Origin of the sequence: Streptomyces sp. NBC_01689 (genome assembly GCF_036250675.1) — a bacterium.
Lineage (GTDB): Bacteria > Actinomycetota > Actinomycetes > Streptomycetales > Streptomycetaceae > Streptomyces.
This window is the reverse complement of sequence record NZ_CP109592.1, coordinates 288,188-518,159: the sequence shown is the minus strand read 5'-3', so window position 1 is coordinate 518,159 and position 229,972 is coordinate 288,188. Positions and strand designations below refer to the sequence as shown.

The following is a 229,972-nucleotide window of genomic DNA, read 5'->3' as shown; positions in this document are numbered from 1 at the left end:
GTGCCCCGCCTGACCGAGGAGCGGCTCCTCGCCGTCGAGCGCGTCTTCGACGGCGAACTGCGCCTGGGACGGCACCGGGAGATGGTCGCCGACGCCCGCGAGGCGGTCCGCGCCGACCCCGGTCACGAGGGCCTGTCCGCCCTGCTGATCGAAGCCCTGTACCGCTCCGGCCGACGCGCCGAGGCGCTCGCCGAATACCGCAGGATCCACACGCACCTCACGTCGGAACTGGGTGTGGAACCCGGCCCCGCGCTGCGTGACCTGCACGGCGCCGTCCTGCGCGGGGAACCGACCGGCGCGGCCACCGGGGCCGGCGCCACGGGTGTCCCGCCGCCCGCCCCCGCGGCGTCGCCCGGACTCGGACGGGCCTCACCCCCGGCCCCGGGCACCCTGGTCCTGCGCGCCCTGGTCAACGCCGGGCTGCTGGAAGAGGATCCGTCCGGCCGCTACCGCGTCCACGACCTGCTCCGGCTGTTCGTCCAGGCGGCCGGTACCAGCCTCCCGACCGCCGCACCGCCCGACACGACGGACTCTCCCCCGCCGGCCACCGGCTGACCGTCGCTCCCCTGCACTTCGGAGGTTCACCCACCCCATGGCTCAGGCCCCCGCGTCCCACGAGGACATCGCTCAGTCCCGGCCCCGCATCCGCAGGGACGTCCTGTTCACCCGGACCCCGTCCGGAGTGCTTTTCCACAACGCCCACGGCGGGTTCAACGTCGTCACGCAGTCCGCGTACCGCTTCGCCACGCTGATCGTCCCCCACCTCGACGGCGAACGCCGGGTAGAGGAACTCTGTGCCGGCCTGGGGGACAAGCAGCGCGACATGGTGGTCCAACTCGTGCGCGCACTCTACGCGCGTGGTTTCGCCCGGGACGCCGGGCTCACCCCACCGGCGGACGCTTTGTCATCGCAGGTGATGAAACGTTTCTCCCATCAGCTCGACTACCTCGACCACTACGCGGACGACGCGCCCGGCCGCTTCCTGCGCTTCCGCTCCACCGCGGTCGCGGTCCTGGGCGACGACGCGGTGGCCCGGTGGGCGGCGCTCGGCCTGCTCCGCAACGGCTGCGCCGCCGTGGCCGTCACCGCACCGAACCCGCCGCACGACGTGCTGACCCGCGAGCTCCACGGTGTCGACGGCACCGACGATCTCGACGCGGAGGCCGCGGCCCTCACCGAAGCGGGCTGCGTCCCCCGCCTGGAACGCCTGCCCCCGCCCGCCGGGGTCTCGCCCGCGGGAGCCCCGCCCGCCGTGGGGGCCGGGTCGGAGGACAGTACGTACGGCTGGCAGGACCTCGACGGCTGGGACACCGTCCTGGTCACCGGCGCGAACGGGCGCCGTCAACTGCTCCGGCTGCTCGCCGAGGGCGTCCCCGCCGGCCGCCGCCTGCTGGGCACCTGGACGTTCGGCAACCGCGCCGTCGTCGGCCCGGTGATGACCGCGGATACTCCTGGCTGCTGGTGCTGCGCCGCCCTGCGGCTCGGTGCGGGCGCCGACGCCACCGACAGCGCGGACCTGTGGGCCTCGGTGGGCCCGGCGGCGCCGCTCGGCGCTCTCCCGCCCGGCCTCTCCGGCCCTCTCGCGGGCATGCTCGGCAACCTTCTCGCCTTCGAGGTGTTCCGCCTCGTGACCGGGGCGTTGCCCGCGGAGACCCGCAACCAGATCGTCGTCCAGGACCTCGACTCCCTCGATGTCCTGACCGAGCCGCTGCTGCCGCACCCTCACTGCCCGTACTGCGCGTCGGAGGACGGTGTCACCGCCGCGTGGGACACCCCCGCCACGGAGAACGCCGCAACGGTCGAACCCCGCCCGCTCCCGGGCGACTTGCTCCGCGCCCCCCACCCGGACGACGAGCTCACCGCGCCGCCCGCCGACGGAGCCGCCGACGAGGATGCCGCCAGGACGCTGCTCGCGGCCCTCGAGCGGCGCGACGTCCTCGTCCACGAACGGGCCGGTGTCTTCACCGCGTTCGCCGACGAGGACTGGGAGCAGACCCCGCTCAAGGTCAGTACCGTCCTCCTGGGCGTCGCGCCCGGCCGGAAGCGACGGATCTCCGCCGTCGACATCCACACCGTGGCCGGTGCCCGCCTCACCGCGCTGTTCCGCGCCGCCGAGGTCTACGCCGAACACGTCGTCCCGCCCCGCGTCCTCGACGCCTGGACACTGCGGGCCGCCATCGGCAGGTGGACGCGCGTCGCACCCGCCGAACTGACCGTCCGCAGCGGACTCGACGTCCCCTCCGACCAGGTCGCCCACTGGAGCGAAGCCGTCTCCCTGACCGACGGGCGGACCGTCCTGGTGCCCGCGGGCGCCGTCCGCACCCTCGGCGGCTGGAACGACCGGGGTCACTTCGAGCGGACCTCGGCGGGCACCGGCGCCGCCGGCAGCCCCCGGGCCGCGCTCACCCGTGCCCTGGGCACCGCGCTCGCCCTCGACGGTCTGCGCGGCGCCGTCCGCCGCCATGCCGCCCTGCCCGCCGTCGACCACTCCTCCGTGGCCGCCGCCGGTCCAGAGGCGCTCTTCCTGCTGCGCTCGGCCGAGAACCTCGGCACCACCGTGGAGATCCTGGACCTCACCGCCGCCGGCGGCGGTCTGCTGCCCGTCGCCCTGGCGCGCCTCACCGACCCGGAGACCGGGGCGGTGCGCTGGGCGACCGGCAGCGGCCTGCGGCACCGCGACGCCGTACTCGAGGCTCTGCGCGACCTGCTCGGCGCCGAGCAACTGCGCGCCGCCGCCGACGGGATCGACACCGGTGACCCGCTGTGGGCCGACCTCGACGCCTCCACCCTCGTCGCCGGCCCCGCCGCACCGCTTCCGGACACCGGCACCACCTGGGCCGCCGTGCTCGACGGTCTCGCCGCCGTCGGCCGGGACGCCTTCGCGGTACCGGTGCCCGCCCCGGACCTCGCGGCCGGCCACCTGCACGCGGTGCGCGTCCTGCTGACCCGCGGAGAGCACCGTGCCGACTGAGACCATGGCAGCGCCGCGCGACGAGGCCGCACCACGGGAACCCCGACCCCCGGGGCCGTGGGACGAGGTGTGCTCCGCACTGACCACGGCGCTCGCCGAGCGCGCGGCACGCCACCCCGGCACACCGCGGGCGGTGGTGACCCCGCTCGGTGTCCGCGACGAACTGCACGAACTGGACCAACAGGAAACGGAGTTCGGGCCCGGGGTCGTACCGGTCGGGTTGTACGGACACCATGCCGTGGTCGGCCCGCCGGCCGCGGACGGTGCCACGGGCTGTCCGAGGTGCCTGGCCCGCCGCTGGCAGTCGGTACGGGCCGGGCACCTGCGGGACGCCGTCGAGCGCGGCGAGGAGACCCGGGCGACCGGAACCCCGCCGTGGCGCGCCGACTTCGTGGCGGACACCCTGTCCGCCCTCGTCGCGGCGGCGGCCCGGCAACCGCGCCCAGGCCGCCACCCCTGGGTCTGGCTGCTGGACCTGGAGACGCTCCGCGTCGCCCGGTTCCCGCTGGTGTCGGACGGCGAGTGCCCGTCCTGCGGAACGTGCCCCGACGACACCGCCGAGGCCGCCAGGATCGCTCTGGACCCCGCCCCCAAGCACGCACCGGGCGGTTTCCGGCTGCGCCCGCTGCACGCGTACGACCTGCCGTTGGAGGCGTTCGCCAACCCGGTCACGGGGATGCTCGGACCGTCCGTCGTCCCCGACCTGACGTCCGCCTCGACCTCGTCCACCGTGGGCGCGTTCACCACCCGCTCGGGCGACTACCTGCGGGAGTGCTTCTGGGGCGGCCACACGGGGACGTACGGCACGAGCGTGCGGGTGGGACTGCTGGAGGGGCTCGAGCGGTACGCCGGGATGCGGGCCCGCGCCAAGCGGACCACGGTGACCGCGGCCTTCGACGACCTGGGCGACACGGCGGTCGACCCGCGGGTCACCGGTCTGTACTCCGACGCCTTCCACGCCGCCGAACCCGACGCGCCGCGCTTCGCCCCGGACCGCCCCGTGCGCTGGGTGTGGGGCTGGTCGCTGCGCGACGACCGGCCCGTGCTGGTGCCGGAGATCGTCGCCTACTACCACGCACCCGGTGGCGTGCGGCGGCGTTTCGTGCAGGAGAGCTCCAACGGCTGTGCGTCCGGGGGCAGTCCGACCGAGGCCGTCTACCACGGGCTGATGGAGACCGTCGAACGCGACGCGTTCCTGCTGGCCTGGTTCGGAAGGGCCCGACTGCCCGAGATCGACCCGTCGAGCAGCACCCGCCCGGCGACCCGCGCCATGGTCGACCGGCTGGCCATGTACGGCTACCGGGCACGGTTCTTCGACACCCGCGTCACCTTCCCCGTACCGGTCGTGACCGCGGTCGCCGAGCGCGTCGACGGCGGACCCGGACTGCTCTGCTTCGGCGCGGGCGCCTCCCTCGACCCCGAGGACGCGCTCGCCGGCGGCCTCTGCGAGATCGCCACCGACTCCGTCAACCTCCGCAGGCGCACCGCCCGCGAGGAGCGCCGACTGCGGCGCATGGCGGACGACTTCGGAGAGGTGCGCGTCCTGCACGATCACCCGCTCCTGTACGGGCTGCCCGAGATGGGCCGGTACACCGACTTCCTGCTGCGCGGCCGGGAGGAGTCGGACCGGGTACCGCTGAACTCACTGACCTCCGCGCCCGGCACCCCGCGGGCTGCCGCCGACCTGCGCGAGGACGTGGAGGCCTGCGTCGCCGCCGTGACAGCGCGCGGCTTCGACGTGGTGGTCGTCGACCAGACGGTCGTCGAACAGCGGTCACTGGGATTCCACACGGTCAAGGTGCTGGTGCCCGGTCTGATCCCCATCGACTTCGGCTGGAGCCGGCAGCGGGGGCCGCTGATGCCCAGGGCCCGCACCGCGTTGCGCGAGGCGGGACTCCGAACCGACGACCTGTCACCGGACGGCCTCAACCCGGCCCCGCACCCCTTCCCCTGACACCCGCACCACCCAACGACCGGCGCCGGACACCGCAGTGTCCGGCGGCCGTCTCGGACGACCACGAGCAGAAGAGGGAGTGACCGTGGGATACGCCCATGAGTACGCGACCGCGGTGATGCGGCGGGGCCGGGTCCCCATGGAACCGGCCGACTTCGTCCCGGACTGGTCCGACCGACCCCGCAAGGGGAAGTTCTTCCCCGGCGCGCCGTCCGTGCCGCTGCCGGACGGCGGCTGCGCCGAGGACGCCACACTCGGCCAGGGCCTGTTCGGCCGGGCCGGCACCGGAGCGTTCACGCTGCCGCTGCTCGGCGCGATGCTCCGGGACTCCTACGGTCTGACCGGGCGCCGCCTCGCCGTCCAGGCCAACACCGACCTGGGTTCCCTGCCGTTCTACTCGCACGCCAACTGGTCACGGGGCACGGCCTCCGGGGGCGGTCTGTACCCCATCGGGGTGCACTGGATCAGCGGCGCGAGCGGACCCCTCACACCGGGCGTCCACTACTACGACACCCCGCACCACCGCCTCACCCGGCTCCTGTCGGGCGACGTGAGCGCCGAGGTCCGCGCCGCCCTCGGCGACCTGGAGGAAGCCGCCGGGACCGACCAGTTCCTCGTCCTCGGCGTGACGTTCTGGCAGAACTCCTTCAAGTACAACAGCTTCTGCTACCACGCCGTGACGATGGACATCGGCGCCCTCGTGCAGACCTGGCGGATGTGGGCCCGCGCGCACGGGCTCCACCTCGGTACCGCCCTCTGGTTCGACGAGCCCCGGCTCGGCCGGCTGCTCGGACTGGATCCGGAGGAGGACGGTGTCTTCGCCGTCGTACCGCTGCGCTGGGCCGGCGCCGCTCCGGAGGTTCCGGCACCGCCGACGCCCGCTGCCTCCGTGCGGCGGGTGCCCGACGAGAAGTCGCGCAGGGTGCTGTCCTTCCCGACCCTGCGCCACATCCACACCGCGACCCTGGCAGGCGCCGACGAACGGCCCGCACCCGGCGTCCTGGACGGCGCCCTCGCCGCCCCCGCCGGACCCGGCGACCGCGTCCCGCTTCCGGAGCCCACGCCGTTGGCGGTCCCGGTGCGCCGGGCACTGCGCGAACGCCGCAGCAGCTTCGGCCGGTTCACCTCCGCCGAGCCCCTGGACGCGGCCCGGCTCGCCGTCGTCCTGCGGGCCGCCGTCGCGGCGGGCACGCTGGACAGCGACACCGAATCCCCGGGCGGCGCACCGCTGGCCCGGCTGTGCGTCTTCGTCAACCATGTCCGCGACGTGCCCGCGGGCCTCTACGAGTACGACCGCGACACCGGCGAGCTGGTCGTGCTGCGCACCGGGGACCACGGCGCCTTTCTCCAGCAGAACTACTTCCTCGCCAACTACAACGTGGAGCAGGCCGCGGCCGTCCTGGTGCCCGTGGCCCGTACCCACGCCGTACTGGACGCCGTCGGCGACCGTGGCTACCGGCTGGTCAACGCCGTCGTCGGGGCCGTCGCCCAGGCCGTCTACACCACCGCCTCGGCAGCCGGAACCGGCTGCGGTGTCGCCCTCGGCTTCGACAGCGTCTCCTTCGAGGAGCGCCTCGGGCTGGCCGAACGGGGCGAGATCCCGCTCCTGATCATGATGATCGGTCACGAGCGCTCCCGCTCCGCCGACTACCGCTACGACATCGTCGCGCCGTGACCCGCACCCCGGCGCCCCCGCGCATCCCCGTCCCCGTTCCGGTTCCCGCACATCTCCCCGTTTCCCCCCGAAGCCCCGGCGCCACCCGACATCCCGTTCCGTTCCCGTCCGTGACCCGTCGGCCGACGGGCCGCCCCTCCAGCGGACGGCAGCACACCCCACAGGAAAGGGGGAGGGCGTGAGCCCCACCGCCACCAGCCCGGCCCAGGACGCCCCCACCGCCGACGGCTCCGCCCGCCTGCACGGACGTTTCATGCTGCGCGTCGCGGGGCTGCCCGTCGACACGGTCGTGGCCCTGCGCGCCCCCGAGGCGACGGACTGGGCCGTCCGGGCCGCCGCCGAGGAGGACCGTCTCGGCGCCCTCGGCGCCGCGCTCAGCGATCCGTTGTCCGACGTGGTCGGCGCCACCGAGGACGCCGCGCTGCGCCGCCGGCTGCTCGCGCTGCGCCGCACCGTCTTCAACAACCGCCTGCCGAACGACCTCGAAGAGGCCCGCGCCCTGGCCGCCGGCCTCGGCGGCAGCACCGGGGCCGACCTCACGGCCTGGCTCGACGCCCGCGTCCGCTGGGACGGACTGCGCGCCGAGGGTGAGGCCGTCCTCGCGTCCGGGCTCGCCCGCACCCGCACCGCCCTGCGCGAACTGGCCCTGGACGACCGGCTCCGCCGAGGCCTGCTGCTCGCCTCACCCACCCTCGAGGAGCGGCTCGACGCGTTCGCCGCCGACCCTGCCGACCCGGCCGCGGTCCCCGGCAAACGGACCCGCAAGATGGAACGCTCGCTGCTCTCCTACGTCTACCGCACCGCGTGCAAGACCAGCCCCTTCAGCACCCTCACCGGAGTCGCCCTCGGCGGCTTCCGGGCACCGGCCGACGACGACACCCCCGCGGCGACCCGTGTCGACGACGACTGGACCGGACACTGCAGGCTCAACGTCGTCGTGCTCACCCGGCTCGCCGAACTGATCGCCGCCGACCCACGGCGCCGCGCCGACCTGCCGGTGGCCCTCGCCTCCGGGTGGAAACTGGACGACGACCGGATCCGCTACGTCCAGCGGGCCGTCACCGCGGGCGACGACAGCGCGCCGGTCAGCTTCGACGCCGCCCAGGACCGGCTGCTCTTCCTCCGCCGCCGAGGCACGCTGGACGCGATGCTCGCCCTGCTGCGGGACCACGACGGCACCTGCCGCCACGGCGACCTGGCCAACTGGCTGGCCACCACCACCGGTGCCGACGACGAGGCGGCCGGACACTACCTCACCGCCCTGCTCGACCTCGGCATGCTCCAACTGCCGACGCTCTCCCTCGCGGTGCACGAGCCCGATCCCATAGCCGCCGTCCAGCGGTCGCTCCGCGCACTCGAACGACCCTGGGCGGACGACCTCGCGACCCGCCTGGACGGCCCCGCCCAACTCCTCGCCGGATACCCGGCGGCGGACGTCCCCGGCCGCCGCGCCCTGCTCAGAGCACTCCGTGCCGACCTCCTCGCCCTCCAGTCCGACCTCGGCGCCGAACGGCCCGTGCTCCCGCAGACCCTTGTCTACGAGGACGTGTCGGCCGGGACCACCTCCGCCGCCCTCGACGAGTGGACGGCGCTCGCCGCCCGCCCGCTCCGCTCGGTCGGCCGGGTGCTGCCCGCCTTCGACGTCGCCCTGCCCCAGCGGCTCACGCTCAAAGGCTTCTTCCTCGCCCGCTTCGGACGCGGTGGACGGTGCGAGGACCTGCTGCGGCTCGTCCACGACTTCCACGAGGACATCTTCCGGCAGTACCTCCAGTTCACCGCGACCAAGGAGGACCGCCTCCCCGACGGCAGCCACGCACCGGAGGAGAACTGGCTCGGCATGCCGGAGATCGCCGCGGTCGACCGGGCGCGCGCGACCCTGACCGCCCGGATGCGCGCGAACTGGGCCGAACTGAACCCCGAAGCTGAGGAGTTCGTCCTCGACGAGGACACCGTGAACGAGGTGGCCGAAGCACTGGGCGCCGCCGGGCCCGCCTTCCAGCCGCACAGCCACTTCCTCCAACTCGCCCGCCGCGACGGCGATCCACTCGTCGTGCTCAACGACTCCTTCGGCGGCCTGTGCTTCCCCTTCACCCGTTTCACCCACTGCTTCGACGGCACGGACGAGACCACCGGCCTCACGGACGCGCTCCGCGCGGAACTGCGCGGACTGCTCCCGCCCGGGGCGGTCTTCGCCGAGATCACCGCGGGCGCCACCACCACCAACCTCAACCTCCACGGCCGGCTGACCGACTACGAGATCGTCTGCCCCGGTGAGCACAGCACCGCCCCGGAAGAGGCGCGGCTCCACCTCGAGGACCTCCACGCCGTGCACGACACGGACACCGACCGGCTCGTCCTGCGCTCACGCCGCCTGGACCGCGAGGTGGTTCCGCTCTACCTCGGCTACCTCGTCCCCATGGTCCTGCCCGAGATCCCCCGCACCCTCCTCCTGTTCTCACCGACCGCCCGGTCCGTGCCGGACGTGTGGCGCGGGGTACCGTCCGGTCCGGAGACCGAGGGCGTCACCCGCCGGCCGCGCGTCCGCCACCACTCCCTCGTGCTCCATCGGCGGTCCTGGACGGCCGCCGACGGCAGTCTCCCGCTGCGCGCCCCCGACACCACCGCCGGCCAGTGGTACCTCGGCTGGCACCGCTGGCGCGTCCGGCACGGGCTGCCCGCCCAGGCCTTCGCCACCGTGCACGAGGAGACGACCGGCGAGGGTGCCGGCTGGTTCGGCGGGTCCAAACCCCAGTACGTCGACTTCGAGAGCCCGCTGTCGCTCACCGCGCTCGAAGGCCTCCTGGCCGGTAAACGGGCCCGCACCGTCTTCGAGGAGATGCTGCCCGGCGAGAGCGAACTCCATGTGACCTCACCGCGCGGCCGGCACGTCGCCGAACTCGCCGTAGAAATGCTCCCCGCCCCGGCCGGCCTGCCCGAAGAGGACCCCACCCCATGACCGCACCCACCGCTTCCTCCGCGCCCACCCCTGCTTCCGGACCCACCCCTTCGTCCGGACCCACCCTCTCTTCCGCACCCGCTCCTTCTTCCGGCGTCCCCGCCTCCGCCACGGTCACCGGCCCGCACGACTCCGACGCCCCGCACGACTCCGACGCCCCGCACGACGCCGACGCCCCGGGCGACTGGCTCGCCGTGCACGTCTTCTACGCCGCCAGCCCTCGCCCGCTGCTCCTGCAGTGCGTCAAGCCGCTGGTGGACGACCTCACCCGAGAAGGCCTGCTCGCCGGGTACTTCTTCATCAACTACTGGCTGGAGGGCCCGCATCTGCGGCTGCGCCTGCGCCCTCGACGGGCCGCCGACGCCCCCGCCGTCCGGGAACGTGCCCACACCGCGCTCGCCACGTTCCTGCGGGAACGCCCCGCGCTCTACGAGGTGAAGGCGGGTTTCCTCGCCGACCTGTACGAGACCCTGTTCACCCTGGAGTACACCGAGGAGCAGCGCGCCGAGTTCCTCGGCGCCGACGGGCGGATGCGGCTGCGCCCCAACAACAGCTTCGAGGACCGGCCGTACGAGCCCGAGTACGGCAAATACGGCGGCCCCGGCGGTGTCGCGCTCGCCGAGTGGCACTTCCAGCACTCCAGCGACCTGGTCGTCGAAGCCGCGCGGAGCATGAACCTCCACCTGCGCACGGTGCTGCTCGGACTCTCCGCCCAGCTGATGATGGTCATGTCCGGCACGTTCCTGAAGGACGACGAGGCACTGCTCACCTTCCTCGACCGCTATCACGCCTTCTGGGACCGGGCGTTCAGCGGGACGAACTACACCGCGGCCCAGGGCTACGACCGCGCCTACACCGAGATGGGCGCGAGCCTTCCCGAGCGTTTCCGGCGCATCAGGGACGCGGTCGCCCGGGGCGAGACGGACCGGCTTCCGGCGTTCCTGCGCGGCTGGGCCGAACACAGCACCGAACTGCGCGACCGGGCCGCGGAGTTGACGCTGCGCGGCGACCTGACCTTCCGCGCGTGGGACGGCAGCCGGGACATCCGCCCCACCGACCCTGCCCAGGCGCTGCCCATGCTGCTCTCGCCCTATCTGCACATGACCAACAACCGGCTGAGCATGACCATCCGCGACGAGGCCTTCCTCTCCTACGTCCTGGCCCGCGCCCTGCGCGACGGAGGCGCGGGGCAGCCGGAGACCGCCGTGGCTCCGAGCGAGGCGAGCGCCGAAGCCACCGCCACCGAGGGCGCGGCGGCCCGCGGCCGGGCGCCGGGAGGCGAGGGGTGAGCACCGACGCGTTTCTCGCCGCCCGACCACGCGTGCGGGGCGACATCGTGTTCGGCCCCAGCCTCGTACGCGGCACCGGCCGGATCCATCTGCTGATGGACCCCGTCACCGGGCGTCGCCTGGAGATCGGGCCCAAGGAACACTTCATCATCGCGCGGCTCGACGGCAGCCACAGCCTCGACGAGATCGGCCACGCCTACGCGCGGGAGTTCGGCGCCCGGCTGGGGGAAGCGCAGTGGGGGCAGCTGCTCCGGCTGCTGCACGGCCGCGACCTCCTCGACGGCGGCCGGGCGCCGACCGGCGATGCCGCGGTACCGGCCGCCGGGCCGGCGGCGGGCCGGCCGCCCAGCGGCATCCTCGCCGGGCGGACCCGGCTGGTCGCCGACGCACCCGCGCTCATGGACCGGCTGCACCGGGCGACCACCGTCGTGCGGCGGCCGGGTGTGCCGGCCGTGCTCGTCACGGCGGCCGTGGCGCTGCTCGCCGCCGTCGCCGTCCAGGCCGGAACGCTGTGGCGGCAGACGGAGGAGACGGCACGGCAGCCCGCGCTGCTGCTCGCCGTCGGCTGCGTCCTGTGGTGCAGCCTCGCCCTCCACGAACTGGCCCACGGTCTGTTCGCACGGGCCTGGGGCGGTCGCGTCACCGAGATCGGGCTGCGCTGGATCCTGGGCGCCACCTATCTCTACTGCACCGTGGAGGACGTCCAGTTCCTCGGCAGCCGCGGCCGCAAGGTCGCCACCGCCTGTGCCGGGGTCCTCGCCAACCTGCTCTTCCTGGTGCCCTTCGCTCTGGTGTGGGCCCTGCTCCCCGCCCACGCGCAGGCCCGCCCCGCGCTGGGCGCGCTGCTCCTGCTCGGGGTGGTCTCGGGTCTGGCCAACCTGTTGCCGCTGCCGCCCCTCGACGGGTACCGGGCTCTCGGTCATGCCCTGGGCGTGACCCAACTGGCCACCGGGAGCCGCGACTTCACAGGCGTCGCGGTGCGCACCGTCTTCGGCCGCGGGCCCGGCCTCGCCGCGTACCCCGCGCGGCTGCGGATCCTGTACGGCGGCTTCGCCCTGCTCACCGCGGTGCAGAGTGCCGCGCTCCTCGCACTGTGCGGTGCGGCGCTGCGCACCGTCCTGCCGGAGAGCGTGGCGACCATGGCGCAGTGGCTTCCCGCCGCTCTGCTCGTCGCCGTACTGCTCCTGTGGGCGCTCGGCTCCTTCGGCCGCTCGCGACGCACCGCACCCCCCACGACCGGCGGGCAGCCGCCCGTGCCCCCGTCCGGCGGACGTACCCCCGCCTCCGCCCCGAGGGCCCCGGACCCCGTATCTCCCACAGCCACGCCAGGGCACCCCGCCCCGGCGGCGGGCACCGGACCGCTCCCGGACGTCCCGAGCCCATGGAACCACCCGAGGAAAGAGGCGATGAGCACACCCGAGAGCAAGACCGAGGCCGCCCCCGGCCCCGCCGTCACCGAGACCGTCACTGTCCCCGCCGTCACCGAGACCGCCAGCGGAGAATCCCTCGACGGGGCGGTTCACGATGAGGCCCCCGAGGCGGTCCACGGCGGGAATCCCGCCGGAACGGTCGTCGCCGTGCACGGCGTGACCAAGCGGTACGGGGAGGTGGTGGCACTGGACGGCGTCAGCCTCGACGTACGGCACGGCGAGTTCTTCGGCATCCTCGGCCCCAACGGCGCCGGCAAGACCACCCTGGTCGAGATCGTCGGGGGCATGCGCGGGACCGACGCCGGAACCGTGACCGTCTTCGGGCAGAGCCCCTGGCCTCGCGACACCGCGCTGCTCGCCCGGATCGGGGTGCAGACGCAGGCGTCGGCGTTCTTCGCCCGCCTCACCGCCGGCGAGCACCTGCGCACGGTCGCCGCGCTCTACGGCCGGGACCCGGCCGCCGCGACCACCGCACTGGAGCGCGTCAGCCTCACCGGTAAGGAGAACGCCCGCGTCGACCACCTCTCCGGTGGCCAGCGCCAGCGCCTCGCCGTCGCCACCGCGCTGCTGCACGAGCCCGAGCTGATCTTCCTGGACGAACCGACGGCCGCCCTCGACCCGGAGGCCCGGCGCGAACTCTGGGACGTCCTGCGCTCGTTGCGCGCGGAAGGCCGCACGATCATCTACACCACCCACTACCTGGAGGAGGCCGAGGAACTCTGCGACCGGGTGGCGATCATCGCCGGCGGCCGGGTCGTCGCCCTCGACACGCCTCGCAACCTCATCCGCTCCCTGGCCGCCCCCGCCCGGCTGCTCGTCCCCGCGGCCGGGCTCTCCGCCGAGACGGCGCTCGCCCTGGAGGGCGTGGACCGGGCCACCGTCCAGGGCGGCGACCTGGTCCTGGAGACGACCGTACCCAACCGCGTCCTCACCGCACTCGGCGACCTCGTCGACATCGACACCGTCACCGTCCGCACACCCACCCTCGAAGACGCCTACCTGACGCTGACCGGCACCGGATCGGAGCACCACCGTTGAGCGCCTACGCCGCACTGACCAGGGCCACCTACGTCGCGAGCGTCCGCGACAAGACAACCCTGTTCTTCACCTTCGCCTTCCCGCTCGCCTTCCTGGTCCTCTTCGGCCTGATCTTCCAGGGCCAGCACGTCGACGGCGGCCTGTCGTCCATCAACTACATCGCCCCCGGCGTACTCTCCTGGGGCGTGGGCAACGCGGCGGTGTTCTCCGTCGCCTTCGCCCTCATGCAGTGGCGCCGCGACGACCTGCTCCGCCTCATCTGGCGTACCCCGACCCCCCTGCGCACCCTGCTCGCCTCCCGCTGGACCGTCGCGCTGTGCGTCGCCCTCGTGCAGACGGTGCTCTTCACCGCCATCGCCCTGCTGCCGTTCTTCGGCCTGCGCCTCGCCGGACCCTGGTGGGCGGCGGCCCCACTGCTGCTCCTGGGGGTCACCGCCTTCCTCGCCATGGGACTGATCGTCGGCAGCGTCGCGAACACCCCGGAAGCGGTCGCGGCCATCGCCAACATCGTCATGGTGCCCATGGCCTTCCTCTCCGGCTCGTTCTTCCCCGACGACCTCATGCCGGGCTGGCTGCGTGCCGTCGCCAAGGTGCTGCCGCTCCACTACCTCAACGACGGGATCACCGACGCCTACGGCGGACGTGGCGACCTCGGCGACATCGCCGTGGACTGCGCGGGGCTCGCCGTGTTCGCGCTGGTCTTCGGCCTGATCGCCACCCGGATCTTCCGCTGGAGCAACCGGCCATGACCACCGCCACGCGCATCGCGCCGACCGTCTCGCCCCTGGAAGCCGCACGCGCGGAACTCCAGGCACGCCTGGCGACCCGCTCCGCGGCGGCCGGACTGCCCGCCCCGGCCGTCTCCCGCATCGGCGACGCCGATGTCCTCGGCCGTCCGGCCGTCCGGCCCGGATCCCCGGGAACGGCCGCGGTCCACCCCGGCCCGCCGGCCGTGCTCTCGGACACGGCCGGCATCCATCTCACCGCGCAGGCCGTCCTGTTCGGACCCTGGGGCGGTGCCTCCGAGGCAGGCCCCGCCTGCGGCACCTGCCTGGCCATGCGCCGCCAGCGGCTGCGCACCCGGACCGAACGGGAGGCGCTGGAGACGGGTACGGAGACCACCGCGGCCGGTCACTGGCCCGTCCTGCCGGACCACACCGTGGACGCCGTGTGGTCCCTGCACCGCCTCGTCGCCTCGGGCGCCGCCCGGCACAGCGTCGAGGGCGCCGACGCCGCACTGCCGCGCGTCACCGAACTCGACCTGGAGACCCTCCGGGTGCGCACCTTCCCGCTGGTGCCCGAGCCGATGTGCCCGCACTGCCGGCCGTTCACCGAGCGGGCCGCCCGCGAGGCCGCCGAGGAGGCCACCGCCACGGCACCGGCCTCGCTCCCGAAACCGCGCCCGGACGCCTACCGGCTGCGCCGCCCCGCCGACTACCCGCTGCCGGTCAAGGGACTTGCCAACCCGGTCTGCGGGGTGCTGGGCGGCGGCACCTGGATCGACGTCACCTCGCCCACGACCGCGCCGGTCGCGGGCAGTGTCTTCATGCGCGGTTACGCCGGACTCACCGACGTCACCTGGAGCGGCCAGGCCAACTCCTACGCGGGCAGTCGCGACCTGGCGTTCCTTGAGGGTCTGGAGCGGTACGCGGGCACCCACCGCCGCCACCGTCGCCCGGTCGTCACCGCCTCCCTCGACGAACTGGGCGACCGAGCCCTCGACCCCCGCCTGTGCGGCCTCTACGAACCCCGCACCTACGCCCGGGACCCGATGGTCGAGCCCTTCGATCCCGCCCGGCCCCTGCCCTGGGTCACCGGGTGGTCGCTGCGCGACGAACGCCCGGTGCTCGTCCCGGCCCGGCTCGTCTACTACAGCGCGGGCACGCGTGAGGACAACTTCGTCTTCGAGTGCTCCAACGGCTGTGCCACGGGCGGTACATGGGAGGAAGCCGTGTTTTTCGGCCTCCTCGAACTCGTCGAACGGGACGCCTTCCTGCTGGGCTGGTACGGCGGCCTTCCCCTGCCCGAGATCGACCTGGAGTCGGTACGCGGACCGAAGGTACGGGCCATGGTGGCGCGGGCCGCGCTCCAGGGCTACGACGTCCACGTCTTCGACAACCGCGTGGACCTGCCGGTCCCCGTCGTCACCGGCCTCGCGGTCCGCCGCGACGACGGACCCGGCACCCTGGCGTTCGCGGCCGGCGCGTCCTTCGACCCGGAGACCGCCATCGAGTCCGCCGTCTCCGAGATCCTCACCTACATCCCGCACCTGCCCGGCCAGGTGGCCGAACGGCCCGACGAACTCGCCGCCATGGCCGAGGACTTCGACCTCGTCGCACGGCTGCCGGACCACGCCGCGCTGTTCGGACTGCCCGCGATGCGCCGGCACGCCGAGAACTACCTCACCCCGCCCCGCACCGGCTCACCCGGCCGACTCTTCGCCGACTGGGAGGAACGCCGCCCGCGCACCGCGGATCTCCGCGACGACCTGCTGCTCCTGCGCGACCTGCTCGCGGTCGCCGGATGCGATGTCATCGCCGTCGACCAGACCACCCCGGAACAGCGCCGGATGGGGCTGCGCACGGTGGCCACGCTCGCCCCAGGACTGCTGCCGATCGACTTCGGCTGGCCGCGGCAGCGCGCCCTGCACATGCCGCGCCTGCGGACCGCGCCGTACCGCGCGGGCCTGGTCCCCGAGCCGCTGGGTGAGGAGGACCTGCGGCGCGTGCCGCACCCGTTCCCGTGACGTCCGAAGTCCCCATCGAGGAAGAGGCGTTGGGGACGACATCCACGTGCGGACGATCACACCACGAGCGGGCGGGCACAGAGGCGCGGGCGAGCGCCGACGGGCGAGGTGGAGGCCGGGCCCCGGCACTCGCGTGGAACGAGGACGGTCCCCGGCGCGCACCCGCGCGCGGGGACCGTCGAACCCGACGTCGGACGTCAGGCGGTGCAGGAGGTGGTGCTGGAGCAGGTGCTCGTCGAGGAGCAGCTGGTGGAGGAGCCGAGCATGACCTCGCTGGCGTCCGAGTAGTCCGTGATCTCGAAGGTCTCCGACTCGAGGTCCAGGATCTCCTGGGCGAGGGAGGCGAGGGTGTTGTCAGCCATGGTGTCTCCTTGGGAGTGCGGGGACCGGGTACCGACCGGGACAGCCCCGGCCGGCGACGCGCTGAACCTGCCGGAGGCCAGGACCTCGGGCTTCCACCTTTCTACGCGGTACCGACGTCAGCGCCCTGGCTCCCCGCTGTCACCCCGCTGACACCACCTCCGTGATCCCGCCTCCCGACCGTTCCACCGGCATCCGGACCGACCACCCGGCCGCCGACACCCAGTTGGCCGCCGAGCCCCCGGACCGGCGGCGACCCCGGCAGACGTCCGCCGCCCCGGGCGCCCTCCGCCCGCCGCAGACCACTTCGCCGCCCCGCCACCGACGCGCGGGCGGCCACCACTTGAGGAGCCCCGCCCGTGACCACCGACCACACCGGACCCCGCACCCCGCAGGGCCCCGACCGATCCCCGGCCGGGCCCGCGCTTCCGGGCCTGGACAGCCTGCTGCCCGCCACCACCGAGCTCTACCTCGACCTGCACCGTCATCCCGAACTCTCCGGCGCCGAAAGCCGAACGGCGGCCCGGTTCGCGGACTGGCTGGCGGCGGACGGCTTTGACGTACTGCGGGGCATCGGAGGCCACGGCGTGGCGGCGTCCCTGTCCAACGGCGCGGGTCCGGCCGTCCTGCTGCGCGCCGAACTCGACGCGCTGCCCGTGGCAGAGCGGACCGGCGTGCCCTACGCGAGCACCGTGACCGCGCCCGGACCGGACGGCCACCCGGTCCCTGTGATGCACGCCTGCGGCCACGACGCCCACCTGGCCTGTGCGGCGGCCGCCGCTCGATGGCTCGCGGCCCGGCGCGTCAGCTGGCGCGGCACCCTGCTCGTCGTCGGGCAGCCCGCGGAGGAGACCCTCAGCGGCGCCCGCGCGATGCTGGAGGACGGCCTGTACGACCGGATAACGCCGCCCGACGTGGTGCTCGCGCAGCACACGGCGTCCTTCCCGGCGGGCATGGTCGCCCATGCCGACGGCCCGGTCCTGGCCGGCAGCCTGACGCTGGAGGTGACGTTCGAGGGCGACGGCGGCCATGCCGCCACTCCGTATCTCACCGCCGACCCGCTCCTCGCCGCGGCGGGGACGGTGACGCGCCTGTCCACGATCGTCGCCCGGGAGACCGACCCCGCGGAGCGGCTGGTCGTCTCGGCTTCCTCGCTGCGGACGGTCGACGCGGGGCGTTCCGGGAACGTGATCGCCTCCCGGGCGGTGCTGCACATCACCGTCCGGGCCTTCTCGGAGGCGGCCCTCGACCGCGCGGCCGTCGCCGTGGAGCGGATCGCCCGAGCCGAGGCGGCTTCCGCGGCCAGGCCACCGCGGGTCACCGTCGCGCGGTCGTCCCGCTCCGGCGTCACGCTCGCCGACGCGGACGTCACAGCCTCCGTCCGCGCCGCACACGTGACCGCCTTCGGTACCTCCCGTGTCACCGGCTGGCCCGCCACCTCGGCCACCGAGGACTTCCCCCTGCTGACCGGGGCGGGTGCCCATCTGCACGGACACCCCGGCATTCGCGGCGCCTACTGGATGCTCGGTGCGATCGGCCCCGCACAGTGGGCGGCGGCCCCCGGAACCGGGGCCGCCGAGAAACTCCGCAGCCTGCCCGGCAACCATTCGCCCCGCTACCTGCCGAGCGCCCGCCTCACCCTGGAGACCGGAACGACCGCGCTCGCCACGGCCGCCCTGGCCCGGCTGACCGCCCCGGCCGCCGACTGACCCGCCCGGCAAGTCCGCTCACCGGCCGCCGGGTTGACGCACCAGGCGGTCCGGCGTGGATCGGTCACGGCGTCCGCCGGCCAGATCAGGGAGCGTTGAGGTCCAGCGGCTTGGAGGTCGGGTTGGGCGGCGGGCTGAGGATGACCTGGGGCTGGCCGGGCACCGGGTTCGGCGGAGTCATGTCGGACTTGGGCAGCTTCGGCGGGGTGGTCTGGTTGAAGACCGTGGTGTCGAAGTCGACGAGCCCGGTCTTCTCCATCACGGTGATGTGATCGAGGACCGTGGCGTTGGCCTGGTTGGCCAGGGCGCGGATCAACGTGTTCTTGGTGGTCGAGCGGACCTTGGCGATCGTGTTGAAGATCGAACCGTGGGTCATGCGCAGGATGTTGGCGAAGTCGACGTCGAACTGCTTCCCCGACTCACCCTTCAACTGGGTGACGAACCCTTCCTGCTGGGGGCTCGCCACGTTCGGCAGCGTGATGTTCAGCATCGGCGCGATCTTGCGGCAGCTGGTGTCCAGCGCGGCGTGCCCGTCGACGAGGTGCTGACTGGCGATCTTGACCGCCTTGCTCTGCCCCTTCTGCAGGCCGATCTGACCGAGCGGGTGCTCCCACAGGCCGGCCGCGCGCACCTTGACGACGAAGTCCCGTTCGCCTTCGGTCAGAGGCCCCCACTGCGTGTTCGCGATGACCCGGTCGGGCGTCGTCGACACGGTGTCCAGACCGAGCATCGCCGGGTACGCGAGGGCGCTGAGCGTCAGGGCGAGGGCACCCCCGACAAAGAGTGTTCCGATCACATTTCGCGAACGCTGCACCGTTCCTCCTGCCTGTCATCGGCTGGTCCGCCGATCCGTCGTCGCCTGGTGGGGGCACAGAACAGTACGCACGGCGAGCCGTTCGGACTCAGCCGGGGGGAGGAAAAGATCCACCGCGGGGCCCGACGCGCGCGCAGGTTCCACGGAACGGGTCGTGGCACGCGCGTGGTTCGATGTGTTCACCCCGGCCTCCGCAGGCTGATGGATCATCACTTTCCGGGCGCCCCGTACAACCAATCCCGTGACGGGCATGTCGTACATGACAGGAAACCAAACGCCCGAGCACAAGGGGAAAATGATGCGTACGAGACGATTCGCGGCGATGCTGGCCGCCCTGACGATGGCCGGCGTGGGCGTGGGAGTCGCCGTGCCCGCCACGGCGGGTGCGGCCACGACGGCGGCGGCCGTGTGCCCGACGGGCTGGGGCAGTCTCCCGAAGACCGCCGCGGACATCAGCACGGGATCGCTGACCGACATCAGGACCGGCGCGCACGACTGCTACGACCGGATGGTCTTCGACGTCCCCACGTCGGGCACGACGCCGATCGGGTACACCGTGCAGTACGTCGACGTCTTCTACCAGGACCCGTCCGGGATCCGCATTCCGATCTCCGGCGGGGCGATCATCGAGATCAGGGTGTCCGCTCCCGCCTACGACCCGGAGACCCACTCGGCGACCTACCCCGGCCAGGGCGGAAAGGCGCTTCCAGGCGTCGACCTGACCGGCTACCGCACCTTCCGTGACGCGAAGTTCGGGGCCAGTTTCGAAGGGGTCACGCAAGTGGGCCTGGGAGTAAGGGCCCGGCTGCCGTTCCGCGTCTCCCAGCTCTCCGACCGCCTGGTGGTCGATGTCGCCCACACCTGGTGAGGCGGTCGGCTCAGCTCATCAGGCCTGCCGGCGCCACGCGTTGTCGTCACGCCGACCCCCGCGGCCCGGCCGGCGGCGGCACGGCCCTCGTTGTACGGTGACCATCCGACCGGGGGGCGAAACCCGCCGACCGGGAACCACTCTCTGTGGAAGACGAGTTCAACCGGACGGCGTGACCGGGGACCACCCGCCGGACCGCTGCTCCGCACCCCGCCCCTCGCACCACTCCACCTCGGTGAAGCCCAGCTGCGCCGCGAGACGCATCGGGCGCCCGCCCGCGGTCCGGGTGCGGAGCACCAGCGGCTCGCCGGGAACCACCCCGGCGAGCCGGCCGAGCACGCGGCCCGGGCCTCGGCCGCGAAGGGTTCCCGCCCGACTCAGACGCCCCGCGCCCGCGGATCCGGACGGACTGCGCCGTCAACTCAGCGGCATCGAGCGCCGCATCGACGTGCTGCAACGCAACCGACAGGCCATCCAGGCGTATCTGCGTGCCTGCGGCGAGGCCGAGGCCGCCACCCCCGCGGCGGTCGTCGGAGCACTGGACCGGTTGCGACGTGACGGCCCGGACGCGCAGAGTGACGTGGATGCGCGCCGCCGTGAGGAAGGTTCATCCAGCCGTGAGAGGCAGGTCCAGTGACACCGTCTTGCCCCTGCCGTTGGGGAAGCTGTGCCACCCACCGGCGAGCGCTTCCACGATGAGGAGGCCGCGGCCGTGTTCGGCCTCCGCGTTCTCCTCCTCTTCGAGGGCCAGCGGGGAGGGAACGGGCGGGTTGCTGTCGGAGTCCCGTACCTCCAGACGTACATGATCCGGGAACGCCCTCAGCCGGACATCGACGTCACTTCCCGCGTGGATCAGCGCGTTGGTCACGATCTCGGAGGCGACGAGACGCAGGGACTCCGAGAGCCCGGAGAGCCCCCAGGCGTCCAACCGGTCGTTCACGAAGTTCCGTACCGCTTTGACCCCTTGGACGTCCCGCCGCTGAATGCGCAGGCCTGCCGTCCGTGGCGGCCCCGTGCCGACGGTCTCCTCGAAGCGGGCCAGGAGCAGTACGGCGTCGTCCCGGAGCTCCTGCGGGTCGGACCTCTCGGCGACGAGCCGGTCGGCGAACTGTTCGAGGTCGGTGGATCCGGCACGGTGCCCCGCGTGCAGGAGCGTCTGCGCGCTGGAGCAGGGGTCGGTGGCGTTTCCGCCGATCAGGCCGTTCGAGTACAGCATCAGCACCGTTCCGGGCGGGAGGGTGTGCTCACGCCCCCGGTAGGCGTCCTGCGCGCGGACGCCGAGCGGGACGTTGGCCGGTGCCTCCAGCCTGCCGGTGCTGCCGTCGGGCCGCAGCACCAGCGGTTCCGGATGTCCGGCCAGGGCCACCTCCGCCGTCCCGTCAGCCGTGTCCAGCGCGACGACACAGCAGGTCACGAGCAGTTCCGTGCGCAGTGCGCAGAGCAGTCCCGCGGTCCGGTCGATCACCGTCGCGGGCCGGTGCCCTTCGGATGCGTAGGCGGCCACCGCGGTACGTACCTGGCTCATGACCGCGGCGCTCTCCACGGAGTGCCCTTCCACGTCGCCGACGACCAGCACGATCCGCTCGTCCGTCACCCTGATCACGTCGTACCAGTCGCCGCCCACCCGCGCCGCGACCGTGGCGGGACGGTACCGCGCCGCCGTCGTCAGCCGGGGGAGCTCGGGCAGGGTTGAGGGCAGGAGGCGTCGTTGCAGACCCTCGGCTCTCCGGCGCTGCTTCTCGCCGAGTCCTACGCGCTGCACCGCCGCGCCGAGCAGGGCGGCCATCATGCTCAGGGTGGCCCTCTCCTCGGGCGGGAAGCCGCGCGGCCCCGGGAACGACAGGCAGCAGACGCCCACGATGTTCTTCCGTCCCGCGAGGGCCAGGTCGGCGGTCCGGCTGCCGGCGATGAGGGGCAGGAACGCCTCCGCCCGCGGAGGGTCGTCGTACGCGTCGGGAGAGGCCGGCGGAGACTCCGCGGAGAGGAACAGCGCGCGTCCCCGCGCCGCCTGCGCCAGAGGGGTCGAGGCGCTGAGCGCGGCGCCGTGGACGTTCCGGACCAGTCCCGAGGACCTGCCGCTGTGCCCCAGGACCCACAGGTGGGTGGCGTCGGCCGAGGCCAGGACCAGGGCGTCGGCGTGCAGCGGGGCCATGATGCATTCCTGGGCCGCGGCGACGACGTCACCGGGAGTGGTGGCCTGGTTCAGCAGCTCGGAGAGCAGTCGCAGCGGAAACATCAGGCTCACGCCCGAGGAGCCGGGGACGCCGGGCACTCCCCAGCCGGGTGTCTCGGCGCTGCCGGCCCTGATCGGTACCACGGCGGGCAGGGGGCCGGGGGTGATCGGCACGCCACGTTCCGTGAGAGCGGTGAGGGCATCGGCTGTCTCGGCCGCGATGGACTCGACGACCGTGCGGTCCGCCCCGGGATAGGCGCCGAGGGTCTCCAGGCGCAGTACGGTCAGCGTGCCGAAGCGACGCCCACCCGAAAGGACCGGGGCCGCGAGGGCGGCGTACGGGTAGGGCCGGGTGTACCTCTGCCGGGACGGCGCGGGGTCGGGATCGGGCAGGAGGGCGGTGGTTCCCGACGCCACGGCGCGGGCTGTCGCGTAGGGCTGGTCGAGGCGCATCCGCGCCGGCAGGGTGAACAGGGACGGTGTGCTGCCCGCGATCAGTGCCGGGCGGAGTTCGGTGCCGCCCTCGGTCACGAGGTAGACCGCGGCCGCCGCCGCGTCGATCCGCCGCATCGTCTCGCGCACAGTGGCGTAGAGGACGTCCATGAGATCCGTGTCCGGCGCGGGTACGGGCCGGTCCGGACGGCGGTGTTCTCCGGTTCCGCTGCTGGTCACCATGGCGGCTCCCTCAGCGTCGATTATAGGTTGGCAGCCCGTACGGACGCGCGGCACCCGAGCGGGAGGGACGCCCGTGCTGGACCGAGGGCGACCGAGGTCGACCTGTCCGGCCTCAGTGATAAACGCTGAGTGCGGCGTTTCATCCGGCGATCCAGAGGCGGCTCCCGCCGAGGCGCGTCGCTCGGTCGAACACGGCGCAGTTGACCGCGTCCATGAGGGCCGCACCGGTCTGGTGGGCCTGCTTGGTGAGAGTGGTCGTGGCGAAGAAGAAGGCGGCCGTGCGACGGCCGGTGGAGTCGGTGACGTTGTAGGTCGCGTAGCCCGGGACGACGCCGACGTGATCCCAGACCGTGCCACAGGAGGTCTTCGCCGACTCGATGCCCAACCCGTAGCCGAGCTCGTCCGGGTCGTCCGGTCCGCCCTCCGGCACGGTGGTGCGCATCTCGGCCAGTTGGGCGGCGGGCAGCAGCCGGCCCGACATCAACGCGCGGTAGAAACGGGACCAGTCATCGGCGGTGGACACGATCGCGGCATCCGCTCCGTCGGCCGTGACGTAGTCGCCGGTGACGTCCACGTGGTCGTCGTGCCGCGGTCCCGCGTAGTCCCTGAAGTCGTCGGGGACCTCCGGTGGCATGTGGGCGGCGTCCGGCTCGTAGCCGTGCGCGTGCCGGCCGTGCCAGGCCGAGCCGGTGGCGTAGAAGGTGTGCCGGAGCCCCAGGGGCCGGGCGATCCGCTCCCGCACCAGCGTCGCGAGGTTCTTGCCGGTGGCCTTCTCCAGGACGGCCCCGATCGCGATGTAGTTGGTGTTGCTGTACGACCACTCGGTGCCGGGCTCGAACAGTGCCGGGTGCCCGCTCACCAGGCTCAGGATCTCCGTCGACGTCCATACGTGGGAGTCCCGGCCGGTGAGGGCAGGTGCGAGGGCGGGATCCTCGGTGTAGTCGAACAGCCCACTGGTGTGGTTGAGCAGCATGCGCAGGGTGATCGCTCCACCGTTGCGCACCTGGCCGGGCAGCCACTTGTCGACCGGGTCGCTGAGGGCGAGTCGGTGCCCGGCGACCAGTTGGAGGACGAGGGTGGCCATCACCGTCTTGGTGTTGGAGGCCTCTCGCACCTCGTCGTCGGCCCGGAGCAGATGGTCCTTCCTCGTCCACGCGGCCTGCTCGGAGATCTCGACGGGCCTGCCGTGACCGTCGTCCACCCGCACGATCACTCCGGGCACGCCTTCCTCCACCAACTTCCTTGCCAGCTCCCGCAGATGAGCGCGTGTCTCCGAAATGCCGTCCGGTCGGGCCGCCGAGGGCGTCCGAGTGCCGGCGGCCGCACTCGCGCGGACCGCCGCACTCCCGTGCATCGCGTGCGCACTCGACGGCGTCGCGGCGAGGGCCACCACGAGGGCCGCGGCCACCGGAACCGTCGTCACCGCGCGAAACGCCGTCAGTCGCGGGCGCCGCCGAACACGCATATCCACACGCAAGTCATGCTCCTTCGAGAGTCCGGGAAAGCCGTCGGTCACGATCGGGGGACGGGGAGGAGAACACGGAACTCGGGTCGGCGATTCGTCCTGCGACCCAGGGGTGAGGCCGGCTCCGACGGGCCTTGCGCAGCCCTGGAGAGCCCTTCGGAGGGTAGTCGAAGGTGGGAGGACGGAGATGAGTATCGGCTACTCAATTGATTACTCCGAGGCGTGCACGGTGACCGGGCCGTTGACCGGCGCTGGGACCCGGCCGCTGCTGGGACACCGGCGACTCTTCACGTCCCGGCCCACGGCAACCCCGGCCCTCAACACCCCCCTCCGCGCTGGCTATACGTCGGCTTCAGTGGATGTGGGCACCAGGGTGTACCGAACGGACTTTCCTTCTCGTGCGCGTACGACCGTGCCCTTGGCCACCAGGGCCTCGACGGTGTTGCGGACGACGACCTTCCCTGAGGCCTGCACCTTGGCGGGCAGGGCCGCGAAGATGTCGTTGACGGAAACCGGGTGCTTTGATGCGCGCAGGTGCGTGAGGACGGCGTCACGGACGGAGCCGCGCTCGGCGGCCGGAGCCCGGCGCCCCGTACCGGCGGACGACGAACGAGCGGGAGGGCGCCTTGTCGTTCCTGATGTCCCGGCCTCCGACTCGGAGGAGCGTCCGCGCGGTGCTGCGGCTGCGGCCGGCGTCGCCTCACTGGGGTCGCCGAGGTTCTCCCAGATCCGGCTCAGGAGGACATGATCCGCCCGAAGTGCCCTGAGTCGGGCTTCGGTCCGGGCGATCTCGGCCTCGACCCGCTCCAGGTCGTCCCTGACCCGATGGGTGTAGACGTCGCTCAAGGATTCCAGGGCATCTGCCTCTACGGACATCGAGAACCTCCCTTCGAGGAAGTCTATCGGACGCCGACACCTGTCATGTGCGCATGATGTGCGGTGAGCGCGGCTGTGCGGTGTACGGGCGTCGGAGGCGCGCGGTGCGCCAACACCTTCTGTACACAGGGGTGTCGGTGGAGCGGAGGCCACGACCGGTCCGATCTGGGGCCAGAATGTGCGTACATGCGCATATGTGTCTCTCGTCTGCCCCTGTGCATTCGTGCGGAGTTGGAAGCGATGCGCCGCTCGGGTCGGATCCGGTGATCCGGGTGGGCTGTCGGTCCGGTGCCGGCCGGGGGTCTCTCCAGGTGGCCGTGCTCACCGAGCAAGGTCACCTGTGGCGTGGCCCATTAGGGTCGGGAGCATGACGACATCCCTTGCCGGCAGTGCCTTCGACTCGCTCCGTCTCGACGCCGTGTCCGACCAGGAGGTGCTGCGCAGGACCTACGCACTCCCCAGTGACGCGGCCGTGCGCAAGCAGATGACGGAACTCACCGAGCAGACCCGACGGTTGATCGGATGCTCGTCCCTGGTCCTGGTCGCCAGCGTGGACGCCGAAGGCAACTGCGACGTCTCCCCCCGTGGTGGCCCCGCCGGGTTCGTCGCCGTCCTGGACGCACGGACGGTCGCGATCCCGGACGCGACCGGCAACAAGCGTCTGGACACCCTGCGGAACGTCGTCGCGACGGGGCGGGCGGGGCTGCTGTTCGTCATCCCGGGACGCACCACGACGCTCAGGGTGAACGGCCGGGCCTGCGTCTCCACGCGCCCGGAGCTTCTGGCGCAGCTGACCGCCGTGGGCAAGCCGCCGGCCAGCGCGCTGGTGGTGGGGATCGAGGAGGTCTACCCGCACTGTCCCAAGTCGCTGCTGCGCAGCGGGGCGTGGAAGCCGGAAGAGTGGCTTCCGGCGGACGCCCAGCCCGCTTCGGCCGAGGTGACGCTGGCCCAACTGCGCATGCCCGAGCTGACGATCGCCGACATCGAGCGGGCGGAGGAGGAGTCGCTGAAGTACCGGTACGAGTAGAGGACCTGCCGGCGGTCGTGGAACCTCTGGCGCGCCGAAGCCCCCGGCGCCCGCCCGAAGACCACACCTGAGGAGGCTCCCGAGCCGACGTGGCCGGAGCGTGGGTGGGCGCGTCCAGGGGCCGGTGTCAGCCGCGCGGTGCCGCGAAACCGTGCGGCTCCGGTGTTCCCACGTGTCGGCACCCGCAGGGCGCCGCCTCTGCGGCACCCTGCACGGTGGCGGGCACCTGCGGGCTGAGGCGGTACGGGTCGGCCCACAGTCCCCGGCCGGGGCGTCCGGTGGGTCGTCCGGTCTCAGGGGACGAGCACGATCCTTCCGGGCAGGCCTCCTCGGGACAGCCGTGCGTGGGCCTGTGCCGCGGAATGGAGGGGGTAGGCCTCCGCGACGCGGGCCCGCAGCACCCCCTGGTCCGCGAGCGCGGACAGTTCGGTGAGCAGGGCGCCGTCGGCGCGCACACCGAGCGCGTCGACCCGGATGCCGCGCTCGGACTCGGGTTCCTGGCTCGGCCACAGACCGGCGTAGACCCCGCCGTCGCGGACGGCGGCCAGCGCTTCGCGTCCCAGCCTCGCGGCGTCCAGCACACCGTCGAAGCAGGTGACCGCCAGCGGCTGCCCGCGAGTCAGGAAGTGATCGGCGCCACGGGAGAGCAGGCTAGTCCTCGTGGGCGGCCGAATCGAGTCCGGTGACCTTCAGCCCCTGCCGGTGGGCGAGTTCCACCGTGTGGGCGCCGACGCCTCCCGCCGCTCCGGTGACCAGCAGGCTCTGCCCGGGAGCCAGCGCGAGCAGCCGCAGTGACTGGGCGGCCGTGGTCGTGTTGAGGGGGAGTGTGGCCGCGTGGCGGTCGTCGAGGGTCGCCGGAGCGGGTGCGAGAGTGCTGCCGCCCAGGACGACGTGGTCGGCGTGGGTGCCGAGCGGCTTGTGATGGCCGGTGGCCAGGGCGATGACACGGTCGCCGGTCGACCAGGCGGCGCCGGGGCCGACGGCGTCGACGGTGCCCGCGACGTCGAAGCCGAGTCCGATCCGTTCCTGACCGCCGAACACGCCGGAGCGCATGGCCGCGTCCACGGGATTCAGCGCGGCCGCCGCCACCTTGATCCGGACCTGACCGGGACCCGGTTCCGGTCTCGGGTGCTCGGTGATCTCCACGGCGTCGGGGCCGCCGAAGCGGGAGACGGTGACGGCACGCATCAGCATGATCTTCCTCCGGAGAAGGGGGTGGGCGAAGGGGGCGGCGGCGGGCTGGACCCCGCGCGTTCGCGGTTCGCCGGCAGCTGTCACCCGACGGGGGACGGCACGGGAACCCACGCGGCGGCGAAACGTCCTCGCGGGACGCGCGGGCCGCCGCGATGGCGGGGCCCTGCGCGCGCTGGCCCATCGAGAAGGGCGAGGGCATCCGGCACGTCCTTGACCGGGCCGGTGACAAGTGGACCGTGCTGGTGATCGGCACGCTGGAGCACGGGCCCGTGCGCTACACCGACCTGCAACGCTCCATCCCGGGGATCTCCCAGCGGATGCTCACGCACACCCTGCGCCAGCTCCAGCGCGACGGTCTCGTCACACGGAGCGCCTACCCCGAGGTTCCTCCGCGGGTCGAGTACGCACTGACCGACCTCGGCGTCACGCTGCTGGGCGCCGTCACGGTGCTCATCGACTGGGCGGGCACCCACCACGACGAGATCTGCGTGAACCGTGCCCGGTTCGACGAGTCGGCGTCCGCGTCCTGACATGACACCTGGGCACCGCCCGAACGCTTCTGGTCCATCCGCCGCCCACCGGTCGTGCGGCAGCGGCCTGCGTACGACCGGCACGTAGCCCGCTCGACACCCGGGCTCCCTATCCTGCGCCTGCAAGGGAGTCAGTCGGCCCGTGGGCCATGTGCGAGGAGCGAGCGATGGGAACGTCGGGGATTTCGGCCGGCACGGGAGAGCTGAAGCGGCACCTGGGCATGTCCGACGCCGTGGTGATCGGGCTCGGCTCGATGATCGGCGCGGGTGTCTTCGCCGCGCTCGCACCGGCTGCCCGTGCGGCCGGATCAGGGCTGCTGATCGGCCTCGGGCTCGCCGCCCTGGTGGCGTACTGCAACGCCACCTCCTCCGCCCGCCTGGCCGCGCGCCACCCGCGGTCGGGCGGCACCTACGTCTACGGACGCGAACAACTGGGTGACTTCATGGGGTACCTGGCCGGCTGGGCCTTCGTGGTCGGCAAGACCGCGTCCTGTGCCGCGATGGCCCTGACCGTGGGCACCTACGCGTGGCCGGGCCGGGCCCATGCCGTGGCGGTCGCCGTCGTGGTGGTGCTGACCGCCGTGAACTACGCCGGAGTGCAGAAGTCCGCATGGGTGACGCGCGGGATCGTGACGGTCGTCCTGGCGGTGCTCGCCTCGGTCGTCGCCGTCTGCCTCGCCGACGGCCAGGGGCGGGCCGCACGACTGGACATCGGGACGGACGCCACCGTCGCCGGCGTGCTCCAGGCCGCCGGACTGCTGTTCTTCGCGTTCGCCGGATACGCGCGCATCGCCACCCTCGGCGAAGAGGTCCGCGACCCCGAGCGGACCATTCCGCGGGCCGTCCCCGTCGCGCTCGGCATCACGCTGGCCGTCTACGCGGCCGTCGCCGTCGCCGTGCTCGTGACGCTCGGTCCGGAAGGCCTCGCCCGCACCGCGGACCCGCTCGCCGAGGCCGTACGTGTCGCCGGGGTACCCGGACTGGCGCCGGTGGTGCGCCTCGGAGCCGCCGTGGCGGCGACCGGGTCGCTGCTGGCGCTGATCCTCGGGGTTTCGCGGACCACCCTGGCCATGGCCCGGGACCGGCACCTGCCGCACGTACTGGCCGCGGTCCACCCGCGGCTCGAGGTGCCGCACCGTGCCGAACTCGCGGTCGGGGCGGTGGTCGCCGTCCTGGCCGCCACCGCCGACCTGCGCGGCACGATCGGCTTCTCCTCCTTCGGCGTACTGGTCTACTACGCCGTCGCAAACGCCTCCGCCTGGACCCTCACCCCGGCCGAGGGCCGTCCCCCACGCATCGTGCCGATCCTCGGTACGGCCGGCTGTCTGACCCTGGCGTTCGCGCTGCCGCGCGCGTCGGTGCTGTGGGGAGCCGCGGTGATCGTGGCGGGCGCGGTCGCCTACGGCCTGCGCAGGGCCGTCACCCGTTCCTGAAGTGCCGCTCGGACAGGGCCGGTCGAAGCCGTGGCCGCCGCCCACGATGCGGTGCCGATCGACGGCCGCCCGCCACCGAGTTCGCCCTCGTCCCCGAAGCGGTGCCGCCCGACGGTCGTCCGCCACCGAGTTCGCCCCCGTCAGGTGGCCGAGCCGCCGATGTCGTCCGCGCGGGAAACCAACCGGGCCGCGTGGTCCGTGACTTGGCAGAGGAACGCGCCGGAGTCCTCGACCGCCTGGAAGAACTCGGAGTCGGGGTCGTAGCTGACCTCGCGGGTGATGCCCTGCCAAGGGTGACGCAGGAGTTCGGCGCGGACGGTGGCACGGGCGTCGTCCCCGGCGGCCGTTGGGCCGTGGACCGCGAAGCGGACGGCGTCGTAGTCCTCGGCGGCCCAGGGTGCGGGCGCGGCGTGGTAGCGGGCCCGGTGGGCGGCCGCGAACTTCCTGGTGCGCGGGTCGGCCGTGGCGTCCGTGTACCCCGTGCCGACGAGCCAGCCTTCGGCCACGTCGAGGAAGGAGGTGCCGACGACGTGTTCGTCCGGGACCCGTGTCCTCCGGTAGCCGGCGTCACGCAGCGCGCGGGCTCAGGACGCGGCGCGGTCGGGGTGCACGCCCGCGAACACGACCGCGTCCTCGCCGCGGGCCGTGATCCGCGCGGCCGCGGCGGTGAAGTCCTCGTCCGCCGCGACCTCTTCGACGGTGGCCGCACCGTCGAGCTTCTTGTGCACGGTGATGATGCGGACCGTCTGAAGGGTGTCGTCGGCGTCGGAGGGGTCGTGGACCACCGCCGAACGCCCGGGCTTCACCACCCGGTTCAGATAGCGCAGGATCGCGGGTTGCCGGCGGTCCTGGTGGGGCGCAGCAGCAGTGCGCCGGTCAGGCCGACGCCGTCGAGTTCGTCGGTGTCGGCCCGCGTGACCAGCAGGGCGATCCGGGCCCGCGTACAGGCCTCGGCGGCGTACGGCTCCGGCGCGGTCCCGAATCGTTTGCGCCACGCGGCCGTGAACTCCCGTGCCGCCTTCGTGGTGAGCAAGGAGGGTCCACCGCCGAGTCGACCACGTACCAGCCCTCGCCGGCGGCGCCGGCCCGGCTCGGGAAGTCCGTGCCGTAGAGCAGGTGTTGCATCCAGCGGGGGCCGGAGAAGCGGGCCGCGGACAGTTGTCCGGCCGCGGCGACGGTGGCGTCCAGCGGGCCGAGATGGGCGAAGGCGGTGACGCCCGCGGCGAGCAGCGAGCGGATGGCGGCCGGGCCGTCCCCGCTCGTCTCGGCCACGACCCGGGGCACGGTCCGACCGCCCGGCGCGTCCCTCCACTGCTGGACCAGCAAGGTGGCCTGGTCCTGGATGGTCGTACCGCCGGAGCGGTCCAGGACGACGCCGATACGCCCCGGCCACTTGGTGATCAGGGCGGGGAGTGCGAACCAGCCGCCGAGCGCGGCGTGCGCGACGCCGGTCTGGAAGGACGAGACGGGCGACGTGACGAAGTAGTCCTGCTGGCCCGTGGTGCTGGACACATGGGTCAGTCCGGCGTCCCCGTAGACCTTCGCCGCGAACCGCATCGGGAGTTCGGTGACGGGCCCGAGCACGGCGACGACGTCCGGGTCCGCGGTGAAACGTCCGGCGACGGACTGGGCTCCGGTGGCGTCGCCGTGGTCCTGCAGGACCCGCACTTTCGGCGGTACGCGCGGCCCGGCGTCGCGTTGTGCTGGGCGACCGCGAGTTCGGCGGCGTGTGCGTTGGGCCGGCTGAAGCGCGTTTCCGAGTCGGTGGTGTGCACGCCGAGGACGGGCCGGGACGTCATCGGGTTCTTCGCGCCGTCTCCTCCCGTGAGCAGGACCGCGGCGCTCGCGCCGCCCGCGGCGAGGAGCACCCCCCGCCGGCCAGCAGCAGTCGACGGCGGCTCAGGTCGTGGGGGACCGCGTCCCTGGGCTCACCGTCGTCCGGTGCGGGTACGGCGGCGGACTCGTCCAGGACCGTCGGCTCGATCTCGGGCAGTACGGGGCCCTCGGCGGAGCGCGCGGCGATCATCTGCACGACGGAGTCGGGGAGTTGACCGGCACCGTCCGGCGTGTCCACGGCCAGCAGGTCCCGCAGTTCCCCGGCCGTCGGTCTGTCCGCCGCCTCCTTGGACGGACAGCGGGCCACGACGTCCCGTGCGTCGTCCCGACCCGGTCGGTGGCGGTCACCGTGACGGGATTGAGCCGGTACTTGAACCAGTCGAAGGGGAGAGCGCCGCGCGCGCCGTCCACGAGATACTTCCCGCTCTCGATGAGATCGTCGTCGGTGACACCGTTGCGCGCCTCGCCGAAGGGATCGGCCCGTGAGTAGAGGCCACATACTCGGCCGGTGGGGTTCAACCGCCTGCGCCGCCCAGCGGAACTGATGAAGGAAGTGTTGATGCACGACGGGTCCTCAGAACGTCAACTGGACTGTTCTGCAACGAATTTGAGGCATCGACACGGTGCGGTCACCGGCATGTCGCCGAGGCGTCCGGAGACCTGGCGGAAGGTACGCGGCGAGGAGACACGACGCGGCGTCGGCGCGCTCTCCGGGCCGGAGCGCCGGGTCGCCGACCTGGTCATCCCCGGGTGGTACCACCGGCGGCGCTGTCGGGCCGGGCCTCGGCAGGGGTCCCCTGGACGACCGGCTCCAGCATCTCCGTGAGGAGAGCCGCGAGGCTGTGGTTGTCGGCCGTCGCGAGGGCGGTGGTACCGACCACCGTACGCAGCAGCCATGTTCCCGCCACCAGGGCGAGGCCGAGCTGTGCGCGGACGTCCGGGGCGGGACCGTCCAGCAGCGCGGAGAGACGGGCGCCCACGTGGGCCTCGATGCCCTGGCGGAGGATGTCGGCCGCCTCGGGTTCCGGCGCGGAGCGAAGAAGCAGGAGGAAGGGGTCGAGCCGCTCGGCACCGGGGCCCGTCCGCTCGGCGAGCGCACCGGCGATGGTGCCCGGCAGATCGGCGGGACGGTCTCCGACGATGGTCGGGGGGCCGAAGGCACGGTCCACGGCGTGGACGAACAGGTTCTTCTTCGACCCGAAATAGCGGTTGATCATCATGGCCGTGACCCCGGCCCGCTCGGAGATCTGGCGAACCCCGGCCGCGGCGTAGCCGTGCTCCGTGAACTCCACGACCGCGGCGGCGAGAATCGCCTCGCGTGTCGCGGCGCTGTCGCGTTTGCGGGCGGGAAGTGCGGCACTCATGAGGATGAGCATACGGTGCACCTCAGGCCCGTCCGGCGCCTGCACCGGGTGGCCGGCGCGTGACCCGGTGGCCGGCGTCGCCGGTTTCCTTCGCGCTCAGGCCGCCGAGGCGCCTTCCCGCGGGAGAGGGGACTCGGGCCGGGCCGGGGAAGCATCCTGTGCCGGCTTGAGGAACAGGGCCAGGACGGTCCCGACGAGGACCAGCGGGGCGAGCAGGAGGAAGGCGTCGCCGGTGGCATGGGCGAAGGCGTCGAGGACCACGGAGCGGACGGTGTGGGGGAGCGCCTGGATCGTCTGCGGTCGGGAGGGGTCGGAGACGGCCTGCAGGTGCAGGTGGTGGAGCCTGCCGGTGAAGTGGGAGGTGAGCAGGGTCCCGAAGACGGCGACGCCGAAAGCGGCGCCGATGGAGCGGGCGAAGGTGACCACCGCACTGGCCGCCCCGATGTCCTCGGGGGCGACGGCGTTCTGCACGGCGGTGAGGACGACCATGGGGACCATGCCGATGCCGAACCCGGTGACGAGGAAGTAGACACTGAGCTCCGGCGTCGACGTGGTGCCGCTGAGGGTGCCGAGGAGGAGCAGACCGGCGATGTTGAGCAGGAGCCCGGTGACCAGGATCGTCCGGAGCCGTCCGACGTGCGAGGCCCAGCGCCCGGCGAGCGACTGGCTGACGACGAGGCCGAGGACCAGGGGCAGCATGTGTACGCCGGACAGTGTGGCGGAGACGCCGTGGACGATCTGCAGATAGGTGGGCAGGTAGACGAGCACGCTGAACATCGCGGCGTTGGCGACGAACCCGATCGACGACGCGAAGGCCACCGTGCGCGAGGTGAGCATGGGCAGAGGCAGGATGGGGGCGGCCGCCCGTCGCTCGACCGTGGGCAGGAGCGAGGCCAGCGCGGCGGTGGTGACGACAAGACCGATCACCCGCACGGAGCCCCAACCCCAGGACCGGCCGTAGGAGGTGACGAGCACGATGCCGGTGGCGATCGCGGCGAGCAGCAGAGCGCCGAGGTGGTCGATACGGGCGGTGGTGCGGCGGACACCGGCGGGCAGGACACGGGCGGCGACGGCGAGGGTGACCGCTCCGACGGGAAGGTTGATCAAGAAGGCCCACCGCCAGGAGAGTTGGTCGGTGAAGATGCCGCCGAGCAGCGGGCCGACGATGCTGGCGATCCCGTACACGGAGCCGAACATGCCTTGGTACCTGCCCCGTTGACCGGGCGGCACCACGTCGCCGACGAGGGCGAAGGTGAGCACGATCATGCCGCCGCCCCCGATGCCCTGGAGGGCGCGGCCGCCGATGAGCTCGGGCAGGTTCTGTGCGAGACCGCAGGCGGCGGAGGCGACGACGAAAAGAGTGGTGGAGGCGAGGTAGAGGCGCTTGCGCCCGAACATGTCGCCGAGCTTGCCCCACAGGGGCGTGGCCGCGGTGGAGGCGAGCAGGTAGGCGGCGCTGACCCAGGCGATGGACGCGAAGCCGTCGAGGTCCTCGGCTATACGGGGCAGCGCGGTGGAGACGATGGTCTGGTCGAGCGCGGACAGCAGGACCGCCAGGACCAGGGCACTCATGGCGGCCGCGATCCTCGGGGCGGCGGTCCGGGACGGACGTGCGTGGGGCATGAAGGAGGGTCCTTCGGGAACGAGCGCACACGGCATCGCCGGAAGGCGGACCGAAGGGCCCTGACGGCCTTCTCGCGGGCCGCCTTCCGGATGCGCGTGGCGGGGGAGATCACGGGGAGGGGACGGTCGGCGCCCTACTTCCGAGGGCTCCGGGACCGGCTCAGGCGGTGGTGACGGTCTTGTACTCGGTGTAGGTGCCGAGGCCGACGGCTCCGTACTCGCGGCCGAGGCCGCTGTTCTTGAAGCCGCCGAAGGGGCCGTCGAAGCCGATGGGAGCGCCGTTGACGGTGACGGTGCCCGTCCGCAGGCGGCGGGCGACGGCGAGGGCGTGCTCGGGGTCGGCGGACCAGACGCCACCGGACAGGCCGTACTCGGACTCGTTGGCGATGCGGACGGCGTCGTCCTCGTCCTCGTACGCGATCACGACCAGGACCGGGCCGAAGACCTCCTCCTGCGCGATGCGCATGGAGTTGTCGACGTCGGCGAAGACGGTCGGTGTGACGTAGTTGCCGGACTCCAGACCCTCCGGGACCTGAGGACCGCCCACGACCAGGCGGGCACCCTCGTCGATGCCGATCTTGATGTAGTCGATGACGCGCTGCTGCTGGTCGTGGCGGATCATCGGGCCGATGAAGGTGTCCTGTTCGAGGGGGTCACCCACCTTGAGGGAACCGACCAGCTCCTTCAGCGCCTCGACGACCTCCTCGTAGCGCGAGCGGGGGGCGAGCACACGGGTCTGGGCGATGCACGCCTCTCCGTTGTTCAGCAGGGAGCCGAACTTCAGCCCCTCCACGGACTTCTGGATGTCGGCGTCCGGGAGGATCAACGCGGCGGACTTGCCGCCGAGTTCCAGGCTGACACGCTTGAGCTGGCGGCCCGCGATGGACGCGATCGCGCGGCCGGCGCCGGTGGAACCGGTGAAGGCGATCTTGTCGACGTCCGGGTGCGAGATCAGGTACTGACTCGTCTCGCGGTCGGCGGGAAGCACGCTGACGACACCCTCGGGCAGGCCGGTCCGCTCCAGCAGTTCGGCGAGGAACCCCATGCTGAGCGAGTTCTCCGGCGAGACCTTGAGGACCACGGTGTTTCCGGCGAGCAGCGCGGGGATGATCTTGGCCGTCGCGGAGGAGAACGGTGAGTTCCAGGGGATCACGGCGGCGACCACCCCGATGGCCTCACGGCGGACGATGCTGCGGAACGGGTTGGCGGGGTCGGACGGGGTGAGGGTGGTCTCCCAGTCGAACTCCTCGGCGGCCTTGAAGTAGGCGTTGGCCTGTCGTGTCAGGCCGCCCTGCCCGGCGAGGGTGAACCAGCCGGCCGAGCCGTTCTCCGCGGTGATGAGCGACGCGATCTTCTCGGCGTTCTGCTCACGGAGCTCGTTGAACCGGCGCAGGACCGCCAGCCGCTCCGCCGGGCCGGTGCCGCTCCACACTCCGCTGTCGAAGGCGGCGCGGGCGGCCGCGACCGCGCGGTCGACGTCGGCGGGCTGTGCCTGCGCAGCGCGAGCGACGAGCGACTGGTCGTGCGGGGAGCGGATGTCGAGCAGATCGGCGCTGCTGGGCTCGGTCCAGGTGCCGCCTATGAAGAGTCGGTCGTAGGTGATCACGTCGGGATCCTTCGAGTCATGGGTGAAGTGTAAGTGCATCTAGACTGTAGCAGTTAGCAAAGTGAATCCAGGCGCAAGTGTGTCTCTATGGAGGGAGTTATGACACGTCGGTGTTACTCTTGGTCGCGATAGTGCACGCGGTGTGTGAGGTTCGGGCCGTGGCGACCATCGGTGAGCGCAGGCTCCGGGTCGACGGGTCGACGGGTCGACGCCGGGCGTGCGCATCGAGATGGAGGGCGAGGCCGACCGACGTACGTCCTGCCCGCGAGGCGTGGCGTGGTGGCGCGAGGGAGGTGAGGTGGGCCGGCCCCGCGGGCGCTCATCCGCGCGGGCGCGGCGTGTCAGTGCCGGCTCGTGCTGAGGTGCGGGCCCGCATGTCACCCTGTCCCGTGCCGACGCGCGGTCGCCGGTCAAGTCGCCTGCTCGTCGGCTGTCGCCCCACTCCGCGGGGTGGGCGGGGCCACCGGCCCCGCCCCGGGTGTGGCGGTCGGACGGATGGGGTGGCGGTGCCGCGGCCCGGCTCGTGAGGAGATCGAGACCCTGCCCGGATCGTGTTGGAGGGTGCCAGGGGCCGCGGGGGTCCTGCGGCCCGTCGACGGTCCCACCGTGCGGGCAGCCCCCGGAGTCGTCGCCCACCACGCGCCCGGTCACACGCCCGGCCACTACGTGGTGCGGATCACGGCCGGGGGCCAGGAGGCCTGTCTGCTGGCAGACGCCGTGCACCACCCGCTCCGGCTCAACGACACCGGGATCTCGTCCCTCTTCGACAGCGACGCGGCCCAGGCGCTGAGGGCGCGTGAGGAACTTCTCGCCCGGCTGGCGGAGCACGGCGTCGCGGTGGGGACGGCCCACTTCCCGGACCCGCATTTCCAGCGCGTGCGCGGATCGCGTGACGCACGGTCCTGGACCGACGCCTGACCCCTCCGTCGACGCCACGACCCCGAAGCCGGTCGGGAGGGGCCTCGCGCCAGGTGCGGGCCGATCGAGCTAAGTATACAGGTGTAGACTTTCTCGTAAGGCGTGCTACCTGCGTGTTTACGACATCTGAATGCCCAGAGAGGCTAGGACATGGACCTCGATCTGACCGGCAGGCGGGCCCTCGTCACGGGTTCCAGCTCGGGACTCGGCGAGGCCGCCGCGAAGCTGCTGGCGGCCGAAGGCGCGGCCGTCGTGGTGCACGGCCGGGACAAGGCGCGTACCGAGGCGGTCGCGCAGGACATCCGCGAGGCGGGCGGGATCGCCACCACCGTGGTGGGTGACCTCGCCGATGACCGGACCGCCGCCGAAGTCGCCCGCGCCGCCACGGAGGGCGGGCCCGTCGACATCCTCGTCAACAACGCCGGCTTCTACCGGCACCTTTCGTGGGCGCAGGCCACCCCCGAGGAATGGCTCGACACGTACAACGTCAACGTCGTCTCGGGTGTCAGGCTGATCCAGCACCTGGTCCCGGCGATGCGTGAGCGCGGCTGGGGCCGGGTCGTCACGATCGGCGGCGGTCTCGCCTCGCAGCCGATGAACACCCACCCGCAGTACAACGCCACGCTGGCCGCACGGCACAACCTGGCGGTGTCCCTGGCCAGGGAGCTCAAGGGCAGCGGTGTCACCTCGAACGTCGTGTCGCCCGGCGCGATCCTCGTCGAGGCGACGAAGGAACTGGTCACCGGGATCGGACCCGCCCGCGGGTGGGGCCGCACGTGGGAGGAGATCCAGCCCAACGCCGTCGACGCCCTGATCCCCAACGACCAGGAGCGGTTCGGCGAACCGGTCGAGATCGCGGCGGCGGTCGCCTACCTGTGCAGCGAGTACGCCCAGTACATCAGCGGAGCGACGATCCGCGTCGACGGTGGGCTCATCCGCTCGGCGTTCTGAGGGCTGTCCCGTGGCGGCGCGCGTGCGGCTCCGACTCCCGGGGCCGCAAGGCGTCTTGGGACGCCGAGGCGCGCGTGCCGCACGGGCGACCGTCTCCCGCTACGGCAACGGGGGACCTGCGGGCTGCGTACCGTGCCCGGCCAGATGGAGTTTCATGGCGCACTGGTCCTCGGCTTCGACGAACACCCGCTGCCCCCAATGAGCACTGAGGCGTCGGGCGACATCGACCAGTCGGCGACGTTCCTCCGGTGAGTGAGCGGGGAACCGGACCCAGCCCCGTTCGGCGATGACATGGCCGAGATCGCTGAACAACACCGCCCGCGCCCGCCGTTCCTCCTCCTCGGTCAGCGGCGTGCAGCCGCCTTCCTCGGGCTGTACCCGGACGTTGTACAGGTCACGGATCACTGGGTCCTCGCCCTTCGTCGGATCGGTTTCCGGAGAGGATATCGGCGTGGCCGGCAGCCGCGGCCACGGAAGGGGCCGAACGTCTCCCCTCACCTGGGTACTTCGCCACGCCCAGCTCGTCCGTGCCGGCAGGTCCGGACAACTCGGCGCAGCGGACCCGCGCCGGCCCCGGCGGTCCACGTGACGGCACGGGCCGCCGTGAGCGGCCGTGGAATCGTTGTCGACGCTGTTCGAGACGGGACGGGACGGGCCGCGAACGCGACGGGCGCCGGGTGACAAGTACGGGGTGAGACCGTCGTCCGACGGTCGGAGACGGAGATTCCGTGGAATCGGAACAGGACGAGCACGGCGACCGCGACGGTGACGCCCAGTTGACCTCGGCCGCCGACGACCCCGCCGCGTTCGCGCCGCTGGTCGAGAAGTACTCGGCGGCCCTGCACGGCTACTTCGCACGTCGGATGCCGGGTGCGGCGGACGATCTGCTGGCCGAGGTGTGGCTGCAGGCGTTCGCGGCGCGACGCACCTTCGACGCCTCGCGCGGATCCGCGCGAGGCTGGCTGTTCGGAGTCGCCCGCAACGTCCTCGCGGGCCATGCGCGACGGACCGCGCGGGCGGAGGCCCTGCCGGGGGCACAGATCACCGACCCGTGGCAGGCGGTGGACCAGCGGCTGGACGCGGCGGCGCTGGCGCCCGCCCTGCGCCGCGCGCTGGCGGAACTGCCCCCGGAGGAGCGGGAGGTGATCCTCCTCGTCAGTTGGGAGCAGCTGACGCCCGCCGAGGCGGCGGCCGCCGTCGGCGTCCCGGCGGGTACGGCCCGGTCACGGCTGCACCGGGCCCGGGGCAGATTGCGCGAGCGGCTCGCGCCGGTCCGTTCCGCGGGACGGAACCTGGCCGTGACGGGGGACCTGACATGAGCACACATGACGTGGAGGAGACGCGCATGACAGAGCGACAGGCGTTGCTGGACTTCCCGGGCGCCGAGGCGCTCCAGGCGGCGGGACGCGTCGAGCCCCCGTCGGCGGCGACGCTGGCCCGAGCCCTGGCGGCGGTCGAGGAGGCCGCCAGGGAGGAGTCGGGGCGGGCCCCGCGACGGACAGCGACCGCGGACGCGGTGCTGACGCCGTTCCGTGGGCGCCGCCGCGTCGTCGCGCTGCTGGCCGCCGTCGCGGTCGCGGCCGGCATCGCCGTGACGGGCGCGACCATGGGAACGGCCCCGGCCCGGCCCGGGACGCGGGCGCGTCCCGCGTCGGTCTTCCTGGACGACGTCGCCGAGGTCGCCGCCGCCCGCTCCACCGGTGCGGGCGCGTACTGGAAAATCCACACCGCGCCCTTCAACGCCTACGAGTACATCTCGCGGTCCATGGAATCGACCTACCTGGTCCCCGGCAGGACCTTCGACGGCAAGGCCGTCCGCAAGGGACACTTCCCCGGCTGGCGACTGGGCTCGAAGAACGTCGACTGGAGCGGTCTGGACCGGCTGACCACCGACCCCGCGTCGCTGCTCCGGCTGATCGAGAGCACGACGAAGGCTTCCGCGGAAGGGGACGAGGACGCGGCCACGCTCGGCTTCGTGCAGGCGACCACCCTGCTCGCCAACGCCCCCGCCCGTCCCGAACTGCGCAGTGGGCTGTTCAAGGCGCTGGGCAGGCTGAAGGGCGTGAGCGTCGGCGGCGTTGTCAAGGACCATGCCGGGCGCACCGGCACGGAACTGGTCTTTCACGGAGGCGTCGGCATCACCAAGGTGATCATCGACCCGAGGACCAGCACGCTCCTGGAACTCAGCGAGCCGTGGCGGAGTGAGAAGGACCAACGCCGGGCGACGTACCTGTTCGCGGGCCTGACCGACAGGATCGGCTGACGGGGGAGAGGCGCACGGTCCCCGACGGGACCGTGCGCCTCTGGGCAGCGCCCTCAGGTGAGGTGCCGTGGCCGGGCGTCACGACCGGTGGCGCTGATACGGGGGTTCGGTGGGTTCATCCGACGACGGTCACTCCGGAGAGATCGAGGAGACGGTGCATGGTCGCCGTCGGCAGGGTGGGGTTGGCCGCGGCGTTCAGTGCGGAGCCGGGGACGCCGAGGCGTCGACGCAGTTCCTCGGCGGGGAGCCTGGGATCCCGCAGTGCCCAGCAGCCGACGTCAGGATCGCCGATCAGCCGCAGCACAAGGTCGGGGCCGCCTTCGGGGTCGTCCAGGGCGGCATGGCGCAGCCGCGGATTGGGGTGGTCGACGAACCTGGCGAGTCCGGGCCGCGCGAAGTTCGGGTGGGTACGCAGGAAGGTCCACTTGAGGCCGTGCCAGTGCGCGTACATGTCGACCACGAGCGCGTGCGGGGCGTCCTCGCAGGACTCGCAGAGGGTGAGTCTGACGAAGAAGTCCTCGTCCTCGGCGAGACGGTCCACCACGTCGGCGGGCAGGTGCCGCTGCATGGCGATGCTCCGCCGGAGCAGGACGTGACCGGAAGCCGCGGCCCGCCGGGCGACGTCCGGCAGGTGGCCGCCTTCCACGATCCAACGCGGCGGCGTGTGGTAGCCGTTCGGCACGACGTACGCGATGGCCGCGCGCTGTTCCTCCGTGAGGTCCTCGCGCATCGAGAGGGACAGCCGCACGGAGTCGTCGGGATCGTCGGCGAGTCGCAGGGCCAGAACGGTCGGTACTTCCGGATCCTGGGCCGCCCTGCCGCGTACGAAGGGGTCGGGGTCCGCGACCCGGACCCCGGGCTCGGGCCGGGGCGTCGGCGCGGGTGGGAACATCCTGGCCAGGGCGTCCTGGACCCGGGGCTCGGAGTCGCCGAGCAGGGCGTCGCGCACGGCGGGGGAGAGCCGCGGCCACACCTCCGGGGTGAGCGCCGCGGCCCGCACCGAGGCGTCTTCGTCCTCGGCGAGTCGTGCCCGCAGGCCGATGGGCACGTCCCACTGCATGGCCAGGCGCCGGACCTGCGCCTCGCTGTCGGCGGCCCAGATCTCGGGGACCCCGTCGGGTATGCGTCGGCCGAAGTCGCCCGCGATCGCCGCGTACACGCGACGGACCCGTGGTTCGGGATCACGGGCAAGGCGGGCCAGTACGTCGACGTCGGCGGTCGAGTTCTCCAGTGCCGTGAGGCGGTGGTCGACCCGCGGCGAGGCCACCAGCAGGGCCGTGCTCTCCCGGTCGAGACGGCGTGCCGCGAGCCAGGAGGACGAGTACGCGGGCAGTCGCTCCACGGTCAGCAGACGGGCCAGCACCGACGCGGGCAGCGCCGGATTGACCGCCAGCCCGCCGAGCCACTCGGGTACCAGTCTCTCGTCGCCGCTCAACCGGTCGAGGTCACCGCGCAGTTCACTCATGCGCCCATCTTGCTGGACGCCCGGGAGCAGGGGGGTTCGTACCCAGCGACCGGACGTTCCGTGACCGCGTGTTCCGGCACGGTCTCCGTCGACGTCGGCCTCTCGTCGAGAGGGATGCGGCGGCGACGTGTATCACCGGTAGTCGACCAGACCGTCCGCGCACGCCTCTTCGTCGCCGTCGCGGACGGGGTGGAGGGTTTGCTGCGGGGCGAAGGTGCCGCGGAACGCCGCTATGCGGTGACGTCCGGAGCGCCTACTCACCGGCGGTACCGGGAACGGCCGTCGCCGCCTGAACCTCTTCGCCCTCGCCGGTCCGCGCGTGAAGATGTCCGACCACGGTGTTGACCACGGCGATCAGCGGTACGGCGACCACGGCGCCGCCGATCCCCGCGACCAGGCCCCCGGTGGCGACGCCCAGGACGACGGCCAGCGGGTGCACCCGCACGGCCTGCCCGAGGATGAACGGCTGCAGGACGTGCCCCTCGATCTGCTGCACCAGGAGCACCACCAACAGGACCATGAGCGCGGTGAACACGCCCTGCGTGACCAGGGCGACCACGACCGCGACCGCGCCGGAGGCCACCGCACCGACCAGCGGCACGAACGAGCAGAGGAAGATCACCACCCCGAGGGGAACGGCGAGCGGCACGCCGAGGAAGTAGATGCCCAGCCCGATGAAGAGAGCGTCGATGAACGCGACGAGCATCGTCCCGCGCGCGTACGCGGTGAGCGTCCGCCAGGCACGCGGGCCGGCCGAGGCCACGCCCGGCCGGGCCTCGGCCGGAACCAGCTTCAGTGTCCACTCCCAGATGCGCCTGCCGTCGTAGAGCAGGAACAGGGTGGAGAACATCGTGAGCAGCATGCCGGTGAGGACCTCGACCAGCACGGTGACCCCCTGGATGCCCGCGGAGGTGATCTGGCTCGTACTGGTGCCGATCGCGTCGCTCAGGTTCTTGGCGACATCGTTGATCTGCTGCTCGGTCACGTGGAACGGGCTCTGGAGCAGCCACTGCTTGAGCTGCTCGACTCCGTCCTGGAGGCGGCCGGACAGGGTGTCGACGTTGGCGAGCACCTGCCATACGACGAACCAGGCGACCAGCCCCAGCACGAGGAACCCGCAGAGCGCGGTGACCGCGGTGGCCAGCCCCCGGGACAGCCCGGCGCGGTGCAGCCGGGCGACGGTCGGTTCGAGCAGCGCGGTGATCAGCAGTGCGACGACGAAGGCGAGGACGACCAGTCGTACGGAACCGATCACTCGCATGAGCACCCACACCGCCGCGGCCAGGACCAGGAACCGCCAGCCCGTCTCCGCCGCCACCCGTAGACCCCAGGGGACCGCGGCGGCAGGGTCCGGGGTGCGCGGGCGGTCCCGGCGGACCTCCGTGGGCCGCGCCGGGTCCGGCTCCGTCTCGCGATCCGCGGCGGCACGAGCCGCCCGGGCCCGCTCACGCCGTTCACCGAATCTGGCCGCGCCGTTCCGCACGCGATCGCGCCAACCGTGGAACCGGGGCATCCGGAACCTCCCTCCGCATCCCCGGCCTAGTGCCCCCGTTCCGGTCGATCAGCCGTCCCGGGGGACTCCCGTCCGGGCGACGCCGGTCCGGAGACCGGGTCCGCGCGTCGCGGCCGGTCGTGGACGGCGTCGCCCGGGACGCGTCCGGCTCGGATCCTCCTCGGGCAGGCGCTCACGGCGGTACGAGGTGCCGTCTGCCGTGCCTGTCCGACGGTCGGTGCCGGAAGACGTCCGGAAGGTGCCCGGTCACCCTTCCTGAGTAGCCTCCTGGACGAAGGTCGCGTGGAAGCGACGGGGTCCGTCCACCTCACGACCGGGGCCGGTGAGGGTGACCGTCGTGCCCAGTCGGGCGGCGGTGCTCGACGACCCCAGACGGAGATCCAGTTCGCCCGGTTCGATGACGCGGCGGCCGTCACGACCGGTGAACGAGGCGACGTCCGCGGGAACGGTCACATGGAGGCGGCGGGCCTCGCCCGGCGCCAGCGGGACCCGGGTGTAGCCGACAAGGCGCTGCACCGGCTGGACGACGGAGGCCACCGGATCGTGGAGATAGAGCTGGACGACTTCGGTACCGGACCGCTCGCCGGTGTTGCGGAGCGTGAAGGCGAGGGTGAACTCGCCCTCCGCCGACGCCTGCCGTGTCTCCACGGTGAGATCGCTCCAGGCGAATGTGGTGTAGCTCAGGCCGTGGCCGAAGCCGAACGCGGGGGTCGGATCGATGTTGGAGACATCGCTGGCCTGGGCCAGTCGGGCACCGAGGTACGTGGTCGGCTGGGCGCCGGGTCGCCGGGGCACGCTGACGGGCAGGCGCCCTGAGGGATTGACGCGACCGCTGAGTATCCCGGCGATCGCGTGGGTGCCTTCCGCCCCGGGGAAGAAGGACTGCACGATCGCCGCGGACTCGTCCACGGCCCGGCCGAGAGCGTAGGGCCGGCCCGCGAGCAGGACGGTGACCACGGGCCGGCCGGAGTCGAGCAGGGCGTCGAGTAGCTCCTGCTGGGCACCGGGGAGCGTGAGCGATTCCGCGTCGCAGCCCTCACCGCTGGTGCCGCGGCCGAAGAGGCCCGCGCGGTCGCCGAGGACGACGATGACGATGTCGGCGGTCCGGGCCGCCTCCACCGCCTCGTCGATCCCGGAGAGGTCTCCGTCGTCGATGCCCGTGCCACGGAGGACGGTGATGTCCGCCTGCGGGAACTCGGCGGCGAGGGTGTCGTGGAGGGTTGGCAGGTCGATGCCGAGGGGGATGTCCGGGTGACGGACGCCGACGTGCAGGGGGAAGGAGTAGCAGCCGAGCACGGCGGTGGCCTCGCCCGCGTTGGGACCGATCAGCGCGATACGGCGGGGTTCGGTGAGGGGCAGTGCACCGTCATTGCTGAGGAGGACTACGGCCTTCTCGGCGATCTCGCGGGCCAGTTCACGGTTGGCAGGGGGGTCCAGGTCGACCTTGCCGCGCAGCGATTCCGGGTCGTCGAGGTCGACGCCGCGCAGAGCGGCCGGCACCGGGTCCCAATCAGGGTCCAGCATGCCGAGTTGGGCCTTCTGGAGGAGAACTCGGCGCAGGGCTACGTCGATCAGTGCTTCCGGGATGCGGCCGTCCTTGACCGCCTGGACGAGCGGTTCGCCGAAGGTCTTGACGGTGGGCAGTTCCACGTCGACGCCGGCGGCCAGGGCGGTGTGCGCGGCTCCGGCCCAGTCGGCCGCGACGCCGTGCAGCGTCTTGAGGAAGGCGACGCCGAAGTAGTCGGCCACCACGGTGCCCTCGAACTCCCATGTGTCACGCAGGAGTTCCGTGAGCAACCGCCTGTCGGCGGCGGCGGGGACCCCGTCGGTGTCGTTGTAGGCGTGCATCACCGAGCGGGCGCCGCCTTCGCGCACGGCCATCTCGAACGGGGGCAGCAGGACGTCGGCCCGCTCGCGGACGCCGATCCCTGCGGGGGCGAGGTTGCGTCCCGCACGGGAGGCGGAGTATCCGACGAAGTGCTTGAGGGTGGCGACGACTCCCGCCGACTCCAGCCCCTGGACGTAGGCGGTGCCGATGGTTCCGACCAGATAGGGGTCCTCGCCGATCGTCTCCTCGACACGGCCCCAGCGGGCGTCGCGCACCACGTCGAGGACCGGTGCGAGTCCCTGGTGGACACCGACCGACCGCATGTCCCGGCCGATGGCGGCGGCCATCCGGCGCACGATCCCGGGGTCGAACGTGGCACCCCAGGACAGCGGAACCGGGTAGGCGGTCGCCCCCCAGGCGGCGAAGCCGGCCAGACACTCCTCGTGCGCGAGAGCCGGGACGCCGAACCGGTTGGCGGAGACGATGCGTGCCTGGGTGCGGTGCAGGGAGAGGGCCCCGAGCGCGGGGTCGACGGGTACGGTGCCGAACGGCCTGGTCAGCTGCCCCAGCCCGGTGGGCATCAGCGCGTCGAGGTCGACCGCCTCCTCCATGTCGTGCTGATGGGGGGCCACTTCTCCTCCCTGGTCGGAGGCGCCGACCCACACGCCGTGGAGTTGGGCGGTCTTCTCCTCCAGGGTCATCGCCGCCATGAGAGCCGTGACTCTGGCGGTGAGGGGCCGGTTCGGATCGTTCCAGAGAGGGGCTGCGGGGGTGGTCTCTACGGCCACGTGGCGATCACTTTCCTCCGACGCCCATCAGGCCCTGGACCAGGGCGCGACGGGCGAACAGGTAAACGAGCAGAACAGGGATCATGGACAGCATGACGGCGCCCAGCAGGCCGGGAATGTCGATGCCGTGTTCGGTCTGGAAGTTGTACAGACCCAGCGTGATCACCTTGGTGGAGTCGGACTGGGTCAGCACGAGCGGGAACAGGAAGCCGTTCCATGCCTGGAGCGCGGAGAAGACCGTGATCGTGGACAGGCCGCCGCGCGAGAGCGGTACGACCAGTTGGAAGAACATGCGGCGCGGAGTCGCGCCGTCCACGGCCATGGCCTCGAACAGCTCGGGGGAGATGTCACGCATCGCACCGCTGAGGATCAGCGCCGACATCGGCAGGCAGAACGCGGCCGTCGGCAGGATGACGCCGAGCAGGTTGTCATAGAGCCCCGCCTCGCTGATCAGGTAGAACATCGGCACGATCACCGCCTGCGCCGGAATGGCGAGCCCCAGCAGAAACAGGCGGAAGACCAGTGAGGTCACCCTGCTGCGGCTGCGCACGATGGCGAAGGAGAGCGGCGGGACCAGGACCAGTACCAGGGCGACCACGGCTGCCGTGACGGCGACCGTGTTGAGGAAGTACTGACCGAAGTCGGCGTCGAAGGCGCCGAAGTAGTTGTCGAGAGTGAAGGTGTCCGGCACGGACACCGGGCCGTTCGCGGCATAGTCACCGCGGGTCCGCAGTGTCGCGGCGAGCATCACGTACAGGGGCAGACCCACCACGAACAGCCAGACGGTGGAGCCGACGCCGGCCAGGTAGTTGGGACGGCGCCTCATGCCACCCCCTCCATGGAGCTGCGCATCTTGTCGTAGCCGGACACCCGCACGACGATGAGCGAGATGACCGTGGAGGCGACCACCAGGGTGAGGGCGATGGCGGAGCCGGTGCCGAAATCGAAGCTCTTGAAGGCCTTTTCGTACATGTAGTAGGCGCTGATGGTGGTGTCGGTCCCCGGTCCTCCCTGCGTGAGGATGAGGACCGTTTCGAAGGTGGTCAGCCCGCCGACCGTCATGAGGATCATCGAGGTGATCATCGAGTTGCGCAGTTGAGGCAGCGTGATGTGGAAGAACTGCCGGTAGCGGCCCGCTCCGTCGATCTCCGCGGCCTGGTAGAGCACCTGTGGGACGGCCCTGGCGGCACCCTGGTAGATCAGGGTGTGGAAGGGAGTGAACTGCCAGGTGCTGACGAAGGCCAGCACCCCGATGGCGGTGGTCTGCTTGCCGAACAGGTTGCCGTCCCCGAACAGCCAGGTGGCGTCCGCGGGGATGCCGAAGTTGGGGTCGAGAAGGGCCCGCCACAGTACGGAGACCGCGGTGGCCGACAGCAGCAGCGGAACGAAGTAGACGGCCGACAGGACGGCGCGATTGCGCTGGTGGCCGGCGGCCCAGGTCCCGAGGACGATGCTGAGCGGCGTCTGTATGACGATGCCCAGCGCGGTGAGGAGCAGGGTCGTCCAGATGCTCTTGAGCATCACGGGGTCGTCCACCAGACGTGACCAGTTGTCCATGCCCACGAACTGGGGGGAGCCGAGCCCGTTCCAGCTCATGAAGGACAGCACCGCGACCATGACCAGCGGAACGAGGGCGAACAGGGCGAAGAAGAGGGTGGCGGGCAGAGCCCAGCCGAAGCCGGGCCGTCCCACGTCTGCGGCGTGTGAGCCGGCCGGCCACCGCGAGGCCTCCTTGCGGAACCTGGCGGTGGACGGAGAGCTCGTGATCTGTGTGGTCATGAGCCGTTCACTCGGTCGGGAGGGCCTGCATGGCCTGGATGAAGCCGTCCGCGTCGATCTGGCCGTTGAAGAACTGCTGCACGGCCTGCTGGATGGGCGTGCCCGCCGCCGGCGGGTACGCCTGGTCCCAGGACAGCTGGAACGCGGGGGCCTTCGCGACCAGGTCGTACTGGAAGCGTGAGTAGTCGGGGTCGGCCGAGGTGCCGAGGAACTTCGGGGTGTTCGTCGTGGTCGGCAGGTTGCCGATGGCCAGCTGCGCCTTCACGAACTCGTCCGAGTACATGAGCTTCAGGAACTCACCGACGGCTTCGGGGTGCTTGGTCTTCTTCAGCACCGAGTAGAAGTTGTTGGTGTTCCCGACCACGTCCGCCGCGTCGCCCTTGCCCTCGGGGACGGTCGGGAACGTCGTGTAGCCGAGGTCCTTCTCCGCGAACGCCTTGGCGTCCGACTGCTGTTGGGCGTAGTACCAGGAGCCCATCAGCTCGAACCCGGCCTTGCCCGACGCCAGCAGCGCCGGCGAGGCGCCGTTGGTGTACTTCACGGAGTCGTAGTTCTTGCCGAAGGCACCGGCGTCCACGAGTTCCCTGATCATGCTCAGGGCCTTCTTGCTGTCGGCGCTCTCCCACGCCTTCTTGTCGCCCTCATGGGCCTTCTGGAACAGGCCCGGGCCGGCGATGCGGTCGTAGAGGTACTCGAACCACATGAGTGTGGGCCATCTGTCGCCGCCACCGAGGGCGATGGGGGTGACGCCCTTCGCCTTGAGCTTCTTGACCGCGCCGAGCAGCTCGTCCCACGTCTGCGGGGGCTTCACACCCGCGTCGTCGAGGACCTTCTTGTTGTGGAACAGCAGCACGGGCTGGGTGCCGCGCATCGGCACGCCGTAGGACGTCCCGTCGACGACCGCGCTCTTGACGACCGAGGGCAGGAAGCTCTTCTCCAGGTTCGGGTCCTTCTTGATGAAACTGTCCAGCGGCATCAGCAGGCCGGCCTTGACGAACGGCTGGATGCTGCCGCCGCCCCAGTTGAAGAAGATGTCCGGCGCCTGAGGCGTGTTGATGATCGTTTGGAGCTTCTGCTGATAGTCGGCACCGGGGATGGTGTCGAGGACGGCCTTGACGTCGGACGTCTTGTTGAACGTGTCGACGATCTGCTTCTCGACCTTGTTGCTGGCGTCCCCGTAGACCAGGACGTGGATCTTGCCGTCGTTCGACGACGCCTTGCCGTTGTCGCCGCCGCAGGCGGAGAGGCTCAGCGCCAGGGCGAGCGTCGCACCGCAGGCCACCAGTCTGGGCATGCGCGCACGTGTGTTCATCCTTCGCCTTTCGAAAGTTTCGAATGCATTACCGAAAGTATTGGCGCTGCGGACACTAGGTCAGGCCTGAGACACGGTCAATGGTCATGCAGGCACTTGCTCGGACCGTTGTCTGAGCCGGTGGCTATATCCTGCAGGCATGAGCGAAGAGGACGAGGCGAACGGCAGGGTGACCCTGGCCGAAGTGGCGAGAGTGGCCGGCGTTTCGTTGCCGACAGTTTCGAAGGTGCTGAACGGCCGCGCGGATGTGTCACGCGTGACCCGGGCCAAGGTGGAACGACTGCTGGAGGAGCACGGCTACCGCCGGCGTACCCGGACGTCGTCGCAGCCCGCCCTCCTGGAACTGGTGTTCCACGAGTTGGACAGCATCTGGGCGATGGAACTGATCAAGGGCGTGGAGCAGGTGGCGCGGGACAACCGTGCCACGGTCGTCCTCACCGTCAGCGGCACGCGCCACACCCCCGGGCCGGAATGGCTCGCGGGCGTCCTGCAGAGAAAGCCGTTGGGCGTCGTCCTGGTCTTCTCCACCCTCCCGCAGGACGTCAAACGGCAGCTCAGGGCGGCGGCCATCCCCTTCGTCGTGGTCGATCCCGCCGGTGACCCCGACCCCGACGTGCCGTCGGTCGGGTCGGCGAACTGGGCCGGCGGCCTCGCCGCCACCCGGCATCTCACCGCACAGGACCACGAACGGGTCGCGATCATCACCGGTCCCGAGGACATGCTGTGCTCTCTCGCCCGCCTGGACGGCTATCGCTCCGCCATGGCCATGGCCGGCCTGGAGGTGGACCCTCGGCTCATCCGTTTCGGCGACTTCCATGTGCAGGGCGGTTTCGAGCACGCGATGAGCCTGCTGGACGGCCCGGACCGGCCGACCGCGATCTTCGCGGGCAGCGACCTCCAGGCGCTCGGCGTGCTGGAGGCGGCCCGCGTCAAGGGACTCCACGTACCGCGGGATCTGTCGGTGGTCGGCTACGACGACGTACCGCTCGCGCAGTGGTCGAGCCCGCCGCTCACCACGGTGCACCAGCCGCTGCGGCACATGGCCGAGGAGGCCTCACGCATGCTGTTCCACCGCGACGAGTCCGGCAAGACCGCCCAGCGCATCGAGCTGGCCACGCATCTCGTGGTGCGCCAGAGCACGGCGCCGCCCGGCACGGCGTGAGCCGGCCGGCGTCCGCACACACCGCGCTTCGTCACCGCCCGGGCCCCCGAGCCCGGACGCCCGGGACGCAGGCCGGGCGAACGACGGTGTGCGACGCACGGGGGAGGGGCGGTCAGGTCCGCGGGCGGCGGTCGGGGTCGTCGTCGGGGGTCTGCCAGGAGTTCTGTCGTGTCGCCGCTCGCGGGTTCTGGTCCGCCGGGCGGGCGCCGGGGTCCACGCGGCGTGCGGTACGGCGGCTGCCGTACCAGAACGCGCCGATCAGGAGGGCGGCGAGCACCACGCCGGCGACGATCAGGGGGAGCGAGGACGAGCTGTCGGCTGCGAGGACACGGGGGGAGATCATGACGGCCGTCTACCCCTTCTCCGGCACCCCTCACGGTGGCGCACGCGAAAACCGGTGAGGCGGCTCGTCCGGCGAGCGGGGGGACGAGTGGCGGGGCGGGACGGACGAGGCACGGTCCGCTCCCCCGTCCTCGGGGGAGCGGACCGTGCCGATGACCCGTCAGCGGGTCGGAACGTGGCGCCTACGATGAAGCGGTGAGGCGCCGGCCGGGCGGCCCGCCGTCAGGAGCAGCCTGCCGGTGTGGGCTGCGACGCGTCGTGGATCAGCGCGTCGTGGGCCGCCTTCAGCCGCTTCACATCGGGCTTGACCACCTTGCGGTCGTACGTCATCAGCCCGTTCAACTCGCCCTCCACATCCGAGATCTGGGTGTAGACGGCGCCGTTGCCGCCCTTGCAGGCGAGCTTGTGCACCTCGTCCAGGCGGGCCAGGTAGTCGTCGGTGTACGTCGCCGGGTCGACGTCCACGTAGGACTGCTGCACCGACCAGGCGTGACCGGGCACCGCGAGGCCGAGACCGCCGTACTCTCCGCTGACGAGGGCGCGCTTCCCGTCGGGGTCGGGCGGCAGTGCCGGACTCGGGTAGCCGTGCTCGTCGATGATGTCGCCGGTGCCGCCGTCCACGCCGAGGTTGATGCCCGACATGGAGTTGACGAGGCGGGTGGGGTCCCAGGACTTGGCCTGGTCGGCGATGCGGGCCTCGTCGTACTGGCCCCAACCCTCGTTGAAGGTCACCCACATGACGACCGACGGGCTGCTGATGTGCTCGTCGATCATCTGCTTCATCTCGCGCTCGTACTCGGCGCGGGACGCGGCGTCCGGATCGACCCCGGCCGTCATGGCGGGCATGTCCTGCCAGACCATCAGGCCGAGCCGGTCCGCCCAGTAGAACCAGCGGTCGGGTTCCACCTTGATGTGCTTGCGGACCGCGTTGAAGCCCATCTGCTTGTGCATCTTCAGGTCGTACGCCAGGGCTTCGTCGGTCGGCGCGGTGTGCAGACCGTCGGGCCAGAAGCCCTGGTCGAGGGTGGCCATCATGAAGACCGGCTTGCCGTTGAGGACCGTGCGCGGGGTCCCGTCCACCTTCTCCACGGCGATGGAACGCATCCCGAAGTAGCTGCCGACGCGGTCCGCGCCGACCGTGACCTTCAGGTCGTAGAGGAACGGATCGTCCGGCGACCAGAGGTGCGGGTTGACGATCTTCAGAGTGAGCGGCTGCCCGGTGCGGCCGGTCACGGTGGCGACCTTCTTGTGTCCGGCGTAGGCGGTGGCGGTGACCGGCACCCCGCTGCGGACGCCCTGCGGCTCGACGCTGAGCCGGCTGTTCTTCACGTCGGGCGTGAGCTTGAGCGAGTCGACGTGGTCGGAGGCGACCGGTTCCATCCACACCGTCTGCCAGATTCCGGAGGACGGGGTGTACCAGATGCCGCTGGGGTCGAGACGCTGCTTGCCCACCGGCGGGTTCTCGCCGCCCTGCGCGTCGGTCGGGTCGTAGACGCCGACGATCAGCTCCTGAGTCCTTCCCGGCTTCAGCGCGGCGGTCACATCGGCGCTGAACTTGTCGTAGCCACCCTGGTGTTCGGCGACTTTGGTGCCGTTGACGTAGACCTCGGCCCGCCAGTCGACGGCGCCGAAGTTGAGCCGCAGCCGCTTGCCGGAGCCGATCCGCCAGTCCTTGGGGACCGTGAAGGTGCGGCGGTACCACATGCGGTCCTCGTGCCGTTCGATGCCGGAGAGCTGGGATTCCACGGGGTAGGGCACGAGGATCTTCTCGGCGAGGTTCCTGCCGACCGGCGGCTGGTCGCCCGCCTTGGCCGCGGCGAACTGCCAGGACCCGTTCAGGTTCTGCCAGTTGTCCCGGGTGAGCTGGGGCCGGGGGTACTCGGGGTGGGCGTTGCGCGGGCCGACGTCGTCCGCCCACTTCGTCCGCAGCTGGTAGGTGGAGTGGTTGGAGCCGCTGCTCCAGAAGGTGTTGACAACGTTGCCGCTCGTACCGGAGAGGCCGCCCTTGCCGTCGTAGCTCAGGTCGGCGGTGCCCCGGGCCGTGCCGGTCTTATTGCCGACGACGGGTTCCTTCAGCCGGACGAGCAGCGACTTCGGGTCGGCCGGGTCCAGCTTCGCCGTGGACAGGGGCCACTTGGCGCCGCCGATGACGGCTTCGAGGTGGTCGGTGAGACCGGCCGGGGGCGCGGCGAGCGCCTGGGCGAAGTCGAGGCGCAGGGTACGGCCGTCCCTCTCCACCGTGGTTGCGATGGCGCCGTCATAGGCATATCCGTCGGGCAGCCGGAGCGCCGACTGCGGGACGGCCGTCTTCGTGCCGCCCGGCGGGGTCCAGCGCAGATGGAGGTTGGAGCCGCCGAAGTGCTCGAAGTACTCGACCTTGATGTCGTAGGCCCGGCCGGCGGTCAGCTCGACGGGCTGGGAGGTCTGTTCACGGTCCCAGTCGTCGACCCAGTGATCGATGGCGAGTTGCCCGTCGACCCACAGCCGGAATCCGTTGTCGCCGATGATCGAGAAGGTGGTGGCGCCGGTCTTCTCCGGGACGATCCGGCCGGTCCAGCGGACGTTGACGTCGTCCGACTGACCGGTGGCGAAGGCGAGTCGCGGCTCCAGGTTGTCGAAGTCGAGGTTGGTGTCGAATCCGGTGGCCTTCAGCTCGTGGAAGTCGAAGGCGCCGGGGGCGGACTGGGTGTAGTACTCGCCTTTCAGCCCGTGGACCTCCACGGGCTCGTCGGCGGCGGTGGCGGCCGGTGCGGCGGACAGTCCCGCCATGCCGAGCACCGCGACGAGCAGGAGTGCCATTCGAGTTCGGATTCTTCTGATGCGCACGGATCCTCCTTGGCTGAGGAAGGGTGGCGGCTCGTTGCTTCTGTCTGTACAACGTTGGAAGGAACGGGAGTTGGCATCACAGCACGGGTCCCGGTCTCTGTCCAGGGTCATGACAAACGTACAGGTGGCAGAGACGCACATCGATGGAGAGGAGATCCCTTGCGGGTCAGCCTGAAGGACGTCGCGGAGCACGCCGGCGTCTCGATCAAGACGGTTTCGAACGTCGTGAACAACTATCCGCACGTCACTCCGGCCATGCGGGCCCGGGTCCAGGAGGCGATCGACGAGCTGGGTTACCGGCCGAACCTCACGGCGCGCAGCCTGCGCAAGGGGCGTACGGGCATCATCGCCCTCGCCATTCCCGAGCTCGGCAACCCGTACTTCGCCGAGCTGGCCGGAGCGGTCATCGACGCGGCCGCCGAGCACGAGTTCACCGTGCTCCTCGACCACACGCGGGGCGATCGGGAGCAGGAGGTGCTGGTAAGCCAGGGCTTCCGGGCCAATGTGATCGACGGACTGATCCTCAGTCCGCTGGAGCTCGAGGCCGAGGACCTGCGCTCGCGGACCGACGACGTGCCGCTCGTCCTGCTCGGCGAGCGGGAGTACGAACTGCCCTACGACCACATCGCGATCGACAACGTGGCGGCCGCGCGCAGTGCGGTACGCCATCTGCTGAGCCGCGGACGCTCACGGATCGCCTATCTCGGGGCCCGTACGGATTCGGCCAACCGGCCGGCCCATCTGCGACTGGCCGGCTGGCGCGAGGAACTGACGGAGGCCGGCGTGCCGGCACCCGACGACCTGGTGGTGCCGGTCGGCGGCTGGGACCGGGAGGAGGGGGCGCGGGGCATGGCCCGGCTGCTCGACTCCGGTGTGCGTCCGGACGCGGTCTTCGCCTACAACGACCTGGTCGCGATCGGTGCGATGCGGGTGCTGCACGAGCGTGGGCTGCGGGTGCCGTGGGATGTCGCGGTGGTCGGCTTCGACGACATCGAGGAGGGGCGGTTCGGTGCCGTCACGCTGACGACGATCTCGCCGGACAAGCAGGCCATCGCGCGGATGGCGGTGGCTTCCCTGCTGCGCAGCCTGTCGGGTCGTACGGAGCCCGGTGGACGTGAACTGACTGCGGATTTCCGGCTGGTGGAGCGCGAGAGCACGCTGGGGCGGCGCTGACGAGATTTCGGACCGAAGGCTTTACAGCCTCCTTCCAACGATGTAAAAACCTCCCCGGAACGACGTGTACACCGAGTTGACCGCAAGAGCCGATCACCCCCCGGGAGCGCTCTCAGCGCCGGGGCCGCGCCGTTTGGGGACTCCATGAAGCCGATCGCACCTCGCCACCGCACCTACGCCAGGACCCTCCTCGCCACCGGCCTCATCACGAGCCTGGCGCTCGTCTCCGGCTGCGCGAAGTCGGAGGACGACTCCGCCGACAAGGACAAGAGCTCCACCAGCCAGGGCGATGGGGGACAGGTCGTCGCCTCACCGTCCACGGGCTCCGGCCCGACCTGTGCCATAGACGCCTACGGCGCGAAGAAGACCGACCTGAAGTCGGCGACCGTCGGCTTCTCCCAGTCCGAGAAGGAGGCCAACCCCTTCCGGATCGCGGAGACCGCGTCGATCAAGGCCGAGGCGAAGCAGCGGGGCGTGAAGCTGCTGACGGCCAACGCCCAGTCGCAGTTCTCCAAGCAGATCAGCGACGTCCAGGACCTCATCGCCAAGGGCGCGGACCTCCTGGTGATCGCACCGCTCAACTCGGACGGCTGGGAGCCGGTCTTGCGCTCGGCCTCCGCCAAGCACATCCCGATCATCACCATCGACCGTAAGATCAACGCCGCCGCCTGCAAGGACTATGTGAGCTTCATCGGCTCCGACTTCGTCGAGCAGGGCAAGCGGGCCGCGGACCGGATGATCGAGGCGACCGGGGGCAAGGGCGAGATCGCGATCCTGCTCGGCGCCGCGGGCAACAACGTGACCACCGAACGCACCAAGGGCTTCGAGGACCGCGTCAAGGAGAAGGCACCCGGCCTCAAGATCGTCTTCAAGCAGACCGGTGAATTCGCCCGGGAGAAGGGCCAGTCGGTCACCGAGAACCTCATCCAGTCCAAGCCCGGCATCACCGGGATCTACGCCGAGAACGACGAGATGGGACTCGGCGCGGTCAACGCCCTCAAGGGCGCGGGCAAGCAGCCGGGCGCGGTGAAGATCGTGACCATCGACGGGACCCGCAACGCCGTCCAGGGCATCGTCGACGGCTGGATCGACGGTGTCGTCGAGTCCAACCCCCGCTTCGGGCCGCTCGCCTTCCAGACACTCGACTCCTTCACCAAGGGGGAGAAGGTCGCCCAGGACATCGTCATCCAGGACAGCGAGTACACCACCGCCAACGCCAAGTCGGACCTGGGCAAGGCCTACTGACATGTTGTCGGTCACCGGTCTGTCCAAGACCTTCCCCGGCGTGAAGGCCCTGTCCCAGGTGGACTTCACGGCCCGCGCCGGGGAGGTGCACGCCCTCATCGGCGAGAACGGCGCGGGCAAGTCGACCCTCATCAAAGTCCTCACCGGGGTCTACCAGCCCGACGAGGGCGAGGTGACGTACAACGGAACCCCGGTCCGCTTCGCCACCCCGCTGCATGCGCAGCACGCGGGCATATCCACCATCTACCAGGAGGTCAACCTCGTCCCCCTGATGACCGTGGCCCGCAACCTCTTCCTGGGCCGCGAACCCCGCAACCGGCTGGGCCTGATCGACTTCCGGCGCATGCACCGGGAGGCGGACGCGGCACTGCGCGAGCTCGGGCTGCGCGTCGACGTGCGCCGCCCGCTGCGCGAACTGGGCGTCGGAGCACAGCAGATGGTGGCGCTCGCCCGCGCCGTCTCCGTCGACGCCCGCGTCGTCGTCATGGACGAACCCACCTCCTCGCTCGAACCCCGCGAGGTCCGCACCTTGTTCGGCGTGATCCGGATGCTGCGCGAACGGGGTATCGCGGTGATCTACGTCAGTCACCGGCTCGACGAGCTGTACGAGATCTGCGACACGGTCACGGTGCTGCGCGACGGCAAGGTCGTGCACACCGGCCGTATCGCCGAACTCGACCGGCTGAGACTCGTCGCGCTGATGCTCGGACGCGAGATCACGGACGTACGCGAGGACGGCCTCACCAAGTTCGCCGGCGGCCACCAGGCCGAGGCCGAACCCGTGCTCCAGGCAACTGAACTGACCGTACGTCACCAACTGGACGCGGTGTCCGTCTCGGTCCGCCCCGGCGAGGTGGTGGGCCTCGGCGGTCTGCTCGGGTCGGGCCGGACCGAGACGGCCAAGGCCATCGCGGGCGCGCTGCCCACCGACTCCGGGCAGGTCGTGGTCGCGGGGGCCCGGGTACGCAGCGGCTCCACACCCGCCGCGATCCGGGCGGGCATCAGCCTGCTCCCCGAGGACCGCAAGGCCGAGGGGATCGTGCCGGGCCTCTCGGTCCGCGAGAACATCGCGCTCGCCGCGCTGCCGGGCCTCTCCCGCTTCGGCCTGGTCGACGAGGCACGGATCGACCGGATCGTCGAGACCTTCATGAAGCGGCTGCGGATCAAGGCCGCGGGCCCTCACCAGAAGGTGGGCGAACTGTCCGGCGGCAACCAGCAGAAGGTCCTGCTGGCCCGCTGGCTGGCCATGCAGCCCAAGGTCCTGCTCCTCGACGAGCCGACCCGGGGCATCGACGTCGGCGCCAAGGCGGAGGTGCAGAAACTGATCGACGAACTGGCCGACGACGGACTCGGCGTCCTGCTCATCTCCTCGGACCCCGAGGAACTGATCGAGGGCAGCGACCGGGTGATCGTCCTCAAGGACGGTGCGGTCGTCGAGGAACTGACCGGTGACGCCGTCACCGAGGACCGGCTCATGCGCGCCATCGCCGCCGCACCCGCGGACACCGGGAGCGGCACCGGCCCGGGAGGCCACGATGACTGACCTGACCCTGGGGCGGATGACCGCCGACCGCGACCGACTGCTGCACCTCCTGCAGGAGTACGGCGTCTACCTGGGCGTCGTGGTCCTCTTCCTGGTCAACACCGTCTTCACCCCGCACTTCCTGTCCACCGAGAACTTCCGTACCCAGGCCGTCCAGGTCGCCCCCGTCCTGATCGTGGCCCTCGGCATGGCGCTGGCGATCGGCAGCGAGGGCGTCGACCTGGCGGTCGGCTCGGTGATGGCGCTGTCCACCTCGCTCCTGTCGCTCTACCTCGGCTACGGGCCCTGGGCGGCCATCCTGATCGCCCTCGTGGGCGGTGCCGTGATCGGGGTCGCGAACGGATCGCTCATCGCGTTCGTCGGCGTGCAGCCGATCGTCGCCACCCTCGCCCTGATGGTGGCCGGGCGCGGCCTCGCCCTGGTGCTCCTCCCGCAGCTCAAGGACGTCCACGACCCGGCCATGGCCTCCCTCGGCTCGGGCGACGTCCTGGGCGTGCCGTACCTCGTCCTGATCGCCGCCGCGCTCGCGCTGCTCGTGGCCTTCGTCGTACGGCGCACCACCTTCGGGCGGCAGCTCCTGGCCATCGGGGACAGCCGGCCGGCGGCCCGGCTCGCCGGACTGCCGGTGCGGCGCGTGCTGATCCTGGTGTACGTCTGCTCCGGCGTCCTCGCCGCCGTCGCCGGGGTGCTGGCCACCGCCCGTCTGACCGCGAGCGACCCGACTTCGCTCGGCAACCTGATGGAACTCTCCGCGATCACCGCGGTGGTGGTCGGCGGCACCCCGCTGAGCGGAGGGCGCGTGCGGATCGGCGGCACGGTCGCCGGAGCCGTACTGATCCAGCTGCTCACCACCACGCTCATCAAGCACGATCTGCCGCCGTCGTGGACCCAGATCGCGCAGGCCGTGGTGATCGTCCTCGCCGTCTACGCGGCACGGGAACGAGGAAAGCGATGACGACCGACGTGGACACTCCGGTGATCGCCAAGAGCACGGCCGAGGACGAACCGACCGGTGCCTCCCGGTCCGAGCGGCTCAGCGCGCTCGCCCAGCAGCACGGCGCCCTGGTCACCCTCATCGTCGCGATGATCGCCGCGTCGCTGAGCTTCGACACCTTCCTGACCGGCGACAACCTGGAGAACATGGCGCTCTCCTCGGCGTTCCTCGCCGTGGTCGCGCTCGGCATGACCTTCGTCATCGTCACCGGCGGCATCGATCTGTCGGTGGGTTCGCTGTTCGCCCTCGGCGGGGTGCTGGCAGCCTGGGGGTCGCGGTACGGAACGGCGGTGGCGCTGCTGCTGCCCCTGGCCGTGTGCGGAGCGATCGGGCTGCTCAACGGCCTGCTGATCGCCCGCTCGCGACTGGCTCCCTTCATCGTGACGCTGGCGTCGATGCTCGGCGCCCGGGGCATCCTGCTGTCCGTCACCGACGAGGGCTCGAAGACGTATCTCGTCGACAAGGACTCCTTCTTCGCGAAGCTGGGCCAGAACACCCTGCTCGGCGTCGGCGTGCCCGTATGGATCACCCTCGCGCTGTTCGTGCTCGGCGCGGTGGTGCTCCGGCGCACCCGGTTCGGCCAGTACGTCTACGCGGTCGGGGGGAACGAGGACGCGGCGGCGCTGATGGGTGCCCCCGTGGCCCGTACGAAGATCTCCGTCTACACGCTCTCCGGACTCTGCGCGGGGTTCGCCGGGGCCCTCAACGCGGCCTGGCTGGTGTCGGGCGTGACGATCCTCGGTTCCGGCATGGAACTGGAGGCGATCTCCGCGGTGGTGATCGGAGGCACACTGCTCACCGGGGGATTCGGGTTCATCAGCGGGTCGTTGGTGGGCGTCCTGCTGCTGAAGGTGATCCAGAACGTCATCAACCAGATCGGCTCGCTGGACTCGGCCTACCAACAGGTCGTCAGCGGGGCGTTCCTGGCCGTGGTGGTGATCGCGCAGACGTGGCTGGGACGCCGACGGCGCGTGCTGTGAGATCTCCGGCCCGGGTCCGGGACTCCTTCGGATCGCCCACGTCCGCAGGGTGAGAGCAGGGGACCGCGGTCCCAGGGCCGGCCGTACAGGCCTCAGGGCCTCCTCGGAGCGGCGCCCCCGGACGGCCTGTCCGGGGCGCCGTGACCTTCGCGCCCAGGCGGGCGCCGTCGGCAGGGTACGGCGCTCAACTCCCCGGACAGACAAGGGATCTCACGCGGAGTGGCCGTCGTAGAAGGACCGGTTCAGGGCTACGAAGTCCTCGACGCCGAGCGGGTCGTCGCCGCCGATTCTCTTCACCAGGTCGTTCATACCGGAGAAGATGCCGTTGCGGTAGTCGACGGCGACGGCGACAAGGTGCTGGACGAGATGCGGTGAGGCACCTCGCTTCTCCAGGATGGCGGCGAACTCGTCGAGTTCCACGGGTACGTAGGTCACCTCGCGGCCCAGGGCGCGGGACATCGCCTCGGCGATCTCGTAGTGGTTCAACTCGACCGCGCCGTAGAGCGGGTAGATCTTGCCCGCGTGCGGGGCGGGCTCCTCGAGGACGGCGGCGATCACCTTCGCCTGGTCGACGGCGGCGATGGGCGCGTGGCGCGCGTCCGCGAACGGCAGGCGCAGTTCGCCCGTGCCGTCCCACATGTTGACCAGCCATTCGGCGAAGAACGTGGGGCGGAGGTGGGTGACCGCGGGCCGGGCGCGGTCCAGCAGCCGTTCGGCGACCCAGTGTTGGCGCGCCGCGTTGCTGCGGGACTCGCGGCGGGCCGAGATCTGGGACATGTTCACGATCGCGCCCACGCCGTTCTCCTCCGCCGCCTGGGCGACGTTCGCCGTGGCGTCCATGAGGCCGGGCAGGATCGGATAGGTGAAGTAGGCGGCGTCGATCCCTTCGGTGGCCCGGGCCAGGGAGTCGAGGTCATGGGCGTCCCCGACCGAGAGCTCCGCACCGAGATCCGCGAGCTCGCGGGAGCGTTCGTCGACGGTCCGGACGAGCGCGCGGACGTGATGGCCACGCTGGAGCAGCAGTTCGGTGGTGTGCCTGCCGGTCTTGCCGGTGGCTCCGATCACCAGGAGGTTGCGGTTCGTCACGTTGATTTCCTTCTCTCGAACGGGTCCGTACCGCCGGGGTGCGGGACGGAGATGAGGTGTCCGGCGCGTGAAGGTGCTCAGGAACGCCGGGTCAATGACCGTGGGCGGGGGAGGGGTTCGTCAGGCTGAAGAGGTCGAAGAACAACCGGGCGCGGTCGGCGTCGCCCTGTACGGCGAGTTCCCCGGAGGCCATCGCGTCGTCGACGGTCACCCCACCCGTGGCGAGAGCCTGGAACGTCGCTCTCCCCGAGGTCAGCCGCAGCCCGGGCTTCACCGGCGCGGGGCCGGTCTCCAGCCGCACCCGCTCGCCGTCGCCCTGCAGCCACAGCGTCTCCCCGTCCACCGCGATCTCCGTCACGGTGTCGAAGTCGACCGCCTCCCCAGGAGCCGTGAGGCGCATGGCCAGCATCGTCCAGGCGGCCCGGTCGAAGGAGCCGGGCGGCGGGGGAGCGAGGCCTCCGCCCCACTCGACGAGGGACGCCAGGAGCGGTGTCAGGGCCGTACCCCGGGCACCGAGCTCGTATCCCGCGGCGCGCCCCGGGCCGGGCAGGACCGTACGGCGCACCACGTCGTACCGCTCCAGGTGCCTCAGCCGAGCGGCGAGCAGGCTGGTGCCCATGCCGGGCAGGTCGGCGAGGAGGTCACCGTACCGGCGTGGTCCCAGGGCGAGCTCGCGCACGATGAGGAGCGTCCAGCGCTCCCCCAGCACGTCGAGGGCGCGGGCGATGCGGCAGGTCTGTTCGTAGGACCGGGTCATGATGGTTCCCCGGTGAGCGGTGCGAGGGGGGCTCGTGTGGCCGGCGAGGGCTCGGCGGGGAGCGGGGCGGACAGTGAGATCCGGCCCAGCGGATCGTGGACCAGGCGCTGCACCCGCGCCCACGGGGCATCCGGTCCGGTGTCGGTGCGAGCCGGGATCTCGGAGGTGCGTACGGCCCTGCTGACGGCGGTGCTGCGGGCTCCGGCGCCGCTGACAGTGCCGTCCACGAGACAGAAGTAGCTGACGGGCGATTCCGTGTCCGAGTGGAGTCGCACTCCCATCATCCACGTGTTGTCCCAGCTCACGGCCCTCTCCCTTCCGGGTGCGATCGGTGTCGCGCGCCCTGCGATGGAGCGTGTTGTTCAGTTACCGGTAATCGACGCTACCTGATTTAGAACCAAGTGCCCAGTCTGGATTCTTCCCGTCCAGGCCGACGGAATTTTCGCGGCGTCCGCGTTCCCCGTGTGAGCCGCACGCGCGCCCGCGCCCTGCCGCGGACAGCGGCTCCTCGTCCCGGTGGCCGGGCGTCAGCAGTCCTGAGACGCGTGGTGGACGGAGAACTCGCCCGACCCGATCGGACTCCCGCAAGCGCGACAGTGGACCTCGGCGACGAACACCTCGCCGCAGACGTCGTGGACGAAGTCGACCCGGGGCACGTCGTCCCCGCCGTGGGTGTCGCCCCAGCGTTTGAGTACCAGGACGACCCGGCCGAGCTCGCGGCCCTTCCGGGTCAGCTCGTACCCGGCGAGCCGGCCCTTCTCCGGAGAGTGCGGGCGCAGGATCCCGGACGCGGTGAGCCTGCGGAGCCGGGAGGACAGGACATCTCTCGGTGCTCCCACCGCGCGCAGGATGTCCGTGTAACGCGACGCGCCGAAGGCCACCGCGCGCACGATGTGCAGGGACCACCGGTCGCTGACCGCGTCGAGCGCGAACGCCAGGGAGTCCCGCTTCGGTTTGTTTTCCAAACCTGCATGTGTATGCTGCGATTGGTTTGACATTCAAACCATCTTAGTCCGGGAAGTCGTCGGATCGAACGCCGGCCGTTCCGGGGCCACCGTTCGCCCGAGGCCGCCGAGGAACCGTCCTCCGGGGCGCTGACCGCCGGCATGCCGGACCCCGGCGCGCGCCCACGGGCGGCCGAGCCCCGGCGCCGTGCGGACCTCCGCCTCTGCCGACGCGTACAGAACCGCAGGCGACGACCCCGCCCATCGAGAAGGAACCGCACCATGACCGTAGTGAAGGCAGCCGCAGTCCAGATCAGCCCGGTGCTGTACAGCCGAGCGGGCACCGTCGAGAAGGTCGTCGACAAGATCCGCGAGTTGGGTACGAAGGGGGTCCAGTACGCGGTCTTCCCCGAGACCGTCATTCCCTACTACCCCTACTTCTCCTTCGTGCAGGCGCCCTACGCCATGGCCAAGGAGCCGCTGCGTCTGTTGGAGGAGTCGGTGACGGTGCCGTCCGCCGAGACCGACGCCATCGCCCGGGCCGCGCGCGAGGCACACATGGTCGTCTCGATCGGTGTCAACGAGCGGGACGGCGGGACCATCTACAACACGCAGCTCCTGTTCGACGCGGACGGCACGTTGATCCAGCGCCGCCGGAAGATCACGCCGACCTATCACGAGCGGCTCGTCTGGGGGCAGGGCGACGCCTCCGGCCTGCGCGCTGTGGACAGCGCCGTCGGCCGTGTCGGCCAACTCGCCTGCTGGGAGCACTACCAGCCCCTCGCCCGCTACGCGTTGATCGCCGACGGCGAGCAGATCCACGCGGCGATGTATCCCGGTTCCTTCGGCGGGGCGCTGTTCGCGGAGCAGATCGAGGTGAACATCCGTCAGCACGCTCTGGAGGCCGCCTGCTTCGTGGTCTGCGCGACCGCGTGGCTGGACCAGGACCAGGTGGGGCGCATCGCCGAGGACACCGGCGGCCCGGCGCTTTCCGGCGGATTCTTCACGGCGATCGTCGACCCCGAGGGACGCGTTCTCGGCGAGCCGCTCACCTCCGGTGAGGGCGAGGTCATCGCCGACCTGGACTTCGGACTGATCGACCAGCGCAAGCGGTTGATGGACGCGCGCGGCCACTACAGCCGCCCTGAACTCCTCGGCCTGCGGATCGACCGCACGCCGACAGCCCCTCTCCACGAGCGAGGTGCGCAGGCTGCGGCCGGCGGTGCTCGTACGGTGGCGGAGGGCCTCTCCACCGAGGAGTGAGCCGATCGCGGCGGTGCCGCTCCCGTGTCCCCGCGGGAGCGGCATGGCCGGCTCCCGCGTAAGGGGCACCGCCGGCTCCTGCGGAAGGGGCCGGCCGTGGCAGCGCTGGACGCCACCAAGGCGCTGTGCGGCGGCACTTGGCGTCCGGCGATCCGGGACGGAGGAGAGGTGGAGGTCAACTCCCGTCTGCGAAGCCCTGGAACAGGTCGCTCTCCCGCTCTCCGCCGGTCCACGGCGGGTTGACGCGTACGTACTCCTCCGCGGGGTTCTCGCCACCGGTCAGGCGCAGCATCCCCAGCAGGGCCTGGGCGTCCTGCTGGCCGGCGTGTGCCGCCAGCGCCCGGAGCTTGTGGTCCCAGAACCCGGAGATGTCGACGACAGTGGTGACGTCGCCGTCGTCCACACCCATCTCCAGCGGGGGAGTCCAGGTGTCGGGGCCGAAGAGCTCCTGTGCCCGGGTTCGGACCGCCGAGAGGCGGGAGACGGAGAGGGCGATGTGGTACAGCTTCGGCAGACGCCGGCCGGAGGGTGTGCCGGTGCCCTCCCGGACGGGGAAGCCACCGGCGGTCCGGAGGCGCTCGAACGCGGCGGTCGTGAGTTCGTGTGTCCGGACGTGATCCGGGTGGTTCGAGAGCCCGTTGGGGGGATAGGTCACCAGGACGTCCGGCTCGTATGCGCGCAGGAGGGCTCCGAGGCGACGGACGATGGGTTCGCCGTCGCGTCTGCCGAACGCCCGAGGATCGACGTCGTCGGGGGAGCCGGGCAGACCGGAATCGGGATGGCCCAGGCGGATCAGACGACTCACGCCCAGTGCGGCAGCGGACCTCGCGAGCTCGTCGGAGCGCCGTGCGGCGACCTCCTCCGGCCGGTGCCCTGGGTGACCGGGTTTCTCGCCCCCGACCCCGTCTCCCTGTCCGCCGTCGGTGCAGGTGACGAGGACCGTCCGGAACCCCTCGGCCGCGTATCGCGCGAGGGTGCCGCCCGTTTGGCTGGCCTCGTCGTCCGGGTGCGCGTGCACGACCATCAGCGTCGGCCGGCGGTTCTCCGGTGAATGCATGGTGAGCGCTTCTCTCTGACGCGACAGACACCTGTCGACGCGTGTCGCGTCGACAGGTGTCGTCGACTTCTTCTGGCAGCCATTACCGAGTCCGCGTGTGACATCCCGACGGATTCGAAGAGAGCCGGAACGCGGCGGACATGCCACGGCGACCACCGATGACGGTCGGTGAAACGGGCGTCCAGGCCGGCTCCATCGAGCCGGTCCCTCACCCGCATCTCCTTACGGCACGGTGACTCGGATTACATGGTTTGAGTTTCAAACCATGCACTGTTACCGTACCTGAGCAAGTTGCAGCTCACAACAGGACATGAGGAGTTGTGTACGGTGAACAACGCACAGCGCGCCCCCGTGGGGGAAAACCGGAACACGGTCGAGGGAAGATCCCGGGACGAGGCACCCACCGAAAACCGGCGGGCCGGTTGGGTGTTGGCCCTGGGCAGCCTCGGTGCTTTCGTGGTTTTCCTCGACACCACTATTGTCAACATTGCCTTCCAGACCATCAGTCACAGTTTCGACACCACGGCCGGACATCTGGCGTGGGTTCTCAACGCATACAGCCTGGTGTTCGCGGCCATGCTCATCCCGGCGGGCCGGGTGGCCGACCGCTATGGACGCAAGAACATATTCATCGTGGGCATCACCGGATTCGCGCTCATGAGCGCGCTGTGCGGACTGGCGCCGAGCGCCGGGGTGCTGATCACCGCCCGCGCCCTGCAGGCGGTCTTCGCCGCGCTGGTCGTGCCGTCCTCGCTCGCGCTCGTCCTGCACGAGTTCACCGCCGCCCGCCGACATGTCGCGATCGGCGTCTGGGGCGCGATGGCGGCCGCCGCGGCAGCGGTCGGCCCCACGCTCGGAGCGCTGCTCACCGAGTACGCGTCCTGGCGATGGATCTTCCTGGTGAACGTGCCGATCGCCGTTGTGATCGTGGCGCTCGGCAGAAGCCTGCTCCACGAGTCCCGTGACCCGGGGGCCTCCGGCCTTCCCGATCCCGTCGGGGCGCTTCTCGTGGCCGCGATTCCCGCGCTCCTCAGCTTCTCCATCATCGAGGGACCTTCCCGCGGATGGTCCGACACATGGGTGGTGATGGGATTCGTGGCGGCGGCCCTGGCCCTTCCCGTCTTCCTGTGGCGTACGTCTAAGGCGGCGCGGCCGGTGATGGACCTCGCGCTCTTCAAGGAGCGTCAGTTCTCCGAGATCAACGCCGCCACGCTTCTGTTCTCGACCGCGTTCTTCGGACTTCTCCTCGCCAATCTGATCTTCCTCCAGACGGAATGGCACTACTCGGTACTGCGTGCGGCGCTCGCCAGTTCCGCCGGGCCGATCGTCGTCACCGTCATCGCGCGCTCCACGACCAAGCTGGCCACCGTCGTAGGCCACCGCCGCGTGCTTTTCGCCGGTGCCGTCACCTGGACTCTGGGCTGCCTCGGATTCGCCCTTTTCGTCGACTCCTCGCCGCACTGGGTCACCCACTGGCTTCCCTGGACGCTGCTCACCGGTCTGGGAATCGGTCTCACGCTGCCTGTGCAGTCCGGAGCCGCCGTCGCGAAACTTCCCCCGGCACAGTTCGCCGTCGGATCCGCGATCAATTCCAGTTTTCGGCAACTCGGCGCGGTCCTGGGGGTCAGCATCTTCGTGGCTCTTCTGGGGACATCGAAAACGGGTCCAGGAGTGGACAACTTCCAGCACATCTGGTGGGTCTTCGCGGTGCTCGGCCTCGCCGCGGGCGTGGTCCAGGCCCTGCCGCGTCTGCGATCGGGGTCCGCGGCCTCGGCGCCCTGAGTGCCGTGCCCTTCACGACGGAAGACCCTCCTGCCCGGGATCGCGGAATCGGATCCCGGGCAGGAGGGTCGACCACGAGGTGACGAGCCTGAAGTGACGGACTCTCAGGAGGCCGTCCCGGCTGTCACGTTCACCAGCCAGGAAGTCCCGAACCTGTCGACGCACTGTCCGTGCAGCGCGCCCCACGCGGACTTGGCGAAGGGCACCGTCACGGTTCCGCCGTCGGCGAGCCGGTGCCAGTAGGCGGTGAGGTGCTCTTCGTCGCCTCCGAGGGCCACGGAGAAGGCGCCCCGGGTCTGGCCCCCCTCCGGGGCCGTGGTGTCCGATCCCATGAGGACGACGCCGGTGGCGCCCTTGAGCATCGAGTGGGCGACCAGGTTCTCCTGGCCGGCGTCCGCCGCTCGGCGCAGGTCCGCGTAGGTGGTGAAGTCCAGGGTGCCGCCGAAGACCGAGTGGTAGAACTCCATCGCCGCACGCGCGTTGCCGGCGAAGTTGAGGTAAGGGGTGACGCGAGCGGACATGGGCCGTCCTCCAGAGTGGTTTGGATTTCAAACCATAACAGGACGCTCGGCTGCCGCCAACGTGTGTTGACGGGGTGCGCCTGGGAAGCTCGTCGCGGCGCGAAGCCCTGTGCCACCCCTGTCGCACGCCTTCGTTGCCCGCAATGAACGGTTTGATACACAAACCGTAAATTGATATGCTGAAACATGCCCGATTTTCCCGTAGTCCCCGGAAGGCCCTGCGCGGTCGCGGCCACCCTGGAGCTGGTCGGCGACCGCTGGTCGCTGCTGATCGCCCGCGAGATCATGTTCGGCAACCGTCGCTTCAGCCAGATCGCCCGCAACACGGGAGCGCCGCGCGACCGGCTCGCCGCGCGACTCAAATCCCTCGTGGCCGAGGGTATTCTGGAGAAGCGCGAGTATCAGGCCACGCGATTCGAGTACCACCTCACCGAATCCGGCAGGGAACTGCTGCCGCTGCTCGTCAGCCTGCTGGCGTGGGGCGACCGCTGGGCCGTCGCCGAGCCGCCCATGATCCTGGAACACCGCGGCCACCGGGTCCGGCCCACCACCGTCTGCGGCGAGTGCGGAGAGGCGCTCGACAGCGGAGGTCTTCACTGGACGCCCAACGCGCCGGGCTGGTCGATGGCGGGACCCGAGGCCTGAGCGGCCCCGCAGGCGCGCCGAGGCCTGCGGCCCCGGGAATCGCTGACGCGCACCAAGTCACCGGTTGCGGGCCGAGCGGGATGCGGACAGCATGGTGCGGGAGCGGATCACGCGGTCCGCGCGTTCTGCACAGCGGCATCAGCTACTCTCCGTGGCGTTCCCTGCGCTGATCGAGGCCGGACGGCGTCGTCCGCACACGAGACATCGTCTCCGAGCGCCCCCCCACACGGTCGTCTCCGAACATGACCGGACCTGGTCGTCCCCGCACGGACCGACGTCGCCCTTGTCGACCCTGGGGGAGGGGCGAGGCGCTCACGGGGGAGAGGCGAGGGGTACGACGGAGAAAGCGCACGGCACGCGGAGGAAGCCCACGGAGCGCGGAACCACTCCGCGGAACGCCCGGGCCCTACGTGTGGGCGCGTCGCCGACTTCCCGGAGGGCCCTCGCGCAGTCACGCCCTGGAGCGGTGGTGCCACCCGAGGAAAGGAACTTCGCGATGCCCACCACCGTGATCCAACACGTGCTGAACAGACTGCGGGACATCGGCGTGCACCATGTCTTCGGTGTCCCCGGCGACTTCGCGTTCCCCGTCGACGACGCCATCGCCGAACACCCGGACATCGAATGGATCGGCAGCTGCAACGAACTCAACGCGGCCTACAGCGCGGACGGTTACGCCCGCCTGCGCGGCGTCGGCGCCGTGTGCACGACCTACGGGGTCGGCGAGCTCAGCGCGATCAACGGCATCGCCGGCGCCTACACCGAGCATCTCCCGCTGTTCCACCTCGTCGGCATGCCCAAGATGCCCGTCCAGGCCCACCACTCGCTGGTCCACCACACTCTGGGCAACGGCGAGTTCGACCTCTTCCGGAAGATGACCGAGCCCGTGGTGTGCGCGAGCGCCATCATGACGCCCCAGAACACCGCCGCCGAGACCGAGCGTCTCATCGCCGCGGCGCTCTATCACCGCCGCCCGGTCTACATGGCGTTCCCCGCCGACCTCGCGGAGATGCCGGTGGTCGGCGAGGCCCAGCCCATTCCCGCGCCGGCCAGTGACCCCGCGCAGGTACAGGCGGCGGTGCGGGCCATCACCGACATGCTCGGCCGGGCCGACAGCGCCTGCGTCCTGCCCGGGATCCTCACCGTCCGCGCCGGACTCGGCGCGGACCTCCAGCAGTTCCTCGACACCAGCGCACTGCCCTTCGCCACCATGATGGCCGACAAGGGAGTCCTCGACGAGGACCAGCCCGCGTTCATCGGCATGTACGACGGCAAGCTCATGAACGAGAGTGTCCGGCGCTTCGTCGAGGACGCCGACGTCGTCGTCCTCGTCGGCGCGATGATGCACGACTTCAACACCGGAGCTTTCACCGCCCATCTCGACCCCGGCCGTACGATCGACATCCGCCACCACCATGTCAGCGTCGACGGAATGACGTACCAGAGCGTGGAGATGAAGGACCTCCTTGCCGCTCTCACCCGCAAACTGCCCCGCAGGCAGTGGCCGAGCCCGTCGGCCGAGGTGACCCGCATGTCCACGGGGGGCGGTGGCGGTGACGACTCCATCACCGCCGACAACCTCTACCCCCGCTGGGAGAACTTCCTCGACCGCGACGACGTCCTGGTCGCCGAGACCGGAACCGTGTCCATGGGGATGGCCTTCGCCCGGCTGCCCCAGGGCGCCACCTTCCAGAACCAGTCGCTGTGGAGCTCGATCGGATGGGCCACCCCCGCCGCGGTCGGCGCGGCCGTCGCCGCCACAGACGCGCGGCGCGTCGTCCTGATCACCGGTGAGGGCTCCCACCAGCTCACCGCGCAGGAGATCAGCCAGTTCGGCCGACTCGGCCTGCGCCCCGTGGTGTTCGTCCTGAACAACCACGGCTACCTGATCGAGCGACTGCTCTGCAAGGACCCGGGCATCGCCTACAACGACCTGGCCGACTGGCGGTACGCGGAACTGCCCCAGGCCCTCGGCTGTGCGGACTGGTTCACGGCCCGGGTGTCGACCCTCGCCGAACTCGACCGCGCCATGGAGACCGCGGCGAAGGCCGACACCGGTTGCTACATCGAGGTCATGACCGACACCTACACCGCGCCGCCCCTGGCCAACCAACTCCACGACAACATCGGGACGCTCTACTCCGCCTAGACCGTGCTTCGACCCGTGGCACGGGCCCTTGTACGTGGTGATCGACGCGGCACCATGGTCGGCCCGTAGTTTCCCCGCAGCCTTCCGTACCACCTCCATCACCACCAGCAGAAGATCCGCGTCGTCGTCACCGAGGTCCACCAGCGACGGAACGCGCTCCTTCGGGCCCCGACGAATCCCCGTCCGACACCTGGTCGCGTCGGAACAGGCTTCGGCCAGGTGCAGGCCAGGGTCATCCAGCCGGGCGGAGCGTCGTTCGGGGTCGTCAGCTGGTGGGGCGGGGTAGTGCGGCGAGGGCGGTGAGTGTCTTCTCGTCGGCTCCTGTTGTCAGGATTGCCTTCTCCCCAGGGCCACTCGATCGACAGGTGTTCAGGGGCGCGGGAGGTTCGCCATCGCGGAGCGGCCGATCTGGACGAGGGCCGAGGCGTCCATGTTGGTCTTGGCGAGGAACTCGATGCCCTGCAGGACCGCGAGCAGCATGCCGCCCACGGCCTCCGGGCTGGCGTCCGCCGATAGGTCTCCTTCTCGCTGCGCGTCCTTCACGCAGGCGGTCAGGAGGTCTTGGATCTCCTGGTACGTCGTGCGAGCGCGTGCGGTGACGTCCGGCTCCCGAGCGTGCAGTTCGGAGGTGCTGCCGGCCAGGAAGCAACCGCGCCGGTGGATGTCGTTCGCGTAACCGCGGGAAGCGTCGTCAAGGAGGTTCCCGAGTCGTTCAAGCCCCGTGCCCGGCCCGGTCAGCGTCCGCCGGACGCCGTCGAGCTGCTCGTCGCGGTAGTCGTCCAGTGTGCGCAGGAAGAGCTGGCGCTTGTCACCGAACGCTCCATACAGGCTTCCCTTGCCCAGCCCGGTGGCGGCCATGAGGTCGTCCATGGATGTGGCGGTGTATCCCCGGTTCCAGAACTGCTCTCGCGCGTTCTGTAGAACCTGGCTCTCGTCGAAGTGTCGTGGGCGACCCATCAGGCCAATGTAACAGTTGTTGACCCATCGGTCCATAAGGGTGCGTCACCGGCCACACCGATACCCGAGGGCGGGAATGCGGCGCGCCTGCACCTGACGCATCGCCGCTCCCATCCGCTTCGCGCCAACAGCCCACAGCTGTCACCGAGAGTACGGGTGCCGATACATTCCGCATCGAAGCGGGAGTGTCTGACAGCCGAAAAGGGACGAACATCCCAAGGGTGTGGCGGTCGAGTCAACCCTTCACAGCAAGGCCCGCTTGATCGACCGGCGGGGGTCGCCCCGGGCGGCCCCGTGCGATGTCGCCGCACAGGCAGCCATGTGATCGGGCTGTGCAGAGTGACCTCCGCGACAGCACCTCTTCTTGACCGTTCAGTCCATATATGTTTGACTCGATCGCGAGACTGCAGCTGATATGCCCCGGTATGCCCCTCGGGTGAATATCTCCTTCCCGCCGCGCCGCAGGAGCCGCGAAGCGCTGGGGGCCGCAGCTGCCACCCCCACACGAATGAAGGATGCGCAAACATGACCACACGCGAGGTCGTCGAAAAGTTCCTCGGTCTGCTCGGCGCCGGAGACCCGGATGCCGTGGCGAAGGTCTTCGCCGAAGTGATCGACTGGTACGTCCCCGGATCTGACCAGCTTCCCTGGACGGGACGGCGCACGACGCCGGCCGAGGTCGCCGACTACCTCAGGGTCCTCGGCGAGAACATCGTGCCGGAAGAGAACGTCGACAAGGTCGAAGCCCTGATCGTGGAAGGCGAACACGCCGTGCTCCTGGGCGAGTTCACCCGCACAGCACGAAGCACGGGCCGCGTCTACGAGATGCCCATCGCCATGCACTTCCAGGTCGTCGATGACAAGATCAGCAAGCTGTATCTGTACGAAGACACCGCCAAGGTCGCACAGGCATACGCGCAGTAAGAGATCCGAGGCAAGGTCTCCACCCGCCTCATCCGCGAGCCCCACCGGGGGTGACTCAGCACCCCTCGAGTGGACGCAGCGGCCACCGCTACCTCAACGTGCGTCCCCCGGACGACCGGCCACAACGGGATCATCCGTCCCGGGCCGGCCCAGCGGCTGACGGCCGGCTCCGGAATGCTGCGCAGCGAGAAGAACGACTCCTGGACCCTGCCCGGTGACCAGGAACACGCGGACCCCACGGCCAACGTGACTACGGGCTACGAGCAGCTGGACATCAACGCACCGCTCGATCAAGGCGGATGGGTCATCCTGGCATCAGGGATCCGCAAGCACTGCGGATGCCCGCGCCATTTTCATCAGACAGAAGCACGCGGCTCTGCACCTCGCCCGGCTCCGCCCGGCGAGACGGTGCAGCCGGCGACAGCACCGTTCGTGTACCTCTTCGTGGCTGAACGCGGGGTCGGTCCTGGATGGCTCCGGCTCCCTCGGCCAAGGGGATGCGGCACGCATCACCGGATCCGAAGGCCAACGCATCCGCGCAGGCGCTGTTCACAAAAAAACCCGCCCCGCACGAGTCATGCGGGTCAGGGCAGGTGCCCGGTCGAGCGCCCGCAGTGGGTTCGCCGCACCTGACGTACGCAAGACATGAGATTCTCAAAGGAGTCAGAATGAACGAGAAGATGAGCGCCCTCCAGGCTGCACGCGAACAGGTAGCAGTCAGGTACTTCCGTATGGTGGACTCCGCCGACCCGAAAATCCTCGACCTCTTCACGGACGACGCTCAGATGTTCTTCCCGAAGTTCGGTATTGCCACCGGGAAGGATCAGATAGCCGCGTTCGCCCAGGGATTCGCCGGACAGATATCTTCGATCCAGCACGACATCCCGGGATTCACCGTCATATCCTCCGGAAATTATGTGGTCACCGAAGGTTCAGTACGGGGCACCACCACGTCCGGCGCCGCGTTCCCCGACGGAACGGCGTCCTACGGATTGTTCTGCAATGTCTTCGAGTTCGAGGGTGAACGCATCAAAAGGCTCCACATCTACGAAGACCCGGACTTCGCCGGTACGCACGCCGACGGGATCAACTGGGGCCAATCGGTGCGCGGCAGCATGTAGCCCTTGCCGTCAATCTTCTGCACTCCCGCACTCCCTCCAGAAAGGAGGGCGAGTGCGGGAGTAAGGAGCCGTGGTTTCGGTGGTCACAGGCACAAACCGCGGTAACTGATATTGATGCCTGATCCGTCGATTCGCACAGGGCAGAATCACGACCTCAGTCGCAACCCTTGCTGTTACCCAGAATCCACTGGCGGGTGAATCTTCACAGGACAGCGCGAGAAGAAGACGGCTGTTGTGACGGGCGCCGACAGCGGCGCGGCGAATCCATCGGTCCGTGCGCTCGCCTCGTTCTCAGGTCACGTCGGTGTGACCGACGCCGCTCCCGTCCCAGGGCGGCGCAGCCTCCGCGCCCAGCGCGGCACCAGCCCCTACGGACCCCGTTCTTTCCAGGAGAGAAAGCATGAGTGAGCATTCCAGTGCGGCATCGGTCGTCAGCCGTCCGGAGTCGATACAAGTAAGCGCCCACGGCAGACCTTCACCGCTGAGCGACTGGCCTGCCGTCGTCTCGGTGGCCTTGGTGTCCTTCGTGCTGGTGCTCTCGGAGTTCCTGCCGATCGGGCTCCTGCCCGTCATCGGATCCAGCCTCCACGTTTCCGTCGGCACCGTGGGCCTGGTCGTCGTCGTGCCCGGTCTCATGGCTGCGGTCACAGCGCCGCTGCTCACCATCGCCTCAGGAAAGCTCGACCGGCGCAAGGTTCTGATCGCGCTCGCGCTGTTCATCGCGGCCTCCAACGTCCTGGCAGCACTGGCCCCCGACATGGCGGTGATGGCGGCGGCCAGGATCCTGCTCGGTGTCGGCGTCGGCGGATTCTGGGCGATGGGCGCCGGAGTCGCCGCCCGGCTGGTGCCCGCGGAAGCGGTTCACCGTGCCACCTCGCTCATCACCGCAGGCATCTCCGCCGGCACCGTGGTCAGCCTGCCGCTCGGCGCCCTGGTCGGACACCTGGCCGGATGGCGAACCGCCTTCGTCGTCGCCGCGGGCGCTGCCCTGCTCGCCCTTGCGGCTCTGGCACTGCGACTGCCCTCGCTGCCGCCCACCGGAGCCATCCGGATGGCCACGCTCACGTCGTCCCTGCGCAGTCCCGCTGCCCGCATCGCCCTGCTGGCCACCGCTCTGATCTTTTTCGGGCACTTCGCGGCCTACACCTACATCACCCCCTACCTGGAGGACCGGGCACACTTCGGTTCATCCGCCGTGACCCTGGTCCTCCTCGGCTACGGCGTGGCGGGCCTGGCCGGCAACTTCGCCGCGGGCGCGATCATCGGCCGTAGCCTGCGCGCGGTCTACATCACCGCGGCCGTCCTGGTCGCCGCCGCGGTCGCCCTCCTCACCACGCTGGTCGGCGCCGCACCCGCAGTCGTCGTGCTCGTCATGGTCTGGGGCGCCGCCTTCGGCGCGGTGCCATTGGCGCTGCAGACGTGGATCCTGCGCGCGACACCCGAGACCCCCGAGAGCGGCATGGCCCTGCTGGTCAGCGCCTGCCAGGTCGCACTCGCCGCCGGGTCACTCGTCGGCGGCCTGGTCGTCGACGGATACGGCACCTCGGCCGGCTTCGCCCTCGGCGGCGCACTCGCCCTGCTCAGCGCCGCTACCCACATCCGCCCGCGCCTGCCCCGCGGATGAAGCCGGCCGCGAGGCACGCACATGGGCGTTGGCGGCTGAGTCCGGGACGGGTTTGCCTCCCGGTCGTCACCGGCTCGTGTGGTGCGGGCGGAGCTGACCGGGGCTGCGGCCTGGAGGTTGGTCAGGGGTCGGGCGGACGGTGGGGACGGGAACGGGGCGGCTCACAGGAGAGTCGGCCGTGAGGGTGAGGGTTTCGCCATGATGCCGGACCGTCATGGTCTGGCCGGCCAGCACGGTGTACGTGGCGACTCCCGTCTTGATCTCCACCCGCAGGCGGCGGCCCCGGATCCCCAGGTGGAAAGCGAGCCGGCTGAGGTTTTCGGGCAGTCGGGGCGTGAACGACAGCGTGTCGCCGTCGTGGCGCAAGCCTCCGAAACCGCACACCAGGGCCATCCAGGTACCGGCCAACGAGGCGATGTGCAGCCCGTCACGGGTGTTGCTCTCCAAGTCGTTCAGGTCCATCAGCGCAGCCTCGGCGGCATAATCGTAGGCAAGTCGTTCATGGCCCACCTCCGCCGCGAGGACCGCCTGGCAGCTCGCGGACAGTGACGAGTCGCGGACCGTCAAGGGTTCGTAGTAGGCGAAGTTGCGGGCCTTCTGTTCGGTGTCGAAGGAGCGGCCGCACGTGTACATGGCCAGCACCAGGTCCGCCTGCTTCACCACCTGCTTGCGGTAGATGTCGAAGTAGGGGAAGTGCAGCAGCAAGGGGTACTGGTCGGGCCGGGTGGCGGCGAAATCCCACAGCTGGTGACCGGTGAACCCCGCGTCCTGCTCATGCACTTGGAGGTCGTCGTTGTAGGGAAGGTGCATGGCCTCCGCGGCGTCGCGCCAGGCAGCGGTCTCCTCGTCGTCCACCCCAAGAGCCGTCGCCCGGTCACGGTGACGTTCGGCGCAGTCGGCCGCCGCGCGCATGTTCCGGGCAGCCATGAGATTCGTGTAGGCGTTGTCGTCGGCGATCGCACTGTACTCGTCCGGTCCGGTCACACCGTCGATGTGGAAGATGCCGCGGTGGTCGTGATGGCCCAGCGACATCCACAGTCGCGCCGTCTCCACAAGGAGCTCCACCCCACTGGTCTGCTCGAAGTCCTCGTCGCCGGTGGCGGAGACGTAGCGGATGACGGCGTCCGCGATATCGGCGTTGACATGGAAGGCGGCAGTACCGGCCGGCCAGTAGGCGGTGCACTCCGAACCGTCGATGGTCCGCCAAGGAAATGCGGCTCCGCGCAGCCCCAACTGCTCGGCCCTGTCCCGGGCCGCGGGCAGGGTGCTCTGCCGCCAGCGCAAGGCCTCGGCGACGGCACCGGGCGAGGTGTAGGTGAGCAGCGGCAGGACGAAGGTCTCGGTGTCCCAGAACGAGTGGCCGTCGTAGCCGGTGCCCGTCAACCCCTTGGCGGGGATGGCCCGCAGTTCGGCGCGGGCGCCCGCCTGAAGTACGTGGAAGAGCGCGAACCGCACGGCCTGCTGGATTTCCTCATCTCCGTCGACTTCGACATCCGACCGTGCCCAGAACGCGTCCAGGTAGTGCCGCTGCTCATCCACCAGGCCTTGCCAGCCGGTGCTGCCGGCCGCCGCGAGCGCGGCCTGCACCTGGTCGCGTACGGCGGGCAGGGAACGCATGCGTGACCAGCCGTAGGCGACCAGCTTGTCGATCCTCAGCTTCTCGCCCGGGGCCAGCATCGACGTGACCGTCAGGCGCGCGACATCGTCGCTGCTCTCGCCACTGATCTGCGTCTGCTCCGGCCCCTGTACGGTGTGGTCGGCCGAGGCCGCGACCCGCAACCTGCTGTTGTGCGTGCAGTGCATCAACAGGAGACGGTTCTCCAGCGCACAGTTCTCCTCCGCATCGAGGGGCCTCTCCACGGCTGCGGCCGCGCGGGGATCGCCTGCGACGGACGGAAGTTGTTCGTTGGCGACGAGTTCGGACTGCACGACAACGCGCACCGGGGCGTCGACCGCTTCGACCTCGTAGGCGATCGCGGCGATGGAACGCTGGGTGAAGGAGACCATCCGAGTCGAGCGCACCCGTACCGTACGGCCCGCGGGCGAGGTCCACGTACACCTGCGGTGGAGCAGGCCGGCGCGCAGGTCCAGCACCCGCTCGTGGCTGCGGAGCCTGCCGTAACGCAGGTCGAAGGGCTCGTCGTCAACCAGCAGCCGCAATACCTTGCCGTTGGTCACGTTGATGACGGTCTGACCGGACTCGGGGTAGCCGTACCCGCCCTCCGCATAGGGCAACGGGTGCAACTCGTGGACGCCGTTGAGATAGGAGCCGGGCAGCCCGTGAGGCTCGCCCTCGTCAAGATTTCCGCGCCAGCCGACATGACCGTTGGAGAGCGCGAAAACCGATTCGCTCTGCGGCAGCAGGTCCAGGTTGAGAGGCGTTTCCTTCAGGACCCAAGGGTCGACGGCGAAACAGGAGTCCGTGATCATCCCTGGTGCTCCAGCTCAGCGAGGTCCCGCACGACGATGTCAGCGCCGTGGGCGAGCAGAGCGTCCGCCTGGCCGACCCGGTCGACCCCCACGACGAAGCCGAAGTGGCCCGACCGACCGGCATCCATCCCCGCCAGCGCGTCCTCGAAGACAGCCGACACTCCAGCCGTGACACCCAGGTCCTGGGCGGCGGCCAGGAACGTGTCGGGATGCGGCTTGCCGGGAAGCCCACGCTCCGCGGCCACCAGCCCATCGATGCGGACGTCGAACAGCGGCTCGGCCCCGACCGCCACCAGGACCTCCCGGCAATTCGCGCTGGAGGACACGACAGCCGTCTTCAGGCCGTGCTGCCGAACCGTTCGGACATAGCGCAGGGTGCCCGGGTACGCTTCGACACCCTCCGCGCTGATCATCTCCAACAGAAGATCGTTCTTGCGATTCCCCAGCCCCCGCACCGTGTCCCCCTCATCGTCCGGGGAGCCCTCGGGAAGCCTGATGCCGCGCGAGGCGAGGAAGCTGCGCACACCATCGGCGCGTGGCTTCCCGTCCACGTACTCGTCGTAGTCCTGGGTGACATCGAAGGGCGTGAAACCGGATCCGTCGTGCCGCAGAAGGAAGTCGTCGAACGTCCGTTTCCAGGCGGCGGCATGCACGACGGCCGTTTTCGTGATGACACCGTCCAGGTCGAACAGGCACGCTTCAATCGATTCCGGCAGACTGTACGGCCTCATCGAGTGCCCTCCAGGAGAACGTCGCTGAGCGGTCCGAGGATGCTGCTCTGCTGCTGCGCCGGGACCCTCCTGTCCGACGGGTATCACCTTCCGGCTACGCCACCGCCCACCCACCACGATCCTCCCGGTTCTGGGCGAGTGCAAACAAACGTGTGTCCCGGAGCGCCGGGGCGCACCAGAGGGTTCGCTCCTTCGGGGTGCCGAACTTGCAGGGGACCGGCCGGCTGCCGCCGATGCCGCGCCATGGAGGCGTGCACAGGGGAGCGCGTGCCTCGCCCGATCAACGACTTGCGCAAACGGCAGGGACGACGCGCCCCACTTCCGGGGCGGCAGACCGGATGGCCCGCTCCCGACGGGGCCGACAGGTGCGTGGTGGTCGTGCAGAGAGGGAGCGGGCGACTTCACCCGTGGGCCGCCGGTCCCGCGTGGTGGCGCGGGACCGGCGGGTTGATTCCGTGGGAAGGGTCAGGAGGCGGGGAGGACCTTCCAGGAACCGGTGCCGGGGCCGCGGTCGCTGTAGTGGCTGGTGGACACGTCGTACTTGGCGCCACCCTGCTGGCCGGCCAGGCCGTTGGCGTCGAGGAAACCGCCGTTGGCGGAGCCGTAGTCGTTGAGCAGGCTGACGACGTCGTTGGTGCGGATGTGGCCGTCGGCGGGGGAGGACGTCTTGCCGAAGATGTGCCACTTGCTGGTGCCGTGGCCGCGATCCCTGTGGGCGGTGGTGGAGACGTCGTACTTGGCGCCGGAGCGGGTGGAGCGCCCGTTGGTGTCCAGGTAGGTGCCGGTGGAGTACTGGTTGACGAGGTAGACGACGTCCCCGCTGATGACGCGGTGTCCGTTGGCCTTGCCGGTGGCGGAGACGACCTTCCACTCGGAGGTCCTGGGTCCGCGGCTGTTGGGGGTCTGGTTGGTGCTCACGTCGTACTTGGCGCCGGATTGCTGCGAGAGGCCGTTGGTGTCCAGATAGCCGCCGTCGCCCTGGTACTGGTTCTGCAACAGGATCGTGCTGCCGTAGGTCAGTTCGTTCAAGGCTGCTGAGCCCGCAGCCGGCGCGGTGAACGTGAACGCCGTGCCGGTGAGCGTGGCGGCGGCCGCCAGGGCGGGCATGGCGAAGCGGAAACGCATGTGTCTTCCTCTGCTGCTGTCCACGACGGGACGGAAAATCCCGCCGGCAATCGCCGAACGCAATCGCCAATTACGGAGAGTAGCAATTCGATCGCTTGCGGTGATGTCGACGCACCGCTCGCAGAAGGCGGCAAGACGGCCGGGCGGCACGTTTCAGGGCGCGGGCTCGGCTCTTCCGAAGAGGGCTCGGAGCGGAACTCACGGGTGTCGAACCTCGAAGGCCGTCGGAGCGGGTGCGACGAGGAAGACCCTGTCATGCCCTGTGGTCACGCCGAGGAGTGACCACAGGACAAGATTGGTGCTGAGGAGCGTTGATGGGCATGGTCGGCGGCCTGGTTGCGCGCGCGAGTGCGCCTGGCTGCGCGGGCAGACGTGACGGGCCCGCGTGGTGGCCGTGTGCGGAGATGCCTGGGGTGCGTATGGGGCGAATCGAGTACACGTACTAGGGACGCGACCACGTCGGTCGGCGGCTCTTCGTGGTAGGGACGCCCGGGGATGGACACCTCCTGACCTTCGACGACAACCGAAAACGAGTTGTCCGGTCCCGAGCGAGAAGGCGGCATCACCGCCGGCACCGTTTTGAGGTCGACGGCAGACGCGGCTGAAACGCCGCGATCAGCGGATCAATGTGGCCGGCGAGCGGCCGCACAGGCTGAGCATAGGCGGCCGGAACGCCGCCCAGTGCCGTCATACCGCTCGGTCTCCGCTACCCCGGACTCGGCCGGCGACCAGGGCACCGGGCGGCCTGCCGGAAGTAGGCCGCACGCCGGTCAGGAGGTGCTGGCCCCCGCGATCGGGATGTACCTGCCGGCCACCACCCGAACACCCCCTCCCCGCACTGCGCACTACGGGAACGAGCCAGGCCGGGCCGTGCCGGCCACCTACTCGTTGCACCGGGCCCCGACGGGCAGCCTAGCGAGGGCGACCGAGTAGAAGCGAGGGAACGAGCCCACCACTCTCCGGGGGTGCTCCCGCTGCCACAGCAGCGGCCTCGACACATGGGCCCGCGTGCAGTGGACCTCTGCGCAGCCCCGCAGCCGCCCGACGGGAGCGCAGTCACAACGTCGTGCGCGATTCAGGTCGGGCGTCCGTAGCGGAGAATGGGCCCTGTGCAGGCTCATTTCGATCAACCCGAAGTCCGTCGGGTCTCGCGGGGCGAGTACCCCTGGTGGGACGAGGCTCTCGCGGTCCTCAACCAGGACGTGGCCGTGACTCTTCCTGAACAGGGAGCTCTGCAACTGTTGGCCCAGCCTTCCTACGAGGCTGGCGAGCCGGAGTACGTCTACGTTGCCCTGGCCGACGGCGGGTGGCACGGTAGTCATCTGTACCCAAAGACGGCAGAAGACCAGGCTCATGCCTTGGCGATCGTCGCCGAGGCCGCGCAGGAAACCGTCGCTGAACGTCTGTGGCAGGCGTGGCCCCTGTGCGTCGAACACAACCTGGGCCTGCATGCGCGCGACGTGAAGGGGCTGCTCTCCTGGTGGTGCGCCGGGAGGCGGTCCGAGGGCGGGTCGGGCCACGTCTGTGCGGCCGTGGGAGCGCTCGACACCTTCTCAGCGTTGTGACGTGAAGAGGGCCGTGCGGGTTGGACGGTGACGTGACGCAATACCTTGGTCACACGGCCATGTCCCATCCCGTCTTCACCGGCCTTCAGCACACCGTCGACTCTGAGCGCTCATAGGAGAGTTGGCTCATGCGTGGATGGCCTCTGAGGAGTCCGGTGCCGGCCAGAACCACCGCAAGGACACGGGACATCGCACGCGACCGGCGAGAGCGCAGCGCACCGCCGGCTCGCCGGGCGCAACACCGGTGACTCGGTCGCGCGCTCCGGTACCGCGAGGGATCCCGTCGGCAGGCGGGTCGACATACGGGTCGGGTTTCCGTGCTCAGCGGGCAGACGCACCCACCCACTGCGACCCACTCTGCGACGTGAATGAAATCGCGTCGATCACCTCCCGGTGATCCCGCCCTCTGCCACCACGAGCGAGAACCGCTCTCGTCATTTCGATGCAGTTCGAATCCTTTGACGCGCTTGCGGAGAGCCGACACGATCCGAAGCGGCGCGGACTACCGGGCCGGGGCAGCAGCCATGAACCTACGACGGTTCGGCCGGATCAGGGGGAACACGAATGCTATCCGGAGAGCAAGGACGCAAGAGCCGTCACGCCTGGGCACGCGGTGTCGTGGCAGCCATGGTGGGCCTGTCCGCCGCCCTGACGATGTCCGGTACGGCCACCGCCGAATCCGTGTCCGAAGATGCCATCGCTTCACAGGCCAGGGCACTGGGGCTGAACGCCGCGGAGACGAAGACGCTGCAGAGCCGGGTCGATTCCTACCTGGTCGGTCTGGGCGGTACGCAGATCTCTGCCAACCGCATCCGGCTGGGAGAGGGTGCTGTCCTGACGCTCGCGCTCCCGACGGCAACCGGCGGAGATCGCCACCCGTCCAGTGCGGCTTCGTACACCTGCAACTACAAGCACTTCTGCGCCTATAGCGGCACCTACTTCACCGGCGACGTCATCGACATGTTCACCTGCGCCGCGTACAAAATCCCCTGGTTCGGTGATGGATCGTGGATCAACCATCAGACCACGGGAACCCAAGCGGGCTTCCGGGACGACGAATTCGTCGTCCGCTGGGTCGACCCCGGCGCGTACTTCCAGGATGAGATCGCCGACTGGACGTGGGTTCACTACGTGACGAACTGCTGAGGGCCTACGCCGCGCCCACCGTTCGGCTCGGTCGGCGTACCGGCAGGTGTGGCCATCCACTCGGCCGGTGGCTCGAGTCGGCCTTCCGTGGCGCTGCGGCTGGTGGTGCTGACGTCGACTACCGTCAGCCGGTGGAGGGCGGCGAGATGCTCCCGGGAACGGCGGAAGCCCCCGGGCCGCTGTGGCCGGGGGCTTCGGTGCGCCGGGACCCGAGACGCCGGATCCGTGCGGTCCTCTCGCGTCCGATGGGCCTCGGCAGGGGTCGCCGGCCTGGACCCGGCGGCATCACCGTCCCACCGCTGTACGTCACCCTGGCCAAGTACCCGTCACACGGCGCGTGGCGGTCGCACCGGCACGGTCGACGGCGGCCTTGACCCCGGCGAAGATCGCACCCTGCAACGAGGCGGCGAGCAGGATCTCCCGCCAAGTACGGTTCTCGTCCGTGGCGTTCGGCGTGTCCTCGGAGTGGGCGAGCACCTTCCAGGCCTGCTTGAAAGCCATGCCGGCGAGCAGACCGCCGGCAACACCCAGGGCGAGTCCGACCGGCTTGTAGGCGGCCCTCGAGGCGTTCACCGGCGTCAGCCCTTCTTCCGGCGGAAGATCAGCCACGCGAGCACCGTCGCACCCCCTGCCGCCACCAGCAGCTTGCGGTTCTCCCGTACCGCGCGGGCGCCCTGAGCGGTCTGCACCCGGACCTGTTCGGGAGCCTTCTCCTCCCACACGCTCCCGGCCTGCGCGGTCTTCTCCCGGAGCTGCGCCGCGGTCTGCGCCGCCTTGTCCTTCACCTGGTCCGGAAGCCTCTCCTGGACCGAGTGCGCCGCCTGGGCGGCCTTCGCCTTCAGCTCTCCGGCCTTCGCCACGGTCTGCTCCTTGACCTCCACGGTCTTCTCCTTGACCTCAGCCGTCTTCTCCTTGGCCCGGGCCTTGACATCGGTCTTGTCGGCGAGCGCCTGGACGGTCTCACCGAGCTCGGAACGGGTCTGCTCGACCTGCTCACGCAGCTCGTCGGGGGTGGCGGCGGTCCGGTCGTGGTCGGACGGCTTGCTCATCGGTGGGCACTCCTCTTGATCTCGGCCACATCGGCCTTCACGTTGTCGATGGTCTGCTCAGGCACGGGCGGCGCCGCCCGTCCGACCTGCTTCTTCCCGGTCAGGGCCAGGACCGCGGCGATCGCGCCCAGCACCCCGGTGACGATCAACGCCGCTGCCCACACCGGCAGCGGCACCGCCAGAGCGGCGATCGCGGCGACCACCAGAGCCTGAAGCATCAGGAAGCCCACGATCCCGGCGCCCCCGAACAGTCCACCGCTCTTGCCGTAATGCCTGCCCTTCTCCTTCATCTCCGCCTGCGCCAGGCGGAGTTCACCCCGAACCAGCTCGGTCAGCTGTTGTGAGGCCCGGTGCACCAGCTCACCCACCTGATCCGATCCGGACCCCTGCGCCTGCGCCTGCGTGCCGGGCCTCTCCGTGTGCGACCGCACACTCGACACGACCATCACCTCCTGCCGGACTTCTCGGTCACCGCCGGGCCTTGTCATGGGCACCGGCGTTCGGTGATGAGGCGGGTACCCCCGACCGGGCAGTTCAGGGCAGGCATCGAGAATCAGCCCGGCACGGGCCGGAGCACGGAGACGGGCGGCCGGAGCGCGGAGACCGGCGCGCGCACCCGGTCCCGCCGGAAATCCGCGGCAGTACGCACTTGCCCGGCGCGGGCGGCGGGGTGTGGCGTGCGGCGCCCGCGCCGTCGCGGCGGGCCCGTATCGGCGTGCGTGCGCGGTCAGGAGTGTGCGTGCCGACCTGGTGTGCGGGGCTCACGTGGCGCGGTCAGAGGTCGCGGAGCCGGCGGCGGTCCTTCTCGTTCCACGTGCGGGTGTCGCGCGGCTGGGTGTATGGCTCCGCCTCCGGCGGGTGACCCCCGGCGATGGCCCGCTGGCGGATCGTCTCGGCGTCGAATTCCAGCCCCAGCAGGATCGCCAGATTGCTGATCCACAGCCACACGAGGAAGACGATGACGCCCGCCATCGTGCCGTAGGTCTTGTTGTACGAAGCGAAATTCGCCACGTAGAAGGCGAATCCGGCGGAGGCGATCATCCAGATCACGAGAGCCAGGAGGCTGCCCGGGGTGATCCAACGGAAGCCCTTCACCTTGGCGTTCGGACTCGCCCAGTACAGGATCGCGATCATGACGGTGACCAGAACGACGAGCACGGGCCACTTCGCGACCGACCACACCGCCAGTCCTGTGTCTCCCACACCCAGTGCGCGTCCGGCCTGCCGAGCAACTCCACCGGAGAAGACCACGATGACGGACCCGGCGACCGCGAGGATCATCAGCGCGACGGTCACGCCGACCCGCACCGGCAGGATCTTCCACACCGGACGGCCCTCCGGGATGTCGTAGACCGCGTTCGCGGCGCGGATGAACGCCGCGACGTATCCGGAGGCCGACCACACCGCCAGGACGATGCCGACGATCGCCAGGACCGAGCCCGCGCCGGCGTTGTCCCGCAGCTGTTCGACGGCCCTGGTGATGATGGAGTGGGCCGAGCCGGGGGTGAGCTGCCGGAGATTGTCCAGCAGCTTGTCCGTCGCGGATCTGCCGATGATGCCCAGCAGGGACACGAGCACCAGCAGTGCCGGGAACAGCGCCAGCACGCCGTAGTACGTCAGCGCCGCCGCGCGGTCGACCAGCTCGTCGTCCTTGAACTCGCGCACCGCGCCCTTCAGCGCCGCACCCCAGGCCCGCCTCGGCAGTTTCGCCGGACTGTCCGGCGCGGCGCGCTCCACCCGGGGCTCCGGGCCCACCTCGTCCGGCGGCAGTACCTCGTCCCTGCCGTGATGATCGTCTCGCCCCGGAACGTGCAGCTTCGCCATGACGGCCGGGTACCCCCTCAGCCGCCGGGGATGTGTTCCGCCCGCCCGGAAGCCGTTCGCCTTGAACACCGGGAGTACCCGCCGCAAGGTGGGACGAGCCCCCGCGGACGAGGCGGTCGGCCGGTGGCTACCCGCAGTCATCCCGCGTGACCGAGCAGAAGGAGAGCCGATGACCACGTTCCCCACCGCGCCGGACGTCAGAGCAACCCCCGAAGGCATCCTCTGGGAGCCGAGCGGACGGTGGGTGCGCGGCCGTACCGGGGAGGTCACCGTCGTCGACAGCAGGCACCCCCTCCTCGTGTGGGAGCCAGGGGTGCCGGTACCGCTCTACGCCTTTCCGCGCGAGGACGTCCGCGAGGACCTGCTCCGCCCCGCGAAGAACCCCCGGACCGGCACGCACACCGGATCGCGGATCTTCTACGACCTCGACGTCGACGGTGACGTGCTGGAGAACGCGGCCTGGACGTTTCCGGCCGACGACCTGGCCGGTCACGTCGCCTTCGAGTGGTTCCGGCGTGTAGGACGGGGCCTGGACCACTGGTACGAGGAGACGGAAGAGATCTTCGTCCACCCCCGCGACCCGCACAAACGGGTCGACGCCATCCCCAGCGGCCGGCACGTCCGGGTCGAGATCGACGGCGTGCTCGTCGCCGACACCCACCGTCCGGTCCTGCTCTTCGAGACCGGCCTGCCCACGCGGTACTACATCCCGCGCGAGGACGTCCGGCTGGATCTGCTCGAAGCGACCGACCACAGCACCGGCTGCCCCTACAAGGGCACCGCCGCGTACTGGTCCTGGCGATGTGAGGGAGACGCCACCGATGTCCCGCCGAACGTGGTCTGGAGCTACCCGGAGCCACTGCCCGCGGTGGGCGCCGTCAAGGACCTCCTCGCCTTTTACAACGAGGCGGTGGACATCACCGTCGACGGCACGCGCATCGAGCGCCCGGTGACCCCGTTCACCAGGACGCTCTCGGACAAGTCGCCCACCTGAGACAAGAGGACGGACGTCGCCCCTGGCCCGTGCGGGGACGGGCCAGGCGGCAGTCACGCGCCGGCTCCCGCCGCGGCGACGGCAGGAGCGGCAGCCGAGCCCGTGACGATGCTCAAGGAGTCGGCGGTACCGCGGGGCGCTCCTCCTCCGGAGCGGCGGACGGGAGGCCCGTCTCCGAGGGCTCACCGGCCAGGGTGAACGTGATGCGGGTGCCGCCGGTGTACTCCGGGTCCACGAAGATCGTTCCGCCGTGGAACTCGACGATCTTCCTGCACATGGCCAGCCCGATGCCGCTGCCGTGGTACGCGTCCTTGGTGTGGAGCCGCTGGAAGATCACGAACACCTTCTCGGCGTACTCGGGCGCGATCCCGATGCCGTTGTCGGTGACCGTGAACTTCCACAGCCCACCGTCCTGTTCGGCGGACACATGGATCTTCGGTGCCTCTTGCGGGCGGCGGAACTTGACGGCGTTGCCGATCAGGTTCTGCCACAGCATGCCCATCTGCGTGGGGTCGGCCACCAGCGTCGGCAGCTCGTCCCGGGTGATCACGGCGCCCGCCTCCTCGATGCCGACGCTGAGCGCGGAAAGGCTCCGCTTCATCACCGCGTTGAGGTCGACACTCTGATGGGCGTGGTGGACGCGACCGACACGCGAGAACTCGAGGAGGTCGTTGATGAGGGTCTGCATACGGTTCGCGCCGTCGACCGCGAAGTCGATGTACTGATCGGCCCGGTCGTCGAGTTGCCCCCCGTAGCGCCGCTGCAGCAACTGGGTGAAGCTGGAGACCTTGCGCAGGGGTTCCTGGAGATCGTGCGAGGCCACGTAGGCGAACTGCTCCAGCTCCGCGTTGGACCGCTGGAGCTCCGTGGACTGCTCGTCGAGACGCAGTCGTGCGTCCTCGCTGAACTCCAGCTCACGTACGAGCCGTTGACGCATGGAGTCGATCTCGCCGCTCAACTGCCGCAGGTCCGCCGGACCGGTCGGGGTGATGGGACGGGCGAAGTCGCCGTCGGCGACGGCCCGCGCGTCCGCCCCGAGCCGCTCCAGCGGTGAGGTGATGCCACGGCGCAGCGCGTCGAAGACCACTCCCGCCAGGACGGCGATGAGTACGGCGATCGCGCTGAACAACCAGTTCCGCACCTTCATCGTGGAAGCGAGGTCCGCACGCGCCCGGACCCGGCCGGACCGCAGCCCGTCCTGCTGGGTGGCCATGCTCGCACGGACCTTGTCGAAGGCCGTCTTGCCTTCCGCGGCACGCTCGGTGGCCAGCGCCGAGGGCGCTCCGGCCGGAGAGGCGGCGATCGGCCGGGCGAACCGGTCCTGCCACGTCTCCACGGCGTCCTGGACGGCCCTCAGATCACGCAGACCGGCCCTGTCGCCCTGGAGCAGCTCCGAGAGCGTCGCGGTGTACGTCTTCTGGTCGGCGAGTCCCTGCCGATAGGGTTTGAGGAAGTCCGGCGTGCCGGTGAGCCCGTAACCCCGGATACCGGTCTCCTGGTTGAGGAGTGCCGACTCCAGGCGGATCGAGGTGGTCAGGGCGGGGGACTTCACGTCCACGAGACTGTCGCTGATCGACGCCGTCCGTCCGAGGATCCACGCTCCGGTCACACCGAGCAGGGCCAGGACGGTCAAGGAGACGGCCACCCCGACACGAAGCCATCGCCGCGTCGTCCACGTGGAAAGCCCCCGCGCACGCGGAATCCTCTCGTCGCCGGTCATTCCTCGACTCCTCCACTGTGACGGCCGCCTTCGAAGCGGCGCAGCGCACACTGTAGAGGGCGAGCGACAACCGTTGTTGTCGCGGGGGCCGTCCGGGGCCTAGTGTGCGGGTGTGCCTGGCAAGAACTTCGTCGTGCGGACCACCCCGCAGGAGACGGCCGCAGTCGCGGATGCGGCGGTCGGCGATCTCGCGCGGCGCATCGCCCTGCAACTCCTGGAAGACCCCCCACATCCCCCGTCAGCGGACGAACCGACGCGGGCCCTGACCCGGCTGCACGTACTGACCCACCTCCAACGGGCCGCCGAACGGCTCCAGCGGGACGCGGCCGCCGAGGCCGCCCGCGCGGGCGCCGGATACCCACAGATCGGCGAGGCGTGCGACATGACGCGCCAAGGCGCCCGACGCCGCTGGCCGGGGCTCTTCCACCACTCCGACGAAGCACCCATGGAGCGTCCGATGATGACCACCCCCGCCCGCCCCTTCGACGTGCTGCTCGTCGAGGACGACATCGCCGACGCCATGCTGATCGAGGAAGCTCTCTCCGAGCGAGGGGCCCGCAACCTGGTCCAGGTCACCGACGGAGTGGCCGCGCTGGAATACCTGCGCACCCAGGACAACGCGCGCCCCGATCTCATCGTGCTCGACCTGAACATGCCCCGGATGAACGGCCGGGACCTGCTCCGCGTCCTGAAGGCCGACGAGGACCTGCAGACCATCCCCGTGGTCGTCCTCACCACGTCCGCGGCACCCGACGACGTCGTCGGGGCGTACAACAGCCACGCCAACGCCTACGTCACCAAGCCGGTGAACCTCGCGGAGTTCGAGCAGGCCGTCCAGAGCATCGACGCGTTCTACCTCGAGACCGCGACGCGTCCGCCTCGCACCTGAGCGATCGGCCTTGCGGTGTGCGGCCTACGTGGTGTGACGCATCCGTGGTGTGAGGCGCGTCGCTCGTGTCGCGTGTGCCGTGCCCGGCACGCGGGGGTCCGCATGCGTACCGCGCTCCGTTCCCGGGCCGACTGGCAGACTGGCCGGTCTCCCGGTCGGCCGGCCAGTCGGCAGGTGGAAGGAGGCTAGAGGAAGCGGCGGATCGGTACGACGGCCGCCTCGCGTGCCCGCTGCACCACGGAGCGCCGCTTCCAGCGCCCTTCCTTGATCAGCGTGGCGGCTTTGACGTCCTCGTCGAAATGACCGTCGAGGACCGCGGTGAACCGCTGGTCCAGCACCGCGAGCATGATCTCCTCGTCGTGATCGAGGGACCGGCGGTTGAAGTTGGTGGAGCCGACCAGGGAGGCGACGCCGTCCACGGTGATGACCTTGGCGTGCATCATCGTCGGCTGGTACTGGTAGATCTTCACGCCGCAGGCGGTGAGATCCTCATAGTAGTTCTGCCCGGCCAGCTGACATACCCGCTTGTCGGTGTGCGGGCCGGGCAGCAGGATCTCGACCTCCACGCCTCGGCGGGCGGTGGCACAGAGGAGTTCGATGAAGTAGGCGTCCGGTGAGAAATAGGCGGTCGCCAGCCGGAAGCGGTCCTCGGCCGACTCCAGCATCACGCGGATCAGGGTCTGCATGTCCTGCCAACCGAAGCTGGCCGAGCCGCGCACGACCTGCACCACCGCGTCGCCGTCCGGCCGGTGCGGGACGAACCGGTCGCGGTCGTCGAAGAGTTCGTCGTGGCACTCTGCCCAGTTCTGCGCGAACGCGGCGGCGACGCCGTCCACGGCCGGCCCGCGGAGTTCGACGTGCGTGTCACGCCACTCGTGCTCCGTGCGCGCGTCGCCGCACCACTCCTCCGCGATGCCCACCCCGCCGGTGAAGGCCGTCTGTTCGTCCACGACGAGGACCTTGCGATGGCAGCGGTGATTCTGCTTGAACGGCGAGAGCGCCAACGGCTTGCGGAACCAGGCGACTTGCACGCCCGCCTGCTCCATCGCCCGCAGCAGGTCCTTTTCGATCAGGCGGCTGCCGAAGCCGTCCAGCAGCAGGCGCACCCGCACACCCGCCCGTGCTCTGTCCGCCAGCGCCCGCGCGAACTCCCGGGCTATGTCGCCCTTCCAGTACACGAACGTCATCATGTCGACGGTGTGTTCCGCGGACCGGATGGCGGCCAGCATCGCCGGGAAGATCTCGTCTCCGTTGCGCAGGGCGGTGAGGGTGTTGCCCTCCGTCGCCGCGATACCGATCAGACGCTCAAGGCGGCGTCGTATACGCCTCGCGCGTTCCTGGACCGTCGCGGGGTCCGACCTGCCGACGCCGCGCGAGGCCACCGTCGGCTCGTCCTGGGTGCTCGTCATGCCGACACCCGGCCCGGGCCCGGACGGGTCGCGTCCTGTGCGCCCCGGCCACGGGGAGCCGTCACCGTCACCGGACCGCTCGGGATCGAACCGGCTGCATGGGGTCTGTCCGGCCGCAACATCCGCATCGTCGGGGGCCGCCTTTCTGGATCGTCAGGACCTGTCTCGGAGACCGGTTGCCCCGCAATGCCAGGTCACACGCACTTTCGGTCCCCAAGTTGCGCGCTCACGGAGGGGTACCTAATGTTACGTCCAGTGATGACGCCGGCTAGGTGAGTGTCGGCAGTGCTGACTACGGTGGCCGGCGTCGACGGCTTGTCGCCGCCGTCTCCGGGCCGGGGGCGGGTCGCCCGGCGGCGGGAATTCAGCCGCGACCGCAGGAGAGCGGTGCCGGCGGCAGGAACGGAGTGTCGCTCCCGGGTGTGCCGTGTCAGCCGCAGGAATTCTGTGCCGGATTTCCCGGTGGCGCGACGAGACATCTGGCCGATGAGACGCACATGGGACGCACGGCTGATGAGACATTCGGCTCTCGAGGGTGCTCTCCCGGAAACGATGGATTCACCCAAGGAGATCCACCATGTCAGAAAATCTCCGGCTGCCGTCCCGGCGTCTGTTCCTCTCCACCTCGGCCGCCGCGATGACCGCGGTGGCCACCGGTGCTTTCGGCCTCTACGCCAACAGGTACTCCGGAAAACCCGTGGCGGCCGGAGAGAGAGCGAGCATCCGCCCCTTCCGCGTGAACATACCGGAGCGGGAGCTCACCGAGTTGCGGCGACGCATCATGGCGGCACGGTGGCCGGACCGGGAGACGGTCAAGGACCAGTCCCAGGGCGTTCAGTTGGCGACGATGAAAGAGCTCGCCCACTACTGGGGGACGAGCTACAACTGGCGGAAGATCGAGGACAAGCTCAACTCCTTGCCGCAGTTCACGACGGAGATCGACGGACTCGACATCCACTTCATCCACGTCCGATCCCGTCATGAGAACGCGCTGCCCCTGATCCTGACCCACGGCTGGCCCGGGTCCGTCCTGGAATTCCTCAAGGTGATCGACCCGCTCAGCAACCCCACGGCACACGGGGGACGCGCGGAGGACGCCTTCCACCTGGTCATACCGTCCATGCCCGGGTACGGGTTCTCCGAGAGGCCGACCACCACCGGCTGGAACCCGGACCGGATCGCACGTGCCTGGGCCGTGCTGATGGAGCGCCTCGGGTACGAGCACTACGTCTCCCAGGGCGGCGACTGGGGCGCCGTGATCTCGGACAAGATGGCGATCCAGAAGCCCGCGGGACTTCTGGGCATCCACGTGAACTTCCCGGCCACGGTCCCCGCCGACATCGCGAAGAAGCTCGCCTGCGGTGACCCTGTCCCAGCCGGCCTGACCGCCGACGAGAAGGCCGCCTACGAGAAGCTCGCCACCTTCTACAAGACGGGATCGGGATACTCCGCCATGATGGTCACCCGTCCGCAGACCGAAGGGTACGGACTGACGGACTCGCCCGTCGGACTGGCCGCCTGGATGTACGACAAGTTCGCCGCGTGGACCTACAGCGACGGGCACCCCGAACGGGTGCTCACCAAGGACGAGATGCTCGACGACATCACGCTCTACTGGGTCACGAACACCGCCGTGTCGTCCTCGCGTCTCTACTGGGAGAACAACGCCAACAACTTCAACGCCGTGTCGGTCTCCCTCCCGGCCGCGATCACGGTGTTCCCCGGCGAGATCTACCAGGCACCGCGGAGCTGGGCCGAGCGCAGCTACCACGACCTCTTCTACTACAACAAGGTCGACAGGGGCGGCCACTTCGCGGCCTGGGAGGTGCCTGACCTGTTCAGCAGGGAACTCCGGTCCGCGTTCGGGGAGTTGCGGAAATCCCTGGGAGGGATCGGGAAATAGGGGCTTCGCGACCGAAGTCGGGATGCCGCGCGGGAGGGGGCGAATCGCGGAGGATGGTCCAATGACGACCACTTCCCAGGCACTCTCCTTCGACTAAAGTCAGGTGTCGGCAGTGTTCTGACTCAGAGGTTGTCTCACGTGGCACGTTGCGCGAGCTTCTTGTAGCAGGTCAGGGCGGCGGCCAGGGCCAGGCCTCGGCTCCGCCAGTCGTCGCGGACCATGTACGGGATCTTGAGACCACGAGCGGCCCATGGCAGGCTCATGCCGCATGATCGATGAATTCGCGAAGGACAACCTGCACGGGAGACTGCGGCGGGATCGCGAGGCACTGCTCTGGAAACTCGACGGCCTGTCCGAATACGACGCCCGCCGACCGTTGACAGTGACCGGGACCAACCTCCTCGGTCTGGTCAAACACGTGGCCAGTGTCGAGGCCAGGTACTTCGGCGAGGTCTTCGACCGCCCTACCCCGGAACCGCTGCCAAGGTGGCAGGACCACTCCTACGGCAGCGATCTGTGGGCGACTGAGGACGAGACCCGCGATCAGATCATCGGGTTCTACCGGCGCACATGGGAACACTCGGACGCGACGATCAACGAGCTTCCCCTCGACGCCCTGGGCCACGTGCCGTGGTGGCCGGAGCCATATGCCGACACGAACCTGTTCGCCATCCTGGTCCATGTCCTCGGCGAGTCCAACCGACATGCCGGACACGCCGACATCCTGCGCGAGGGCATCGACGGCCGGACCGGGATGCGCGCCGAACACGAGAAGCAGGTCGACGAGGAAGCCCGTGCAGCCTACTGCGCGAAGATCGAGCAGGCCGCCAGGTCGGCCGCACCGATCAAGGCATGATGCCGGTCCTGCGGGGGGGGGGGCCTGATCTGTCGAAGCGTCTGGTTCCTGATGAACTCCGCGAGCCGGCCGCCCGGTTAGGGAAGGGGCTCGCGCTTCCTCGCCTTCCTCGGCCTGGCCGCCACCCTGATCTGCTACAGGGAGCTCGGTGGCCGAAGCTGCCGAAGCGAAAGTCCTCCGCGAGGAAGATGAAGTAGTCACCGTCGGGATACGGGCTCAGTGGCCAGGCAGGTCGACCAGGACCCCCAACCTTCTGAGGTGCGACGCGAAACGACATGTGCTGCCAGTCGAAGGCGAGCAAGGTCCGGCCCTCCCGGCGGCACCGGGCGTCGAGGGAAAAGCGCTGAACGCCGTGGGAAGGCATGGCTTCCCACGGCGTTCAGGGTCCGGGTCCGTCCGGGGCCTCTCCGTCCTCTCGGCCCCTCGGTCCTCCTACTTCGCTTCGGTCTCGGCGGGCTCCTTGGTGAATGCCGCCGCCGTGGTGCGCAGCGGTACCTCCTTGATGAAGAAGGCCAGTACGAAGGCGAACACCAGCACCGCGGCGCCGACCAGGAACGCCACCGTGACCGCGTTCGTGAAGCCGACCTTGAAGGGGTGGGCGAGGACCGGGTCGAGGTGGCTGAGGAACGACGTGTCGTTCAGCGTGCCCACCGAACCGGAGGACGCGGATGTGAGCGTCTTGACCTGGTCGGGGTGGGCCTGGGCCGCGGCCTGGAAGGCGGCCGTGCCGCGCGCGTCGGCGAAGGCCTCGCTGATCTTGTCGCCCACCACGGAGTAGACGATCGACAAGAACACGGCGACGCCCGCCGTGCCGCCCATCTGCCGGAAGAACGTGGTGGACGAGGTGGCGACACCGATGTCGCGCGGGGGCACGGCGTTCTGCATGGCCAGCACGATGGTCTGCATGTTCAGACCGAGGCCGGCGCCGACCACGAACATGGCGAGGTCGGTGTACACGAGGCCGCTGTCGGCCGTCAGCCGCCACAGCATGAGCATGCCGATGACGAGCAGGCCGCCGCCGATGATCGGGAAGATCTTGTATCGGCCGGTACGTGAGGTGATCTGGCCCGCGACGACCGAGAGCGCCATGATGCCCAGCACCAGGGGCAGGGTCAGCAGCCCGGCCTTGGTGGGGGAGTTGCCCTTGACGAGCTGCAGGTAGAGCGGCAGCAGCGTGATGCCGCCGAACATGCCGATACCGATGATCGTCGACTGGGCGGCGCCCACGGCGAACACACCGTTGCGGAAGAGGCGCATCGGCAGCAGGGCGTCGTCTCCGGCCCGGCGTTCGGCGAACAGGAAGCTGACGATGCCGAGCGCGCCGATGACGTAGCAGACGACGGAGGAGGTGGAACCCCAGCCCCACGTCCTGCCCTGCTCCGCGACGATCAGCAGCGGCACCAGGGCGACCATGAGCGAGACGGCGCCCGCGAAGTCGATGCGGTGCTCGCGCCGGTTGTGCTCCAGGTGGAGGACCTTGGCCACCACGATGAGCGCCACGATGCCGATCGGTACGTTGATGAGGAAGATCCAGCGCCAGCCGTCGATGCCGAGGAGGGTGTTCTGGCCGGCCAGCGCGCCGCCCACCACCGGCCCGAGCACGCTCGACGTGCCGAAGACGGCCATGAAGTACCCCTGGTACTTCGCCCGTTCACGCGGCGGGATGATGTCACCGATGATCGCGAAGGCGAGGGAGAACAGACCGCCCGCGCCTATGCCCTGGAAGGCGCGGAACGCGGCGAGCATGTACATCGAGGTGGAGAGCGTGCAGAGCGCCGAGCCGGTGATGAACACCGCGATGGCGAAGAGGAAGAAGGGCTTGCGTCCGTACTGGTCGGACAGCTTGCCGTACATCGGGGTGGCGATCGTCGAGGTGATGAGGAACGCGGTGGTCACCCATGCCTGCGCGGTCAGCCCGTTGAGGCTCTCACCGATCTTGTAGATCGCCGTCGAGACGACGGTCTGGTCGAGGGCCGCCAGGAACATCCCGAGCAGCAGTCCGGACAGGATCACCATGATCTGCTGGTGGGTGTAGCCGGTTCTCGGCGCTTCCCCCGTACCGGCGGGGCCGGTCCCGGCGGACGCGGCGCTGGTGGAACTCATGCGGTGGACTCCTCCTGGCTCACCGGCGGACGGAAACCCTTCCAGTCCTTTGCCGCGAGCGCGGTCTTGTACGTTTCGAAGTCGTCGATGAAGCGCACCAGCAGTGTGGCCAGCTTCTCGCGATCATGGTTGTCCCATGCGTGGAGCATCTCCTCGAAGTGCGCGTCGCGCGACCGTGTCCGGTCGGCGACGGAGTGCCGCGCCTTGTCGGTGGCGACCAGCTGGCATGCGCGGCCGTCATCGGCGTCGGAGCGCTTCTCGAGGAAGCCGTCACGTACGAGTTGTGCCACGTGACGGCTGACGGTGGAGGGGTCGGAGTCGACCAACTCCGCCAGCTTCTTGACTCGCATGGGTCCGTGCTTCACCAGCACGCTCATCAAGATCTGGACCGACCAGTCGATGTCGTCGCGAGCCCGGTCCAGCAGCTGCGCGCGGGTGCGGATGAACATCCGCATCAGGCGGTCGACGCCCTCGGAAAGCTGCCGGATGGGCTCAGAGCCCTCGGACTCCCCGGGTGACGTGCTGTGATCCCTCTCGGGGGGCGGATGGCCCACGCCTGTGCCTCTCGTGACGTCCTCAACCAGTTGCATGTGTCGCGCAACTATATGCCATCCCGGAGGCATCCGAAGCCGACGGCAGAGATGCGCTGCGCGGGGGGAGGGCGGGGCCGTAGCGGGATACGTCGACACCGCCCATCGAGCAGTCGCTCTGACGTCAGCGCCACGGTGTTGCCGCCGTTCCGGCTCCCGTGCGCGGTGTGTGAGCCGCTCCGATCGAGCGCTGCAGGCCGGCCGGCAAGATCGCCGCGTTCACGACGCAGCACAGCCGCGGGGCGGGCACCCGGCCCTCCGGGGCGAGGCAGGCCTCGCCCATCACGGCGGTGCCAGCTGACGCATAGGCGGCGAGGCCGGTGTCGCGTACGGGCCGGCTCCGGCCCGTAGGCAGGACGTGGATGAACGGCAGCGTGCCGGGGCGCGGGCGGTCGGCTTCATCGCGCAGATGCGCCGGGCTCAGCGGCGGGGCGGACAGCACCCTCGGCGGGCAGTTGTCCAGGAGGGTGCGGGTGCGCTCCTGTCCCTCGGGCCAGCGGTATCAGGCGGGCGCCGAACCAGCCCGCCGGGCGGTGCGGCGGTGCGGACGGTCCTCTGTGGACGGCGGTTCCTGGACGTGGCGGTCACGCGTCATCGCGTCGGCTCCGACGGGTACGTGGAGGCAGCGGCGATCTCCCGCCAGAAGCCGATGATCATCTGCTCGAACCGCAGCCCCACCTCCAAGGTGGCGCGTTGCGGCGATCCGGCCCCGAGCCGCCCGGACGCCACCAGCCCCTCGTATTCCGCCAGCCGGGCCCCGTGGGCCTGGATCTGCTCCGCGGCGAGGCGGCCCACCGCGTCGCCGTCGTTCTCGGCGTCCGCGAAGTCCGGGGACTGGAAATACAGTCGCAGCAGACCCTCGTCATGGATCTCGGTCACCGCCTGCGTAGGGGTGGTGAGCCACTGCCGTAGCTCTCGTCGGCCTTCGTCCGTGAGTGACAACGTACGGCGACGGCGGCCGCCTCGCTCCTGGTGTTCCACGACCAGGCCGTGCCGCACCAGCCGCCCGGCCTCCTCGTAGAGCTGCGAGCGGGGGAAGGACCAGAAGTACCCGATGCTCCCGCGGATGTGCTGGTCGAGTTGGTACGGAGTCGCCCCGGGGTGCCGGTCCAGCAGGCCGAGCACGACATACGCGCTCATCGGAAGGGTGGTCGGCATCGCTGTCTCCTGGTCCAGATGTTCTGAATCTCAATATTCCAGATTGGAACGTCCCGACCGTACCGTAGTCATGGTCGGTCGAAGGGAGACAACGTGACCAGTGAAACTTTCACCAACCGGTACCTCGTCGCGGGCAACTACGCTCCTCTCCAAGAGGAGACGACTACGTCCTCTCTGCCCGTCACCGGTGAACTGCCGCGCGAACTCAACGGCCGCTACCTGCGGATCGGCCCGAACCCCCGCGGCGATGTCGACCCGGCCACCCACCACTGGTTCAACGGAGCCGGGATGGTGCACGGCATCCGGCTGCGTGAAGGCAAGGCCGAGTGGTACCGCAGCCGGTTCGTCGAGAGCGAGCGGGGCGCGCCCAACACGAACGTCCTCAGCCACGCCGGCCGCATCCTCACCCTCATCGAGGCCGGCAGGCCGCCGGTGGAGATCAGCCCGGACCTCGACCGTATGGCGATCTGGGACTGCGACGGCGCTCTCAGCCGCGGCTTCACCGCCCATCCGAAGGTCGACCCGGTCACCGGCGACCTGCACGCCATCACCTACAACCCGCGTCACAGCTCGCTCCGTTACGTGGTGCTCGGAGCCGACGGCGCGGCCAGGCACAGCAGTGACATCGACGTCGACGACGGCCCGATGGTCCACGACATGGCGCTCACGGAATCCCGCGTGGTCGTGCTCGACCTCCCTGTCACCCTGGCCGCCGCCCGACGTCTCGCACAGGGCGGCGGGCCCCTCACCCGACTGCCCCTCACCTGGGACGACCGCCACCCCGCGCGGATCGGGATCCTGCCGATCGACGGGACGGCGGCACAGGTGCGCTGGATCGAGGCGCCCCGCTGCTTCGTCTTCCACGTCCTCAACGCCTTCGACAACGCCGACGGTTCGCTGACGATGGACGTCATCCGGTACGACCGCATGTTCGTCAGGGACGTCTGGGGGCCGAGCGATTCCGAGCCGACGCTGGTGCGCTGGACCGTCAACACCGACCGGGGCAGCGTCAACGAGGAGGTGATCAGCGAATACCGCGTCGAGTTCCCGCGCGTCGATCCCGCGCTGACCGGCCGTGCGCACCGCTACGGATGGTTCGCCGGGTTCAGCGCCCACGGTCTGATGATCACCGACGACGTCGAGCGCGACCCCACCGACGGCTTCGGCACCGGCCCGCTGGTCAAGGTCGACACCCGCACGGGTGACACCACCGTCCATGACTACGGTCCGGGACGGGTCACGATGGAGCCCGCCTTCGTACCGCGCCGGGACGCCGTGTGCGAGGACGACGGCTGGATTCTCTCGGTCGTCCACGACGCCCACGCCGGCCGTGCCGAACTGGTCGTCCTCGACGCGGCCGACCTGGGCGCCGCTCCGGTCGCGCGGGTGCACCTGCCCCATCGTGTGCCCTTCGGCTTCCACGGGAACTGGATCGACGACAACGACCTCGCCTAGCCGGAGCGCGGAAGCGCCTCGGTCAGCGGTCCGCGGAGCCCTTGGACGACGAGCCGCCCGCCACCGCGTCCACCAGGTCGCACGTCTCGGTCTGACAGGAACCGTGCCACGGTGTGTGGATGTGGTCTCGACGATGCCGCGCAGAAGGGTCAGGAAGACCACGGTCAGGGGAATCAGGGACGCCTCGGCCGGGGTCACCGCGTGGAGTTGGCGGTGGAGCCAGGGTCGCGCGAGTTCGCGGTGGGTGGTGCCCGGGCGTCGGGTCAGGGCCAGGCGGGAGACCGGCGCCACGCCGATGCCGGTCCCGACCAAGGCCTGGGCGACGTCGTAGGAGGCCGTCCGGAACCTGATACTGGGAGTGAACGCGGCCTCGGCGGTTGCCTGGTCGAACTGCTGACGCGCCGCGCGGATGGTCACCCAGGACTCGTCGCGGAGTTCGTCCAGGTGAAGGGGGTTGGTATCCAAGGGGGTTCGCGCCGCGAGGGGGTGGTCGTCGGGGAGGACGACGACCATGGGGTCCAGCAGCAGCGGATGCACGGTGAGGTGCGGGGGGAGATCGGGTGAGCCTGAGGTGACCCCTCTCCGTGACGACATCCTCACGAGCGCCCGGTGGATCGCCCGCGCTCTCAACAGCTCCGGCTACAGGGCCGACTTCACTCCCGGAAGCCTCCGAGACGTCGAGCGGTTCATGGTGCAGCACAGCGACCACGGGGTTGCCGTGGCCGGGGGGCTCCTTGCGACAGGCCTGGGGCCAAGGCTGTTCGCTCTGGGTACCTACGTCGGCGAGACCGTCCGACAGAACGGCGGTGGTGCATGGGTCGTCAACGGCGACGGACCGACTGCCGAGATGAACATCGCCCTTCATCTGCCGGACGGTTCGGTCATCTGGCCCGTCCAGCGTGTGGTCAAACGATTCCACAATGGTCCTGAGGACGACATCACGTTCTACGGCGCCGGGCTCGGACTGACGGAAACATCGCCACGCCCCCGTCTCCGGTTCCGCCGCAAGCACTGACTGCCGTCGGCATGACGGGCTTCCGCGCCCACCGATTTGTCGACGGCGAGGCATTCGTGATGCTTTCGTCCGGGAGTGACGACAGCCTGAGACCGCGGCCCACCGACTGAGGTGGCAGGCGGCGGAGTTCGCCGAACGAAACCGGGGTGCGCGCGGTGCTCACCTGTCACGTCGACAGGGTCCCGCGCGCCACCCCCGGCACCCTCAGGGGGTCAGGGCCGGGCCAGACAGCCGTCCCAGAGCTCGGCCAGTCGTGCCGGAATCTCAGGAACGGCGGCGCAGCCCCGGGCATCGCGAGGGAACCCGTCACTTGCCACAAAGGTCCACGCGCCGCCCCCGGACTTGGTGAAGTACTTCTCCGCACCCCCGGCGTCCTGGAGTTGGACCAGCTCCCCTTCGGTCGCATCGGCCGTGGGGGTGAAGGAGGTCCCCGCGTGGAAGACGCCCCCGCACTCGCCGTAATAGAACGTGCCTTTGACCGGGACGAAGTGCGTCAGCCCCGGCTGCGCACGCCGATAGGCCGCAGTTACGGCCTCCTTGACCTCCGGAGGCACGACCAGGGAACGGCACCGGGGTGCGGTGGCCGACGGGGTCGAGACCGGTGCGGTCGGGGTGCCGACCACACCGGGCGGAGAATCCTTCCGCGAAGGGGTGGTCAGTGCGAAGGTACCGCCGGCCACCGACGCGACCAGGACGACCGCCAGAGCCGTGACAACCGACCGACGGCGGCGACGCAGGTCGTCGCCACGAGCCCGGACAGCCGCTGCGGGGCGTGCGCTGGTCCGCGCGGCAACCTCCTCGGATCCGCGGCGAAGGACGGCTTCGAAGTCCTCAGTCATGGTGGTGCACCTCCCGGTCGGCGGAGCCGACGGCATCGGTCGCGGCAGCGGGTACGTCGCGAGGGGGCACGGTCGCCGGTCCCGATCGGGGCCGGCCACCGGCACCGCGCGGGCGGTCACCCGCGATGTCGGACAGATGGGGAGCCATCAGCTGACGCCCGCGCGACAACCGGGCCTTGACCGTGCCCGACGCGACACCGGTCTCCCGCGCGGTCTCCTCGACGGACAGCCCGACGAGATGATGCAGCACGATCGCCCGCCGCTGCTCGTACGGGATACGCCGCAACGCCGCGACGATCGCGACGTAGTCAGGGCTCGCTCCGGGAACGTCGTCGAGCACACCGTGACGTCGATGGGCCGTGAGACGGTTGACCGCCTTCCGCCAGACGCTCACCCTGATGCGGCAGGCCACCGAACGCACCCACGCTGCCGGGTCGGCGTATCCGGACACCTTCTCCCAGTTCTGCCAGGCCCGCGCGAAGGCCTCCTGCACCAGGTCCTCCGCCTCGGCGAGGCTGCCGGTCATCGCGTACAACTGGCCTGTCAGCCGGTGCACATGACCGGCGTAGAAATCATCGAAGACGCGCGCATCGCGCATTGCCCCCTCCACATCAGTGACGTGAGGGCCTCGCCCTCATCACCTGGTCACGCCCGGAGAGGGCATGAGGTTGCGTGAGATGACGGGGCATGTGGGGCCGCGGGGCGGCGGCGTGGAAATGAGGGCGGGCCGCCCGGTACCGGGCAGTACGGAGTGACCGCTCGCCCCGGTGGGGGAGTTGAGGGCGCACGGCGGCCACGGGATAGCCTTCGACGACCTGTCGGCACGGTAGTTCCCCGTGTCGCACCGGCGGTGCTCCACGAAGGAGCGCGGTCCCGATGCGCGCCGTACGTGCCACTTGGCGCCCCCGCCGGAGGGATGACCGGAGGTCTTTCGGTGACCGATCCTGAGGCACCGGGTCGTGGGCGGCGCCTGCGAGAGGTCCGAGTCGTCGAGAACATGGGGGATCAATGGTGCGACGGTGGCTGGTGACAGGATGCTCGTCGGGGCTGGGACGGGCGCTGGCCGAGGCCGCGGCCGGCGCCGGGGACAGGGTGGCGGTCACCGCCCGTGACGTCGCCACCCTGGACCGTCTGTGCGACGCGTGGCCCGGACAGATCGTCCCGATCTCCTTGGAGCTGCGTGACACGGCCCAGTGCCAAGGGGCGGTCCGCACCGCAGCAGACCGGCTCGGCGGCATCGACGTACTCGTGAACAACGCCGGGGCGGGTCTGTTCGGCGCGATCGAAGAAGTCTCCGACACCGAAGTGCGCGACCAACTGGAGACCCTGGTCGTCGCGCCCTGGCGCCTGGTGCGGCTGGTGCTGCCTCTCATGCGGGCCCAGGGGCACGGACACATCGTGAATGTGTCGTCCCTGGCCGGCCGCATGGCGTTTCCCGGACTCGGCGCGTACGCGGCGGGGAAGTACGCCTTGGAAGGCATGAGCCAAGCGCTGGCCGCGGAAGTGGGCCCGGCGGGGATCCGCGTCACCGTGGTCGAACCCGGCTGCTTCGCCACCCGCTACGGAACGACGGTTTCCGAATCAAGGAGCCGGTTGTCCGCCTACGCGGACGCGACCACCGATACTCTGCACGGCCTGCGCGGCATGGCGGACGATCCCGGCACGGGACGACCCGAAGACTACGCCGAGCGGGTCCTCGACATCGTCGCGCGCGACGAACCAGGTCCCTTGCGCGTCCCGATCGGCGATGACGCGTACGCCTACCTCGAAGCGGCGGAACAGGAGTCCCGCCGGGAGCTGGCCGCAGCACGCGCACTCGTCCAGCGAACGCCGACCCTGCCGCTGTCGGATCCGGAAGAGCCGCAGGCGGCCCGGTGCGTCGCCTGACGTGCCGGCCACATGCCGAGGTTTGTGGCTTCTTCCTGGTCGTTCCTCTGCGAGACGCGACACGGAGCCGAGGGCTGGGCGGAACGTGGCCACCCAGCCCCGCGCTCGCCGAGAGGGTGATCAGAGAGTGGCGGATGAATCCGGGTAGTGACCGGGCGCACGGTGGCGAGGTGGCACCAGACCCGCCACGACTGGAGTCACCGTCCAGTCAGGGTGGTTCGGCATACGCGGTGTCTTCGTGCCGTACAACCAGTCGTCGAGGAAGCCGGACTGGTCCTGCCCGGAGACCGCGGAGGCGACCGCGACATAATCGGCCGTCGTGGCCGCCGAGTTGCGGTGGCGTTCGAGGAAGGCACGCTCGATGCGGTCGAAGACGTCCTCGCCGACGTGCTCGCGCAGCGCGTACAGGACCAGCACGCCGCCCAGGTAGCGTTGGTTGTCGAAGAGATTGACGGCGTTCGGCGCGGCGACGGGCCCTGAGGACTGCCGCCACTGGTCGCCCCTGGCGTACGTGTCCTTCATCCGGGCTTCCATGCTGGTCAGGCCGAGCGAGTCGGCCCAGCCACGCTCGTAACGGTAGAGAAGCCCGTAGAAGTCCGCGTGGCCCTCGTTCAGCCACAGATCGGCCCAGTTGGCCGGGCTGACACTGTTGCCGAACCACGAGTGAACGAGCTCGTGCATCATGTGCGAGCCGATGAATCTCTCTTCCTGGAGCAGGAAGTTCGGCTTGTACAGCGTGAGCGTCTGTGTCTCCAGGCCGGTGAAGTCGAAAGCGTTCGCATCATCGGAGTTGCAGGGCAGCAGTCCGTACGTCTCGAACGGATAGGCGCCCAGCCGCTGTTCCAGCCAGTCGACAAGACCCGGAGTGAGCGCGAGCGCCGGCTCCAACGCCGCGGCGCGGGCGGTCGGAACGACATCCCGCAGCCTGAGCCGGTGCGGTCCCTGCCGCTCCTTGACGGTGTAGTCGCCGACCGTGATCTGTACCAGCTCGGTGGCTATGGGCGAGGCCGATCGGTAGGTGTACGCCGTCCGGTCGCCGTTCAGCCTCTCGGTGCGGATCAGCGTGCCGCTCGCGACACCGCGCAGATCGCTCGGCACGGTGATACGGAAGCTGAAGTCCGCCTTGTCCGCCGGGTGGTCGTTGCACGGAAAGACGGTGTGCGCCGAATTCGGCTGGGGGCACACGGCGAAGCCGTCAGGAGTGGGGACCCAGGCGGTGTGCGCGAGGGTCCGGGCGGGGTCGGCGGTGTATTCGACGCAGACCGTGACGGAGCGGCGCTCTGGCAGAGTGCGTGCCGGGGTGATGCGCAGCTTCTCATCGACCTGTTCGAAGGTGGCCGCGGTGCCGCCTACGCGCACCGAGCGTACGTCCAGGCCGAGAGCGTCGAGCGAGAAACGGGAGAGGTTCTGGGTCGCCCGGATCAGGAGGGTCGCCGTGGCGTCGACCAGGCGGGTTGTGGCGTCGTACGAAAGGTCGAGGTGGTAGGCCTCGACGCGGTAGCCGTCGTTGCCGAGGGCCGGGAACACGGAGTCACCGAGGCTCTCCGCACCCGGGGCGCCGTGAGGCCGTAACGCGTGAGGTTGTGCCGAAGCGGAGGCCGTGGGGGCGGTGGCAACCGTGGCGGCGGTTCCGATCAGCACGGTCGCGGGAGCCGTAACTCTGGTGCGATATCTCATGGTTCGCTTTCGTTCGGGGCGACCGGGAGCCCTGTTCAAGGCGCCGGATCGGGACGGACGATTACCCTGTAGACGTGTCGGGCGGGGTCGGTGGTTGTATCGGCACCGGATGTTTCCGAACGTCTTCGAGCCGACCGCGCTCCTCATTCACGTTTCACGGGCGAGATCGCCCTCGCCGGCCAGGCGAAGCCATGAACACGTCGTCGGGTGTGGTGCTGCCGCACCTTGGACACGTCGAAGCCCTGGCCGATCCTTCCTGCGAACATCTCGGACTTCTCCACCGCTCAGTGACACTCGCCCCGACGAGCTCCGGCGGGCCTGCCCCTGGGGACAGTGAGCGGTCCGGACAAAGGCTTTGGACGGGGTGGGTGATCAGACAGGTGGCGGGACCGAGGAAGGCCTCGTGGATAGGTAACTCGTGCCTGGTCCGCTCGCACAGGCGTGTCTGGCATGGCCGCGCTCGGTGTTCCACAGACTCTGTTCGACACCGCAGCGCCTACGGAACCGGGGTGCGCCTTGCACCGGTGTCCGTGCCTCGCCAGGTGTCGCGAGCGATCGAAGGGCGTGGTCACGAGAGAATCACGAAAGATCCAGAGCCTTCTGCGACGTGCTACAAATCAACGGCACTAAATGTCCATGCCAAGTTCATGATTTCAAGGGGGAGATGACATGCGAAAGCTGGGACGTCTTGTAGTCGTGCTGGCCGCCTTGGCGGCGTCCTTCGGCCTCACACAGGGGAGCGCCTCCGCACTGGTGGCCTTCTGCTACAACGACGACGGCGACGCGGGCGGCCGGTCGTGCTCTATCTACCACGAAGCGGACGGCTACCGCGTTGACTCGGTCAAGTTCGACGCGTACGGCGAACACCTCACGGTCAACGACCTGGTGACGGACAGCAAGGGCGTCGCCGCGTACGTCAACGGAGTCCGCTATCCAGGACAGCCCTCCGATTACGGTCCCGTCACCTACAACCTGAGCATCAGCGAAGGCACCAAAGTCGTCCTTACGTCCTGCCAGACCAACAACGGGAAGGAATACGACTGCCACAGCGAAAACGCGATCGCTTGAGTGCTCGGGCACACCGCTGGTGCGCTGTCGGACCTTCTGGACCTTGCGTGAGTCCGGTCCGCGACGGCTTGGATGGCCGGCAGTGAGTCGGCACTGCTGTCGAGGGCGAGTTGCAGGCCCGTGACCATCAGGGCAGAGCGCATCAGCACGTAGCTCGATGCCTCCGGCCCGGGGCCCGCAACAGGCCGAGAGACGCATGGACCGCGTGGGTGGTGCGTGCGAGAAATACGGTGTCTGCGTGGCCTCGTCCGCCTGGCCCGAATCGTCTTACTACGGCCCGCCCCGTTCCGGCCGGTGCGGCGTTCGAGCCAACCATGCGGCCAGAGTTCACCAGTGCTTGATCCACATAGAGCTGATGCGGTCGTTGGCCGACCACGGAATGTTGTCGGTTGAGCAGATGCCGCAGAAGTAGATCTCGTTGCCGTAGTTGGATGTGTCGTAGGCGTCGATGGTGTTGCAGGTTCCGAACAGCTTGTAGGAGCTGATCCGGTCATTCCAGTCATCGCCTACGTAGGCGATGCCGTAGCCCGAGGCGTCGCACCCACCGCTGCTGCCCCTGATCTGGGTGCTCGCGCCGCTCTGATTGGCATCCGCGTACCACGTCATCAACAGGGTGCTCTGGATGCTGGACGGCTGAGCCTGCGCCGATCCTGTATCGGTGGTGCACGTGCGCGACAGGACACGCGAGGACGTCTCTCCCGGCTCAAGCCTGTCCAGGACGATCACGCAGTTCCGTGCTTCCTGGGTGCCCGCTGTGGCGGCCGAGGCGGTGGACGAGTTCGCCACGGTCAGTGCCAGCAAGGTCGCTGTGACGGCAGCGGCGGCGGTCGCACGTCCACGAAATTTGCGTTGCGACATGGATGTCCCCCATTCCGGGCCCGGTCTCGGTGGCCGCGGCCCACACGGCACGCTAATTCCGGCCCAGCTAGATCGGCAATCATTTCGATGGGCGTCGAAGGGTCAAGGCAAGTCCCACCCCTGAACCCAGAGTTGTCCGAACTCTCGACGAGCCCCCGGCGCTGAAGCATGCCGACGTGGGCCTCACGGATGCAGAGCTGGTGAAGATGGCGAGACCGAGACTCCCACTCGATGGCAGCAATTCCGCGGACTCGGCTCAGCTACCGTAGGGCGATCGCGCCGGCGACTGCGCGACGTGAACCTGTAACTGCCGGGTGCCGTCGACCGGTAACCGCCTGGTCGCGTGGCGGGATCGGGCGCCGGCGCGGACGCTGCCCCTGACCGTCGCCCGCCACACCACGCGCAGGACCGCGCCTCGTTGTCCGTGACCCGGGTCACGGACAACGAGGCGCGGTCCTGCGGGGGCCCGCCCGTGAAGACGCCGCCGGCGGCGTGGCGGGGTCTGGGTTGTTGTTTTGCGCGTTCCCGGGGTGGTGTCTAGATCGCTGTGCGGCCGGCGTCGGCCGCGATGGTGGCGCCGGTGAGGTAGGCGGCGCGCTCGGTGGCGAGGAAGTGGATGACCTCGGCGATCTCCCGCGGGGTCGCCAGGCGGCCGAGCAGGGTTGTCTTGGCGACCTGCTGGGCTCCTTCCTCTCCCATGGTGTCCATCACCATGTCGGTACGGGTGGGGCCGGGGGCCACCGTGTTGACGCGGACTCCGGCCGGGCTGAACTCGGCCGCCCAGGTGCGTGTGAGGGACTCCAGCGCGGCCTTGGTCGCGGAGTAGACGGACAGCCCGGCCATGCCGACGCGTGCGGCCATCGTGCTCACGTTGATGATGCTGCCGGACCCCCGGGCCACCATGCCCGGCGCCAGTGCGGCGGTCAGGAAGTAGGGGGCCCGGATGTTGGCGGCCAGGGCGGCGTCGAAGGTCTCCACGTCCTGCGCCGTGGTGGGACCACCGGGAAACAGCGCGGCGTTGTTGACCAGGATGTCGACCTCGCCGGCCTCTGCGGCGAGTCGGCGCAATGATGCGAGGTCCGTGAGTTCGGCCGGGACGAACCGCGCGCTGCCGCCGGTCTCGGTGATCGCCCTTGCCGTGGCCGCACCGCGCTCCGGATTGCGGCCCGAGACGACCACGTGGGCCCCCGAGGCCGCGATCAGGCGAGCGGCCTCGCTGCCGATACCCCCGGTCGAGCCCGTGATCAAGGCGACTTTGCCGGTGAGTTCCATGTGCTGCACCTTCCAGAGTTCCGGTTCCCGAAGAGGACCGGAGTGGGTTGTGCGTCCCAGATTGCTCATCGAAAAATGGGTTGTCTACTCCAAAATCTTCTAGAGTGGACCCATGACGACTCAGAACCGGACGGTGCGGAACCGGCAGGGCGCACCCGCGAAGCCCCTGACCCCCAAGGGCCGGGCGACGCGCGAACGGATCGTCGCCGCCGCCGCGCGGCTCATGTACGAGCGCGGCCTCACCGAGGCGACGCTGGAGGACGTACGAGCCGCGGCCGGCGTGAGCGGCTCGCAGATCTACCACTACTTCGCGGACAAACAAGCGCTGCTCCTGGCCGTCATCGAGTTCCAGACCGCGGCGGTCCTGGAACTGCAGGAGCCGCACTTCGCCCACCTGGACACCATGGCCGGCCTGCGAGGATGGCGTGACTCGTTGGTGGACTACCAGCGCCGTCTGCAGTGCCGGGGCGGATGCCCGATCGGCACGCTGGGCACCGAGGTCGCCGAGAGCAACCCGGAAGCCCGGCTGGCCGTCGCCTCCGGCTTCCTGCGCTGGGAGTCGGCGATCCGCGAAGGCCTGACCGCCATGCACGCTCGCGGCGAACTCGACGCCGACCCTGACGACCTCGCCCTCGCCACCCTCGCTGCCCTGCAGGGCGGGCTCCTGCTGACGCAGATCCAGCGTGAGGTCCGACCGCTGGAGGTGGCCCTCGACACGATGCTCGACCACATCGCACGCGTCAGAACGGACTGGCCCGACAGGCACTGACACCTCACCGACCACCGGCAAGGCAGTGCACGGCCTTCTGATGTCTCCTGCCATGACGGAGATCACCATCCGGCCCGGACCGCGCACCAGGGCGTCGACGCTGATCAGTACGGCCGCGCTCGATCACGTCACTCAGGGTGGCCGCGACGACTCCCGCCGCTCTCGACCGGCTGGCCCGGATCGACGTGCCGCTTCTGCCCTACGTCCGACAGGACCACGACGTCGAGGTTCGTCGCTCTTCATGCTGATGTGCCGTGTTCGGCCGGCCGGTATCCCTGTGTCGGTGGGGATGGCGGTCGGTGGCCCACCAGTTCTGCCGGCTGTTCCTCGTTCATCCACGAACGTCCCTTGGTCCTCAGCCGCTGCGTGTGGCTGGTGCTGTGCGGTCCTATGCGGGCGGGTAGGGGGTGGCCTTGAACTGTCGGGTGCGGTGGGTGGTGTTCGCAGCGAGGGTTGTGGTGGTGGAGGCGGTGATGTCGGGGGTCTTGTCGAGGTCCCGGGAGTCGGTGCTCTGCATGGCTTCGCCGACCCGGTAGGTGACAGCGCCCGGGGAGAGGGAGAATCCCGAGGCGGTGGAGCGGAGCGGTTCGGTTCGGTCGACGTCGTGGTGAACAACGGCTGGGCCGCGGGCGCGGCGGAACCATCGGGGCCCCTCACCCCCGACCACGAGCAGACCGTGGGCCTGTGACTGGCCCGGTTCGCGGAGTATGCCGGTAACGAGCCCGGTGACCCGCACCGCATGGCCCGCGCGATCCCCGACACCGTGAACGCCGAGGCACCCCGCGCCGGTTGCTGCTCGGCAGCGACGCGCTGGACATCGCCATCAGCTCGGGCCATCAGCTCGGAGGAAGGCCGTCTCGGCGGGGCCAAAAAGTGGGCCGAGATCAGCAGCTCCACCGATTACCCCTCGCTCTGAGGCCCTTGCGGCACGCCGGCTGACCGATCGAAGCACCAGATGGCCGCGCAGCGCCCGCAACCCGAATCTCCCGCGCCGTGATGACGGTCCCGCAGTACCGAGCGGACCACCGACTCCTCGTACCGGTGAGAAGCGATGACCAAGACCTTTCCGATGGCCGGTGGGGGCGTTTGCCTACTGGTGAGTTGTGCAGTCGGGAGTCTGCTTGCGCGGTACTGCCGGGCCCCGTGTGCGGTGTCCCGCGGCTGTAGGGGAAATGCCGTGGCTGCCATACTGCGATGGTCCGGGACTTTTGGTTCCCGGTGAGGAGCGTGTGGGGAGAGTCTGCGCGCGAGGAGGCTCCGGTTGCCGCGTTCCGTTGGTCGTCCTGAAGTGCAGCTGGAGCAGTACGCGTTGGGCGGCTGCTGGGTCGTCGCTGTCAGAGGTGATCTCGACTTCGCTTCCCTTCCTCCGTTCCGTCGGGCCCTGGAGGACGCCGGCGCGGCGCATCCGGTCGTTGTCCTGGACGCCGGCGCGATCGGCTTCGCGGACTCCTCCGCACTGAACCTCCTCCTGGGCATCCACCAGACCGCCACGCTGCGCGTGGTCTCCCCGTCGCGGAGACTGGCGCGAGTGCTGGAGCTCACGGGTACCGACCGGGTCTTCAGCGTCTTCCCGACGGTAGAGGGCGCCTGTTCCTAGACCGGCCCGCGCGCGGGCCGGGTGCGCCCGTGCGGGCGGGATGTGTGGGGGTGCAGGCAGGTGGCTCGGCCGCGCAGTGGCCGGCGCCGACGGTGTGGAGAGTCCTCGGCGGGCGTCGTGTGGCTCTGGTGTGGCATCTCCATAGCCCACACCGGTTTCGGTTCGCCCGCCCACCCCGGAGTCAGGTCAGGTCTCGGTACGGGGGTGGTGAGCATCGGTTCGGGCAGCGTCCAGCTCACTCCAGGTCGCTTCCACAAGGTGGTGCCGGCATCCGGGTAGACCACCCTGTCCTGCGCAGGAGTCGGGTGTAATCGTCCCGTGCGGCAGTGCGGAGCACGTCTCTTTCCCAGCGCAGGCTGTCAGGTTCGTGGATGGCGTGGCAGCCGGCCGGCTCGTCATCTACGCGATCGAGCGGGCGGATGCGGCAGTACGCGCCGGGGAGGTACGCCCGACCAAGGCTCCTGCAGAGGGCTGGGGAGTTGGTGTGGGCCCTGGAAGGCCGGGCGTGGCATCCAGGGCCCCGAGCGGCGCCTTCGGAGGGGCGAAAACGCACGCGTCACTCGTGTTGACGCGGCAGGGCCCGCTGACGTCACGCAGCAGGCATGGCTGTCGCAGCCGGAGCTGAGGGCGAGTCTCCTCTCGGCACCCGCCACACCCGTCACCGAGGGATTGGGCAGTGCGGTCCGGGGTGTCGCCGCCGCCCGTCCTCAGCGGGTGGTGAGCATGCCCGCGCGGAGCTTTCCGAGGGTGCGGTTGAGCAGACGGGAGACATGCATCTGGGAGACGCCGAGGTCTTCGCCGATCTGGGCCTGGGTGCGCTCCTCGACGAACCGCATGTGGATGATGCGCCGTTCACGGTCGTCGAGTCCGGCGATCAGGGGGGCCAGGGCGTTGAAGTCCTCGACGAGTTCGAGGGCGCCGTCGTCGGCGCCGATGAAGTCGGCCAGCGCGGCTTCGCCGTCCTCACCGGAGTGGATCGCGGCGTCGAGGGACGACGAGGCGTAGCCGTTCGAGGCGAGGCGGGCCTCGTCGACCTCCTCCTCGCTCAGGCACATCAGCTGGGCGAGTTCCTTGACGGTGGGGGTACGGCCGAGCCGGCTGCTCAGTTCCTCGGTGGCCTTCGCGAGCTGGATGCGGGCCTCCTGCAGACGCCGGGGCACGTGGACGGCCCAACTGGTGTCGCGGAAGAAGCGCTTGATCTCACCGACGATGTAGGGCACGGCGAAGGAGGTGAACTCGACCTCGCGGGTCAGCTCGAACCGGTCGATGGCCTTGATGAGGCCGATCGTGCCGACCTGGACGATGTCCTCCATCTCGTCCTGGTCGCGGCTGCGGAAGCGCGCGGCCGCGAAGCGGACGAGGGAGACGTTCATCTCGATGAGCGTGTTGCGCGCGTACTGGTACTCGGGCGTGCCCTCTTCCAGGACGCCGAGCTGGTCGAAGAACAGCCGGGAAAGCTGACGGGCGTCCCTGGGGGCGACGCGTGACGGGTCGGCGATCTCCGGCAGCGCCGTAGGTCGCGCCTCCGTCGTCTCGGTCACTGTCATGCCAGGCCCCTCCTGTGATCCAGCCTTCAGCCATTCGCCCCTTGGACGCCGACAGGGGACGGCGTACCCAGGTGCAAAGAGTGCATGCCAGGTGATTCTAGAGGAGGCACGGCGCACGCTGGTCGTGCGGCCCGAGCCTGGTCCGGACGACGCAGAAGGGGTCCACCGGACATGCTCCGGCGGACCCCTTCTGCGTCGTGGCGTGGGTCAGATGCCCCGGTGGGTCTGGTAGTAGCCGCCGACCTGCTCGTGGTAGCCGGCGTCGCCGATGTGCTTGTCCTTGTCGAACTCGGGGGAGTCCTTGATCTGGTCCTTGGTGAGAGCGACGTAGATCTTCTTCTCGGCCTGGTCGATCGTGGTCACGGTGCCGGCCGGCAGCAGGACGTGCTTGCCGAAGATCCACACACCGGTGTCGACCACGAGGTAGGAGGAGTGGACCTCGTCGGAGTGCTTGTCGACCTTGCCGATGCTGCCGTCGGTGGCCTCGACCTTGTAGCCGGTCAGATCGGTGCCGGTGGCGTGGCCGGTGGTCGGCTTGTAGCCCCAGATGTGGTCACTCATGTAGAACGGCTCCTTCATCGATATTCATTTTCCCGCAGTCGGACTGCGGAGCTTTTCATGGGCGCCATCGCAGTTGATGACTTGCCCTCAGGAAATCGGGTGCCCCGGAATCCGGATCCCATTCATTTGCGTTGCGAAGAGGATGGAATGGCCGGAGGCGGCGTGCTGGAGGCCTTGGCTCTAGGCGTCATCGCCGCCTCCGGCCTTGTCCCTCCACTACCCCGGAACCCCGGACGAGGAAGATGAGGACTCGCATCGCGGTAGCGGGGAGGCATGCAATGAGGGGTGGGTGGGCTGCGGGGCCCGGGCTGAGGGGTGGGTGGGCTGCGGGGCCCGGGCTTCGAGCCCGGGCCCCGCAGCCCACTCCTGTGAACGCTATGGTCAGAGCCGCTTACCAGCGATACCAGCGGCCACGCTTGCCCCCGCTCGCTGTCGGGCGGATCACGAACCCGAGAACCCACACGATCAGAACGACGACGGCGATCCACCACAGCGCCTTGAGTGCGAAACCGGCACCGAAGAGGAGCAGGGCGAGCAGAAGAACGAGCAGAATGGGAACCATATTTATCAACCTCCGGACCGTCGTGTGCCCTACAGGTTGATCTTTCACTCCTGTCGATCTTATGTATTTTTTATAACGGCCCGCGGTCGCGGGAAATCTGCGCCGAGCTATTTCGGTTTGAAGTGGGCTCCTGGGGCTACACGGAGGGCGTACTTGGGTTCCGAGCGAGGTAGAGGTGAGTGGTTGTGGCTGCGGACGAGAAGGCTCAGGCCAAGAGCGAGCAGGCCAAGGGCAAGATCAAGAAAGTGGCCGGCGGTGCGGTCGGCAACGAGTCCCTGAAGGCCAAGGGGAAGGCGGAGGAGTCCAAGGGTGACCTGCGCGCGGCCAAGGAGAAGGCCAAGGACGCCATCAAGCCCAAGTAGGCCACAGCATTTCGCATTTCTGATCCCGGCCGCCCGGAGGTGGCCGGGATCAGTGCTGCTCTGCCCGCACCCGCGATGCGCTCGCCAGGTGCTGAACGGACTCGCTGCCCCCGGTGCGGACTGTTGCACCCTCGCCCGTCAGGAATTGGGCGGCGCACACCGATGAGGAGTGGAACCCGGGGGCAGGCTCAGTGGCGGACAAGTGCATGGTGCCCGCCCCGCTAGGCAGGGGAGGCGGGCAACGGAAGTTCGATGTGCGCTGACGTGTCCGGTGACGGTGACGGTGCTGGTGCCTGGCCGACCGGTCAGGCAGCTCGTAGGAGCTGCGCCCGTCCGAACAGCAGGGCGTAGCCGTCGGGCAGCTGTCGGACGATCCGGGTAACCAGATCGTCTCCGGCGATGCGGGCGACGACGCCGAGGGCGACTCCGGTGTCCCAGCGGGTCGCGGCCGGTCTACCGCCAGTACGTTCGGCGAGGTCTTTCACGAAGCCCCAGCCGGTCACAGGCCTGGTGGCGGGGATCTGGGAGGCGAGGAGAGCGGCTGCTTCGCGGGGGAGGCGGGCGGCGAGCTCCACGCGTTCGTCGCCCGTCAGCTGCCGGCCCAGGGCTTCAAGAACGCTGTGCACGACTTTTTCTGCCTGCCGCCGGGTGGGATAGGCCCCTTCGTAGCGCACCTTCTCCAGCATCTGGTCGAAGGTGGGGACAGCCGTCAGGGCAGAGGACTTACGGGGAGAAAGAATGGTCATGAGGCGCGACGACTTTCCGTGTGTGGCTGACTTCCTGCGAGAACCGAGTGCCCCGAGCGGACCATATGAACCGTTTTCCACGGGCGTATCGGTCTTCTACGGGAGACGAGTCCTCCGCCGCCGGGCCAGGGGGTACTACCGGGAGCGAATGCCCCTCGGCCCGGCGGTGGGCGAGGGAGCGGACCTGATCAGCCTCGAGTTCCTGCGTTCGCCGCTACGGACGCTGATCTCGCGCGGCCTGGTGGGCTCGGCGATCAGGATGCGGAGGGCCGGGACGCTGGTCCGCGGCGATGGGCACACGGTGTCGAACGTGTTCGCGAGAACGGCCTGGCCGGTAGGACATCCAGTGGGCTGGCTGTGCCTGGCCCTCCCCGGACTGTGAAATACCCGGGTACGGCGGATGAATTGGCAGGCGCCGTGGACGTGGGTGGCAGGCAGCTGTGCCACCTCACAGCGGATGGCCCCGGCAGGAGAATGTCCCGCGGTGAACGGCCGGGCGTGTGGTCACATGGGCTGGTGGCCGGCCAGGTCGCCGCCGGGGTCGTCGGCCAGGACGACTGCTGCGCGGATGCGTTTGCCGACAGGCTCGCGGTGCATCTCGAAGCTGCGGCACACGGCCATGACGATCTCCAGGCCGTGCTGCCCGACACGTCCAGGGTCCGGCGGCAGAATGAGAGGCAGCGCGGTGCCGCTGTCCCACACTGTCACCGCGACAGCTCCTTCACTTACCTCCAGGGTCAGCAGGCAGGGACCGGGCGCGTATTTGTGCGCGTTGGTCACCAGTTCCGACACCACCAACTCAACGGCTCCCATTGCCCGGCGAGAAACCGGAAAACCGTGCACGGCCTGCAACGACTCCAGGAAACGCCGGGCCGCGTCCCGGCTTTCGCCGATCTGCGCAGCTCCGTCCACGACAGCGGACACGGCTGCCGAAGGGCCCGGCTGACGGTGTTGACCGTGGTGGTGCCTTACCAGATTCATCAGTGCCGCCTGACTGCCGAAGCGTTGTGACTGCTTCCGTCTGCCCGGAAAACACCTCGGCATTCCCTACGACCAGCTCGCCGGCAGCGTGGTCGCGTCCGGCAGGGACACATACGGCGGCGGCGACGTCCGGGTACGACGGTGCCAGTTCGGGGCCGTGGCGGGTGACACGCGGCCTGCGTTGCTACGGAGCAGGGCTCAGAAACCGTCCCATCTCATTCTTCCAGACAGCCCGGCGGCAAGTCAGGTAGAGGCATGGGCGTGGTGGGCATCGGCCTCGCCAGCACCGACGCCCGCTCTGACCTCCTCCACACGGTCGCCCCGGCGTCCGAGCGGACCAGGGCAGCAGGCGAACGTGCTGGCGAAGCCGGTCACCTGTTGTGGTGACGCGCGCGCGAGCACTGTTCCCGGGACTGAACGCCGTGCCACGATGAGGGAACAAGAGATTGATCGGTGTCCCGCTACTCCCTTGGCAGTCGCGGGGGCTGGTTGACGGGTTCCGGGGATCGCCCCCTTCACGGGCATCCGGTCCCGCCATCGCTGCCGGGCCGTTCTTGCCGCGCTCTGGCGTCTTTGGGCTCACGACCCCCTGAAGGGGGTGTCCTTCATGCTCTTTTCCGTCACAGGCGACCGCACTGCCGCGGTCTTCACCCCCCGCGGTGAGATCGATTTCGACACTCTGACCGAGTTGCTCGCGCGGACCGAGGATCTCCCGGCGTCCGTCACCGGAGTGACCTGGGACCTGCGGCAGGCGCAGTTCATAGATGTCGCGGGCCTGCACCTCCTGGCCGATCAGCGGCAAGCCTGCCAGGACGCGGGCCGGATCCTGGCGGTCGTCGGGCTGGAGCGGCAGCCACGACGTCTGCTGGAGCTGGCACGGGAACTCTTCCCGGCCGGGCGCTGGGAGGACTTCCTGCCAGGCGGCCCGCTCGCAGCAGCCGGCTGACCTGCCCGACGGCGCGCGGGGGCCAGACCTGCGCAGCAGCCGTGCATGGGGTCCGCTGTGGGAACGGTGGACAGGCCGCCGATCTGGCGTGTGCGGCCTGACTTATCGGGCGATACCCGGTTCCCTTTCGAGGGTTTTCAAGGGCCGGCTGTGGCAGTCCCGGGACTTGGACGTGTGGACCGGGCGTACGTGCCGGGCTTGAGGGGGCGGCTGCGACGTCGGCGCGGACAGCGGCGTTGCCGGTGACAGCGGATCCTTGCCTGGGCCACTCGGCGGGATGCGCGTCAGCTGTCGATGGCCACCGAGGAGATCCGCAGCAGGCTCAGTCGCACCCCCCATGGTGAAGGAGCTCGCCAAGCTCACGAGCCCGGGGGAAGAGGAAGCCGACGAGGCAATGAGCCGCAATCTCACGGCCGCCGTGTCTGCGGAGAGCCCCTCTTCTCAGGCAGGAACAGCGCCCTCCATGCTGGGCCCCCGACGTCCGCCGCCGGCAGTCGGCAGCCGGAATCGGCAAGATCCTTTGAGGCGCCCCGTTGCGTTTGTCGTCCGACCGTCTGCAATGAGGTGGACGGGTAAGTCATGTCAGTGTGGGGTACGCGGTGCCTATGATCGACGAAACGCATGTCACGTTGGCTTTTTCCTCAACGGGCGCTCTATGGCTGACGCTACTCGGCGTCGTCCTGGTCGCACTCCTGGTAGCGGCATTCGTCGTCGGCAGTCGGCGCAGCGCTCGGCGCCAGGTGAGTACGCCCACGGCTGCGGGCGCCCAGGCACGCAGAGATTTGGCTGACCCCGCACAGCGTGGTGCAGGGTGGAGCACCCTCGACGACGATCCCGAGCAGGGTCATCACCGCAGCTGAGGTAGGTATCAGAGGTCCATCAACGGGCTTCGCACTTCACGAAGTCGTCGGACACGCGGCTCACCAGTGTGAGTGGCGCGCGACTCGACGGCTAGCGATGCCGCACTCCCGCTTCCTCGCCGTACTCGCCGAGGATCACCACGTCGAGTGCCGCACCCGCGAACACTTTCACGGCGCGCAGGGCGTTGCCGAGGAGGTGGCGGTGATGGACCAGGGACAAAGCGGTCGCACCACGGGCGGCGGCGGAACCGAGGGGCGGACCTGTGGCGAAAGTCGCTGCACTCATGTATCCATCATCGGAGTTCATGGCTCATTTGGCGTCGGTCCAAGGACTGAGCTTCGACACTCCTCTCCCTGCATCTTCGGGATCGGGGAGGGATCCGTCATCGGGGGTCCACTCTGGGATGAACCTGGCCGGCACGCGGAGCAGGCATCTGTACCTGCGCGCGGTTGCCGCCGAGCGGTCGGTCCCCATGCTGCGGCAGGTGGTTCAGTGCCGACCTCGGCGGTCGCCGTGAGTCAGACGACTCTGCAATTTTGGCAGGGCACTGAGGCGTCGCCGACGTAGGGCAGCTCTGGCAGCATTCGCGCCGGGTGCGCCATGGACGCCTCCGCCCGGATGCGCTGAGGCTGAAGCGAGGTAAAGCCCAGGGACGGGGGTTTCCGGGCGGCCGGTGCCGGGGGTGGGACGAAGGGTCAGTTGCTGATGCAACGCTGTGGTTCCACCGTTGATGGCACCCCCACGGAGGTTGGCGTCCAACCCCTCCAGGCTGGTGGGCGCGAGGATGCGGCGAGCCTTGATGAGGTCTCGGAAGCCGGGGGCGTAGCGCTCAACCTGTGCCTCGATGCGGTTCGCCATCGCCTCCTGCTCTCGGGCGTCCCACGTTCCGGTCAGTCCATCGTCGCCGGCGTCGCCCCGTATCCGTTGCGGTACATGCGTGTAGGCCCAAGCGGACTCGGTACCCAGCGGTGACCGCCTGGGGTCGGCGGTGGTCATCTGGCCGAAGAGGGCAAAGGGTTCGTCGGGAACGAGGCCCATGGCAATCTGCGCGGCGAACCGGGTGAGGGCGTCCATCCCCTCCGCGAGGTGAACGGTTCCTGCTTGAGTGGCCTCAGGGCAGGTCCAGGGCACCGGCCCGGTCAGTGCCCAGTCGACTTTGAAGGTGGAGAAGTCCCACTGGAAACGCTCCAGGTCGCGAAGCAATTGCCCCGGGAGGTGTTGTCCGCCGACCAGGGAGCCGTACAGAGCAGGCGCGGAGACATCGGCCAGGACCGCTCTGCGAGCCTGGACCGCCTCACCGTCCCGGGTGCGGACGCCGACGGCTCGTCCACCGCGGACGACGACCTCGGTGACCTCTTCCCCACAGCGGACGACGCCTCCACGGCGCGCCAGGCGGCGGACCAGCGCCGAGGTGAGCGCTCCGGACCCTCCGGCGGGAACGGGAAAGCCATAGGTCTGGCCGAGCATGGACATGAGCCAGCCGAAACCGCCGCTGCCAGCCGCCTCCGGTGAGAGGTCTGCGTGCAGGGCGTTGCCCGCTAGCAGAAGCCGACCGCCCTCGCCGCGAAACTCTTCCTCGCCCAGACGTCGCACCGGCAAAAGCATGGTCCTGGCCAGCCGCAGCCCACCCGCTCCACGCAGGTGCAGCGCCAGTCGAGCCCCTGCGCGAAGTGGTGGGAAAGGGGTGAACAGTGCGGTGAGGATACCGCTCCGCAGAGCTTCCCAGACCTCCCGCAACTGCTTCCACGCGTCTCCATCACCGACGGCGAACGTCTCCAGACTTGCGGCAGTCTCCTCCAGGTCGCGACTGAGTACCGCGCAGCGGCCATCCCGCAAAGGGTGAGCGAGCACCTTCGGGGCGTGGCTCCAGGTCAGCCCCTCCCGCTCCAGGTTCAGGCGGGCCAGAACCGGTGAAGCCGCAGCCAGGGGGTAAAAGGCGCTGAAGAGGTCGCTGGTGTAGTCAGGGTCGACGCCGCGGTCGTGACGAACCGCTCCCCCGGGCTTGTCCTGGGCCTCCAAGACCTCCACGCTCCAACCGGCGTCGGCCAGGAGGTTCGCCGCGACCAGTCCATTGGGTCCTGCCCCGATCACTACTGCATCAGGCATGACTCACTCCCGGCTTGGTGGTTGGCATCGCCTTCAGACACCGTCCCCGTCACTCGACGCTGTTCAGCCGCTCCGGGGCCGCAGTGGCGCGGTGAGGGGTACGGGGTTCGGTCTCTTCGCAAAGCCGGGCCAGACGGGCCAGCATCACACGGTGCCGAACTTGTTGCGCCGCGTCCAGCAGGCCGTTGTGCAGAGCGCCCCCTGCCCCGCGCAACGGGTGCTCGTCGAAAATCAGCAGAGTGTGCTCGCCCCACGGTCGTAGTTCGATCGCGATCCTGGCAGTTCCCAAACAGCCGCTGTCCGCTTCGAGTTCGAGGACAGAGGCCGGCTCGCTGCGCCGTACGACGGTCTGGTTGTCCAGGGAGAGCGGACCGACTTTGATGTGGTAGCGGAGCGTGGCCCCCAGTTGGGGCCAGTGTCCCTCGCTCGGTTCGACCTGTGAGGTTCCGACGACCCAATCTCCGTACCGTTCCACGTCGGACAGAACCTCCCACACATCCTCGGGAGATTTTCTGATCAACCGATGGCGTACGGCCATGTCTTCCTCCGACGTCCGAAGTGTTCTGCCGCTCCCTGCGTTTTCCACGCTAGGCCCCGGTGAGGACTCCTGCGCGAGGACGCCGGACCGACGCGAGGACGCCGGACCGAAAGGGGGAGCCGCCTGTGCACGGGCCGCCCTGCACGCAGGACACCGGAGTGTTCCCGGAAGTGGAGGTGTCCTGCCTTCGGCGGGGCGCGCTTGCGGGTGCGAAATGGTGCGGGCGCCGTCGCGGTGGTAGGTGATGGGCACGGCATGGGAGAGACAAACAGGGTGGACAGCCACGGTGATCACATCAGAGGTCGGTCGCGCGGCCCTCGCCGTAAACAGGCGGCGAAATGTTCGTGGCGGCTGCCGCATGGGGCGAGAGCGGGGCGACTGGGGTTGACCTCGAGGTATACGCATCCCGGCGGCCAGTCGATGTGGCTGGCCGCCGGACCCGGGCGCTACGCACGACTACTTGGGGCGGATCGCGTCCTTGGCCTTCTCTTTGGCCGCGCGCAAGTCGCCCTTGGTCTCTTGGGTGCGCCCACTCGCAGCCATGGACTCGTTGCCTACCGCGTCTCCGACCACCTTTTTGACCTTGCCCTTGGCCCGTTCGCCCTTGGCTTTGGCCTTCTGGTTCGCAGCCATAGCTCTCACGCCCTGTCTCGCTGGAGAACAATCAAAAATGGACTTACTTCAGGTTACGCCCTATGTGATGCGTTTCACGAAGAAAGTACTATTTAGGCGTTCATGGCATAGAGGGGTTGCGGCGGCGGCCTCAGGCGGGGAGGCCGTTGGGACGAACGGCGGGGCGCTGGCTTGGGGCGTGGACCGGGGTCTACGAGGTCCGGTCGGACATCGGCCAGACGTAGGGGAGATCGTCGGGGACGTCCGGGAAGAACGGTGTGTAGATCTCCGGTGCCTTGCGTACCAGGGCTGACTGGTGGCTGCGGTGGAAGGCGGGCTCTCCCAGCCAAGGCGGCAGCTCGCCCTCCTCGTCGAGCTGTTCCTGCATCCGTACAGGTGCGCCGGGGCGGTACACGCCGAACTCGGTGGCGAGAGTGGCGGCGCAGGTGTCGACGCGCTCCTCCGCCGTCCACATGGCGCACACGTCCAGACCGTAGCGGACCAGGGCCTCCTCGTAGCCGATCCACATGCGTACCGCAGGATGGTTCCGCCATCCGTAGCCGCGCACGGTCAGGCCCCTCAGCACCTGGAGGGCTTCGACCCGCTGCTTGCCGAGCCGTGCCTGGTCCAGGACCGCAGCGGACTGCATGAAGTCGGGATAGGGGAGAAAGGTCTGCACACGTGATACCTACCGCGGCTGGTCGCCCCTCAGACACCTGTGTACCGCCTGGCCGGTGGCGTCGCGCTGTTCCATTTCGATGATTGCGGGGCGTTTCCCACCGGGTGCCGGCGCGGACAGCACGGCTGGATGGGCGAGGTGTTCAGCCCGAACACATGGCTGTCGTCGCTCTATTCAGCACGGCGTGCCTTGTGCCTGCCCACGTGCAGGAGTGCGTGTATGGGAAGGCGGGGCAACCCGGTGGACGCGCGGGCATGGGCCACCGGTCCGCGACACAGTGCCTGGAGTGCTGGGGCTGGAAGCCCGTGATCCGTCAGTGTGAGGGCGATGCGGAGCTGGGGGCCTGTGGCCCGTCCGGCGAGGTGGGCGTCGGCCTGCTCTACGTCAGGCAGAGTGCGCGCCTCGGAGGCTACGGCGTCACCGAGGGCTTGCCCTCGTAGTTCGACGCTCTCGGGGGGAGGCGTACCACCCAGGTGCAGGGCGCCGGGGCGGTGTCGCAGTTGGGCGATAAGCCAGCCGAGGGCCAGGATCGCTGCCAAGGTCAGGACGGCGATGACGGCGGGCCACCACCACCAGCCCTGGCCACTCCAGCGGATACGGTCGGCATTGCTGACCAGAACGTCATGGGTCGTAGTCGCGGGCCATCCGGCGGGCGGGCTCAGCCCAAGTCGGTGGTAGAGGTCGAAACCTGCACTGAGGATCAGCAGGCCGCCCCCCAGCAGCACCACGCCGCACAGGCCCAGAAGGAGGCGGTTGACGGTGGATCGACCGTTCATGGCGGGCTCCCGGTGCGAAGTCAGTGAGTGCGGTGGTGCAATCGGATCGTGAGTCGTGGGGTATGGGCCAGCGCGAGTTTTCGGCACTCCTCCTGCAGTGACTGAGAAAGCTCACTTCGAACGGTCGCAGTGTCGCGGAAGCCGACCTCACCGCGGGCGATGATGCGACGGCGTCCGACTCGAACCCGTGCGCGGCTGATGCCGGGGACCCGCATCGCCGCATCCCGCAGGACGAGGGCAGCGCTCCTGCGATCCAGCCAGGCCCCCAGTTCCCGGCAATCCTCCGGTGCCCGCAGGGGCAGAAGTCGGCGCAGTCCGGGTGTGACGGCGAGGATGAGCAGCCACAGGCCGAGGATGACGGCTACGGCGCCCGTGGCGAGCAGCCAGGGGTCGTCCACCGGCCGCGTGGTCGCCTCTTCGACGAGGCGGGTTCGCCATGCACCTGCCCGGTGTCCCGCGCGCACCGCGATCACGTCATAGAGCAGTGCGCCGACGACGACGAACACGACGAGAGCGACGAGAGCCGCAGGGATGCGGCGGGCGGACCACAAGCGGGGTGATCTCGCCCCCAGAACTTCACGCGGTGACGGTGCCAGGCCTGTGTTGCTGTCGGGGTGGTTGCGGCCTCTTCCGGCTGCTCTTTCGTTCGTGGCGGTTTGTTGTGGGGCTGTCATGGTGTCCGACCTCCGTCATCGGTCGGTGATGGTCGGCCGACCGGACCTGCGGATGAACCGACCAGCGGCGTCCGACGTATGGGGTTTTCAGCGGACACGAGCCGGCAGCCCGGAGATGACAAGGCGCCGCACCGTCAGCATCACTTCGCTGATGTCTAGACCAGTCAGATGGGCCACCTGTTCGCTGATCTCGTGTTGCAGCTGCCGACAGATGCCGGTGATGTCCGTGGGATATGGGAGATCGACGGTCAGCGCCAGGCGTGCCGTTCCCTCGTGTGTGGTCGCGTGAGCCTTGGGTGCGGCCAGGTCCGTGCCGGCATACTCGGGGCCGGTGATCCGGTGGAGGGCTGTGCCGGCCGCTCGTGCGGCGATGCGGGCCACGACGCGGTCAGGGATCACCGTCGCGCCTCGTTCTTCAGCCGGCGGTATGGATCCATATGTGACCTTCGTATGTCCGGCGCCTTCGGCCGAAGGGGGTCCGTCGCGGCGTGAAACGGTGCTCACCGTTGCCGCCGGCTGAATATGTCGACATCGCCCTGGAGGACGAGGCCCAGGACCAGACCCGCCGCACCCAGGACCGCGACGAGGAGGAAGGCCCAGAAGCCACCGAAGTATCCTGCGAATCCCAGTGCCATGCCGGATGCCAGCCCCACTGTCGCTGTGCTCATCGTCTGCTCACCTGTCCTTCGAGGGTGTTCAGCTTCTTTTGGCGGGTCCGACCCGCGTCCGGAGGTCACTGGACACGACCTTCGCCCGGCTCGTCGTCATCCTCATCGGGCAGGTTCACGTCGTCGACGACGAGGTTCACCTCGACCACCTCGAGACCTGTCATGCGTTCCACTGCCGAGATGACGTTGACGCGTACTTCCGAGGCCACCTCGACGATCGGGAAGCCGTATTCGACGACAACGTCGATGTCCAGAGCCGCCTGACGCTCGCCCACCTCGACCTTCACCCCGCGGCTGACACCGCCTGATCCTGAACCGGGGACGCGCTCGCGGACAGCTCCGATGGCGCGCGTCATGCCCGCCCCGAGGCTGTGGATGCCGGGTACTTCGCGGGCGGACATTCCCGCGATCTTGGCTACGACACCGTCGGCGATGGTGGTCTGGCCTCGGGTTTCAGGTGAGGTGCCGACACCGGTTGGGCCCTTCAGCATGGTCGCGGATTCCGTAGTGCCGTCCGGTCCGGAAGAGGAACGGTCGGGGCTGTCCGTCATGACAGTCACCTCGCTCTGTCGATGCGAGCGCCGACGCGGCACCCGTCACATGGTTCGACACACCTGAGCCGCGTTTCGTCACATATATGCGGAAAACGGCTTTCTGGTTCACGAGGTGGGCACTCGTACCAGAGCAGAGAGGAGGTGCAGGCGTGCCGCACAGCACTAGCCCTTCTCGGCGGAAGCCCGCTCGCGACGCCCCTCGGTTCGGGCCGCCTGTCCCCGGAACCTCCGACGGACTCCTCTCCGCTTCGGATGAGCTGCTGGCGACCCGCGCCGGCGAAGGGGACGAGCAGGCCTTCACCATCCTGATGCGGCGCCACAGTCGGCCCTTGCTGGGGCTGGCCCTCCACACGCTCGGGAACGCCCAGGACGCTGAGGACGCGGTGCAGGACGCTTTCATCAGCGCTTGGAGGCGTCTGCCCGAGTTCCGTCACGCCTGTGCATTCAGCACCTGGATGTACCGCATCACCGTCAACCGCTGTCTGAACTCCCTGCGACGTCGTCCGGCCCCGGTACCGTTGAACACAGTGGCTGAACCCACTGCCGGCGCGGGCAGCTCGCCCGCGCAGGCAGCCGAGGGGGATGCCCTCGCCGACGCCTTGGCCGAAGCCCTGGGCAACCTCGAACCCCGTCAACGGGTCTGCTGGGTCCTGCGGGAACTGCAGGGACTGTCCTACGAACAGATCGCGCACGTCACGGGAACCAGCGAGCAGACGGTCCGCGGAAGGCTGTACCGGGCTCGCCGGTCGCTGAAGGAGATGATGGCCTCGTGGCGCTAGACGACCACCCCGCTCCTCCTCAGGCCATCGGCCGTCACTCCGAGATGTCCGAAGCGTCGCCCGGCAGTGAGAATCGCCCGCGTGAAGAGGCCGCGGACGCGGTCGACCCGGCCATGGACACCGCGACGTGGCTCCTGCGGAATCGGAACCCGCCGAGCACGCAGCGTCTCATTGAAGGCGTCACGACCCTCGTCCGTGAGGAGGCCAGGCCGAGGCCGTGGTTGCTCTTGGACGACCGGACGGACACGCTGCGGATCACCGAGCGCGCCGCGTCCGTCGCCCTGCGACATGCCGCAGACGCCGTCCCCGGTGTCACCGTCGCCAGTTGCCGACTGGCCCGTGCCGATCAGTCCGCGGGCATGCATGTGAGCATGACTCTCAGCGCTGGTCTGGATCGCCCGTTGCCTGAGACGGCAGGTCTGGTGCGCCGTTCTGTGGCGGATGCCTCCGGGCGCGCCCTGGGCATCGTGGTGACGTCTGTCGATATCACGGTGATCGACACGCACGGCACGGGCGCATAGGCGAAATATCCACGACAGACCGAGCGCACTCGTCCCCGATGGCGCCTTCGGAGGATCCTGAGCGCGCCAACTGCGCGCGAACAGATTTCCCGGAGACGCTTCGCGGGCGGCGGGGCGAGCAGCGCGTCGCTCTGGTGTCGGCCCTCGTTTTTCGAGTTCTGTGATGAGCCACGAGCAACCACACGACATCGGGGCACGTCCGGTGCGCCCGTCTGGTCCCCTCGACGTGCGCGATGCCCGAGATCGACCAGACTTGTAACCATGGCAGAAGAACGTCGGCCGCGCGCCGGGAAGCCCTCGACGGCAGCCACTCGTCGCCCACCGTCCGTGAGGGGCGCCGGTCAAGCCGCGCGGGCTGCCTGCCGGAGCCTGGAGGGACTGATCGGCCATCCGACGGAAGGCGTGTCAGCGGTGAAGCGCGTCGAAGAGGGGTGGTGCGTCGTCGTGGACGTCCTCGAGCTGCCTCGGATCCCCGACACGACAAGTCTTCTCGCCTCGTACGAGGTGCAGATCGACCAGGACGGCGAACTCATGGAGTACAGCAGGATCCGCCGCTACCGGCGAGGATCCGCCGACGAGTGACCCAGATTCTGCCGACAACCGGAAGGATTCCTCATGCCTGCGACCACCTACTCCGACGAGGTAGTGGCGTGCCCGCCGCGCGCCGGCACGTTGTACGACGTGCTGGAACTCATTCTCGATCGGGGCATGGTGATCGACGTCTTCGTCCGGGTCTCCCTGGTCGGCATCGAGATTCTCAAGATCGACGCACGCATCGTCATTGCGAGTGTGGACACCTACCTGCGGTTCGCCGAAGCGTGCAACCGACTCGACCTGGAACGGGACTCCGGCAGCACCACCGTCCCGGAGCTTCTCAGCGGCAGCGCCGCGAAGTCCATCGGCAAGCGCAAGGTCCGCAAGGCGGCGGAGAGCGTCGGGGACACCGTCCGCAAGGCGGTCGGGGGCCTGGGGAGCGACTCCGATGGGCACGATGACCATGACGAGGATGAGGAAGAACAGCAGGAGCGGCCGAGGAAGCGGCGCGCACCTGCCCGTGGCGGTTCGAGTCGACGACCCGTGAGGGCCTGAGCCGTGACGGTCGACGGGGTGTACGTGTACGCGATCACCGCGGCAGAAATGCCGTTGCCGACTGACGCTCGCGGTGTGGGAAACCCAGCCGAGGATCTGCGGACAATCCGGCAGGGCGGGATCGCGGCCGTTGTCAGCGACGCTCCCGCGAACCTTCGTGCCAGGCGACGCGACCTCCTGGCCCACCAGGAGCTCTTGCTCCGCCTGTCGGACCGAGGGCCGGTCCTGCCAATGCGGTTCGGTATGGTGGCGCCGGACGAAAAGACGGTGCGCGGTCAGCTCGCCGCCCGCGAGACGGACCATATGGCGGTCCTGGAACATCTCACCGACGCGGTCGAAGTCAACGTCAAGGCACTCCCGGCACAGAACGCGCTGGCAAGCCTCGTCGCAGAGGACAAGGCCGTCCGGCGGTTGCGGGACGAGGCCCGCCGGCGACCAGGTTACGAAGCCAACGTCCGGCTCGGCGAAGCCGTCGCGACCGCGCTGCAGAGCAGGGCCGCCGAAGCCGGCCGGCGCGTACTGCGCGAACTCACACCCAGGGCACGGGCCACAGCCCCGGGACCGGACGTCCAAGGGTGCGTTCTCAATGTGTCGTTCCTCGTCGATCGCGATCACAGCGACGAATTCATGAGCGCCGCAGAGAAGTTCGCCAAACACCATGGTGAACGTGTCGAGTTGCGTCTCGCGGGCCCGCTGCCCTGTTACAGCTTCGTATCCGTTGAGACCATCCGCGTTCGGACCGCAGGAGTCTGACATGGGGCTGATTACCGGAATCCTCACACTCCCCATTGCTCCGGTCCGCGGCGTCGTCTGGGTGGCAGAAAAACTCAACGAAGCGGCAGAGCGCGAGTTGCACGATCCGGGCGTGCTCCGTGCCCAGCTGGCATTCCTGAACCGCGAGTTCGAGGAGGGGGACATCAGCCTCGAGGAGTTCGAACGAGAAGAGGAACGACTGCTCGACCGGCTCTATGCCGCACGGGTCGCTCCCGCACCGCACGATCGAAGGGGACACGCTCATGAATGAGAAGGAAAAGGTAACGCTTGCAGCCGCCGTTGTGGGCGGCTACGTGCTGGGGCGAACGAAGAAGGGCCGGCTGGCGCTGTCCCTCGCAACCTACCTGGCAGGTCGGCGATTCGGCCTTGAGCCCCGCCAGATCGCGGCCGAGGGGATGCGCAGGCTGGGGGAGATTCCCCAGTTCGCCGAATTGCAGGAGCAGTTGCGCGGAGAGGTCCTCGAAGCAGGGCGTAAGGCGGTGGCCGCCGCCGCCGACCGGGGGATGAGCACGTTGGCGGGCGCGATCAGCGACCGCACGGCACGCCTCGGTGAGATCGCCGGCCAGGACGAAGAAGACGAGGAGGAGTACGCACCGGAAGAGGAAGAGGAAGAGGAGGACGAGGAGGAGGACCAGCCGGAATCTGAGTACGAAGACGACGAGGACGAGGACGAAGAGGAAGAAGAAGAGGAAGAGGAGCCGGAGGCCGAGTACGAAGAGGAGGGATCGGAGGAAGGGGACGAGGAAGAGGAGGAAGAGGAGGAAGAGCCCGAGGAGGAAGAACCGGAAGAGGCGCCACGGCCTCAGCGGCACCGCCGCAGTTCGCCCCGGTCCCGCACGGCTTCCACACCGCCCCCCAAGAAGGCGACCTCCGGCCGCGGCGAGAGGGGCCGGTCGGCGAAGGCCTCGCCACGAAAGCCCGCGCCGGCCAAGAAGTCCGCCCCGGCGAAGAAGGCGGCGGCGAAGAAGTCCGCGCCGGCCAAGAAGTCCGCCCCGGCGAAGAAGGCGGCGGCGAAGAAGTCCGCGCCGGCCAAGAAGTCCGCCCCGGCGAAGAAGGCGGCGGCGAAGAAGTCAGCGCCCGCGAAGAAGACGGCGGCCAGAAAGACGACATCGTCGAAGCGAGCGGCATCCAAGCGCGCCGATCGACGGAGGTAGGCGGTCATGGCCAAGACGGATAAAGACCAGTCTGCAGAGGGAACGTCGGGGGTGGATCAGCTTCGCGGTGAGTTGACCAAGTTCCTCTCCGCGCAGGTGGAACACCTTGCCGAAAAGGCTGGAGAGAAGCTGACGGACGTCACCGGAAAACTGTCGGAATCAGCTGAGACCGGCTCACTCCCCGCTATTGGTTCCCGCATCCTGCAAGGTGACTCACCGCTCAAGGCATTCGTCTCGGAAAAGGCCAAGGGCGTCAAAGACAACGTCGTGGGCAAGGTTAAAGAAGCCTTCGGTGGAGGAAAGGGGAAACGTAAGGCCAGCGGCGGCAAGGTCATGAACATCATCGAAGTCATCGATGTGGGAGTGCCCCTGCGGGACGCATACGACTACTGGACCCAGTACGACAAATTCAGCAGCTTCGCCAAGGGCGTTCGCGACGTCTCGAGGAGCGACGAGGTCGGGAGCGACTGGAAGGTCAAGGTCGGCCCGTCCTCTCGCAGCTTCAAGGCGACCGTCCAGGAACAAATCCCCGACGACCGTATCGTCTGGACCTCCGAAGGTGCCAAGGGCACCACTCGGGGAGCAGTCAGCTTCCACGAACTGGGCCCCACTCTGACCCGCATCGTCCTGGTCGTTGAGTACTACCCTTCAGGGTTCTTCGAGAAGACCGGCAACTTGTGGCGGGCCCAAGGACGCCGCATGCGCCTGGACTTCAAGAACTTCCAGCGATACGTCACGCTCACCAACGAGGAGCCCGAGGGGTGGCGGGGCGAGATCCGCGACGGCGAAGTCGTCGTGTCGCACGAGGACGCCGTCGAAGAAGAGGAAGCCGAGCAAGAGGAGGCCGAGAACGGCGAACCCGAGGGTGACGACGAGAACGGATCCGAGGAAGACGCCGACTCCGCTTACGAAGACGAAGACGAAGACGCTTACGAGGACGAACCCGAGGCCGAGGAAGAAGAGGCACCAGAGGGCGAGGAAGCCGAAGACCGATACGAGGACGAAGACGAGGACGCCGAAGAGGACGAGGACGCCGAAGAGGACGAGGACGCCGAAGAGGACGAGAAGGCGCCCAGGAAGCCACGGCAGAGGCACCGCCGTGACTGACGTCGACTTCCGGCAGAGTTCCTACCCCGTCTCCGGCCCTCAGACCACCAACCTCGCTGACATCCTGGAGCGCGTTCTCGACAAGGGGATCGTGATCGCCGGGGACATCAAGGTCGACCTCCTCGACATCGAGCTTCTCACCATCAGGATCCGCCTCTTCGTAGCCTCCGTGGACACGGCGAAAAAGGCCGGAATCGACTGGTGGGAGAACGACCCGGCGCTCAGCTCAGTCGCTTCGCACAACGCCTTGAAGGACGAGAACCGTGCCCTGCGGCAGCGGGTGGAGCAACTCGAGTCCCACAGCGCGGACGAAGCGACGGAGAAGTGAACCCGCAAGGACGAAGCCGCCCCTGCCGGCGAGGACCAAGGAGAACAGACGAAAATGACGGAGCGCGGGTCTGAGCGTTCGGACGCCAACGCCACCTATGTGTTCGCTGTCTGTTGGAATCCGGATCCGTCAGCCTTCCACAGGCTGTCCGGGGTTACCGGCGAGTTCCCGGTACGCACATTGCCGCTGGCGAAACTCACGGCGATCGTCCAGACGGTCAGAGCCCACGACTTCACCGACGAAGCCTGGCAGGCGCGCCTGGCCGACCGGCAGGAGCTGGAGCGCTACGCCCGGGCCCACCACGACGTCGTCACCGCGGCCGCTGCGTCCTGCCCCACCGTTCCTGTGCCGATGGCCACGGTGTATCACGGTGAACAGAGGGTGAGCGAAGCGCTCGGCAAGGAGTCGGAGCGGTTTCACGTCGCGCTCGAGCGTATCGCGCACCACGCCGAGTGGGGCGTCAAGGTGTATGCGCCACCGCCCCCCGCGGACGACTCGTCGCGCACTGCCAAACCGGGCGCGAGGGTTCGTCCGACACCAGGAGCCGGCCTCGCCTACCTCGACCGCAAGCGCAGTGCGCAGGAGCGTCGCGAACGGAGTCAGCACGAAGCGCTGCAAGCGGCCGAGAAGGTGGATGCCGAGGTCAGGCTCCTCGCCGCGGCGTCTCGGCGGTTGCGTCCCCACGAGCCGCAACTCTCCGGAGAACGACGAAGCCAGATCCTCAACGCAACGTACCTGGTCGCTGATCACCGCGTCGAAGAACTCGCTGAGCTGACGCGGTCGTTGAGCAGACGAACTGGGTTGGACATCGATCTGTCGGGGCCGTGGGTGCCCTATTCATTCGTCGGTGAGGTGTAGACGATGACGCATGATGCGGTGCCCTGGGACAATCCGGGACCACTGAGCGGCCCCATCGGTGTACCTCTCGTGGACCTGTTGGACCGACTCCTGGCGACCGGGGTCGTCATCAGTGGCGATGTGGTCATCGCCATCGCTGACGTCCCACTGGTGCGTTTGTCGCTCCATGCCCTGCTGTCGTCCGTCAACGAACGTGTTCCGGCACCATGGAGCGACGGGGGCCCGCTGTGACCGGGACCCGGCTCGACCTCGACTCGGACGAGATGGGACGGGACCTCGTCTGCCTGGTTCTCACCGTGGTCGAACTCCTCAGGCAGTTGATGGAGAGACAGGCGATCCGACGTGTCGAACAGGGCGACCTCAGCGAGACGCAGGTCGACGAGATCGGGACCACCCTGATGATGCTCGACCAACGGATGACGGAACTGTGTGCGCAGCACGGACTGCGCCCGGAGGATCTGAATCTGGACCTCGGGCCGCTCGGGACGCTACTGCCGCAGAGGTAACGCCGGCAGCCGGGAGGGCGCCCTGACAAACAGGCGCCTCTCCCGCCGGTGTCCAGGATTCACCAATAGTGTCGTCGGCCGCCCACAGCGTGCCCGACACCACCCAGAATCCACAGCACCACCCCGATGAGGACCAGGACGATTCCTATGGTCCAGAGAATGCCGATGCCTGTCAGTAGTCCCACGATGAGCAGGATGACTCCGAGGATGATCATTGTTTCCTCCGGGTGGGAGCTGGCCCCCTGAATGCCGAGTCCCCCAGAGTTCCGTCCGCAAACGCCGCGGGCATGCCGACCAACCGGGCCTTGCCGCCCTGCACGCGTAGTGAGTCATTCGGTTCAACGATCATGCGGCCGTCGACCTGCTGATTCCCCGCCGTCCCGTCGATGGGACGGCTGATCCGTGGTGCCCGGCAGAATGAAATCCCCCGCCACGTGCGGCAATGACCATTTCGGTACGTGACGTGCTCGCCACGGTGAGGTCCTGAAAGCGGAACTGGACAGTCGATGACGCGATGCGATCGAACCGATCCGCCCAGAAACGTCAACTCTGTTTGCTGTGTGGGCAGGTCGAAAGGAGCTGGCGTGCGTCCTTTTACCTGCCCACGGAACCGTAGGCCCAGGAGGGGCCCCGCCAGCGCCTGCCGGCCCTCGGTCAGCCCTTGGCAGACCGCTTCGCTCCTTCTTTCGCGCCCCGCATCATGCCCCGAGCCTCCAGAGCCGCGCCTTTCGCTGCGAGGGTTTCCTTGTGGGCCGCGTGGGCGAACTTCCGCACGGTCTTTCCGAGGGCCTGTTCGGCCTTGGCCTTGGCTCGTTCTCCGGTACTCATCCGGGTACCTCCGGGGAGTCTCAATCGTGGTCGCCGCTGTGACGGCAGCGACGTCAAATTCCTCTAGGCCCAAGCCTAGACCAGCACGGTGACCTGGTGCTCGGTCGGCCCCAGCTGCCAAGGCTCGGTACCGCAGAGGCGCTGCTCAGGATCCGGCTTCGAGGTTGCGGGATTCGATGTACTCCTTGAAGTTTTTGAGGTCACCGGAGACGCGTCGTCTGACGAGCCCGAGCTTGTCACCGAGCTTCTCAGTGAATCCTTGAGGGTCGTAATCCAGCCGAAGCGTGATCCTGGTCCTCACCTCATCCAGAGGGTCGAAAGTGACTGCTGCAGACCATGCCGGCTCGCCGACCGCTGTCCAGGCGACTCGTTCGTCGGGGATCTGCTCGGTGATCTCGACGTCGAACTCCCGGGTGACCCCCTCGACTTTCGTCTTCCAATGGATGACGAAGTCGTTGACCCGGGTGACCTCCTCCACACCGTCCAAGAAGTGCGGAAGCGACTCGAAATGTGTCCACTGGCTGTAAGCGACACGGAGGGAGACGTCGACGTCGATGGACTTCTCGGTCTGCGACATGTGGGGCCCCTTTCCTCTGTGTGGCTGCTTCGGCGGGGCCATCGGTGCGGGCACGGAACCTGACCGACCTGCCGCACGCGGGCGGTCGTGACCGCTGGATCGACGTCGTGGCCCGGTACATCGGTCCCGGGTCAGGACAGGCACTGCCCCTGAATGGCCTCAAGCTCATTGTCGACCCGGGGCCGAGAGCCCGGAAAGAAGCCATCTGCACCCGCCCTGGGACGTATGAGGACCGAGCGAGCGACCGCGGCATAGGGCATTTTGGGTTCAGGCATGGTCCGTGGTGTCCCCTTCGCGGCGGACCATGCCTGCTGCACCGGCAGCGAAGCGATCTTGGAGTAGTTGCTCCCTTGGCCTGAACAGGGCGGAGCCCTGCTGTTCCCACCGCCTTTGGATGTGAGCGGCCAACCGGTCCTCCAGGAGGACGGTCGCCGCGCATCCGAAGGCGATGTCCTCCTCCAGCTCCGGTTCGTCGGCGAGGAGGCCCCCGATGACTTCGTGGCGGACGATCTGTTCGTGGACGGCGTCGGCCTCGACGTGCTCGGCGTAGAAGTGTTCGGCTGCCGGTCCCGCCCCGCACCGGCGCATCGCTTTGGCGAGGCGGCGGGAGCCGGGGGAAGAGGTGACCTCCACGCAGGCGAAGTGGCCGACGAGGGCGCCACGCAGCGCGCGGTGCAGACCGAACAGCGACATGAGATTCACGGTGGCGAGGAGCGGGGAAGGTGCCTGGTCCAGGTATCGGCCGTAGGCGGGATCGAGGCCGAGGTCTGTCATGAGGTCTGCGTAGAGACGGGCGTGGATACGGTCGGCGTGGCCGGCGCCGAACTCGTCGTACTCGATGGCGACCATTGCGGCTTTCGCTCGGCCGGTCAGGCGAGGGATGACCCAGGCGTGCGGGTCCGCCTCTTTCAGGTGATAGAGCGAACGCAGTGTGGCGTATTCACGTAGTTGCCAGAGCTCGCCGGTGGTTTCGAGCCGGTGGCTGAGGCTGCCGGAGAGGTCCACGGGTTCGACGAGCAGTGGCGCGAAGGTCTCCTCGACCGTTCGCGGCGACTCGGTCAGGGCGGATCGCAGGGCAGCCAGGAATCGGGTCTCCAGACTTCGACGCAGGCGCAAGAGGTCCGGATCCCACTCCCGCTCCTCGGGGACACCTTCGAAGCCTCGGTAGTGGAGTTCGTACAGCACGTACAGCGTGAGCTGACAGTCCTCGTCCCAGATGTCGGAGCTCAGAACCGCATCCGGTTCGTATGAGGGCGGCATCCCGGTGCGCAGCGATGCCATGACGGTCTCCGACAGTGCGCCACGCCCCCGGGGCAGGGCAGGGCCGACTGCAGACAGTGTGGGCTGCTTCATGGAGAGTCCTTGACCGGTGATGGAGCCCGGCACGCAGAGGTGCCGTCCCCATCACGTGTTGATTCGCAACCTTGGCTTGGAGGGGTGTCGGCGGCTTTTGCGCGGGGCCGGTGGCTTGTGTCGCACCAGGGATAGGTCCGGCTGCGGCGGCAGGTGCAGATCGCCACCATGAAACGATCCGAGTGGGCGACAGTGCCGTCGTCCAGGACGATCTCCACGGGTCCCTCGACGAGGACGGGCCCCTGGGGCTCGACCCGCACCCGGCGAGCCTTGCAGGTCGGTATCCCTCCCGGTGCTGTGTCAGAGTGCTTCGGCACGGATGATCACCAACTCCTCCTGGTTTTCGCCCACATCCGCGAACCCCTGATTCTGGAGCCAGGCCCGTCGCCCGCGGAGAACGGGCCCCCAGGGCACCCGGGCTCTCGCGGTCACCTGCCCAGCCAACCTCGCGTGAGACAGCCGTTCCAGCGTGTTGTCGGCGTCGCACATGGCGGAGTGCACCATGAGCAGGATGCCGCCGGGCCGCAGGAGGGCAGGAGCGCTCGCACAGATCCTGTCGATGACGTGCCGGCCGTCCGGGCCGGCATCCCAGGCGCGGGCCGCCCCGCGGGATGGCGGCCATCTGTTCGGCGCTGGGACATAAGGGGGGTTGGCGAGGACGATGTCGTATCGTCGGCCGTTCGTGCATGCGGTGAAATCCCCATGCAGCACCCGAAGGGGCAGGCGTCGCTGCAGGGCATTGAGGCGGGCGGTCGTCACCGCTCGCCAGGATATGTCCACAGCGGTAACACGTGCTCCTCTGCCCGCGGCGCTGAGCGCCAGCGCGCCTGTGCCAGTACCGATCTCGAGGATCTCCGCCGCCGGGCGAACCCGTTCTGCCGCCAGTGCGTGGGCGAGGAGCTCTGTGTCGGCCTGAGGGCGGTACACACCGGGCAGGGCCAGGAGCCCCGTGGGGAGCACGTCCTGATGTACAGCCGTACTGGACACCGCAGCCTCCGGTATGTGGTGTGCCCGCAGCGCGAGCTTGATCGAGAGCACTCACTGGCGGTACCGAGTGCCCTGAATGCGGCCGAGGGGACCGTCGCGGTGAGGAGCGACGGACCGCAGGCGCGGATCAAGGGGAGCGGCGGGATCTCGGCAGGAGAGCCGACGTGATCACGTGAACCGTGTACCCGTTCTCGCACACCTGTCACAGGACCCGGGCGTGTGGCGTAGGGAACGCACTGTTCACCGTGCTCCGCGAGCTCACCAGAGGGCATGGTTCGCCTCGATCTCGAAATCGGTGTGTGCTGGAGTCGGCATCGCGGAGTGACGGCGGTTGAACAGGTGACGACTGGCCGGCGTGCGGAGAAGGCGTGGTCTTCTACCAAGACGCGCCCGCCGGATGCCCCGGGTCGAGTAGCCCGCCGGTGCCGCGGTCCCTCGGTACGAGGGCCCCTGCTGTGCCGCGCGCCGCGTCCGGTGAAGCTGGGAGATCTGTCCCGCTCAGATGGTGTTGCGGTGGTTGTGTCCACGAGTCACGGGTACCGGGAGAGGGCCAACCGTATGAGAACAGGAGACATCGATATGCCCCCCGAGGCCGCCCCCCGTTACACCGTCCCGGGTATCACGGTGCAGGACGCCGGCTCGGTCATCGAGCTGCTGCAACTGCGCCTGCACGCTCTGAATGACCTCCACCTCACCCTCAAGCACGTCCACTGGAACGTGGTCGGCCCGTACTTCATCGCCGTCCACGAGATGCTCGACCCCCAGGTCGACCGTGTCCGCGCCATGGCCGACGATGTTGCCGAGCGGCTCGCTGCCCTCGGGGGCGTCGCCCACGGCACCCCGGGCACGCTGGTCGAGGAGCGTACCTGGGAGGACTACAGCGTGGGCCGTGCCGATGCCATCGCTCATCTCGGCGCGCTGAACCTCGTGTACACCGGTGTGAACGAAGAGCTGCGGACCGTGACCAAATCGGTCGGTGAGATAGACCCGGTCACCGAGGACCTCCTGATTGAGCAGCTCCGCGACCTCGAGCAGTTTCAGTGGTTCGTACGGGCGCACCTGGAGACCATGGGTGGCACCCTCACCACCGCCGGGGCGGCTTCGGAGACCGAAGCCGCCCGGCAGGCCGCCGCGCAATAACAGCCAGCCAGTCGCGGGGCATGCCAGGCGACTGAGATCGCTTGGCGCGCAAACGCGGCACTGCACGCATCCGGGGCACGAACGCGCCCGCGACGGGCATGCGAAGGCAGACACACATCAGAACCCACCGGCCTTCGCGCGAAGGTGAGCTGGGCTGTGACCCCGGAGACGCGTCCGCTGTTCTGGAACGAAGGAAAGGTGCGTCATCGTGTCCGACAAACCCCTCAACGGTCATCGGGTGCTGGTACTCGTGACCAACTACGGTGTTGAGCAGGACGAGCTGTTGGTGCCGGTCCGCCGGCTACGGGAAGACGGAGCCGAGGTCACCATCGCGGCCGAGACCACAGACGCAGTCCAGACGTTGGTGGGCGACAAGGATCCTGGTGAGACGGTGGAGCCCACCACCACTTTCCACACGGTGGATCCCGGCGAGTATCAGCTCTTGTTGATCCCTGGTGGCACCATCAACGCGGACCGACTCCGGCTGCAGCCTGACGCCTTGGAGGTGATCAAGGAATGTGCCGCCTCGGGGCGCCCGATCGCTGCGATCTGTCACGGCCCTTGGGCGCTCGTGGAAGCCGACGTCCTGAGCGGCAAGACCTTGACGTCCTACCCCTCCGTGCGCACCGATGTCCGCAATGCCGGCGCCAAGAACTGGGTTGACGAAGCAGTCGTGAGCGACAGTGCGAACGGCTACACCCTGGTGACGTCCCGCACGCCTGACGATCTCGACGCCTTCCTCGAAGGCCTGAACACGGCCCTGATCGGCTCCTGAGCGACCCTTCCACCGGCCGGAACGGTGGCCCGGAGCCTGGCACCTTGCGGCAGGAGCATCCTGTGCCCGACGGACCGCACGGCCGACGCTCCGAGTGCCGCGGGGCCTCAGGCAGGTGATTCTGAGAAGGTCGCCCGCGACCGTTGACAGCCGGCGGGGCACCCGAGAGGACATGTCATGAGTGTGGGTACCTGGGTCAGCGGCTGGTCCTTCCACCGGCAGCTGACCGGATCCGATCCGTCGGAGCGTGGCCGGGCTGCCATGCCCGCACGCACGGAGCGGATCAGACCGCGCACGGACACCGCCGAACGGGTGGTCTTCTCTGCGTGCCGTTCGCGGCGGGCGTCGCCTCCGCAGAGGACCCGAAGTACACCGTCTCACTCCAGCGGAAAGGAACATCACAGCCATGGTCACCGTGTCTCTCACCGGAGCGTCCCAAGAGGATGCCGCGACTGTCTTCGACGTCCTGCGGGCTGCGTTCCCTGTCGACGAGCCCCCGGACCCCCCGCTTCAGGACCTGCCGACAGATCACCCTGTCGTGTGGACCGCGGAGTTCGAACCGACACAGACCCGCATGCCCACCGAGTCGACCTCGCTGAAGGGTGAGCTCACCGCCACGCTCCAAGGCGGATACGCCCACGTGGACCTGCTCTGCGAAGCCCTGGAAGCCGCGTTCGCTGTCGACAGGCAAGGCACGGCGTCGGGCGACCAAGAGAAGGAGGTCGATCTGCAGCTTCGGACCAAGAGGCGATGACACTTCACCCCGTCACCGCCTTCAGCTGCTGGATCACCCGCCGACCAACCGCCTGCACGGCTGACTCACGAGGAGAAGAGCGTCAGCGTCATGGTCCATATCGGCTACACGATGATGACCGAACATGCCGGGCCACGCGAGCTCGCAGGCCATGTGGTCGGCGCCGAACGCGAGGGTCTCGACGTCTCCGTCACGTCCGACCATTACTTCCCCGCGCTGGAATGCCAAGGGCACGCCCCGTACGCGTGGAGCGTCCTCCGTGCCGCCGCGCAGGCCACTGAGCGCATTCCGTCCGCGCCTCGGCTCGGGGGAGAACCTCAACGAGTACGTGGCAGGGGGCGGAGGGCCTGCTGCACACGTACGCCTTGGCATGCTCGAAGACGCCGTGGAGATCATCCGATCACTCTTCGCCGGTGAGGAACTGAACGGCCCCGGCGTCCACTTCGATCTCGAGAACGCCAAGCGGTGGGATCTGCCCGACGTGCCTCCGCCGATCGGTGTCGCCGTCTCCGGTGACCGCTCGTGCCGACTTGCGGGTCATCTCGCCGATCTCCTGAATCGCCACCGAACCCGAGCAGCGCCTGATCCCCGCGTTCGAGCGGCACGGAGAGGAGGGTAAACCCAAGGTCGGTCAGCGGCCCAGCTGCTACGACACCGACCGCGACGCGGCAATCGCCCGCGCCCACGACCAGTTCCGCTGGTTCGGCAGCGGCCGGCCGGTCAACTCCGAACGTCCCGGACCCGGCCCAGCACAAGCTGCTCACCGCCCCACGCGACCTCTGAAAGGGCCGAGGCCAACCGACATGACCACGAAGCGTGCCGCGATCTTCGACGTCGACGGAACCCTCGTCGACACCAACCACCTCCATGTCGTCACCTGGTGGGAGTCCTTCCGCCAGGCCGGCCACCAGGTCCCCATGCGTGATATCCACCGGGCCATCGGCCTGAGCAGTGGCGACCTGATCGACCATCTGCTCGCTGACGACCGCGACCGCGACGGCGACGAGCAGATCACCGCAGCCCACCACACCCTCTACGCCACGTACTTCGACCGGTTGCCGTCCCTGAACAGGTCTGCCGACCTGCTGCGAGTTCTCGCGGCCCGAGGGTGGGAGATCGTCCTGGCGACCTCGGCGGGCGGCGCGGAACTCGCCGCGCTGCGCAAAGCCATCGACGCGGACGACGTCATCGGTGGAGCGGCCAGCTCGGACGACGTCGCCGACAGCAAACCCGCCCCTGATCCCGTCGCCGAAGCCAGGGAACTGGTCGGCGTCGCAAGTGAACGGGCAGTGTTCATCGGGGACACGGTCTGGGACATGAAGGCCGCCGTCCGGGACGGAGTGATACCCGTGGCGGTACTGTCCGGAGGCATCCCGCGGGCTGACCTTGAGTCGGCCGGCGCACGTGAGGTGTACCGAGACCCCGCAGACCTGCTTGAGCATCTGGACACCAGTGTCTTCGCCGATCGGGAGTGAGCGGGCCCGGGTGCAAGTGCTCCGCCGGACTGCGCACGACTCCACCGCTCTGCGTCACCAGGCACGCCTGAGACGGAATCCGCCCGGTGGCCGCACCCGAAGCCTCCCCTCCCACGGCTGTATTGCGGCTTTGTAGGCACAACCCGAAATCCTGGAAGTCCCGATGCGTGAAATCCTTTCCACCCCGGCTGTCGAATCCGTCGAGACGGATGCCTCATGGGACCTGTCATTCGCGGACGGCGGCATGCTGCCCCGAGTCGTCGAGGAACTGTGTACGCGCGGAATGGTCGCGCCGGGTGGCACCACGCCACCAGATCTCCGGGAATGGGCAGGCGACACCGCACTCTCCTGATGCTCAAGATAGCTGAAAGTTACTTCCTCACGGCTCAGTGTGTCGCCCTGGCCGAACAAACGCTTCGGCTCCTTACCGACTTGCTGAACTCTCTGTCCGCAGCGCGGGCTGCCGAACGCGGAGACTATGATCGGTCATACAGGCGAGACTTCCCTGATGAATGGGAATGTGAGGTCACCCGGCGGCTACCGACCAAGCCCTGTCCAGCCGGGACCGCGTCGCCGGCTGGTGCACGGAGCCCGTTGCTCCCTTGAGTACCGACTTCCAGACCGTCAGATGCCTATCAGCGCCCCTTGAAGCTGGAGGTCCGCGTGATCGTCATCCCCCACGAATTGCCTGACCACACCCGTACGCCCGAGAAGCGTACGGCCGATCTGTTCACCGAGTTCGTCGATCACCGAGCAGGCGACGTGCCGCTGCCGGGCCGGGCGACGGCACGCCGATTCAACGCGCTCATCGATCTGGGAAGGGAGGACCTCTGCGTGGCCCGTCTTGCTGAGGGTCACCTCGACGCCGCAGCGATCCTGCATGAACTGGGCCACTCGCCGCCGGCGGCAGGGGAGCGCTGGGGTGTCTGGGCGGCGCGTCCACCGGGTCCAGGCGTGCGCGCGACACGCTCTGTCCAGGGGTGGAGAATCAGTGGCGTCAAGCCTTATTGCTCCGGTGCTCACAGCTGCACCCATGCGCTCGTCACAGCAGATGCGGACGACGGTTACCGGCTTTTCGCCGTCACGCTGGACCGCCCCGACGCCCAGCCGGTGGAAGGCACGTGGCCGGCGATCGGTATGGCAGGCAGCGACAGCCTGGACATGTCGTTCTCAAACACACGCGCCCGAGCCGTCGGCGAGGTGGAGGACTATCTGACTCGGCCCGGATTCCAGCACGGCGGAATCGGCGTAGCGGCGTGCTGGCTCGGTGGCGCGCACGCGATCGCTGCGGCGTTGTACGAACGAGCTGCCGCGGGGAGGTTGAACGAACACACAGCTGCTCACCTCGGAATGGTAGACATGCTGTTGCACACTGCCGACGGCGTGGTGCGACGAGCCGGCGAGGACATCGACACCGACCCCCTTGATGAGCGCCGCGAAGCTCGTTTGCGGAGCCTGCGCGTGCGGGCGCTGATCGAGAAAGTGTGCACTGAGGTCCTGGACCATGTAGGGCGTGCCACAGGCGCCGGGCCCTTGTGCCGTGACGAACGGCACGCCCGCGCCGTGGCAGATCTGACCGTGTACATACGCCAGCACCACGCCGAGGCCAACCTGGCCGAACTCGGCCGCATGGCGACCATCAGCGCTGCAGAGGGCTCACGATGAGCGCCCCTGAAGGGGCCGGCGTCAAACGGCAGGCTGCTGCCGAAGCCATCGATGGGCAAGGCACCGATGAGTCGGAGTGGTTGCGTGCACGGCTTCCGGATCACCTCCCGCACCTGGATCTGCCACCAGGGCCTGTCGTAGTGGTGGCTGCCCATCCCGACGATGAGGTCCTGGGCTTCGGAGGTTGCATCGCGGCCCTTGTGGATGCCGGTACGACAGTCCAGACAGTATGTCTGAGCGATGGCGAAGCCTCCCACGCTGCCTCCCAGCCGTACGCCCAAGTAATGCTGGCTCGCAGGCGCCGCGGTGAACTGGCAGCCGCGCTGGCCGAACTCGGTGAGCTGCCTACCCCCTTGCACGCTGCTCTACCCGATACCGCTCTTGACGAGTACGAGCACCAGGCCTGCGCCGTGATCGGCGAAGTCCTCTCCGGTGCGCGGGCCGCCCTGTGTGTGGCGCCGTGGGAGGGCGACTTGCACAGTGACCATGAGGCGGCTGGCCGCGCCGCTCAGCGCGCTGCCTGCGCCGCCTCCATACCGGTGTGGTCCTATCCGGTGTGGATGTGGCACTGGGCCCGCCCGTACGACCTCCGCGTGCCGTGGCACCGTGCCGCAGTTGTGGCACTGCCGGAAGCATCCGCGGTACGCAAGAAGGCGGCAGCGGCACAGTTCACCAGCCAACTGGAGGCCCGCGGTCATGACGTCGGTCCGGTACTTCCGAAGGAAGAGATTGCCCACCACACCCGCACATTCGAAACGGTGATCCGGTGAGCACCCCCGAGAGCTACTTCGACCGTCAGTACGCCGACGCGGCCGACCCCTGGCACCTCGCAGAGCGGTGGTACGACCGCCGTAAATACAACATGACCGTCGCGGTGCTGCCCCGCCTCCGGTACCTGCGGGCCTTTGAACCTGGCTGTTCGGTAGGAGTGTTGACCGAACTCCTGGCTGCCCGATGCGATCGACTGCTCTCCACGGACCGCATCGCCTCGGCAGTCGACGCTGCGCGTCGGCGCACCGCCAATGTGAAGCACGTCACCGTACGGCGGATGACGGTGCCTGAGGAATGGCCTGAGGAACCCTTCGATCTGGTAGTGCTGTCGGAACTTCTCTACTACTTCGACCCCAGCACCCGGACGCAGTTGCTCAAGCAGAGCGTGGAGAGCCTGGAGGAGGGCGGCCACCTTGTGACGGTGCACTGGAATCATCCGGTCGCCGAGCACACATGCACGGGTCGGGACATCGCCGACCACCTCGGTACGGTGGCGGCGCTGAAACGACTGGCCCGGTACGACGACCCGGACTTCACCCTCACTGTCCACGAACACAGCCAGGGCGCGGGCACAGCGCGATCTCCGGCTGCTGCGGAAGGTCTGGCGTGAAGCCCGCTGCCGTGGGCGTCGTTGTGCCCGCACACAACGAAGAACGCCGCATCAGCGCGTGTCTGCGCAGCGTGCACGCGGCCGCTGCACGAGCGGCACCGGTCCGTGTGGTGATCGTGGTGACAGCGGACGCCTGCACAGACGACACGACAACTCTGGCCGTCCGCGGGGGAGCCCATGTCGTGCGTACTCGTAGCCACAATGTCGGCGCCGCGCGAGCCGTCGGCGCCCAGCACGCCCTGGCCCTTCTGGCAAATGCCGGCCCGGACCTGTGGCTGGCCATGACGGACGCCGACACCACGGTGCCAGCAGACTGGCTCACCCACCAGTTGGAGTGGGCACGACGGGGGTACGACGCCGTTCTGGGCACCATTCGTCTTACCCCTGGTACAGCTCTCCCCCTCCTTGAAACCCGCCACAATGCCCACTATTTCCGTACCTGCCGGTTCAGCGAGGTGCATCGGCGCTGGGAACACCCCCACGTTCATGGCGCGAATCTGGGAGTGTCCGCCTCGGCCTATGTGCGGGTGGGCGGGTTTGCCGCCCTGCGCTCCGGAGAAGACTGCGACCTCGCGGCTCGACTGTCCGAAGCCGGCTACGGCATCGCCCGCACCGACCAGCACCCCGTTCACACCGCCGCCCGCCTGAGTGGACGGGCACCCGGTGGCCTCTCGGACCTTCTCGCATCTATGCACTGCGCACTGATCAACCCGGTTGTTTAGCGGACCGAGTGCGGTCTCCGGCGCACTCGGGTCATGCCAGTATCGGGAGAGGCGCGCTGCGCATGCGTGCCGGAGCGTCGCCTGTCCGGTAGCCGCCCGGTGGTGGGGGCAGGAATGGGCGGAGACGGCGGATAGCGGGATGCGACGGTCCGCAAAGCCTCATGACGTGTCGGGCGGTGTCGGGGACGTTCTGAGATGCGACGGCAAGGGCGGACACCCTCACATGCCTCAGTTGCACGGAGTATTCGACTCGGTCAACCGTTGGGCAGCGCGGTGCGGATGTGCTTACCCTGGTTCGGAGAGGGGCCGGCGAGACGAGGGCGGCCCTATTCCGTCCTCCGGGGGCCTGCCGGACAACGGCACCATCTGTACGCCAAAATCCCGTGCTCGGGTCGCATGTCTGTCGTCATGAGAGCATCCCGTGCCGGCGCCGACGCGCACAGCGAGGGGTCATAACTGACAGCATGCGTACTACCACTGAGAGTTGACGATCGGCGGAGTCGGGAACTTCGTCGTTCGATCGAGAGGGTAGGCCGGTCATGCCGAAGCAGCCGAAGTCGTCTCCTTCCGGCTCCCGGGAGGGCCCCAGCCCGCACAAGGGAGCGCACCAGCACGGCTGGTCACCGGACGTCGATGAGACAAAGCAACAGGAAAACCCGAGCGCCCGACGCTCGTTCCATCCTGACGAGTACGCTCCTGCCAAGGGGCCGGGCCGCAAGATCTCGGAAGAAGAGGCCGGCAACCCTCACGGCAAACCCGTGAAAAGCATGAGCCGGCGCGGGGAAGACCAGAGCAAGACCAGTGGCGCCGAAGCGGGCATGCACGACACCGGGCCGAAAGGCAGCTCACGGCGTCCTAGCGGAACCAAAGATGCCTCCGCCACCACCGGCATCGACCCTCAAGATCCGCACGATGGACGAGGGACCCGTTGACCGGCGTATCCACTCTGAGCACTTTCTCCGTTCCTGAGGACCTCTGACGCGCGGGACTCGGCGGGCAGGGTGCGGACGCACTATGCGATCTTCGTGCCAGCGGTTGACGTCATGCTCACGGCAACACTGGCCGAGAAGCTGTGCCCGCTGTCGCGCGCCCACGTCGATGCCCCGGTGCCCGAGATGCTGATGCGGATCCGACCTGCACCTTTACGAGGTCCTCGGTCCGTTCCTGGAACCGGGCGACGTCCTGGGCCACGAATCCATGGGCGTCGTCGAGGAGGCAGGCCCCGACGTCGACGCTCTTGCCGCCGGTGACCGCGTGGTCATCCCCTTCAACGTGTCCTGCGGGACCTGTTTCATGTGCTCGCAGGGCCTGCAGTCGCAATGTGAGACGACGCAGGTGCGCGCGTACGGTTCCGGAGCCGCCTTTTTCGGCTACACCAAGTTGTACGGACAGGTACCGGGCGGCCAGGCGGAGTACCTGCGTGTGCCGTTCGGCAACACCCTCCCGATCAAGGTGCCCGACGGGCCGGCCGACGACCGTTTCGTCTTCCTCTCCGATGTGCTGCCGACCGCCTGGCAGGCTGTCGAGTACGCGGCGATACCGCCCGGCGGCTCAGTGACCGTGCTGGGGCTTGGTCCGATCGGCGACATGGCCACACGCATCGCGCAACAGCGCGGTGCAGGGCTGGTCATCGGCGTGGACCTCGTAGACGAACGTATCGAGCGGGCTTCCGCCCACGGCGTGAAGTGCCTGGACCTGCGACGCCGCAAGAAGGATCTCGGGGACGCGGTACGCGCGCTGACCGACGGCCGCGGCACCGACTCCGTGATCGACGCGGTCGGCATGGAGGCGCACGGCAACCCGATGACCAAGGCCGCCCAGTGGGCGACAGGGCTGCTGCCCGACGCACTCGCCCAACCACTCATGGAGAAGGCGGGAGTGGACCGGCTCGCCGCACTCTACGCGGCGATCGACCTCGTACGACGCGGCGGCACCGTCTCGCTGTCCGGGGTGTACGCCGGAGCCATGGATCCCATGCCCACGCTGCGCATGTTCGACAAGCAGCTCCAGTTCCGCATGGGGCAGGCGAACGTGCGGCGCTGGGTACCGGACATCCTCCCGCTGCTCACCGACGAGGACCCCCTCGGCGTAGACACCTTCGCCACCCATCACCTGCCGCTCGAAGAGGCACCACAGGCGTACGCAGCGTTCACGGCGAAGCAGAACGGCATGATCAAAACCCTGCTGCGCCCCTGAACCACCTGAATCTGCAGATCGGATGGCGCAGCACACGTGACGGCCGTAGCGCCGGGGATACCGGTGGGCAGCAGTTCACGCCCCGGTTGGGCAGCAGTTCACGCCCCGGTGCTGAGCACGTCGACCGCACAGCACTCCCGTCGCGGAGATCCAGCTGCTGCAAAAAAGTATGTTCTCCTACCCCTCGTCGGCGAGAACGCGAAGCCCTGCATCGAGGTGCCCGTCGAAATTTCCGAGGCCCGCAAGGTGCGTGGAGCGGCCATCTCCTTCGACGATCCCTTCAGCCAAACCCCGAATGTCCTGGCTCAGCTTGACCCTCGTGGAGCGCGAACACATCGTCGCCGCCTCTGCGTTCGAGCTCGGCACATCTTGGGAGATGGCCAGGATGGCTTCCTCAGCCCGGCCCCAGCCGGGGAGCCCACTGGAAACGCTTCGTGTCACGCGTCCGGCCACCACGTCCGTGCAATGTCTTTGCGGACGCCTGGATGCGAAGGGGCCTCGGGTTCCTCGCGAGTGCGGCGAGAATCGGTCTTCGTCTGACGCTTCTGCATTACTGCTCGACGCATGGCTACCTCCCGATGACGTTCGAGTTCCACGGAAGGTGCCTGGTAACCAATTCTGCAGATTTTGCCTAACTCTTACGGTTACTCTCGGTTGCCGATGTCCGTAGGGCATCACCCGATGGAGCCCTTGACTCCGTAGCGCCGACAAATTCTTCCACGAGTGGAGGCGATTACTCGGCGCGGATCCTGCATCTCGCCCCGGGCATGTTCGGGCACGGAATTATTGCCAACAGCGACCTGCAGTGATACGCCGGATTACTCGGCGTCAGGTCAGTTGGTCGAGTGGGGCAGGCGGGCAAACGGACGTGATTCAGATCCGCTCGCCGAGTATCTTGGAAGTCGACCGGGCCTCTCGAACCGAGGGGGCACATCTGATGTCCTTGAGTGAAAAGGCCATAGAATCCGCGATTCTAGGATTGCTCGAGCAGCGAGCTTCTGGCGCGTCGATTTGCCCATCGGAGGTAGCTCGTGCGCTTGATCGGCGCCGCGGCGACAAGTGGCGAGAATTCATGGAGCCAGTGCGTCGCGCTGCCGACCGGCTTGCTGACGCCGGTTTGGTGGTCATCACCCAGAGCGGTGTCCCGGTCGACGTTCGACACGTTCAGGGCCCCATCCGTATCCGCCGCCCGGTGCGACGCAGCAGTGGCGAGGGGCCTGGGCCTGCCGCTTCGCCGGGCATCCCGCCACCGTGATCGAGGGAGCCTGTCGCAGCAGGTACGGCTTGCGATCACCTAGTGAGGACCCCGGGTAGCGCGAGGGCACCCCGGAGGACGGTGCCGGCCAGGAGGTAGACCACGAACTGTGGGACGGCTCCCGCTGCGAGGCTCCCTGCGAGAAGAAGAGCAGCGCGGCGCTCCCGCCTCGGCGCAGTGCGTGCGAGATGGGTGACAAGCGCGGGTAGGGATGATCTGTCGCGACTGTGAGCGGATTCGGCACGCACCGAAGGGGTACGTGATTGCTGGGTGGTCCCGCCGGGTCTCTGTTCCCGGTGAGGGCCGCTGTGCCGGGACTCTGGCGTCTTTGGGTCCAAGACCTCCAGGAGGGCACAGCCATCATGATCCTCACTGTCACGGACGCCGGTGTCACGGCGGTCTTCACCCCGCGCGGCGAGATCGGCTTCGACACGCTGCCCGGTGTACTTGCCCGCGCGCAGGAAGTACCGCATACGGCAACCGGCGTGACCTGGGACCTGCGGCAAGCCCGGTTCATGGATGTCGCGGGCCTTCACCTGCTGATCCATCAGCGGCTGGCCTGCCAGAACACGCGCCGAATTCTCACCGTCGTCGGCCTTCAGCAGCAGCCGAAGCGACTGCTCGACCTGGCGTGGGAGCTCTTCCCTGATAATCACTGGGACGACTTCCTGCCCGGCGGTCTGCTTGCGGCACCTTACTGAAGCCCACATCACCGACCTTGACAGCGGCACAGGTCCTGGGCGACTAGGGGAAGTCGTCCGCCGGGCGAGGGCTGGGGACGGGGCGCTGCCGGACGTCTCCGCTGAGAACGCCTCATCGGCCAAGTGCTGCCCCGCCGCCGGGCCGGGGCGGTTCGCCGGGGTGTTGTCCTGGCGAACCGCCGCACGGGGCTAGGGTCCGAACCCCGTGTACTGGGCGGGTATCCCTCTCGCCCCGCTCCCAACCGCTGTGAGCGCGCGCCACGTCGATTCACTGAGAATTTCCCGTTCCAAGCGGGCATGTGCATCATTGTCGATTTTCGGTGGCGGTGACCGAGGGGATGGCCGCGACGACGTCACAGATTCAAGCACGGCCGGAAATAGCGGATCCTTCCCTGGTCACTTCACGGGATGCGCGTCAGCTGCCGAAGCTGTTTCCCGACCAGATGGCCGTGCTCGAGGAAGGGAGTTCACTGAATTGTGGTGCCCTGCCCCTGGCGAGGGTAGGGCTGCCGAGCGGGGCCTGGGGCTCTGTGTTCAGGTGGCCTGTGGCAGGGGCATGCGGATACGGATGTGTTTGCCGTTGGGGCGCCCGCGCTGGCCTTCAACTCGTGCCGCGTTCGGAAGCCGAGCGCGCCTGCCGCCTGTCCGGAGGAGGAGGCGACCATGGGGCCTGCCCTGAGGAGACGGAAATGCGCCGGCCCCTGCCGGCCCCAGTGACCGTGAAGCCTCGGCCCGGCGCCCTCCGGCCCCTGCGGAATGCAGGCTTCACCCAAACTGTCCGCAGCGTGTGGGGCTTGGTGCAGACAGGAGAGCATGACCTCTCGCTCCTGGGTAACCCGATGGGGACCGAAAGGCCGTAGGCGACCTACAGCGATATTTTGGGAGCAGAGATATGGCTGGCTACAGCGGAAGCGGTGCGCAGCGCGCGAGCGGGACCAACGGGCTGGCAGTCGCGGGACTGGTCTGTGGCATCGTCGGCCTGTTCATCCTGCCGATCATCCTGGGACCCCTGGCAGTCGTCTTCGGTGCTGTCGCGCTGCGTCAGACCAGGAGCGCAATGCCCAAGTGGGACATCGGCCTTGGCATGGCCGACCTTGTGCTCGTAGTCGTGACGTTTGCCGTTGCGGTCCACAACGACGGCGGCTTCTTCTGGCATGTCGGCTGATCGGGCCGGCCTGACGGCATGCACCGCCTCACGGCTTCAGGGCGCCAGGCACCGCCCCTCGGAGATCACGTCCGCCCGGTTCCAGACGACCGGGCGGATGCCGGGCTCGACCGTGGCGAGAACGATCCGTCGGCCTGAGCGGGCACCTGCGCGCATGGACCGGGAATACCGCTCGCTACAGGACGACGCGGACAACAGCATGGGAAGTGAAGACACGATGGCAGTCAAAGCCATGGGCTGGGCCCACTCGTTCGCGGTGTCAGGAGGCGTGAGGGCCGGACGGCATTGGACGCGAGACCATCTCAGGTCCCTGCCCTGGGCCGCTGAAGAACCCGACATGGCTGACGCGATCGTCCTCTGCGTGTCCGAACTGCTCACCAACGCCCACGTCCATGCCCACAGTGATGCCCACCTCGTCCTCACCTGGGACGGCGATTGCCTACATGTGAGCGTCCACGACGAGGACCCCACCCTGCCCCGGCAGCGCGAGCCGGGGACAGGTGCGACGTCTGGACGGGGGATGGGCATCGTGGGCGCCCTTGCCGACGGCTGGAGCATGAAGTGCCAGCGGCACGGCAAGACGGTGACCGCGTGCTTCCGTCCGATCGCCGACCAGCAACAGAAAGGGGACCCGGCGCACACGCCGAACTGCCCGGCCGAATCAGGAATCACAGGCAGGAGTGACGCGACGCGGCAGTGATCGTCGCGCGTCGACATCCTTCGATCGAGCATCGTCAGGCCAGGGATCGTCCAGCCCTCGAGGAGGACGCGCTCCACTTCCCTAGGCGTCCATGGCAGCCACCTGCGCGCGGGGCGAGGGCGGGCGGTTGGCGGCGAAGCGTCCAGGGCGCGGTCAGCCGGCGGGCGTCGAGGCCGACTCCAGCGCTGCCCGCGTAGGGCCAGGCGGTCGTGGACAGCGCGTGGGTGCGCCGCGGAGGCTCAGCTTTGTGAACGGGAGAGCACGCGGGAGGGAGCGAGACCATGTCCCAACTGGCACCTGGTACTGACGAGGTGACAGCTGATGGAGGCGGAGAGCGCACTGCGCCAGGCGGGCACGCCCGGCCAGGGCCTCCGCCGCGCGAGGGCAGGGGTGGGCGGGACTTGGGGCTGACGGCATGGACGGGTCGGCTGATGGTCGTCTGCGGGATTCTTCTGCTGCCCTGGTTGTACATGCTGGCGACCGGACAGCCGGACGTCGCGACGGCGGCACAGTGGCCAGTGGCGTGGGTGGGCCTGGACGCACTTGAGTCGGTCGGTCTGATCGCCACTGGCGCTTTTGCGATCCGTGGCGACCGGCGATATCCCTTGGTGGCCGCCACGACGGCCACCCTGCTGGCGATTGACGCCTGGTTCGACACCACGACTGCGGCTGCGGGGAGCGCCTTCGTCACGGCTGCAGTGATGGCTTTCTGTGTCGAGTTGCCGCTGGCCGCGCTGTGCGCACGGCTGGCGATGCGGGCAGCACAACAGCCCTTGCTACACCGAAACGGTACAGACGCAGGGCGACCACCGCGGTGTGCCTGTCGGTCATTGGTCGAGTACCCCCACACAGCCGCGGGAGCAGTGACAGAAGCCGCGCGCGCAGACCACCGCGGACAAGACGCCCGGTGAGGCGAACCTCCTGGCCGGCTCGTCTGTCATCCGCCAGCACGGCGTGGTCGAACGGCACGGCGAGGTGGAGGACCTCGTCCAGGTCGGCATGACCGGGCTGATCAAGACGATGCACTGGCGCCGATGACTGCCGCGCCGGGTGAGCGGGAGCGGTGCATCATTCACATGCGGTTTGTGGACCCACTCGCCCAGGCCCAGATGGGCGAGCGTCCTGGGGCCTCCCAGATGCACGTGCGCCGCCTTGGAGAGACGGTCCGTTGTTTTCAGCGGCCGAGGGCCCTGGCCAGTTCCTGCTTGTTCATGGATGACCGGCCCTCGATGCCACGCTTCTTCGCCTCCGCGTACAGCTGGTCCCTATGACGCCGACGGGCTGGTCGACTAGGGCATGGGATTTCTGCTTCCCGGAAGGGCCGGGAGCACCCGTGTCGGGCAGCGTTCGGAGACCTGGACCACCACGTCAGGCAAGTGGCGGCGACCGGGGAGCGGCCTTGGGATGAGAAGCAGGCCGCGGCACGCGTCGATACGGAGGAGTAGGGGAGGGGATTCGGTTCGCCTACGCGGGCGGCGGGGTGGAGGCGGCCGTCGGCGGTGATGCGATTTCGGGCCTGTGTCTGTTCGACGGTGATGCTGTGGGCGGGAGCGGCGACGATCTGCAGGCAGTACCGGCCGTGCAGGCCCATGCGGGTGGGATCCGGCGCCCCGTGTGCCACCCTCCGTGACGGTGCCCTGTCCAACCCGGGGCTCTTCCAGCCGTGCGTAGCCGTCGACCCACTCAGCTCCGGACCGCTGCGCACGGCCCTTGACTCACTTGGCCTGACTCACCTGCGGCGGGAGAGGGCCGCGATTGGGATCCGGCCGTGTCGGAGGCGCCTCGGCTCAGCGGGCGATCCACGTTTTGATCTCGGCGGCGATGCTTCGTACGTCCAGACCGTCGCGGCTGACGCGGGCCGCGAGGACGGCGGCTTGTTTGGGCTGGACGTCCAGGATCTCGCCGCTGACCGAGAGGTAGGAAGCGGCGACGACCGCGCTGAACAGTTCGTTGGAGTGGTCAAGGGCCGGGCAGCGGATGAGCTGATGCATGAGCGCCGCTGCCCGGTGGTGGGACTCGGTGTAGACGAGCGTGTCCATGACCGTGTCGGAGTGCCTTGCGGCCGCGGCCGCGAGTGTGCCGAAGTCGGAGACGTCCGGGTCTCCGGGGATGTGCCGGTGCGCAAGGTCGAGGAGCCAGGCGCGGTCGATGCGGACGATCACGCGGCGGCCGCCGGCCCACGGTTGGCGGCCGGGTTCCCGAACTCTTCTGTGAAGGCGTCTCCGAAGGCATCCGCGAAGTGCGCGCCTGCGTGGAGGAAGCGGTGTCGCAGGTCGTTGGACTCGTCGGCGAGCACCTGCTTGGCGTACTCCTGCACGGACAGGCCCGCGGCCTCGGCGCGCTCTGCGATTCCGGCGTGGATCTCGTCGGGCACGCGTACATTGATCTGCTTCATGCGAGGAGTGTAGCGACCTGTACAGGTCGCTACAACCGCTTTGGGTCGCGACGGTCTCCGAGCCGCCCGCCGCCCCCACCTACCCTGGAACCCGTATCGCCGACCCCGCGGTTCTGGACCACGGCAGCCTCGGCGACCAGGAGCTCCAGCAGCACGTCTGCGTCACCGCACACGGCGGCGCCTGACCGAGCACCCGATCCGCCACCCCTGCCGCACCACTGTCAGGCGCCAACTCGTTTGACTGCAGGGAAAGGTGCGGTAAACCGCAGCGCAACCAACCGCCACTCCAGTGAGTCGTACTGGGCGGTGTGAGGACGCGTACGCCGGTGCCGCAAGGGGGTTCCGCTCTGAGTTCGCCGGTGTCATGGCCAGGGGTTCCGCCCGCTTCGGCGCCCGCGCTCTCAGCACGGTCGCGAGCGTGCGCCGGGCTCATCGACGCGTTCCCGCGCCTTCTTCTCCGCCTACGTCAGGACAGCCATGACTTCCCGTTCCCTCCCTCGGCGTCGCAGACGGCTTGTCGTCGCCACCGGAATCGCCCTGGTCAGCGGTGCCGTGCTGGCTCCCGTCGTCAACGCCGCCACCCCGGCCCCGACGACCACGGCAACGACCGCCACCACGCCCAGCAGCAAGCGCCTGCACGACGACTTCAACGGCGACGGCTACCCCGATCTGGCGATCGGCGCGCCGGGCACCCCGCTGAAGGGGCAGGCGAAGGCGGGGGCCGTCAGCGTGCTGTACGGCTCGTCCGGCGGGCTGTCGACCTCGCGCAGGCAGACACTGACCTGGTCGAACCGGTCGACGGTGCCGCAGCAGACGGGCTACGGCAGCAACCTGCAGAGCGGCGACCTTGACCGGGACGGCTACGCCGACCTGCTGTCGCTCGTGGACAGGTCTCCGATCAGCGGCTATCACGGACGTTTCCTGGCCGTCAACTGGGGTGGTCCCAAGGGGCTGTCCGCCACGCCGACCCTGCTGGGGAACGTGCCGGCGAGCTCCCGCGGCGTCTTCGTGGTCGCGGACGTCGACGGGGACAAGGATCCTGACGTGGCGGCGTGGGGCGACGATTACGGCGACGAGAACGCGCCGGGCGACGGCTCCGTGCTGCACGGTCCGTTCAAGCGCGACGGCCGCAGCGCGCGAGCGACCCGGTTCACCTTGTTCCCCGGCGAGGAGTGGTACGCCATCGCGATGGCCGCCGGTGACGTGACCGGCGACGGCATTGCCGATCTGGCCGTCAGCGTCAGGCAGCAGGACGGCGAGGTCGGTACCGGTGGGGTCGCCCTTCTGGCGGGCGGTCCTTCCGGGTTCACCTACCAGGGCCTTCTCAAGGACTCCCAGGGTCGGCTCATCCGCGGCGACGACGTCGCGATCGGTGACCTCGACAAGGACGGTCACGCCGACATCGTCGTCGGCCACTCTGTCGACGGCACCGACTACGACGTCGGCCTCCCCGTCAAGGGCGGTGCGATCGCCGTCGTCCACGGCGGCCGGAACGGCGTGTCCACCACCCGCAAGCCGGTGTGGATCAACCAGGACACAGCAGGCGTACCGGGAGTGGGGGAGTGGGGTGACGGCATGGGCGCGGGCCTGTCGATCGGCGACACCGACGGCGACGGCTACCCCGACGTGGCGATCGGCCTGCCCGGCGAGGACTTCGACGGCCTCACCGACGCCGGCACCGTGCTCGTGCTGCGCGGCGGCGCGACCGGTCTGACCACCACCGGCATCAAGTCGTTCAGCCAGAACACCGCGGGGGTACCCGGCACCGCGGAGAAGCTGGACCGTTTCGGCAGCGAGACCGCCCTCGTCGACGCCAACGGCGACAAGAAGGACGGCCTGGTCGTCGGCGACTGGCCGGAGAACGCGAACAGCGGTGCCGCGTGGGTGTTCTCGGCCGCCTCCGGCGGTATCACCGCGAGCGGTTCCTTCTCCTTCGGGCCGTCCACCATGGGCCTGCCCGCGACCGGGGCCCTGTTCGGTGACTCGGTGGCCGACTGACGGCGACACAGGGCCTACGCCACGCGCGTACCGTCGTCGAAATCGCGGCGGGAGCCACCCGGCACGCCACCACGATCGCGCGTCGCATCAGGGGAGTTGAGTGAGGTACGGGATCGCCTTCCTGGCGTTTCCGTTCGTGGCGCCCGGCGCCGCGGGGACTGAACGACCTCGTGAGTGCCCTCACGGCGTCGACGCGGATCGGTGTCCCGGGGAGAACGCGGGCGGGGACGGAGAGGAGGGCTCGGGCCCGACGGGACCGAGGACGATCGTTCGGCTGAACCCTCATGGAGCCTTTGGTCGCGGAGGCGACCGACCTTCACGACCCTGCGCGTCGACAGCCCCGGCCGGGACCGACACCGGCCGGGGCTGCTTGCGTCTCGGTCACCGGCCTCCGCGGTGTCGGCCGGCGGCGGGAGCGGCCTGTGTGTCCGGTGCACGACGCGAAAGGGTCAGAGCAAGCAGTTGGTCCTCGCCCGCTACCCGCTCTCGGTGAGGCGCTTGCCGGCTGAGGGCGGGTACCTGCACCCGGTGGGACCCGCTGCCGCAACTCCGTCAACGTCCCCGGATACGGTACCGGGCTCACGGCCGGCGTGCGATGGACGCAGCCCCGGCAGCTCTGGCAGCTACCGAGACGGGTGGGGGGATCTGTCGACTCAGCCGGACGGCCGAAAGTCCCGGAGACGCTGATCTATCGAGGAGAGCCATGTCCAGTGACTTGATCGGACCGCGATCGCCGCCGGGAGCGGTCTGCGAGGATGGCGGGTATGGATGTGCGGAGCAGGAACCACGTGACGGTGACCGGGCGGGCCGGTGCGCCGGTGGTGATGCTGGCGCACGGGTTCGGGTGTGACCAGAACATGTGGCGTCTGGTGGTGCCCGCCCTGGCGCAGGACTTCACCGTCGTCCTCTTCGATCACGTTGGCTCGGGGAACTCGCAGCTGTCGGCGTGGAGCCGAGATCGGTACGGTTCGCTGGACGGCTATGTCGACGACATCCTGGAGGTCATCGGGGAGTTGGCGCTGGGCCCGGTCACGTTCGTGGGGCATTCGGTCAGCGCGATGATGGGCGTACTGGCCGCCACGCGCAGGCCGGAAGCTTTTGCCGGACTGGTGCTGCTCGCTCCGTCTCCGCGTTTCATCGATGATCCGGCCACGGGCTACCGGGGCGGGTTCAGCGCCGCTGACATCGATGAACTGCTGGAGTCGCTGGACGCGAACTATCTCGGCTGGTCGGGCGCGATGGCCCCGGTGATCATGGGAAATCCGGAGCGGCCCGAGCTGGGCGAGGAGCTGACGAACAGCTTCTGCCGGACGGACCCGCAGATCGCGCGGCTCTTCGCCCGCGTGACGTTCCTGTCCGACAACCGTGCCGATCTCGTGGCGGTCACGGTGCCCACGCTGGTCGCACAGTGCTCCAGTGACGCGATCGCTCCACCGGAGGTGGGTGCTTTCGTCCATGCGCAGATCCGGGGAAGCCGACTGGTCACACTGAACGCGACAGGGCACTGCCCCCAGCTCGCGGCTCCGGAGGAGACCGCCGCAGCGATCTCCGCGTTCGCGGGAGCCGTACGGTGATGTGCGAGACCGGCGACGCGGCGGACAGCAAACACCAGACCGGGGACCATAAGCCCGCGGATGAGGCGGCCCGCTTCTCCGGTCTGCTGGAGGACAGTGCCGAGGACCTCTACGAGCACGCCCCCTGTGGCTACCTCTCCACGCTGCTGGACGGCCGGATCGCCAAGGTCAACGCGACTCTGCTGGACTGGCTCGGCTACGAGCGCGGCGACCTGGTGGGCCGCATGACCTTCTCGGATCTTCTGACCGTCGGCGGCCGGCTCTATCACGAGACCCACTTCGCGCCGCTGCTGCGCATGCAGGGCGAGATCAGCGGTGTCGCTCTGGAGCTCAAGGCCGCCGACGGCACCCGCCTGCCCGTCATGGTCACCTCGACCGTCAAGACCGGCAGCGACGGGCAGCCCCTCCTGATCCGAACCACCCTCTTCGACGCCCGCGACCGCCGCGCCTACGAGACCGAACTCCTGCGCGCCCGCCACGAGGCGGACCGGGAACGCGACCGCCTCAAGCTGCTGAACACCACCTTGCAGAAGACGCTGCTGCCTCCCGCGTTGGCGAACGTGCCCGGCCTGGACGTCGCCGCGCACTACCACATCGCTTCCGTCGACGAGGTCGGCGGCGACTTCTACGATCTGTTCCCCCTTGCCGCCGGTACCTGGGGCATGTTCCTTGGCGATGTGTGCGGCAAGGGCGCCCCCGCGGCGGCCATCACCTCTCTGGCCCGCTACACGCTGCGCGCCGCCGCCGTCTACAACCCGGATCCGGCCGCCGTCCTCGCGAACCTCAACACGGTTCTCAACCACGAGTACAGCGGCACCGATCCCCGCTTCTGCACCGTCATCTTCGGCCTGCTCACCCCCGACACAGACAGGGGCGGCTTCCGTATCACGCTGGCCAGCGGCGGCCACCCCCCAGCCCTGCTGATGCGCGCCGACGGGACCGCCGACTATCTGCCCACTCCCGGCGGACAGCTCATCGGCGTCCTGCCCGACGCCCAGATCTCCACCACCAGCGTCCATCTCGCCCCCGGCGACACCCTGCTCCTGCACACCGACGGCCTCACCGAAGCCCACACCACCGTGGCCAGCGGCGACGACCGGTACGGGGACGACGCTCTCCTCGACTTCGGCCGCAGCCTCGCCCCCTCCACGGCGTCCAACACCATCGACGCGGTGCGCGCACTGCTCGCCGCCTTCGGCACCGGCGTGGACGACGACACCGCCGTCCTCGCCATCCATGTGCCCCGAACCCTCAGTGAAGAGCAGCAGTGACCCAGAGCGTGGCCCTCCGCACCCGCACGACCGCCGCCGGCACGGTAATGGAACTCGCTGGGGACCTGGACCACCACACGGCTCCTCAGGTTCGTGACGCTCTCCTCGCGCTCGACGTGCGCCCCGGCGAGCAGCTCGTCCTCGACCTCGCGGCCATCACCTTCTGCGACTCCAGCGGGCTCAGTGTCCTGATCGTCGCCCGCAATCACGCCTTGGCCGCCGACGCAACCATCGCCCTGACCACGGTCCCCGAACGTGTCGGCCGGATCATCCGCATCGTCGGCCTGGACCAGGTCTTTCCCATTCATCCCACTGTGCAGGACGCCGAGGACGCTTGGCGATCCGCACAATGATCCACCGCTAAAGACCTCCAGCTGTCCGTTTTCATGAACAGAGCCATGGAGCTTTTCGCCGCGGAGGCGACGGCCCTTCACGACCATGCGCATCGACAGCCCCGGTCGCGACCGATACTGACCGGGGCCGTGGGACGTGTCAGCAATCTTGTGTAAGTCGGTTGGTGTCATTGGATGCTGAGCCGGTCCTCGAAGAAGAGTGAGAACTGGTTCAGTGCCTTTTTCCAGTGTGCGGCGACGTGGTTGGCGTCGCGCGCTTTGGGGTTGATCTGCTCGCGGACCGCGAGGTAGAGAACCTTCAACGCGGCCTGTTCTGAGGGGAAATGGCCGCGGTTGCGGGTGGCTCTGCGGAGCCGGGAGTTGATCGACTCGACCATGTTCGTGGAGTAGACCACCGTCCTTATGGCCGGCGGGAACGTCAGGTAGGGCGTGAACTCCGGCCAGGCCGACCGCCAGGTCCGGACGATCGCCGGATAGCGTTGCCCCAGGTCAGTGGCCTCGAATTCGTCGAGGGCCTGCTCGGCGGCCTGTTCGGTCGGGGCCGAACGGGTTACTGCTTTGTCGGCTTCGAAGTCGGTCCTGCAGCCGCCGGCACGCGAGCCGGTCGTCTTCCTGCACGACGAGCTCCCCACCGAGCTCGGTCGCGTTCGGCAGTTGCACGTGAAGGCCGCGTTGTCCGGGAACGCCGGCGTCACCTTGGTGAACCGGTGGGAGCGCGGCAGCACCCGTCCGGTGTCGGTGGGGAACAGGACGCGAGAACCGTCTCACCTGGGTTCGCCTGCCCATCCCAGCGGCAGGTCGGGCGAGGCTACAGGTGCGGTGAGCATCGGTTCGGGCAGCGTCCACATCACCCTGGATTCCCTCCGTGCGGCTGTGCCGCCGTCCGGGTACATCACGATGCGTGTGACGTCGGTTCCGGTCGGTAGTCCATGCGGCGTTTCCGGATGTGCGGCCGAATCGGGGGCGTGCGCACGTGTGGCGCACCCGGTGTCCAGGGCGTGGGTAGCAGTCTGGTCAGGACTGGTCGATGAAATGGGTGAGGAGCGAAGCATGGACTGGCGTGAGTTCGCGCAGGAGATGGCGTCGATGGCACGTGATCTTCTGGCGCAGCCGTCAGTGGATGCGACGCTGGAGCGGATCACGGCCTCGGCGACTGAACTGGTGGCGGGCTGTGATGCTGCCGGGATCCTCCTCGTGCGCGGAGTGGAGGTTCAGACGCTGGCGCCGACCGAGCAACTCGTGAGGCACCTGGACCGGCTGCAGCAGCGGGTGGGTCATGGGCCGTGCTTCGATGCCGCCCGCATGATGGGCTTCTTGCTCTTCACCGACGGCGAGGACTTCGGCACGCTGAACCTCTACTCCCGCAGGCCCGGAGCGTTCACGGAGGTCAGCGAGGATGCCGCCGTGATGCTGGCCTCACACGCGGCCGTCGCCCTCTCCAGCGCCCGCACGCACGCACAGATGGAACAGGCCGTTGCCACCCGCCACCAGATCGGGGAGGCGATGGGCATCCTCATGAGCAGCCTGCACCTCACCGAGGAACAGGCATTCGCAGCACTGCGCCGCCACTCGCAGGAGAACAACGTCAAACTTCGGGAGGTGGCCCGGCAGGTGTGCGAGGAGGGCGGCGTGCCCGGAAGGTGTCACCGGCACGGGGCTGAACCTGATGGAACTGGACTGTGAGGGCAAGGGAACGTCGCCGCACGTGGTCCCGCTGAGCAATGGCGTTGTGTGGTCCCGGGGTTGAGGCGCTCCAACGGATGGTTTGGCCTCCTACGGCCCACGTCAGTGCCGCCGTCCCGGCCGTGCGCGGCCCGCCTGCGAGAGCGTGAACCCGCCGATGAGATGGGGCCCTCAACAGGAAGCCTGGTCGGCCGACGCCGAGTCTGCTCGATCGGGCCCGTGGCTGATGGCCAGCTGGACCTGCTCGGTGTCTCGTGTACCAGGCGTGTATCCCCCCACTCGTTCGCAACCGGGTACTGCGTACAGGACCGTGTCTGTTCGCCGGGTATGGCCGGTCTGAACGAGGGTAGGCGCTGCTTTGTCGGCCTCCAGCAGCCGGCTGTACCGGGGCTGGAACTGTGGGAGGGGCTCGATATGACGGTGACCATGACCGAGGCGACCGAGGCGATACAGGCAGTGGTGCTGCCAGAGGTGGCCGACCCTTCCCGGGTCGCTCCGCGGGACGCGCGTCAGCTGTCGAAGCTGTTCTTCGACCGGCTGGCCGTCCTGGAGGAGGGCACCCGTGAGTATCAGGGCGCGCGGAACACGCTGATCGAGATGAACATGAGCCTGGTCCGCTTCGCAGCCGGACGGTTCCGCAGCCGCGGCCCGGACGAGATGGAGGATATCGTCCAGGTCGGCATGATCGGGCTGATCAAGGCGATCGACCGGTTCGAGCTGACCCGCGAGGTCGAGTTCACCACCTTCGCCATCCCGTACATCGTCGGTGAGATCAAGCGGTTCTTCCGCGACACCTCATGGGCGGTTCATGTTCCGCGCCGGCTGCAGGAAGCACGGATCCTGCTCGCCAAGGCCACAGAGGAACTGCGTACCCGGCTCGGCCGCACACCCACGGTCAAGGAGCTGGCCGTGCTGATGTGCCTGAGCGAGGTCGAGGTCAACGAGGCACGGCTCGCCTCCAACGGCTACTCCTCCTCCTCGCTGGATGCCGCTACCGGTTCGGGGGACGAGGCCGAGGCCGCGTTGGCCGACTTCATCGGCGCCGACGACCACGCGCTGGAACTGGTCGAGGACTTCCACGCGCTGGCGCCGATGATCGCCGGGCTCGACGAGCGGGAGCGGCTGATCATTCATATGCGGTTCGTCGACGAACTCACGCAGGCCAAGATCGGCGAGCGTCTCGGAGTGTCCCAGATGCACGTCTCCCGGCTACTGTCCCGCACCATCGGGAAACTTCGTGCCGGGATGCTCAGCGCCGGCTGAGTAGAAATCCTCGAACGGACCGGCGGCGCTTCGTGCTCCCAGGAGGTGCGCCGCCGGTTTTCTGTCGTGCGCGGTGCCGGGGTTGTTGCGCACCCGCCGGGCGGTCCGGCTGCTGTACCGGGGAGCCGGCTCGTGGCCCGCGCCGCTCCATGTCGCTGTGGAGTCTCCCGGCTTATCTGGGTGGCCTACTGTTCCGGAGGATCGTCTGATCCTCCTGTAAAGGGATGTGTGTTGTGGCTGGTGTGGACATTTCGGGCCGTTTGATCGGTCTGCTGTCAGTCCGGGGTGAGGATCTGGGGTCCGAGTGGGCGGACAGGGTCACCAGTTCTCTGGGCGGGCGGGTGAGCCGCACGGAAGTCGAGCGTGAGATTCAGGAGATCTACACCGCGCTGGTGGCGGCGCTGGGCAGCGGCAGTGTGGACGGGCGGGCGGAGGAGTTCGGGGAGGTCCGGGCGCTGTTGACGGAACTGTCGCGCAACCGGGCTCTGCTGGGCTTCACCCCGACCGAGACCGCGGTGGGCGTGCTGGCGCTCAAGGAGGTCCTCGCGCCGGCCCTCGAAGGTAAGAGAAGCGATGTGCCGGCGTACCTGCAGTTCGCCGGACTGCTGGACACATTGGGACTGTTCACGATCGAGGTCTACACCCGTACTCGTGAGGAGCTGATTTCGGCGCAGGCCGAGCAGTTGCTGGAGCTGTCCACGCCGGTCGTGAAGCTGTGGGACGGAGTGATCGGCGTGCCTTTGGTCGGCACTCTCGACTCCGCGCGGACCATGGTGGTGATGGAGAAGATGCTGCAGGCGCTGATCGACACCGGGTCCGAGCAGGCGATCATCGACATCACCGGGGTGCCCGCGGTGGACACCGAGGTTGCGCAGCACCTGCTGAAGACGGTGGTGGCGGCCCGGCTGATGGGCGCCGAGTGCACGATATCCGGCATCCGCCCGCAGATCGCCCAGACGATCGTGGCGTTGGGCATCGACTTCGGTGACATCGTCACCAAGGCCACCCTCGCCGACGCACTGCGGCACGCCCTGCGCCGCTCCGGCATCGCGTTCTCGCGCACGGCACCGCAGGCCGGTACCCGGTGAGTGAACGGGTCCCGGTACTCCAGATCGGGCAGGTGCTGCTCGTGTCCATCCAGACCGACCTCGATGACCACGCGGTGCTGCTGCTGCAGGACGACCTGGCGGCCACGGTGGTGGAGTCCGGCGCGCACGGGGTGGTCATCGACATCACCGCGGTGGAGATCGTCGACTCCTTCGTCGGCCGGATGCTGGCCACCATCGCCTCCATCTCCCGTCTGCTGGACGCGCAGACCGTCGTGGTCGGCATGCGTCCGGCCGTCGCCATCACACTGGTCGAACTGGGCCTGTCCCTGGGCGGAGTGAGGACCGCGCTGACCCTGGACAAGGGGCTGCGGGTCCTGGCGCAAGCGCATGTCGCGGCCACGGCCGGGGCCGGTGTCGAGGGCGTCGTGTCGGATGCTGCGGATGACCGGTGAACGGCGGCCCGCGGGGTCCGGAGGTGCTGGAGATCACGACGAATGCCGGGGTGGTGCAGGCCCGTCAGCTGGTGAGGGCTCTCGCGCAGGCATGCCGGTTCTCCTTGGTGGAGCAGACCAAATTGATCACGGCGGCCAGTGAGCTGGCCCGTAACACCCTCGTCCACGGCGGGGGCGGCACCATGACCGCGCTGCTGGTGGAGGAACGAGGACGGCGCGGCGTGCGGCTGGTCTTCACCGACCAGGGGCCGGGCATCGCGGATGTGGAGTTGGCCCTGACCGACGGCTGGAGCTCGGGCAGTGGCATGGGGCTCGGCCTGTCCGGTTCCCGACGACTGGTCGACGACTTCGTCCTGGACACGGCGGCCGGTGAGGGCACCACCGTCACCATCACCAAGTGGGTCCGTCGATGACCACCGGTTCACCGTGGCTGGTGGACTGCGAGGACGTGGCCTGGTTCCGTGACCAGCCCGAAGGCGCCCGCGGCGCCGCCGCCGCCCTTGGCCGGCGTATCGGTCTCGGGGCGCAGCGGACCGCCGAACTGGTGCTGGCGGTGGCCGAACTGGTGACGAACGCCGGCAAGCATGCGGTCGACGGCTCAGTGTTGCTGCGGGTACTGCGCAACGAGGCCGTGGCCGGTGTGGAGGTGGTGGTCGTGGACAGCGGTCCGGGGATGGCGGACGTCCCGGCCGCGCTGCGGGACGGCATGTCCACCGTCGGCACTCTCGGCATCGGACTGGGAGCGGTCCAGCGTCTCGCGGACACCTTCGACATCCACTCCCGGCCGGGCGTCGGTACTGTCCAGCTGGCCCGCTTCTGGCCGCGCCCCGCGGATTCGTCGCCGGCCGGTGAATCGGTGGTGGGAGGGATCACTCGGCCGATCGGGGGCGAACAGGTCTGCGGTGATGCCTGGACCGCACGCATCGACACCGGCGAACAGCCGGTATCGCCGGGCGTCGCGGCAGCCCTCGAGCCGGGTGAGTCCACCCCGGCGTCCCATGACTGGTCGGTTCTGACGGCGGCTCGTCCGTCGACCAAGCTCCCGCATGCGGCCGCGCGGCGCCTTCAGCCCCTCCCACGTGCGGAGGGCCTGGGTCGTTGCGTGCCGGTGCGGGACGCGGCGCCGGGGCCGGGCGAAGGTCTGCTGGTGATGTCCTGTGACGGCCTGGGGCATGGTCCGATGGCGGCGGTGGCGGCGCAGGCGGCCGTCGAGGCCTTCCGCACCGGGGCCGCGCGCACCCCAGAGCAGGCGATGGCGCAGGTGCACCGAGCGTTGCGCGGCACCCGTGGCGCCGCGGTGGCCATCGCGCGCCTGGAGCCGGATGGCCGGCTGCTGTTCTGCGGCGTCGGGAACATCACCGCCGCCCTGGTCACCACGACGGCCCGCTCGAGCCTGCTCTCTCATCCGGGCATCGCCGGTCACCAGATGCACCAGCTACGTACGTACGAATACCGTCTGCCCGCCCACGGGGTGTTGGTGATGCACTCGGACGGACTCAGCGAGCGCTGGAGCGCCCCCGACCTGGCCGGCCTGCTGCACCACCCGCCCGCCGTGATCGCCACCGGTCTGCTGCGCCACGCGGGGACCCGCCGAGACGACGCCAGCGCGGTGATCGCCAAGGCGGCCTGGTGAACGCGACGGCACGCCACCACCGCGATCGTGGACCTCTGCTGGTTACAGCGGTCGGTACCGAGCACGACGTCTTCGCGCTGCGTCGCGACGCCAAGGCGATCGCTCAGGCGGTCGGTCTCGATGAGCGGGACCAGGTGCGCCTGGCCACCGCACTGAGCGAACTGGGACGTGATTTGCTGCGCCCTGCGGCGATGACCGTCGTCTTCAGCGTGCAGCAGCAACCGGTCACGTTGCAGATCCTGCTCCAGTGGGGCGACGACCGTGTTCCCAGCAGCGAGTCGCTGACGGCCGTCACCCGGCTGTTGCCCCGGACCCGTTACGAAGCCGCCCCCGGGAACTTCACACCGTCAACGCCGGCTTCCGGAGGCCGGATCGAGATCACCTGCCCGCTTTCGGAACTCGCCGCGCGGGATCTGAAGGTGGAGAAGGTCCGCGCTCTTCTCAAACCAAGCAGCCCTACCAGCGCTATCGACGACCTGCAGGCACAGACCCGGGATCTGATGGCAGCCCTGCAGGAAGCCCACGCCCAACGCGACGAACTGGAGCGCCTCAACGAGGAACTGACCGAGACCAACGCCGGAGTCATGGCCCTCTACGCGGAACTCACGGTCGAACACAAAGACGTCGTCGAACGATTCGGCCAGGAACACGAGCTCGCCCTGGCCCTCCAGCGCACCTTCCTCCCCGCCACGCTGCCGCAGCCCCCCGGGACGGAACTCGCCGTCCGCTATCTCCCCGCCGCGTCCATGACCGAGATCGGCGGCGACTTCTACGAAGCCATCGACACCGAACAAGGACTCCTCCTCGCAGTCGGCGACGTGGTCGGCCACTCCCTCCAGGCCACCATGGTCATGGGAGAACTGCGCCACGCCCTGCGCGCCTACGCCGCCCAGGGCCACCTCCCGCACGTCCTGCTGGAACACCTGGACCACCTCCTGGGACTGCACCAGCCCGGATGGACCGCCACCGTCTGCATCGTGCTGGTCGAACCAGGCAACAAGCGGCTGCACGTCGCCAACGCCGGACATCTGCCGCCCCTGTTCCTCGCCCCCGGCGCCGATCCCCGCTACCTGACGGAGCACGGTCCGCTGCTGGGCATGAGGTGGCCGCAGCCTCCAGCTGTCAGCCACGTCATCGAGCCGGGGAGCCGACTCCTCATGATCACCGACGGGTTGATCGAGACCCGCGACAGCGACCTGTTCGAACGCCTGGACCTCCTGAGCAGCGCCGCCGCGGCCGGGCCGGAGGAACCCGACGGGCTGTGCACCAAGCTGCTGGACGCCTTCGGTACGGAACCAGAGGACGACATCATCGTCTTCGCGGCCCGTCTGCAGCCACCAGGAACCGACTGACGGGAACATTCCGCTTTCGCCGGGGAGTGGGGAGAGCGCCGGTGAGGTGGCGCCTGCCCGGTTCCTCCCGCTGACGCGGGCAGAGCGGCGAGGCGTGGGTGAACACGACGTGGGCACCGCTACGGCCCGTGGCCGCGGCGGCCGGCAGCAGCCCGCGCACCTCCGGGGCGAGATTGGTGACCGCGCCGAGGTCTACTTCCATGACGCTGGGGGCTGGGCCGACGCCCGCAGGAGTTTCCTCCGCGCACGCGGGGCCCGACCGGAGATCCCGAGCGGTCCGAGACCGTCGCCCCGGCTTCATCCACGTCTACGACGACCTTCCTGAGGCGGCGGCATTTCTGCCTGGGATCAAGTCGGCGTGGGATGTCCGGGAGAGGCCGGACAGTGTAGATCCGCACGTTGTCGGTTCCGCCGACGTCGACCTTGGTCGGCTGCGAGGGGTCCTGGTCACAGCAATGCCCCGCACGACTGAGCGTGGACACCGTCCACGACGGCCGGATCGACACCCCACTCCTGCACTCGCGGCCGGGGCCGGACTCTGACGACGCGATCACCGCCGCGGGGTCGATCGCTGCTTTCGGCCGCTTCGGCGCCGCCGAGTAAGCCGCCGCCTCGGCCCGTTACGACGGAGCGTCTGTCTCCTGGCGTGCCGGGGTCGAGAAGGCGGCGAAGGCAGCGTCCAGCAGTTCGCCGAGGTCCTCTTGACCGTCGCTCGCACTCCACTGCCCGAGGACGATCCACAAGATCTCGAGTGCCGCGGCTACGCGAACGTCGGCGACGACCGATGACCGGTCGGTCGGGGAGGTTGTCTTCGGCAGTCGGGCGACGATCTCTGGTCGCCATTCAGCCTGCTTCTCGCGGAGGCGTGCGCACAGGGCTGGGGTCTGCTCGATGAGGCCGAGGATCGTCACGAGTTCCTTGACGTCGCGCACGAGGAACCTCACGGCCGACTCCAGGGCGTTGCGCAGCCTGCTCCAGTCGTCCTGGTCGCCTCGCTCGGCTTCGAGCGCGTCAGTGATGACGTCACCGACAGGGTCGAAGACGAACAGGACGACGTCTTCCTTGGTGCCGAAGTAGCGCAGGAAGGTGCTCCGCGACACTCCGGCGGCTTCGGAGAGGTCGGCGAAGGTGACCTGGTCGAAGCCGGTGAGGCAGAACTGGTTGAACGCGACGCGGGCCAGCTCTGCTCGCACTGCGTGGCGGCTGATCTCCCTGGTACCGACTGGCGCTCCACTCATGAGGGCGAGTGTACTCCGACACACTTGATGGCTTTTTCGAGCACTGGTTTCTAACCTGATACTCAGTGTCAGTCACGGTGCTGAGACTCGCACTGCTTTCCCCAGCCGGCGGCCCGGTGACGGCCGTCCCTCATGGCGATACGGAGCCACCTCATGAGCTACGAAGACCTTCCCGCCCTGTCGATCGATGTCTCGGACGGGGTCGCGACGGTGACAATCGATCACCCGCCGCTCAATCTGATGGACGCGGTCCTCCTGCCGTCACTTCGGGCGTTCGTCGCGCGTGTGCGGGACGACGCCGACGTCCGCGTCATCGTCTTCGAGAGCGCTGACCCGGAGTTCTTCGTCGCGCACGGCGACATGGCCTACCTCACGGACCCTGACGCGCTGCCTGCGGCCACTCGCGCCGCGATCGCGGCCGCGCCGGGTTCGACCGTCCCGGAAGGCCTGAACATCCTCCAGGCGATGAGCGAGGAGGTCCGCACGCTGCCGCAAGTCACCATCGGCAAGCTGGCGGGCTTCGCGCGCGGCGCGGGCAACGAGTTCTTCATGTACCTGGACATGCGATTCGCGGCGATCGGCAAGTCGGGCCAGGCGCAGCCGGAGTCGTTGATGGGGATCCTCCCCGGAGGCGGCGGCACGGTGAACATGACACGCCTGGCGGGAAGGGCGCGGGCGCTGGAGCTCATCCTCGGCGCCGAACTCGTGGGCGCGGAGCTCGCGGAACGGTATGGCCTGATCAACCGTGCCCTGCCCGCCGCAGAACTCGATTCCTTCGTCGACACCCTCGCCCGACGGATCGCCGGCCTCCGCCCGGAGGTGATCTCCATCACGAAGGCTGCGGTCGACACGGTCGCCCAGCCGATTCCCCGTGCGGCGTACGCCGTTGAGAACGAGGGCCTGTTCGCGGCGTTCGGCGATGAGGTCACCGAGCTCGCCCACAAACTGCTCGCTGCTGGTATCCAGACCCGCGAGGGCGAACGGGACCACGAGCGCATCGCCAACAGCATCTGAGTGCCCAAGCGCGGTTGTTCTGGCCCGTGGCTTGTGGGTGATGTCAGCGTCAGGTGGCGCGCTGATGCGGCATCGACGGCGCCCCAAGCCGGGGGCACTGCGGCAGCCTCGGCGAACCATGACCCGGTGCCCTCGGTCTGGCCCGCGTGGTCGGCCGGCCGACGGCGACGAATGTTCAGGTGCTCCGGTGGACGAGCCAACCGCCGAGGGCCAACAGCACAGGGGAGCCCACGAACCAGATGGCCATTCCGGCCTGCCGCAGCTGACTGTCAGCGACCCTGCGGCCCAGCATGACGACCGGCGGAGGCCCGATGATGATCACGCGTAGTCCGGCCGCAGGGACCCGTCGAGCGCAGTTCCGTCGGGCGAGAGCAGGCTGGTCACCTTGGCGTTCTCCCGCGCCGGAAGCGGGCGGGGGTCGTGCCGAGATACGTACGGAAAGCCCGCGAGAAGGCGGACTCGGAGGAGTAGCCGACCTGACCGGCTACGGCTGTCACCGTCGTGTCGGTGGTGGTGAGCAGTTCCGCCGCCGCCATCAGCCGCGCCCGGGTGAGGAAGGCGCCCACGGTCGTCCCCGTGTCCCGGGTGAAGTGACGCAGGAAAGTGGCCCGGGACATGGCAGCCGCGCCGCTGAGCCGTTCGATCGTCCAGTCGGCCCCTGGATCGTTGAGCATGGCCTCGACGGCCGCCGCGATGCGGCTGTCGGCCGCCGCGGTCCACAGAGCGGTCCGCGTGGTGTCGCCCCGCGAGGTGCGCAGCACCATCGCCAACAGCACCGTACACAGAGCGGAGAGGATCGCCGCGGTGCCCTCGCCTTCGCGCCGCGCCTCACCGCGCATCAGAGCGCTCAGCATGCGCAGCACCTCATCGCTCTCGGCCGACTGCCCGAAGGAGACATGCACCGGGTCGGGGAGGCTTGCCAACAGCAGCGAGCCCGCACCCGCGTCGAACGTGTAGTGCCCGCAGAACAAGTCGATGACGGGCCTACCGCCGTCCGCGCTGCGCGTGGTCACGAACACCTCGCCGAGGCTCTCCGCCGTCCCCGCCGAAGCGGCCCCGCCCCCAGTGATCACCCGGTGCGGAGAGCCGCTCGGGATCATCACCACGTCCCCGGGGCGCAGGTCGAGCAGGACTGTGCCCACCTGCAGCCGACACTCGCCTTCCAGGAGCACATGGAAGGGCGCCTGCAGCTCACCATAGGCCGCCACGTCCATCCTGGTACCGGCTCCGAGCAGGCAGCGCTTGTCGAGACCGGCCTCGAGGCGGGCCATGCGCAGCAACCGGCTGACTGAGTCCATGATGAAACTTTCAGGCAGGAAAGCGAGACGATCAAGTCTATTCGTGCCAGTGGCGGCGCCGCAGACTCAAGACATGGAGATCACCACAGCACTCACCGCGGATGTTCTGATCATCGGCTTCGGCAAGGGCGGCAAGACCGCCGCGCGCGTTCTCGCCGACGCCGGCCGCCGAGTCGTCCTGATCGAGCAGTCGGCGAACATGTACGGCGGGACCTGCCCGAACATCGGCTGCGTACCGACCAAAATGCTCGTCCACTACGCGAACACCAAACGCCTCAAGGACGACGCGCAGGAGTTCTTCGCCCATTCGGTCGCCGGCGTCCGCGCACTGACCAGCGCCTTCCGCGCCGGCAACTTCGACGCGCTGAACAGCAGGGACACCGCGACCGTCATCACCGGCACAGCCCGGTTCATCGACCCGCACACCGTCGCCGTCGGAGACGCACCGGACCTCATCACCGTCACCGCCCCCACGATCCTCGTCAACACCGGCTCCGAGCCCGTGATCCCCCCGATTCCCGGCCTCGCGAGCAGCCCACATCTTGTCTCCAGCACGGAACTCACCCGCACACAGAACCTCCCCGAGCGACTCGTCGTCCTGGGAGGCGGCTACCTCGGACTGGAGTTCGCCGGCATCTACCGGCACTTCGGCACCGATGTCACGGTTCTCGAAGCAGCCGAGCGGCTCCTGCCGCGGGAGGATGAGGACATCGCCCAGGCCGTCGAAGAGATCCTCACCGACGATGGCATCCGCGTCATCACCGGCGCAAAGGTCACCGAGGTCCGCGACAACGGCGCCGTCTCGAAGGTCATGTACCAGAAGGACGGGCGGACACACACTGTCGACGCCTCCGCGCTCCTGCCCGCCACCGGGCGCCGACCCGTCACCGACCGGCTCCGGCTCGACGCCGCCGGCGTCCGGACCGCACCGAACGGCGCGATCGAAGTGGACGAGCACCTGCGCAGCAGCCAACCGCACATCTACGCACTCGGCGACGTCAACGGCGGCGAGCAGTTCACCTACATCTCCTTGGACGACGCGCGCATCGTCCTGGACCAACTCCTGGGCGAGGGCAAACGCACCACGACCGACCGCCGGGCCGTGCCCCACACCCTGTTCATCACACCCCCGCTCGCCACCGTAGGACTGACGGAGAGCCAGGCACGGGCGCAGGGACTCAAGGTCAAGGTCTCACGGGAGAAGGTCGCGAACATCGTGGCCATGCCCCGCGCCTACACCGTCGAGGAGACCCGCGGCGTCATGAAGTTCGTCGTCGACTCGGACACCGACCTGATCCTCGGCGCCGCCCTGCTCAGCATCGACGCGCAGGAGATCATCAACACCGTCGCACTGGCCATGCGGCACAACGTCACCGCGACGCAGCTCCGCGACTCGATCTACACCCACCCGAGCTCGACTGAAGCCCTCAACGAGGTCTTCGACAAGGTCGTCTCCTGACCCTGCCCAGCAGCGCACACGACAGACCTGTACTCAGGCGCGACGGGTAACCGGTCGGCCGAGCTCGCATGTCTCGACGCCCTTCACGTGGCTTCGACGCGAGCCCGTGTCGTAGCGCAACCATCGCCCAAGCATGAGACAAATAGGACAGGGTCAAGGTGTGACGGCAACCCGGGCAGATGCCGGGGAAAGGCCCAAGCCGACGAGTGAGAGCCCGGAGCGAGGGGGAAGCCGCCGCCCTCGCTCTCAGGCAGGGGGGGCGATTCACGCGCCAGGGCGTCCGTTGTCGTTGCCGGGCTCAGCCCCCGTGCCCACGAAGGTGCCCAGAACCGCGACCTGCACGAGGCCGGCCAACTGTCACCCTTCCAGAAGAGAAAAGAACCATGCAGCAGAAGAACAGACCCTTTGAACTCGCCGACGTTCAGATGCGCGCACGCGAACTCGCCGACGACGTGTACGCAGTCATGGCGACAGACGTCGACGACACCGACCACACGGCGACCAACGCCGGCTTCGTCGTGGGTGATTCGGGAGTGCTGGTGATCGAATCGCTGAGCAACGGCCGTTTGGCGTCCCAGGTCATCGGCGAGGTCCGCAAAGTGACCACGCTGCCCATTCGGTTCCTGGTCAACACCAGCTTCCACGGCGATCACTGCTTCGGAAATTTCGCCTTCCCGTCACAGACGGTGATCATCCATCACGAAGCGACCAAGCGTGAGATCGAGGAACGCTTCGAGCAGGACCGCGGCTTCATGATCGAACTGCTCGGTGCGGACGCCGGCATCGAAGAGACGGTGGCCCGCTCAGCAGACGTGGCGGTTTCCGGGTCGTGCTCCCTGGATCTGGGGGGCAAGCATGTGGACATCGAACACATCGGCTACGCGCAGACCGACGGCGACCTGATCGTCCGCGCGCGTGAAGACAACATCGTCTTCGTCGGGAACATGCTGCAGGCACCGCCCCCGGCGTTCCCGTGGCTGTTGGAGGGGCGATCCGACGAGGCACTCGTCACCTACCGGCGCCTGTACGACATCCTCGACGATGACACGTTGATCGTGCCGGGCCACGGCCGGACCATGCGCCGTGCAGACATCCTGCACTCGATCACCTACCTCGAGAAGCTGACCAGCCTGGCACGGGACGCCCGGGACAGGGGGCTCTCGGATGCTCAGATCCGCGAAGCGGTCGCGATGAAGGAGTACAGCGACTACAGCATGTACCGATTCATCCACTTCCAGGTCAACATCCCCGCGGTGCTGAACGCGCAATGAGCAGCGTGCGTACAGCGCTGTCCCCGCTGGTCGAGACGGGCGGAGACGTTGGCGGACCATAGCCGGCGCGTGGGGGCGGCCTGCTTGACGAGGCGCCATGGAGATCATGTCCCTTCGGAACGCCCGCTCGCCGGTACCGGTCGAGGGAACGCTCGCCGCGCGGGCCGTTGCGGGTTGCCCACCTTGGTGGGAACGGCGCCGAGTGCAGGGAGGAACTCGTGGTTGCGTTCACTGGCTGGCCCGATCACAGCGGCCCTTTGCGCTACCGCGATCTCGACCGCCGCGCTGCCCACCCCTCCGGCGGCGCCTCGACGAGTAAGGTGCGGCCCGCGAGGGAGCCGAGCGCCTCGAACCCGCGCATGCGGTCACTGACACGAGACCGGCACCAGCGGCCTGCTCGCCGTTCCACGTGGCGGGGGTGTTGCGCCCAGGCCGAGAGGATGAGCGGCTCTGCGGTCGCCCCGGTGACACCGTCCAGCTCGAAGACACGGCCGCCGATGCGCACCCCCTGGCACCCCCTCGCCGATCTCGTCGACCACACCGGCGCCTTCGCGCCCGCGAATGGCGGCAGCTCAAGGGAATCAGCTGGTGCAGGGTGCCGACGCGCAGTTTCCGGTCGATGGGATGGACGCTCACCTTGACGTGAGGTGCCGGCCGCAACCGCCGCCGGGGCCGGAGGAGGGCGGACGGGGATGGGTGAGGTTGCCGAGCGACCTGCGTCATGCGCATCGGACAGCTCATCATCGAATGCGACCGCATCGCCGCACGCATCCAGGACCTGACCCGGGCCAAGCCCGAGCTCGGCCGCGTGATCGACAATGTGACCGCGGCGAACGTGGTGCATGACTGATCAACCCGTCGCGAGGGGTGGGGCCATGACCGCGGCTGTCGCCGAGTCCAGATGAGAAGGGCGGACAGGTGCCTGCGGCCTGGTGGGTGAGGGCATGTGTTCGTCCGTTCGCACGGTCAGGCCGCGCCACTGCTGCTCTGGTCAGGGGCGAAGGGGCATGGACCACGGACGCCTGCGCTCAGCGCGAGGGGCTTGCGTACGAGTCTCTCCCGCAGGACTCGAGAATTGTCCACCGGGGGCGACATCGGCGCAGATACGGCAACGGCTATGACCGTGTACCGTTTTTGGTCCCGCTGTTGTCAGTCGGTTTATTCAACCGCGCTTTGAGAGAGTGTCGCTTCCAAGCCGCCACATTTCATAGTTCCCGCATTCTGCCGTGATTTCGGCTGTCGCCTGAGCCGCGGCGAAGAAGTCATCGAGCACTGGCGACGTGCGCGATTCCGCCGCCGCGAGGCACACCTGGTCGGGCGACAGATCCGGGATGGGCACATAGACGACTTCCGGATGCGAGTAGAACACGGACGCCGAACGGGCCAGGAACGAGATGCCGCGGCCGGCCGCCACATGCTCGAGTGTCTCGTCCACCCCGCGTGCGCGGTAGCCGGCGTCAGGGTGTGGGCGCCTGGTGGGCTGCGTGCTCGGGTCGGCGTGCCAGACCAGTGGTTCCCCGGCCAGGTCGGCCTCGGTGACCTCGGTCCTGCCCGCCAACCGGTGGCCGGTGGGCAGTACCGCCACCCGCGGTTCGGTGTACAGCGGGGTGACGCGCAGGCCGGCCTCGTCGATGGGCAGCCGCACGTAGCCGACGTCGATGCGGCCGTCGAGCAGCATCGGGGCCTGGTCGTCCCATTCGATCCGCTGCACGTCCACGACCACGTCCGGATGCCGGGCCTCGAACGCTCGTGCGGCGGGGATGACCGGAATCCCGGCCCGGAAACCGACCGTCAGCCGCCGGCTGCCGCGGGCGGCGTCGGACACCCGGCGGCGGACCGCGTGCGCGGAGGCGAGTAGCGGACCCGTCTCGGCCAGCAGTTGCCGGCCGGCGTCGGTCAGTGCCACGCCATGGCGGTCCCTGGTGAACAGCGAGGCGCCGAGATCCTGCTCGAGCGCGCGGATCTGTCGGCTGAGCACCGGCTGCGCGATATGGAGTTCATCGGCGGCGCGGCCGAAGTGCAATTGGTCCGCCACGGCGGCGAAGTAACGCAGTTTGCGCAGGTCCAGATCCATGGCGTCTCCCAGCCCGGTGATGCCTTCAGGGTATCACCACGGCCAGAAGAGGTCTTGGACACCAGCTCAGGGGTAATGGCAGCCTGAACAGGTGCTGATCCGGGCCGACGAGAATTCGGCACAAGAATTCGACATCGGAATTTTATAGCAGGGTCCGGACCCGGAATGAGCGCACTGTTTCCATACCTATCAGTTCAATGGAGTGACCGTGGGAAAGTTGGATGGCAAGGTCGCGGTGATCACTGGCGGATCCACCGGCATGGCACTGGCAGGCGCCAAACTGTTCGTCGAGGAAGGGGCGCACGTCTTCATCCAGGCCCGGCGGCAGGAGGCGCTGGACGAGGCCGTCAAGCTGATCGGCCGCAACGTCACCGCCGTCCAGGGTGACGCGGCCGAGCTGGACGACCTGGACCGTTTGTACGACACCGTCAAGCGGGAGAAGGGTTCGATCGACGTCCTCTGGGCCAGCGCGGGGATGGGCGAACCCGCCGTTCTCGGCGAGATCACCGACGAGCAGTTCCACCGCGCCTTCTGGCTCAACGCACGCGGCACCCTGTTCACCGTGCAGAAGGCGCTGCCGCTGATCAACGACCGCGGTTCGATCCTCATGACCGGATCGAACGCCTCCCTCGGCGCATTCCCCGGCTGGAGCCTCTACGCGGGAAGCAAGGCCGTCCAGCAGGCCTGGGCCCGCGTCTGGCTCAACGAACTGCGCGACCGCAAGATCCGGGTCAATGTGCTGACCCCCGGTCAGGTCGCCACCGCCAAGCAGGAGGAGCTGTTCGACGAGGCGACCAAGACCGCGTTCGAGTCCCTCATCCCTCGGGGAAAGATGGGCCGCCCGGAGGAAATCGCCACCGTCGCCCTGTTTCTGGCCTCCGACGACTCCAGCTACGTCAACGGCTTGGAACTGGTCACCGACGGCGGCACCACCGCTATCTGAACCCCGTGCGGGGGATGTCGCGGGCACGCCCCGCGACAACGACTCGCCGCGACGAACCGATCTCGAACGCGGGCATCCGCGATACGCCGACGTGTCGGTCGGGCGCCGAGTGCGCCCGATGACGAGCCGGAGATGCCAGGAAGCCGATGCAGGCGGCTCAGAACGCCGCGGCCGACGCCCCGTGCCTGACTTGGCACGAACGAGACAGAGCGACACGTCGACAACTGGAAAAGAGCACACTTCATGAGCAGCATCACCCTCATCGGTACGGGGAACATGGCCCGTGCCATCGGCACGCTCGCGACGGCGGGCGGCAACACCGTCGAGGTCATGGGACGCGATCAGTCCAAGGCCGATGACCTGGCCAAGGCTCTGGGCGGCGGCGCGACGACCGGCAAGTGGGGCGCTGTGCCGGCCGGGGACATCGTCATCACCGCCCTGTTGTACGACGGTGTCCTTCCGGTCGTCACCGAATACGGAGACGCCCTCGGGGGCAAGGTCATCGTCGACATCAGCAATCCCTTCAACGCGACGTTCGACGGACTGGCCCACAGCGCGGAGACCTCGATCGCACAGGAAGTCGCCAAGGTGGCTCCGGCCGGCGCCAGTGTGGTGAAGGCGTTCAACACCATTTTCCGGAACGTTCTGGAGGAGGGCCGGCCCGACGTCTTCATCGCTGGCGACCAGGCGCAGGCCAAGGCCGACGTGGCAGCGTTCATCGAGAGCCTCGGCCTGCGCCCGCTGGACGTCGGCGGCCTGAAAATGGCGCACTGGCTGGAAGGCATGGGCCTGGTCACGGTGAGCCTTGCCGGCAACGGGGTCGGCCACTGGGACTTCGCCCTCGGCGTCAGCGAATTCACCGGCTGAGTCCGCCCCGAGCCGAGCGATCGGTCGGCCGGCCAGAGGTAGGAGTGAGGGGCGCGGGCCAAATTCGTCCCCTCGCCGGGCGGTGCGGGTATTCACGGACGGCCGTGAAGCGACGAAGTGAGGTGACTCCGGCGGTGTTGACACACCGACAATGGATCTTGCAGATCCGAGGAAGGGTGTCCTGGTGGGACGGAAGTCTCCGTATCCGGAGGAGTTCAGGAACGATGCCGTCGCGCTGTACCGCTCGGCGGGCGGGAAGCGCACGTATGCGGCGGTCGCGGCGGACGTCGGGGTGACCGGCGAGACGCTGCGGAGCTGGGTGCGCCAAGCCGACGAACACGCCGGCCGCGATCACGGTTGTGGCGAGCAGAGCGTGGAGGGCCGGGAGGAGGAACTGGCCCGGCTGCGGGCGGAGAACGGCCGACTGCGCAAGGCCGAGAAGGAGTGGGAGCTCGAGCGGGAGATCCTGCGCCGGGCGGCGGCCTATTTCGCCAAGGAGATGAAGTGAAGACCCGCCGCTGGGACTTCGTCTCCGCCCATGCCGAGACCTTCGGCGTCCAGCGGATATGCCGGGTCCTTCGGGTCTCGCGCTCGGGCTACTACCGGTGGATCGCCGGTGCGAAGACCCGCCAGGAGCGGCAGGCCGCCGACGACGCCCTGCTCGTGGAGATCCGTGAGGTCCACACCGAGCACAAGGGAACCTATGGTGTCCGGCGCGTCCATGCCGAACTGCGCGGCTTCGGGCGCACCGTCAACCGCAAGCGCACCACCGTCCCGGACCGGCTCGCACCGCCCGCCCCGGACCTCGTCCAACGCCGGTTCACCGCCGCCCGGCTGGACGAGAAGTGGTGCGGCGACATCACATACGTGCAAGTCGGCGGGACATGGCTGTATCTCGCCTGCGTCATCGACATCTGCTCACGCCGGGTGCTCGGCTACTCGATGGCCACCCACATGCGCGCCGAACTGGTCATCGACGCTCTGACGATGGCGGTCGCAACCCGCGGCGGCAACGTCACCGGAGTGATCTTCCACGCGGACAGGGGAGCCCAGTACACGTCGGCGGCGTTCGCGCAGGTCTGTGACCGTTTCGGGATCCGCAGGAGCATGGGCCGGGTCGGCTCGAGCTACGACAACGCCCTCGCCGAGTCGTTCTGGCAGGGGCTCAAGAGGGAGACGATGCACCAGCGGATGTTCTCGACGGTGCGTCAGGCGAGGCTGGAGATCTTCCAGTGGCTGACCTACTACAACGCCCGACGGCGCCACAGCGCCCTCAACTACCTCTCGCCAGCCGAGTTCGAACAGCAGCACCAGCGAGGACGTAAACTCACACTCGCCGCATGAACCCCTGTGTCCACACTCCGGGGGACACCTCAGAAGTGTCCTGCCTGCCCACCAGCCGACCGTATTTCCACCCGCCTCGGCCCGGGGCAGCCTGTGCGCTGTGAGCCCCCTTGTGAGCCTTGGCAACGTCCCGCTGTGCGCGGTCTCCTGATGACACGATCGCGGACCATGCGGGGCAAGTGGCCCTGTCCGGCAAGCGAGCGTCACCCGGTCGACAAGCTCTGAAATGACGCAGTGCCACGTCGAGCGTGGGTTGCCTTCAGCGCGGCGATCGCTTCGGCGACTCGAATGAGCGGCGCATGAGCGAATTGTCGACAAGACGAGAACGGGATCGTCTCGGCACGCCGGTGAAGACTCATCCTGTGCACGCGGATATTCGCCCTGCCACTACTCAAGCACGCCGTAGTGCAACTGGGGGCACAGGTCGGTGTTGCACTCCTGGCTTGCGCCCGGACTTCAGGAGTTCCTGGAAGCCGACCATGTCGTAGGTGTCGTCCCGCGTGATGACGTGTGTCAGGCGCGGGCCGAGGCGGGTCGCGGTCTCCAGCTCCTGTGCGCTGAAGAGGAAGCCGCCGTCGCCGGAGACGGACAGAATGTGGGTCCGGGGCCGCACCATGGCGGCGGCCATCGCACAGGGAAGGGCCACCCCCCGGAGTCTGCTGGCCGTCGGAGAACAACAGGTGCCCGGGCTGGTAGGAGCGGAAGTGACGCGCCATGCAGACAGGGAGGCGGTTGCCGCATCACGGTGCGGGTGCGGACCTCGCCGAACGTCCCCTTGATGCGTATCGCGTACATGAGGTTGTCGCTGCTGAGCGCATGGTCGACCAGCGCGGTCGGAGCCGTGCGGTCGGTGCTCGTCGTCGACGTCTGGTAGATCTCCCGTGCTCGCCGCTCGGCAGGGTGCCCGTCGTGCGTGCCCGGTAGGTGAGCCGCCACGGTCCTCGCCCGACGGCGGAACACGGTATGGGGATCTTCCGGTGCCCGCAGAGCGGGATGCCTTTCCGGGGTCCGGTCGGCCACGAGCGCGCGCGGCGTCTCCGGCCTGACGGTGGTGGACCAGCCGCACGGCCGAATTTGCGCGCGCCCGACCCGAGCGTGTGTTCGTATCGAGCCGCACGCATCTTGACCGGCGTCATCGCTCGGCCCGAACGGCGGACCCCGCCCCGCACCGCTCACCCGCTGTCGGCCCGGTCGGCGGGCCCGTTCCTGTTCTGCAGATCTGCCGGCCGACGCGTCCAGACATGCATCCATAACGGATACATGCCTGAATGTACGGTACGTGTAGTTTTGCAGTGTCGATCTCTCGTGGCCCCTGACGGCCCCCAAGAAGGCCGTCACGAAGGGGCTCCTCGGCGGACCTCCCCTCGACCCGGCAAGAAGGTGCGGCAGTGGCGTATCAGTGGACACGGCGCGAGGACGCGAGGCTGCTCACGGGAAACGGCCGCTACGTCGCCGACATCAAGGTGCCGGACTGCCTCGACGCCGTGTTCGTCAGGAGCCGGATCGGCCATGGCCGGCTGCGCGCCGTCGACTGCACCGCGGCCCGCGAGGTGCCCGGCGTGGTGGGCGCCTGGTCCGCCGCCGACCTGACGGACATGCCCGCGTGCGCCCACTCGGCGGCCGCTCTGCAGGACCTGCCCCCGGTCCCGCACACCGTGCTCGCCAAGCTGTCCTCGGACGAGGCGGTCGCCGGCCGGGAGTGGCCGGCGCTGGTGAAAGAACGCGTGCGGTACGCGGGAGAGGCGGTCGCCGTCGTCCTCGGCGAGGACAGATACCGGGCCGAGGACGGCGCAGAGGTGGTCACCTTCGACGTCGATCCGCTGCCCGCGATGGTCACGCCGTCCGCCGCGGCCTCGGACGAGACCCTGCTGTTCGAAGGCCTGAGCAACGTCGCTCTGCGGGGCGAGACCGGCACGCCCATCGAGGACGCAGTGTGGCAGGAAGCGGCCGCCGTGGTGGAGGGCCGCTTCCGTCAGAACCTGCTGATGCCCACACCGATGGAGTGCCGGACGATCCTCGCGGTACCCGACAAGGACCGCCTCACGATCTGGTCCGGGCACCAGATGCCGCACCGGCTCCGCCGTGAGATGGCCGCACTGCTGGGCTGGTCGCAGGATCGGATCCGCGTGATCGTGCCGGACACCGGTGGGGCCTTCGGCGGCAAGAGCGCCTCGTTCCCCGAATTCGTCGTGGTCGCCTTCCTCGCCGTCACCCTGCAGCGCCCGGTCCGGTGGATCGAGGATCGTCTGGAGTCCATGATGGTCGCCACCCGTGGCCGCGGCCAGGACCAGCGGGCCCGTCTGGCCGCCGACACCGACGGACGGCTCCTGGCCTACGAGCTGCACATCGACGCGGACGTCGGCGCCTATCCTCACCTCGGGGTCGGACTGCCGATGCAGACCGCCTGGATGGCGACCGGCGCGTATACCACCCCCCAGGTGCACTCCACGGTGCGCTCGATCCTCACCAACACCATGCTCACCTACCCCTACCGAGGCGCCGGCCGCCCGGAGGCGGTCACCGCGCTCGAGCGCTGCATGGACATGATCGCCAGGAAACTCGGCATCGACCCGGCGGAGCTGCGCCGCCGCAACTTCATCCCTCCCGACGCCTTCCCCTACACGACACCGACCGGCCGGACCTACGACAGCGGCACATATGCCCGTGCACTGGACCTGGCGCTGGAGACCGTCGAGTACGGCGCGTGGCGCGCCGAACAGGCAAGACGCCGTGACGATCCGACCGCGAAGCCCCTGGGGATCGGTCTGTCCTGCTACGTGGAGCGATCCGGCGGAGAACCGGGCGGGCTCCACGAGTTCGGCAGCATCGAGGTCGGCGCCGACGGCATCATCACCGCCCGATGCGGGGGCGCCTCCAGTGGCCAGAGCCACGAGACCGTCTTCCCCGCACTGGTCGCCAAGACCCTCGGCGTGGACGAGCAGCGGGTCCGGCTGATCGAAGGCGACACGGACGAACAGCCCGAGGGGCTCGGTTCGTTCGCCAGCCGCACGGCCCAGGTCGCCGGCGCGATGCTTCAGCACGCCTCCCAGCTGGTCATCGCGGAAGCCCGGCGACGGGCCGCAACCCTGTGGGACGTGCCGCTGGAAGAGGTGGAGTGGTCGGACGGCACCGTCCACGCCGCCCATGACGGCACTGCCGCGATGGACGTGAGCGAACTGGTGAAGGCGACCGGGCCCCTGCGCGTGGAGGACCGCTTCGAGACCGGGATGGCCTTCCCCTTCGGCGCCCACGTCGCGGTCGCCGAAGTCGACCCGGAACTCGGCACCGTGGAACTGCTGAAGGTGGTGACGGTCGACGACTGCGGCGTGGTCCTCAACCCCGACATCGTCCGCGCTCAGGCCTTCGGGTCCGCGATGCAGGGCATCGGCCAGGCGCTGTACGAGGCCATCCCCTACGACGAGCACGGCACACCCCTGCTGGCGAACGGTCTGCTGGACTACCTGCTGCCGACCTACACCGAAGTGCCGCCCATCGAGGTCAAGGACACCTGCACACCGAGCCCCAGCTCGCCTCTGGGTGCCAAGGGTGCCGGGGAATCTGGCTGCATCGGCCTGCCGGCCGCGATCGTCAACGCCGTCGTCGACGCCCTGCGGCCCGCCGACGCAGACCTGCTGCAGATGCCGCTCACCCCGGACGTCGTCTGGCGCGCGGCGCGCGCCCCGAAGCTGGAGGAGGACCGGTGAAGCCCGCCGCCTTCGACTACGTCGCACCCCGCACCGTGCCCGAGGCCGTCGACGCCCTCGGGCACGGAGGGAGCAAGGCCCAGGTCCTGGCAGGAGGCCAGAGCCTGCTCCTCGAGATGCACCTGGAACGCATCCGCCCGGACCTGGTCGTCGACATCAACCGCATCCCGGAACTCGACACCCTGCGGGTCGTCGACGGCTCGCTGCGGGTCGGCGCGCTGGTCAGACACCAGGTCTTCGAATCCGCGCAGGCCGTACCCGGCCCCCTCGGGTCGCTGTTCGCCCGCGCCGTCGTCAACATCGCCCACCCGCCGATCCGCTCCAGGGGAACCATGGTCGGTAGCTTCGGCTGGGGCCACCCCGCCTCCGAGTGGTGCGCCATCGCCATGGCCCTCGACGCCGACATCCATCTCCGAGGACCACACGGCGTCCGTACCGTCGCGGCCCGCGATTACTTCCACGGCCCCCTCAGGACGGACCGCCGCCCCGGCGAACTGATCACCTCCGTGAGCTATCCCCTGCTCGCCGACCACACCGGCGTGGGCTTCATCGAACACCGGCGCACCCACTTCTGCTTCGCCCAGGTCGCCGTCGCCGCCGTCCTCACCGTGGCCGACGGAATCATCCGGGAAGCACGGATCGGACTGGTCAACTGCGCAGACCGGCCTCTGCGGGCCCACGCCGCCGAACAGGCGCTGACCGGCGTGGAGATCGGCACCCCGACCGACGGATACCGACTTCCCGCGGACCATCCGTTCGCCCGCGCCGGCCGCATCGCAGCCGAACAGGACGCCGCGCCCATCGCGGAACCGTACGCGGACCTCGAATACCGCCGCCACGCCATCGCCGTCGTGGCCGCCAGAACCCTGTGCCAGGCAGCCGACGACCACCGTTCCCGCATCGCCGGGACCGAGGGAGACAGCCGATGAAGATCACGCTGACAGTGAACGGCGAGGAGATCCCGCTCGACGTGGAGCCCCGACGCGTTCTCGCGGACGTGCTGCGGGAGGACTGCCGGCTGACCGGCACCCACTTGGGCTGCGAGCACGGCGTGTGCGGGGCCTGCACCGTTCTCGTGGACGGTGAGGCGGTGCGCTCCTGTCTGATGCTCGCCGTGCAGTGCGACGGCAGATCCGTGCGGACCGTGGAAGGGCTGGCCGGCCCGGACGGCGAACCCAGCGCACTCCAGCGGGCCTTCTCCGCCGAACACGCACTGCAGTGCGGCTTCTGCACGCCCGGATTCCTGATGGCGGCCGCCGGGGCGCTGGAGGCCGACCCGGAGCTGGCCGACCACCCTGAGCGCGTGGATCACGTCGTCGGATCCAACGTCTGCCGCTGCACCGGCTACGAACCCATCCGCCGCGCGATCACGCGAGCAGCACGCGAACAGCACGAACACGTGACCTGACGCCTGGTCCGTGCCGGTCCGGCGATCGTGAGGAGTGGAGATGGCTGTCAGGGGAGACGTCCGTGCGGGGATCATCGACGTGCACGCGCACTGGCTGCCCCGCGACCTGCTCCGGCTTCCGCCCGGCTCCCCACCGGGCGGCATGAACGACCGCGACGGACAGCTCCACCTCGGCGACCACCCGCTGTTCCTCGCCACCGAGGCGATGACCGACATCCAAGCGGTCATCGCCGACACGGTGAGGACGGGACTCGGAGCCCGCGCCATCTCGCCACCGCCCTTCGCCTTCCCCGTCTTCCAGCCCGCCGAGGCGGACGACTACATCACGGCCTACAACGACCAGCTCGCCGAAGCCGTCTCCGCGAGCGACGGCGTCCTGGTCGGACTCGGCCTGGTCCGGGTGGACGACGTGGCCGCCGCCCGCCGCGAGATGACACGTCTGACGGGCCTGCCGGGCATCGCGGGCGTCGCCGTCCCGCCCCTGGTCCAAGGCCGCTCCTACGGCGACGGCACCATGCGGGAAGTCCTGGCCGCGGCCGCCGACGCGGGCCTCGCCGTCCTCGTCCACCCCATGCAACTGCCGCGCCCGGAGTGGAAGGACCACTACCTGGTCAACCTGATCGGCAACCCCGTCGAGACCACGACGGCCATCGCCTCCGTGCTCCTGAGCGGCGTCATGGAAGAACTCCCCGACCTGCGCATCTGCTTCGTCCACGGCGGAGGCTGCGCCCCCGCGCTCATCGGCCGGTGGCAACACGGCTGGCACGAACGGGAGGACGTACGCCGCGGCGGCAGCCGCCCGCCGGCCGACCCCTTCGCCCGTCTGTACTTCGACACGGTCACCCACGACCCCGAGGTCCTCAGGCTCCTGACAGCCCGCGCCTCCCAGGACAAGATCCTTTGCGGGAGCGACTACCCATTCGACATGGCAGAGCCAGACCCCGTCCGCTTCCTCCTGGACTACGGCCTCGACGCCGCGGCGCTCGGGGCGAACGGGCGCCAGTTCCTGGGAATCCGGACCGCCTCCTGAGGTACGCGATGCATTCCAGCCCCGCCTTCAAAGCCCTGGTCATCGGCGGATCCGTCGGAGGACTCGCCACCGCACACGAACTGCGCGCCGTCGGCGCCGACGTGTCATGGGCACCGGCATCGTCGCGAACGCGGTGGTCACACTGCCCCGGAGCCGTGGAGAAGCTGGTCAAGGACCTGGAGCGGGCCGTGTTCTCCGGTGGCTTCACCTTCTTCGGCGCGCGGGAGGTCGACGGAAGCGAAGTCACCGCCGCATTCGCCGACGGCTACACCGCGCAGGGCAACTTCCTGGTCGGAGCGGACGGTATCGGCTCGACCACCCGCAGACTCCTGGACGCCACCGCCCGCCCCGAATACGCCGGCTACGTTGCCTGGCGCGGCCTCGAACCCGAATCGGCGCTCCCCGGTGAAGTGCTGCACCCTCTACAGCGCCCTTCGGGAACCCCTCGCCGCCGTGTGCTACCGCCTGGACAGCGCCCTGAGCAACGTGCAGCCGACGGGGAAAGCGCGGAAGGCTCACGGCGAGTCAACTGGGTCTGGTACGCCAACGTGGCCGAGCCGGACCTCCCGCCCCTCATGACCGGCCGCTCCGGCCGCCGCTACGCGCACTTCCTGCCACCCGGCGAAGTACCCACCGAAACGGCTGACAGGGTCGCCGCTCAAGCCGACGTCTCACTCCCGCCGCAGTTTGCGCAGCTCGTGCGGCTGTCGGACCTCTTCATGCAGCCGGTGTACGACCTCGCCCCGCGACGCATGGTGGCGGATCACGCGGCGCTGGTCGGCGACGCCGCCGGCACCGTCCGTCCGCACACCGCCTCCGGGACGTCCAAGGCGTTCGGGGACGCCGCTGGCCTCGCGGCCGCCCTGCAGGGCTGGACGCCCGACACGGAACTCCCCGCCCGGGCCTTGGAGATCTGGGAGACGCAACGGCTCGGCCGTCTCGTCTCCCTGGCCGAATCCGGCCTTCAACTGGCGGCACGATCGACGCTGGGCATCCCCGAAGGCGGCCAGTTCCTGTCTGTCGGCGGGCCTTGACCTCGGATTGTGATCACGTCTAGGCGGCTTGGGCCAGGGCGGTTGCTGTTGCTCGGAAGTCGTTCTCGTAGGCGGTCGGGGTCCGCCGGTCGAGGCGGGAGCGCCGGCGTCGGGTGTTGTATCGGTTGAGCCGGCGGAAGGCGCCGAGTCGCGCTCCATGCTCATTCGACCGGCCTTGACGGCCCATGAGCGTCTCCCTCTTGCAGACGGCATTGAAGCATTCCGCCGCAGTGCTGTCCGCGCTGGATGAGATTGCCCCCATGCTCTGCCGGACCCTGCTGACCTGCAGATTTCAGCGAAGGAGCTACTCGTATAGGGGATCGCCTGCGCGGGGCGTCGCTGCCGGCCGGGGGACCGGTGGATCGATGCTCGCTCGCGACCGACCGCGTCACCCGGCAGGGGCCAGCGCCGCCCCGTATGCCGGGCGGAGAGTGCTCAGCCGCGGTGGGTCTCCAGTAGCCGCAGCCAGACTTCGCCGAGGGTGGGGAAGGCGGGTACGGCGTGCCAGAGCCGGTCGAGCGGCACCTCACCTGCGACCGCGATGGTGGCCGAATGGACCAGTTCCCCTACACCGGGGCCGGCGAAGGTGACACCCACCACGGTGCCTCGGTCGGTGTCGACGAGCATGCGGGCCCGGCCGCGGTAGTCCTCTCCGTACTGATGGGCGCCGGCGACCTGGGCGAGGTCGTAGTCGACGACTTTGACCCGGCGCCCGCTCCGCTCGGCCTCGCGGCTGGTCAAGCCGACCGAGGCGATCTCGGGGACGGTGAAGACGACCTGAGGGACGGCCGCGTGGTCGGCGGTGGCGGCATGGGCGCCCCAGGGAGCGTCGTCGACGGGCTCGCCCTTGGCGCGGGTACCGATGACGGTGCCGGCGATCCGTGCCTGGTACTTGCCCTGATGCGTCATCAGCGCGCGCCGGTTGACGTCGCCGACCGCGTAGAGCCAGCCGCCGGCGACCCCGGTGACCCGGAAGGTGTCGTCGACGCTCAGCCAGTCGCCGGGGGTGAGACCTACCGCTTCCAGGCCGACCTCGTGGGTCTGCGGGGCGCGGCCGGTCGCCAACAGGATCTCGTCGGCGACGAGTTGTTCTCCGTTGGAGAGCGTGATCCGGACTTCGCCGGCTGCGCCGCCGTCGCGGTGCACGGAGGTGGCGGTGGTGCCGAAGCGGATGTCGACGCCTGCTTCGCGCAGCGCGTCGGTGACCAGTTCGCCGGCGAACGGTTCCATCCGTTCGAGGAGACCGTTCTCGAGGACGAGCAGGGTGACCCGGGAGCCGAGGGCCTGCCAGGCTGTGGCCATCTCGACAGCGACCACACCACCTCCGACGACGGTGAGCCGGCCGGGCACCTCGCGGGCGCTGGTGGCTTCGCGGCTGGTCCAGGGGCGGACGGAGTCGAGTCCGGGAAGGGGAGGCAGGGCGGCGCGGGTGCCGGTGGAGAGCACGACGGCGTGCCGGGCGGTCAGGGCGACCGTGTTGCCCTCAGGGGTCTCCACGGTCACCTCTCGGGGGCCGGTGAGGCGCCCGTGACCGCGTAGGAGGTCGACGGAGACCGAGTTCAGCCAGTCGGCTTGGTCCTCATCCTTCCAGTACGAGGACATCCTGTCGCGATGTGCGAAGACCCGCTCGGCGTCCAGCGGGCCGGCCACCGCCGGGTCGAGCCCCGGTACGCGGCTCGCGTCGGCACGTGCCACCACGGGCCGTAGCAGCGCCTTGCTCGGGTCGCAGGCCCAGAACGAGCATTCGCCGCCGAGGAGTTCGCGTTCCACGATCACGGTGCTCAGTCCTGCGGCGCGGGTGCGTTCTGCGACGTTCTCGCCGACCGGGCCCCCGCCGATGACGATCACGTCGTAGGTGCGGGCCGTCTGGTTCGTCACTGCTGTGTTCCTCACTGTTTCGTTCCTCATTGCTTCCGTGACCAGGCCGTACGCCTCGGCGACGACCGTGGCCCGTGCAGGTCGTGGTGGCCGATACCCGCAGCCGGTCGGCGCCAGGCCGCGGCACCGTACAGGGTCGAGTGGGCAGGGTCACGGGATGGGACGGCCATTGCGACAAGCCCGGCTGTCGCTGCCCGCACTTGCCGTGAGAGCCGCGGTGGCCGAGCGGTGGCCGAGCGGCGGTGAGCACCCCTGCGTCGCCTGGTGGACCGGCGCCGGCGCTCGCCCCGGCCACGACAGCCGATGGGCTGGAGCGGACGCCGGCTCTCAGGCGGTGGGTTGTCAGCGGCCGGGCCGGCGCTGCGTGATCTCCTGCAGCACCCAGCCGTTGCCGTCCGGGTCGCTGAAGGTGAGGAAGGAGCCGTAGGAGGCGCGCTCGGGGTGCAGGCCGGCCCTACGTTCCTGGCCGGGTGACTGGTGGGTGACGTCACCGTTCTCGTGGCCGTGGAAGAAGAGGTTGGCGTCGTGGAAGATCTCACTGACTTCGACTCCGCGGCCGACGAGTTCCGCGTGGGCTTTCTCGATGTCGGAGACGATGAGGTACAGGCCCTGGAGCGAGCCGGGTGCGATGGGTGTCAGCCCCTCGCCGAAGATGATCGAGCACTCGGAGCCGGGCGGTGTGAAGTGCACGGCTCGGAAGTCCTCGCTGGCCGTGTGGTCGACGTCCAGGCGGAATCCGACCTTCTCGTAGAAGGCCTTGGCCCGGTCGATGTCGGCGACGGGCATCACGATCATTTCGAGCTTCAGTTCCATGGGGATGTCCTTGTTTCTTGACTTCGGTGGAATGTTCCCATTACGTCATCGGAGCGGTGAACGAGGTTTCGTGTCCAGGTCGGTGAGGCCTGCGGGCTTCGTGGTGACCTGCATCCAGAGAACCAGTCGGAAAGGCGCCTGTGGGTGGCCAAACAGGCCTATCTCGGTCAGGGTCTGCTGGTCCAGGTACTGGCAGGCCCCCTTTCACTGAGCACCTGCGTATGCGCCCCGCAGTGCGATCCACGCTCCCCGGACATCAGGAAATGCGTCGACTGAGGCTGCGTGAACCGTCACGGCCGGGCAGACGACCGGACAACTGCTGCCGCCGCAGGCGGCCGTACCGACCGGACGCGCGAGGCCCGCAGACCCTCTGCACACAGGGCGCACAGAGCGGGACCGCATGACCACACAGCCGGGGCCCGCGCCGGATCCGGATTCCCTGCTGTCCTCCAGGGGGGCATCGGCTGGTAGTCGCGTCGACGACCCCGCCTGAGTCACGTCTCGTCGTGAATGGGTTATTGCCAGGTCGCGGCCTGTCGGTAAGCGGAAAAGCTTCACTTTCGCTGTGCTGAGGGACTGCTTCAGAGGTCCGCCCTAGCCAATTGCATGGTGTGCTCATGGGGCGGAACTAATTAACGGTCCGTTTGCCGGAGTGGTGCGTGGAGGGCTAGCCTCAATATATGGGCACGATGTCGGCCGGTTCAGATGAAAACAAAGAGCTGAGTGATTTTCTGCGTTCGCGGCGAGCCCGAGTGACTCCTGAACAGGTCGGGGTCACGCCCGGAACGAGTCGTCGTGTTCCGGGACTGCGACGGGAGGAGGTCGCGCTCCTGGCCGGATTGAGCGCGGACTACTACATCCGTATGGAACGCGGGCGGGTGGCCAACGCATCGGAAGCGGTACTGGAGGCTGTAGCCCGCGCACTGAGGCTGGACGATGTCGAGCGTGCACATCTGTTCGCCTTGGCCAGACCGCGGTCCGTGGCCAGAGTGAGTCGGCCCGCGGTTCCGCGGCGAGTGCGTCCAGGGGCGCATGCGCTGCTTGAGGTTCTTCGGGACGTTCCCGCCATGATTCTGGACGGCCGCATGGACGTTCTCGCTGTGAACCGAATGGCGTGTGCGATGTATGTTGATTTCGATGCCCTGCCGGCCCGCGAGCGTAATCTGGCGCGTTTTATATTTCTCGAACCAGCTGCGCGTGAACTGTTCATTGAATGGGAGATGGCCGCGCGGATGATCGTCACGGGGTTGCACCTGTATGCGGGGCGGAATCCGAACGATCCGCAGCTGGCCGATCTGATTGATCAGCTGTCGGCTCTGGACGAGGATTTTCGCCGGTGGTGGGCCGCGCAAGATGTGGAGGAATTCTCACACGGCACCAGGCATTACCGGCATCCCGTGATCGGCGAAGTCACTTTGGACTATGAGTCCCTGGTTTTTCCCGGTGATCCGGACCAGTGGTTGTTCGTGAGTACGGCTCAAGCCGGCTCCCGGTCTTCTGAAGCCTTGAGGGCCCTTGCCGACCGGATCAGTGTCCTGGACACCGCAGGAAAACCAGGTTCTGTGGGCAATCCCTTGCCGGAGTAGTCGGCGGGTCCGCCGCCGACCCGGTCGCATTGGGCCGGCGTGCCGTTCACCAGCACATACTCCGGGTCCGCCTCGCGCAGGGTGCGGGTCAGGCCCGGGGACCGGCGGGCGAGGAGATCGACGATTGCGTGTACGTAGGCGTGGGCGGTGCCGACGCTGATCCGGAAGCCGGCCGCGATCTGCGCGAGGGTGTCGTGCTGACGCAGGTACACCAGCGCGACCGGGGCGCGCTGCGCGGGCCGGAGCCTGCAGCGCCGCTCACCCTCCCAGGTGACGATCAGCATCGTCACCCGCTCAACCAGCGCATGAGGCAGGTCCGGTGCGGCAGGACACGTAACCAACGAGGTTCCCCGGCAGCAGAGTTGAGACGCCGGACATCTCGCCCGACCGCGGAGGAGCCTCGTCCGTTATGCGCAGGTCGCCGACCAGCCGGCCGTCACCCGATCGGTGGCCCTGCTGAAAAGCTCAATGGTTCGGCGCATCGATTCTCTTCGCGATGACTGCAGCTGTCACCATGGTCATCTTCGTCCGGGGCCGTAAACGCATCGTGTGACGACCACAGGTCGGTCTCTGTCCCCGATCCGAGCCTGCCTGGTGTGGGTGGCTTGGGTTGTACGGACAGATCGGGTACTGGTCCGGCAGGACCAAGCCGCGGGAATCGGTGGTGCGGCGGCTGCCGACCGCCGTCACTGCGTGACGGTTCTCGTTGGCAGGGGCATCTGTCTCTGATCCCGCTTGCCGCAGCGCGGACCATGGCTTCAGTACGGCGGTAGGGGCAGGTCTGGGACCGTGGATGGTGTGATCGTGGTGCTTCACCAGCTGAAGGGCGGCCCGGTGGGAGCGGTGCAGGCCCTGTCAGCGATCATCGGGCCGCAGGCTCAGGGAAGCGTTCGACAGGGGAGCAGTGTGATTTCTGAACCGGAGATGGCCGGAGAGTTCGACGTGGTGACATCCCGCGAGGTTCGGGGCGACTTCGACAGTGAGCCCGTCGCGCGTCGCCGGTTGAGCAAGCCATGGTGGTGGGCTCTGGGAGGCGTGTTGGCGGCATCGGCCCTGTGGGCGCCGGCGGTGTTCGTCTACGGACTGGGCATACAGAAGCCCAGCACGCATGGATATCGGCTCGACAAGAACCCGTGCCCCTCCGTACAACTGACGTCGATCAGTGCGGCCGTCGCACCCCGGGTGTCCTCCGACGTCGTCCAAGCCGGGCTGCTGAAGCACGCCGCCGTCGACCACGCCCAGTGCTCCATCACGGTTCGACCGCTGGCCAAGACAAAGCCGCTCAAGGCTGGGTGGTCTCTGGACTACTACGTCGGCATCACTGTGACACTGCACAAGGAGACCGACCCTGGGGTCGAGTTCGAAGCTCAGCAACGGATGACGGACCAGGGCCTCGTGCCGGCAGACAACGTCAGGACTGTTCCGGACCTCGGCGACACGGCCTACCTGATCACCCGAGACATCAGCAACACCGAGTTGCGTGTCCTGGACGGTGGAGCGGTCCTCTCCCTGGATCTGGCCGCCAGCAGCAACTACCAGAGCGAGGACGCCGACGACGAGATCGGTGAGGGCCCTGAGATGCCCGATATTTCTTCCTACCAGTCAGCCATGGTCAACGACATGCGTGACCTGATGGCCAGTCTCAAGCGCTGAACCTGAAGCTCGCCTCTTCGCAATCAACCGGACCCACCTTCGATGTTCTGAGTCTGCCCGTGCTTGCAGTGCTTTGGCCTCCGCCCGGGTGGTGCGTAGTTCGACGAACAACGGCTCGTCGAAAGGTTCCGACTACGCGGGCGAGGCGGCGGATCAGCCCCGACTGCCGCGAGGAACGGCGGGCTCCCGCGAAGGCAGCAGAGCGATGGCCATGGCAGGCCCCGACGCGCCAGCGCGAGCGGGAAGCCCGCGTTGCACAAGCCACCTGGCCGACGGCCCGCGCCCGCATGCAGGGGCCGCTTGCCTCCGGCGTCTCCAAGGCCGGAGGCGAGCCGGTTGGTCGAACCAGTAGTCGGTGCCCGAGAACTCGCTGGCCGTGGCAGTCCGTCGTACCGGGCGTGGAAGTGATCAACGAAGTACACGTAGCGGAGTCCGGTCTGGTCGTGGTCGACGTGGCTGCCGACGACGACGAGACCGCCTTCGCCTTCCAGGAGGCTCTGGCCGCGATATGGGCGGAGACCTCCTCGGTGATGGGTATTCCGGTGGTTCGCGTGCTGGCGGCTGCGTGCAGTGGCAACCGGGGCCATCCACGCCGCATTCCGCACTCGCGGGAATGGGCCCGGGTCGTGGGACGACGGGACCGCCGAGGGCGGCCCCTCTCCCCGCGGGGAGTAGTGGTCCTTCGACACAGTGATGTTGGTCGCCGTGTACTGGCGCATTGGCTCCGCTGTGTTGGATCCGGACGTGGTCAACATCGGCCCTGAGCCCTGCGGCTGCCTGTTTCAGTTGCGTGACCAGGCCTTCGGCCGACATGTGCTGTTGTGCCCTGTCGCTGAGGGGCCTGGCTGTGTCGGCTGAGCGGCGTAGGTCATGGGCTGCCGAGCGCAGCAGTGACGCGCTGTCCTGCAGATGACCCACGTCATCGGCGGTGGACTCCGCTCTCCGCTACCACGGGTCTGCTGCACGATCGGGTGACATCTGAACTGGTCTGCCGTGTGGGGCGGGTGGGAAGGATGTCGCTGTGCTCAAGCCTTATCCCGAAGAGTTCCGCGAGGACGTCGTGCGGGTCGCGAGGAACCGCGGCCCGGGCGTGACGGTCCAGCAGGTGGCTGCCGACTTCGGAGTCCACGCGATGACGCTGTGGAAATGGATGCGCCGCGCGGACATCGAAGACGGGACCAAGGCCGGAACGACCAGCCAGGAGAGCGCGGAACTGCGCGAAGCGCGTCGGCGGATCAAGCTGCTGGAGCGGGAGAACGAGGTCCTTCGCCGGGCCGCTGCCTACCTGTCGCAGGCACATCTGCCGGGAAAATGATCTACCCGCTCGTGAAAGAGCCGGCCATGGGCGGAATTCCGGTCACCGTCACGTGCCGGGTACTCAAGCTCGCCAGACAGCCCTGCTACCGCTGGCTGAACCGGCCGGTGAACGATGCCGAGTACGAGCAGGCCAATCGCGCGAACGCGTTGTTCGACGCTCACCGCGGGGATCCGGAATTCGGCTACCGCATGCGTCCAGGCGCTCGACCGGCACCGGATCACCGGCTCGACAGGGAGGGTCGGGGCGGCAGGCGACAACGCGGCCATGGAGTCCTTACTTCAGCCTGCTGCAGAGGAACGTCCTCGACCGCCGGCAGTCGGCCACCCGTGAAGAACTGCGGATCGCGATCGTGACCTGGATCGAGCGGACCTACCACCGACGCCGCAGACAAGCCTCCCTCGGCCGGCTCGCACCCGTCGAGTTCGAGACCGTCATGACCACACCGGCCCTCCGGACCGCGTGACCACACCTGTCACCCAACCGTGCATCAGACGCTCGGGTGTGGGCTGTGAGGTGGCTGGTGCTGGTGCTGGTGCTGCGGTGTGTGGCTGGGGGTGGGTGATGGTGGGTGGTGGGTGGGTTAGGTGTGGGGGGTGGTGGTGAGGTGGGCGGTGAAGGTGGTGGTGTTGTTTTGGGTGGCGGTGATGTGGGTGGTGTGGGTGGTGGTGCTGTGGGTTGTGTTGTTGGTTGTGTTGTTGGTTGTGTTGTTGGTGGTGGTGGTGGTGATGTAGGTGGGGGTGTGGTGTTCGGTGTAGCGGTGGAAGGTGGCGTGGAGGGTGGTGAGGTGGGTGGGGGTGGGGTGGGTGTGGGTGTGGGTGGCTTGGCGGGCGGCTTCGAGGAGGACCATGCCGGGGATGTGGTCGGTGGTGTGGTCGAAGAGGATGGGGTGGTGGGGGTTGGGGGTGAGTTGCCAGGTGTGGGGGGTGGGGGTGGGGGTGAGGACGAGGTCGAGGGGGAGGTGGCGTCCGTAGGGGGTGGGGTCGGTGGTGGTGGGGGTGGTGGGTGGTGTGGGGGTGGGTTGGTGGGTGTGGGGTTGGCGGAGGCGGTGGTAGGTGGTGGGGGTGAGGCAGGTGAATTGGCCGCCGCCGGTGGCGGTGGTGTGGCCGTTTCGGGTGATGTTGATGTGCATGGTGAAGTCGGCGAGGCGTTTGCCTTTGTAGCGGAGGGTGGTGCAGGTGGTGGTGAGGGTGAGGTCGGTGGGGGTGGGGCCGATGGTGAGGTGTTGGGGGTGGGTGGTGAGGTGGATGTTCCACATGAGGAAGTGGTGGTCGAGGGGGACGCCGAGTTCGGCGTGGGCGAGGTAGAGGCCGGTCTGGCGGATGGTTTCTGCGGCTTGGAGGGGGTCGTGGTGGGTGGCGTGGGGGGTGGTGTAGAAGGTGTGGGTCCGGGGCCATTGGGCGGTGAGGGTGTAGTGGTTGTCGCCGGTTTTCTCGCTGCCGGTGAGGAAGACCTCGGCGAGGCTTTTGCGGTGGACGTATTCGCGGGGGACGGTGGTGGTGAGGCGGGGCATGGGGGTGGGGGGTGCGGGGGGTGGGGGTGTGGGGGTGTGGGGGGGGGGTGGTTGTCCGGGTGGACGGTGAGCAGGGTCATGGGGGTCTCCGTTGCGCCGTTGGGTGGGCTGGGATCGACCGTGCAGGGTCATAAGATACGAACCTACCGGTTTTCTTTTCAAGGGTGGGCGGGGAATTTCGCGGGCGGTGGTCGGGTGTGGGGGCCGGGTGGTGCGGGGGTGCGGGGGGTGGGGGGTGCCGGGCCGGCGGTAGGGGGCGGGGGTGGGGCGGGGGTGGGGATCTTCGGGGTAAACGGGGGGTTGTATTCCGTTCTGGTGGTGTCTTCCGTGGGTGCGGGGTGCTGTGCGAGGCTCGGGGGCGGTGGCTCGGCGGGGGTGGGGCTCTCGCGGTGGGCGGGTGTCGGGGGCTATGGTGAAACCGGCTGAGCGGTTTGGTTCGGGTGCTGTTTTGGGTGGGTGCCGGTCTCTGCCGTGAGCGGGCCGGGACCGGGCGCCGGGCGCCGGGCGCGGGCGCGGGTGCGGGCCTGGGCGGGGGCCTGGGCGGGGGCCTGGGTGGGGGTCCGGGTGGGGCTGGTCCGGGCGGCGGGGGGTGTGGTGGTGGGGTGCGGGCCGTGTGCCGGGGCGGGTTTGGTGCAGGTGCGGTGCGGTGCGGTGTGGTGGCGGGTGCGGGTGTCCGGGGCGGCGGGTGCGGGTGGTGCCGGGTCGGGGTGCGGGGGGTGTGGGGCGGGGGTGCGGGCCTGGCGGGGTTGGGGGTCTCGTGCGGGGGGTGTGGGGCGGGGGTGCGGGCCTGGCGGGGTTGGGGGTCTCGTGCGGGGGTGCCGGGGTGGGGGGCTGGTCGCGGGGGAGGTGTGGGGGTGGGTGGTGCGGATTCGGGGGTGGCCGCGGCGGGGCGCGGGGCCGGCGGGCTGGGGCGTGCGGGTGGCCGTGGAGGCTGTCGGCGCAGGAGCGCAGGAGCGCAGGAGCGCAGGAGTCCAGGGGCGCAGGGGCGCAGGGGCGCAGGAGTCGATGAGTTGAGGGGCTCGGGTGCAGGGGCCGGTCCGTGGAGTCTTGGGGCTTGGGGGTGCTGGGGCTTGGGTGCTTGTGGGCTTGGACGCTTGTGGGCTGTGGGCTGTGGGTTGGGGGTTGGCGTGGTTGCTGCGTTCTGGTTCGTGGGTGGTGCGGGGTGTGGGGGTGTGGTGGCCCCGGCTGCTGTGTGAGGTGATGACGGTGGTGTGATGCGGGGCCTGGAGCGTTTCCGGCTGGGTGGTCCTGGGCCTCGTGCAGGGGGTGCGGTTCCCGGGGGCCGGTTCCCGGGGGTCGGAGGTCGGGGGTCGGGGGTCGTGGTTTCTGGGTGGTGCGGGTCTCGGGTCCGGGTGGTTCCCGGTGGTGAGGTTGTCGGGGTGTTGGGGCGAGTGTCGGGTGTCGGGTGGTTCCCGGACGTGGGCGGTTTGCCGGTGGGGCGGTGTCCGAGAGGGCGGGCGTCCGGGGGTTTGTGGGGGGTTGGTTCCTGAGGGTGGGGTGTCGGGGGGCTGCGGGGGGTGGGGTGTGCCGGGGGGTGGGGGGAGCTCGGTGGTGGGCGGGGGTGGGTCATGGGCCGGCGTTTTGTCATGGTTTGTTGTTGGTGTTTGTTCGTATTGCTGTGTTGGTTCGTGTCGTTGTGTTTTTCCGGTGTTTTCGGTGTCTGCGGGGAGGGTCTGATGGTGCGTCGGATGGATGGGCGTGAGCAGGGTCGCGGTGAGCTGGACGCAGCGGCCGGGCCGGGTGGGAGCGGGGCGGTCGTGGGCGGGGTGGCGGGGCCGGCCGGGAGCCGGGCGTGTGCGGGGGGCGGAGTGCCCGTGGTCGCGGGCGCGGCAGATGTGGGGGGTGTGGCCGGTGTGGCGGGCGTGGCGGGGGCCGGGAATGCGGAGGGGCCGGCCGGGGGCGGGATGCCGGTTGTGGGGGGAGCGGCCGGGGGCGGGATGCCGGTTGTGGGGGGAGCGGCCGGGGGCGGGATGCCGGTTGTGGGGGGAGCGGCCGGGGGTGGGGTGGCTGTGCCGGGTGTGGTGGAGGGTGCGGCGGTGGTGGTGGGGCTGGCTGGGCCGGGTGGTGGTGGGGGGTCTGCGGTTGTGCGGGCTGGGGTTGGTGGTGGGGGGTCTGCGGGCGGGTCGGCGGGTGGGGGTGGGGGGTGTCCGTTTGTGTTGGATGTGTTGGGGCGGGATGTGCAGGGGGAGGCGGCGTTGTTGCGGGGGCGGGGTGCGGTGTCGCGGGTGGTGTTGCCGGGTGGGGTGGGGGCGTGGGTGGTGACGGATGCGGGGGTGATGCGGGGTTTGCTGGCGGATGGGCGGGTGTCGAAGGATGCGTATCGGCATTGGCCGGCGTGGCGGCGGGGTGAGGTGTCGGGGAGCTGGCCGTTGGCGGTGTGGGTGTCGGTGCAGAATCTGGTGACGTCGTACGGGGCGGAGCACCGGCGGTTGCGGGGGTTGATGGCGTCGGCGTTCACGGCGCGGCGGGTGGCGTTGCTGGCGCCGCGGGTGGAGGAGATCGCGGCGGGTCTGCTGGAGGAGGTCGAGGCGGCGGCGGGGCGTGGCGGGGGTGGGGTGGTGGATGTGCGGGAGCTGTTCGCGTTGCCGTTGCCGGGGCGGGTGATGCTGGAGCTGTTCGGGATTCCGGAGGAGTTCCGGGGGCCGTTGCGGGAGATCATCGACGGGTTCTTCGACACGGGGGTGTCGTCGGAGCGGGCGCAGGCGAATTACCGGGCGTTGTACTCGACGATGGGGGAGCTGGTCGCGTTCAAGCGGCGGTGTCCGGGTGAGGATCTGACGAGTGCGCTGATCGCCGCCGGCGGCACGGACCGTACGGACCGTACGGACGGCGCGGGCGGCGCGGGCGGGGCGGGTGGTGCGGGCGGCACGGGCGGGGCGGGTGGTGCGGGCCCTGCGGGTGGTGCGGGTGGTGTGGGCTTTTCCGGGGCTCAGGGGTTGTGGGTGCCTCGGGTGTTGCGGGTTCCCCAAGTGGTGTGGGCGGGGCGGGTGTTGCGGGTGTGTCGGGTGCTGAGGGTGGTTCGGGGGGTGGGGGGTTGAGTGAGAAGGAGATTGTCGACAATTTGATCATGTTGTTGAGTGCGGGGTGTGAGCCGACGGTGAATCTGCTGGGGAATGCGGTGGCGTTGTTGCTGGGGGACCGGGGGCAGTTGGAGCTGGTGCGGTCGGGCCGGGTGTCGTGGGGGGATGTGGTGGAGGAGGCGGTGCGGGTGGAGGCGCCGGGGGCGAATGCGATTTTGCGGTATGCGGTGGAGGATGTGCGGGTGGGGGAGACGGTGATTCCCGCGGGGGATGCGCTGGTGATGTCGTTCGCGGCGGCGGGGCGGGATCCGGGGGTGCACGGGGCGGATGCGGATGTGTTCGATGTGACGCGTGGGACGCGGCGTGAGCATCTGTCGTTCGGGTACGGGGTGCATTACTGCCTGGGGGCGCCGTTGGCGCGGCTGGAGGCGGAGATCGCGTTGCGGGCGTTGTTCGGGCGGTTCCCGCGGATGCGGGCGGCGTTCGGGCCGGGGGAGTTGCCGCGGACGGAGTCGTTCATCTCGAACGGGCCGCGGGTGCTGCCGGTGATACCGGGGCCGGCGGCCGCGGTGGTGTGAGCGGCCCGCCCCGACCTGCCCCGCCCCCGCCCCGGCCCGCCCCCGCCCCGGCCCGCCCCCGCCCCGGCCCGCCCCCGTCCCGTCCCGCCCCCGTCCCGTCCCGGCCCGGCCCGTCCGGGCCGCCGGGTGGGTGGGTCGGGTCCGGGCGGCGCGGCGGGTCGCGCGGCGGGCTGAGGCGGGGCCTGCGGGTGGGGGGTGTGCGGGGGCTGGGGCGGTGGCCGGTGTCGTGGTGGGCGGCGCCGGCCTGTCGGCGTGTGGTGGGGCCGGTGTGTCCGCTCCGGCTGGGTGACCGGCAGCGCGGAGTGCCGGGGGCAGGGGTGCCGGGGTGCCGGGGTGGGCCGGTGGTGGCCGGTCGCGGAGGAGTGGGCGGTCGTACGGGGCTTTGTGGTGCGGGCCGTTGGGGAGAGCCGGGGTGGGGCTGGCCGCGGCAAGGGCGTGGTCCTGGCCGTCCCCGTGCACCGGACCGTCGTGCACCGGACCGTCGTGCACCGGACCGTCGTGCACTGCACCGTCGTGTACCGGACCGTCGTGCACTGCACCGTCGTGCACCGGACGGCCGGGTGCCGGACTGGGAGGCGTGCCGCGCGGGCCGGGACGCAGAAGCCTGCCGGCCCCGGTACCGCCGGCTGTGGCCCGGCGGCGGTACCGGGCGGCCGGATGCTTCGGCGCCCCCTTCCACCGCCCCCTGCGTGAATCCGGCATGGAGCCGCCTTCCCGGCGTGCTCGTGAGGCCTCTGCCCGGCCCCGCGGTGCGCCCGCGGAACGACCCTGGACAGGCCGGCCGGTGAGGCGGTGGCCGGGGTGGGGGTGGCATGGGCCGGTCGTGGGTGGGTTCGTCGTGGGGGTGGCGAGGGTGGCGGGGTGGTTGGCGGGGCGGGCGGCGGGTGTGTGGGTGCTGCGGCGGGCCGGGCTGCCGGGGGGTGTGGCGTGCCGCCGTGTCCGGGGGTGGGTGCTGGTGTGGGGTGGTGGGTGGCTGGAGGGGGTGGGTGTGCTGGGGGGTGTGCGGGTGTGGTGGTTCGGGGCCGGGGGCGGGGACCGGTTGAATCCGGACTTCCGGTTGGGTGGGTGTGCGGGGTGGTGGGCGGGGGGCGGAGGGGTTGTCCGTCCCGGTGAGGGGGTGGTCGGGGCGGGGTGGTGCGGGGGTGTGCGGGGGCGGGGTTTTGAGCCGGGGCGGGATGGTGGCGGGGGCGCCGCCCTTGTGAAAATACGGACTACCTGGTTTGGTTTGGAGTGGTTGCAAGGAAAACATCTTGCGATGGAGTGAGGAACGATCACTGGAGGGTTCGTGGTGCGGCAGGAGCGTGCGATTCGCACCCGGCGGGCGATTTTGAATGCGGCGGCGTCGGTTTTCGACGAGCGCGGGTATGAGGCCGCCACGATCGGTGAGGTGCTGACCCGGGCGGGTGTGACCAAGGGGGCCCTGTACTTCCATTTCCCCTCGAAGCAGGCGCTGGCGGAGGGGGTGCTGGCCGAGCAGTTCTCGGGGTTCGTGCTGGCGCCCCGGGCGAGCAAGCTGCAGGAGCTGGTGGACATGGGGCTGGCGCTGGCGTACCGGATGCGCCGTAACCCGGTGGTCAGCGCGTCGGCGAGACTTTCGCTGGGCCAGGAGATGGGTGCGATCTTCGGCACCTGGACGATCACGACCTGGCTGGATGCGACGGAGAAGGTGCTGCGCGAGGCGCGGGAGCAGGGTGAGCTGCTGCCGCATGTGGATCCGGCGGAGAGTGCGTGGCTGTTCTCGGCGGCGTGGACGGGTGTGCAGGTCTACTCCCACACGCTGGCGGGCCGGGAGGATCTGGAGCGGCGGGTCTCCTCGCTGTTCGAGCATCTGCTGCCGAGCATCGCGGTGCCGGCGGTGCTCGGAAAGCTGGTCATCGACCCGGCCCGGGCCGCCGAGGTCGCCGCCGAGGGCGAACGGCTGGCCGCCGAGGCGGGAGAGCTGGGCGACCTCGACGAGGTCGCCGCTCCCGCCTGACACCACCCCGCACCCGCCTGGACCCGGGCGGCCCCGCACCGGCAGGGCGGCCCCCGGACCCGGGCGGAACCCCCTGGACCTGGGCGGGACCGTGGACCCGGGCGCGGATCTGTCCGGGCGGTGCTGTCCGGGCCGGCCCGGCGTGCGGGCTTCGCCCGTCCGTGGACGGGGCGTTGTGCGGATCCGCCGGCGTCGCGGGCGTTGTGGGTGTGCAGGCCGGCGGGTCCGCGCGGTGGCGGGCGGCTCCGGGCGGGCGCGAGCGGGTGTCGGGTGCCGCTGTGGAGTGTGTCGGCAGGCCGTGGTCCGGACCGGGACCGGAGCCCCGGCCAGGTCAGGGGCAGGGTCCGGACCAGGTCGGGGCGGGGTGCGGCTTCGGGCGGCCTGAGCGGACTGCCGGCCTGACGGTTCTGTCCGTGCCGGTGGTCTCCTCGGGGTCTTTTCTGGTGGCCGGTGCGGGCGGCTTGTCGCGGGGCGTCGGGTCGCGGGCGGTTTCCGGGTCGGCCGGGCGGTGGCCTGAGGGTGGGGCGTGGCCGGGGGTCCTCGGGTGGTGGTGCTGGTGGCGGGTGGTCTGTGCGGTGCGGCCGGGTGCTGGAGGGACACCCGGACAGTGAAACATACCGCGCATGCGGTTTGATAGGGTGTGGCCTCGGAGTGCCCGGGGGTGTCCGTCGTGGCGGCGGCCGGTGCGGGCCCGGGAGGAGGCGGGATGGTCAAGCAGGTTCGGGCGGCACGTACGCGTCAGGCCCTGGTCCGGGCGGCGGCCGAGGTGTTCGCCGATGACGGGTACGCCCTCGCCTCGCTGCCGGCGATCAGCCGGCGGGCCGGGGTGAGTACCGGGGCGCTGCATTTCCATTTCCCGAGCAAGGATCTGCTGGCCCGTGAGGTGGAGGCGGCGGCCACGGTCTCGCTGCAGAGGCTGGCCGCGCGGCAGGACGTGCCGGCGGCGCGGCAGGACGTGTCGGCGGCGCGGCAGGACGTGTCGGCGGCGCGTGCGCCGGGTGCTCCCGGCGGATCCGCCCGGCCCGGCCCGGCCGCACCTCCCGCCGGGCCTCCGTCGGGGGGTGCGGCGCTGCGGTTGCTGGTGGACGTCAGCCGGGATCTGGTGCTGGCACTGTCGGCGGATCCGGTCCTGCGGGCCGGGTTCGGACTGGGCGGTGATCCCTCGCGCAAGGGCGGTGAGGGGCCGGGCCGGTGGTGGAACGAGTGGGTGCACGCCCTGCTGCGCGAGGCCCACGGTGCGGGCGAACTGGCCGAGGGGGTCTCCCCGGAGGCGGCCGCGGTGGCCGTGGTCGCCGCGACCCTGGGACTGGCCGGCCTCGCCTCCCGCCACCGTCTCCACTTCTCCCCGCACCTGGTCGAACAGTTCTGGGCCCTGCTGCTGCCCGGCCTCGCCGCGCGTCCGCCCCGGCGCCCGGCCCGGCCGGGCATATCCGCCGCCGAGAGCGGCCCCGCCCCCCGCTGACCAGGCCGCCCCCGACGCCGGGCTGCCGCCCCCAGGGCCGCCCCGGCGTCCCGCCTTTGCCGGCGCCGCGCCCGGCACCCGCGTCCCGCCGCCGACGGAGGCGGACCGGTCCCGGCGCCGCGCCTTCGCCGGCACCGGTGCCGGGCCGGTCCCGCCGACCTGGAGACCGCGGGACCGGCCCGGCGTCCCGGGGCTGGGCCGTGTCCGCTCGGGTGGCGGGCCGGTCTCCCGGTGGCGGCCCCGGCCCCTCCGGCGGTGGGGCCGGGAGGGGGTGTCCTTCACCTGGCGGGTCTTCCTCTCGGCGGCGGACCCGCCCCGCCCGCCCTGCCCTGTCCGGCCCTGTGGTGAGCCGGCGTGTCTGTCCTGACGGCGGGGCGGGGCCCCTGGCGGCGGACCGGGTGCGTCCTTCGGTGGGTGCGCCCCTTTCCCCGGAGGAGGGGCGGGAAGTCCCCTTCGCCGGCCGGGGCGGGTCTTGCGGGAGCGGACCGGGCCTGCTGCTGGGCGGGGTCTCGGTGCTGCTCCCGGCGGGGGAGTGCACCCGCACCCGGGTAAACAGACCGCATGGTTCGGCAATGGAGAGGTCAAGTCGGATGGGGAATGGTCCCGGAGGACCGGTGTTCGGCCTGGCCGGGGCGTTGTGCGGCAAAAGTCGGGTTCCCTGGAGGGGATCTCGAGTGCCGACGGAGAGAAAACACGACGACCGGTTTGAGATTGACATACCGTCCATGCTGTTTTTTACTCGGGTGTGCCGGGGAAGTGCGACGGCGGCCGGACCGCCTCCCGGACAGCAAGTCCCGGCCGGACAGGGCCGGCTGACGGGCCGGCAGCACGGCCGGCCGGCACACCTGGAGACGGGCGGGCCGGCTGCCGTGCGGCCGGTCGGCGGCCGGTCTGCGGGCCGGCGGTATCCCGGGGCCCGAGGGCCTGGGGGTCCGAGGGCCTGGGGGTCCGAGGGCCTGGGGGTCCGAGGGCCCGGGGGTCCGGGGGTCCGGGGGTCCGGGGTCTGGAGCCGGCGGGTGCGCGGGCCTGGCGGCCGGTGTGGAGACGCGACGCCGGCCCGGCGGGTTCGTGCCCGGTGGCCCGGTGGCCCGGTGGCTTGGCGGGTTCGGGGCCTGGCGGGTTCGGGCGGGCCGGCTGGTGTGATGGGCCGGCCTGCGGGCCGGGTGGTGCGGCAGGGCGACGGGGACGCGGTGGCTGGTGCGTGGTTCCCGGGGTCTGGCAGATGGCAGCGGACGGACAGGGGAGACGGCGTGGACACCGACATACTCGGCACACTTGCTGTGCGGGAGAAGGGCATCTCGATCACCCCGACCGCTCCCAAGCCGCGTCAGGTGCTGGCCCTGCTGGTCCTGCACGCCGACCAGATGGTGCCGGTGGGGATGCTGAGCGAGGAACTGTGGGGCGCGCGGCCGCCGCGCAGTGCGCGGCCCACCCTGCAGACGTACATCCTGCAGCTGCGTGAGCTGATCACCGCGGCGCTGGAGAAGGATCCCGGCGGGCACCGTACGGCCAAGGACGTGCTGCTGACCGTGCCCGGGGGGTATCTCCTCAAGAGCGGTGAGGGCAGCAGCGACGTGCGGGAGTTCGAACGGCTGGCGGGGCTGGGCTACCGGGCGATGGACACGGCGGACTTCCCCGAGGCGGCCCGGCACCTGCGGGCCGCGCTCGCACTGTGGAGCGGGCCGCCGCTGGCCGACGTGCAGGCAGGCCCGCACCTGGCCACCCAGGTCAAACGGCTGGAGGAGAGCCGGCTGTGCGCGCTGGACCAGCGCATCGAGGCCGATCTGCGCCTGGGCCGCCACCGTGAACTGCTCGCCGAACTGACCGTGCTGGTCAGCCGGTATCCCACCCACGAGAGTCTGTGCGGGCAGTACATGCTGGCCCTGTACCGCTCGGGGCGCCGGGGCGAGGCCCTGGACGCCTACCAGCGGCTGCGCGCGACCCTGGTCCGCGGTCTGGGCCTGGAGCCGTCGGCGGCACTGGGCAAGCTGCAGCGTTCCATCCTGATGGCCCGGCCCGACGGCTCACCCGCCGCGGCAGCGGCCACCACCGCACCCGCTGCGGGGCCGGGGACAAGTCCCGGTGCGGCCGGCAGCGGGCGGCTCGCCGCCCCCGTCGGCTGACCACCCCGCCCCCACGCCCCGCGAGGCCCAGCAGGCGCCCAACAGATTCAACAGGCCCCGCCTCCCACGGCCTTCCGGTCTTCGGCCCGTTCCCCGGCGCCCGTTCCGGACCCGCCGCTTCCTCCCCGCGCGGGCCCCGGGCTCGGGGGTACGGACCGGACCGCCCGGACGGCCCGGACCGCCCACGCGTCACCTCGCGTCGGCGGTCCGGGCCGTCCGGCACCCGGGATCCGACCTCCGCGGGCACGACCTTCAGGCCCCGACCTCAGGGCTTCGGCCTCCGGCCCTCCGGGGCTCGGCCTTCGGGGGTACGGAGGGCGGGGCCCGGTCCCAGCAGGACCTGGCCGGGGCACCACGCCGGAGGACCCGACACGGCGTCAGGGGTCAGGGGTCAGGCGGGAGGCGTGAGGGGGTGTGCGGCGCGGGGCGAGGTGAAGGCCGTCTTCCCGGGGTCGGTCACACCGGGCCGTGCCGGGTGTGCTGGGTGAAATCCAGTCCCGGGCAAGCGGGTTGGCCCCGCCGCCCCTGCTCCCGCCGCACCTCGTGCATGCCGTGCGCCTGGTACCTGCCGTGCACGCCGTACCGGTTGCCGGTACAGGCCCGCGTACCCCCGTACGGGCCGACGGGCCGCGTACCCCCGTACGGACCGGCCGGGAGCCGGGAGCCGGGAGCCGGGAGCCGGGAGCCGGGCGGTAGGCGGTGGCATCAGGCCGGTGGTGGGCGGGGTGGGGCGGGGGAGTTGGGTGTGGGGGAGTCGGGGCGGGCGCGAGGCGGGCTCGAGTGGGGCGGGGCAGGGTGGGGGTGTCCGCGGGAGGAGGCGCAGGGATGTCGTCGCGCGTGCACGCCGGTGAGGACGCCGTGGAGGTGGCCGCTCCGGCCGGTGTGGTCTACGGGCTGCTGGCCGATGCCGTGCGCTGGCCGGTGTTCCTGCCGTCCCTCGTGCATGTCGAGCGGCTGGACTTCGACGGGACGCGGGAACGGCTGCTGGTGTGGGAGGCGGCCGCGCAGCCTGGCGCGCCGGGCGGTCACGTCCGTTCCCGGCACACCCGGCGGGTGCTGCGGCCGCACGAGCGCAGTGTCGTCTTCGAGGAGGAGGACCAGGCCCGCCCTGGCCTGGTCACCTCGGGGGTGTGGACGGTGCGCCCGGCGGGAGAGGACCGGTGCGTGCTGGGCCTGTGCGAGGAACGGGTGCTGCCCCTGCTGCCGGCCGCCGGTGACAGCCGCGTGCGGGACGAGGACACCGGCGGCGTACGGCGCCGGCTCGGGGAGGTCCGTGCGGCGGCCGAGCGGTGGGAGGAACTCGACGGACTGCTGCTGTCCTTCGAGGACCGGATCCGTGTCGAGGGCCCCGCCGAGCTGGTCTACGACTTCCTCTACCGGGTCGAGGACTGGGAGGAACGGCTGCCGCACGTCGAGGGGGCCCGGGTGCGTGAGGACTCGCCCGGTGTCCAGGTGGTGCTGGTGGACACCTGCGCCCCGGAGGGCGGCGCGGGCCTCACCACCGGGGCGGTACGGCTGTGTTTCCCGCACGCCGGGCGGATCGTCTACAAGGAGACGCTGCTGCCCCCGCTGCTCGCCGCGCACAGCGGCGAGTGGTCCCTGCTGCCGGACGCCGTGGGGGTGACGGTCGTCGCCGCCCACCGGGTGATGCTCCGGCCGGACGCCGTCGCCCGTGAACTCGGCGCCGGCACCAGCCTGCTGGAGGCCCGCCGGCAGGTGCACGGCCGGCTGTCCCGGGCCGACCGGCAGGCCCTGGGCCTGGCCAAGTGGCACGCGGAGAGCACCGTGCGCCGTCTGCGATGAACAGATGAACAGGAGGCCGTCGATGGCCGTCACCCGTCCCGCCCCCCGCCCCGTTCCCGCCGTGCTCCCGCCCGCCCCGCCCCCCGACCACAGCAGCGGCGGCGGTAATCGCCGCGCCGACAGCCGCACCAGCGGCGGCAGGGGCAGAGACAGCCGCGGGGGCGGTGGTGCGGCGGTGCCCGGGGCCGGCGGGGCTCTGGCGCACCGTTATGCCGCGCTGCCCCCGCCCCTGGAGGTGGCACTCGCCGCGCTGCGTCTGGAGGCCCTGCTCGGTGACCCCCGGGATGCCGCCAACCCCTACGGCCTGGCCGCCCTGACCACCCGCACCGCCCCCACCGCCCGTATCACCGGCCGCGGGCCGGACAGTGGCAGGGCGGACGGCGGCGGTGGGGAGGAGCGGGCCGGGCTGCTGGCCGCGGCGGGCCTCGGCCGGATACCGGCGGCCGACCAGCTGGCGCGTGCCCTGCGGCCGGTCCTGCGCCGGGACGTGGCGCTGGGACACGCCTGCGCCACGGCCGCCGGACCCTGCCCGGTGCCCGCCGCGCTGCGGGGCCCGGTCGCGCTGCTGGCCGTCACCGGCAGCCTCCTGCGCCAGGCCGCGCGGATCGTCGACGGCCGCTGCCGCAGCGAGCCGGCCCTGCGGCAGTGGCGGCCCGTGCTCGCCGCCGCCTTCGCCGACCTGCTGGCCTGCGAGAGCCTGACCAGCGTGGCACTGCGCCGCCCGGCGGCGCGCCCGGTGCCCGGCGGCCTGCTGCCCGCGGTCGCCGGCTACGTGGTGCCCACGGTGGCGGCCGACGTACTGGCCCGGCTCGAACTGGTCCTGACCGAATGCGGCCACGGACCGGCCGGCCCCGAGGGCCGCATGCTGGCGAAACTCGCCCGCGACCTGCCCGCGGCCGGGGTGGACGCGGCGGGTGCCACAGCCTGGCAGACCCACCTGGTACGGGCTCTGCCCACGCTGGCCCAAAGCCCCCGCACTCCGTACCTCCGGCACCCTGCCGCCCCGCCCGCCCTGCCCGCCCTGTTCCGGCTCGCCGACCCCCACCCCGCACCCGCACCCGGCACCGATCAGCAGGACCCGCAGCACCGGAACGGGCAGAACGAGCAGACCCCGGACGGGCCCGACGGATACGACGGGCAGGGCCCAGACGGGCGGGACGGGCCTGACGAGGAGGGGGACGGGGTGGTGCTGGCCGGGCTGGTGCGGGGGGCCGCCCGGCCGGTGGACGGTGCGGGGGACACGGTGCGGGCGGCGCTGGCCGCGGTGGCCCGGCGGCTGCTGAGCGAACACCGCGCGCTGCGCCGTGTGTGCCGCACGGCGGGCCGGGACGGTTCCGAGGGCGCGGCCGCACGGGCGCTGGCGGACCGTCAGGCACTGTTGTGGCTGGCGGCCGCCGTGCTCGGGGTCCAGGAGGCCGCGGACGACGGGCGCGGACTGTTCCTGGGCGGCCCGCACTGGACGCTGCTGGCCCTGTCGGGCATCACCGAACGGCTCGGGGTGCCGCTGCCCGGACCGGCCGCCGACCCGCGCGAGCAGGTCTGGGCGGAACTCGCCGACCGGGTCCGGCACGGCGTGGACTGCGACATCTACGCCACCCGGCTGCTGTGGTGAGCGCACCCGGCGGGCCGGGTCCCGCTCCGGGCCGGCCCGGGCCGCCGCGCCTGCCGGAACTGCCGCGCCTGCCGGCCGGGTTCGGCCCGCCGGACGAGGACGGCCCGGGCCTGCCGGGTCCGCGGGGCCGCCGGATGGAGGTGCCGGACGGGGCGGGTGCGGTGGCGGGGAGCGGTGGGGTGCTGCTCGGGCCGCCGTTGCACGTGGCCGGTCCGGAGGGGCCCTGGGAGGAGGTCCACGACCAGCTCACCGACCGCGGCCAGGTCCTGGTGCACACCACCTGGGGACAGTGGCTGGCGGCCGCGCTGCTGGACCCGGGACTGCGGGGGCTGCTCGGCCGTGACTGGCCGCGCTACCGGCAGACGGCCGCGCCGGCGGGCCGGCTGCGGTTCGCGGCCTCGCGGATGGTCCTCAAGCACACCGCGGCCGCCGCCCTGCAACTGCCCGCGGACGCCCTGGACCTGGCCTACCGGCCCGGCGGCCGTCCCCATCTGCGCGGTCTGGCCGGCACCGAGGTGAGCCTGGCCCACACCGACGAGCTGATCGTGGTCGCGGTCAGCCGCAGCGGGCCGATCGGGGTGGACGCCGAGCCCCTCACCCGCCGCCCGTCCTTCGACCTGCTGCACCCTTACGTGTGCACACCCGCCGAGGCCGCCGAACTCGCCGCGCTACCCGAGGACGAGCGCACGGTGCGGCTGCTGCACCTGTGGACCCTCAAGGAGGCCTACACCAAGGCCCTCGGGCACGGCATGCGGCGCCGTTTCGCCGCGTTCGGTTTCAGCCGGGACGCGCAGGGCCGTACCGTCCTGGCCGGCGAACCGGCCACCCCCGAACCCGTAGATGACCCCGGACCCGCCCGCCCCGGACCCGCCCGCCCCGGACCCGATGGTCCCGGACCCGAGGGCGCCGCATCTGAGGGTGCCGCATCTGAGGGCGCCGGGCCGGCGGGCACGGCGCGGTGGATTCTCGCCACCCATCTCGTCCATGACCGTTATCTGGTCAGTGCCGCGCACCGGCCGTCGCACCCGGTCGAGACCGCTTCGCGGCCCGCTCCACACCCGCTCGAGGGAACACGCCTCCCACCTGCGGCGACGCTAGGCTGGCGGCTGCCGGGCAGCTCCGGCGCACAGCCGACATGACGAGAGGCGGGCGTCGTGAACCACCGTGCAGCCACCGCAGCCGTTCCACCGCGCACCGCCCCGCCCGCCCCCGCGCGGGCCTGTGCCGGCGGCAGGCCGGGCGGCAGCTTTCGCCGCCGCCCGGCCGGATCCGGGCCGGGCACCACGATCCCGCGTCGCCGGGCACCCCTCTCGGCCCCTCCGGCCCGCTGACCCCCCTCAGCCCGCCCGGCACTGCCTCTTCTCCGCCCGGACGGGCCCGTCTGCCCTGCCGGCCCGAACAGGCCTGCCGGGTCTGCCGGGTCTGCCGGGTGTGAGGCGCCCGGCTCCGGGAGCGGGCCGGATGACGGTGCGGGTGCTGGTGGGGGGCGCAAGGAGCGGGGAGCGTTTCGGCCGGTGTGCCGCGGACACGGTCCGCGGGTTGCGGGAGGGCGGATGAACAGCCGGTACGCGCCGCGGGACGCCGTCCTCGCCGTGGTCCACGAGCCGGGTACGCCGTCGCCGGGCAGCCCGCTGGTGCTGGAGCTGTGCGGCCCGCTGGGCCCGGCGGACGCCGAGACCGTCGCCGCCCGCCTCGCGCAGCGCCACCGTGCCTTCGACGTCGCGCTGGACAGTCACCTGCCCGGCCGTCACCTCCTGCGCCTGACCCCGCCCGCCGCCGCGCCGGGCCCCGTCCCGCTGCCCGCGGAACTGCTCGCCGACGTACTGTCCCCGCCCCCGCCGGGCGGCGAGGTCCTCCCGGTCACCGGACACCAGCAGAGCCTGCTGCGCGCGGCCCTCGCCCCCGCCGACAGCCCCCACCACACCCACGACACCCACGACACCCACGACACGTACGGCGCCCACGACACCCACGACACCCACGACACGTACGGCGCCCACGACACCCACGACACGTACGACACGTACGGCGCCCATGACACGTACGACATCCGCCACGCGCACGGCACGCACGGCACGCAGGGCCTGCGGGACATGTCCTCCGCGCACGGTGTCGACGGCGTGGGCGGCACCGCCGGTACGGACCTCGGCGGCCCGGACGCCGCCGGCGGCGCGGGCGCAGACGGGGGTGTGGGCGGGGGCGGTCAGCTGGAGCAGTTGTACTGGGACTGGTCCGGGCCGCTGGAGGTGGCCCGGTTCGCCGCGGCCTGGCAGTCGGTCGTCGACCGGGAGTCGGTGCTGCGGGCCTGTTTCGACTGGGTCGCCTCGCCCCGTCTGGTGCTGCACGCGCGCGCCGACGCCGACATCGCCGTCCACTCCCGCAGTGAGGTCGGCTGGGCGCAGATGCTGCGGCGCGACCGGGCGCGGGGCTTCGCGCTGCACCGGCCGGGCCTGCTGCGTCTGACCCTGCTGCGGGGGGCTGTTTCGGCCGGTGTGCCGGCGCCGCCCCCGCGGGTGCTGCTGACGTACCATCCGGCGCTGCTGGACGAGCGGGGCGTGCACCTGCTGCTGCGGGAGTTCTACCGCGCCTACGCCGCGGGCGGTGTGCTGCCCGGCGGGGAACGCCGCCCCGACCTGCGTGATCACGCCCGCTGGCTGGCGGGCCAGAACACCGACGCCGCACGGCAGTTCTGGGCGCGGGCCGCGCCGCCGCGGCACGCCGCGACCCGGCCGGGCCGGGCGGGCGGCGCCACCGGGCAGCACGGGCCCGGGCTGCTGGACACCCGGCTGCGGGCGGCCCAGACCTTCCGGCTGCGGTCCTGGGCGGCGCTGCGCGGTGCCGCGGAGAGCAGCGCCCTGCACCTGGTGTGGGCGCTGCTGCTGTACCGGGCGGCGGACGCCCGCGGGCCGCTGCCGGTGAGTTTCGGGGTGCAGCTGTCGGGCCGGGACATCGCCCTGCCGGGCGCGGCGGGCATCCCCGGGCCGCTGGACGGCCCGCTGCCGATGACCGTGACCGTCGACCCCGGTGAACCCCTCACCGGCCTGCTCCACCAGGTCCGTGACACGCTGCTGGACCTGGCGGTCTATCCGTGGGCGGCCGGCGAGTCGATCCGCGCGTGGAGCGGCCGGCCCCCGGCCCCGCCCCCGTCGGCGGGCACTGCTCCCACCGGCCCGTCCGCCGGCGTGGTGCCCGGCCCGTTCGTCGATCCGTGCACCGACACCCTGGTGCGGTTCCAGGGCCCGCTGCCGCTGCCGCAGGCGCTGCGCGGGGAACTCGCCGCCCAGGGCATCGGCGTCCCGAGCCCGCGGACCGCGGCCGGTGCCACCGGCCGGCCGCTGACCCTCACCGCCCGCCATGACGCCCGGGGCGGTCTGTCCCTCAGCGCCGTCCACGACCGGGCCCGCCTGGCCGACGAGGACGCGGCCGCCCTGCACGCCCAGTGCCTGCGCCTGCTGCGCGCGCTGCCCGGACACCGGGCCGCCGACGCCACCGCCGGGCAGCTGCTGGACGTGCTGGAGCGGGCCGCGGTCCCGCGGATGGCCCGCCCCGCCTCGCCCCCGCCGCGTCCCGCGCTGAGCGTGCTGCGTCCCGGACACCCCCACGCGGACGTGATCTGTCTGGTCGTCGTCCCCGGTGTGCCCCAGGGCAGTTACGACCTGTTCGTGCGCGGCCACCGGGGTCCGGAGCGGATCGTGGCCGTCCACGTCGACGGTGCCCCCGGCGCGCCGCAGGCCGTCGCGCACCAGGCCCGGGGGCCGGGCCGGCGGCTGGTGCTGTGCGGGTGCGGGCCCGGCGGGCGGGCGGCCTACGAGCTCGCCCAGCGCCTGCCGTACGGCACCGGTCCCGCTCCGGCCGTGGTCATGACCGGCATCGGTGACGCCGCCGCCGGCGCCTCCGCCCTCGCCCGCGGCGTCCGCTCCGTCCTGACCCCGCCGCCGCCCTGAACCCCGCCCCGCCCGCACCCACGGTGTGCCCGGCACCGCCACGGGTCCGCCGCCCGCAGCCGCGGTCCGGCCGGGCACACCGACAGGCCCCCGGCCGCCCGTGCGACGAACGCGGCGGCGGCCCGGCACCTGCCCGGCACCGGCCCGGAGCCGCCCCCGGGCAGGAGACGAACGGGCCTGCCCGGGAACCGACTTGGTCCATGGCACGGCGGAGCACGAAGCACGCAGGGGAGCACGGGGGAGAGGCGGGATGAACGGGGCGGCCCCGGCGCCGACTTCGACCACGGCGCGCCAGACGGCGCGCCAGACGGAGAGAGGGGAGGGGGAGGGGGAGGGGTGGCCGGCGGACCCGTTCCGGCTCGGAGGTGAGCCAGCGCAGATCGGAGGTGAGCCAGCGCAGAGGGGAGGGAGGGGTGCGGCGGGGTGAACAGCGTGCGCCCCGGCTTCGGCCCGGCCCTGGCCGGGGAGGCCGCGGGTGAACACGGGGGCCCCGGAACGGACGTGAGCCACGCCCGGCAGGGCGGGGACGCAGAGGCGACGGACACACCGGGGACGAACACGCCGGGCTGCGGCCGCCGGCCGGCAGGGCGGGAGACGAGCCGGACCGGGGCGGGCCGGGAGGCGGTGCGGGACAGCGGACAGCCCTCCCGCGCCCCGCTGTTCAGCTCCGGGGCCGGGCGGACTGCGCAGGGCCGGCCCCGCGTCGTCCCGGCCCGGGTGCGGGCCGGTCCTCCGGGGCCTGTGCGACCTGGCGCCCCCGGCGCTGACGCGGCGCGCGATCCGCACAGCGAGCCGCCCCGGCACACCCCCGGCCCCGGGGCCGGGGGTGTGCCGGGGCGGGAGACGCCGCTTGTTACGGCACCCGGGCCGGGACCCATTTCCTGACGGCCTGTCACCTGCCGTGGTTTCGCGGGCCGGTGGTGGCCGGGCGGCCTGTCCGCCGTGCCCGGTGGGGGAACGTGCTCAGGCGGTGAACAGGTCGTAGGTGGAGCTGTGGCGCGGTCCGGCCAGTACGTCCAGCTGGGGGTCGACGGTGAGGACGGCCTGGTGCAGCCGCTGCAGCTGGGGGGAGGGTTCCACGCCCAGGTCCTCGATCAGCCGGACCCGCAGTCGGCGGTAGACCTCCAGGGCGGAGGCCTGCCGGCCCGAGCGGTAGAGCGCCACCATGGCCTGTGAGTGCAGTCCCTCGTGCTGCGGGTGACGGGCGGTCAGTTCGATGAGTTCGGCGATGAGTTCGGCGTGCCGGCCCAGTCGCAGGTCGGCGTCGATACGCCGTTCCACGGTGACCAGCCGGCTCTCCTCCAGCCGTACCACCTCGATCTCCAGGACCGGGCCCAGCCGTACGTCGACCAGGGCGGGCCCCTGCCACAGGCCCAGGGCCTCGCGGAAGCGGGCGGCGGAGACCTCGTCGTCGCCGTGCTCGAACGCGGTCTGTCCCTCCCGCGTCAGCCGGTCGTACTGGTGGACGTCGACGCTGTCGGGCGGGATCTGCAGCAGATAACCGCCGTGCCGGGTGGCCAGTACCTCCTTGGCGCCGCCCGGCGCGCCGGGACCCATCGCGGTGCCCAGCCGCCGGCGCAGTTGCAGGATGTAGGTCTGCAGGGTCGTCAGTGCGCTCTGCGGGGGCTGCGTCGCCCAGATCTCCTCCATGAGGGTCGGGACGGGCATCACCCGTCCGGGATACAACGCCAGCAGCGACAGGATCTGTCGCGGCTTGCCCGCGCTCGGAACGATGGATCCCCCGTTGACCTCGGCACTCAACGGACCCAGAACCTGAATCCTCACCGGTCTCCTCCGTATGTCGTCGAGCTCCTTGTCCCGTTCCTTTTGTGGCCAGAAATCCGCGCCGCCGCTCACGCTAGCCGCGGCCGTCCCTCCCCAGCGATTTCCTGGAGCCGTTCTCGAGCGGACTTCCAAGTCCGCTGCCACGCACGCTGCCGGGGGCGCTGGAGGACGCTTGCAGCACGGCTCGAATCGAACTCCTGATTCCGCCGTCACCGCACTCCAGACGGTTACCGTCGTCCATTTCCGCGCGCCCGCGCGGCTGCCGGCGACAGCCGTAATCACCGTCGCGGGCGCCGTCAAGACACCCCGTGCCCGCCCCGCCGCGCCCCCGCCGCGTGCCGGCCCGCGCACCCCGCCGCCCGCTCTGCCGGCCCACCCCGCCGGCCCCCGCGGCCCCGCCCGCCCGCACGGCGACTGGCCGAAGCGTTTCCCCCCGCCCACCTCACCCCGGTCACCCCGCCCCGCACCCCCACCCCACCCGGACCCGGCCCGGAGCACGCCCTGTGCCGCGTCCGCGGCCGGCGGTCTCCCGCCCCGGTACCGGGGCGGGAGACCGTCCCGTCTCGCCCAGGGGGCCGCTCCCGTACCGGATCCGGTGCCGCGTGCCTGGCCGCCGTGGTGTCACCGTCCGTGGCGTGGAGTGCTCTTCGAGCGCAGTGAGAGCGGTTCTTGAGCGGGGTGACCGATGGTGTCCCCGAAGGTGCAGAAGGAGGAGGGAGGAGGTATGGGCACGCCGGACCAGTACGAGCCCGTCCTGCGCGTGGAACGCGGGCGGGCCGGCGAAGAGGAACTGGCCGCACTCACCGTGGTGCTGCTCGCGCTCGGCGCGGGCGGCGCACCCGCCCGCCGGGGCAGGCCGGTCAACGGCTCCCGCTGGTGGAGGAGGCCCCGGGCCCACCGCGGCCCGCGCGGCTGGCAGTGACGGACCTCGCCCCAGAAAGGGATCTGACATGGCAATGACCACTGCCCCCGCCCCCGCCTCCGCCGAGCCGGGGCCGACCGACATCCGCGGACGCGTGGCGGAACTGCACGCGATCCGTGAGGCGGCCCGGCTGGGCCCCAGCGAGAGGGCGACCGCCGCCCAGCACGCCAAGGGCAAACTGACCGCCCGTGAACGCATCGCCCTGCTGCTGGACGAGAACAGCTTCCAGGAGGTCGAGCAGTTGCGGCGGCACCGGGCGACCGGGTTCGGCCTGGAGGCCAAGAAGCCGTACACGGACGGTGTGATCACCGGCTGGGGCACGGTGGAGGGCCGCACGGTCTTCGTCTACGCGCACGACTTCCGTATCTTCGGCGGGGCGCTGGGCGAGGCGCACGCCACGAAGATCCACAAGATCATGGACATGGCCATCGCGGCGGGTGCGCCGCTGGTCTCCCTCAACGACGGTGCGGGTGCCCGGATCCAGGAGGGTGTCTCGGCGCTGGCCGGCTACGGCGGCATCTTCCAGCGCAACACGAAGGCCTCGGGTGTCATCCCGCAGATCTCGGTGATGCTCGGCCCGTGCGCGGGCGGCGCGGCGTACTCGCCGGCGCTGACCGACTTCGTGTTCATGGTCCGTGAGACCTCGCAGATGTTCATCACCGGCCCGGACGTGGTCAAGGCCGTCACCGGTGAGGAGATCAGCCAGAACGGGCTGGGCGGCGCCGACGTGCACGCCGAGACCAGCGGTGTCTGTCACTTCGCGTACGACGACGAGGAGACCTGCCTCGCCGAGGTCCGCTACCTCCTGTCGATGCTGCCGCAGAACAACCGCGAGAACCCCCCGCACACCACCCCCCACGACCCGGCCGGCCGGCGCGGCGAGATCCTCCTGGACCTGGTGCCCGCGGACGGCAACCGGCCCTACGACATGACCAAGGTCATCGAGGAACTCGTCGACGACGGCGACTACCTGGAGGTCCACGAACGCTGGGCCCGCAACATCATCTGCGCGCTGGCCCGCCTCGACGGCCAGGTCGTCGGCATCGTCGCCAACCAGCCGCAGACCCTCGCCGGCGTCCTGGACATCGAAGCCTCCGAAAAAGCCGCCCGGTTCGTGCAGATGTGCGACGCCTTCAACATCCCCATCCTCACCCTCCTGGACGTGCCCGGCTTCCTGCCCGGCGTCGACCAGGAGCACGGTGGGATCATCCGGCACGGCGCGAAGCTCCTGTACGCGTACTGCAACGCGACGGTGCCGAGGATCTCGCTGATCCTGCGCAAGGCCTACGGCGGCGCCTACATCGTCATGGACTCCCAGTCCATCGGCGCCGACCTCACCTACGCCTGGCCCACCAACGAGATCGCCGTGATGGGCGCCGAGGGCGCCGCCAACGTCATCTTCCGCCGCCAGATCGCCGACGCCGCCGACCCCGAGGCCATGCGCGCCCGCATGGTCAAGGAGTACAGGGCCGAACTCATGCACCCCTACTACGCGGCCGAACGCGGCCTGGTCGACGACGTCATCGACCCCGCCGAGACCCGCGAGGTCCTCATCCGCTCGCTGGCCATGCTGCACGCCAAACACGCCGACCTGCCCTCCCGCAAACACGGCAACCCCCCGCAGTGACCACCCCGCCCCGCCCCCGTACCGCCACCCCCGCTCCGTTTCCCGCCGGCCCTCCGCACCAGGAGCAGACCTGACGGTCTGCTTTGCGGAGCGCCGGCCGGTGCCGCCCCCGCCGCCCCCTGGCACCGGAGAACAGGACGCAACGCAGCGGAAAAGGAACGGAGTTGCCCGGAAGCCCTGGCAGCGGCCCCGCCCCGGTGGTACGCGGACCGCAGGAAGACGCCCGTCCCTCACCCCCACAAAAACCGCACGAACGGTCGGGTATTGACAGACCGGATGCGCTGTTTTGTAATCGGGGGTGCGGCAGGGGACACCGAGCAGGGGAGACGGCGTGGACATCGACGTACTGGGCGCACTGGCAGTGCGGGAGAACGGGGTGTCCATCACCCCCACGGCGCCGAAACCGCGGCAGGTCCTGGCACTGCTCGCGCTCCGCGCCGACCAGGTGGTGCCCGTCGCTGCCCTGGTCGAGGAACTGTGGGGCAACTCCCCGCCGCGCAGCGCCCGTACCACCCTGCAGACGTACGTGCTGCAGCTGCGCGAACTCCTCGCGCAGGCGCTCGAAGGCGGCCGCAGCGGTGCCAAGGACGTCCTGATGACCCTGCCGGGCGGCTATCTGCTCGTCTCCGGCGGCGGCCGCAGTGACGTGCGCGAGTTCGAGCGGCTCGCGGGGGAGGGCTACCGGGCCATGGACCAGGGGGCCTTCACGGAGGCGGCCCGCACCCTGGCCGGGGCGCTGGAGCTGTGGACGGGGCCGGCGTTCGCGGACGTGACGGCCGGGGCGCAGCTGGCGATGGAGATCCGGCGCCTGGAGGAGAGCCGGCTGTGCGCGCTGGACCAGCGCATCGAGGCCGATCTGCGGCTGGGCCGCCACCGTGAACTGCTGCCCGAACTCACGGTGCTGACGAGCCGTTACCGTACCCACGAGAACCTGCACGCGCAGTTCATGCTGGCCCTGCACCGCTCCGGGCGGCGCAGCGAGTCGCTCAGCGTCTACCACCAGTTGCGGGCCACCCTCGTCAACGACCTGGGCCTGGAGCCCTCGCCACGGCTGCGGCGGCTGCAGCACTCCATCCAGACGGCGGCGTCGGAGCCGGCCGCGGTACCCGCGCCGTTCGACGGCGCGGGACCGCCCGCGCCCGCACGGGCCCGTTAGGACCCGCACCGCCCGCCGGCACCGCCCCCGCACCGTCCCGCCCGCCCGCACACCGGTGCCGCGGGCGGCCGGCCCGGGGACGGCGAGACTCGCCGGGCACCGGCAAGTCGCCCGTCGGCCCGGCGACTTGGCGACTTGGCGACCAGGGTGGCCCGCCGGCCCCGCGGCCCGGCGGCCCGGTGGCCTGACGCGTGGCTTGGGTCGTGCGGCCCGGATGAGGTGGCCCGGCGTGCGGGTGGTGCACGGGCCGGGGCCGGTGTACCGGACCTGCCCGCACGGGACGGTCCGCGCCCCGCTTGCCCGCATCGGGCGGCCCCCGCATTCGGGCGGCCCCCGCATCGGATGCGTGGACCGCCCGGACACGCCTCCTCCGTACGGCACTTGAGCGCCCCCGCCCACGCCTGCGCCCGTGTCCGCGCGCCCACGCCTGCGCCCGTGTCCGCGCGCCCACGCCTGCGCCCGTGTCCGCGCGCCCGCGCCCGCATCCGTGTCCGTGTCCGTGTCCGCGCCTGCGTACCGCGTGGGTGCGGGCGTCGTGCCGGTGCGGCGGCTCATTCTTTGGGCGGAGGGGGCGGGGGCCGGCTGGTTCCGGGGAGCCAGTCGCCGGGGCCGGGGATCACCACGGCCGGGGATGTGGCGCGGTGGCGTCGGCGCCCACAATGCCAGGACGGCCAGCCGGGATCCGACCCCTGGGAGACGCCCACCATGACCTCCGCCCCCGACCCGCGCACGGCCTGTCCGACGCCGGCGGCCGACGTGCTCGCCGAGCTGACCGCGGTACTGGCGGGCATGATGGGCGTCGAGCCGCAGCGCCTGGACGCGCAGGACTCCTTCCGGCTGCTGGGCCTGGACTCGATGCTGTCCGTCGAGTTCGTCGCGGCGCTCAACGCGCGTTACGGCACCCGGATCGCGGCCACCGCGCTGTACGAGCACCCCACCCCGGCGGCACTGGCCCGGCACCTCGCGGCCGAACTCGCCGCACCCGCACCGGCATCCGCATCCGCGCCCGCAACCGCACCCGTGTCCGCACCCGTGTCCGCGGGCTCGTCCGTGCCGGGTGCGGACACGGTCACCGACACCCTGCGCACGCAGCTCGCCGGGATCCTGCACTGCGCCGTGCGGGACATCGACGTGAGCGCGCCGTTCGACGCGCTGGGCCTGGACTCCATCCTGGCGGCGGAGTTCCTGGCGGGCATCAACCGCACCTACGGTCTCAGCGAGCAGACCGACCTGCTCTACGACCACCCCGACCTCGCGGCCATGGCCGCGTACGTCACCGCGCGGGTGACGGACACCCCCGTTCCCGCGGCCGGGCGGGCGGACCGGGCGCCGGACCCCGCGCAGCCGCCCCGGGCCGTGGAGATCGACCTGAACGCGCTGCTGGACGCGGTGCGTGACGAGGTGCTCAGCATCGATGAGGCGGCTGCCCTGCTGGCGGCCCGTTCCGCCTGACACGAAGGGCACACGGTGATGGACACCCGCGAGATCCTCACGCGGTTCAAAGGAGGCACCCTGCGGCGCGAGCACGCCGTCGCGCTGCTGGGCGGCACCCCCCTGCCGGCGGCGGCCGGAACACCTGCGCAGCCCGGCCCCGCGGTACGCCCCGGCGACGGGATGCGGCCCGCGACGGGCAGCAGCCCCGCACCCGCCCCCACCACCGCGACCGGCCCCAGCCCCAGCCTTGGTCCCGGTCCCGGTCCCGCTCCCGATCCCGGTCCCGGTCCCGGCTTCGGTGGTGGGGCGGGTGGCGGCGGGGGTGTCGAGCCGTGCGCCGTCGTGGGGATGCAGGGCTGCTTCCCGGGGGCGGGGGACCTGGACGCGTTGTGGCGCCAGGCGCTGGGACAGCACACCCGTACGGACGCGCCGCCGTGGGAAGAGGACCGGTTCGCTGACGGCGCGGGGGAGTTCGGCGAGGGACTGCTCGCCCTGTTCGGCCTCGACGCGGCCGGCGCGGCCCCTCTGGACGGCCGGGAACGCCTGTTGGCCCGCAGCGTGTGGCAGTTGCTGGAGAGCGCCGGGTACGCCGGGGCACGGACCGACCGGCTGACCGGGCCCGACAGCACGGGGCGCGGTATCGGGGTCTACGTCGCCGCCGGCCCGGCCGGCACACCGGGCGGGTCCGTCCCGGGCGTGCACCTGCCGGGCGGGGCCGGAGCGGCCGGGCGGCTGTCGCGGCTGCTCGACCTGCGCGGGCCCAGTCTGAGCGTCGACACGGGCGCGTCCTCCTTCCTGACCGCGCTGCACCTGGCACTCGCCGGGCTGCGGGCGGGGGAGTGCGAGGCGGCGCTGGCCGGTGCCGTCGAACTGCCGCCCCGTCCGCAACCCCACCCGCCCCACACCCATCCCCGCGACCCGGCCGGCGCCGGTGCGGGCGGGGAAGGCGTGGGAGGCGGGGGAGTTGTGGTCGTGCTGCTCAAGCCGCTGGCCGCGGCCCGTGCGGCCGGGGACCGTGTGTACGCGGTGATCCGGGCCGGTGCGGCCGGTCACCCGGGCCGACTCGGAGCCGTGGCGCATCATGCCCGGCTGGTCGGCCGGGCACTGGCCGCGGCGGGCCTGCCGGTCCCGGCCGCCGCCCCGCACGGACCGGACGGCGACCCGTGGCCCCCGGAGTCTGCCGCGCCGCCCGGCCTCCCTGCCGTTCCCGGTGGTGCGGGCGGCGATCCGGCGGCATCCCGAGACGCGTGGCAGGCGCTGGGCATCGCGGTGCGGGAGACCGTCCGGACGGCGGCGGACCCGGCAGAACCGGTGAACCTGGCAGAACCGGTGAACCTGGCAGAACCGGTGAGCCCGGCGGAGTCGGTGGACTTGGCGGGCGGGACGGGGGTGCTGGCGGCGGCGGTCGCCCTGGCGCGTGCCGTGGGGCAGGTGCGCCATGCCACGCTGTTGCCCGGGCCGGGCCGGACGGCGCCCGCCGTCTGGGAGCAGGTCCGCCGCGACGACGGCACCACGGTGCCCCGCAGAGCTCTGGTCGGTGTGTCCGCGCCGCCGGCCGCGGACGCCGTGCTGGTCGTGGAGGAGGCGCCCCGCGCACACCGTCCTCCCGCACCGGCGCGGCCGCCCGCGTCCGCCCATCGGCCCGTCTCCGCGGAACTGGTGCTGCTGTCCGCCGCCACGCCCCGCCAACTGGCGGACACCGCGGCGCGGTTGGCGCGGTGGCTGAGCGGCACGGCACACCACGGCGGGCCGGGCGGAGCGGACCTCGCCGCGGTCGCACACGAACTGCGCCTGGGCCGGGCCGCCCTGCGCTGCCGCCTGGCGGTGGTCGCCCACACGGTCCCCGGCCTGGCCGCGCACCTGGCCGCCTTCGCCGAGTCCGCCGGGCCGGGCCGCCATCCGGCGGGCGTACACAGTGCCGACCTGCGCGACGCGGGCGAGCCGCTGCTGCTCGACGGGCTCGCGGAGACCCGCGCCTACCTGGCCGCCCTGTGGCAGGGCGGCCACCTCGAACAGCTGACGCGGCTGTGGCTGGCCGGGGCCGACATCTGCGCCGTACTGCCCGCGCACCCCGGCCCCGCGGACATCGAACTGCCCCCCACCGTGCTGCAACCCGAGCCGGAGCCCGAGCCCGAACCCGAGCCCGAACCCGGGCCCGAGCCGGAGCCCGAGCCCGAACCCGGGCCCGAGCTAGAGTCCGAGTCCGAGTCCGAGTCCGAGTCCGAGCTGGAGTCAGGGCCTGGGCCGGAGCCGGAGTCCGGACCCGAGGCGGAGTCCGGGCCGGGGGCCCGGCCGGCGCCCCGGCCCTGGCCCGGTCCGCGGCCCCGATCGCGGTCAGGGGCGGACTCCGCGGTCCGCTCGGTATCCCGGTCGCGGTCTCGACATGGGCCGCAGGAAGGGCCGGTGGAGTCCGCTCCCGGCGCAGCGGGGCCTGGTGTGACGGGGCCCGGCGCGGGTGCGCGCGTGGTGTCCGACGCCGGTACGGACGGAGTGCAGCGGTGACCGCACCCCTGACCTCCCCACTCCCGCCCTCGGCCCCGGCCCGGTCGCCGTCCGCGGTCGTGCCCGAGACCCCAACCGCCCAGGCCCCGGCCCACGTCCAGGTCCCGGCCGGGGTTCCGGTGTCCGTTCCGGGGCCGGTGGCCGGTGCGGACGCGGGCCGGGACGAGCCGGTCAAGCTGTGGCTGTGTCCCAACGACGGCCTGCCCCCGGCGGTCGCCGGTCTGCTCGCCGCGCACTGGCTGGACGCGCAGGAGCAGAGGACCGCGAGCCGTTTCCTGTTCGAACGTGACCGGAGGCAGTACCTGCTCGCGCACACCCTGGTGCGGCGCGCGCTGGCGCTGGAGGCGGGCCTGGCCGAGGCCGAGCTGGTCATCTGGCGTTCCGCGCGGGGGCGTCCCTTCCTGCGGCCCGCCGCGGGTGAACTGCCGCGCGGCGGGGCCCAGCTGGACTTCAACCTCTCCCACGCGGGCGGCTACAGCCTGCTGGGCATCGTGCGCCGCCACCGCATCGGTGTGGACGTGGAACGCCTGGAGGACCGGGACGAGCGGGCCATCACCACCATCGTGCGCACCTTCGCCGCCCCGGAGCGGGAGTGGGTGGAGCGGGCGGCGCCCGGCCCGGACCGCGACCGGCGGGCGCTGCGGGTGTGGACGTTGAAGGAGGCCTACTCCAAGGCCCGCGGGATCGGCCTCGGACTGCCCTTCGACGCGTTCGTGTTCACGCTGGACGACGAGCGCGGCGTACGCGCCTTCACCCCGCCCGCCGACGATACGGCCCGCCCGTGGCGGTTCGTCGAACTGGAGCCGGTGCCCGGTGTGCTGGCCGCCGTCGCGGTGCCCGCCGACGCGGCCCAGGACCCGGTGCTCCACCTCGGCTACGGCTTCCCCTGGAGCCGCGCGGAACTCCGCAGCTTCCCGCTGCCCCGGCCGGTGGGCGGCCGGCCGGCCGCGGCCCTCGTGTGAGCACCGGGACCATCTCCAGCAGGCTTCGAAGACCTCTTGAGCCGGCACACCTACCGTGAGGCGATCCGCTGTTCCCGCTGTCGGCAGCCAGGAGGCCACCGTGCCCATCCTCCGGTATCTGGAGAGCCCGCTGGACGACCTGCTGCGCCGGGCCGCCGACCGTGACGCCGACGCCCCGGCCGCGGTCACGGCCGGCGCCGCGGTGACCTTCGCCGCGCTGGACCGGGAGGCGGACCGCATCGCCGGCTACGTACGGCGCACCGTCCGCCGGGCCGACGCCGTCGTCGCCGCGGCGACCACCCTCGACGCCGTCTTCCCCGCCGTGTACTACGGCACCGTGCGCAGCGGACAGTTGCTGGCCCTGCTCGACCCGCAGATGGGACCGGCCGCGCTGCACGAGGTGTGCACGGCGGCCGGGGTCGAGATCGCCTTCGTACCCGGCCCGCTGGCCGCGCTGCTGGCCGCGCTCGCGGACCGGCTGCCCCGGCTGCACACCGTCGTGGTCACGGACCCCGCCCCCCGCCCCGCGTCCGCCCGTTTGGGATCCGCCCGTTCGGCATCGGGCCTGCCGGTGCCGGTGCCGGTGCCGGTGCCGGTGCCGGTGCCGGTGCGGCCGCCGGCCGGTGGAGCGGTGTCCGGCGGCCGGGGGGCCTGTGCGGTGGTGGCGCTGTCCGCGGCCGTGGCGGGGGAGGCGGCCGGCGGGCCGGTGCGCAGGGCGCGGCCGGGTGCGGACGCGGTGGCGTGCCTGCAGTTCGCGCCGGACGGCGCAGGGCGGCTGAAGGGTGTACGGCTGACCCACCGCAACCTGGTCGCGGGCGCCGCCCAGACCGCGCTGGCGCACCGGCTCGGTGCCGCCTCCGTCGCCTTCAACCATCTCCCGCAGTACCACGCCGTGCACCTCAACTCGGCCGTGCACGCGGGGGCGCGGCAGGTGCTGTGCACGGACGCGGACCCCTTCGGGGCGCTGGCGGAGGCCGCGCGGGCGGAGGCCACCCACTACTACGGGCTGCCCGCCCGGCTGGACCGGCTGGCGGACGATCCCCGGCTGGCCGCGCACGGCGCGGACCTGCCCGGCCGGCACCTGCGGCACCTGGGCGCCATCCATGTCAGCGGCGGAGTCCTGGCGCCGGAACGGGCCCGTACGCTGCGCGACGCCCTGCGGGTGTCCGTACTGCAGGGCTACGGCCTGACCGAGGTGTTCACCCTCTCCCACCACCAGCCGCCCGGCTCGCGGCCCGGTCTCGGCGCGGTCGGGGTGCCGCTGCCGGGCACCGAGTGCCGGGTGGTCCTGCCCGGCGGCACCCGGCCCGCCCCGGTGTGGTCGACCGGCGAGGTGCAGATCCGCGGACCGCAGCTGAGTCCCGGCCCCGTGGAGGGGATTGGCCCGGCGCCGCGGGACACGGACGGCTGGCTGTCCACCGGCGACACGGGCTACCTCGACGCGGACGGCGGACTGCACCTCGTGGACGCCCACCGCTCGGTGTTCACCTGCGACGACGCGCTGGTCGCGCCCAGCGTGGTGGAGCGGGTCATCGGCCAGGACCCGCGGGTGGCCGAGTGCATCGTCGCGGACTGGCCCGACCCGGCGCGCGGCGCCCTGGTCTGGGCCGGAGTGGTGCTGCGCGAGGAGTTCGACGCCGACGCCCCCGCACTCCTCGACGTCCTCGACTCCGTCGCCGAACAGGCCAACGCCCGCCTCGGCCCCGGCGAGCAGATCCGCCGCCTGGAGGCACTGGACGCCGTCCCCCGCCGGCCGGGCGGCCGCCCCGCCCGCCGCGAACTGCGCCTGCGGCTGCACGCCCTGGCCGCCGGGGAAGCCGCCGCCTGACCTGACCTGACCTGACCTGACCTGACCTGACCTCGGCCCGACCTGACCCGGCCCGGCCTGCCCCCGACCCGGCGCCGGGCCAGGTCAGGTCAGGCGCGGTGATTCGCCGAACTGCGGGTGTGTGCCGCCGTGGTGAGCATTCCGGCGGGGTGAACTCCGTTGGCGTACAGCCGGTCCAGCACCAGGGCCCCGGGCCCAGGGCCCAGGGCCCGTCGGCAGAGGCCCCGGGACAGCGAGGCCCGCCCTGGGACAACAGGGCCCCGGGACAGCGAGGCGGCCGGACGGCGAGACGCCAGGGAGGCGACGCGCCGGGACAGCGGGTCAGCCGGACGGCGACACGCCGGGACAACAGGGCGCGCCGAAACAGTGAGGCGCGCCGGGACGGCGGGTCAGCCGGGCGGCGGGGGCGCGCCGGGATGGCGCGAGACGTGGTAGCGGTCCGGTCGCGGTCCGCTGGAGCGCGCCGGACACGGCGGCGCGCGCCGCCTACGGTGAGCCGGCGGGACATCCCGGGATCCGGCGGGGCATCCCCGGACAGCAGCGAGGAGGCCGTCATGGACGAGCGGCACGCCACACTCCGGGTGCTCCCCGTGCCGGCCCCCGCGCACGAGGGACACGCCGGACACGGCCCGGCTCCCCGGCCCGGCGCGCCGGCCGCCGTGCGGGTGCACGTGGTCGGTGACGACCCGCTCGCCCGGCGCGGCATTACGGCGCTGCTCGAGGGCCATCCCGGTATCCGTGTCACCGGCGAGAGCGAACCGGGGCCGGACCTGCTCCGCGCGCTGGCCGCCCGGCCGCCGCATGTCCTCATCGCCCACGGCGCGTTCGCGGGCGACGGCTGGGAGGTCCCGGTCCCCGGCGGCGCCCGGCTGCCGGTGCTGGTCCTGGGCGGCCCGGCCACCACCGACCGCACCGACCGCGCCGGCCGGCTGCCGGCCACCGCCACCGCCGGCCAGCTCGCCTCCGCGGTGGTGCTGGCCGCGGCCGGCTACACCCTGGTGCACGGTCCGGCCCCGGCGGAGGCCGGACGCCGCTTTGCCGCGCCGCCCGTCCCGCCGATCTCACCGGTCAGTCCCGACCGGCTCACCGACCGTGAGTGCCAGGTCCTCGGCCTGCTGGCCCGCGGCCTGTCCAACGGCGAGATAGCCCAGGCCCTGACGGTGTCCGAGCACACCGTCAAGACCCACGTGCAGAACATGCTGCACAAGCTGCGCCTGCGCAACCGCGTCCACGCGGCCATCTACGCCTTCGAGTCCGGCCTGCGCCCCCGGCCGCCCGCCCCCTGACCCGTCCCCGTCCCCGTGCGTACGCGTGTCTGCGTGCGGGTGCGCGTTCCCGACTCCGGCTCCCGGGAGGGGACTTCGGGCACCGGGAACCGGGGGGTCACGGCCGCGGGATCGCCGGGACGGGCGGGGCGGCAGGCCCGGCAGACGACGAAGGTGACGCTGATCAGCAGGGCCCAGGAGATCCATTTGGACGCGGACACGGGCTCCCAGCCGTGGAGTTGGTAGGGGTATCGCCAGGCCCCGAAGTAGGTGGCGATGTTCTCGGCCAGCCACAGGAAGAACCCGATCAGGACGAACGACAGTGCCAGCGGCATCCGGTGGCGGCGCCCGCCGACGGTGAAGTGGACCCGTACCCCGGCGGTCGCGGCCAGCAGCACGGCGCCCAGCGGCCAGCGCAGGTCCGGCAGCCAGTGACGGGTCAGGAAGTTGAGATACAAGGCGCCGGACAGGACGGCGGTGACATGGGCCCGGTAGCCGGTCAGGGCCAGGTCCAGCAGCCGCCAGGACCGGCAGACGTAACTGCCCACCGCGGCGTACATGAATCCCCCGTACAGCGGCACACCGGCGACCTTGGTCAGCGCCGGTTCGGGGTAACTCCACGAACCGGTCCGCACTTTCACCAGCTCGAAGACGAGTCCCAGGACATGGCACACGGCCACGACCGCCACCTCCCGGGGGGTCTCCCACCCCAGTGCGAAACCCGCGCCGGTCAGCAGCATCCCGTAGACCAGCAGCAGGTCGTAGCGTGCCACCGGCAGCGGCGGGAGCAGCACCGAGAGCGCCAGACCGCCCAGCAGCGCGCAGGAGAACGCGCAGCAGCGCGCCTGCACCCACGCGAACCGTGCCGGCTGCCACAGGAGTGTCCCGCCGGGGTACCCGATCCTGTCCATCCTTGATCTTTGCAGGGAATCCCGGCCTTCAGGCCGGGCGGGAATGCGATCCTCGGCCCGGAGGCGCGCAGCGCCGGAGTTCCCTGCGTCTCGGGGTGGCGGTCAGGCAGGCCGTTTCTGGTTCTCGATGTAGTCCCTGACGATGCTCAGTGGTGCGCCGCCGCATGACCCCACGAAGTACGAGGGCGCCCAGAACACCGGGCCCATGCCGATGCGGTTGACCCGCCCGGTGTATTCGGCGCGCAGGTAGCGGGAGCTGACACCTTTGAGGCTGTTGACCAGCTTGGACAGGGCGATCTTCGGCGGGTAGTGCACCAGCAGGTGGGTGTGATCGCCTTCGCCGTTGAATTCGACCAGCTCCGCGCCGAAGCTCTCGCAGACGTCCCGCATGATCGCCTCGCAGCGCGTCAGCATCTCGTCGTTGAAGACCTCACGCCGGTACTTGGTGACGAACACCAAGTGGGCATGCAGGTGGTGGACGACGTGATTTCCCCGGCGGACATCGGGGTTCGGTTCCCAGCGCGGCGACATCCGCCAAGCGTATTGTGGGCAGGCGAACCCCAGCCGAAGGGGGGCGGGCCGGATGATCCGTGCGTACAAGTTCCTCATGCGGCCCACCGTGGGCCAGCAGGCCGCGCTCGGCGAGATGCTGCGGGACCACTGCTCCCTCTACAACGGGGCCTTGCAGGAACGCCGCGATGCCTACCGGCACGCCTCGAAGACGAGCATCACGTACGGGCAGCAGTCCGCGCAGCTCAGGGAGATCCGGGCATTCGACCCGGAGCGGCAGGGCCGCTGGTCGTTCAGCTCACAGCAGGCCACACTCCGCCGTCTGGAGAAGGCGTTCGCCGCGTTCTTCCGCCGGGTCAAGTCCGGTCAGACCCCCGGCCATCCGCGCTTTCGCGGGGTGAACTGGTTCGACACGGTGGACTTCCCCAAGGACGGCGACGGCTGCCGCTGGAACTCCACCCCGCACGACCCTGTGACCCGCGTCCGTTTCCAGGGCGTCGGGCACATCAAGGTCAATCAGCACCGCCCGGTGGCCGGCACGGTCAAGACCGTCAGCGTCAAGCGCGAGGGCAGGCGCTGGTACGTCGTGCTGACCGCCGAACAGACAAAGCCGCAGCCGCTGCCGCCGACCGGCAGCATGGTCGGCATCGACATGGGCATAGCCAACTTCCTCGCCGGCTCGGGCGGCGAGTTCGTGCCCGGTCCCCGGCACGGACGGCGCGCCGCCGCGAAGCTCGAAGCCGCACAGCAGGCACTGTCCCGCTTCCCCCGGGTTCGCCGGGACAAGCGCACCGCCAACCACCGGCGTGCCGTGGACAAGGTCGCCGGACTTCACCGCAAGGTACGCCTCCAGCGGCTCGACCACGCGCACAAGACAGCCCTCGATCTGGTCCGCAAGCACGACGTCATCGCACACGAAGACCTCAAGATCCGCAGCGTGGTCAAGGCCCCCGCGCCGAAGCCGGACCCCGGCCGGCCCGGCGGCTTTCTGCCTAACGGGGCCGCCGCGAAGACAGGGCTGAACCGCTCGATCTCGGATGCCGGATGGGGGGTGTTCCTGACGATCCTGCACGCCAAGGCTGAAAGCGCCGGACGAGAATTGATCGCCGTGGATCCCCGCAACACCTCCAGGACCTGCCCCACCTGCGGGCACGTCTCAGCGGAGAACCGGCCCACCCAGGAGAAGTTCCACTGCGTCTCGTGCGGCCACAGCGCGCACGCGGACACGGTGGGCGCCCTGAACGTTCTACGGGCCGGGCTGGTCCGTCGCGACGCCCAACCGGCATAGCGAGAAGCCCCGGCGTTCACGCCGGGGAGGAGTCACGTCCCGAAGACCGCCGCGGGCCACGGATGGTTGCGATCTTCCGGTGTCAGGAGGCGACCGGGGCACAGCGCCGGGGCCAGCCGATGTCCTCGTCGGAGGGGGCGGGTGCCGGTCCGGCCGGCCGGCCGGTGCCCGGTGTGCGGGCCCGGCCGCCGGGTTTCGCGGCGGCCGGCCGTGCCGCCCGGTGCGCGCACACCGATGGCCTCATCGTCGACTCCCGGACGTTTGACATGCGCAAGGACTCCGCGCCGGCCGGGGTGCGCCGGCCGGATGATGCCGAGCCTGCCCGGCCGTGCTGGAGGAACGCTGGAGAAGCGCACGAGACGGGCGTGAGACACACGTGAGGCGGACGTGAGAGATGCGTGAGGCGGACGCGAGACACGCGTGAGGCGGGCGTGAGGGACGCACGAGATTTCCGCCCCGGGCCTGGCAAAGGTTTGCCCGCGTGTTGCCCGCAGCCCTACGCTCGGGACGGCTCCCGGCGAAACTTTCTTGCCCGCTCACCCCAGGGGATTCGAATCATGCTGCGACAGCCCGCGTTCGGAAACCGCCTGAAGAAGCTCCGGACGGCCCAGGGGTTGTCGCAGACGGCGCTGGCGGGTGAGGGCATGTCCACCGGCTACCTCTCGCGTCTGGAGTCCGGGGCGCGCCAGCCCACCGACCGGGCCGTCGCCTACCTCGCCGACCGGCTGGGTCTCAAGGCCGCCGACTTCGAGGAACCGGTCACCGGCTCACTGGCCCACGCGCTGACCCTGGCCTCCTCCACCGGTTCCGCGGACGCCATCGAGTCGCTGCGCGCGGCACTGGCCGCCGAGGGCCACGAGAGCGCGGTGCTGCGCTGGCAGGCGCTGTGGCTGCTGGCCCGCTCCGCCCGCCTGCAGGGCGACCACGCGGCCGAACGCGCCGACCTGGACCGGCTGGTCGCGCTCGGCGACGAGGTGGACCTGGCCGAGCTGCGGGTGCGCGGCCTGACCCGGCTGGCACGCTGCCTGCGTTCGCTCGGCGAGATCACCCCCGCCCTGGACGCGGCCGTCGACGCCCACCGGCTGGCCCTGGGCGAGGACCTGGGCGTCGAGGACCGCGCCGCCGCGCTGCTGGCCCTGGTGTCGGTCCAGGCGGAGGCCGGACAGGTGCCCGAGGCGCGGGTGCACGCCGACGAACTCACCGCCCTGGTCGAGGGGCGCAGCGACGCGCTGTGGGCGGAGGCGATGTGGACGGCCGCCGCCGTACGGGTGCGCCAGGGCGACCACACCGGCGCGCAGCACTGTCTCGACCAGGCCCTGGAACGCTTCAGCAGCCAGGAGGACCTGGTGCTGTGGCTCCGGCTGCGGCTCGCCGCGGGCCGGCTGCACCTGCAGAAACTGCCCGCCGACCCCGTCCGGGCCCAGCGCTGCGCCGAACAGGCCGAGGCCGCCCTCGTGTTCGTCGGCACCCCCGCCCTGCGCCAGGACCTGACCGCCCTCGAAGCCGACCTGGCCTTCGCCACCGGCCGCTACGACGACGCCCGCGCCCTGCTGGGCGGCCTGGCCGGCGACGAGCCGAGGATGACCTACCGCGACCGGGTCCGGCTGGAGATCCTGCGCCAGCAACTGCTGATCCTGGGCGGCGACGCCTCCGGCGTGGAGGGGCTGCGCGCCCTGGCCCAGCAGGCCCAGGCCGACGCCAACATCGACCTCGCGGCGGAGATCTGGCGCACCCTCGCGGACGCCCTCGCCCCGGCCCGCCCCGCCGCCCCGCCCGTGTGACCGGCCCCGCCGGCCGCCAAGTGCCCGCCACCGGATGCCGGTTCGCCCCGCGCCCACAAGCCGCGGCCGGAAAGCCGCGGGCCCGCGAGGTGGCGTGGACGGGGGAGATCGGGTGGCGGGGCGGGCGAATCCGGGTGGCGGGCCCGGGCGGATCTCCCGGCGGCGGAGCGGATTTCGGATCACCGTTCCCCCGCTTCTCCGCTTCTCCGGTTCTCCGTTCTTCCGTTCTTCCGTTCCTCCGTTTCGCGATTCCGTGGTTCCGCGGGTTTTTCTCGATGGTGCCTCGAATTCCGGTGGACGGGGCGGGACATGCCTTGACGGGTGGAGTGGCGGTTCGTGAATCTCGGAACGGTACTGGCCGTTCACGCCCGAAGGGACACCATCGTGGTCAGCAAGAAGAGGAATCCCGCAGGACCCGAGCCGGAGCTCATCCCCGCCTTCGGCAGTGAGGTCACCGACGGTCTGGACGAGGACACGGAGGCGGACGTCCTGGGCAGCATCGCCCTGCAGTAGCAACCCCGCCGTCCCGCACCGCACTTCACCTCACGGCCCGCGGCGCGGACGGCGGCGGACGTGGGAGGGGACCCGCCGGCGGGTCCCCTCCCCTGTCCGTCCGTTCTCCCGCCCGTGCGGTCAGGACGTCACGAGCGCCACGCACATCGCGCCCAGTGCCACCGCCTGCAGCACGACCCGGGCGTTGATGACGCTGTCCCAGGTGCGCTGCAGGCCCCGCGCGTCGGGTGCGGTGCGGCAGTCCAGGGCGGCGCCGGTGAGCTCCTTGTTCACCGGCGCGCTGACCTTGTTGTAGACGGCCAGCCACACCACCAGGGCCAGGGCCGCCACCGCCGCGGCGACGGCCGGCGCGGTCTTGCCGTCGACGCCGGCCGCGACCGCGGTGGCCACGGTGGCGACCAGGCCGAAGACGCCCGGGACGGGCATCCGCCGGTCCCCGAAGCGGTGGATCTGCCCCATGGTGCTGGTCAGCACCGCGTCGTCGACGTGCGCGAGGGCGGGCCGCTGGACGATCGCGGAGAAGACGTCGGTGCCGTAGACCACCGCGTTGGCCATCGTGGCCACCACGGCCAGGGTTTGTACGAGCGCTTCCATCACAACCACCCTTGTCCGTCTGCCGGTTGCCACAAGGGCCGTGCCGCCCCGTGGATTTATCAACGCTAGATGTTCTGTCGACACTATCAAGTTCAGTGCTTTGAATGCTAGCGTTGACAACTCCATTAGTCCGCAAGGAATTCGGCGAGGACGTGGGGCGGCCCGGCCGGGGCGGTCCGCCGTGCCGCGCCTTGCGAGGACATCCGCCCGCACCGCTACGAGGAGACACCCAGATGGCCCATGGACGTGCCCGTCGCGTACTCATCGCCGGCGGAGGGATCGGCGGCCTGGCCGCGGCCCTCGCGCTGCAGCGCAGCGGTGTGGAGTGCGCGGTCTTCGAACGGGCCGAGGAACTGCGCGACGGCGGCGCGGGTCTGCACATCTGGACCAACGGTGTGCTCGCCCTCGACTTCCTGGGCGTGGCCGGCCGGGTCCTGGAGACCGCCCCGGCGCAGCACGTCGCGCACTTCAGCACCCACCGCGGCGAGGTGCTGGGCGCCTGGCCGGTGGGGGACTTCGTCGAGCGCTACGGGGCGCCCACGATCGCCGTCGAGCGCTCCGTCCTGCACGGTGTGCTGCGGGACGCGCTGCAGGGCTCCCCGGTGCGCACCGGCGCGCACGTGGTCGGCTTCGACCAGGACGAGGACGGGGTCACCGTGCGCTTCGCGGACGGCGGCAGCGAGCGGGGCGACCTGCTCATCGGCGCCGACGGCATCCACGGCGCCGTCCGTGACTGCCTGTTCGGGCCCGCCGACAACCGCTACAGCGGCTACATCGCCTGGCGCGGCCGCTCGCCCCTGAAGCACCCCGACATCCCGCCGGGGACGTTCAACGCGATGTTCGGGCCCGGTGTCCGCTTCACCTACTACGACGTCGCGCCCGGCCTGGTGCACTGGATGAGCGTGGCCAACGGGCCGGCCGGCGGACGCGACGAACCCGGCGTGCGCGAGATGCTGCTGCGCCGGCACCGCGGCTGGGGCGGACCGGTCGCCGACATCCTCGCCGCCACACCGGAGGAGGGGATCATCCGGGGCGACGTCGAGGGCCGGCGCCCCGAACGCCGCTGGGGCCGCGGCCGCGTCACCCTCCTCGGGGACGCCGCGCACCCCATCACCTTCAACATCGGCCAGGGCGCCTGCCAGGCACTGGAGGACGCCCTCGTGCTCGCCGAGCACCTCGAGCACGCCGGCAGCGACCCGGTCGCCGCGCTGCGCCGCTACGAACAGGAGCGCCGCGCCCGTACCGCACCGCTGCAGCGGATCGCCTGGCGGATCGGGCGGATGGGCGCGGTGGAGCATCCGCTGCTGATCCGGGCGCGCGAGGCGTTCATGCGCAAGAACTGGAACACCAAGGCCTTCGCCGCGGCCGAGAAGGGCCAGGTCGCCTACGGCACCCGCTGGGCGCGCGAAACCCGCCCGGGCAGCCCGGTCCCCGCCCCCCGCACCACCGTGGACTGACCCCGGCCCCCGTCCCCGCCACCGCCACGGACCGGTCCGGGGCCGTTGCGCCACCGCGCGCGGGACCTCGGGCCCTGCCGGCCCTGCCACCGCGGCGGGAGTCACCGGCCGTACGGCATCGTGCGCCCGCCCCCGGCACCCCCGGGGCCCCACGCCGTGGCCGGCTTCCGGGCGCGCGCCATCCCGCGCCGGCCGCGGGCGCACCGCCGCCGGCCGGCCCCGGCCCACCCCCTCCGCAGACCAACTCCACGGCACGGAAAGGAGCTTGGACAGCGCCTGGGCTCGGGACCCACCTCGCACAGGAGCGCCCCCGATCCGGGACCCGGCCTCACCTCCGCGCCGGGCCGGAGCGCCGAGGCCGGGCCACGGCACCCGCGTCCGGCGCCGGTTCACCCCACCCGCACCCGCACCGCAACCGCGCGCACCGCAACTCCCCGCACCACAGCCCCCCCGCACCGCAACCGCCCGTGCCGACAGCGACGTCGACGCTCCGCCAACTCCATCCGTTCCACCGCCTCCACCCGCAGCAGGCACCCCGGCCGAGCCCCGCGGGGCCTGTCACGCCGGCGGAGCCATCGGGCGTGCCCCGGCCCGGACCGCCGGGTACAGGCCGTTCCAGAGCGGGTGGTCGGGCGGGAACCCGAGGGAGACCAGGACGTTGACCAGCATCCCGTACGCCATGAACGTGGTGGTCTGGCCGGTGTCCGCGCCGAGCGGGCGGTGGACGGTGTCCCACAGCCGCTGCCACTCGGCCCGGACCGCCTCGCCGAACCCGGCGTCCCCCCGCGCCTCGCAGGCCGCGACCGCGACGTACACCTGCATCTGCATCAGCAGCCGTTCCGGCTCCTTGAGGATGACGCGGGTGTACGCGTCGGCCATCGCGCGCAGTGCCTCCTCGCCCGCCAGGCCCTTGGTCGCCTCGGCGAACAGCCGCGCGGTGTCGGCCAGACAGCGCCGCGCCGCCGCCAGGAACAGGGCCCGCTTGCCCGCGAAGAGACGGAAGAGGTACGGCTGCGACACCCCCGCGCGCCGGGCGACGGCCTCGGTGGAGGTCCCGTCGTACCCGCCCCGGGCGAACTCGCTCATCGCCGCGCGGATGACGCTCTCGCGCCGCTCGTCTGCGCTCATCCTCACCATGACCACAAGTTAGTGTTTGATCACTAACTGGGTCAAGGGGTCGGCCCGGGTAATACCCGGAGCGGTGGAACGCGGCTGGAATACGGGTGGGTTCAGGGTGGGTTCCGGGTGGTTTTCCGGCGGATCGCGGGCGGGAAAGGGCGCGCCGTCCGGTGCGGAATGCGGCGGCGGGAATCCGGCGCGGTACCGCCGGTCCAGACGCATTCGAGGAATGCGCCAGAACTCCGTGCCAGATTCACAGAATCGAGATCCGGTCGCCGACGGCTCGATGACCTTTCTCCGGCGTCTTCTTCGACTCAGTGAGGCAGGAACGGGGATGATCGACAATTTCTTCACGATGTTTCCCGGGCAGGGCTCGCAGCGCGCGGGCATGGCCGGGCATCTGCTGCGTGAGCACCCCCGCACCGCCGGACGCGTCCTGGCGCGCGCGCAGGACGCCACCGGCCTGCCGCTGACCGCGCTGTGCAGCACGGCGGGGGAGGAGGAGCTCGCCCCGACCGAGATCGCGCAGCCCGCCATCGTCGCCACCAGCCTCGCGGTCCTCGAAGTGCTGCGCGAGGAGGCCGGGTTCGTGCCGGCCGTGGTCGCCGGGCACAGCCTGGGCGAGTACACGGCACTGGTCGCCGCCGGGGTGCTGGGCGCCGACGACGCGCTGCGCCTGGTGCGCCGCCGCGGCGAGCTGATGGCCGGGGTCGCGCGCCGTGACGGCGGGTCGATGACGGCCGTGCTGGGCCTGGACCCCGGCCGGATCGAGGAGATCTGCGCCGGCTGCGCCCCGCTGGGCGTGGTGGAGATCGCCAACTACAACGAGCCGGGCCAGACGGTCGTCTCCGGGCAGCACGCCGCGGTCGAGGAGGCCGGCCGCCGGGCGCTGGCGGCGGGCGCCGAACGGGTGGTCGCGCTGAAGGTGTCGGCCCCCTTCCACTGCTCGCTGATGCGGGCGATCGAGGACGAGTTCGCCGCCGAACTGGAGCACGTCGCCTTCGCCGCGCCCCGGCTGCCCGTGATCAGCTCGGTCACCGGCACCCGGGTGCGTGACGGCGCCCACGCCCGCGATCTGCTGCGCCGTCAGCTGGCCGGTCCGGTGCGCTGGGTGGACGTGCTGGGCGCGGCGGCCGCGCTGGGGACGGGCGGCTGCCTGGAGGTCGGCCCCGGCCGGGTGCTGAGCGGCTTCGCCAACCGCACCGGCGTCCACTCCCTGGTGCGCAGCACCCACGACGCACGCCGTGTCGCCGCGCTGCTGCGCGAGCTGGGACAGGAGTCCGCGCCCGGCGCCGCCGCCTGACACCCCGCCCGCCTCCCTCCCGCTCCCCGGCCTCCGCCCCTTCCGACCCCTCCGACCCTTCCGACCCCTCCGATCCGCCCGGCCCTCTCCGTCCCGTCCCTTCCGTCCTCCTGTCCCTGTCGTCCTTCGTCGTCATCCGGTCCTTCTTCTTCATCCCGTTCCCGTCCCTCCGGTGCCGGCCTTCGGTGCCGGCGCCGCGGAGCGACCCATCCGAAAGGCAGCCAACGGTGTCCGAAACCCTGACTCCCACCTCGACCGACTACTTCTCCGCGGTCCAGGCCGCCATCGCCGACGCCCTGGGCATCGACGAGTCCGAGGCGGTTGCCGAGGCCACCCTGCTCGGGCAGCTCGGCGCCGAGTCGATCGACCTGCTCGACATCCTCTTCCGCATCGAGCGCGCCACCAAGGTGAAGATCACCGTGGCCGACATCGCCGCCCTGCTCCAGGGCGGCATCCCCGACGAGGAGTTCGGTGACGAGAACGAGGTCGTCAACGACACGGGCCTCACCCACCTGGAGAAGGTCCTGCCGCAGTTCGACCGCAGCCAGCTCGCCGAGCCGCTGACCGCCGAGGGCGTGCTGGGCCTGTTCACCGTGCAGAACCTCACCGACCTGCTGACCGAGCGGGCCGCGGCGCAGAACGCCGCCTGACCGCTCCGTCCGGCCGGTGGCGCGCGGGCCGAAGGCGTCCCGCGCACCACCCGCACCCCGGCCGGCCGCCCGTCGCGTCCCGGGCGGCCGCCCGGCCGGGACACGGCCCCGGTCCGCGCGGGCCCCGGCGCCGCCGCCCACCTCGTAGCAGAAACGGGAAGAGACAGATGAAGCTGAAGGACCGCACCGCCCTGGTCACCGGTGCCTCACGCGGCATCGGCCGGGCCATCGCCCTGGCCCTGGCCGAGCAGGGCGCGGCCGTCGCCGTCAACTACCGCTCCCGGCAGGAGGACGCCGCCGCGGTCGTCAAGGAGATCGAGACCGCCGGCGGCCGGGCCGTGGCCGTCGGCGCCGACGTCGCCGACCCGCAGCAGGCCGCCCGCCTGGTCCAGGAGGCCACCCGCCACCTCGGCTCCCTCGACATCCTCGTCAACAACGCGGGCACCAGCGACGACGGTCTCATCTACGACGCGCCGCCGGACGCCTGGCTGAACGTCATGAAGGTCAACTTCGGCGGCGCCTACCACTGCACACACGCCGTCCTGGAGCAGTTCATGGCCCACGGCGACGCCACGATCGTCAACATCTCCTCGGCGATGGGCGAACGCGGCTGGATCGGCCAGGCCAACTACTCCGCCTCCAAAGGAGCGTTGAACTCCTTCACCCGCTGCGCGGCGATCGAGCTCGCCCGCTTCGGCGTGCGCGTCAACGCGGTCCTGGCCGGCTTCACCCCGACCGACCTGGTGGAGGGGGTGATGCAGCGCGACGGCGGCCGCAGCATCAAGCGGCAGATACCGCTGCGCCGTTTCGCCACCGTCGAGCAGGTCGCGGCGGCGGCGGTGTTCCTGGCCGGACCCGACTCCGGCTACACCACCGGCGAACTGCTCAGCGTCGACGGCGGGTTCTCCGCCCAGCTGGGCACCGGCCGTCCGTGACGGACCGTGAGGGAACGGAAGAAGAGACGACGATGCGATTCCATCTGATCGACCGGATCGAGACCTTCACGCCGCGGGAGCACATCACCGCGCGCAAGGTCACCTCCGTCGACGAGAGCTACTGGCAGGACACCGGGAGCGGACCGGCCATGCCCTTCGGACTGGCCCTGGAGGCGCTGTGCCAGTCGGCGACCTGGCTGATCATGCTCTCCACCGACCACCGGCTGCGTGCCGCGCTCCTCGCCGTCGGCGAGGCCACCGCGCACCGCGCCGTCCGCCCCGGAGAGGTGCTGCGCATGCGGGCCACCATCGAGTCGATGACCGAGGAGGCCGCCCTCCTGGACGGCACCGTGACCGCGGACGGCGAGGACGTCCTGAGCGCCGGCGGCATCCTGTGCGCGCTCATCGACGCCGAACGCCTCGACGACCCCGCCGACACCCGGCGCATGGCGCACCAGCTGCAGGGCGGAGGGCCGGTGGGATGACCCGTGTAGCCATCACCGGAGTGGGGGCCGTCACCCCGCTCGGCAACGACGCCGAGAGCACCTGGCAGGCACTGGCCGCCGGCCGCAGCGGCGTCGGCAGACTCACCACCTTCGACGCCTCCGGCTTCCCGGTGCGCATCGCCGCCCAGGTCAAGGACTTCGACGCGGCCACGGCGATCCCCGCCCGGGTGGGACGCAAACACCTTTCCCGCGTCGGCCAGTTCGGCGTCGCGGCCGCCTGGGAGGCGCTGCGCAACGCGGGCGCCGACGAACTCGGCGAGGACGTGTACCCCTTCGACGAGCGCGGCGTCGCCATGGGCGCCAGCGTCGGCCGGCCCGAACTGCAGGCCCTCCTCGACGTCGGCCACCTGCGCGCCACCACCGGCCGCCCCGACGCCTTCCTGTGCCACCCGCCGGCCGTCACCCTGACCGACGACCAGAACGTGCCGCTGAGCGCCATGGCCCGGATGATGTCCGCGACCGGGCCGATGATCGGCATCTCCACCGCCTGCTCCGGCTCCGGGCACGCCATCGGCGAGGCCTTCCG

At 70.2% G+C, this 229,972-nt stretch carries 208 protein-coding genes and 11 pseudogenes (2 of these 219 cut by a window edge); 128 read left to right on the top strand and 91 right to left on the bottom strand.

Going from position 1 to position 229,972, the window contains the following annotated elements:
• From OG776_RS01910 to OG776_RS01870, 9 genes are all read left to right on the top strand, one after another.
• Positions 1–555, top strand: partial view of an AfsR/SARP family transcriptional regulator gene (locus OG776_RS01910; protein ID WP_329326312.1) — the 3' portion only. 519 nt of this gene lie to the left of the window's left edge; only the last 555 of its 1,074 coding nucleotides appear in the window; the start codon falls outside the window, past its left edge; it ends in the stop codon at positions 553–555.
• 37 nt (positions 556–592) lie between these two features.
• Positions 593–2,971 (top strand): TOMM precursor leader peptide-binding protein, encoded by a 2,379-nt coding sequence (locus OG776_RS01905; RefSeq protein WP_329318397.1) that lies wholly within the window; start codon positions 593–595, stop codon positions 2,969–2,971.
• Positions 2,961–4,925 carry a TOMM precursor leader peptide-binding protein gene (locus OG776_RS01900; protein ID WP_329326311.1) on the top strand — a complete coding sequence of 655 codons (1,965 nt, stop codon included), beginning with the start codon at positions 2,961–2,963 and terminating at the stop codon, positions 4,923–4,925. Before OG776_RS01905 ends, OG776_RS01900 begins: the two co-directional genes overlap by 11 nt.
• Positions 4,926–5,010: 85 nt before the next feature.
• Positions 5,011–6,600, top strand: a complete 1,590-nt coding sequence (locus OG776_RS01895; RefSeq protein WP_187286096.1) for a SagB family peptide dehydrogenase — start codon at positions 5,011–5,013, stop codon at positions 6,598–6,600.
• Between the two features lie 178 nt (positions 6,601–6,778).
• Positions 6,779–9,556, top strand: coding sequence for a lantibiotic dehydratase (locus OG776_RS01890; protein ID WP_329318392.1), 2,778 nt, complete (start codon positions 6,779–6,781; stop codon positions 9,554–9,556).
• Complete coding sequence (locus OG776_RS01885; protein WP_329318390.1) at positions 9,553–10,845, top strand: lantibiotic dehydratase C-terminal domain-containing protein; 1,293 nt, start codon at positions 9,553–9,555, stop codon at positions 10,843–10,845. Before OG776_RS01890 ends, OG776_RS01885 begins: the two co-directional genes overlap by 4 nt.
• 1,406 nt (positions 10,846–12,251) lie before the next feature.
• The gene (locus OG776_RS01880) at positions 12,252–13,313 is read left to right on the top strand and encodes an ABC transporter ATP-binding protein (protein ID WP_148011378.1); all 1,062 of its coding nucleotides are present in this window, start codon (positions 12,252–12,254) and stop codon (positions 13,311–13,313) included.
• Positions 13,310–14,062 carry an ABC transporter permease gene (locus OG776_RS01875; RefSeq protein WP_329318388.1) on the top strand — a complete coding sequence of 251 codons (753 nt, stop codon included), beginning with the start codon at positions 13,310–13,312 and terminating at the stop codon, positions 14,060–14,062. The genes OG776_RS01880 and OG776_RS01875 overlap by 4 nt, the downstream gene beginning before the upstream one ends.
• Positions 14,059–16,059: a TOMM precursor leader peptide-binding protein gene (locus OG776_RS01870; RefSeq protein WP_329318386.1), complete on the top strand. Its 2,001-nt coding sequence runs from the start codon at positions 14,059–14,061 to the stop codon at positions 16,057–16,059. The genes OG776_RS01875 and OG776_RS01870 overlap by 4 nt, the downstream gene beginning before the upstream one ends.
• Positions 16,060–16,256: 197 nt before the next feature.
• On the opposite strand, the gene OG776_RS01865 is transcribed toward OG776_RS01870, so the two are convergent.
• Positions 16,257–16,421, bottom strand: coding sequence for a thiazolylpeptide-type bacteriocin (locus tag OG776_RS01865; protein WP_329326309.1), 165 nt, complete (start codon positions 16,419–16,421; stop codon positions 16,257–16,259).
• A gap of 357 nt (positions 16,422–16,778) precedes the next feature.
• Here OG776_RS01865 and OG776_RS01860 point away from each other — a divergent pair, with 357 nt between their 5' ends.
• Positions 16,779–18,128 (top strand): amidohydrolase, encoded by a 1,350-nt coding sequence (locus tag OG776_RS01860; RefSeq protein WP_329318384.1) that lies wholly within the window; start codon positions 16,779–16,781, stop codon positions 18,126–18,128.
• A gap of 85 nt (positions 18,129–18,213) precedes the next feature.
• On the opposite strand, the gene OG776_RS01855 is transcribed toward OG776_RS01860, so the two are convergent.
• Positions 18,214–18,858, bottom strand: coding sequence for a DUF4142 domain-containing protein (locus OG776_RS01855; RefSeq protein WP_148011413.1), 645 nt, complete (start codon positions 18,856–18,858; stop codon positions 18,214–18,216).
• A gap of 379 nt (positions 18,859–19,237) precedes the next feature.
• On the opposite strand from OG776_RS01855, the gene OG776_RS01850 reads away from it, so the two are divergent.
• A complete protein-coding gene (locus OG776_RS01850) occupies positions 19,238–19,810 on the top strand; it encodes an AMIN-like domain-containing (lipo)protein (protein WP_410093244.1) in 573 nt (190 codons plus the stop codon).
• Positions 19,811–20,417: 607 nt separating this feature from the next.
• Here the strand turns inward: OG776_RS01850 and OG776_RS01840 are convergent.
• The 3 genes from OG776_RS01840 to OG776_RS01830 form a co-directional block, all read right to left on the bottom strand.
• Positions 20,418–22,658, bottom strand: a complete 2,241-nt coding sequence (locus OG776_RS01840) for a SpoIIE family protein phosphatase (RefSeq protein WP_148011375.1) — start codon at positions 22,656–22,658, stop codon at positions 20,418–20,420.
• Positions 22,659–22,797: 139 nt separating this feature from the next.
• Positions 22,798–23,880, bottom strand: coding sequence for a serine hydrolase domain-containing protein (locus tag OG776_RS01835; RefSeq protein ID WP_329318380.1), 1,083 nt, complete (start codon positions 23,878–23,880; stop codon positions 22,798–22,800).
• A gap of 582 nt (positions 23,881–24,462) precedes the next feature.
• Positions 24,463–24,999, bottom strand: a complete 537-nt coding sequence (locus OG776_RS01830) for a BlaI/MecI/CopY family transcriptional regulator (RefSeq protein ID WP_329318378.1) — start codon at positions 24,997–24,999, stop codon at positions 24,463–24,465.
• 367 nt (positions 25,000–25,366) lie between these two features.
• On the opposite strand from OG776_RS01830, the gene OG776_RS01825 reads away from it, so the two are divergent.
• On the top strand, positions 25,367–26,026 hold the full coding sequence (locus tag OG776_RS01825; RefSeq protein WP_329318376.1) for an MSMEG_1061 family FMN-dependent PPOX-type flavoprotein: 660 nt from the start codon (positions 25,367–25,369) through the stop codon (positions 26,024–26,026).
• 293 nt (positions 26,027–26,319) lie between these two features.
• Here OG776_RS01825 and OG776_RS01820 read toward each other — a convergent pair whose 3' ends face one another.
• Positions 26,320–26,607 (bottom strand): zinc-binding dehydrogenase, encoded by a 288-nt coding sequence (locus OG776_RS01820; protein WP_315986925.1) that lies wholly within the window; start codon positions 26,605–26,607, stop codon positions 26,320–26,322.
• 70 nt (positions 26,608–26,677) lie between these two features.
• Positions 26,678–27,220, bottom strand: coding sequence for an alcohol dehydrogenase catalytic domain-containing protein (locus tag OG776_RS01815; protein ID WP_329318374.1), 543 nt, complete (start codon positions 27,218–27,220; stop codon positions 26,678–26,680).
• A gap of 152 nt (positions 27,221–27,372) precedes the next feature.
• Between OG776_RS01815 and OG776_RS01810 the strand changes: the two genes are divergently transcribed.
• Both OG776_RS01810 and OG776_RS01805 read left to right on the top strand, forming a co-directional pair.
• Positions 27,373–27,750 (top strand): winged helix-turn-helix transcriptional regulator, encoded by a 378-nt coding sequence (locus OG776_RS01810; RefSeq protein ID WP_329318372.1) that lies wholly within the window; start codon positions 27,373–27,375, stop codon positions 27,748–27,750.
• A gap of 167 nt (positions 27,751–27,917) precedes the next feature.
• Positions 27,918–29,183 (top strand): APC family permease, encoded by a 1,266-nt coding sequence (locus OG776_RS01805; protein WP_329318370.1) that lies wholly within the window; start codon positions 27,918–27,920, stop codon positions 29,181–29,183.
• A 140-nt stretch (positions 29,184–29,323) separates the two neighbouring features.
• On the opposite strand, the gene OG776_RS01800 is transcribed toward OG776_RS01805, so the two are convergent.
• The 7 genes from OG776_RS01800 to OG776_RS01770 form a co-directional block, all read right to left on the bottom strand.
• Positions 29,324–29,689 carry an ABC transporter substrate-binding protein gene (locus OG776_RS01800; RefSeq protein ID WP_329318368.1) on the bottom strand — a complete coding sequence of 122 codons (366 nt, stop codon included), beginning with the start codon at positions 29,687–29,689 and terminating at the stop codon, positions 29,324–29,326.
• A gap of 78 nt (positions 29,690–29,767) precedes the next feature.
• Positions 29,768–29,992 (bottom strand): hypothetical protein, encoded by a 225-nt coding sequence (locus OG776_RS01795; protein ID WP_329318366.1) that lies wholly within the window; start codon positions 29,990–29,992, stop codon positions 29,768–29,770.
• Positions 29,993–30,059: 67 nt separating this feature from the next.
• On the bottom strand, positions 30,060–30,851 hold the full coding sequence (locus OG776_RS01790) for a hypothetical protein (RefSeq protein WP_329318364.1): 792 nt from the start codon (positions 30,849–30,851) through the stop codon (positions 30,060–30,062).
• Positions 30,852–30,978: 127 nt separating this feature from the next.
• Positions 30,979–31,326 carry a hypothetical protein gene (locus OG776_RS01785; protein WP_329318362.1) on the bottom strand — a complete coding sequence of 116 codons (348 nt, stop codon included), beginning with the start codon at positions 31,324–31,326 and terminating at the stop codon, positions 30,979–30,981.
• A gap of 433 nt (positions 31,327–31,759) precedes the next feature.
• A complete protein-coding gene (locus tag OG776_RS01780) occupies positions 31,760–32,383 on the bottom strand; it encodes a TetR/AcrR family transcriptional regulator (RefSeq protein ID WP_261995037.1) in 624 nt (207 codons plus the stop codon).
• A 96-nt stretch (positions 32,384–32,479) separates the two neighbouring features.
• Positions 32,480–34,006, bottom strand: a complete 1,527-nt coding sequence (locus OG776_RS01775; RefSeq protein ID WP_187286052.1) for an MDR family MFS transporter — start codon at positions 34,004–34,006, stop codon at positions 32,480–32,482.
• Between the two features lie 160 nt (positions 34,007–34,166).
• Positions 34,167–35,612 carry an aldehyde dehydrogenase gene (locus tag OG776_RS01770; protein WP_148014493.1) on the bottom strand — a complete coding sequence of 482 codons (1,446 nt, stop codon included), beginning with the start codon at positions 35,610–35,612 and terminating at the stop codon, positions 34,167–34,169.
• Positions 35,613–36,218: 606 nt separating this feature from the next.
• Between OG776_RS01770 and OG776_RS01765 the strand changes: the two genes are divergently transcribed.
• Both OG776_RS01765 and OG776_RS01760 read left to right on the top strand, forming a co-directional pair.
• Positions 36,219–36,530 (top strand): hypothetical protein, encoded by a 312-nt coding sequence (locus OG776_RS01765; protein ID WP_187286053.1) that lies wholly within the window; start codon positions 36,219–36,221, stop codon positions 36,528–36,530.
• Between the two features lie 150 nt (positions 36,531–36,680).
• On the top strand, positions 36,681–37,481 hold the full coding sequence (locus tag OG776_RS01760) for an SDR family NAD(P)-dependent oxidoreductase (RefSeq protein WP_148014306.1): 801 nt from the start codon (positions 36,681–36,683) through the stop codon (positions 37,479–37,481).
• Positions 37,482–37,580: 99 nt separating this feature from the next.
• Here OG776_RS01760 and OG776_RS01755 read toward each other — a convergent pair whose 3' ends face one another.
• Positions 37,581–37,886, bottom strand: a complete 306-nt coding sequence (locus OG776_RS01755; protein WP_148014307.1) for a hypothetical protein — start codon at positions 37,884–37,886, stop codon at positions 37,581–37,583.
• A gap of 323 nt (positions 37,887–38,209) precedes the next feature.
• Between OG776_RS01755 and OG776_RS01750 the strand changes: the two genes are divergently transcribed.
• Both OG776_RS01750 and OG776_RS01745 read left to right on the top strand, forming a co-directional pair.
• Positions 38,210–38,800, top strand: coding sequence for an RNA polymerase sigma factor (locus OG776_RS01750; protein WP_261995038.1), 591 nt, complete (start codon positions 38,210–38,212; stop codon positions 38,798–38,800).
• A 26-nt stretch (positions 38,801–38,826) separates the two neighbouring features.
• Complete coding sequence (locus OG776_RS01745) at positions 38,827–39,744, top strand: hypothetical protein (RefSeq protein WP_148014308.1); 918 nt, start codon at positions 38,827–38,829, stop codon at positions 39,742–39,744.
• A gap of 115 nt (positions 39,745–39,859) precedes the next feature.
• On the opposite strand, the gene OG776_RS01740 is transcribed toward OG776_RS01745, so the two are convergent.
• The 7 genes and pseudogenes from OG776_RS01740 to OG776_RS01710 form a co-directional block, all read right to left on the bottom strand.
• Positions 39,860–41,209: a hypothetical protein gene (locus OG776_RS01740; protein WP_148014309.1), complete on the bottom strand. Its 1,350-nt coding sequence runs from the start codon at positions 41,207–41,209 to the stop codon at positions 39,860–39,862.
• A gap of 132 nt (positions 41,210–41,341) precedes the next feature.
• Positions 41,342–41,446, bottom strand: a pseudogene (locus OG776_RS01735) (phosphotransferase); the annotation flags it as partial.
• Positions 41,447–41,462: 16 nt separating this feature from the next.
• Positions 41,463–42,722, bottom strand: coding sequence for an AI-2E family transporter (locus tag OG776_RS01730; protein WP_148014310.1), 1,260 nt, complete (start codon positions 42,720–42,722; stop codon positions 41,463–41,465).
• 246 nt (positions 42,723–42,968) lie between these two features.
• Positions 42,969–45,260, bottom strand: a complete 2,292-nt coding sequence (locus OG776_RS01725; protein ID WP_443077168.1) for a glycoside hydrolase family 3 N-terminal domain-containing protein — start codon at positions 45,258–45,260, stop codon at positions 42,969–42,971.
• Positions 45,261–45,345: 85 nt separating this feature from the next.
• Positions 45,346–46,164 carry a carbohydrate ABC transporter permease gene (locus OG776_RS01720; RefSeq protein WP_148014312.1) on the bottom strand — a complete coding sequence of 273 codons (819 nt, stop codon included), beginning with the start codon at positions 46,162–46,164 and terminating at the stop codon, positions 45,346–45,348.
• Positions 46,161–47,117: a carbohydrate ABC transporter permease gene (locus OG776_RS01715; protein ID WP_148014313.1), complete on the bottom strand. Its 957-nt coding sequence runs from the start codon at positions 47,115–47,117 to the stop codon at positions 46,161–46,163. Before OG776_RS01715 ends, OG776_RS01720 begins: the two co-directional genes overlap by 4 nt.
• A 7-nt stretch (positions 47,118–47,124) precedes the next feature.
• Positions 47,125–48,429, bottom strand: coding sequence for an ABC transporter substrate-binding protein (locus tag OG776_RS01710; protein ID WP_329318354.1), 1,305 nt, complete (start codon positions 48,427–48,429; stop codon positions 47,125–47,127).
• Positions 48,430–48,568: 139 nt separating this feature from the next.
• Between OG776_RS01710 and OG776_RS01705 the strand changes: the two genes are divergently transcribed.
• Positions 48,569–49,591 carry a LacI family DNA-binding transcriptional regulator gene (locus OG776_RS01705; protein ID WP_329318353.1) on the top strand — a complete coding sequence of 341 codons (1,023 nt, stop codon included), beginning with the start codon at positions 48,569–48,571 and terminating at the stop codon, positions 49,589–49,591.
• Between the two features lie 112 nt (positions 49,592–49,703).
• Here OG776_RS01705 and OG776_RS01700 read toward each other — a convergent pair whose 3' ends face one another.
• Positions 49,704–49,934 (bottom strand): DUF6479 family protein, encoded by a 231-nt coding sequence (locus tag OG776_RS01700; RefSeq protein ID WP_329318351.1) that lies wholly within the window; start codon positions 49,932–49,934, stop codon positions 49,704–49,706.
• 221 nt (positions 49,935–50,155) lie between these two features.
• Positions 50,156–52,759 carry a PA14 domain-containing protein gene (locus OG776_RS01695; protein ID WP_329318349.1) on the bottom strand — a complete coding sequence of 868 codons (2,604 nt, stop codon included), beginning with the start codon at positions 52,757–52,759 and terminating at the stop codon, positions 50,156–50,158.
• A gap of 159 nt (positions 52,760–52,918) precedes the next feature.
• On the opposite strand from OG776_RS01695, the gene OG776_RS01690 reads away from it, so the two are divergent.
• The 5 genes from OG776_RS01690 to OG776_RS01670 all read left to right on the top strand — a co-directional run bounded on the left by OG776_RS01690 (position 52,919) and on the right by OG776_RS01670 (position 58,694).
• The gene (locus OG776_RS01690; RefSeq protein WP_148014316.1) at positions 52,919–53,932 is read left to right on the top strand and encodes a LacI family DNA-binding transcriptional regulator; all 1,014 of its coding nucleotides are present in this window, start codon (positions 52,919–52,921) and stop codon (positions 53,930–53,932) included.
• A gap of 144 nt (positions 53,933–54,076) precedes the next feature.
• Complete coding sequence (locus OG776_RS01685) at positions 54,077–55,177, top strand: ABC transporter substrate-binding protein (RefSeq protein ID WP_148014317.1); 1,101 nt, start codon at positions 54,077–54,079, stop codon at positions 55,175–55,177.
• Position 55,178: 1 nt separating this feature from the next.
• A complete protein-coding gene (locus tag OG776_RS01680) occupies positions 55,179–56,720 on the top strand; it encodes a sugar ABC transporter ATP-binding protein (RefSeq protein ID WP_329318346.1) in 1,542 nt (513 codons plus the stop codon).
• Positions 56,713–57,675, top strand: coding sequence for an ABC transporter permease (locus tag OG776_RS01675; RefSeq protein ID WP_329318344.1), 963 nt, complete (start codon positions 56,713–56,715; stop codon positions 57,673–57,675). The genes OG776_RS01680 and OG776_RS01675 overlap by 8 nt, the downstream gene beginning before the upstream one ends.
• Positions 57,672–58,694 (top strand): ABC transporter permease, encoded by a 1,023-nt coding sequence (locus OG776_RS01670; protein ID WP_329318343.1) that lies wholly within the window; start codon positions 57,672–57,674, stop codon positions 58,692–58,694. Before OG776_RS01675 ends, OG776_RS01670 begins: the two co-directional genes overlap by 4 nt.
• Positions 58,695–58,904: 210 nt before the next feature.
• Here OG776_RS01670 and OG776_RS01665 read toward each other — a convergent pair whose 3' ends face one another.
• From OG776_RS01665 to OG776_RS01650, 4 genes are all read right to left on the bottom strand, one after another.
• Positions 58,905–59,780, bottom strand: a complete 876-nt coding sequence (locus OG776_RS01665; RefSeq protein WP_329318341.1) for an NmrA family NAD(P)-binding protein — start codon at positions 59,778–59,780, stop codon at positions 58,905–58,907.
• Between the two features lie 91 nt (positions 59,781–59,871).
• On the bottom strand, positions 59,872–60,537 hold the full coding sequence (locus tag OG776_RS01660) for a winged helix-turn-helix transcriptional regulator (RefSeq protein ID WP_148014322.1): 666 nt from the start codon (positions 60,535–60,537) through the stop codon (positions 59,872–59,874).
• A complete protein-coding gene (locus OG776_RS01655) occupies positions 60,534–60,842 on the bottom strand; it encodes a hypothetical protein (RefSeq protein WP_329318339.1) in 309 nt (102 codons plus the stop codon). The genes OG776_RS01660 and OG776_RS01655 overlap by 4 nt, the downstream gene beginning before the upstream one ends.
• Before the next feature lie 222 nt (positions 60,843–61,064).
• Positions 61,065–61,502 carry a winged helix-turn-helix transcriptional regulator gene (locus OG776_RS01650; RefSeq protein ID WP_187286055.1) on the bottom strand — a complete coding sequence of 146 codons (438 nt, stop codon included), beginning with the start codon at positions 61,500–61,502 and terminating at the stop codon, positions 61,065–61,067.
• A gap of 261 nt (positions 61,503–61,763) precedes the next feature.
• Between OG776_RS01650 and OG776_RS01645 the strand changes: the two genes are divergently transcribed.
• Complete coding sequence (locus OG776_RS01645; protein WP_148014325.1) at positions 61,764–62,744, top strand: nitrilase-related carbon-nitrogen hydrolase; 981 nt, start codon at positions 61,764–61,766, stop codon at positions 62,742–62,744.
• A 175-nt stretch (positions 62,745–62,919) separates the two neighbouring features.
• On the opposite strand, the gene OG776_RS01640 is transcribed toward OG776_RS01645, so the two are convergent.
• Positions 62,920–63,801: a PIG-L deacetylase family protein gene (locus OG776_RS01640; protein ID WP_329318336.1), complete on the bottom strand. Its 882-nt coding sequence runs from the start codon at positions 63,799–63,801 to the stop codon at positions 62,920–62,922.
• A 327-nt stretch (positions 63,802–64,128) separates the two neighbouring features.
• On the opposite strand from OG776_RS01640, the gene OG776_RS01635 reads away from it, so the two are divergent.
• A complete protein-coding gene (locus OG776_RS01635; protein ID WP_329318334.1) occupies positions 64,129–65,583 on the top strand; it encodes an MFS transporter in 1,455 nt (484 codons plus the stop codon).
• A 104-nt stretch (positions 65,584–65,687) separates the two neighbouring features.
• Here the strand turns inward: OG776_RS01635 and OG776_RS01630 are convergent, their stop codons facing one another.
• The gene (locus OG776_RS01630) at positions 65,688–66,104 is read right to left on the bottom strand and encodes a VOC family protein (RefSeq protein ID WP_148014328.1); all 417 of its coding nucleotides are present in this window, start codon (positions 66,102–66,104) and stop codon (positions 65,688–65,690) included.
• A gap of 186 nt (positions 66,105–66,290) precedes the next feature.
• Here OG776_RS01630 and OG776_RS01625 point away from each other — a divergent pair, with 186 nt between their 5' ends.
• Positions 66,291–66,749: a winged helix-turn-helix transcriptional regulator gene (locus OG776_RS01625; RefSeq protein WP_329318332.1), complete on the top strand. Its 459-nt coding sequence runs from the start codon at positions 66,291–66,293 to the stop codon at positions 66,747–66,749.
• A 496-nt stretch (positions 66,750–67,245) separates the two neighbouring features.
• Positions 67,246–68,898, top strand: coding sequence for an alpha-keto acid decarboxylase family protein (locus OG776_RS01620; protein WP_148014330.1), 1,653 nt, complete (start codon positions 67,246–67,248; stop codon positions 68,896–68,898).
• A gap of 369 nt (positions 68,899–69,267) precedes the next feature.
• Here OG776_RS01620 and OG776_RS01615 read toward each other — a convergent pair whose 3' ends face one another.
• The gene (locus OG776_RS01615; RefSeq protein WP_148014331.1) at positions 69,268–69,855 is read right to left on the bottom strand and encodes a TetR/AcrR family transcriptional regulator; all 588 of its coding nucleotides are present in this window, start codon (positions 69,853–69,855) and stop codon (positions 69,268–69,270) included.
• A 525-nt stretch (positions 69,856–70,380) separates the two neighbouring features.
• Here OG776_RS01615 and OG776_RS01610 point away from each other — a divergent pair.
• The 3 genes from OG776_RS01610 to OG776_RS01600 all read left to right on the top strand — a co-directional run bounded on the left by OG776_RS01610 (position 70,381) and on the right by OG776_RS01600 (position 73,524).
• Entirely contained in the window at positions 70,381–70,779 is a 399-nt protein-coding gene (locus tag OG776_RS01610) for a nuclear transport factor 2 family protein (protein ID WP_148014332.1), read from the top strand.
• A gap of 668 nt (positions 70,780–71,447) precedes the next feature.
• Positions 71,448–71,900, top strand: a complete 453-nt coding sequence (locus OG776_RS01605) for a nuclear transport factor 2 family protein (RefSeq protein ID WP_187286057.1) — start codon at positions 71,448–71,450, stop codon at positions 71,898–71,900.
• 400 nt (positions 71,901–72,300) lie between these two features.
• Entirely contained in the window at positions 72,301–73,524 is a 1,224-nt protein-coding gene (locus OG776_RS01600; RefSeq protein ID WP_329318327.1) for an MFS transporter, read from the top strand.
• Positions 73,525–73,590: 66 nt separating this feature from the next.
• On the opposite strand, the gene OG776_RS01595 is transcribed toward OG776_RS01600, so the two are convergent.
• The 3 genes from OG776_RS01595 to OG776_RS01585 all read right to left on the bottom strand — a co-directional run bounded on the left by OG776_RS01595 (position 73,591) and on the right by OG776_RS01585 (position 77,810).
• Positions 73,591–75,954, bottom strand: a complete 2,364-nt coding sequence (locus OG776_RS01595; protein ID WP_329318325.1) for a glycoside hydrolase family 65 protein — start codon at positions 75,952–75,954, stop codon at positions 73,591–73,593.
• Positions 75,951–76,685, bottom strand: a complete 735-nt coding sequence (locus tag OG776_RS01590; protein ID WP_148014335.1) for an HAD family hydrolase — start codon at positions 76,683–76,685, stop codon at positions 75,951–75,953. The genes OG776_RS01595 and OG776_RS01590 overlap by 4 nt, the downstream gene beginning before the upstream one ends.
• A gap of 465 nt (positions 76,686–77,150) precedes the next feature.
• A complete protein-coding gene (locus OG776_RS01585; RefSeq protein ID WP_261995040.1) occupies positions 77,151–77,810 on the bottom strand; it encodes a hypothetical protein in 660 nt (219 codons plus the stop codon).
• A 1,109-nt stretch (positions 77,811–78,919) separates the two neighbouring features.
• Between OG776_RS01585 and OG776_RS01580 the strand changes: the two genes are divergently transcribed.
• Both OG776_RS01580 and OG776_RS01575 read left to right on the top strand, forming a co-directional pair.
• Complete coding sequence (locus OG776_RS01580) at positions 78,920–79,375, top strand: hypothetical protein (RefSeq protein WP_443077165.1); 456 nt, start codon at positions 78,920–78,922, stop codon at positions 79,373–79,375.
• Between the two features lie 618 nt (positions 79,376–79,993).
• Entirely contained in the window at positions 79,994–80,521 is a 528-nt protein-coding gene (locus tag OG776_RS01575) for a hypothetical protein (protein WP_329318321.1), read from the top strand.
• 306 nt (positions 80,522–80,827) lie between these two features.
• Here OG776_RS01575 and OG776_RS01570 read toward each other — a convergent pair whose 3' ends face one another.
• The 4 genes from OG776_RS01570 to OG776_RS01555 all read right to left on the bottom strand — a co-directional run bounded on the left by OG776_RS01570 (position 80,828) and on the right by OG776_RS01555 (position 83,394).
• Positions 80,828–81,094, bottom strand: a complete 267-nt coding sequence (locus OG776_RS01570) for a DUF4235 domain-containing protein (RefSeq protein ID WP_148014338.1) — start codon at positions 81,092–81,094, stop codon at positions 80,828–80,830.
• 5 nt (positions 81,095–81,099) lie between these two features.
• A complete protein-coding gene (locus OG776_RS01565) occupies positions 81,100–81,570 on the bottom strand; it encodes a DUF3618 domain-containing protein (protein WP_148014339.1) in 471 nt (156 codons plus the stop codon).
• Complete coding sequence (locus OG776_RS01560; protein WP_148014340.1) at positions 81,567–81,938, bottom strand: phage holin family protein; 372 nt, start codon at positions 81,936–81,938, stop codon at positions 81,567–81,569. The genes OG776_RS01565 and OG776_RS01560 overlap by 4 nt, the downstream gene beginning before the upstream one ends.
• A 406-nt stretch (positions 81,939–82,344) precedes the next feature.
• On the bottom strand, positions 82,345–83,394 hold the full coding sequence (locus tag OG776_RS01555; RefSeq protein WP_329318317.1) for a YihY/virulence factor BrkB family protein: 1,050 nt from the start codon (positions 83,392–83,394) through the stop codon (positions 82,345–82,347).
• 169 nt (positions 83,395–83,563) lie between these two features.
• On the opposite strand from OG776_RS01555, the gene OG776_RS01550 reads away from it, so the two are divergent.
• Positions 83,564–84,388: a DUF427 domain-containing protein gene (locus tag OG776_RS01550; RefSeq protein WP_329318315.1), complete on the top strand. Its 825-nt coding sequence runs from the start codon at positions 83,564–83,566 to the stop codon at positions 84,386–84,388.
• Positions 84,389–84,500: 112 nt separating this feature from the next.
• Here OG776_RS01550 and OG776_RS01545 read toward each other — a convergent pair whose 3' ends face one another.
• Positions 84,501–86,108, bottom strand: a complete 1,608-nt coding sequence (locus OG776_RS01545; RefSeq protein WP_329318313.1) for a sensor histidine kinase — start codon at positions 86,106–86,108, stop codon at positions 84,501–84,503.
• Positions 86,109–86,220: 112 nt separating this feature from the next.
• Between OG776_RS01545 and OG776_RS01540 the strand changes: the two genes are divergently transcribed.
• Positions 86,221–86,997, top strand: coding sequence for a response regulator (locus tag OG776_RS01540; RefSeq protein ID WP_148014344.1), 777 nt, complete (start codon positions 86,221–86,223; stop codon positions 86,995–86,997).
• Positions 86,998–87,182: 185 nt separating this feature from the next.
• Here OG776_RS01540 and OG776_RS01535 read toward each other — a convergent pair whose 3' ends face one another.
• Positions 87,183–88,406 carry a phospholipase D-like domain-containing protein gene (locus OG776_RS01535; RefSeq protein ID WP_148014345.1) on the bottom strand — a complete coding sequence of 408 codons (1,224 nt, stop codon included), beginning with the start codon at positions 88,404–88,406 and terminating at the stop codon, positions 87,183–87,185.
• A gap of 577 nt (positions 88,407–88,983) precedes the next feature.
• Between OG776_RS01535 and OG776_RS01530 the strand changes: the two genes are divergently transcribed.
• Positions 88,984–90,309: an epoxide hydrolase family protein gene (locus tag OG776_RS01530; RefSeq protein ID WP_148014346.1), complete on the top strand. Its 1,326-nt coding sequence runs from the start codon at positions 88,984–88,986 to the stop codon at positions 90,307–90,309.
• A 134-nt stretch (positions 90,310–90,443) separates the two neighbouring features.
• Here the strand turns inward: OG776_RS01530 and OG776_RS01525 are convergent, their stop codons facing one another.
• On the bottom strand, positions 90,444–90,572 hold the full coding sequence (locus OG776_RS01525) for a hypothetical protein (protein WP_261995041.1): 129 nt from the start codon (positions 90,570–90,572) through the stop codon (positions 90,444–90,446).
• A 5-nt stretch (positions 90,573–90,577) separates the two neighbouring features.
• Here OG776_RS01525 and OG776_RS01520 point away from each other — a divergent pair, with 5 nt between their 5' ends.
• Positions 90,578–91,165 (top strand): DinB family protein, encoded by a 588-nt coding sequence (locus OG776_RS01520; protein WP_148014347.1) that lies wholly within the window; start codon positions 90,578–90,580, stop codon positions 91,163–91,165.
• Here OG776_RS01520 and OG776_RS01515 read toward each other — a convergent pair.
• From OG776_RS01515 to OG776_RS01500, 4 genes are all read right to left on the bottom strand, one after another.
• The gene (locus OG776_RS01515) at positions 91,155–91,442 is read right to left on the bottom strand and encodes a DUF2716 domain-containing protein (RefSeq protein WP_443077344.1); all 288 of its coding nucleotides are present in this window, start codon (positions 91,440–91,442) and stop codon (positions 91,155–91,157) included. The two genes, OG776_RS01520 and OG776_RS01515, sit on opposite strands and share 11 nt — an antisense overlap.
• A 155-nt stretch (positions 91,443–91,597) precedes the next feature.
• Positions 91,598–93,268 (bottom strand): MDR family MFS transporter, encoded by a 1,671-nt coding sequence (locus OG776_RS01510; protein WP_261995043.1) that lies wholly within the window; start codon positions 93,266–93,268, stop codon positions 91,598–91,600.
• Positions 93,265–93,717 carry a MarR family winged helix-turn-helix transcriptional regulator gene (locus tag OG776_RS01505; RefSeq protein ID WP_187286061.1) on the bottom strand — a complete coding sequence of 151 codons (453 nt, stop codon included), beginning with the start codon at positions 93,715–93,717 and terminating at the stop codon, positions 93,265–93,267. Before OG776_RS01505 ends, OG776_RS01510 begins: the two co-directional genes overlap by 4 nt.
• Positions 93,718–94,449: 732 nt before the next feature.
• Positions 94,450–95,016, bottom strand: a complete 567-nt coding sequence (locus OG776_RS01500; RefSeq protein ID WP_329318304.1) for a PadR family transcriptional regulator — start codon at positions 95,014–95,016, stop codon at positions 94,450–94,452.
• A 93-nt stretch (positions 95,017–95,109) separates the two neighbouring features.
• Between OG776_RS01500 and OG776_RS01495 the strand changes: the two genes are divergently transcribed.
• Positions 95,110–96,471 carry a carotenoid oxygenase family protein gene (locus OG776_RS01495; RefSeq protein ID WP_261995044.1) on the top strand — a complete coding sequence of 454 codons (1,362 nt, stop codon included), beginning with the start codon at positions 95,110–95,112 and terminating at the stop codon, positions 96,469–96,471.
• A gap of 198 nt (positions 96,472–96,669) precedes the next feature.
• On the opposite strand, the pseudogene OG776_RS42325 reads toward OG776_RS01495, so the two are convergent.
• Positions 96,670–97,065 (bottom strand): annotated as a pseudogene (locus tag OG776_RS42325) (LysR substrate-binding domain-containing protein); the annotation flags it as partial.
• Between OG776_RS42325 and OG776_RS01490 the strand changes: the two are divergent.
• Complete coding sequence (locus tag OG776_RS01490; RefSeq protein ID WP_329318302.1) at positions 96,983–97,486, top strand: hypothetical protein; 504 nt, start codon at positions 96,983–96,985, stop codon at positions 97,484–97,486. The pseudogene OG776_RS42325 and the gene OG776_RS01490 overlap by 83 nt on opposite strands.
• A gap of 212 nt (positions 97,487–97,698) precedes the next feature.
• Here OG776_RS01490 and OG776_RS01485 read toward each other — a convergent pair whose 3' ends face one another.
• Together OG776_RS01485 and OG776_RS01480 are read right to left on the bottom strand one after the other, a co-directional pair.
• On the bottom strand, positions 97,699–98,325 hold the full coding sequence (locus OG776_RS01485; protein WP_329318300.1) for a hypothetical protein: 627 nt from the start codon (positions 98,323–98,325) through the stop codon (positions 97,699–97,701).
• Entirely contained in the window at positions 98,318–98,923 is a 606-nt protein-coding gene (locus OG776_RS01480) for a SigE family RNA polymerase sigma factor (RefSeq protein ID WP_148014352.1), read from the bottom strand. Before OG776_RS01480 ends, OG776_RS01485 begins: the two co-directional genes overlap by 8 nt.
• 428 nt (positions 98,924–99,351) lie before the next feature.
• Between OG776_RS01480 and OG776_RS01475 the strand changes: the two genes are divergently transcribed.
• On the top strand, positions 99,352–100,212 hold the full coding sequence (locus tag OG776_RS01475) for an SDR family oxidoreductase (RefSeq protein ID WP_329318297.1): 861 nt from the start codon (positions 99,352–99,354) through the stop codon (positions 100,210–100,212).
• A gap of 120 nt (positions 100,213–100,332) precedes the next feature.
• On the opposite strand, the gene OG776_RS01470 is transcribed toward OG776_RS01475, so the two are convergent.
• Positions 100,333–101,889, bottom strand: a complete 1,557-nt coding sequence (locus tag OG776_RS01470; protein WP_329318295.1) for a M1 family metallopeptidase — start codon at positions 101,887–101,889, stop codon at positions 100,333–100,335.
• Between the two features lie 669 nt (positions 101,890–102,558).
• Between OG776_RS01470 and OG776_RS01465 the strand changes: the two genes are divergently transcribed.
• A complete protein-coding gene (locus tag OG776_RS01465; protein WP_148014355.1) occupies positions 102,559–102,957 on the top strand; it encodes a hypothetical protein in 399 nt (132 codons plus the stop codon).
• Between the two features lie 327 nt (positions 102,958–103,284).
• Here the strand turns inward: OG776_RS01465 and OG776_RS01460 are convergent, their stop codons facing one another.
• Positions 103,285–103,815: a hypothetical protein gene (locus tag OG776_RS01460; RefSeq protein ID WP_148014356.1), complete on the bottom strand. Its 531-nt coding sequence runs from the start codon at positions 103,813–103,815 to the stop codon at positions 103,285–103,287.
• Positions 103,816–104,352: 537 nt separating this feature from the next.
• Positions 104,353–105,087, bottom strand: coding sequence for an SDR family NAD(P)-dependent oxidoreductase (locus tag OG776_RS01455; protein WP_329318292.1), 735 nt, complete (start codon positions 105,085–105,087; stop codon positions 104,353–104,355).
• Between the two features lie 112 nt (positions 105,088–105,199).
• Here OG776_RS01455 and OG776_RS01450 point away from each other — a divergent pair, with 112 nt between their 5' ends.
• Positions 105,200–105,856 carry a TetR/AcrR family transcriptional regulator gene (locus OG776_RS01450; RefSeq protein ID WP_148014358.1) on the top strand — a complete coding sequence of 219 codons (657 nt, stop codon included), beginning with the start codon at positions 105,200–105,202 and terminating at the stop codon, positions 105,854–105,856.
• A 388-nt stretch (positions 105,857–106,244) separates the two neighbouring features.
• Here the strand turns inward: OG776_RS01450 and OG776_RS01445 are convergent, their stop codons facing one another.
• Complete coding sequence (locus OG776_RS01445) at positions 106,245–106,373, bottom strand: hypothetical protein (RefSeq protein WP_443077164.1); 129 nt, start codon at positions 106,371–106,373, stop codon at positions 106,245–106,247.
• Between the two features lie 771 nt (positions 106,374–107,144).
• Between OG776_RS01445 and OG776_RS01440 the strand changes: the two genes are divergently transcribed.
• Positions 107,145–107,453, top strand: coding sequence for an STAS domain-containing protein (locus tag OG776_RS01440; RefSeq protein ID WP_261995046.1), 309 nt, complete (start codon positions 107,145–107,147; stop codon positions 107,451–107,453).
• Positions 107,454–108,160: 707 nt separating this feature from the next.
• Here the strand turns inward: OG776_RS01440 and OG776_RS01435 are convergent.
• The 3 genes from OG776_RS01435 to OG776_RS01425 all read right to left on the bottom strand — a co-directional run bounded on the left by OG776_RS01435 (position 108,161) and on the right by OG776_RS01425 (position 110,123).
• A complete protein-coding gene (locus tag OG776_RS01435; protein ID WP_329318288.1) occupies positions 108,161–109,000 on the bottom strand; it encodes an RNA polymerase sigma factor SigF in 840 nt (279 codons plus the stop codon).
• 207 nt (positions 109,001–109,207) lie between these two features.
• Positions 109,208–109,561 (bottom strand): PRC-barrel domain-containing protein, encoded by a 354-nt coding sequence (locus OG776_RS01430; RefSeq protein WP_148014871.1) that lies wholly within the window; start codon positions 109,559–109,561, stop codon positions 109,208–109,210.
• A gap of 391 nt (positions 109,562–109,952) precedes the next feature.
• A complete protein-coding gene (locus OG776_RS01425; RefSeq protein WP_148014754.1) occupies positions 109,953–110,123 on the bottom strand; it encodes a hydrophobic protein in 171 nt (56 codons plus the stop codon).
• Positions 110,124–110,308: 185 nt separating this feature from the next.
• Here OG776_RS01425 and OG776_RS01420 point away from each other — a divergent pair, with 185 nt between their 5' ends.
• A complete protein-coding gene (locus tag OG776_RS01420; RefSeq protein WP_148014753.1) occupies positions 110,309–110,485 on the top strand; it encodes a CsbD family protein in 177 nt (58 codons plus the stop codon).
• Positions 110,486–110,790: 305 nt separating this feature from the next.
• Here OG776_RS01420 and OG776_RS01415 read toward each other — a convergent pair whose 3' ends face one another.
• Complete coding sequence (locus OG776_RS01415; protein WP_148014752.1) at positions 110,791–111,231, bottom strand: DUF2267 domain-containing protein; 441 nt, start codon at positions 111,229–111,231, stop codon at positions 110,791–110,793.
• Between the two features lie 148 nt (positions 111,232–111,379).
• Here OG776_RS01415 and OG776_RS01410 point away from each other — a divergent pair, with 148 nt between their 5' ends.
• Positions 111,380–111,613, top strand: coding sequence for a hypothetical protein (locus OG776_RS01410; protein WP_329326306.1), 234 nt, complete (start codon positions 111,380–111,382; stop codon positions 111,611–111,613).
• A gap of 122 nt (positions 111,614–111,735) precedes the next feature.
• Here the strand turns inward: OG776_RS01410 and OG776_RS01405 are convergent, their stop codons facing one another.
• Complete coding sequence (locus OG776_RS01405) at positions 111,736–112,212, bottom strand: ATP-binding protein (protein ID WP_329318282.1); 477 nt, start codon at positions 112,210–112,212, stop codon at positions 111,736–111,738.
• Positions 112,213–112,819: 607 nt separating this feature from the next.
• Here OG776_RS01405 and OG776_RS01400 point away from each other — a divergent pair.
• Positions 112,820–113,158 (top strand): STAS domain-containing protein, encoded by a 339-nt coding sequence (locus OG776_RS01400; RefSeq protein WP_148014750.1) that lies wholly within the window; start codon positions 112,820–112,822, stop codon positions 113,156–113,158.
• A 951-nt stretch (positions 113,159–114,109) separates the two neighbouring features.
• Here OG776_RS01400 and OG776_RS01395 read toward each other — a convergent pair.
• From OG776_RS01395 to OG776_RS01355, 9 genes are all read right to left on the bottom strand, one after another.
• On the bottom strand, positions 114,110–114,304 hold the full coding sequence (locus tag OG776_RS01395) for a hypothetical protein (RefSeq protein WP_148014749.1): 195 nt from the start codon (positions 114,302–114,304) through the stop codon (positions 114,110–114,112).
• Between the two features lie 204 nt (positions 114,305–114,508).
• Positions 114,509–116,125 (bottom strand): phytoene desaturase family protein, encoded by a 1,617-nt coding sequence (locus OG776_RS01390; protein ID WP_329318279.1) that lies wholly within the window; start codon positions 116,123–116,125, stop codon positions 114,509–114,511.
• 49 nt (positions 116,126–116,174) lie between these two features.
• The gene (locus OG776_RS01385) at positions 116,175–116,663 is read right to left on the bottom strand and encodes an SRPBCC family protein (RefSeq protein ID WP_148011995.1); all 489 of its coding nucleotides are present in this window, start codon (positions 116,661–116,663) and stop codon (positions 116,175–116,177) included.
• Between the two features lie 456 nt (positions 116,664–117,119).
• Positions 117,120–117,296, bottom strand: a complete 177-nt coding sequence (locus tag OG776_RS01380; RefSeq protein ID WP_148011996.1) for a CsbD family protein — start codon at positions 117,294–117,296, stop codon at positions 117,120–117,122.
• Between the two features lie 190 nt (positions 117,297–117,486).
• Positions 117,487–117,954: an MSMEG_6728 family protein gene (locus tag OG776_RS01375; protein ID WP_329318276.1), complete on the bottom strand. Its 468-nt coding sequence runs from the start codon at positions 117,952–117,954 to the stop codon at positions 117,487–117,489.
• A 796-nt stretch (positions 117,955–118,750) separates the two neighbouring features.
• Positions 118,751–119,236 carry a DUF6286 domain-containing protein gene (locus OG776_RS01370; RefSeq protein WP_148011999.1) on the bottom strand — a complete coding sequence of 162 codons (486 nt, stop codon included), beginning with the start codon at positions 119,234–119,236 and terminating at the stop codon, positions 118,751–118,753.
• Between the two features lie 255 nt (positions 119,237–119,491).
• Complete coding sequence (locus tag OG776_RS01365) at positions 119,492–119,803, bottom strand: hypothetical protein (RefSeq protein WP_329318273.1); 312 nt, start codon at positions 119,801–119,803, stop codon at positions 119,492–119,494.
• A 101-nt stretch (positions 119,804–119,904) separates the two neighbouring features.
• The gene (locus OG776_RS01360; RefSeq protein WP_187285840.1) at positions 119,905–120,072 is read right to left on the bottom strand and encodes a hypothetical protein; all 168 of its coding nucleotides are present in this window, start codon (positions 120,070–120,072) and stop codon (positions 119,905–119,907) included.
• Positions 120,073–120,137: 65 nt separating this feature from the next.
• Positions 120,138–120,623, bottom strand: a complete 486-nt coding sequence (locus OG776_RS01355; protein ID WP_148012001.1) for an Asp23/Gls24 family envelope stress response protein — start codon at positions 120,621–120,623, stop codon at positions 120,138–120,140.
• A gap of 260 nt (positions 120,624–120,883) precedes the next feature.
• Between OG776_RS01355 and OG776_RS01350 the strand changes: the two genes are divergently transcribed.
• From OG776_RS01350 to OG776_RS01295, 12 genes are all read left to right on the top strand, one after another.
• On the top strand, positions 120,884–121,405 hold the full coding sequence (locus OG776_RS01350; protein WP_261994817.1) for an RNA polymerase sigma factor: 522 nt from the start codon (positions 120,884–120,886) through the stop codon (positions 121,403–121,405).
• On the top strand, positions 121,396–121,926 hold the full coding sequence (locus OG776_RS01345) for an Asp23/Gls24 family envelope stress response protein (RefSeq protein ID WP_148012003.1): 531 nt from the start codon (positions 121,396–121,398) through the stop codon (positions 121,924–121,926). The genes OG776_RS01350 and OG776_RS01345 overlap by 10 nt, the downstream gene beginning before the upstream one ends.
• Before the next feature lie 261 nt (positions 121,927–122,187).
• Positions 122,188–122,508 carry a gas vesicle protein GvpO gene (locus OG776_RS01340; RefSeq protein WP_148012004.1) on the top strand — a complete coding sequence of 107 codons (321 nt, stop codon included), beginning with the start codon at positions 122,188–122,190 and terminating at the stop codon, positions 122,506–122,508.
• A gap of 33 nt (positions 122,509–122,541) precedes the next feature.
• Positions 122,542–123,015: a gas vesicle protein GvpJ gene (gene gvpJ, locus OG776_RS01335; RefSeq protein WP_148012005.1), complete on the top strand. Its 474-nt coding sequence runs from the start codon at positions 122,542–122,544 to the stop codon at positions 123,013–123,015.
• 3 nt (positions 123,016–123,018) lie between these two features.
• The gene (locus OG776_RS01330) at positions 123,019–123,768 is read left to right on the top strand and encodes a GvpL/GvpF family gas vesicle protein (RefSeq protein ID WP_148012006.1); all 750 of its coding nucleotides are present in this window, start codon (positions 123,019–123,021) and stop codon (positions 123,766–123,768) included.
• 1 nt (position 123,769) lies between these two features.
• Positions 123,770–124,039 (top strand): gas vesicle protein GvpG, encoded by a 270-nt coding sequence (locus OG776_RS01325; protein WP_148012007.1) that lies wholly within the window; start codon positions 123,770–123,772, stop codon positions 124,037–124,039.
• Positions 124,032–124,943: a histone protein gene (locus tag OG776_RS01320; protein WP_329318269.1), complete on the top strand. Its 912-nt coding sequence runs from the start codon at positions 124,032–124,034 to the stop codon at positions 124,941–124,943. The genes OG776_RS01325 and OG776_RS01320 overlap by 8 nt, the downstream gene beginning before the upstream one ends.
• Before the next feature lie 6 nt (positions 124,944–124,949).
• Positions 124,950–126,050, top strand: coding sequence for an SRPBCC family protein (locus OG776_RS01315; RefSeq protein ID WP_148012009.1), 1,101 nt, complete (start codon positions 124,950–124,952; stop codon positions 126,048–126,050).
• Positions 126,043–126,378, top strand: a complete 336-nt coding sequence (gene gvpJ / locus OG776_RS01310) for a gas vesicle protein GvpJ (RefSeq protein ID WP_329318267.1) — start codon at positions 126,043–126,045, stop codon at positions 126,376–126,378. Before OG776_RS01315 ends, gvpJ (OG776_RS01310) begins: the two co-directional genes overlap by 8 nt.
• 54 nt (positions 126,379–126,432) lie before the next feature.
• A complete protein-coding gene (locus OG776_RS01305; protein ID WP_329318265.1) occupies positions 126,433–127,236 on the top strand; it encodes a GvpL/GvpF family gas vesicle protein in 804 nt (267 codons plus the stop codon).
• Between the two features lie 3 nt (positions 127,237–127,239).
• A complete protein-coding gene (locus tag OG776_RS01300; RefSeq protein ID WP_148012012.1) occupies positions 127,240–127,467 on the top strand; it encodes a gas vesicle protein in 228 nt (75 codons plus the stop codon).
• Positions 127,464–127,742 (top strand): gas vesicle protein K, encoded by a 279-nt coding sequence (locus OG776_RS01295; RefSeq protein ID WP_148012013.1) that lies wholly within the window; start codon positions 127,464–127,466, stop codon positions 127,740–127,742. Before OG776_RS01300 ends, OG776_RS01295 begins: the two co-directional genes overlap by 4 nt.
• A 59-nt stretch (positions 127,743–127,801) precedes the next feature.
• Here the strand turns inward: OG776_RS01295 and OG776_RS01290 are convergent, their stop codons facing one another.
• The 6 genes from OG776_RS01290 to OG776_RS01265 form a co-directional block, all read right to left on the bottom strand.
• On the bottom strand, positions 127,802–127,957 hold the full coding sequence (locus OG776_RS01290) for a DUF6131 family protein (RefSeq protein WP_187285841.1): 156 nt from the start codon (positions 127,955–127,957) through the stop codon (positions 127,802–127,804).
• A gap of 439 nt (positions 127,958–128,396) precedes the next feature.
• Positions 128,397–128,570, bottom strand: coding sequence for a hypothetical protein (locus tag OG776_RS01285; protein WP_187285842.1), 174 nt, complete (start codon positions 128,568–128,570; stop codon positions 128,397–128,399).
• Between the two features lie 145 nt (positions 128,571–128,715).
• Entirely contained in the window at positions 128,716–129,147 is a 432-nt protein-coding gene (locus OG776_RS01280) for an SRPBCC family protein (RefSeq protein ID WP_148012014.1), read from the bottom strand.
• A 267-nt stretch (positions 129,148–129,414) separates the two neighbouring features.
• Positions 129,415–130,500 carry an iron-containing redox enzyme family protein gene (locus tag OG776_RS01275; RefSeq protein WP_148012015.1) on the bottom strand — a complete coding sequence of 362 codons (1,086 nt, stop codon included), beginning with the start codon at positions 130,498–130,500 and terminating at the stop codon, positions 129,415–129,417.
• Entirely contained in the window at positions 130,497–130,760 is a 264-nt protein-coding gene (locus OG776_RS01270; RefSeq protein WP_443077162.1) for a CDGSH iron-sulfur domain-containing protein, read from the bottom strand. Before OG776_RS01270 ends, OG776_RS01275 begins: the two co-directional genes overlap by 4 nt.
• A gap of 40 nt (positions 130,761–130,800) precedes the next feature.
• On the bottom strand, positions 130,801–131,460 hold the full coding sequence (locus tag OG776_RS01265) for a HemK2/MTQ2 family protein methyltransferase (protein WP_329323624.1): 660 nt from the start codon (positions 131,458–131,460) through the stop codon (positions 130,801–130,803).
• Between the two features lie 606 nt (positions 131,461–132,066).
• Between OG776_RS01265 and OG776_RS01260 the strand changes: the two genes are divergently transcribed.
• From OG776_RS01260 to OG776_RS01175, 16 genes and pseudogenes are all read left to right on the top strand, one after another.
• The gene (locus OG776_RS01260) at positions 132,067–132,627 is read left to right on the top strand and encodes a Dps family protein (RefSeq protein WP_329326305.1); all 561 of its coding nucleotides are present in this window, start codon (positions 132,067–132,069) and stop codon (positions 132,625–132,627) included.
• 208 nt (positions 132,628–132,835) lie between these two features.
• Positions 132,836–133,402, top strand: coding sequence for a type 1 glutamine amidotransferase domain-containing protein (locus OG776_RS01255; protein ID WP_148012017.1), 567 nt, complete (start codon positions 132,836–132,838; stop codon positions 133,400–133,402).
• Between the two features lie 406 nt (positions 133,403–133,808).
• On the top strand, positions 133,809–134,156 hold the full coding sequence (locus OG776_RS01250) for a hypothetical protein (protein ID WP_148012018.1): 348 nt from the start codon (positions 133,809–133,811) through the stop codon (positions 134,154–134,156).
• A gap of 90 nt (positions 134,157–134,246) precedes the next feature.
• A pseudogene (locus OG776_RS01245) lies at positions 134,247–134,935 on the top strand (LLM class flavin-dependent oxidoreductase); the annotation flags it as partial.
• A gap of 24 nt (positions 134,936–134,959) precedes the next feature.
• Positions 134,960–135,631, top strand: a complete 672-nt coding sequence (locus OG776_RS01240) for an HAD family hydrolase (protein WP_148012029.1) — start codon at positions 134,960–134,962, stop codon at positions 135,629–135,631.
• Positions 135,632–136,282: 651 nt separating this feature from the next.
• Positions 136,283–137,296, top strand: coding sequence for an acyl-CoA dehydrogenase family protein (locus tag OG776_RS01235; RefSeq protein WP_261994818.1), 1,014 nt, complete (start codon positions 136,283–136,285; stop codon positions 137,294–137,296).
• On the top strand, positions 137,293–138,066 hold the full coding sequence (locus OG776_RS01230) for a PIG-L deacetylase family protein (RefSeq protein WP_148012020.1): 774 nt from the start codon (positions 137,293–137,295) through the stop codon (positions 138,064–138,066). The genes OG776_RS01235 and OG776_RS01230 overlap by 4 nt, the downstream gene beginning before the upstream one ends.
• Positions 138,063–138,677, top strand: a complete 615-nt coding sequence (locus tag OG776_RS01225; protein ID WP_329318255.1) for an SAM-dependent methyltransferase — start codon at positions 138,063–138,065, stop codon at positions 138,675–138,677. The genes OG776_RS01230 and OG776_RS01225 overlap by 4 nt, the downstream gene beginning before the upstream one ends.
• Positions 138,674–139,399, top strand: coding sequence for a glycosyltransferase (locus tag OG776_RS01220; RefSeq protein ID WP_148012031.1), 726 nt, complete (start codon positions 138,674–138,676; stop codon positions 139,397–139,399). The genes OG776_RS01225 and OG776_RS01220 overlap by 4 nt, the downstream gene beginning before the upstream one ends.
• A gap of 539 nt (positions 139,400–139,938) precedes the next feature.
• Entirely contained in the window at positions 139,939–140,331 is a 393-nt protein-coding gene (locus OG776_RS01215; protein WP_148012022.1) for a hypothetical protein, read from the top strand.
• Between the two features lie 190 nt (positions 140,332–140,521).
• Positions 140,522–141,595 (top strand): annotated as a pseudogene (locus tag OG776_RS01210) (alcohol dehydrogenase catalytic domain-containing protein); the annotation flags it as partial.
• A gap of 937 nt (positions 141,596–142,532) precedes the next feature.
• Positions 142,533–142,850: a DUF3253 domain-containing protein gene (locus tag OG776_RS01200; protein WP_329318252.1), complete on the top strand. Its 318-nt coding sequence runs from the start codon at positions 142,533–142,535 to the stop codon at positions 142,848–142,850.
• Between the two features lie 362 nt (positions 142,851–143,212).
• Complete coding sequence (locus OG776_RS01195; RefSeq protein ID WP_148012024.1) at positions 143,213–143,551, top strand: STAS domain-containing protein; 339 nt, start codon at positions 143,213–143,215, stop codon at positions 143,549–143,551.
• Between the two features lie 892 nt (positions 143,552–144,443).
• On the top strand, positions 144,444–144,716 hold the full coding sequence (locus OG776_RS01185) for a DUF4190 domain-containing protein (protein ID WP_148012025.1): 273 nt from the start codon (positions 144,444–144,446) through the stop codon (positions 144,714–144,716).
• Positions 144,717–144,933: 217 nt separating this feature from the next.
• The gene (locus OG776_RS01180; RefSeq protein WP_329323622.1) at positions 144,934–145,416 is read left to right on the top strand and encodes an ATP-binding protein; all 483 of its coding nucleotides are present in this window, start codon (positions 144,934–144,936) and stop codon (positions 145,414–145,416) included.
• Between the two features lie 1,034 nt (positions 145,417–146,450).
• Positions 146,451–146,558, top strand: a pseudogene (locus tag OG776_RS01175) (RNA polymerase sigma factor SigF); the annotation flags it as partial.
• Positions 146,559–146,590: 32 nt separating this feature from the next.
• Here the strand turns inward: OG776_RS01175 and OG776_RS01170 are convergent.
• The 3 genes and pseudogenes from OG776_RS01170 to OG776_RS01160 all read right to left on the bottom strand — a co-directional run.
• Positions 146,591–146,683, bottom strand: a pseudogene (locus OG776_RS01170) (Rho termination factor N-terminal domain-containing protein); the annotation flags it as partial.
• Positions 146,684–147,203: 520 nt separating this feature from the next.
• Complete coding sequence (locus OG776_RS01165) at positions 147,204–147,578, bottom strand: fic family toxin-antitoxin system, toxin component (protein ID WP_148011733.1); 375 nt, start codon at positions 147,576–147,578, stop codon at positions 147,204–147,206.
• The gene (locus OG776_RS01160; RefSeq protein WP_148011734.1) at positions 147,575–147,811 is read right to left on the bottom strand and encodes a plasmid mobilization protein; all 237 of its coding nucleotides are present in this window, start codon (positions 147,809–147,811) and stop codon (positions 147,575–147,577) included. The genes OG776_RS01165 and OG776_RS01160 overlap by 4 nt, the downstream gene beginning before the upstream one ends.
• A gap of 477 nt (positions 147,812–148,288) precedes the next feature.
• Here OG776_RS01160 and OG776_RS01155 point away from each other — a divergent pair, with 477 nt between their 5' ends.
• From OG776_RS01155 to OG776_RS01140, 4 genes are all read left to right on the top strand, one after another.
• Complete coding sequence (locus OG776_RS01155) at positions 148,289–149,809, top strand: integrin alpha (RefSeq protein ID WP_329318247.1); 1,521 nt, start codon at positions 148,289–148,291, stop codon at positions 149,807–149,809.
• 764 nt (positions 149,810–150,573) lie between these two features.
• Positions 150,574–151,383, top strand: a complete 810-nt coding sequence (locus OG776_RS01150; RefSeq protein ID WP_148011736.1) for an alpha/beta fold hydrolase — start codon at positions 150,574–150,576, stop codon at positions 151,381–151,383.
• Entirely contained in the window at positions 151,383–152,654 is a 1,272-nt protein-coding gene (locus tag OG776_RS01145) for a PP2C family protein-serine/threonine phosphatase (RefSeq protein WP_148011737.1), read from the top strand. The genes OG776_RS01150 and OG776_RS01145 overlap by 1 nt, the downstream gene beginning before the upstream one ends.
• The gene (locus OG776_RS01140) at positions 152,651–153,007 is read left to right on the top strand and encodes an STAS domain-containing protein (protein WP_329318244.1); all 357 of its coding nucleotides are present in this window, start codon (positions 152,651–152,653) and stop codon (positions 153,005–153,007) included. The genes OG776_RS01145 and OG776_RS01140 overlap by 4 nt, the downstream gene beginning before the upstream one ends.
• Before the next feature lie 167 nt (positions 153,008–153,174).
• Here OG776_RS01140 and OG776_RS42320 read toward each other — a convergent pair.
• Positions 153,175–153,531: pseudogene (locus OG776_RS42320) on the bottom strand (transposase); the annotation flags it as partial.
• A gap of 526 nt (positions 153,532–154,057) precedes the next feature.
• Here OG776_RS42320 and OG776_RS01130 point away from each other — a divergent pair.
• The 7 genes from OG776_RS01130 (at position 154,058) to OG776_RS01100 (ending at position 160,439) form a co-directional block, all read left to right on the top strand.
• On the top strand, positions 154,058–154,690 hold the full coding sequence (locus OG776_RS01130) for a GAF and ANTAR domain-containing protein (RefSeq protein WP_148011739.1): 633 nt from the start codon (positions 154,058–154,060) through the stop codon (positions 154,688–154,690).
• A gap of 426 nt (positions 154,691–155,116) precedes the next feature.
• Positions 155,117–155,953, top strand: coding sequence for an RNA polymerase sigma factor SigF (locus tag OG776_RS01125; protein WP_329318241.1), 837 nt, complete (start codon positions 155,117–155,119; stop codon positions 155,951–155,953).
• Positions 155,954–156,186: 233 nt separating this feature from the next.
• Positions 156,187–157,041 carry an STAS domain-containing protein gene (locus OG776_RS01120; RefSeq protein WP_443077161.1) on the top strand — a complete coding sequence of 285 codons (855 nt, stop codon included), beginning with the start codon at positions 156,187–156,189 and terminating at the stop codon, positions 157,039–157,041.
• Entirely contained in the window at positions 157,038–157,454 is a 417-nt protein-coding gene (locus OG776_RS01115) for an STAS domain-containing protein (protein ID WP_261994779.1), read from the top strand. Before OG776_RS01120 ends, OG776_RS01115 begins: the two co-directional genes overlap by 4 nt.
• The gene (locus OG776_RS01110) at positions 157,451–157,867 is read left to right on the top strand and encodes an ATP-binding protein (RefSeq protein ID WP_329318237.1); all 417 of its coding nucleotides are present in this window, start codon (positions 157,451–157,453) and stop codon (positions 157,865–157,867) included. Before OG776_RS01115 ends, OG776_RS01110 begins: the two co-directional genes overlap by 4 nt.
• Positions 157,864–159,087 carry an ATP-binding protein gene (locus OG776_RS01105; protein ID WP_443077343.1) on the top strand — a complete coding sequence of 408 codons (1,224 nt, stop codon included), beginning with the start codon at positions 157,864–157,866 and terminating at the stop codon, positions 159,085–159,087. Before OG776_RS01110 ends, OG776_RS01105 begins: the two co-directional genes overlap by 4 nt.
• Entirely contained in the window at positions 159,084–160,439 is a 1,356-nt protein-coding gene (locus OG776_RS01100) for a PP2C family protein-serine/threonine phosphatase (protein WP_329318233.1), read from the top strand. The genes OG776_RS01105 and OG776_RS01100 overlap by 4 nt, the downstream gene beginning before the upstream one ends.
• A 620-nt stretch (positions 160,440–161,059) precedes the next feature.
• Here OG776_RS01100 and OG776_RS01095 read toward each other — a convergent pair.
• On the bottom strand, positions 161,060–161,677 hold the full coding sequence (locus tag OG776_RS01095; protein WP_329318231.1) for a TetR family transcriptional regulator: 618 nt from the start codon (positions 161,675–161,677) through the stop codon (positions 161,060–161,062).
• Positions 161,678–161,830: 153 nt separating this feature from the next.
• Here OG776_RS01095 and OG776_RS01090 point away from each other — a divergent pair, with 153 nt between their 5' ends.
• Positions 161,831–162,691 (top strand): enoyl-CoA hydratase/isomerase family protein, encoded by an 861-nt coding sequence (locus tag OG776_RS01090; protein WP_148009791.1) that lies wholly within the window; start codon positions 161,831–161,833, stop codon positions 162,689–162,691.
• A 380-nt stretch (positions 162,692–163,071) separates the two neighbouring features.
• Here OG776_RS01090 and OG776_RS01085 read toward each other — a convergent pair whose 3' ends face one another.
• Complete coding sequence (locus tag OG776_RS01085; protein WP_148009790.1) at positions 163,072–163,989, bottom strand: AraC family transcriptional regulator; 918 nt, start codon at positions 163,987–163,989, stop codon at positions 163,072–163,074.
• Between the two features lie 73 nt (positions 163,990–164,062).
• Here OG776_RS01085 and OG776_RS01080 point away from each other — a divergent pair, with 73 nt between their 5' ends.
• Together OG776_RS01080 and OG776_RS01075 are read left to right on the top strand one after the other, a co-directional pair.
• On the top strand, positions 164,063–165,448 hold the full coding sequence (locus tag OG776_RS01080) for an FAD-dependent oxidoreductase (RefSeq protein ID WP_329318229.1): 1,386 nt from the start codon (positions 164,063–164,065) through the stop codon (positions 165,446–165,448).
• Positions 165,449–165,831: 383 nt separating this feature from the next.
• Positions 165,832–166,719, top strand: a complete 888-nt coding sequence (locus OG776_RS01075) for an MBL fold metallo-hydrolase (protein ID WP_148009788.1) — start codon at positions 165,832–165,834, stop codon at positions 166,717–166,719.
• Positions 166,720–166,895: 176 nt separating this feature from the next.
• Here OG776_RS01075 and OG776_RS01070 read toward each other — a convergent pair.
• Positions 166,896–167,490 (bottom strand): annotated as a pseudogene (locus OG776_RS01070) (alcohol dehydrogenase catalytic domain-containing protein); the annotation flags it as partial.
• Between OG776_RS01070 and OG776_RS01065 the strand changes: the two are divergent.
• Entirely contained in the window at positions 167,441–167,569 is a 129-nt protein-coding gene (locus tag OG776_RS01065) for a hypothetical protein (RefSeq protein WP_261994589.1), read from the top strand. The pseudogene OG776_RS01070 and the gene OG776_RS01065 overlap by 50 nt on opposite strands.
• Positions 167,570–167,881: 312 nt before the next feature.
• Here OG776_RS01065 and OG776_RS01060 read toward each other — a convergent pair whose 3' ends face one another.
• Positions 167,882–168,793 (bottom strand): LysR family transcriptional regulator, encoded by a 912-nt coding sequence (locus tag OG776_RS01060; protein WP_148009787.1) that lies wholly within the window; start codon positions 168,791–168,793, stop codon positions 167,882–167,884.
• A 208-nt stretch (positions 168,794–169,001) separates the two neighbouring features.
• On the opposite strand from OG776_RS01060, the gene OG776_RS01055 reads away from it, so the two are divergent.
• The 3 genes from OG776_RS01055 to OG776_RS01045 all read left to right on the top strand — a co-directional run bounded on the left by OG776_RS01055 (position 169,002) and on the right by OG776_RS01045 (position 171,947).
• Complete coding sequence (locus OG776_RS01055; RefSeq protein WP_148009786.1) at positions 169,002–169,736, top strand: SDR family NAD(P)-dependent oxidoreductase; 735 nt, start codon at positions 169,002–169,004, stop codon at positions 169,734–169,736.
• Positions 169,737–169,979: 243 nt separating this feature from the next.
• A complete protein-coding gene (locus OG776_RS01050) occupies positions 169,980–170,603 on the top strand; it encodes an NADPH-dependent F420 reductase (RefSeq protein WP_148009785.1) in 624 nt (207 codons plus the stop codon).
• A gap of 184 nt (positions 170,604–170,787) precedes the next feature.
• Positions 170,788–171,947, top strand: a protein-coding gene (locus OG776_RS01045) for an IS3 family transposase (RefSeq protein WP_329323621.1) whose coding sequence is annotated in 2 segments (ribosomal slippage) — positions 170,788–171,043 and positions 171,043–171,947 — 1,161 coding nt in all. Because the reading frame shifts where the segments join, the coding sequence is not laid out codon by codon here.
• 391 nt (positions 171,948–172,338) lie between these two features.
• Here the strand turns inward: OG776_RS01045 and OG776_RS01040 are convergent.
• Positions 172,339–172,671, bottom strand: a complete 333-nt coding sequence (locus tag OG776_RS01040) for a thiamine pyrophosphate-dependent enzyme (RefSeq protein ID WP_261994720.1) — start codon at positions 172,669–172,671, stop codon at positions 172,339–172,341.
• 59 nt (positions 172,672–172,730) lie between these two features.
• Positions 172,731–173,198 (bottom strand): annotated as a pseudogene (locus OG776_RS42315) (hypothetical protein); the annotation flags it as partial.
• A 137-nt stretch (positions 173,199–173,335) separates the two neighbouring features.
• Between OG776_RS42315 and OG776_RS01035 the strand changes: the two are divergent.
• From OG776_RS01035 to OG776_RS01015, 5 genes are all read left to right on the top strand, one after another.
• Positions 173,336–175,651 carry a xanthine dehydrogenase family protein molybdopterin-binding subunit gene (locus OG776_RS01035; protein WP_329318224.1) on the top strand — a complete coding sequence of 772 codons (2,316 nt, stop codon included), beginning with the start codon at positions 173,336–173,338 and terminating at the stop codon, positions 175,649–175,651.
• The gene (locus OG776_RS01030; RefSeq protein ID WP_329318222.1) at positions 175,648–176,580 is read left to right on the top strand and encodes an FAD binding domain-containing protein; all 933 of its coding nucleotides are present in this window, start codon (positions 175,648–175,650) and stop codon (positions 176,578–176,580) included. Before OG776_RS01035 ends, OG776_RS01030 begins: the two co-directional genes overlap by 4 nt.
• Entirely contained in the window at positions 176,577–177,059 is a 483-nt protein-coding gene (locus OG776_RS01025; protein ID WP_148011369.1) for a (2Fe-2S)-binding protein, read from the top strand. Before OG776_RS01030 ends, OG776_RS01025 begins: the two co-directional genes overlap by 4 nt.
• Before the next feature lie 40 nt (positions 177,060–177,099).
• Positions 177,100–178,089: an amidohydrolase family protein gene (locus OG776_RS01020; protein ID WP_329318218.1), complete on the top strand. Its 990-nt coding sequence runs from the start codon at positions 177,100–177,102 to the stop codon at positions 178,087–178,089.
• A gap of 155 nt (positions 178,090–178,244) precedes the next feature.
• Positions 178,245–179,123, top strand: coding sequence for an FAD binding domain-containing protein (locus OG776_RS01015; RefSeq protein ID WP_329326304.1), 879 nt, complete (start codon positions 178,245–178,247; stop codon positions 179,121–179,123).
• Between the two features lie 435 nt (positions 179,124–179,558).
• Here OG776_RS01015 and OG776_RS01010 read toward each other — a convergent pair whose 3' ends face one another.
• The gene (locus OG776_RS01010; RefSeq protein ID WP_443077159.1) at positions 179,559–181,001 is read right to left on the bottom strand and encodes a dihydrolipoyl dehydrogenase family protein; all 1,443 of its coding nucleotides are present in this window, start codon (positions 180,999–181,001) and stop codon (positions 179,559–179,561) included.
• A 342-nt stretch (positions 181,002–181,343) separates the two neighbouring features.
• The gene (locus tag OG776_RS01005) at positions 181,344–181,814 is read right to left on the bottom strand and encodes a VOC family protein (protein ID WP_148011364.1); all 471 of its coding nucleotides are present in this window, start codon (positions 181,812–181,814) and stop codon (positions 181,344–181,346) included.
• A 680-nt stretch (positions 181,815–182,494) separates the two neighbouring features.
• Between OG776_RS01005 and OG776_RS01000 the strand changes: the two genes are divergently transcribed.
• Positions 182,495–183,400, top strand: a complete 906-nt coding sequence (locus OG776_RS01000) for a helix-turn-helix transcriptional regulator (RefSeq protein WP_329318213.1) — start codon at positions 182,495–182,497, stop codon at positions 183,398–183,400.
• Here the strand turns inward: OG776_RS01000 and OG776_RS00995 are convergent.
• Positions 183,388–183,741 (bottom strand): annotated as a pseudogene (locus tag OG776_RS00995) (helix-turn-helix domain-containing protein); the annotation flags it as partial. The gene OG776_RS01000 and the pseudogene OG776_RS00995 overlap by 13 nt on opposite strands.
• Positions 183,742–184,198: 457 nt before the next feature.
• On the opposite strand from OG776_RS00995, the gene OG776_RS00990 reads away from it, so the two are divergent.
• From OG776_RS00990 to OG776_RS42305, 4 genes and pseudogenes are all read left to right on the top strand, one after another.
• The gene (locus OG776_RS00990) at positions 184,199–185,053 is read left to right on the top strand and encodes a hypothetical protein (RefSeq protein WP_329318211.1); all 855 of its coding nucleotides are present in this window, start codon (positions 184,199–184,201) and stop codon (positions 185,051–185,053) included.
• A gap of 287 nt (positions 185,054–185,340) precedes the next feature.
• Entirely contained in the window at positions 185,341–185,817 is a 477-nt protein-coding gene (locus tag OG776_RS00985; RefSeq protein ID WP_329318209.1) for a DUF6207 family protein, read from the top strand.
• A gap of 257 nt (positions 185,818–186,074) precedes the next feature.
• Complete coding sequence (locus OG776_RS42310; RefSeq protein WP_443077158.1) at positions 186,075–186,368, top strand: transposase; 294 nt, start codon at positions 186,075–186,077, stop codon at positions 186,366–186,368.
• Between the two features lie 198 nt (positions 186,369–186,566).
• Positions 186,567–186,834: pseudogene (locus OG776_RS42305) on the top strand (integrase core domain-containing protein); the annotation flags it as partial.
• Between the two features lie 117 nt (positions 186,835–186,951).
• Here the strand turns inward: OG776_RS42305 and OG776_RS00975 are convergent.
• A complete protein-coding gene (locus OG776_RS00975) occupies positions 186,952–187,881 on the bottom strand; it encodes a ScbA/BarX family gamma-butyrolactone biosynthesis protein (protein WP_329326303.1) in 930 nt (309 codons plus the stop codon).
• A 2,153-nt stretch (positions 187,882–190,034) separates the two neighbouring features.
• Between OG776_RS00975 and OG776_RS00970 the strand changes: the two genes are divergently transcribed.
• From OG776_RS00970 to OG776_RS00930, 9 genes are all read left to right on the top strand, one after another.
• Positions 190,035–190,919, top strand: a complete 885-nt coding sequence (locus OG776_RS00970) for a hypothetical protein (RefSeq protein ID WP_329318205.1) — start codon at positions 190,035–190,037, stop codon at positions 190,917–190,919.
• Positions 190,916–191,479, top strand: a complete 564-nt coding sequence (locus OG776_RS00965) for a cytochrome P450 (protein WP_329318203.1) — start codon at positions 190,916–190,918, stop codon at positions 191,477–191,479. Before OG776_RS00970 ends, OG776_RS00965 begins: the two co-directional genes overlap by 4 nt.
• 1,285 nt (positions 191,480–192,764) lie before the next feature.
• Positions 192,765–193,454 (top strand): ScbR family autoregulator-binding transcription factor, encoded by a 690-nt coding sequence (locus OG776_RS00960; protein ID WP_148014631.1) that lies wholly within the window; start codon positions 192,765–192,767, stop codon positions 193,452–193,454.
• 706 nt (positions 193,455–194,160) lie between these two features.
• Positions 194,161–194,916, top strand: coding sequence for a helix-turn-helix domain-containing protein (locus OG776_RS00955; RefSeq protein WP_329318200.1), 756 nt, complete (start codon positions 194,161–194,163; stop codon positions 194,914–194,916).
• Positions 194,917–196,166: 1,250 nt separating this feature from the next.
• A complete protein-coding gene (locus OG776_RS00950) occupies positions 196,167–197,039 on the top strand; it encodes an AfsR/SARP family transcriptional regulator (RefSeq protein WP_329318198.1) in 873 nt (290 codons plus the stop codon).
• Between the two features lie 825 nt (positions 197,040–197,864).
• Positions 197,865–198,842 (top strand): SRPBCC family protein, encoded by a 978-nt coding sequence (locus OG776_RS00945; RefSeq protein ID WP_329318197.1) that lies wholly within the window; start codon positions 197,865–197,867, stop codon positions 198,840–198,842.
• Positions 198,843–198,864: 22 nt separating this feature from the next.
• Positions 198,865–200,454 carry a hypothetical protein gene (locus OG776_RS00940; protein ID WP_329318195.1) on the top strand — a complete coding sequence of 530 codons (1,590 nt, stop codon included), beginning with the start codon at positions 198,865–198,867 and terminating at the stop codon, positions 200,452–200,454.
• Positions 200,451–201,593 (top strand): 4'-phosphopantetheinyl transferase family protein, encoded by a 1,143-nt coding sequence (locus OG776_RS00935; protein ID WP_329326301.1) that lies wholly within the window; start codon positions 200,451–200,453, stop codon positions 201,591–201,593. The genes OG776_RS00940 and OG776_RS00935 overlap by 4 nt, the downstream gene beginning before the upstream one ends.
• Positions 201,594–202,007: 414 nt before the next feature.
• Positions 202,008–204,398 (top strand): condensation domain-containing protein, encoded by a 2,391-nt coding sequence (locus OG776_RS00930; RefSeq protein WP_329318191.1) that lies wholly within the window; start codon positions 202,008–202,010, stop codon positions 204,396–204,398.
• A 963-nt stretch (positions 204,399–205,361) separates the two neighbouring features.
• Here the strand turns inward: OG776_RS00930 and OG776_RS00925 are convergent.
• A complete protein-coding gene (locus OG776_RS00925; protein WP_148009709.1) occupies positions 205,362–206,183 on the bottom strand; it encodes an AfsR/SARP family transcriptional regulator in 822 nt (273 codons plus the stop codon).
• 724 nt (positions 206,184–206,907) lie between these two features.
• On the opposite strand from OG776_RS00925, the gene OG776_RS00920 reads away from it, so the two are divergent.
• From OG776_RS00920 to OG776_RS00885, 8 genes are all read left to right on the top strand, one after another.
• Entirely contained in the window at positions 206,908–207,105 is a 198-nt protein-coding gene (locus OG776_RS00920; protein ID WP_148010623.1) for an acyl-CoA carboxylase subunit epsilon, read from the top strand.
• A 34-nt stretch (positions 207,106–207,139) separates the two neighbouring features.
• The gene (locus tag OG776_RS00915; RefSeq protein WP_329323620.1) at positions 207,140–208,732 is read left to right on the top strand and encodes an acyl-CoA carboxylase subunit beta; all 1,593 of its coding nucleotides are present in this window, start codon (positions 207,140–207,142) and stop codon (positions 208,730–208,732) included.
• A 331-nt stretch (positions 208,733–209,063) separates the two neighbouring features.
• Positions 209,064–209,888, top strand: coding sequence for an AfsR/SARP family transcriptional regulator (locus OG776_RS00910; protein WP_329318187.1), 825 nt, complete (start codon positions 209,064–209,066; stop codon positions 209,886–209,888).
• A 705-nt stretch (positions 209,889–210,593) separates the two neighbouring features.
• Positions 210,594–211,340, top strand: a complete 747-nt coding sequence (locus OG776_RS00905) for an acyl carrier protein (protein WP_329318185.1) — start codon at positions 210,594–210,596, stop codon at positions 211,338–211,340.
• Positions 211,341–211,358: 18 nt separating this feature from the next.
• Complete coding sequence (locus OG776_RS00900) at positions 211,359–213,824, top strand: beta-ketoacyl synthase N-terminal-like domain-containing protein (RefSeq protein ID WP_329318182.1); 2,466 nt, start codon at positions 211,359–211,361, stop codon at positions 213,822–213,824.
• Complete coding sequence (locus OG776_RS00895) at positions 213,821–214,786, top strand: 4'-phosphopantetheinyl transferase family protein (RefSeq protein ID WP_261995062.1); 966 nt, start codon at positions 213,821–213,823, stop codon at positions 214,784–214,786. The genes OG776_RS00900 and OG776_RS00895 overlap by 4 nt, the downstream gene beginning before the upstream one ends.
• 100 nt (positions 214,787–214,886) lie before the next feature.
• Positions 214,887–216,614: a class I adenylate-forming enzyme family protein gene (locus OG776_RS00890; RefSeq protein ID WP_329326300.1), complete on the top strand. Its 1,728-nt coding sequence runs from the start codon at positions 214,887–214,889 to the stop codon at positions 216,612–216,614.
• A gap of 554 nt (positions 216,615–217,168) precedes the next feature.
• Positions 217,169–217,900 (top strand): response regulator transcription factor, encoded by a 732-nt coding sequence (locus OG776_RS00885; protein ID WP_148014528.1) that lies wholly within the window; start codon positions 217,169–217,171, stop codon positions 217,898–217,900.
• Here OG776_RS00885 and OG776_RS00880 read toward each other — a convergent pair.
• Positions 217,855–218,790: a DUF817 domain-containing protein gene (locus tag OG776_RS00880; RefSeq protein ID WP_329323602.1), complete on the bottom strand. Its 936-nt coding sequence runs from the start codon at positions 218,788–218,790 to the stop codon at positions 217,855–217,857. The two genes, OG776_RS00885 and OG776_RS00880, sit on opposite strands and share 46 nt — an antisense overlap.
• A 102-nt stretch (positions 218,791–218,892) precedes the next feature.
• Complete coding sequence (gene tnpA, locus OG776_RS00875) at positions 218,893–219,321, bottom strand: IS200/IS605 family transposase (RefSeq protein WP_148009707.1); 429 nt, start codon at positions 219,319–219,321, stop codon at positions 218,893–218,895.
• 52 nt (positions 219,322–219,373) lie between these two features.
• Here tnpA and OG776_RS00870 point away from each other — a divergent pair, with 52 nt between their 5' ends.
• The 3 genes from OG776_RS00870 (at position 219,374) to OG776_RS00860 (ending at position 222,882) form a co-directional block, all read left to right on the top strand.
• Positions 219,374–220,588, top strand: coding sequence for an RNA-guided endonuclease InsQ/TnpB family protein (locus OG776_RS00870; RefSeq protein ID WP_329318171.1), 1,215 nt, complete (start codon positions 219,374–219,376; stop codon positions 220,586–220,588).
• A gap of 557 nt (positions 220,589–221,145) precedes the next feature.
• Positions 221,146–222,369: a helix-turn-helix domain-containing protein gene (locus OG776_RS00865; protein WP_329318170.1), complete on the top strand. Its 1,224-nt coding sequence runs from the start codon at positions 221,146–221,148 to the stop codon at positions 222,367–222,369.
• Between the two features lie 336 nt (positions 222,370–222,705).
• Positions 222,706–222,882, top strand: coding sequence for a hypothetical protein (locus OG776_RS00860; RefSeq protein WP_187286092.1), 177 nt, complete (start codon positions 222,706–222,708; stop codon positions 222,880–222,882).
• Positions 222,883–223,002: 120 nt separating this feature from the next.
• Here the strand turns inward: OG776_RS00860 and OG776_RS00855 are convergent, their stop codons facing one another.
• Complete coding sequence (locus OG776_RS00855) at positions 223,003–223,476, bottom strand: DUF1772 domain-containing protein (protein WP_148014604.1); 474 nt, start codon at positions 223,474–223,476, stop codon at positions 223,003–223,005.
• A 233-nt stretch (positions 223,477–223,709) separates the two neighbouring features.
• Here OG776_RS00855 and OG776_RS00850 point away from each other — a divergent pair, with 233 nt between their 5' ends.
• Positions 223,710–224,933, top strand: a complete 1,224-nt coding sequence (locus OG776_RS00850; protein WP_329318164.1) for an FAD-dependent monooxygenase — start codon at positions 223,710–223,712, stop codon at positions 224,931–224,933.
• A gap of 558 nt (positions 224,934–225,491) precedes the next feature.
• Here OG776_RS00850 and OG776_RS00845 read toward each other — a convergent pair.
• Positions 225,492–226,070 carry a TetR/AcrR family transcriptional regulator gene (locus OG776_RS00845; RefSeq protein WP_148014843.1) on the bottom strand — a complete coding sequence of 193 codons (579 nt, stop codon included), beginning with the start codon at positions 226,068–226,070 and terminating at the stop codon, positions 225,492–225,494.
• A 316-nt stretch (positions 226,071–226,386) separates the two neighbouring features.
• On the opposite strand from OG776_RS00845, the gene fabD reads away from it, so the two are divergent.
• From fabD to OG776_RS00820, 5 genes are all read left to right on the top strand, one after another.
• Positions 226,387–227,355, top strand: coding sequence for an ACP S-malonyltransferase (fabD, locus tag OG776_RS00840; protein ID WP_148014844.1), 969 nt, complete (start codon positions 226,387–226,389; stop codon positions 227,353–227,355).
• A gap of 227 nt (positions 227,356–227,582) precedes the next feature.
• Positions 227,583–228,005, top strand: coding sequence for an acyl carrier protein (locus tag OG776_RS00835; RefSeq protein WP_261995124.1), 423 nt, complete (start codon positions 227,583–227,585; stop codon positions 228,003–228,005).
• 167 nt (positions 228,006–228,172) lie between these two features.
• The gene (locus tag OG776_RS00830) at positions 228,173–228,940 is read left to right on the top strand and encodes an SDR family NAD(P)-dependent oxidoreductase (RefSeq protein WP_148015007.1); all 768 of its coding nucleotides are present in this window, start codon (positions 228,173–228,175) and stop codon (positions 228,938–228,940) included.
• 32 nt (positions 228,941–228,972) lie between these two features.
• Positions 228,973–229,425, top strand: a complete 453-nt coding sequence (locus OG776_RS00825) for a 3-hydroxylacyl-ACP dehydratase (RefSeq protein ID WP_148015008.1) — start codon at positions 228,973–228,975, stop codon at positions 229,423–229,425.
• On the top strand, positions 229,422–229,972 hold the beginning of the coding sequence (locus OG776_RS00820; RefSeq protein ID WP_148015009.1) for a beta-ketoacyl-[acyl-carrier-protein] synthase family protein. The gene runs 727 nt beyond the window's last position; the window shows 551 of its 1,278 coding nt (coding positions 1–551); its start codon is at positions 229,422–229,424; the stop codon falls past the right edge of the window. Before OG776_RS00825 ends, OG776_RS00820 begins: the two co-directional genes overlap by 4 nt.

Bases quoted from the DNA above. Each gene is read 5' to 3' on its own strand.
- OG776_RS01905 (WP_329318397.1), top strand. From the start codon at position 593: ATGGCTCAGGCCCCCGCGTCCCACGAGGACATCGCTCAGTCCCGGCCC.
- OG776_RS01060 (WP_148009787.1), bottom strand. From the start codon at position 168,793: ATGGATCTGGACCTGCGCAAACTGCGTTACTTCGCCGCCGTGGCGGAC.
- OG776_RS01160 (WP_148011734.1), bottom strand. From the start codon at position 147,811: ATGAAGCAGATCAATGTACGCGTGCCCGACGAGATCCACGCCGGAATC.
- OG776_RS01145 (WP_148011737.1), top strand. From the start codon at position 151,383: ATGTGCGAGACCGGCGACGCGGCGGACAGCAAACACCAGACCGGGGAC.
- fabD (WP_148014844.1), top strand. From the start codon at position 226,387: ATGATCGACAATTTCTTCACGATGTTTCCCGGGCAGGGCTCGCAGCGC.
- OG776_RS01480 (WP_148014352.1), bottom strand. From the start codon at position 98,923: ATGCGCGATGCGCGCGTCTTCGATGATTTCTACGCCGGTCATGTGCAC.
- OG776_RS01660 (WP_148014322.1), bottom strand. From the start codon at position 60,537: ATGACCCGGTCCTACGAACAGACCTGCCGCATCGCCCGCGCCCTCGAC.
- OG776_RS01550 (WP_329318315.1), top strand. From the start codon at position 83,564: ATGACCACGTTCCCCACCGCGCCGGACGTCAGAGCAACCCCCGAAGGC.
- OG776_RS01515 (WP_443077344.1), bottom strand. From the start codon at position 91,442: ATGTCGTTTCGCGTCGCACCTCAGAAGGTTGGGGGTCCTGGTCGACCT.
- OG776_RS01360 (WP_187285840.1), bottom strand. From the start codon at position 120,072: ATGAGCACAGCGACAGTGGGGCTGGCATCCGGCATGGCACTGGGATTC.
- OG776_RS00845 (WP_148014843.1), bottom strand. From the start codon at position 226,070: ATGGTGAGGATGAGCGCAGACGAGCGGCGCGAGAGCGTCATCCGCGCG.
- OG776_RS01305 (WP_329318265.1), top strand. From the start codon at position 126,433: ATGACGGAGCGCGGGTCTGAGCGTTCGGACGCCAACGCCACCTATGTG.
- OG776_RS00825 (WP_148015008.1), top strand. From the start codon at position 228,973: ATGCGATTCCATCTGATCGACCGGATCGAGACCTTCACGCCGCGGGAG.
- OG776_RS01215 (WP_148012022.1), top strand. From the start codon at position 139,939: ATGCCGAAGCAGCCGAAGTCGTCTCCTTCCGGCTCCCGGGAGGGCCCC.
- OG776_RS01005 (WP_148011364.1), bottom strand. From the start codon at position 181,814: ATGGAACTGAAGCTCGAAATGATCGTGATGCCCGTCGCCGACATCGAC.
- OG776_RS00850 (WP_329318164.1), top strand. From the start codon at position 223,710: ATGGCCCATGGACGTGCCCGTCGCGTACTCATCGCCGGCGGAGGGATC.
- OG776_RS01450 (WP_148014358.1), top strand. From the start codon at position 105,200: ATGACGACTCAGAACCGGACGGTGCGGAACCGGCAGGGCGCACCCGCG.
- OG776_RS01285 (WP_187285842.1), bottom strand. From the start codon at position 128,570: ATGAGTACCGGAGAACGAGCCAAGGCCAAGGCCGAACAGGCCCTCGGA.
- OG776_RS01865 (WP_329326309.1), bottom strand. From the start codon at position 16,421: ATGGCTGACAACACCCTCGCCTCCCTCGCCCAGGAGATCCTGGACCTC.
- OG776_RS01095 (WP_329318231.1), bottom strand. From the start codon at position 161,677: ATGAGTGGAGCGCCAGTCGGTACCAGGGAGATCAGCCGCCACGCAGTG.
- OG776_RS01200 (WP_329318252.1), top strand. From the start codon at position 142,533: ATGTCCTTGAGTGAAAAGGCCATAGAATCCGCGATTCTAGGATTGCTC.
- OG776_RS01300 (WP_148012012.1), top strand. From the start codon at position 127,240: ATGACGCATGATGCGGTGCCCTGGGACAATCCGGGACCACTGAGCGGC.
- OG776_RS00865 (WP_329318170.1), top strand. From the start codon at position 221,146: ATGCTGCGACAGCCCGCGTTCGGAAACCGCCTGAAGAAGCTCCGGACG.
- OG776_RS01425 (WP_148014754.1), bottom strand. From the start codon at position 110,123: ATGGTTCCCATTCTGCTCGTTCTTCTGCTCGCCCTGCTCCTCTTCGGT.
- OG776_RS01745 (WP_148014308.1), top strand. From the start codon at position 38,827: ATGACAGAGCGACAGGCGTTGCTGGACTTCCCGGGCGCCGAGGCGCTC.
- OG776_RS01810 (WP_329318372.1), top strand. From the start codon at position 27,373: ATGGCGGGGCCCTGCGCGCGCTGGCCCATCGAGAAGGGCGAGGGCATC.
- OG776_RS01445 (WP_443077164.1), bottom strand. From the start codon at position 106,373: ATGCAGAGCACCGACTCCCGGGACCTCGACAAGACCCCCGACATCACC.
- tnpA (WP_148009707.1), bottom strand. From the start codon at position 219,321: ATGTCGCCGCGCTGGGAACCGAACCCCGATGTCCGCCGGGGAAATCAC.
- OG776_RS01760 (WP_148014306.1), top strand. From the start codon at position 36,681: ATGGACCTCGATCTGACCGGCAGGCGGGCCCTCGTCACGGGTTCCAGC.
- OG776_RS00855 (WP_148014604.1), bottom strand. From the start codon at position 223,476: ATGGAAGCGCTCGTACAAACCCTGGCCGTGGTGGCCACGATGGCCAAC.
- OG776_RS01195 (WP_148012024.1), top strand. From the start codon at position 143,213: ATGATCCTCACTGTCACGGACGCCGGTGTCACGGCGGTCTTCACCCCG.
- OG776_RS01250 (WP_148012018.1), top strand. From the start codon at position 133,809: ATGGTCACCGTGTCTCTCACCGGAGCGTCCCAAGAGGATGCCGCGACT.
- OG776_RS01525 (WP_261995041.1), bottom strand. From the start codon at position 90,572: ATGAGCCTGCCATGGGCCGCTCGTGGTCTCAAGATCCCGTACATGGTC.
- OG776_RS01230 (WP_148012020.1), top strand. From the start codon at position 137,293: ATGAGCGCCCCTGAAGGGGCCGGCGTCAAACGGCAGGCTGCTGCCGAA.
- OG776_RS01715 (WP_148014313.1), bottom strand. From the start codon at position 47,117: ATGACCACACAGATCACGAGCTCTCCGTCCACCGCCAGGTTCCGCAAG.
- OG776_RS01155 (WP_329318247.1), top strand. From the start codon at position 148,289: ATGACTTCCCGTTCCCTCCCTCGGCGTCGCAGACGGCTTGTCGTCGCC.
- OG776_RS00930 (WP_329318191.1), top strand. From the start codon at position 202,008: ATGAACAGCCGGTACGCGCCGCGGGACGCCGTCCTCGCCGTGGTCCAC.
- OG776_RS01880 (WP_148011378.1), top strand. From the start codon at position 12,252: ATGAGCACACCCGAGAGCAAGACCGAGGCCGCCCCCGGCCCCGCCGTC.
- OG776_RS00920 (WP_148010623.1), top strand. From the start codon at position 206,908: ATGGGCACGCCGGACCAGTACGAGCCCGTCCTGCGCGTGGAACGCGGG.
- OG776_RS01565 (WP_148014339.1), bottom strand. From the start codon at position 81,570: ATGAGCAAGCCGTCCGACCACGACCGGACCGCCGCCACCCCCGACGAG.
- OG776_RS01680 (WP_329318346.1), top strand. From the start codon at position 55,179: ATGTTGTCGGTCACCGGTCTGTCCAAGACCTTCCCCGGCGTGAAGGCC.
- OG776_RS01075 (WP_148009788.1), top strand. From the start codon at position 165,832: ATGCAGCAGAAGAACAGACCCTTTGAACTCGCCGACGTTCAGATGCGC.
- OG776_RS01415 (WP_148014752.1), bottom strand. From the start codon at position 111,231: ATGACCATTCTTTCTCCCCGTAAGTCCTCTGCCCTGACGGCTGTCCCC.
- OG776_RS00905 (WP_329318185.1), top strand. From the start codon at position 210,594: ATGACCTCCGCCCCCGACCCGCGCACGGCCTGTCCGACGCCGGCGGCC.
- OG776_RS01105 (WP_443077343.1), top strand. From the start codon at position 157,864: ATGACCACCGGTTCACCGTGGCTGGTGGACTGCGAGGACGTGGCCTGG.
- OG776_RS00900 (WP_329318182.1), top strand. From the start codon at position 211,359: ATGGACACCCGCGAGATCCTCACGCGGTTCAAAGGAGGCACCCTGCGG.
- OG776_RS01500 (WP_329318304.1), bottom strand. From the start codon at position 95,016: ATGCCGACCACCCTTCCGATGAGCGCGTATGTCGTGCTCGGCCTGCTG.
- OG776_RS01185 (WP_148012025.1), top strand. From the start codon at position 144,444: ATGGCTGGCTACAGCGGAAGCGGTGCGCAGCGCGCGAGCGGGACCAAC.
- OG776_RS01595 (WP_329318325.1), bottom strand. From the start codon at position 75,954: ATGATCACGGACTCCTGTTTCGCCGTCGACCCTTGGGTCCTGAAGGAA.
- OG776_RS01620 (WP_148014330.1), top strand. From the start codon at position 67,246: ATGCCCACCACCGTGATCCAACACGTGCTGAACAGACTGCGGGACATC.
- OG776_RS01700 (WP_329318351.1), bottom strand. From the start codon at position 49,934: ATGATCTCCCCCCGTGTCCTCGCAGCCGACAGCTCGTCCTCGCTCCCC.
- OG776_RS00955 (WP_329318200.1), top strand. From the start codon at position 194,161: ATGGTCAAGCAGGTTCGGGCGGCACGTACGCGTCAGGCCCTGGTCCGG.
- OG776_RS00945 (WP_329318197.1), top strand. From the start codon at position 197,865: ATGTCGTCGCGCGTGCACGCCGGTGAGGACGCCGTGGAGGTGGCCGCT.
- OG776_RS01725 (WP_443077168.1), bottom strand. From the start codon at position 45,260: ATGGCGGCGATGACCCTGGAGGAGAAGACCGCCCAACTCCACGGCGTG.
- OG776_RS01050 (WP_148009785.1), top strand. From the start codon at position 169,980: ATGAGCAGCATCACCCTCATCGGTACGGGGAACATGGCCCGTGCCATC.
- OG776_RS01465 (WP_148014355.1), top strand. From the start codon at position 102,559: ATGCGAAAGCTGGGACGTCTTGTAGTCGTGCTGGCCGCCTTGGCGGCG.
- OG776_RS00880 (WP_329323602.1), bottom strand. From the start codon at position 218,790: ATGGACAGGATCGGGTACCCCGGCGGGACACTCCTGTGGCAGCCGGCA.
- OG776_RS01290 (WP_187285841.1), bottom strand. From the start codon at position 127,957: ATGATCATCCTCGGAGTCATCCTGCTCATCGTGGGACTACTGACAGGC.
- OG776_RS01400 (WP_148014750.1), top strand. From the start codon at position 112,820: ATGCTCTTTTCCGTCACAGGCGACCGCACTGCCGCGGTCTTCACCCCC.
- OG776_RS01885 (WP_329318390.1), top strand. From the start codon at position 9,553: ATGACCGCACCCACCGCTTCCTCCGCGCCCACCCCTGCTTCCGGACCC.
- OG776_RS01000 (WP_329318213.1), top strand. From the start codon at position 182,495: ATGGGCACGATGTCGGCCGGTTCAGATGAAAACAAAGAGCTGAGTGAT.
- OG776_RS01025 (WP_148011369.1), top strand. From the start codon at position 176,577: ATGAAGATCACGCTGACAGTGAACGGCGAGGAGATCCCGCTCGACGTG.
- OG776_RS01610 (WP_148014332.1), top strand. From the start codon at position 70,381: ATGACCACACGCGAGGTCGTCGAAAAGTTCCTCGGTCTGCTCGGCGCC.
- OG776_RS01320 (WP_329318269.1), top strand. From the start codon at position 124,032: ATGAATGAGAAGGAAAAGGTAACGCTTGCAGCCGCCGTTGTGGGCGGC.
- gvpJ (WP_148012005.1), top strand. From the start codon at position 122,542: ATGCCTGCGACCACCTACTCCGACGAGGTAGTGGCGTGCCCGCCGCGC.
- OG776_RS01625 (WP_329318332.1), top strand. From the start codon at position 66,291: ATGCCCGATTTTCCCGTAGTCCCCGGAAGGCCCTGCGCGGTCGCGGCC.
- OG776_RS00975 (WP_329326303.1), bottom strand. From the start codon at position 187,881: ATGCCCCGCCTCACCACCACCGTCCCCCGCGAATACGTCCACCGCAAA.
- OG776_RS01430 (WP_148014871.1), bottom strand. From the start codon at position 109,561: ATGAGTGACCACATCTGGGGCTACAAGCCGACCACCGGCCACGCCACC.
- OG776_RS01470 (WP_329318295.1), bottom strand. From the start codon at position 101,889: ATGAGATATCGCACCAGAGTTACGGCTCCCGCGACCGTGCTGATCGGA.
- OG776_RS00915 (WP_329323620.1), top strand. From the start codon at position 207,140: ATGACCACTGCCCCCGCCCCCGCCTCCGCCGAGCCGGGGCCGACCGAC.
- OG776_RS01080 (WP_329318229.1), top strand. From the start codon at position 164,063: ATGGAGATCACCACAGCACTCACCGCGGATGTTCTGATCATCGGCTTC.
- OG776_RS01685 (WP_148014317.1), top strand. From the start codon at position 54,077: ATGAAGCCGATCGCACCTCGCCACCGCACCTACGCCAGGACCCTCCTC.
- OG776_RS01775 (WP_187286052.1), bottom strand. From the start codon at position 34,006: ATGCCCCACGCACGTCCGTCCCGGACCGCCGCCCCGAGGATCGCGGCC.
- OG776_RS01485 (WP_329318300.1), bottom strand. From the start codon at position 98,325: ATGACTGAGGACTTCGAAGCCGTCCTTCGCCGCGGATCCGAGGAGGTT.
- OG776_RS01065 (WP_261994589.1), top strand. From the start codon at position 167,441: ATGCGCATCGGACAGCTCATCATCGAATGCGACCGCATCGCCGCACGC.
- OG776_RS01600 (WP_329318327.1), top strand. From the start codon at position 72,301: ATGAGTGAGCATTCCAGTGCGGCATCGGTCGTCAGCCGTCCGGAGTCG.
- OG776_RS01380 (WP_148011996.1), bottom strand. From the start codon at position 117,296: ATGGCTGCGAACCAGAAGGCCAAAGCCAAGGGCGAACGGGCCAAGGGC.
- OG776_RS01390 (WP_329318279.1), bottom strand. From the start codon at position 116,125: ATGCCTGATGCAGTAGTGATCGGGGCAGGACCCAATGGACTGGTCGCG.
- OG776_RS01855 (WP_148011413.1), bottom strand. From the start codon at position 18,858: ATGCTCGGTCTGGACACCGTGTCGACGACGCCCGACCGGGTCATCGCG.
- OG776_RS01405 (WP_329318282.1), bottom strand. From the start codon at position 112,212: ATGAATCTGGTAAGGCACCACCACGGTCAACACCGTCAGCCGGGCCCT.
- OG776_RS01670 (WP_329318343.1), top strand. From the start codon at position 57,672: ATGACGACCGACGTGGACACTCCGGTGATCGCCAAGAGCACGGCCGAG.
- OG776_RS01090 (WP_148009791.1), top strand. From the start codon at position 161,831: ATGAGCTACGAAGACCTTCCCGCCCTGTCGATCGATGTCTCGGACGGG.
- OG776_RS01020 (WP_329318218.1), top strand. From the start codon at position 177,100: ATGGCTGTCAGGGGAGACGTCCGTGCGGGGATCATCGACGTGCACGCG.
- OG776_RS01585 (WP_261995040.1), bottom strand. From the start codon at position 77,810: ATGCGTTTCCGCTTCGCCATGCCCGCCCTGGCGGCCGCCGCCACGCTC.
- OG776_RS01825 (WP_329318376.1), top strand. From the start codon at position 25,367: ATGACGACATCCCTTGCCGGCAGTGCCTTCGACTCGCTCCGTCTCGAC.
- OG776_RS01125 (WP_329318241.1), top strand. From the start codon at position 155,117: ATGACCGAGGCGACCGAGGCGATACAGGCAGTGGTGCTGCCAGAGGTG.
- OG776_RS01395 (WP_148014749.1), bottom strand. From the start codon at position 114,304: ATGAGTGCAGCGACTTTCGCCACAGGTCCGCCCCTCGGTTCCGCCGCC.
- OG776_RS00985 (WP_329318209.1), top strand. From the start codon at position 185,341: ATGCAGGGGCCGCTTGCCTCCGGCGTCTCCAAGGCCGGAGGCGAGCCG.
- OG776_RS01535 (WP_148014345.1), bottom strand. From the start codon at position 88,406: ATGACGAGCACCCAGGACGAGCCGACGGTGGCCTCGCGCGGCGTCGGC.
- OG776_RS01605 (WP_187286057.1), top strand. From the start codon at position 71,448: ATGAACGAGAAGATGAGCGCCCTCCAGGCTGCACGCGAACAGGTAGCA.
- OG776_RS01325 (WP_148012007.1), top strand. From the start codon at position 123,770: ATGGGGCTGATTACCGGAATCCTCACACTCCCCATTGCTCCGGTCCGC.
- OG776_RS01675 (WP_329318344.1), top strand. From the start codon at position 56,713: ATGACTGACCTGACCCTGGGGCGGATGACCGCCGACCGCGACCGACTG.
- OG776_RS01435 (WP_329318288.1), bottom strand. From the start codon at position 109,000: ATGACAGTGACCGAGACGACGGAGGCGCGACCTACGGCGCTGCCGGAG.
- OG776_RS01260 (WP_329326305.1), top strand. From the start codon at position 132,067: ATGCCCCCCGAGGCCGCCCCCCGTTACACCGTCCCGGGTATCACGGTG.
- OG776_RS01590 (WP_148014335.1), bottom strand. From the start codon at position 76,685: ATGAGGCCGTACAGTCTGCCGGAATCGATTGAAGCGTGCCTGTTCGAC.
- OG776_RS01780 (WP_261995037.1), bottom strand. From the start codon at position 32,383: ATGAGTGCCGCACTTCCCGCCCGCAAACGCGACAGCGCCGCGACACGC.
- OG776_RS01490 (WP_329318302.1), top strand. From the start codon at position 96,983: ATGGGGTCCAGCAGCAGCGGATGCACGGTGAGGTGCGGGGGGAGATCG.
- OG776_RS01520 (WP_148014347.1), top strand. From the start codon at position 90,578: ATGATCGATGAATTCGCGAAGGACAACCTGCACGGGAGACTGCGGCGG.
- OG776_RS01850 (WP_410093244.1), top strand. From the start codon at position 19,238: ATGATGCGTACGAGACGATTCGCGGCGATGCTGGCCGCCCTGACGATG.
- OG776_RS01180 (WP_329323622.1), top strand. From the start codon at position 144,934: ATGGCAGTCAAAGCCATGGGCTGGGCCCACTCGTTCGCGGTGTCAGGA.
- OG776_RS01830 (WP_329318378.1), bottom strand. From the start codon at position 24,999: ATGTCCGTAGAGGCAGATGCCCTGGAATCCTTGAGCGACGTCTACACC.
- OG776_RS01645 (WP_148014325.1), top strand. From the start codon at position 61,764: ATGACCGTAGTGAAGGCAGCCGCAGTCCAGATCAGCCCGGTGCTGTAC.
- OG776_RS01630 (WP_148014328.1), bottom strand. From the start codon at position 66,104: ATGTCCGCTCGCGTCACCCCTTACCTCAACTTCGCCGGCAACGCGCGT.
- OG776_RS01730 (WP_148014310.1), bottom strand. From the start codon at position 42,722: ATGCCCCGGTTCCACGGTTGGCGCGATCGCGTGCGGAACGGCGCGGCC.
- OG776_RS01315 (WP_148012009.1), top strand. From the start codon at position 124,950: ATGGCCAAGACGGATAAAGACCAGTCTGCAGAGGGAACGTCGGGGGTG.
- OG776_RS01840 (WP_148011375.1), bottom strand. From the start codon at position 22,658: ATGGTGACCAGCAGCGGAACCGGAGAACACCGCCGTCCGGACCGGCCC.
- OG776_RS01085 (WP_148009790.1), bottom strand. From the start codon at position 163,989: ATGGACTCAGTCAGCCGGTTGCTGCGCATGGCCCGCCTCGAGGCCGGT.
- OG776_RS01275 (WP_148012015.1), bottom strand. From the start codon at position 130,500: ATGAAGCAGCCCACACTGTCTGCAGTCGGCCCTGCCCTGCCCCGGGGG.
- OG776_RS00885 (WP_148014528.1), top strand. From the start codon at position 217,169: ATGGACGAGCGGCACGCCACACTCCGGGTGCTCCCCGTGCCGGCCCCC.
- OG776_RS01280 (WP_148012014.1), bottom strand. From the start codon at position 129,147: ATGTCGCAGACCGAGAAGTCCATCGACGTCGACGTCTCCCTCCGTGTC.
- OG776_RS01355 (WP_148012001.1), bottom strand. From the start codon at position 120,623: ATGACGGACAGCCCCGACCGTTCCTCTTCCGGACCGGACGGCACTACG.
- OG776_RS01555 (WP_329318317.1), bottom strand. From the start codon at position 83,394: ATGGCGAAGCTGCACGTTCCGGGGCGAGACGATCATCACGGCAGGGAC.
- OG776_RS01510 (WP_261995043.1), bottom strand. From the start codon at position 93,268: ATGAGTTCCACCAGCGCCGCGTCCGCCGGGACCGGCCCCGCCGGTACG.
- OG776_RS01720 (WP_148014312.1), bottom strand. From the start codon at position 46,164: ATGAGGCGCCGTCCCAACTACCTGGCCGGCGTCGGCTCCACCGTCTGG.
- OG776_RS01530 (WP_148014346.1), top strand. From the start codon at position 88,984: ATGTCAGAAAATCTCCGGCTGCCGTCCCGGCGTCTGTTCCTCTCCACC.
- OG776_RS01805 (WP_329318370.1), top strand. From the start codon at position 27,918: ATGGGAACGTCGGGGATTTCGGCCGGCACGGGAGAGCTGAAGCGGCAC.
- OG776_RS01615 (WP_148014331.1), bottom strand. From the start codon at position 69,855: ATGGGTCGCCCACGACACTTCGACGAGAGCCAGGTTCTACAGAACGCG.
- OG776_RS00870 (WP_329318171.1), top strand. From the start codon at position 219,374: ATGATCCGTGCGTACAAGTTCCTCATGCGGCCCACCGTGGGCCAGCAG.
- OG776_RS01385 (WP_148011995.1), bottom strand. From the start codon at position 116,663: ATGGCCGTACGCCATCGGTTGATCAGAAAATCTCCCGAGGATGTGTGG.
- OG776_RS01340 (WP_148012004.1), top strand. From the start codon at position 122,188: ATGGCAGAAGAACGTCGGCCGCGCGCCGGGAAGCCCTCGACGGCAGCC.
- OG776_RS00830 (WP_148015007.1), top strand. From the start codon at position 228,173: ATGAAGCTGAAGGACCGCACCGCCCTGGTCACCGGTGCCTCACGCGGC.
- OG776_RS01545 (WP_329318313.1), bottom strand. From the start codon at position 86,108: ATGACCGGCGACGAGAGGATTCCGCGTGCGCGGGGGCTTTCCACGTGG.
- OG776_RS01815 (WP_329318374.1), bottom strand. From the start codon at position 27,220: ATGCTGATGCGTGCCGTCACCGTCTCCCGCTTCGGCGGCCCCGACGCC.
- OG776_RS01240 (WP_148012029.1), top strand. From the start codon at position 134,960: ATGACCACGAAGCGTGCCGCGATCTTCGACGTCGACGGAACCCTCGTC.
- OG776_RS01505 (WP_187286061.1), bottom strand. From the start codon at position 93,717: ATGTTCATCCGCACCCGCGCGCAGCTGCTGGACCGGGCTCGCGACGAC.
- OG776_RS01410 (WP_329326306.1), top strand. From the start codon at position 111,380: ATGCCCCTCGGCCCGGCGGTGGGCGAGGGAGCGGACCTGATCAGCCTC.
- OG776_RS01870 (WP_329318386.1), top strand. From the start codon at position 14,059: ATGACCACCGCCACGCGCATCGCGCCGACCGTCTCGCCCCTGGAAGCC.
- OG776_RS01455 (WP_329318292.1), bottom strand. From the start codon at position 105,087: ATGGAACTCACCGGCAAAGTCGCCTTGATCACGGGCTCGACCGGGGGT.
- OG776_RS01130 (WP_148011739.1), top strand. From the start codon at position 154,058: ATGGACTGGCGTGAGTTCGCGCAGGAGATGGCGTCGATGGCACGTGAT.
- OG776_RS01640 (WP_329318336.1), bottom strand. From the start codon at position 63,801: ATGCATTCACCGGAGAACCGCCGGCCGACGCTGATGGTCGTGCACGCG.
- OG776_RS01710 (WP_329318354.1), bottom strand. From the start codon at position 48,429: ATGAACACACGTGCGCGCATGCCCAGACTGGTGGCCTGCGGTGCGACG.
- OG776_RS01705 (WP_329318353.1), top strand. From the start codon at position 48,569: ATGAGCGAAGAGGACGAGGCGAACGGCAGGGTGACCCTGGCCGAAGTG.
- OG776_RS01150 (WP_148011736.1), top strand. From the start codon at position 150,574: ATGGATGTGCGGAGCAGGAACCACGTGACGGTGACCGGGCGGGCCGGT.
- OG776_RS01740 (WP_148014309.1), bottom strand. From the start codon at position 41,209: ATGAGTGAACTGCGCGGTGACCTCGACCGGTTGAGCGGCGACGAGAGA.
- OG776_RS00940 (WP_329318195.1), top strand. From the start codon at position 198,865: ATGGCCGTCACCCGTCCCGCCCCCCGCCCCGTTCCCGCCGTGCTCCCG.
- OG776_RS01460 (WP_148014356.1), bottom strand. From the start codon at position 103,815: ATGTCGCAACGCAAATTTCGTGGACGTGCGACCGCCGCCGCTGCCGTC.